Here is a 230686-nt window from a genome sequence, read left to right as displayed (position 1 = left end):
ACGGCTGGTCACGTATTTGCCTTCACGGCCGGCCAATGGGCTGGTGTTCACGCAGAAGTTCATGGTCAGTGTTGGCTCATCAATCTTGAGCATTGGCAGAGGTGCTGGGTTGACAGGGTCAGTCACCGTCACGCCGATGTTCAAGTCAGCAATACCGTTGATCAACACGATGTCGCCAGGGCCGGCTTCGGTAGCTTGCACGCGGTCCAGACCTTGGAACTTCAACACTTGGTTGACGCGACCTTTGACGGCTGAGCCATCTGGGCCTTCCATGACCATCACGTCCATCATGGGCTTGACAGTGCCTTGGCTGATACGGCCCACGCCGATACGACCCACGAAGGTGGAGAAGTCGAGCGCTGAGATTTGCAATTGCAAGGGCGCAGCAGGGTCACCCTGTTGTGGAGGCACGTGCTTCAACACAGTGTTGAACAAGGCCGACATGTCTGGGCCCCACTGCTCGCCTGGCGCGCCTTCTTCGAGAGAAGTCCAGCCGTTGATACCTGAGGCATACACCACGGGGAAGTCGAGTTGTTCGTCGGTTGCACCGAGTTTGTCGAACAAGTCAAAAGCGGCGTTCACCACTTTGTCTGGGTTTGCACCAGGCTTGTCCACTTTGTTCACCACGACGATGGGCTTCAAGCCCAAGGCCAAAGCTTTCTTGGTCACGAAACGAGTTTGAGGCATGGGGCCTTCTTGCGCATCGATCAACAACACAACGCCGTCCACCATCGACAAGGCACGTTCCACTTCGCCACCGAAGTCCGCGTGACCAGGGGTGTCAACGATATTGATGTGTGTACCTTCCCAGCTCACAGCACAGTTCTTGGCCAGAATCGTGATGCCGCGTTCGCGTTCGATAGCGTTGTTGTCCATCACAGTGTCGACCACTTTTTCGTGGTCGGCGAAGGTGCCAGATTGACGCAGCAATTGGTCAACCATGGTTGTTTTACCGTGGTCAACGTGGGCGATGATGGCGATGTTGCGAATTTGCTTACTCATGCTTCTCTCTTCCTTTATGCCTGCTCAGCCAATGCGGGCTGGTTCACAGACGAACTTTCTAAAATTTGTTGAATTTCAAGGGGACTCAACAACCGTCCCGGAATCAGCTCCCCAGCTTTGACATGGGCACTGCCCAGCAAAGCGTGCGGTTGTTCCCCAAACACACTCACACGGTCAAGGTCTGGCCAAGTACCGCGACGACGCACGCCGCTCAAAAAGCGACCTGCATTTTCAATATCCAATGTGACAACCGTGTGATCGCCCAAGAGCGACTGCACTGGCATCAAACGCGCTTCGCGTTGTGGCTCGTCCATGGCGCCCAAGTCTTCCAAGGTCACACAGGCTGACTCTTCAAAGGGGCCAGTAGCCACACGACGCAAAGCGCTCAAGTGACCACCGCAACCCAAAGCTTCGGCAATGTCTTCGCCCAAGGTGCGGATGTAAGTGCCCTTACTGCAGGTCACACGCAAACGCAAAAACGGTGCATCGCCCTCGAGCTGCATCTCGAGCAGCTCTAAATCGTGAATCACCACATGGCGAGGCTCGCGCTCAACGGTTTCACCCGCGCGCGCATATTCATACAAAGCTTTGCCGTCCTTTTTCAAGGCGCTGTACATGGGCGGCACTTGCGTGATCGGGCCCATGAAACGGTCCAGCACTTCCACCACTTGACCCACGGTGCAAGTGACGGGACGCTCTGAAATAACTTCACCTTCGGCATCCGCAGTGCTGGTTTTGATACCTAAGCGCACTGTGGTTTCGTAGGTTTTGTCAGCATCCAAATGGAGCTGACTAAATTTGGTCGCTGCACCAAAACACAATGGCAACACACCAGTGGCCAATGGATCGAGCGTGCCAGTGTGGCCGGCTTTTTCAGCCCGTAACAGCCACTTGGCTTTTTGTAGCGCATCGTTGCTGGACAAACCAATGGGCTTATCCAACAGCAACACACCATGCACAGGGCGACGCTGCACCCGCACGCGCGGCATGCGTGAACGGGGAGCTTCGTTGCTCCCTGATGTCTGCCCTGCGGCGTTCATGCGTTCAATCGTCCTTGGCTTTGCTAGCGACTGCTTTGGCAATCAGCGCATTCATGTCTGACGCACGCTCAGGCGTGCGGTCGTACACAAAGTGCAAAGTAGGCACGGTGTGGATGTGCAAGCGCTTGAATAAGCCGTTGCGCAGGAAACCCGCAGCTTGGTTCAAGCCCTCACCTGTTTTCACAGGGTCGCCATTCAACACACTGAAATGCACTTTGGCATGGGCGTAATCGGGCGTCACTTCCACACCTTGTAGCGTGACCATGCCCACGCGTGGGTCTTTCAACTCACGCGCGATCAACTCGGCCAGGTCACGTTGGATCTGGTCGGCCACTTGGTAGCTGCGGTTGGGGGTGCTGGTCGGTTTACGTGCCATGCTTCATTGCACTGACGCTTTACAGCGTACGTGCCACCTCTTTGATTTCGAAGAATTCCAACACATCGCCTTCGACGATGTCGTTGTAGTTCTTGATGGTCAAACCGCACTCGAAGTTTTCTTTGACTTCTTTGGCGTCGTCTTTGAAACGCTTCAAGCTGTCGAGTTCGCCGGTGAAGACGACCACGTTGTTGCGCAACAAACGCAACTTGGCGTTGCGGCGTACCAAACCGGAGGTGACCATACAGCCCGCGATCGCACCAATCTTGCTGACGCGCAGCACTTGGCGAATCTCGGCCGTACCGATGACTTCTTCTTTCTTGTCGGGTGTGAGCATGCCGGACATGGCCGCTTTGAGTTCGTCCACAGCGTCATAAATGATGTTGTAGTAACGAATGTCCACGCCATTGTTCTCGGCCAACTTGCGCGCACCAGCATCAGCACGTGTGTTGAAGCCAATGATCACAGCCTTAGAAGCGATAGACAAGTTGACATCGCTCTCGCTGATGCCACCCACTGCGGCGTACACCAACTGAACTTTGACTTCTGCGGTCGACAGCTTGAGCAACGACGCAGCCAAAGCTTCTTGCGAACCTTGCACGTCGGCCTTGACGATGATGGGCAACAGCTTGACTTCGCCAGACGTCATGTCGGAGAACATGTTCTCCAGCTTCGACGCTTGTTGCTTGGCCAGCTTGGTGTTGCGCACCTTGCCTGCACGGTAGGTAGCGATTTCGCGGGCACGACGCTCGTCGGTCATGACCATGAATTCATCGCCCGCTTGCGGCACTTCGGTGAGACCTTGAATCTCAACAGGAATCGATGGGCCAGCAGACTTGATCGGCTTGCCGTTCTCATCCAACATGGCGCGCACGCGGCCATAGGTTTGACCGCCCAAAACCACGTCGCCCACATTCAGCGTACCGGACTGAACCAGCACTGTGGCCACAGGACCGCGACCTTTGTCCAAACGCGCTTCGATCACCAAGCCTTTGGCCATGGCGTCGACAGGCGCTTTGAGCTCAAGCACCTCGGCTTGCAGGAGCACTTGCTCCAGCAACTCGTCAATGCCTGCACCGGTTTTGGCAGAGACTTCACAGAACGGTGAATCACCACCGAACTCTTCAGGCACCACTTCTTCAGCCACCAGTTCGCCTTTGACGCGTTCAGGGTTAGCACCGGGTTTGTCAATTTTGTTAACCGCCACCACGATCGGCACACCCGCTGCTTTTGCATGCTTGATGGCTTCTTTGGTTTGCGGCATCACGCCGTCATCAGCCGCCACCACCAAGATGACGATGTCGGTTGCCTTGGCACCGCGCGCACGCATGGCCGTGAAGGCCTCGTGACCGGGCGTATCCAAGAACGAGATCATGCCGCGTGGAGTTTCCACGTGGTACGCGCCAATGTGTTGGGTAATGCCACCGGCTTCGCCCGACGCGACTTTGGCGCGACGGATGTAGTCGAGCAAAGAAGTTTTACCGTGGTCCACGTGGCCCATGACCGTCACCACAGGGGCGCGTGTCAAGGACTCAGCTTGGTGACCGGATGCTTCTTCTTCGGTAAAGGCTTCTGGATCGTCCAGTGCAGCCACCACCGCTTTGTGTCCCAACTCTTCCACCAAAATCATGGCGGTGTCTTGGTCCAAAGGCTGGTTGATGGTGGCCATTTGGCCGAGCTTCATCAACTGCTTGATGACTTCAGAGGCTTTGATCGCCATCTTGTGGGCCAACTCGCCCACGGTGATAGTTTCGGGCACGTGCACTTCCAGCACGCGTGCTTCGACCGCTGCTTGTGGTGCGCGGTCGTCATCACGGTCGCGGTCACGGCGGCCTTTGGGGCCTCCACGCCAGCTGTTGCGGCCCACGCCACCACTCGCGTCACCGCGTGTTTTGATGGCTTTCTTTTTGGCTTGTTCATCGGCCCAGCTGGAAGACAACTTGGCGCTCTTGACTTCTTTGTTGCCAGGCGCAGCTGTACCAGGCGCAGCGGGTGCACCAGGACGTGCACCAGCACCGGGTGTGCCGGCAGGCTTGTGCAAAGTGCCTTTGATGGCTTTGGGATCAGGTGTGGGCTCAGGCTTTTTGGCCACCATTTGCTTTTGTGGCGTGCTCATCATCAAGCGAATGGCTTCGGCTTCGGCCAAAGCTTTGCGACGACGGCTGTCCAAATCGGCAGCACGAGCGGTGTCTTCGTCGGCACGGGCTTTAGAGGCTGCGGCGGCTTCCACACGGGCGGCTTCAGCGGCTTGCGCTTTGACGTCGACCACGGGCTCTGCTGCTTCGGCCTTAGCTTCAGGCGCAGCAGTTTCAGCCACCACAGCGGCTTCGGCTTGCGCCTTGGCTTTGGCGGCTTCTGCCTTGGCTTGGTCTTTGGCTTCTTGTTCTTCGCGCAGGCGGCGTTTTTCGGCCAACTCTTCTTCTTGGCGACGGATCAGCTCGGCTTGGCGGCGTGCTTCTTCTTCACGACGGGCCAGTTCGGCATGGTCGATCAAAGGCACAACAGGCTCTTGCACCGCGGCAGGCACAGGCGCAGCTTGCACCTCAGTCGCCTCGTCTTCATCGCGCTTGACGAAGGTACGTTTTTTACGCACTTCCACTTGGATGGTGCGCGCTTTGCCTGTGGCATCAGCTTGTTTGATCTCAGTGGTCGATTTCTTAACCAAGGTGATTTTCTTGCGCTCGGGCGATGCAGTGCCATGGCTGGCTTGCAAGTGGCTCAAGAGCATTTGTTTGTCGCCCTCTGTCAGCACATCGCTGGCAGAAGCTTTGGCAACACCGGCTGCCTTGAGTTGATCAAGCAGGGTGTCGGTTGGTTTTTTGAGTTCGCTGGCAAACTCGGCTACGGTCGTACTGGACATATCTGATCTTCCTCGCCATGACCATTACTCTTGACCCGTGAACCAATGTTCACGTGCCTTCAAGATCAGGGCTTTGGCCTCTTCTTCGCTTTGGCCGGTAATGGCTGTGAGCTCGTCTACGGCCAAATCGGCCAAATCGTCACGGGTGTGTACGCCGCTCTCAGCCAACTGGGGCAAGAACTCCGCATTCAATCCTTCGAGGTCGCGCAAATCTTGCGAAACTTCTTCGACGCTCTCTTCGCGTGCAATTTCCATGGTGAGCAGCGCATCCTTGGCACGTGTGCGCAACTCGTTGACGGTGTCTTCGTCAAAGCTTTCAATTTCCAACATCTCTTGCAAGGGCACGTAAGCCACTTCTTCGAGGCTGGTGAAGCCTTCTTCAATCAAGATGTCAGCAACTTCTTGGTCCACGTCCAACTTGGCCATGAACAATTCACGGATGCTGAATGTTTCGTCAGCTTGCTTCTGAGCAGACTCAGCCGCGTCCATGATGTTGATTTTCCAACCTGTCAATTCAGCAGCCAAGCGCACGTTTTGACCGCCGCGACCGATGGCGATGGCGAGGTTTTCTTCGTCTACCACCACGTCCATAGCGTGACGCTCTTCGTCCACCACGATGGAGCTGACGTTGGCGGGAGCCAAAGCACCAATCACGAATTGTGCTGGGTCTTCACTCCACAACACGATGTCCACGCGCTCGCCTGCGAGCTCGGTGGTCACGGCGTTCACGCGAGTGCCACGCACACCAACGCAAGTGCCAATGGGGTCCACGCGTTTGTCATGAGAGATCACAGCAATCTTGGCGCGCGAACCGGAGTCACGGGCGCAAGATTTAATTTCAAGCATGCCTTGTTCGATTTCTGGCACTTCGTGGCGGAACAACTCGACCATGAATTCAGGGGCTGAGCGAGACAAGATGATGGGCGCACCGCGCAAGGTGAGGTCCACGTCCATGATCATGGCGCGCACACGGTCGCCACTGCGGAAGTTTTCCTTTGGAATCATTTCGCTGCGACGCAGACGGCCTTCAACGCGACCGGATTCAACAATCAGATCGCCCTTGTCCATGCGCTTGACCGTGCCCACAAAAATCTTGTCGCCGCGCGACATGAAATCGTTGAGCAACATTTCGCGCTCAGCATCACGGATTTTTTGCAAGATCACTTGCTTCGCGGCCATCGCACCGATACGACCGATAGGCAAAGACTCAATACCTTCTTCGATGTATTCGCCTTCTTCTGCATCAGCCACGCGTTCGCGGGCGTCCATCAGCATCTCTTCGGCTTCTGGATTTTGCAAACCGGCTTCGTCAGGCACCACCAACCAACGGCGGAAAGTTTCGTACTCACCCGTGTCGCGGTCCATCGCGACGCGAATGTCCACTTCACCTTGGTACAGCTTTTTGGTGGCTTGGGCCAGCGCCAACTCGACGGCGCCAAACACCACATCGCGTTCGACGTTTTTCTCGCGCGAGATCGCCTCGACCAGCATCAACATTTCGCGGTTCATGATCGGTTACTCCTTCTCTTACCTAAGTTCAACGGGGCTTTTTGCCCTTGAAATCCACAATCGGAGCCAGACGTGCTTCTCGCAGCTCGTCCAGCGTGAAACCCAGTGCGTGCACTGGCATTTCGGCTAATCTTTTGGGGCTCACTTTTTGACCAGGCTTGGCCTTGACTTCATCACGCCAGGTGATTTGCCAACCTGCACCATCGTCGGTGCGCTCTAAAGTGCCACGGAATTTTTTACGGGTGGCCGACACTTGGCCTGCTGCTGCAGCGCCAATGGGAGCTTTGAGCGTGAGGTCAACCTCTTCACCCAAAAATCGTTCGAAATCAGCTTGGTGACGCAAGGGGCGGTCAATACCAGGAGAAGAGACCTCAAGACGGGCGTATTCAGCGCCATCGACCTCAAGTGCGAATTGCAGCTGGCGGGTGACGCGTTCGCAGTCTTCCACATTGATGGGCTGAACGGGGGTGTCAGCCGTCCAAGGCATATCGATCGTGATGCGCAAGAGACCTCCGGCCGAGCGTTCAATCTCTACCAGGTCGTAACCTAAGCCGGTCACTGTTTGTTCTACGGTTTGCTGCAAACTCACGTCGGAAAATAGCCTTCTAAATCAAGTGTTCAAAAAACAAACGACCAAAAAAAACGAGCGGTAATTACCCGCCCGTTTGGTCGTGAAGCACTTATTGTAGCGCCTAAATGCTTGATTATCAAAGGATAAACGGTATTTTTAGGCTGCGGCCCCTACCAAAATCTTTGTGTAAGGCGCCTGCGGATTGTTCAGCACTTGCTCAAACGTCCCTGCCTCAACCACCTTGCCGGCCTGCATGACCATGACATGATGTGCCATGGCACGAATGACCGAGACATCATGGGTGATGAGCAAATAACTCAAACCCCGCTCGCGCTGTAGCTTTTGCAAAAGTTGCAACACTTGCAACTGGGTGGTGGCGTCCAAAGCGCTGGTGGGCTCATCCAACACCAACACCTGCGGCTCAACCACCAAAGCGCGCGCAATGGCCAAACGCTGGCGCTGACCGCCAGAAAATTCATGCGGGTAACGCTGCAGCAAACCGGGAAACTCAGTTTCGGTCAAACCGACAGCGGCTAAGGTCACCAACATGCGGCGTAAACGGCCTAAGTCATCCAGCTCAGGTGCGTGCAGGGTCAAGCCCTCAGACACCAACTCTTGCACATTCATGCGCGGTGACAGGGATGAAAACGGGTCTTGAAACACCACTTGCACCTTGCGGCGCAGCGGTAAATCTGACGCAGACTTACCTTGCCAAGCCACACCGTCGATGGTGAGCGTGCCCTCGCTGGGCATCAAACCCAACGCCGCCAAAGCCAAAGTAGTTTTACCAGAGCCCGATTCGCCAATTACGCCCAAAGTTTGACCCGCGCGCAAATCAAAGCTCGCGCCCTGCACGGCCACGAATTGGTCGCCCTTGAACCAACCACGCCAACCTGCGCGACGCATGGGGTAGCTCACGCGCAAGGCTCTGGCTTGCATCACGGCTGGGGCATTGTTTTTCGCTTCCACCACATTGCGCGGCGGTTGGCTGTCAATCAGCTTTTGCGTGTAGGGATGGGTGGGATAAGTCAACACCACATCCACTTTGCCAGACTCAACGATCACGCCCTTTTCCATAACCAGTACTTGGTCAGCAAAGCGGCGCACTGTGTTGAGGTCGTGCGTAATCAGCAGCACGGCCATGCCAAAGCGTTTTTGCAGGTCGTTGAGCAAATCCAAAATTTGCGCACGCAGCGAGACATCCAACGCTGTGGTCGGCTCGTCGGCCACCAACAAGCGCGGGCGACAGGCCAAAGCCATGGCAATCATCACACGTTGGCGCTGGCCACCCGACAGCTGATGCGGGTAAGCGCTGGCACGGCGCACTGGCTCAGGGATACCCGTAAGGCTGAGCAACTCCACCGCCTCATGCCAAGCCTCCTCGCGTGTCATGCCACGTTTGAGTTCCAACACCTCAGCAATTTGGTCGCCCACCATCATCAAAGGGTTCAAAGCCGTCATGGGCTCTTGGAACACAAAGGCGATGTCTTGACCGCGGATGTTGATCAGCTCACGCTCACTGAGTTTGACCAAGTCGTGCGTGTGAGGTGCGTCAGTGGCTTCAGGCGCAAGCGTGTCAGCGTCTTGGGCGGTCCACAGCACGCGGCCCGAGACGCGGGCGCCTTCAAGCAGTTTGACAAAGCTCAGCGCGGTCACGCTTTTGCCAGAGCCAGACTCCCCCACCAAGGCTAGCTTTTCACCCAAGTCTAAGTTGAAGCTGATGCCTTTGACGACATCTTCGGCTTGAAAGCCAATGCGCAAATCGCGCACTTGCAGCAAAGGCAGTCTCATGCGCGCGCCTTTCTGGGGTCTAGTGCGTCGCGCAGCGCGTCACCCATGAAGGTCAGCAGCATCAAGGTGATGACCAACACGGCAAAGGTGGACAAAGAAATCCACCATGCATCGATGTTATTTTTGCCTTGCGCCAACAACTCGCCCAAGCTCGGCGTACCGGGCGGCACGCCCAAACCTAAAAAGTCCAAGGAGGTGAGCGACAAAATGGCCGCGCTCATGCGAAACGGCAGGAATGTCACCACCGGCGTCAAGCTGTTGGGCAGCACATGTCGCCACATGATTTGTACATTGGATAAGCCCAATGCACGTGCGGCGCGCACATAGTCAAGCTGGCGGTTGCGTAAGAACTCAGCCCGCACATAGTCGGACAAACCCATCCAACCAAACAGCCCCAACAAAATCAGCAGCAAGGTGATGCTCGGATCAAACACCGCCGAGAAGATGATGAGCAAGTAAAGCTCAGGCATAGCGCTCCACACCTCGATGAAGCGCTGCATGGCCAAGTCGGTCTTGCCGCCAAAAAAGCCTTGCAAGGCTCCCGTCAAGATGCCGATGACCGTACCAAACAAAGTCAGCGCCAAAGCAAACAACACCGAGATGCGAAAACCGTAGAGCAAGCGTGCCAGCACATCGCGACCGCGGTCGTCTGTACCAAACCAGTTATCTGCCGAAGGCGGGGCTGGATTGGGCATCTTGGCGAAGTAGTTCAATGTGGTGTGGTGGTACGGAATGATTGGATACATAGCCCAGTTGCCGGGTTTGTCAAACTGGGCTTGGATGAAGGGATCGAGGTAGTCGGTGGGCGTGTCGAAGTCGCCGCCAAAGGTCGTCTCAGGCTGGTTGTGCACGATGGGCATGTAGAAGCTGCCGTTGTAGCGAGCCAGCAGGGGTTTGTCGTTGCAAAGCACTTCGGCCAACAAGCTGAGACCGAAGAAAAACACAAACAACACCAAGCTGTAAAAGCCAAGGCGGTTATGCCTGAACCTCAGCCAAGCACGCTGGGTGGGCGACAAAGAGGCTTCAGTCGAATTTGACACGCGGGTCCACCCAAACATAACAAAGGTCGCTGATGAGCTTGGTGACCAAGCCAATCAACGTGAACAAATACAAAGTGCCCAACACCACGGGATAGTCTCGGCGCATCACGCTCTCGTAACTCAACAGCCCCAAACCATCGAGTGAGAACAGTGTTTCAATCAACAGCGAGCCTGTAAAAAACGCGCCAATGAAAGCCGCCGGAAAACCTGTGACCAAGGGTATGAGTGCATTGCGAAACACATGGTTCCAAATCACGCGGCGCTCCGACAAACCTTTGGCACGGGCGGTGAGCACATATTGCTTGCGAATCTCTTCGAGCATGGCGTTTTTAGTCAGCAGCGTGGTCACCGCAAAAGCACCCAACACGCTGGAGGTGACGGGCAACACGATGTGCCACAAGTAGTCGGTGATGCGAGCCCCCCACGTGAGTTGCTCCCAATTGGCCGAGGTCAAACCACGCAGTGGGAACCACTGCAACTGGCCGCCAAACACCACCAACAAAGCCACGCCCAACACAAATCCGGGAATGGCAAAACCCACCAACACCAAAAGACTCGTCACCAAATCAAACGACGAGCCCGCACGCACGGCCTTAGCCACACCCAAGGGCACCGAGATGAGGTAGCTCAAGAGGAAGGTCCACAGCCCCAAGCTGATGGAGACTGGCATTTTCTCCTTCACCAACTCCCACACGGTTTTGGGATAGAAAAAGCTTTTGCCCAAATCGAACACGGCGAACTGTTTGAGCATTTGCCAAAAGCGCTCGGTTGGCGGTTTGTCAAAGCCGTATTGCTGGCGAATTTCTTCAATGCGCGCAGCGTCCACGCCTTGGCGGCCACGGTAGCCAGCGCCTGCCACGGCAGCGCCCTCGCCGCCACTGTCGCGGCCTTGCAGCTGCGACACCATTTGCTCAACAGGACCCCCCGGCACAAACTGAATGACCACAAAGGTCATGAGCAGCACGCCGAACAAGGTGGGAATCATCAACAACAAACGTCTGAGGATGTACGAACTCATGGCGCACGCTCCGCTCTTTTGATGGCCGCCAAGGTGGCACGGTTGTCAATGGTGGCCCACCAAGTGGAAGAGGCCCATGTTTCGGGTTGGTAGTAGCGCGGCATAACGGCAGGCAACTCAAAGCGGCCGTTGCGCCATGCGACTCGATGGACACCGCCATACCAATGCGGCACGCTGTAGTGGCCGTGGCGCAGCACGCGGTCTAACGCACGCACCGCCGTGATGAGCTGAGGACGGGTTTTGGCAGATGTCACGTTTTCTAGCAAAGCATCCACCGCAGGGTCTTGAATGCCAATGAAGTTACCCGAGCCTTCGGTAGTGGCAGCCTTGGATCCAAAACGCTCCATCAGCTCAGTGCCCGGTGACTCGCTGCCCACAATGCGGTTGCTGATGATTTCAAAATCAAACACATCAAGACGCTTTTGCAAAATCGCAAAGTCAATGACTTTGTAGTTCACCTGAAAGCCGAGCTTTTCTAAGTTCTTGGCGTACGGCGTGATCACACGGCCCATGGCGCCCGAGTTATCCAAAAACTCAACGGTGAATGCCTCGCCCTTGGCGTTGCGCAGTGCGCCATCGCGGTAGGTCCAACCCGCCTCTGCCAACAAGGCCTTGGCACGGCGCAAATGGTCACGCAAGGTTTCACCCGACTTGGGGTCGAGCGAGGTGCGCGATGGTTGCGGCACGGCATCTTTGAACACATTCGGCGAAAGTTTGTCACGCAAAGGCGTGAGCAAGGCCAACTCAGCAGCATCAGGCATGCCAGTGGCTTCAAAATCACTGGCCACAAAGTAGCCACGCACGCGCTGGTAAGCGCCATAAAACAATTGACGATTCATCCACTCAAAGTCCATCGCCAAGGCAATGGCTTCGCGCACGCGGGCATCTTTGAATTTGGGCAAGCGGGTATTGAACATGAAGCCCTGAAAGTCACCTGCGTTGCCGTGCTTGAACTCGCTTTTCATCAGGGCGCGGTTGACAAACTGCTTACCTGTGTAGCCCCTCGCCCACTCGCGCGCAATGAAGGACTGCACCAAATCAAATTCGCCCGCCTTGAATCCTTCGAGCTGTGCGGTGTTGTCTTTGTACAAGCGATAGGTGATGCGGTCAAAGTTGAACAAACCTTTGCGCACATTGAGTTCGCGCGCCCAGTAGTTGTTGTCGCGCTCGTAAGTCACATCACGACCAAACACGACACGGCCAATTTTGTAGGGCCCGCTTCCGATCGGCGTATCTGTGACGATTTTGTCGAAAGGTTTGGGAGCACCGTTCTCCATGCCCCATTGGCGGCTGAACACAGGCATGCCGCCTACGATCAAGGGCAGCTCTGGGTTGGCGCGCTTGAAATCAAAGCGCACGGTGCGAGAGTCCACCACCGTCACGCCTACCACCTCGGCGTATAGCGTTCGAAACTGTGGTGCTGCTTGCTTGCTGATGAGTTGCTCAAATGAATATTTCACATCGTCGGCCATCACAGCTTCGCCTGTGTGAAAACGCGCTTGGCTGCGCAATTTAAACGTCACCGAGTGGCGGTCAGATGCGATGCTGACATCTTCAGCCAACAAACCGTAGGCCGTGGTGGGCTCATCCATGGTGCCCGTCAAGAGCGATTCAAACACCAAGCCGCTCAAACCTGGGGCAGCATTGCCTTTGAGGGTGAAGGGGTTGTATTTGTCAAAGCTCGACAACCGTGAGGGTGGCACCAAAATCAACTCGCCCCCTTTGGGGGCTAGCGGATTGGCGTAGTCGAAGTTTTTGAAGTTGGCGGGGTATTTGATGTCCCCAAATTGCGCGTAAGCGTGCCCCGCCCACGAGGGGGCAGAGCACCAAAATGCCAACAAAATGAGAAAGCTACGCATGCGACAATTCTGCAAGATTTTTTTGGAGAGATTTCATGAGTACAAAAACTGGTTTCCTATCTGGCAAAAAGCTTCTCATCACGGGCGTGTTGTCCAACCGCTCCATCGCTTATGGCATTGCCAAAGCTTGCCACGACCAAGGTGCCGAGTTGGCGTTTAGCTACGTGGGCGAGCGCTTCAAGGACCGTATCACAGAGTTTGCCGCAGACTTCGACTCCAAACTGATTTTTGATTGTGATGTGGGCAGCGATGACCAAATCAACCAAATGTTCAAAGATCTGTCGACCCATTGGCCCACGTTTGACGGTTTTGTGCACTCCATTGGCTACGCCCCACGCGAAGCTATTGCGGGCGACTTCCTCGATGGTTTGTCTCGCGAAGGCTTTGCCATTGCACACGACATCAGCGCTTACAGCTTCCCCGCGATGGCCAAAGCCGCTCTGCCCTACCTCAACGACAACTCAGCCGTGCTGACCCTGTCGTACTTGGGCGCCATCCGCACCGTACCCAACTACAACACCATGGGCTTGGCCAAAGCCTCGCTTGAAGCGTCTGTGCGTTACTTGGCCGAATCTTTGGGCGCCAAAGGCCGCAACCTGCGGGCCAATGGCATCAGCGCCGGCCCGATCAAAACCCTGGCTGCCAGCGGCATCAAAGGCTTTGGCAAGATTTTGAGCGTGGTGGCAGAAGCCTCCCCTATCCGTCGCAACGTGACCATCGAAGACGTGGGCAACGTCGCTGCGTTCTTGATGTCCAACTTGGCTGCAGGCGTAACTGCCGAAATTACCTATGTGGACGGCGGATTTAGCCAAGTTGTAGGTGGCATTGCCGAGCCTGTAGCCGAGTAAGCTGGCGCTCCTGGCCACGCGGGTGGCCACATATGCGGGCTGTAGGCCCCAAGGAGACGACCATGCAACGCCGCAATTTGCTTTCTCACTTCTCCTTGGGTTGCCTCGGCAGCCTCGCCTCCTTACCTGCACTGGCCACACAGCCGCCCGCGATGTGGCTGGCTAACCTGTATCAGGGCAATGAAAAGCTCACCGACTATTGGGTGAGCGAAAAATACGACGGCATACGAGGCTACTGGGATGGCCGCCAACTCTTGAGTCGAAGCGGCAAAGCACTCAACCCACCCAACTGGTTTGTACAAACTTGGCCTACGCAGCCGTTCGAGGGAGAGCTTTGGGCAGGGCTGGGGCAGTTTGAGCAAGCGGCTTCTGTGATTCAACAAAAACAGGCATCCGACAGCGCATGGCGCGCCATGCGATTCATGATATTTGATGCCCATACACCGACCCAAGCGTTCGCAGAGCGCATCGTGCGCTATCAAAACATCGTCAAGCAGATTGGCAAACCTTGGGTTCAAGCCGTGACGCAAAGCCAGGTGCCGTCGCATGCAGCATTGAAGGCCATGTTGAGCAAAACCGTGCAAGCTGGCGGCGAAGGCTTGGTGCTGCACCTTGGCAGCAGTCTGTACCAAAGCGGCAGAAATTCCGATGTGCTGAAAGTCAAACTGCACGCGGATGCGGAAGCCAAGGTGGTCAGCCATGAAGCGGGTCAAGGCAAGCACGCCCAACGTCTAGGCGCTTTGTGGGTAGAAACACCGCAAGGGCTGCGGTTCAAGCTTGGCACAGGGTACACAGACGCCCAAAGAGAAAACCCACCGGACGTGGGCCAGTGGGTGACTTATCGCTATCGCGGTTTGACTGACCAAGGCGTCCCGCGCTTTGCCAGTTTTGTGCGCATCAGACCTGCGGTGGAACGCTAAGGCCTGCAGCGAGCGTTAGGCTTTGACGCAATCGGCGTAGTAGCGCTTCACGCCATCGTCTCCGACCACCTCAACCAAGCCGTGGATATCGGTCTCGAAGCCAGGGCATTGCAAGTTGAATTCGCGGGCGAACTTGAGGTAGTCCACGATCTTCTTATTGAACACTTCGCCCGGAATGAGCAACGGAATACCCGGTGGGTATGGCGTGACCAAACTGGTGGTGATACGCCCCAACAAATCGTCCACAGGCACGCGCTCGGTGTTGCGGTGGGCGATTTGTGCATAGGCGTCGCTGGGCTTCATGGCAGGCGTCAAGTCGCTCAGGTACATCTCGGTGGTCAAACGTGCGATGTCGTACTTGGCGTAGAGCGTGTGCACGTGCTGGCACAAGTCGCGCAGGCCCATGCGCTCATAAGCGCGGTGCTTTTGGCAGAACTCGGGCAGGACACGCCACATGGGTTGGTTGCGGTCGTAGTCGTCTTTGAACTGCTGCAACGCGGTGAGCAACGAGTTCCAGCGGCCCTTGGTGATGCCAATGGTGAACATGATGAAGAAGCTGTACAGGCCCGTCTTCTCCACAATCACGCCATGCTCGGCCAAGAACTTGGTGACGATACTGGCAGGAATACCTGTTTTATCGAACTTGCCGTTGAGGTCCAAACCTGGCGTGACGATGGTGGCCTTGATGGGGTCCAACATGTTGAAGCCATCGGCCAAGTTGCCAAAACCATGCCACTTAGACGACTTGCCCTTGCCTTTGATGATCCAGCTGTCAGCGCGGCCAATGCCGTCGTCGACCAGCTCATCGGGGCCCCAGACTTTGAACCACCAGTCCTTGCCGTATTCGTCGTCCACCTTGCGCATGGCGCGGCGGAAATCCAACGCTTCAGCAATGCTTTCCTCGACCAAGGCTGTGCCACCGGGGGGCTCCATCATCGCGGCGGCCACGTCACAGCTGGCAATGATGCTGTACTGTGGGCTGGTGCTGGTGTGCATCAAATACGCTTCGTTGAACAGGTGACGGTCCAACTTGGTTTTTTGCGAATCTTGCACCAACACATGGCTGGCTTGACTGATACCAGCCAACAGCTTGTGAATTGATTGCGTGGCGTACACCACCGAGTGCATGGGGCGCTCGCGCTTCTTACCCATGGCGTGGTAGGTGCCATAAAACGGATTGAACGCCGCATGGGGCAACCAAGCCTCGTCAAAGTGCAAGTTAGCCACGTAGCCATCGAGCATGTTCTTGATGGTTTCGGTGTTGTACAACACGCCGTCGTAAGTAGACTGCGTGAGGGTCAACACGCGCGGCTTGACCTTCTTGGCATCCACACCTTTAAGCAAAGGGTTGGCCTTGATCTTGGCTTGAATCGCGGCGGGCTCAAACTCGCTTTGTGGAATCGGGCCAATGATGCCGTAGTGGTTGCGCGTGGGCTTCAAAAACACAGGCACAGCACCGGTCATGATGATGGCGTGCAACACCGACTTGTGACAGTTGCGGTCTACCACCACCACATCGTCAGGCGCCACGGTGTGGTGCCACACGATTTTGTTCGAGGTGCTCGTGCCGTTGGTCACGAAGAAGCAATGGTCCGCGTTGAAGATGCGGGCAGCATTGCGCTCACTCTCACCAATCGCACCGTTGTGGTCCAGCAGCTGACCGAGTTCTTCTACCGCGTTACACACGTCGGCACGCAACATGTTTTCGCCATAAAACTGGTGATACATCTGGCCCACAGGGCTCTTCAAGAACGCCACGCCACCTGAGTGACCAGGGCAATGCCATGAATACGAACCGTCTTCGGCGTAATCCAGCAAGGCTTTGAAAAATGGCGGCTGCACACTCTCCAAATAGCTTTTAGCTTCACGGATGATGTGACGCGCGACAAACTCTGGCGTGTCTTCAAACATGTGAATAAAGCCATGCAACTCGCGCAAGATGTCGTTAGGCAAGTGACGCGATGTTTTAGTTTCGCCGTAAACATAAATTGGCACATCGGCGTTTTTACGGCGCACTTCTTCGATAAAGTTACGCAGGTTCAACACGGCAGGATCAAGGTCAGGGCCAGGTGTGAACTCTTCATCGTCAATCGATAAGATGAACGCACTAGCACGCGACTGCTGTTGCGCAAACTGGCTCAGGTCGCCATAGCTGGTGGCGCCCATGACCTCATAGCCCTCGCCTTCAATCGCTTCGGCCAGCGCACGGATGCCCAAGCCTGACGTATTTTCAGAACGAAAATCCTCGTCAATGATGACGATGGGGAAGCGAAATTTCATGCGGGACTCCGAGCGTTTGAAGCTTGAACAAAACAATAGCGCCGAAGTGTACTCGCCCGCTGCTACAATGTAAGGCTTAGGAGCGATGGATGAGTGGTTTAAGTCGCACGCCTGGAAAGCGTGTGTGGGTTAATAGCCCACCGAGGGTTCGAATCCCTCTTGCTCCGCCAAAACAAAAGCCCCTGCTGTTTTATCAGCAGGGGCTTTTTCTTTAAAGCATGGCCAGATGCGACTTAGCTACTGCTTTCTTGCGCCTTCTTAATCACGCTCTTCGCATCTGCATTGCTGTTTGCGGCAGCCGAACTGATAGGGTTTTGAATGACCAAGCCCAACAAGCGCGCGCCATGTTCAACCGCAATCGAACCATACGAGATATCGCCCTGCACGATGGAGTCTTTGTGGAACTCCACACGTTCGGCCGCATAAATATTGCCTTCAACCTTGCCTGCAACCATGACGCGATGGGCGGTGATATCACCCGAGACTTCGCCTGTTTTGCCAATGGCAACAGTGACCTTGTTATCTTTGGTGGTCTCAATATTGCCCACCACCTTGCCATCGATGCGGACACTGTCTAGCAAAACCAAACGACCGTAAATCTGGGTCGTGCGACCAATGATGGTGTCAAAACGTTCTTGCGATGGCGACAACGACTTATCTTTTAATTTTTCAAACATGTCAGGCCTTTTAGATAATTAGTTCGCTCATTGGGCACTGGCTGTGGTTTGCGTCAACATCTGCGTGGGGTTCAAGACGCGATCATTGCGCATCACTTCATAATGCAGATGTGGCCCCGTAGAGCGGCCTGTGCTGCCCAACTGGGCAATGGTCTCACCTCGTTGCACCTTTTGGCCGACCTCAACCATGCGCTTGCTCAAGTGGGCATAGCGGGTTGTAAATCCTTCGATATGACTCACTTCAACCACATTGCCATAAGAAGCATCCCAGCCCGAACGGATCACGGTTCCTGCAGCCGTCGCCACAATAGGAGAGCCAATATCTGCGACGAAGTCCAGACCTTCATGCATGGCCAACTGCCCTGTGAAGGGGTCGTTACGGATGCCAAAGCCACTGGTCACGCGAAAGTCTTTACCCATGGGGATACCTGTGGGCAAAGCGTGCAACCAGCTCAGTTGCGCTGACCAGTTCTGGGTCAAATTCTTGACTGCGGCTTGTGTTTGGCCGAACTCATCAATGGCGGAAACGAAATCTTGATTCAAGTCACGCGAAGGAGATGCTTGAAAGCGTGGCGCAATCCAAGGACCGCCACGTGCTTCTTCTTTTTTGCTGTATTTGTCGCGCAAGTTGATGGGGGTAGCCACTTCCATGAATTTATTCTTCAGGCTTTCCAACTGACGAATTTCTTGGACTGTTGAGCTCATGGTTTGGCGCAAATTGTCCAAACGCTCACGGTAAACCGCCTCCACCTTCTGCTGCTCGGCCTCAGTGGTAACGCCACCCATGCTTCGTGCCAAGCTAGGGCTCATCTCAATCGCAATTCGAAAACCAATGAAGTGCAACAACACGCCAAAAGCCACCAACACAAACGCAGAGACGCACACAGCCATCAGCACCTTTTTGGCTGTAATGGAAATGGTCCGCACTGAGGCGGTGGGTCCTGATACCCACATTAGTTGCATAGATGGCTCCGGAAAACTTATCGAGACTTATGCGAATACCCTCGCCAGTCAAACAAGAATTGTAGGTAGTTCTCTCTTCAAAAGTCACTTAATTTTTTAGGAGCAAATACCAGCAATGACAAAGAACTCCTCCTGAGAAAAAGTTAATTCCATTGCGCTACTCCATCTCTTTAAACGTATTTTTTAAAAATCAAAACTGATTAAAATTTCAGCAATGAATATCCCTTGGCTAGAAGTCAACGCGCCATTGCCACCGCCAGAAACTGCACAAAAAAAAGGCAGCTCATTGGCTGGATTGGTCGCAGCAGCTGGCGGCCTATCCGTCACGCGTTTGTGCGAGGCTTATCAGCAAGGGATGTTTCCTTGGTTCAGCGAAGGACAACCCGTTTTGTGGTGGTCACCAGACCCACGAATGGTGCTGCAGACCGAAGAATTCAAGCTTCACCGCTCACTACGCAAAACCTTACGCAGCTTCATCGCCAATCCCGTGTGCCAAATCCGCATTGACACCGCATTCGCGGATGTAATTCGCCATTGCGCACAGACACCGCGCCAGGGGCAACCAGGCACTTGGATTGTTGAAGAAATGATTGACGCCTACATCGCTTTGCACCAAGCCGGATTTGCACACAGCATAGAAACTTGGATCAATGGCGAGCTTGTGGGCGGCTTGTATTGCGTATCGATTGGAAACACACTATTTGGCGAATCTATGTTTGCGCACCAAACGGATGCCTCGAAAATAGCCTTGGCGGCACTGGTAGCTTTTGCTCGCGCTCAAGGTTTAACTTGGATAGACTGCCAACAAAATACCAAGCATTTAGCGTCTTTGGGCGCGAAAGAAATGCCACGATCAGATTTTTTAGGTCTCGTGCGAGAAGCGCCCAAACAAGTAAACAGGGCATGGACGTTTGAGGCCGCACACTGGACGCTCTTGCTAACGCAGAAAGCCTCGCTTTGACAAACCAGAACGAGTTACCTTTTCAAACCGTGCAGTTTTATGCCACGGCGCCCTACCCTTGCAGCTACTTGTCGGGAAAAACAGCGCGCTCACAAGTCGCAACACCCAGTCACTTGATCAACGATGACGTTTACGCAGACTTAGTCAAAGAGGGATTTCGCCGAAGTGGTTCATTTACCTATCGGCCTTACTGCGACAACTGCCAAGCTTGTATGCCTTTGCGGGTTGACACACAAGCCTACACACCCACACGCAGCCAGCGCCGCGCTTGGACAAAACACAAACAACTGCAAGTTCGCATTCTGAAACTGGGTTTTGATCCAGAACATTACGCCATGTATTTGCGCTACCAAACCTTGCGCCATACCGGTGGAGGCATGGATGAGGACAGCACCGAACAATACACACAGTTTTTGCTGCAAAGTCGCGTCAATACAAGGCTCATCGAGTTTCGAGAACCCCTCCCCAACGGAGAAAGAGGTGTTTTAAAAATGGTCTCGATTGTGGATGTTCTCAGTGATGGCTTATCTGCTGTTTACACCTTCTATGAACCCGAGCCCAACACCAGTTACGGCACTTACAACGTGATGTGGCAAATTGAACAAGCCAAGCACCTGAATATGCCTTATGCCTATTTGGGTTACTGGATTCAAGACAGTCCCAAAATGAAATACAAAGCCGACTTCAAACCCCACCAGCGCTTAGTAAATGATGAATGGTTGAACTTTAATTTCACATGATAAAATTGGATCATGCGTAAAACCACTGTGCCCACCACGCCCAACATTCAAGTCATTGAGCGCATGTTCACGCTCATTGACGTACTCGCCTCGCGCGAAGAAGCCATTTCACTGAAAGAAATCAGCGAACGAACAGGTCTTCACCCCTCCACCACCCATCGCATCTTGAACGACTTGGCAGTGGGCCGATTTGTTGATCGCCCCGAAGCGGGCAGCTATCGCCTCGGCATGCGTCTGCTTGAGCTGGGCAATCTTGTGAAAGGTCGCTTAAACGTGCGCGATGTGGCTTTCCAGCCCATGCGTGAACTCCACAAGCTCATCCAGCAGCCCGTCAACCTCAGTGTTCGCCAAGGCGACGAAATCGTGTACGTTGAGCGAGCTTTCAGTGAACGATCGGGCATGCAAGTGGTGCGAGCGATCGGCGGACGAGCACCTCTGCATCTCACCTCAGTCGGCAAGCTGTTTTTGGCCATGGACGACCCTCAGCGCGTTCGCGCCTACGCCACACGCACAGGCCTGAGTGGCCAAACGCGCAATAGCTTGACCCAATTGCCAGCCTTGGAACGTGAACTATCCAAAGCGCGTCAATATGGTGTCGCGCGAGACAACGAAGAGCTAGAGCTAGGGGTGCGATGCATGGCGTCTGGCATCTATGACGACCAAGGCAAGCTTGTTGCAGGTTTATCCATTTCTGCACCAGCAGATCGACTTGATGAGGAATGGCTTCCTAAGCTTCAAGCGACTACGCAAGCCATCTCACACGCACTAGGCTACAAAGAAAACCAAGCGTAAACAAAAAAGCCAGCATAGATGCTGGCTTTTGAACAAGCTAAAACTCTTTAAGTTTGCGGGCGACCAGTAGCGCTATGGTTCGTTTCAACCCACTTGCGCACACGCTCAGCATCTGCAATACGGCTTAATTTACCTGCAGAGTCCAAGAACACCATGATCAGCTTACGGCCAGAAACCTTGGCTTGCATCACCAAGCATTGACCTGCTTCAGAGATATAACCTGTTTTTTGCAGGCCAATGTCCCAGTTTGGGTTTTTGACTAACCGGTTGGTGGTGTTGTACTGCAACGTGCGGTTCCCAACTTCCACCTTGTGACTTGGTGAGGTCGACAGCTCACGAACAGTGATGTCGTGGTAAGCATTGCCGACCAAAGTGGCCAGGTCTTTAGCGCTGGATTGGTTTTGACTTGAAAGCCCTGTCGGCTCCACATAACGAGTGTCACGCATCCCCAATTGAGCAGCTTTGGCGTTCATCAAACCAACAAATGTGGGCATGCCGCCTGGATAGGTACGGCCCAAGGCATGGGCTGCACGATTCTCACTGGCCATCAAAGCCAAGTGGAGCAACTCACCACGGGTCAAGGTTGCCCCCACGCGCAAACGTGAGCTGCTGCCCTTTTCGGTATCCACATCATCTTGCGTGATGGTGATGGATTCGTCCATTGGTAATTTGGCTTCGCTGATGATCAACCCTGTCATCAACTTGGTGATTGAGGCAATTGGCAAAACGGCTTGGTCGTTTTTGCTGAGCAGTACTTCGTGTGTATCTTGATCAATCACATAAGCTACGCTGGACTTCAAATCCAACATATCGCTGGTGGCATGCAAGCCTGCTTTTTGACCAAATGATGGAACTGCGGGTGCTGCCTTAAACGCTTTGGCGTGACGCACATGCGTTTTCACCACGGATGGCTTTGTTTTTTGGACAGTTGGCTTTTTCTGGTTTGTCGCGGCTTGGGCGTGCATGGTGCACAAAGAAGTCAGCAAACCAAGCGAGGTAACAATCAGCAGTCGTTTCAAGTGGCGTTCCTTAAGCTTGAAAAACACAATTGCCTCGAGTCTAACAAGAAAAGTCACGCAAGATCAAGGACTTGCGTGACTTATTTGACAAAATTGATACGGTATATCGTTTTTTGTAATTTAACCTTGTGCAGCCACTCGGTCTGATTTGCTTTGCAGCTTGTTCAAGGCGCTCAAATAAGCTTTCGCTGAAGCCACCACGATGTCAGGATCAGAGCCCACGCCATTGACGACGCGACCGCTGTTTTGCAAACGCACCGTCACTTCGCCTTGGCTCTCTGTCGAGCCGCTGATGGCATTGACCGAATACAGCACCATTTCAGCGCCACTCTTCACATGTGACTCAATCGCTTTGAGTGAAGCGTCCACCGGGCCGTTGCCGTCTGAATCGCCCTTCACTTCTTTGCCTGCCACAGTGAACACCACGCTCGCATGTGGACGCTCGCCGGTTTCGCTGTGTTGCGACAAAGAAACAAAGGCAAACTGCTCGCTGGCACTGGTCACCGACTCTTCGCTCACCAAAGCCAAGATGTCTTCATCAAAGATTTCGCTCTTGCGATCTGCCAACTCTTTGAACTTGGCAAAGGCTGTATTGATGTCAGCCTCGCTTTCCATCTGCACACCCAAGTCTTCCAAGCGCTGCTTGAAAGCGTTGCGGCCACTGAGCTTGCCCAAGACGATCTTGTTGGCGCTCCAGCCCACATCTTCTGCACGCATGATCTCGTAGGTGTCACGAGCTTTGAGCACGCCATCTTGGTGAATGCCAGACGCATGAGCAAAGGCATTCGCCCCCACTACCGCCTTGTTTGGCTGAACCACAAAACCAGTGGTCTGGCTGACCATTCGACTTGCTGCCAAGATTTGTTTGGCATCGATATTCATGGCGAGGTCAAAGTAATCGCGACGGGTCTTGATAGCCATGACCACCTCTTCCAACGAGCAGTTACCGGCACGTTCGCCCAAACCGTTGATCGTGCACTCGACCTGACGTGCGCCGCCAATCTTCACGCCCGCCAAGGAGTTGGCCACCGCCATGCCCAAGTCGTTGTGGCAGTGCACGGACCAAATGGCTTTGTCAGAGTTAGGCACACGCTCGCGCAAAGTTTTGATGAAGTTGCCGTAGAGTTCTGGAATGGCGTAACCCACGGTGTCTGGAATGTTGATGGTAGTGGCACCTTCAGCAATCACGGCCTCAACGACACGGCACAAGAAATCCATTTCGCTGCGATAGCCGTCTTCCGCGCTGAACTCAATGTCACCCACCAAGTTACGGGCAAAGCGCACCGACTGCTTAGCTTGCTCGAGCACTTGCTCAGGCGACATGCGCAACTTCTTCTCCATGTGCAGCGGTGACGTTGCGATGAAGGTGTGGATGCGCGCACTGTTTGCGCCTTTGAGCGCCTCAGCCGCACGGCTGATATCGCGATCATTCGCACGAGACAACGAACAAATGGTGGAGTCTTTGATGGCGTTGGCAATGCCTTGCACTGCCTCGAAGTCACCGTTCGAGCTGGCAGCAAAACCAGCCTCAATCACGTCGACCTTCAATCGCTCGAGCTGACGGGCAATGCGCAGTTTCTCATCGCGCGTCATTGAGGCGCCGGGCGACTGTTCGCCGTCACGCAAAGTGGTGTCAAAAATGATGAGCTTATCGGTCATGGTCAGGACTCCTGGATTCCTAAAAAACTTGCAACGTTTGGTTTAGCCCCAAAGCAAAAGGCCCGCTGCGAGTGCATACGGGCCTTGTGGGGTTTGCGCGTGCGCTACCAACTCCGCCCGTTTGGGGATGGAAGCAGTAGAACCAGCAAAAAATTTTTCATGCACAGAATTTAGCACAAAGCCAAACCCTTTGCGGCGCAGGGTGTCTCATTTGTGCAAGCCGGCTTCATCGGGCTCATCGGTGGAGGTGCTGATGAGGCTGGTTTGCATGCCTTTGGCACGGCGCCATGCGTACAAGGCATAACCGCTCAAACCGTAGAACATGAACAAAGCAAACAACACAATCGGTGGATGAATGGTGATGACAGCGATGGTCAAGGCCAACAACACAATCACGACAAACGGAACGCTTTGCTTCATCTGCACATCTTTGAAGCTGTAAAACGGCACGTTGGTGACCATCGTCAAACCGGAATACAAACACCATGCAAACATGGGCCAAGCCACCTCAGGACCAGAAACACCCATCTCGGTCATCAGCCACATAAAACCCATCACCAATGCCGCAGCGGCAGGCGAAGGCAAGCCTTGAAAGAAGCGTTTATCCACCACCGCCGTATTCACATTGAAACGCGCCAAGCGCAGTGCAGCACAAGAGATGTAGACGAATGCAGCCACCCAGCCCCAACGGCCCAAACCTTTGAGTGCCCATTCATACGAGATCAAGGCAGGCGCAGCACCAAACGACACCATATCGGCCAAAGAATCCATTTGCTCGCCAAACGCACTTTGCGTGTTGGTCATACGCGCCACACGCCCATCTAGACTGTCGAGCACCAGGGCGCAAAACACGCCAATCGCTGCCAACTCGTAGTTGCCATTCATCGCCATCACGATGGCGTAAAAACCGCCAAACAATGCGGCCAAGGTAAACAGATTGGGCAAAACATAAACGCCCTTGCTAGGCTTGCGTGGCACAAACTCTTCTATTTGATCTGGTTGTTCTGTCATTCGTTTAGCTCCGAAAATTAGACCTAGAGTGTAAGCGTAGCGTCAATCAGGCACAAAAATGACAAAGGCCACCGAAGTGGCCTTTGTCGATGCAATCCACAAAAGCTTAATTGCGGGTTTGGTCAACCAGCTTGTTCTTCGCAATCCAAGGCATCATGGCGCGCAATTGGCCACCCACCACTTCGATCTGGTGATCAGCAGTGTTGCGACGACGTGCGGTCATGCTTGGGTAGTTCAAACGACCTTCCTGGATGAACATCTTGGCGTATTCGCCGTCTTGAATGCGCTTCAAAGCGTTACGCATGGCTTCACGGCTTTGTGCGTTGATCACTTCAGGACCGGTCACGTACTCGCCGTATTCGGCGTTGTTCGAAATCGAGTAGTTCATGTTGGCGATGCCGCCTTCATAGATCAAATCAACGATCAGCTTCAACTCGTGCAAACACTCAAAGTAAGCCATTTCAGGGGCGTAACCGGCTTCCACCAGAGTCTCGTAACCCATCTTGATCAGCTCAACCGCACCACCGCACAGAACGGCTTGCTCGCCGAACAAGTCGGTTTCAGTTTCTTCTTTGAAGTTGGTTTCGATGATGCCGGCCTTGCCGCCACCATTGGCCATGGCATAGCTCAAAGCCAAGTCGCGGGCTTTGCCGCTCTTGTCTTGATGCACAGCGACGAGGTGAGGCACGCCGCCACCTTGGGTGTAGGTGTTACGCACGGTGTGACCTGGGGCCTTTGGCGCCACCATCCACACGTCCAAGTCGGCGCGTGGCACGACTTGGTTGTAGTGCACATTGAAACCGTGAGCAAATGCCAACGAAGCGCCTTGCTTGATGTGCGGAGCCACATTGTTGTTATACACCTCGGCGATCATTTCGTCAGGCAACAAGATCATGACCACGTCAGCAGCTTTCACTGCGTCGTTCACTTCCATGACTGTCAAGCCAGCTTTGCCGACTTTGTCCCAAGATGCGCCACCCTTACGCAGACCAACCACGACCTTGACGCCGCTGTCGTTCAAGTTTTGGGCATGAGCATGGCCTTGTGAGCCGTAGCCGATGATGGCCACAGTTTTGCCTTTGATCAGGGACAGATCACAATCTTTGTCGTAAAAAACTTTCACGGGGTTCTCCTAAAAAATACTTTGAAAGGGTTGAAATTTAAACGCGCAAGATACGTTCGCCGCGGCCAATGCCACATGCGCCCGTGCGAACGGTTTCGAGAATTGCGCTGCGGTCAATCGCTTCCAAGAACGCATCGTTCTTAGACAGGTCGCCCGTCAACTCAATGGTGTAGCTCTTCTCAGTCACATCGATGATGCGGCCACGGAAGATATCGGCCATGCGTTTCATCTCTTCACGCTCTTTGCCAACGGCACGCACCTTCACAAGCATCAGCTCGCGTTCGGTGTAAGCGCCCTCGGTTAGGTCGACCACTTTGACCACTTCAATCAAACGGTTCAAGTGCTTGGTGATTTGTTCAATCACCTCGTCCGAACCATGTGTTTGAATGGTCATGCGTGACAAGCTGGCGTCTTCGGTAGGCGCCACGGTCAGAGATTCAATGTTGTAGCCACGGGCAGAAAACAAACCCACCACGCGCGACAAAGCGCCGGGTTCGTTTTCAAGCATCAGGGAAATGATGTGTTTCATGGTGTCATCCTTCCCGTTCACAGGTCTTCGCTGCCAAGCAGCATTTCGGTGATGCCCTTACCGGCCTTGACCATCGGGAACACGTTCTCGGTGGGGTCGGTACGGAAGTCGATGAACACCGTGCGGTCTTTCAGACGGCGAGCTTCGCGCAAAGCTGGCTCGACGTCCTCAGGACGTTCAATCAGCATGCCCACGTGACCATAGGCTTCCGCCAATTTCACGAAGTCAGGAATCGCGTCCATGTAGCTGCTGCTGTAGCGGCCTTCGTATTCGATTTCTTGCCACTGGCGCACCATCCCGAGGTATCGGTTGTTGAGTGCCAACACCTTGATGGGCGTGTTGTACTGGAAGCAAGTCGAGAGTTCTTGGATACACATTTGCACCGAGCCCTCGCCTGTCACGCAAAACACTTCGCTGTCGGGCTTGGCCAGTTTGATGCCCATGGCGTAAGGAATACCCACGCCCATGGTACCCAAGCCGCCTGAGTTGATCCAGCGGCGCGGCTCGTCAAACCCGTAGTACTGGGCAGCCCACATTTGGTGCTGACCCACGTCAGACGTGATGTAAGTGTCTGTGCCTTTGGTCATGTTGTGCAGCGTCTCAATGACGTACTGCGGCTTGATGACTGTGGTGTTTTCACGGTCGTATTTCAAACAATCGCGCTTACGCCAAGCTTCGATGGTTTCCCACCAGCCAGCCAATGCGGCCGCGTCGGGCTTCAAGCCAGATTCTTTGATCATGTCGATCATCTCGACCAACACGTCTTTCACATCGCCAACGATTGGGATGTCGACCTTCACACGCTTGGAGATGCTGGAAGGATCAATGTCGATGTGGATGATCTTGCGTTCGTTTTGCGCAAAGTGTTTGGGGTTGCCAATCACGCGGTCATCGAAACGAGCGCCAACAGCCAGCAACACATCGCAGTTTTGCATGGCGTTGTTGGCTTCCATCGTGCCGTGCATGCCCAACATACCCAGGAACTTCGGCTCGCTTGCAGGGTAAGCGCCGAGACCCATCAAGGTGTTGGTCACGGGGTAACCCAGCATGTCGACCAAGGTGCGCAACTCTTGCGAAGCGTTGCCCAGCAATACACCGCCACCGGTATAGATGTAAGGGCGCTTAGCCGCCATCAGCAACTGCAACGCCTTGCGAATTTGACCGCCGTGGCCTTTGCGCACAGGGTTGTAGGAGCGCATTTGTACTTCAGCTGGATAGCCTTCGTACGTGGTCTTCTTGAAAGACACGTCTTTTGGAATGTCCACCACCACAGGACCAGGACGGCCGCTGCGAGCGATGTGGAACGCTTTTTTCAGCGTCAAGGCCAAGTCGCGAACGTCTTTGACCAAGAAATTGTGTTTGACGATGGGGCGCGTGATGCCAATGGTGTCGCACTCTTGGAAGGCATCCAAACCGATCGCGTGCGTGGGCACTTGACCGGTGATGATCACCATGGGAATGCTGTCCATGTAGGCCGTCGCAATGCCGGTCACCGCGTTGGTAGCACCTGGCCCTGAAGTCACGAGGGCCACACCCACATCACCTGTGGCGCGGGCATAGCCATCAGCTGCATGAACCGCCGCTTGCTCGTGACGAACCAACACGTGCTGAATCGTGTTTTGGTTGTACAGCGCGTCGTAGATGTAGAGAACTGAACCGCCGGGATAGCCCCAGATGTGTTTGACGTTTTCAGCTTGCAGGGCCTTGACGAGAATCTCGGCGCCCATCAATTCTTGTGCTTGACCGCCAGTGGCGGCTGCGGAATGCGATTCCGACTTTGAGTTATCCATTTTTTGTACCTTTTAACCTGAGTGAATTTCGTCAACGAAAAACCTTGGGTGCTTCTTGGCGAACCCTTGTGGGGCAGCATCGAAACTTTGGACCTTCAGCCATAGACGCATGGTTCGCGCCGGACCCAGACCCGTTTGCCTTTTTTGTCGAATTGCAGCCCGAGATTATGGCACCTTCCTGAGCCAGATTCAGTCTTAAGCACGCAAAAAGCCTTGGCGGGTGCCATAATCGCGCCCGATTCAAACTTGAACCCATTCGTCAGTGGCCACCGAACAAGAACTGTCAGACTTCCTAAAAAGCGTTGAGAAGCGAGCCTTCAAGCGCTCGGTCTATCACGTTCGCGATGAAGAAGCGGCCCTAGACATCGTGCAAGACAGCATGATGAAGCTCGCCGAGCACTATGGCGACAAGCCTGCCGAAGAGCTACCCATGCTTTTTCATCGCATTCTGTCTAACACCACGCTTGACTGGTTCAGGCGTAACAAAACACGCAAAGCGCTGTTCAGCAATTTCAGTGACTTCGATTCTGACAAAGATGACGGCGAATTTGACCTGTTAGAGGCCTTGGCTGTCGATAACGACAGCCAAACCACGCAAAGCGCCGAAGACAACTTCGCCAGCATCGCCAACGTCCACGAGATCGAAGAAGAAATACAAAATTTGCCAGCGCGTCAACGAGAAGCCTTCCTGCTGCGTTATTGGGAGGATCTTGATGTTTCAGAGACAGCTGCTGCTATGGGTTGCTCTGAAGGAAGCGTCAAAACACATTGCTCTCGGGCTGTACTGGCACTCAGCAAAGCGCTCAAAGAAAAAGGAATTCAACCATGACACATACCGCAAATACCCAAGATGAATTTGGCTTGCGCATTGCTGCTCGCCTGAATTCCGCCAGCCTTGAACTGCCGCACGACATCTCCGAGCGCCTGCGCGCCGCACGCACCCGTGCCGTTGCCGCACGCCTGAAACCCCAAACACGCCTGCAAACCAGCACGGCCGTGGCTCACCAAAATGGTGCAGCTCTATTGAATTTTGGCGGCGATGAAGGCTTGAACATTTGGAGCCGTTTGGCCTCCTTGCTGCCACTGATTGCTTTGATCGCAGGCTTGGCGCTGATCCAAAACATCATGGACGATGACCGTGCCAACGAATTGGCCGAAATTGATTCGGCCTTGCTCGTGGACGACCTCCCCCCAGCTGCCTACGCTGATCCGGGCTTTCTTCAGTTCTTGAAGAACCCCATCACAGCCAGCGAATCGAAAGAATAAACACCCATGACATTCAAGCGTTCGCTCAGTGCCGCACTCGCCGTCCAACTTTTGTTGAGCGGTGCTGTGTTGCTTGTTAGCGGACGGGTCTGCGCACAAACATTTTCAGCCGTAGCTACCACCCCCCCCCCCAGTCTGCCTGGCCGCCCTTTGTGGATGGACTTGACCGAGTCGCAACAACAAGCACTAGCTCCCTTGTCTCAACTGTGGCCCACCATGACTGAGCCACACAAGCGCAAATGGCTGGCGATCTCACAAAACTTTGGACAACTCACGACCGACGAACAATCGACCGTGCAAGGCCGTATGCGTGAATGGGCGGCACTTAGCCCACAACAACGCACAGCGGCACGTTTGAATTACGCCGATGCCAAGCAGCTGCTGCAAGACGATAAGAAAGCCAAGTGGGAAGCGTATCAAGCCCTCTCACCAGAAGCTAAGCAAAAGTTGGCCGCACAGCAACCCACCCAACCCGTCAAGGGCGCGGCACCTGCGGTTAAACCTATGTCACCTGCGAAGTTAACCTCACCGCCTGCAGCAAGTGCCAACAAAGCCCTGCCACGTATCGCAACTGACCAAGCCGCACCAGCTACGCTGCTGCCCACGCCCATCACCAGTTCAGCGCCTGCCAGCGCAACGACTGAAAGCACCACAACACCCCAATGACGTTGGATTTGACAGCCCCTAGCCTGCTGCGTCGTATGGCTTGTTGGCTCTATGAGGGGCTGCTTTTGTTTGGTGTGCTGTTCATTTCGGGCTATTTGTTCAGCACCCTCAGCCAGTCACGCCATGCGCTAGACAACCGCCATGGACTGCAAGCCTTTTTATTTTTGGTCGTCGGCATTTACTTCACCTGGTTTGGCCACAAAGGCCAAACTTTGGCCATGAAAACTTGGCATATCCGTGTGGTTGACACCCAAGGCGAAGCCCTCACCCAAAAACGTGCCTTTGCACGCTACGCCTTGAGTTGGATTTGGTTCATCCCCCCTCTCGCCATCTTGGCCCCTTACGCACTGACTGGCGCAGAGAAGACCGTGTTGTTTGTCGGCTGGGTGGCTGTGTGGGCCTTGCTTAGCCGCTTTCACCCGCAGCGCCAGTTTTGGCACGACGTTTTTGCCGGTACGCGCTTGGTCACGGCACCGCCTATTGCATCAGCCAAACCCAAGGCCTAACGTTAGAGTTCATCGCATGAGTGCAAATCCACAAAAAAACAGAACTGGCCTCAATCGCGTTTGGTATGCCTTTGGCTACTCGCTCAGCGGCCTGAAAGCTGCTTGGTACGAAAAAGCATTTCGCCAAGAAGCCATCGGCGCCTTCGTCTTGGTACCTTTATCTTTTTATGTGGGTAAAACTTGGCAAGAAACAGCACTGCTGGCCGGCACAGTTGTGCTGGTCATGGTGGTTGAACTACTCAACACCGGCATCGAATCTGCCATTGACCGCATTGGCCCTGAATGGCATGAACTGGCTAAACGTGCCAAAGACACAGGCAGCGCAGCCGTGCTATTGAGCTTGTTGCTATGCATCGCTGTTTGGGCGGCCGCCATCCACGCTAACTTTTCCGCTTGAAAGAACCCATGAATACGCCTGCGTTTTCTGTGTGCGTCTACTGCGGTTCACGCAATGGCATCCAGCCCGAATACGCCGATGTGGCACGCCAAGTAGGCACGTGGATTGGCCAACACAACGGTCAATTGGTATACGGCGGTGGCAACAACGGCTTGATGGGGTTGGTAGCCCAGGCCACAGCCGATGCGGGCGGACGCGTGGTAGGCATCATTCCCAAAGCCTTGCAAACCAAAGAAAACACGCGCACAGCCTGCACCGAGCTGCATGTGGTGGACACCATGCACGAGCGCAAACACATGATGGCCGAACGCGCCGATGTGTTCTTGGCCCTGCCCGGCGGCATTGGCACCTTTGAAGAATTTTTTGAAGTGTGGACCTGGCGCCAGCTGGGCTACCACGACAAGCCCATTGGCTTGCTCAACACCCAAGGCTATTACGACGGCTTGCTGCAGTTTGCGCAAAACAGCGTCGCCCAAGGCTTTTTGAACGATTGGCAAATGGACTTGATTCGCAGTGGCACAGAGCCAACAGCATTGCTACAAGAGCTGGTACAAGCCGCAGGCTTTTCACCTGAACCTAAACTAGCAGGCCTGTAACCCGATCAAGAAAAAAGCCGCAGACCTTCACAGGCTGCGGCTTTTGCATTTGCGAGCGACGAATCGGAATCAAATAGCGGTTTCGTCCAACTCACCTGTGCGAATGCGCACCACACGCTCCACAGGCGTGATGAAGATTTTGCCGTCACCAATCTTGCCTGTGCGTGCTGCGCGCACGATGGCGTCCACGCAGTTGTCCACGTCTGCAGCTTTCACGGTGACTTCAATTTTCACTTTGGGCAAAAAATCCACCACGTACTCAGCGCCACGGTACAGCTCGGTGTGACCCTTTTGACGACCAAAGCCCTTGACCTCGGTCACGGTCAAACCCGTCACACCACACTCGGCCAATGCTTCGCGCACTTCTTCGAGTTTGAATGGTTTGATAACGGCTGTGATTTGCTTCATGGTTCGAGTCCTTGGGGTTCAATGAAAAGGCCTATGGTCAGGCGCGAAACTTATTGGTTATAGGATAACGCCAATCCTTGCCAAAACTGCGGTGGGTCACGCGAATCCCCACAGGCGATTGGCGGCGTTTGTATTCGTTGATACGGATCAGTCGAGTCACCTTCTCCACATCGACACGCGCAAAGCCTGCGGCGATGATGTCCTCCGAGCTTTGGTCGTTCTCCATGAAGCGCGACACGATGTCATCCAGCACTTCATACGGTGGCAAGCTGTCTTGGTCGGTTTGGTCTGGACGCAACTCGGCACTGGGCGGGCGTGTGATGATGCGCTCAGGGATGGGCTCGGTACCCGTACCGTATGGGTCGTGGGCATTGCGCCAGCGCGCCAGCTTGAACACCAAGGTCTTGGCCACGTCTTTGATGACGGCAAAGCCACCGGCCATATCTCCGTAAAGCGTGCAGTAGCCAGTGGCCATTTCGCTCTTGTTGCCCGTGGTCAGCACGATGGAACCAAACTTGTTGGACAAGGCCATCAGCAACGTGCCGCGAATGCGGGCTTGAATGTTCTCTTCGGTGGTATCGAGCTGCGTGCCTTCAAAGTCGGCTTTGAGCGAACCCAAGAAAGCCTCAAACTCCGGCACGATGGACACCTCGTCATAGCGCACACCCAAGCGCTTGGCCATGTCGCGGGCATCAACCCAACTAATTTCAGCGGTGTACGGCGACGGCATCATCACGGTACGCACTTTGTCAGCGCCCAGGGCATCCACCGCAATAGCCAACACCAAGGCCGAGTCGATACCGCCAGACAGACCCAACAAAGCACCAGGGAACCCGTTTTTGCCGATGTAGTCACGCACACCCAGCACCAAGGCATGCCACAAGTCGGCTTCGAGTGAGCCGTCTTCAGCTACAGGCGCCGACAAATGCAGACCACCATGCGACCCTGATTTGCCTCGCACCACATCGACCGTGAACGTTGCCACGTCAAAGCTAGGCGCACGCCCAGCCAACGCGCCATCGGCGTTGAACGCAAACGAACGCCCTTCAAACACAACCTCGTCTTGGCCACCCACCAAATGCGCATAAATCAAAGGCAAGCATGTGGCTTGCACACGGCGTCTCATGGCTTGCTCGCGCTCGTCCCCCTTGCCCACATGAAATGGCGACGCGTTGATCACAGCCAACAGCTCAGCACCCGCCGCTTTGGCGTCTGCAGCGGGCACATCAAACCAAGCATCTTCACAAATCAGTAAACCCACTTTTATGCCAGCGACCTCAAACACACAAGGCTTGTCGCCGGCTACGAAATAGCGGCGCTCGTCAAACACTTGGTAGTTGGGTAGCTCGCGTTTGGCGTAAGCGACCACCACTTGGCCCTCACACACCACGCTCGCCATGTTGAAGCGGCGTTGCACCGACACCGAGCGCGTGCGCTCGTCACCACCCGATGGATGACCTACCACCACATGCAAGCCCTTTAACCCGCTCAGAGCGGCGGACACCGTTTTCAGGGCATCATCGCAAGCTTGAATGAATGAGGGGCGGAGGAATAAATCTTCAGCCGCATAGCCGCACAAAGACAGCTCCGGCGTCAGCACCAAACGTGCGCCGTCTTGATAAGCTGCCGTGGCGCAATCTATGATTTTCTGGGCGTTACCCGCCATGTCGCCCACCACGAAATTCAATTGAGCAACACAAATTTTGAGAGTCATGGCAGCAGGCACATCGTCCAAAGTAAAACAGGTCTAAAAACAAAATGGATTATGTCATTCGCGTCCACGCAAACCCGCTAGATATCCCCGCTCAAGCGTGGGATGCTTTACTGGCACAACAAGACGCGCCCTCGCCCTTCATGCGGCACGCCTACCTCGCGGCCTTGCACACCAGCGGCAGTGCCACACCAGACACCGGCTGGACGCCGCAATTTGTCACGCTTTGGCTGGGCGAGGCCTTGGCTGCCGCAGGCGCGCTCTACATCAAAGGTCACTCTTACGGCGAATACGTGTTTGATTGGGCATGGGCCAACGCCTATGCCGACCATGGCCTGAGCTACTTCCCAAAAGCCACCTGTGCTGTGCCCTTCACGCCTGTGCCGGGCTCACGCTTGCTGGCAACCGATGACAAAGCCCGTCAAGCCTTGCTCAAAGCCATGCTGGATGTAGCCCAACAGCACGAGCTATCTTCATTGCACCTCCTCTTCACCAGCCCCGACGACCGCAATGCCTGTGACGCCCTTGGCTTGATGCAACGCCAAACCGTGCAATTCCATTGGCACAACGTCGATCTACAAGGCCAACGCTTTGAAAGCTTCGATGCCTTCTTAGCGAGCCTGTCCCAAGAGAAACGCAAAAAAATCAAACAAGAGCGCCGCCGCGTTGCTGATGCTGGCGTGACGTTTCGCACCTCGGTGGGCGCGGCTATCGGCAGCGAAGACTGGGGCTTTTTTTACCAATGTTACGAACGCACCTACCTCGAACACGGCAATGCGCCCTACCTGAGCCGTGCTTTCTTTGAGCACATGCAACACGACATGCCTCACAACTGGGTACTGTTTGTAGCCGAGCGCGAAGGCCACCCCATCGCCAGCAGCCTGGTCGCAGTGCAAGACCTAGGCAAGCCAACCGCTGTCGCCTACGGCCGCTACTGGGGCGCACTAGAACGCGTGGACTGCCTGCACTTTGAAGCCTGCTACTACCAACCACTCAACTGGTGCATCACAAATGGCGTGCAACGCTTTGAAGGCGGCGCCCAAGGCGAACACAAAATGGCCCGCGCCCTCATGCCCGTGCCTACCTACAGCGCGCATTGGCTCGCACACCCTGCGTTTGCCGATGCGGTGGAGCGATTTCTTGAACGCGAGACGGCGGGGGTCGACAACTACCTCGACCACTTGGCAGAGCGCAGCCCCTTCAAACGTCACGAGCCTCAGTAAAGCGGGAACGTAAAAAAGCCCGCAAAAGCGGGCTTTCGATGGACACAAAGAAGAATTACTTCTTGTAGTTGGCCATACCGTCCAAGATTTCTTTGTGGGCAGACTCAATGCCTTCCCAGCCCTTAACCTTGACCCACTTGCCTTTTTCGAGGTCTTTGTAGTGTTCAAAGAAGTGGGCAATTTGTTGCAACTGCAACTCATGGATATCGTCTAAAGACTTGATGTTGCTGTAACGGGCCAAGATTTTCTCGGTAGGCACAGCCAACACTTTGCCGTCCACGCCGCCTTCGTCTTCCATCAACAAGATGCCCAAGGCACGGCAAGGCACCACCACGCCAGGTGGCAATGGGAAAGGTGTCATCACCAACACGTCCACAGGGTCGCCGTCGCCAGCGATGGTTTGTGGCACATAGCCGTAGTTGGTGGGGTAATGCATGGCCGTACCCATGAAGCGATCCACGAACAGAGCGCCAGACTCTTTGTCGACTTCGTACTTCACTGGATCCGAGTTCATCGGGATTTCGATGATCACGTTGAAGGCTTCAGGAACTTTGCTACCGGGGGTGACTTTATTCAGGGACATGGTGTCTTGTTATAAAAGTTAAAAAAGAAACTCAGAGGATTAACCCCGATTTTACTTTCACGGGGCTTGCGTCTCTGCGTTGCCTGCGAAACCTTTATTCGTGGGTACTTTTGCCTGTTTCGTCCATCAACCCTAGGAAAACGCGCAAAAAGTACACAGCCATGGCCAAGATAAAAACAATCACAGCCACGCTCATCAAGCCGTAGTCGGTCGAAAAAAGGTCAATCCAAGCTTTCATGGGGTTACTCCTATCAATTGCAATGCCCCTACTTTGCACCGTCTCAGCGCTTGTCACACTGATCTACATCAAGGCTTAGGGGATTCGTGGCTCAGGCAAAATCAAGGGTATGTCTGAACGCGTTATCCCCTTGGTCGATCAACGGCTCCTCGCCTTAGCGGCCACTGTCCCCCTGCAACCCATTGCAACCGACGGTTTGCTCAGTGACAGCTTGGGCCGCCCCCTGCACGACTTGCGCATCAGCGTGACCGACCGCTGCAACTTTCGCTGCAACTACTGCATGCCCAAAGAGGTGTTCAACAAAGACTACGCCTACCTGCCGCACAGCGAATTGCTGAACTTCGAAGAAATCACGCGATTAGCCAAAGTGTTTGTAGCCCACGGCGTGCGCAAAATTCGCCTGACTGGCGGCGAGCCGCTACTGCGCAAGAACCTCGAAATCTTGGTGGACCAGTTGGCCAATATCCCCACGCCTGATGGCGCGCCACTAGACCTGACCCTCACCACCAACGGATCGCTCTTGGCCCGCAAAGCGAAGTCACTCAAAGACGCAGGCTTGAACCGCGTGACGGTCAGCCTTGACGGCTTGGACGATGCTGTGTTCCGTGCCATGAACGATGTGGACTTTCCCGTGTCCGATGTGCTCGACGGCATTGCTGCGGCCAAAGACGCGGGCTTGGGGCTAGACGCCAACGGCCAGTTGACCGGGCTCAAAGTCAACATGGTGGTCAAGCGCCGCACCAACGTCGACCAAATCTTGCCGATGGCCCGCCACTTCCGAGGCAGCGGCATCACGCTGCGCTTCATCGAATACATGGATGTGGGTGCGACCAATGGCTGGTGCATGGACGATGTGCTGCCCTCTGCCGATGTCATTCAACACATCCAACAAGAATTCCCACTCGTGCCTTTAGAGGCCAGCGCTTCCGGTGAAACCGCACAACGCTGGGGTTATACCAATGCGGCTGGCGTGTTCGATCCAGCCTTAGGCGAAGTGGGTGTGATCAGCAGCGTCACCCAAGCGTTTTGCCGCGACTGCAACCGCGCCCGACTCTCCACCGAAGGCAAGCTCTACCTGTGCTTGTTTGCCACGCAGGGCTACGACTTGCGCAGCCTCATGCGCGGAGCAGACGCCACAGATGCAGATCTTGCCTCGGCCATCGGCCACATTTGGCACAAGCGTGACGACCGCTATTCCGAGCTGCGTGCTTCCATGCCTGCGGACAGCGCCTCCAACGGTTCATCGACTGCACGCCGCGTAGAGATGAGCTACATCGGCGGCTAAGCCCAACCTTTCCAATTCCCCCATCCCACATGACACACACCATCGCTCCCCAAGACATCACCGGCCTCATCTTGGCAGGAGGCCGAGGCAGTCGCATGGGCGGCGTGGACAAAGGCTTGCAAAACTTCAACGGCATTCCCTTGGCCTTGCACACCCTCATGCGTCTTGGGCCCCAAGTCGAAAGCGTGATGGTCAACGCCAACCGCAACCTCTCGGCCTACGAGTCATTTGGGTCCTCTGTCTGGCCCGATGCCTCCGCAGACTTTGCCGGACCACTGTCGGGCTTTCTGGTAGGTCTTGAACGCGCCGAAACACCCTATGTGCTGACCGTGCCCTGCGACACCCCTCGCCTGCCGCTGGACTTGGCCGAGCGCTTAACCCAAGCCTTGGTGCGCGAAGACGCCGACATCGCCATGGCCGCAGCCCCCGAAACGGATGAACACGGCCAAACCCACATTCGCACACAACCCGTGTTCTGCTTGATAAAGATTGAGCTGTCTGAAAGCTTGGTCAAATTCATCCATGGCGGCGGTCGCAAGATTGACGCGTGGACCGCGCAACATAAAACAGTGGTGGTTCCCTTTGACGCGCAGGGCGATGACCCCTTGGCCTTTGCCAACGTCAACACCTTGAACGAACTGCAAGCCCTAGAAAACGCTGCCCCATGAAAAGCATCGACGACATCGCTGCCGCCCTGCAAGGCTACGACCCACAAGCCTTGAGCGTGGACCAAGTCAACGCGTTCTTGCATGAACTCGCACAGCCCGTGTCAGCAGACGAGTCTCAAGACGTGTATTTGTTTGATGCACTGGGACGCGTGCTGGCGCAAGACGTCATCTCGCCCATCAGCGTGCCTGCGCACAACAACTCGGCCATGGATGGCTTTGCGTTTGATGCAGCTCAGCTACAAGCCGCTCAGCTCCTCACCCTGCGCGTGGTGGGCACCGCACTGGCGGGCAAAGCTTGGCAAGGCAAGGTCAACGCCGGCGAATGCCTAAAGATCATGACGGGCGCCATCCTGCCCGATGGCTTAGACACCGTGGTGCCGCAAGAGTTCTGCCACATCGACAACGCGCACGATGTGACCAACGTCACTATCCCTCCCAACATCTTGAAAGCAGGCGACAACCGCCGCCTGCTAGGCGAAGACCTGATGCAAGGTGAGCCTGCTTTGAAGGCGGGCCAACACCTCACGCCAGCTGCCTTAGGGCTGATCGCGAGCCTTGGTCTCCCCGACGTGCGCGTGCACCGCCGTTTGCGTGTGGCGTATTTCTCCACCGGCGACGAAGTACTGAGCTTGGGCGAAGCGCCTCGCGAAGGCGCTGTTTACGACAGCAACCGTTACACCGTGTTTGGCCTGCTCACACGCTTGGGATGCGAAATGATTGACATGGGTGTGGTGCGTGACGACCCTGCTCTGTTAGAAGCTGCATTTGCCAAAGCCGCACAGACAGCCGACGCCATCATCACCAGTGGTGGCGTGAGCGTGGGCGAAGCCGACTTCACCAAAGCCATGATGAAAAAATTGGGTGACGTGGCATTTTGGAAAATCGCGATGCGCCCAGGCCGCCCCATGGCCGTGGGCCGCATTGGCAAGTCGGTGTTGTTTGGCCTGCCCGGCAACCCAGTGGCCGTGATGGTGACCTTTCTGGCCTTTGTGCGCCCTGCACTCTTGCGCATGATGGGCAGCACCGCACAAGCTGCACCACTGTTGCGCGCCAAATGCTTAGAGCCCCTGCGTAAAAAAGCGGGCCGCACCGAATATCAACGTGGGTTTGTCAGCAACGCACCCGACGGCACGCTACAAGTGCGCACCACTGGCAACCAAGGCTCAGGCGTGCTGAGCTCGATGGTGCAAGGCAATGGCCTCATCGTGCTGCATCACGCGCAAGGCAATGTCGCGGTGGGCGACGAAGTAGATGTGTTGATGTTTGAGGGCGCTATTTAATTACGCACCCACGTCCTCATCTTCATGGCGGATGGTGATGGCGCCCGGCACCTTGTTGCGCGCCAACAAGGTGTACATGGTGGGCACCACAAAGATGGTGAGCAAGGTGCCCAAGCTCATGCCACCCACAATCACCCAACCAATTTGCTTGCGGCTTTCAGCACCTGCGCCACTGGCCAGGGCCAACGGAATTGCACCCAACACCATCGCACCTGTGGTCATCAAAATCGGGCGCAAGCGCAAAGTGGCTGACTGCGTGACAGCGGCGAACAACTCCATGCCTTCTTCACGCAACTGATTGGCAAATTCCACAATCAAAATGCCGTGTTTGGTGATGAGGCCCACCAAGGTGATCAATCCAATTTGGCTGAACACATTGAGCGTGCCGCCACTGAACTGCAGCGCCAACAAAGCGCCCACCATCGACAGCGGCACCGACAGCATGATGACCAGTGGGTCCACAAAGCTTTCAAACTGCGCAGCCAACACCAAGAAGATGAACAGCAAGGCCAGCACAAACACAATCACTAACGAGCCCGATGATTTGACGAACTCACGCGAGGTGCCGTTGAGGTCGGTGGAGTAACCGGGCTTGAGCACCTTTTGCGCCGTGGCATTCATGAAAGTGATCGCCTCACCCAAGGAGTACGTCGGTGCCAAGTTGGCACTGATGGATGCACTGCGGCGCTGGCTGAAGTGGTTCAGCTCACGCGGCACCACCACCTCTTTGATCTTCACCAAAGCGGACAGCGGAATCATGGCCTCGCCTTTGCCGCGAACAAACACGCGTTCGATGTCGTCAGGCGTGTCACGGCCTGTGGGCGCGGTTTGCACAATCACGTCGTATTGGTCGCCCTCGCGCTTGTAACGCGTGACTTGTCGGCCACCCATCATGGTTTCCACCGCGCGGGCAATTTGGTCCACCGGCACACCCATGTCAGCGGCGCGCTCGCGATCCACTTCCATGCTGATTTCGGGTTTATTCAAACGCAGGTCGGTGTCGACGCTGACGATGCCTGGGTTCTTGGCAATTTCTTCTTGGAAACTGCGCACCACTTGCGCGAGGTTTTGGTAACTGTCCGACGTCAAGATCACGAAGTTCAAAGGACGCTCGCGAAACGGCTGGCCCAGCGAAGGTGGTGTGATGGGGAACGCCGTCACACCAGGCAAACCAGCCACAGCGGGTGTCATGTCGCGTGCAATTTCCAGTGTGGTTTTCTTGCGATCTTCCCAAGGTTTGGCGCGGTAAAACACGTTGCCTTGCGCCACCGTAGGGTTACCCACCACGGTGAAGATGCGGTCGAACTCGGTGTATTTGTCGGCCATTTTTTCAAGGGCCATGGTGTAGCGCGTGGTGTAGTCCATCGTCGCGCCATCGGGTCCGTTGATGACAGTCAAGATCACGCCACGGTCTTCCATGGGGGCCAATTCACTCTTGGTGGTTTTGAGCAAGGTCCATGTGCCTATACCGGCCAGCACCATCACACCCACCACCAACCAACGGCGCGACATTGCACGCCCAAAAAACACGCCGGGTGACAGCGTCCACTTCAGCAAACGTCCATACGCATTGGACATGCGTTGCAACTGATGCTCCATCGTGCGGTCAAACCAGCTAGGGTTGTGGTTGTGCTTGAGCATGATGGAACACATCATGGGTGTGAGCGTCAAGGCCACAAAGCCAGACACCACCACCGAGCCGGCCAAGGCCAGCGCAAACTCGGTGAACAACTTGCCCGTGCGTCCCGGCGTGAACGCCAATGGCGCGTAAACCGCGGCCAAGGTCATGGTCATGGCCACTACCGCAAAGCCCACTTCTTTGGCGCCTTTGATGGCCGCATGGAATGGCGACATGCCTTCTTCAATGTGCCGATAAATGTTCTCTAGCACCACGATGGCGTCGTCCACCACCAAACCAATCGCCAACACAAGCGCCAGCATGGTGAGTGTGTTCACGGTGAAGCCAAACATGGCCATCAATGCAAACGTACCGATCAAACACACGGGGATGGTGACCAGCGGAATGATGGACGCACGCAAGGTGCGCAAGAACAGAAAAATCACCAAGGCCACCAGAATGGCGGCTTCCACAATGGTTTGGTACACCGCTTTGATGGAGCGGTCAATGAACACCGAGTTGTCGTTGGCGACTTCAATCGCAACGCCTGGCGGCAAGTTGTCTTGGATCTTCGGGATCATGTTGCGCACGGCGGCACTCAAGTCCAGCGGGTTGGCTGTGGCGTTACGAATCACGCCTAAGGTGATGGCTTCTTTGCCGTTCAGGCGCGTGGCTGTGCGTTCGGCTTGTGGGCCTTGTTCGACACGAGCGACATCACCAATGCGCACCTGAATGCCATTGACTGACTTGATGACCACCGCATTGAACTCTTGTGGCGTACGTAAATCGGTGGAGGTGCTGACGTTGAATTCGCGCAGCTTACTTTCAATGCGGCCAGCAGGCACTTCCACGTTGGAGCGGCGCAGGGCATCTTCCACATCTTGCGTGGTGAGCTTGTAAGCAGCCAAGCGGTCTGGGTCCAACCAAATGCGCATGGCGTATTTGCGCTCGCCGTACACACGCACATCCGACGCACCCGGCGCGGTTTGCAGCATGGGCTTGGCAATGCGGTTGGCGTAGTCGGTGAGCTGCAACACGTTCAAGGTGTCAGCGCTGAATGACAACCAAATGACGGGGAAGGCATCAGCCTCGACCTTGGCAATCACCGGCTCGTCAATGCCTTGCGGCAGACGTTGGCGCACGCGGCTGACTTTGTCACGCACGTCGGCGGCGGCTGAATCGGCATCACGCGACAACACAAAGTTGATGGTGATTTGACTTTGCTCTTGGCGGCTGATGGAGGTAATGACGTCCACCCCCTCGATGCCAGAAAGCGAATCCTCCAACACCTTGGTCACTTGCGACTCCACCACCGCGCTGGACGCGCCGGTGTATTTGGTCTCCACCGTCACCACGGGGTTGTCGATCTTGGGGTACTCGCGCACGTTCAAGCGGGTGAACGACACAACGCCTACCAGCACGATGAGCAGCGACAGCACAGTGGCGAACACCGGGCGGCGAATGGATATCTCAGGCAATTGCATGTGAGCTCTTTGCGTTCGGATTAGCGGCTGGCGGCTTGAGAGGCGGCACTGGCGGCATCAGCCCCCGATGCACCAGAAGCTGCACCTGATGCAGAGGCAGGCGCTGATGCCGGGTTGGCTGGACCACGACCCAACTCCACCACACGCAAGGGAGAGCCGTCTTTTTGCAAACGCTGCTGACCGGCGACCACGATGGTGTCGCCTTCAGCCAAGCCCTCGGTGATCTCCACTTGGCCACCACGGCGCAGACCCAATTTCACTTCTACGCGCTGAGACACCAGTTTGGTATCGGGCGGCAAAACAGGTGCACTTGCCGCAGCACTCGCAGCGCTAGCAGCAGGTGCAGGCAACTCAGAAGGAGCCACAGCTTTGATGACAAACTGTTTACCGCCTTGCGGCACGATGGCCTCTTCCGGCACGATCAAGGCGTTGGGCCGCACAGCAAACACAGCTGTCACACGCGCAAACATGCCCGGGCGCAAGGGGCCGTTTTGCTCACCACCGGCATTTATGCGTGTGCGATCAAACGCATTGCTGGGACAACCCAAGCTCTGAGGCGAAGGCAAAGCAACACCACGCATCGCTCCAGAGGCAACCACGGGTGCAGATGCCGCCGGTTTGGCAGCGACGGCAGGGGTTGAAGCCGAGGCAACGGGCGCGCTGGACGCCTGTGCCGCTGGGCCTTTGCCACCCGCAGCAGCGATGGGCTCACCCGCCGTATTGGCCAACACCGCACGCACGCCGATGGAGCGGCCATTCGCGTCAATCAAAGGGTCCACCGCTTCGACCTTGGCTTTGAACAGTCGGCCGCTGAACGCATCGAGTTTGACCTCAATCGTTTGGCCTGGCATCACCTTGGTTTGGTAGCGTTCGGGTAAGCGGTAGTCCACATACAGGCTGCCAATGTTTTCAAGGTTGATTAAATCTGCGCCGTCTTTGACGTAATCACCCACGTTCACATTGCGGATGCCGACCACGCCATTGAACGGCGCAATCAAACGCATGCGATCCAAGCGTGCGCAGGACAAACCCAGTTGCGCTTCTGACACTTGCAAGGCCGCTGCGCTTTCGTCGAGTGAGCGCTGGGCAATGAAGTTTTGCGCCACCAGTTCTTGGTTGCGTTTGTAGTTGGCCTTGGCAATCGACATCTGAGCCAGCGACTGCTGTACCTCCGCGCGTTGCAAGGTGTCATCCATTTGCACCAGTACTTGGCCAGCGCGCACACGCGCGCCATCGGCAAAACCCAGCGACAGCACACGGCCCGCCACTTCGGGGCGCAGCATCACGTTTTGTGATGAACGCAAAGTACCCACAGCCTCGGCATCGTCACGCAGGGTTTGTTTTTTGACTTGGGTGATTTCAACGCCACTGGGACGCACGCCCATCGCAGCGCCAGCGTCGGACTTGGGTGCTTGCAACCACCAAGCCATGGTCGAGGCCACCCCAATGCCAACGACTGCCACAACGGAATACATCTTTTTGGAGGCCATGAGTGAGATTCTTTTAAGTCGTATTTAAACCAATCGTGCAATGTACCAGCGACGGGTTTCAAAAATGCCAAATTTACCTGGCCTTCACACAGGCTGTCACCGACCCGACAGGGCCAATTCCACACCTCGGTTAGCCAAACCGTCCGCACGTTCGTTGTCCACATGACCCGCGTGGCCTTTGACCCAGTGCCACACGATGTCGTGGTCACCTTGATGGGTCAAAGCATCGAGTTGTTGCCACAGGTCTGCATTCTTCACGGGTTGCTTGGCTGCGGTGCGCCAGTTGCGGGCTTTCCAGCCGTGAATCCACTCGGTGATGCCTTTGCGCACGTATTCGCTGTCCAAATACAAGGCCACAACGCAGGGCCGCTTCAAGGCACGCAGGGCTTCGATAACGGCCATCAACTCCATGCGGTTGTTGGTCGTCTCTAGCTCGCCACCAAACAGTTCTTTTTCTTGACCTGAGGGCGAACGCAACAAGGCGCCCCAGCCCCCAGGGCCAGGGTTGCCCTTGCAGGCCCCATCTGTATATATCTCTACCGTGTTCATGCCATTCCTTTGGAGGCGGTGCTGACCACCGAATGCACCGCCGTGTTGTTTGCCGCACTTGAAGCAGAGGTCACAACGACCGCAGCTCGCGGCACCGCTTTTTTCCATGCGGGTGACATCAGGCGCATGCCCTGCACGCGCTTGACCGCCACCATGCCGTAGACCGAACCCAAGATGGGCCACCAACGTACGCCCGCCTCGTCCATCCAATCCCAGCGATTGAGCCAACGCTCAGTTTTCACCGCCGGGCGGTAGCAACCAAAGCTGGTGGACTCCACCTCAAAACTCAGCAGTTGCAGCCAGTCACGCAAGCGGCGTTGGCCGATGAAATCCCCCACCTGCGAAAAACCACGCTTGCAGCTTTTGCTCAGCCCCCACAGGCTATTGGGGTTGAAGCCACAAATCACCACACGCCCCTCGGGCACCAAGACGCGCTCGACCTCGCGCAAGGTGGCATGTGGGTCGTAGCTCAGCTCCAGCGTGTGGGGCAACACCAGCAAGTCCAAGCTGGCACTGGGAAAAGGCAAGGCTTCGTAATTGGTCAGCACCACATCACGCCCCAAAGGCCAAGGCTCTGGGTGTGTGTCACTGGCCAGCCAGCGGTGCGGCATGCGGTTGGCCTGCAGCGCATCGAGCGCGGGAAATCCGAGTTGCAAGGCGTGAAAGCCAAACACATCCGCCACAGCGCGGTCTAAATAGGTTTGTTCCCAAGCGCACAAATACTGCCCAGCGGGAGACGCCAGCCAGTCAGGCAAACTATCGTTTTTTAAAGGTGTGGATGACATGAAGCTGATTGCACTGCCCGCGTTCTCTGACAACTACCTGTGGTTGTGGCAACAAGACCAAATGGCCGTGGTGGTCGACCCCGGTGACGCGGCGCCTGTGTTGCAAGCGCTGGCTAAAGGAGGTCTGAAACTTGCCGCGATTCTAGTCACCCACCACCATGCAGATCATGTAGGCGGCGTTCGCGAACTGCAGCTTGCCACTGGCGCTCAGGTCTTTGGGCCCGCACGCGAAGAGGTGCCCGTGCCTTTCACCCCCGTCATGCACGGTGATGCACTTGAACTGCTGGGCCAAACCGTGCAAGTGCTGGATGTACCGGGCCACACCGCAGGCCATGTGGCTTACTTTTTACCCCAGGCCCCACAAAGCCCTGTGCTGTTTTGTGGAGACACTTTGTTCTCCGGCGGCTGCGGACGTGTTTTTGAAGGCACGCCCGCACAAATGCTGGCCTCATTAGACCTTTTAGCTTCACTCCCTGCGTCTACACAGGTGTGCTGCGCCCACGAGTACACTCTCTCTAACTTGCGATTTGCGCTCGCCGTAGAACCTAGCAACACCGACTTGCAAACCTACGCAGCACACTGCCAACAACTCAGGGCTCAAGGTGTTTCCACCCTACCCGCCCAGCTTGGCATGGAATTGCAAATCAACCCGTTTTTACGGGCTCGACACCCCCTTGTGCGACACGCTGTTGCACAGCACGCTGGGCTCTCAGCGCTCGAACAAACCGACGACGTGGCTGTGTTTGCAGCCCTTCGCGAATGGAAGAACGATTTCAAATGAGATTTCTACTCGCCGTATTCAGCTTTAGCTTCGTCTTGCTCACGGGCTGCGCCAGTTTGTCTGAACAAAGCAGCACCAACACCGAAGGGCTGAGTCCAATTGCCAAAGGCACAGCCAAACGCGATGGCGTGGCACAACTGAACTTGCCCAACGACCTGTGGGAACGCATCCGCAAGGGCTACCAAATGCCCAACCTCGAAAACGAGTTGGCTAACGACCGAACCCAGTGGTACTCGGCCAAGCCTGACTACTTGCAGCGCATGACCGAGCGCTCGAACAAATACCTGTATCACATCGTTGAAGAGCTCGAAGCGCGCAAGATGCCCACAGAGCTGGCTTTGCTGCCCTTCATCGAAAGCGCCTTCAACCCGCAAGCGGTGTCTAGCGCACGTGCCAGCGGCATGTGGCAGTTCATGCCCGCCACAGGCAAAAGCTTTGACCTCAAACAAAATGCCTTCCGCGATGACCGCCGCGATGTGCAAGCCTCCACCCGCGCCGCACTCGACTACCTTGAGCGCCTGCACAAGATGTTTGGCGACTGGCATTTGGCCTTGGCAGCCTACAACTGGGGCGAAGGCAATGTGGGCAAAGCCATTGCGCGCAACAAACGTGCGGGCTTGCCCACCGGCTACACCGACTTGAACATGCCGATGGAAACACGCATGTACGTGCCCAAGCTGCAAGCCATGAAAAATATTGTGGGCAACCCGCCCCAGTACGGCGTGGTGCTGCCCAGCATTCCTAACCACCCCTACTTCCAAAGCGTGCCCCTGCGCCGCGACATGGACGTGAGCGTGGCCGCCAAACTGGCCGACATCTCTGAACAAGACTTCAAGGCCCTGAACCCATCGGCCCACCGCCCTGTGTTGCTGGCTGCAGGCTCGCCCAACATCTTGCTGCCTTGGGACAACGCGGAAGTGTTCCAACGCAACTACGAGGCATCGACCTTGGGCCGTATGGCCACGTGGACTGCGTGGGTAGCGCCCACCACCATGAAAGTGGCGGATGCCGCCAAGCGCGTGAACATGAACGAAGCAGACTTCCGCGCGGTCAACAACATCCCGCCCCGCATGCTGATCAAAGCAGGGTCCGCCCTGTTGGTGCCACGCAGCGCCAACATGTTGGGCGACGTGACCGCCCAAGTGGCTGACAACGGTAAGCTTGACTTGTCACCCGAAGCTGTTGCGAAACGCAAAGCTGCGGGCAAAGGTGGCAAGAACGCCAAGGGTATAAAACTGGCATCTGCCAAAGAGAGCAAGGGCTCTGGCAAAAAGCAAGCGTCGGCTAAAGGCGACACCAAGGTCGCCAAGAAATAATTTACTTTAAGCGTCGCGCCTGTCCACCAATGCGTGGGCAATGGTCCCCAAGTCCACATACTCCAGCTCGCTGCCCACAGGCACACCACGGGCTAGGCGTGTGACTTGCACACCGCGCTTCTTCAAAGCCTCGCCTAGCACATGGGCTGTGGCCTCGCCCTCGGCAGTGAAGTTGGTGGCCAAAATGACCTCTTTCACCACGCCGTCGCTGGCTCGCTCAATCAGCTTTTGCAGCCCAATGTCTTTGGGACCAAAACCATCCAAGGGGCTGATGCGGCCCATGAGTACAAAGTACTGGCCCTTATAAGCCGCTGTGCGCTCTACGGCTGATTGGTCTGCGGGGGTTTCGACCACGCACAAGCGGGTGGTGTCGCGCCCGTCGTCCAAGCAGGTATCGCACACGGGTTGGGTGGTGAAGGTATGACAACTTTCGCAATGCTGCACTTGGCTTGCTGCTTGGTGCAAGGCCTGAGAAATCATCTCGGCCCCCTCCCGGTCGTGTTGCAGCAGGTGGTATGCCATGCGCGAGGCCGATTTCACCCCCACGCCGGGCAAACGGCGCAGGGCCTGAATCAGGCCTTCAAGCACGGACGTGTCGCTCATCTTTGGGGCGATCAGAACGGCAGTTTCAGGCCAGGTGGCAAGCCAGCGGTGAGCTTGCTCATCTTGGCTTCGCTGGTCTCAGAGGCTTTGCGCACGGCGTCGTTGAAGGCGGCAGCCACCAAGTCTTCGAGCATGTCTTTGTCGTCAGCCAGCAGGCTTGGATCGATGGTGATGCGTTTGACATCGTGCTTGCAAGTCATCAAAACCTTGACCAAACCTGAACCAGATTCGCCCGTGACTTCAACGAACGCCAATTCGTCTTGTGCCTTTTTCAGGTTTTCTTGCATGGCTTGAGCTTGCTTCATGAGGCCCGAGAGTTGTCCTTTGTTGAACATGTGTTTCCCTTTTACAAACTAAAAAATAAAGCGATTGGACTTAAAGCGGCTTGATGCTGCCCGGCACGATTTTGGCGCCGTAATCTCGCATCAAACTTTGAACATACGGGTCGTTCAGGATGATGGCCTCGGCCCCTGCTTGACGCTGCGCGGCGGCGGCGGCGTTGCGCTTGGCAGGACTGTCTTGCACGCGGCCCACTTCCACTGTCAGGCGCACGGGGTAGCCCGCGGTTTCGAGTGCTTTTTGCAAACGTTCGCGGCTGGTGGTGCTGTTGAGCGATTCACGTTCGACGCGCAGCATCCAAGTGTCGGTGTCACGTGCTACAAGTTGTGACTGCAAACCCAGCTCACGCACCAAGGCGTTGATGGTTTCAGCGGCCGACATGTCCATCACCAACTTATGCCAAAACTCACCTTCGGGTGTGGCCTCGATCTGCGGCACTTCGGTGGTGGGCATTTGCTGTTCAAGCGCAGCGCTGGGCTCGGCTTGTTGGCGCACGGGCATGGCCACCACGGCAGCGTCTGAGTCGTGGTCGTAGCTGGAACTGTCTGAACCGTCGGGGTCGTAGCTGGGGTCGTCTTCCCAAGGAGCCACTTCGCGTGGTTGCATGTCACGCACGGGCAAGGCCTGCACGGGGGCTGCGGGCTGGGGCTCGGGGGGGCCAGGCGCAGGCGCAGGCGCAGGCACTTGCGATGCAGCGGGCTGCATGGACGCAGCTGGGGCAGCAGCCGGTGCTGGTGCCGAAGCGGCACGTTGCGGATTAATTAGAGTTTTTTTTTCAGCCGAAGCAGAAGCAGAGTTTGCAGCTTGTGGCTTGAATGCCAACAATCGCAAGAGCACCATCGTCAGTGCAGCGTATTCGTCAGGGGCCAAACCCAACTCTTGTCGGCCATGCAAACTCAGGCTGTACAGCAGCTGTGTTTCGTCGGGTGGCATCACACCCGCCAAACGCGCCATCTCGGCGGCTTCGGGGTCTGCGGCATCGCCCTCACCCATGTCAGGCACAGCTTGCAACACAGCCATGCGTTGCAAAACCATCGACATGTCTTCGAGCGTCGCAGCAGCGCTCAGGCCATGCACGCGCAAAGCTTCAGAAGTTTCGACCACCGATTTGCCATCACCATGTGCCAAGGCCTCAATCAAACGGAACACATGCGAGCGGTCGGCGCTGCCCAACATTTGGCGCACCGCTACTTCTTGCAACTGACCGCCACCGTAGGCAATGGCTTGATCAGTCAAACTCAACGCATCGCGCATGGAGCCACGCGCAGCACGGGCCAACAGGCGCAAGGCTTGGGGCTCAGATTCAATGTTTTCTTGGCCCAACACATGGCCCAAGTGCTCTAACACCGTCTCGGGAGCCATGGGGCGCAGGTTGAACTGCAAGCAGCGCGACAACACAGTGACCGGCACTTTTTGCGGGTCGGTCGTGGCGAGCACGAATTTCAAATACTCAGGCGGCTCTTCGAGTGTCTTCAACATCGCGTTGAACGCGGTGTTGGTGAGCATGTGCACCTCGTCAATCATGAAGACTTTGAAGCGGCCTTGCACAGGTTTGTAAACGGCTTGCTCTAGCAAGCTCTGCACTTCGTCCACACCGCGGTTAGAAGCGGCATCCAACTCGGTGTAGTCGACAAAGCGACCTGCATCAATGTCGGTACAGGCTTGGCACACGCCGCAGGGGTTGGCGGTGATACCGCCTGTGCCGTCCACGCCTTGGCAATTGAGCGATTTGGCCAGCACGCGCGAGACAGTGGTTTTACCCACACCGCGTGTGCCCGTGAACAAATAGGCGTGGTGCAAACGTTGGGTGGTCAGCGCATTGGTCAGCGCCTGCACGACGTGCTCTTGCCCCACCATCTCCGTGAAGGTTTTGGGGCGATATTTGCGGGCGAGCACGAGGTAAGACATAAGCCAAGCATTCTATGTGACCTACAATAGACCTCGACGGGCCTCCTCACATGGTGAAGCGGCCAACTGGGTCAGGCGGGGAACCGAGCAGCCCTAACTGTGGAGCCAGTGCTGAGGGTCGGGCCCGTCACCTTCATTTTTTTTCTTTACCCGCTAAAGAAACCCTCAACTCCTGCCGATACAGGTGTGATGGCCGAAGAAACCTCAGAAGCAACACCCGACGCAACCTCAAGCACGCCCGAAGTGCCCGAGGGCGTTGTCGCGCCTGTTGAAGCCGCGCCCGAGCCTACAACGCCACCTGCTGCCACCCAAGCACCAGAGACCGCAGTGCCTGTGACCGCAGTGCCTGTGACCGCCCCACCCTCTGAACCCGAAACGCCCAAAGAGCCCGATGCGCTTCAGCCTTTCATCGACAAAGCACACGCCACCGTGCAAGATGAAGTGGATGCCAAAGAGCTGAACAAGTTCTTGCGCGCGCACATCAAGACATTCCGTGAAGAGTGGGAATCTTGGTCAGACAGTGCCAAAGACACTTACACCTACATGATGACGGCGCAGTTGCTGCAACGCAAAGCAGCGGCCATTCAAATTGGTTTGGGAAACGTGTTCAAGCTGCCCAATCCTTCTGCTCAGACTGAGCTGATGCAGTCGATTCAGCACTCACAGGTCAAAGCTACCAAGCGCTACCCCGCGATTGATCTTCCGCCCAAACTGCGCGGCATTACTTTTTAAGCGTTTTCGCTGAGAGGTACTCGGCCAAGCTGGCGTTGCCAAGACGCACACCACTGTTGCCACTGTCTTGCGCCACAGCACCGCGTATTTGCTTGATCAATAAGCCCTTCACATCGCCCTGCATGGCTTGTGTACGAAGCTCGACATAACGCACCTGCGCTTTGGCTTGGTCCATCTTGGATTCGGACATGGCTTGCAGCCACAGGCCATCGTCACGTTTGCCCGCTTCGAGCTCGCGCAAGACCAAGGCGCGAACCATGTTGGAAGATGACTGAGACATACAGAGGCTCCGAAAAAACAAAGAGTGCATCAATTCTGCCAGTTGAAGTAGTAAATTCAGCAAATCAACACTCGCCACAACGCTTATGCCCGAACTGTTTGGCTCTGATGCCTATGCCCCCAAAGAAATCGCCGCCAAAGTAGAAACCGTGGGCGTCGCCAAAGCGCACATGGCCACCCTACCTTTGGTCATGCTGGGCTTGTTGGCGGGCGCATTTATTGGCTTGGGCGGCTTGCTTTTCATCATCGTCAAGTCCGATGCCAGCCTCAGCTTTGCAGTGAGCCAGCTGCTGGGCGGCTTTGTGTTTTGCTTAGGCTTGATCTTGGTGGTGATTGCAGGGGCTGAGCTGTTCACAGGCAACAACTTGCTGGCCATGGCGTGGGCGGATGGGCAAATCACCACGCGCGAAGTGCTGCGCAACTGGCTCTGGGTGTGCGCGGCCAACTTTGTGGGTACCACTGGCTTGGCACTGCTGGTGTACCTGAGCGGTCACACGCACATGAATGGCGGAGCCATTGGCACCACCGTTTTGAAAATTGCACTGGCCAAACAAAACTTGGTCTGGCACGAAGCGTTTTTCAGAGGCGTGCTGTGCAACGTGCTGGTGTGCATGGCCGTGTGGATGGCCATGGCGGGGCGCAGCGTGATGGACAAGGTGATTGCCATCGTCTTTCCTATCACCGCCTTTGTGGCTGCGGGGTTTGAGCACAGCATTGCCAATATGTATGTCATGCAGCTTGCGCTCATCATTCAACACTTTGAGCCAGTCACGGCGAGTAACGCCCTTGGCGTGGCGGGCAACGCCTTGAGCGTCGCCGGCATGTTGGGCAACTTGGTGCCCGTGATTTTGGGCAACCTCGTGGGCGGCAGTGTGTTTGTGGGCTTGGTTTACCACCTCATCTACCGCGTAGCGGCAGCGGCTCAGCCCCTTCAAACCCCGTTGATCGAAAAAGATTAATCGTCTGTGGCGGTGGCGTTCATCGCTTCAACCATGCCCTGCAACAAGGTCTCGCTCTCGTGGGCACCAGACAGACCCACTTGGCGGTTGAAGATAAAAAACGGCACCCCGGTGATCCCCATCTCACGCGCAGCTTTGTCGCTGTCGATGGTTTGACTGTGCAACGCCGAATTTTGTAAATGCTGTTCGGCCACCATGCGGTCCATACCCGCTGACTCGGCGATGTCTAGTAACACCGAGGCTTGGGTCAGGTCCAGGCCGTCCAGAAAATAAGCCTTGAAAAAGGCTTCCACCATCGCGTCTTGCACCATGCCGGGCTCTGACACAGCAATCAGGCTGTGTGCCACGACGGTGTTGGGCTGTCGAACAATGCGATCAAACGCAAATGAAATCCCCACCTCTTTGCCCACCCCGGCCACACGCTCATAGATGGCACTGCCTTCGTCGCCAAACTTGTTGCGCACATAGTCCGCGCGGGCCATGCCTTCGGGCGCCATGTCGGGGTTGAGCTGAAAGGTGTGCCAGCGCACCTCTGGGTCCACCTCGGGGTGCTGAACTGCCAAAAGTGCCAAAGCACGTTCTAAGCGACGTTTGCCCACATAGCACCAGGGGCACACAACATCGGAGACAACATCAATGGTGAGAGTTTTCATGGGGGTACTTGGTTTCTGCCACAATGCCCCAACTGTAGCTCTATCGCCAATTGAAAGAGGAAATAAAACCATGGCCAGCGATTTGATCAAACACATCACCGACTCCAGCTTTGAAGCAGACGTTCTGCAAGCTGACAAGCCCGTCTTGGTGGACTATTGGGCCGAATGGTGCGGTCCTTGCAAAATGATTGCCCCCATCTTGGACGAAGTGGCTGTTGCTTATGAGGGCAAGCTGCAAATCGCCAAAATGAATGTGGACGAGAACCGCGACATCCCAGGAAAATTGGGCATCCGTGGTATTCCTACCCTGATGGTGTTCAAAGGCGGCCAATTGGCAGCCACCAAAGTGGGCGCCATGAGCAAAGCCCAGTTGACCGACTTCATCAACCAGCAATTGGCTTAATTCAACGCCAAACGCCTAGTTCTAGAAAGCCCGCAGATCTTTTGATCTACGGGCTTTTTTCCTGCCATAATCCGTTTCGAATTCACCTTGCAGCCCATGAGGCTACTAGGCTCCCCATCAGGGCTTGAATTCCGGTCCAGAGGTATTTCTCTCCTCGCTCCGACCTCCCCACCCCAATTTTTTAACGAACTCCCTACTGGAGTCCCAAGATGCATCTGAACGAACTCAAGGCGCTGCACGTGTCTGAAGTGCTGAAACAAGCCGAAGAACTCGAAATCGAAAACACAGGCCGTATGCGCAAGCAAGAGCTGATGTTTGCCATCATCAAAAAGCGCGCCAAAGCGGGCGAACAAGTGTTTGCCGATGGTGTGCTCGAGATCTTGCCCGACGGCTTTGGCTTCTTGCGTAGCCCCGATACCAGCTACACCGCCTCGACAGACGACATCTACATCAGCCCTAGCCAAGTGCGCCGCTTCAACCTGCACACGGGCGACATGATTGAAGGCGAAGTGCGCATTCCCAAAGACGGCGAGCGCTACTTTGCACTGACCAAGCTCGACAAGGTCAACGACGACCTGCCTGAGAACAACAAACACAAGGTCATGTTCGAAAACTTGACCCCACTGTTTCCACGCGAACAGATGAAGCTTGAGCGCGACATCAAAGGTGAAGAAAACATCACCGGTCGCATCATCGACATCATTGCGCCCATCGGCAAAGGCCAACGCGCCTTGGTCGTCGCCCCGCCCAAGAGCGGTAAAACCGTGATGATGCAGCACATCGCCCACGCGATTGCCGCCAACTACCCCGATGCCCACATGATGGTGTTGCTGGTGGACGAGCGCCCAGAAGAGGTGACTGAAATGCAGCGGTCGGTCAAAGCCGAAGTGATTGCGTCAACGTTTGACGAACCCGCCGCTCGCCACGTGCACGTGGCCGAGATGGTGATCGAACGCGCCAAGCGTTTGGTGGAACTGAAAAAAGATGTGGTCATCTTGCTTGACTCCATCACCCGCCTCGCTCGCGCTTACAACAACGTGGTGCCCTCATCGGGCAAAGTGTTGTCAGGTGGTGTGGACTCCAACGCCTTGCAACGCCCCAAGCGCTTCTTTGGCGCGGCCCGCAAAGTGGAAGAAGGTGGCTCACTCACCATCATCGCCACTGCCTTGGTTGACACCGGCAGCCGCATGGACGAGGTGATCTTTGAAGAATTCAAAGGCACGGGTAACTGCGAAATTCACCTCGACCGCCGCTTGTACGAAAAGCGCGTGTTCCCAGCCATTCAACTCAACCGCAGCGGCACACGCCGCGAAGAGCTCTTGCTCCCGCCCGAGATCTTGTCCAAGACCCGCATCCTGCGCCAGTTCATGTACAACATGGACGAAATCGAATCCATGGAAATGGTTTTGAAGAGCATGAAGGCGACCAAGTCGAACGTCGAGTTCTTCGACATGATGCGTCGCGGCGGTTAATCCGCTTTCGCTACCGCACGATGCCAAAAGGCGTCAGCATCCGCTGACGCCTTTTTTGTTGGGAAATCGCAAAATCCCCAATCGCACGATTGACAGCGTGATCAATCGCACTTATGATGGCACTCATCAGAACTCGCAGCATCTAACCATGACACAACTCACAGCCAACGACCTCAAAGTGCGCGGCATCGCTGCGATTGAATCGGTACTTACTGATCACACAGAGGCCACCATCTCGGTACGCGGCAAAGATCGGTTTGTGGTTATGGACATGGCGCAATACCACTACCTGCGCGAATGTGAACTTGAAGCTGCAATGATGCAAAGTAAAGCCGACATCGCAGCTGGCCGTGCTGTGCAAGAAAACGCGCAAGACCACATGGCACGCCTAGACGCATTGCTCAACGACACAACCGCACATTAAGAACATGTCGTACACGCTGGTTATTACCGACAGCTATGTGCGGCGTGCGGTGCGTTTTCTCAAACGTCACCCGGAATTGCGTAACCCCTATGCAAAAACACTAGGGCTACTTGAGCTCAACCCGCACCACCCTTCGTTGCGTTTGCACGCACTGTCTGGAAGGCTCGATGGTTTGCACTCGGAGTCGATCAACCTGTCCTACCGCATCACCTTAGAACTGATCGTTCAAGACCAGCAACTCATCCTCATCAATGTGGGTGATCACGACACGGTGTATTGACTCAGTGTCAATTCGGCACCAAAAACTCCCGACTGATGCTCGCGCCAATCTCATTCACGCGATCCAAGAACTGGGTGAGATAAGCGTGCAAACCATTCGCCAGAATTTCTTCAATGCGGCTGAACTCCATCTCAGCGCACAGCTTGCCCGCACGGCGATAGCTTTCTAGCGAGCGGTCGTCCGACACCATCGAGATGTTGTTCACCACTTCGTTCAAGCACGCATGTAACGAGCGTGGCATGTCAGCACGAAGAATCAGTAACTCGGCCACGCGCTCGGGGTGAATCACATCGCGGTAGACCTTGCGGTAAATCTCAAAGCCAGACACGCTTCGCAAAATCGCGCTCCAGTGGTAGAAGTCGTGCTGCTGCGTTTTTTCGCTGCCATCGGCAAACAAGTCGCCATGCACGGCGTGGAACTTCACATCCACCAAACGTGCGGTGTTGTCGGCGCGCTCAAGGAAGGTGCCCAAGCGCATGAAGTGCAAGGCTTCGTCCATCAGCATGGTGCCCACGGTCACGCCGCGTGAGAGGTGCGAGCGGAACTTGACCCATTCAAAAAACTCACCCGGGTCGCTCTCGAGCAAACCACTCTTCAAGATACGGTTGAGTTCCAACCACGTTTGGTTTTGCGTTTCCCACACTTCGGTGGTGAGGCTTCCGCGCACAGCGCGTGCATTTTCACGCGCAGCACGCAAGCACGAGATGATGGAAGACGGGTTGCTCTCATCCTTCACCATGAACTCCATCACGCGCAGCGGTGTGATGTCGCCATGGCGGGCCTGATAAGCGGGCAGCAACTCGCTAATAGACAGTAAGCCTTCCCAACCCAGCAGCGCCACTTCGGCAGACTGTGGCAGCAAAGAAGTTTGGTAGTTCACGTCCAGCAGGCGTGCGGTGTTCTCGGCCCGCTCGGTATAGCGGGACATCCAAAACAGGTGGTCAGCGGTACGACTCAGCATTGTTAAACCTCAAGAATCCATGTGTCTTTGGTGCCGCCGCCTTGAGACGAGTTCACCACCAGTGAGCCTTCTTTCAGCGCCACGCGGGTCAAGCCGCCGGGCACCATTTGCACGGTCTTGCCGCTCAACACAAAGGGGCGCAAATCGATGTGACGCGGCGCGATGCCGCTCTCCACATAGGTGGGGCAGCTCGACAAGCTCAACGTGGGTTGCGAGATGTAGCCATCGGGTTTGGCTAGCAACACTTGGCGAAACTCTTCAATCTCGGCCTTGGTCGCGGCTGGCCCCACCAACATGCCATAGCCGCCAGCGCCGTGCACTTCCTTCACCACCAGCTCGCTCAAATGCGCCAGTGTGTAGTCGAGGTCTTCTTTCTTGCGGCATTGGAACGTGGGCACGTTGTTGAGGATGGGCTTCTCGCCCAAATAGAACTCAATCATTTGCGGCACATAGGGGTAGATGGATTTGTCATCGGCAATGCCGGTGCCCACCGCGTTGCAAATGTTCACATGGCCTGCTTTGTAAACATCCATCAAACCGGCACAACCCAATGTCGATGTTGAGCGGAACACGCTGGGGTCTAAAAAATCATCGTCCACACGGCGATAAATCACGTCCACGCGCTTGGGGCCGCGTGTGGTGCGCATGTAAACAAAGTTGTCTTTCACAAACAGGTCTTGGCCTTCGACCAACTCCACGCCCATTTGTTGCGCCAAGAAAGCGTGCTCAAAGTAGGCGCTGTTGTACATGCCGGGCGTCAGCACCACCACGGTGGGGTCGTCGGTGGTGGATGGGCTGCTGGCACGCAAAGTCTCTAGCAACAAGTCTGGGTAATGCGCGACGGGGGCCACGCGGTGTTGGCTGAACAACTCGGGAAAGAGTCGCATCATCATCTTGCGGTCTTCCAACATGTAGCTCACGCCGCTGGGCACGCGCAAGTTGTCTTCGAGCACGTAGTACTCGCCGTTGCCTTGGGCATCCGGCGCACGCACGATGTCGATGCCGCTGATTTGTGAATACACCTTGTGCGGCACATCGACCCAACGCATCTCGGGGCGGTACTGCGCGTTGTTCAAAATTTGTTCGCTGGGGATGATGCCGGCTTTGAGAATGCCTTGCTCGTGATACACGTCGTGAATGAACATGTTGAGCGCGTTCACACGTTGAACCAAACCCTTTTGCATGCTCGTCCACTCGTGGGCGGGAATGATGCGAGGAATCAAATCAAACGGAATGAGGCGTTCAGTACCTGCGCCGTCTTCGTCTTTGTCGCCGTACACCGCAAAGGTAATGCCGACGCGACGAAATATCATCTCGGCTTCTTCGCGCCTGTCACGCATGGTCTGTGGATCTTGGCGCTTGAGCCAGTCCAAGTAGTTCCTGTAGTGGGGGCGCACCGCGCTGTCCACAAACGGCAGCTGGGCGTACATTTCATCAAACTTGTGCATCTTAGGAACTCCTAGCACCTCTTACGCAAGTTGGATGCCAGCTCTCAGAATACGTGTTGCCAATAGCGTTGTCTTTGATTTCGCTCACATTGCACCAACTTGGGTTGCTCACTGTGCCATGTCGACGCACCACAACGGGGTGTCTGCACCACAAGCACCCCTAAATCTCTGTAGCGCCGCAACACATCCGGCCTTGGATGCCCAAAGCGATTGCGGTAGCCGGCTTGAACGATAGCGACGCTGGGATCAACAGCTTCTAAAAAGGCTTGTGTAGACGACGTAGCACTACCGTGATGCGGCACCAGCAACCAATCCGCTTGCAAGGCTTGGCCGCTTTGCAGCAGGTCTTGCTCTTGTGCGGCTTCGATATCGCCTGCGAGTAGCGCAGATGTGTCGGCAGCCGTCACGAGCAACACACAACTCAGCGCATTGGGCTTGAGCTTGCGTTCATAGTCAGCCGCACTCGGGTGCAGCACCTCAAAATGCACACCATCCCACGTCCACGATTGCCCGCGTTCGCAACGCTGCATCGCGCCCAACGCTTGAAGCGGATGCTCTAGCGCAATCGACGTCAACACCTCCGCCTGCGGCTGCATGGCCATCACCGTGGGTGCGCCGCCGCTGTGGTCACTGTCTTGGTGGCTGATGACGATGCGGTCTAGCCGCTCACCCCACGCACGCAGCAGCGGCACGAGCACGCGCTGACCTGCATCGGTCTCGGCCGAGTAGCGCGGGCCTGTGTCGTACAGCAAGCTGTGTGTGGCCGTTCGCACCAACACGGCATGGCCCTGGCCCATGTCGGCCGCCACCAGTTCAAACGTGCCGTGTGCTGGGCGCGGTGTTTGCCAGCTGAGCACGGGCAACACCAAGGCCACGCCAAAGCACCGCAACCACATGGGCAAGCGCATGGCCCACGTACCCATGCCGACCAGCGCAGCTGCCCCAGCCCACAAAGGTGCAGCAGGTGCCGACCATTGCGCCCACGACACACCCGCGCACGCTTTGAGCAGCCACACCAACCACTGCAAAGCCTCAGCCGCCACGCTCCAAGCGAATGGCAACACCAGCCCCAGCAAACACAGCGGTGTGACCACCAAGGTCACCCACGGCACAGCTAACAAGTTGGCGAACAAACCCACGACGGACACTTGGTGAAACAGCAGCAAAGTCAGCGGAGCCAAACACACACTCATCAGCCACTGCTCGCGCCACATACGCTGCGCTGAAGCCCATGCATTTGCAAGCAAGCGCCCTCGCCTATTTGGCTGACTGTTTTGCTCTGTCGACTCGTCAAAAACATTCAGCGCATCAGAGTGCGCCGACGTCTCCACAGGCGCATGCGAGCCCGAGGCAAACAACACACCCACCGCTACAAAGCTGAGCCAAAAGCCAGCTTGCATCAGCGCCCACGGGTCTAGCGCCAGCACCACCGCGCACACGGTCAGCCACACCTGCATCAAGGGCCAACGCAAGCCATACACACGCAGCAGCGTGACCACACCCAGCATCCATACCGTGCGCTGCGCGGGCACACCCCAGCCGGTGAACACCGCATACGCCAGCGCCACCATGGCGGCACACGCACTGGCGGCGATGGGTGCGGGCAGCCACAAGCTCCAAGGCTTAGCAGGAGACCACACATCGCAGCGTCGCCACAACCAGCCCACACACATAGCCGCCAACCACGCAAGGCCCGTGATGTGCAAACCTGAAATCGCCATGAGGTGCGCCACGCCCGTGGCACGAAACACATCCCAATCCGCACGCTCAATCGCCGCTTGGTCGCCCACCAATAAGGCCGCCACAATGCCGGCAACTGCGCGGTCTGCCACGCGTGCATCGATGGCGCTGCGCACGCGTTGGCGCAGTCGTTCCACTGGGTGATTCAATGTGCTGCCTAGCCACTGCGGCAGCGCGTCTTTGGCCCCGTTGCGCACATAGCCCGTAGCTTGCAGACCCTGCTCCCATAGCCACAGCTCGTAATCAAACCCATGTGGGTTGATGTGGCCGTGTGGGGCTTTGAGGCGCACCGCCAGTTGCCAACGGTCACCGGGGCGCAAGTCTGCGGGCGGCGCTTGCACTTTGTCATCGCTGCCATTCAATCGGTTGCCATACCAACCCAGCAGCAATTGCGGCGGCAACTGCACCAGTGCGCCGTCGCTGTCACGGGCCGACTCCACCTCGAAGCGAAACCGCGCACTGTCTTCCATGCGCTGCGGCAAGTTGGCCACGATGCCCACCACTTGCAAAGTACGGCCTTCGAGCGCGGGGTTCAAATTGCTTTGTGCATAGTGGCTGGCTCGTGTTCCTGCTTGGGCAAAAGCCAACACAGCCGATAACGCAGCCACCAACACAAACCCAACAGCGGCTTGTACTCCTGCGCCAGCCGATGCACGCGAGAAAAAAGCTGAGGCTCTGCGAACCCATGCGAAGCGCGAAACATCGATGCGCGTTGCGATGTATGCCGACATCAGCGCAAAAGCCGCTAATTCCCAATACACCTCACCCGCCCACAACTGCGTCTGCTGCAACTGCAAAGCCGTGCCCGCAATCCAGCCCAAGGCCAAAGGTGTGATGACAGAAAACATGGCCGCATGTTCGACCCAACATTACGGCACGTGGGCGATGCCCACTCACAAGTTAAAAAGCCCCAACCATTCGGCAGGGGCTTTTGCATCCAAGGGGTTGTCAGCTGGGGTTTAGCCCGAAGCAGCTTTAGAGCCGCCGCAGACTTCTTTCTTCAAAGCGGCCAGATAAGTGTTGGGGCGAATCGGGTATTCGCGTGGACGCCATTCGTGCACATCGTCGGATGCCACCTCTTTGCCCTTGCCCATTTGCTTGTCAAAGTAGCTCACAGACAGGCGCACCACCGTGTCGTTCTTGCAATACATGCGCACGCGCAACATCATCGACTTGTAGCTCTCGCCAGTGGGGGTTTTTTCAGCCTTGGGCAAATCGGTCAGCACCCAAGCAAAACGGGACACGTGCACGGGCATGACCGCTTCTTTGTCGAAGTAATACGTGGCTTCGTCTTCCTTGACCAATTCGCTCCACTCGGCCGAAGCCGGCGCAGCCCAAGCCAAGAGGCTGGTCAACACGAAAGCAACAACAGAAAGGTGGCGTGAGCGCATGATGTGTATCAAAGATAAAACTGACTTGCCTAGGGTATCGGCGGGGCTACAGAAAACTTGAGCAAAAAAGCGCACTGCTTTGGCGCGCAAGCCAAACTGCATTATGAAACATGCCTAGAGGCTTGGGGAAATGCCACACATCATTTACGAACATCACTTCGCAATAGCTGATTCATCTGCGCGGTGCTGTCTTTTTGCACTTGGTTTTGAAGTTTGATCGCTGGCTCAGTTGATGGAGCGACTACCACAGGCGGATTACCACACTGCAACAATTCGGGACGCACTTGTTCAGGTGTTGCATGGTTACGATTTGTCCACGCATATTCATCTGATGGCCCAGGAGATCTCAGTCCGCACGCTGCAACCGAACTGGCTACAACCAGTGTCAAATAAAAGGGCTTCATACTCATTGACCGTAGTAGTTGTTACGTGCGCGAATAGGAGCGTTTTGACATGCGGGCAACTCTGCTCGGTAACTTGGATCTGAGCAAGGGCCTCCCCATCCTGATTTGAAATAAAACCCCTTTTGGAACATGCATTCAACGACTCGCGTTCTTGCGTTATCTAATGATTCCCCTTCTTGTCGTTTTATGGGTTGGAGATCACCACATTCATTCAACGCCTGACGCACTTGGGCAACAGCTGGACGATTTTTACTAGTCATTGCTTCCTCATCCGAGGGTGGTGGCCTAAACCCATGAGGCGTACAAGCGCTAGCCATACTGGCGGCGGCCAGCATCAAACAGAGCAATTTCATTTCATTGCTCCTGTTTGAAGTTCTTCAAAGTTTCGAGTTTGTCATTTGACTGCTGCGATGGTGTCATGGGTGTTGCGATTGCGGGCGACGACTGCAACAACTGATTCATCAGCTCATTACTGCTCTGTTGAACTTGCGGTGCAAGTTTGTCAACCTGTTGGTATTGCGGAATCATGACAGGCGCTTTGTAGTCTGGGTTGGTTATCTTGGGTGAATTACTCTCAGGAATATTGCTCCACTGTGATTGGCACTCTTTGCCCGCCGTCCCATAACAATTATGCGGACTAACCGTCCCAAACAATGTGTTGAGTAAATTTGCAATAGGCCCGCGCTCTTCATCGGGCTTCGCTGTCACAACGCTCTTGGTTCCATCTGCGCTCACACTCGCGTAGGCATCATTTGTTTGATTTCCACCCACGATCACTGGCGTTTTTCCAATTAGGTCGCGCGGATGAACCACCGAATTGATCTGCGCATTTTCATTGCCTGTAACTTGCTGCAACGTCTGGTTGCCCGTTTCGTTGTTTTGCGCACCGCCGTAGTTGTTCAGCTCAATCTTGGGCTGGATGGTGTTGGCGGCCGCATCCTTCATACCGCCTTGGTTATTGATGGACTGCAAAGCATTGTCTGTGGTCAATGTCCCTCTGCTATGGCTGTCAATCACTATGGCATTACCTTGCTGCGCGGTTTGTTGCACGATCTTGGCGGTTTGCTCTTCTGCGTTGGTCAACCCGACGTAGGGCGTTGCGCCGCTTTTTTGCACGCCCGCAATGATGAGCTCAGACAAGGCATTATTCGCTACAGGTGCAAAGATGATGTATTGGTTCTCTGGCTTGTTGCTGTAGTTTTTGCTGCCGTCTTCGTTCATGGTGCCGCCGTTTTGTTGCGCGTATTTCACAGCGCCGTCTAGGTCGTTATAAATGCCGTTGTTGCTGATGTGAACTTTGCCGTCTTGTGGCGAAGTTTTAAGCGCCATAGCTTCTTGCTCTGTCAGCGCAACGGCACAACTCTTGTCGCTGCACCCAGGGGGCACTCTGTACATTTGTGCCCCCGCTTTGTACATGGTTCGGTAGGCTTCGTCGGTGAATGCCGTTGCCGCATTAAACGCCAACATATTGCTAGCCTGCTGCTCCTGCGCCGACTTCTGCAACCCCGCCACATCTGCCTTTGCAAGTGCGCGGCTAGTGTTGCTTGTGTCTGTGCCCACCGCTTTGCCGTTGCTATCCGTTAATGCGGTTTTGCTGGTGTCAGTCGACTTGCCACCTACTGTCACAGTTGCCCCACTGATCGCACTGGTCGTTGTACTGGCATCACTTTGGTTGGCACTGCCGTTGTTCAATGCATTGCCAGCTATGGCTTTGGCCATCGCGTATTTGCCATCCATCATGTTCGTGCCCACGCTCACGCCACTGCTGCTGGCACTGGCGCTCATGCTGTTGCTGATGTCGCTTGTTGTCAGCGTGTTGGTGGCCAGAGTGTTTTTACTGGCATCGCTGCCGCCCACAATCGTGGCACCTTTGAGGTCGGTGTTGCCTTGCACGTTGATGGTGAATCCACCTTCCCCCGCCTTAATTCCGCTTTGCTCATTCACGCTTGCGTAGTTGCTGTTGCTGTTTTGTTTGCTCTGGCTGAAGCTCGCACTGCCGCCCGTACCCACGATGGGGATGCTCAGCGCTATGCCTGTGGATTTTTGACTGGCTTGGCTGGTCGCTGTGTCCTGCAAGCTTTCTAGGTTGAGATTACCGCCCACTTCTGCCTTGACTTGGTTTGCCTTGACGTTACCGCCTTTGAGGTTGGTGTTTGCACCGCTGGTGATGTTGACCGTGTTGCCTGCACTCACATGACTGTTGTTGTACGTGGTGCTGTCGCTGTTGGCTTGGCCTTTGCCACGACTGGCAGCAATGTCTAGGCTTAGGCCTGCGCCGCCTGGACCAATGCCTACACTCACGCCCACGCTGGTGCTGCTGCTTTTGTTGCTGTTGCGGTTGCTCTCGGTGTCTGCGCTGGCGAGGATGTTGACGTCTTGGGTGGCGCTTAAGTTCACATCCTTGGCTGCAGACACATTGCTGCCTTGGATGGTCAAGTTGCCTTCGTCTGCTCCTTGGCCTGTGGCTTTGATGTTTACATTGCCACCGGCTTTGACGGTAGAGCCTGCGCCTGTATCGCTGGTGGTGGTGCTGTTGCTTTGGCTGCTAGAGCTGCCAATGCTTACGCTGACTTTGATGCCACTGGCTGCGGCTGCACCGGGTTGAGTTTTGCCATCCTCCCCTGGTTTGCCCATCACCCCATTTTTGTCATACGCGTCCTGCGTGACTTTACCTTGTTCGTAGGCGTCAGAGCCTTTGCCGAACGCGATGAGCGCATTAAGATTTCGGTTGCGATTGCTACTGCTGTCTTTGGCAGCTTGCACGGCTTGCGTGGTGGCTTGGACGCTGTCAATGATGCCGCCTTTTAAACCAACGGAAATGCTGGTTTGTTCAAACTTTTGCTCCGTGCTTTGTTTGCTTGTTTCGCGCGCTTCTTGAATATCTACAGTCTTGGCGGTGATGTTGATATCTCCCGTTGGTGTGAGCACATCGCTGCCCACTTGCTTGTACTGATCGCCTGCGGTGATGTTGAGGTTGCCGCCTACGCTGCCCACGGTGCTGGCCGCTACGGTGGTGCTGGTGCTTTGGCTGTCATCACTTTGTTTGGTTTTGCTGTAGCTCACTCCGATTGGATTAGTCCCAATACTCGAAATACTGAAGCCAGACTTGGTTTCTTGGCTGTAGTTGCTTTGCTGACTGGTGTTCTGCGCTGCTTCAATGTTGACATTGCCACCTGCTGTGAGCGTGGTTCCGCTATCACTCACCACATTAGAGCCTTTGACATTGATGTCCTTGGTCTTGGCCGCTATGTCTACCGTGCCACCACCAAAATTACTACCAACTGCTGAGCTGGTGTTGCTGACATTACGTGTCACCAAGGTTGACCCGCCCAAGAAACCACCGCCGCTCGATGTTTTATGCGCTTCGTCTAAGTTGGTGGTGTTCTCTCCGGCCAAGATGTTGACGCTGCCTGCAGCTTGTACGCCCAGTGCTTTGGTGGCCTGAACGTTGGCGGCTGAAGCTGTGAGGTCATTGCCTGCTTTGAGGTTGACATTGCCACCACCATTGATGGTGCTGCCCACGGTTTGCGTATTGCCGTAGTTCAAGTGGTTGTCCGCATCCCAAGTGATGTTGTTTTGTTCGCCAGTTTGGACAGACGCAAGGGTGAAGTTGTTGTCCGCGCTCAGACTGGTTGCACCGCTGCCTACATTTGCTACTACGCCTGCCACGATATTCAAGTCTCGTCCAGCGCTGGCCACCAATGTGCCGTTTGCTCCCGAGACGTACAAACCCGCCACACGGTCAACACCTGTTCGACTGAAGTTGGCTGAGCCAACTTGTATGTTGGTGCTCTGGGTGGTGGTTTGAATATTCAAGTCTCGCCCTGCGGTCGTACTCAGACTGTTGACTGCACCTATGTTGCCGCCAATGTTGTTGAGGTCTTGTCGTGCGGCCACACTCACATCGTCGCCGCCAATGCGCCCGCCTAAGTTGTTGATGTTTTCAGCAGTGAGGCTAACCACGTTTCGCCCTGCGATGGTGCCGCTGTTGGTCAAATCACCACTCAGGTTGATGTTCACGTCTTTGCCTGCGAGCAATGCGCCGCTGCCGTCTAAATCGCCGGGTTGGACTTTGACATACACCTGCGGGACAAGCACCTTTTGGCTAGAACCATCTGGCAGGCTGACGGTTTGCTCCACAAGCCATACGATATCGCTGGTGAGTTGGGCCACTTGCTGAGCAGTCAATGCAATGCCGGGGCGCAAGTTGTATTTCTGGCCGAACGTGATCGCGCTGGTCATCAGCGCTTTGTACTCTTGTTCGTCACTGGTGTAGTCGGCCAAGAAGCGGCGGCCTGTCAGCTCTGCCACCTGCTCGCGGATGAGCTTTTGTTCGTAGAAACCGTCGCCCAAGCGTTTTTGGGTGACTGTGGGATCAAGGCTTAAGCTCTGCGTCATGTAGTCGCTGCCTAGCCAAAGTTTTCGATCAATGAAACGGGTGTCTGTTTCAATCAAATAAGCAGACGTGAGCGATGGGTTGTTCTTGTACAGACTACTTGTGGGTAGTGTCGTCGGAGACACGGCCCCATTGCGTGCATTGGCAGACCCTGCGCCACTGGTACTACCCGAAACTGCAGCTTGAGTGCGCACGCCCACCTGTACGCCACTATTGCTGGATGCAGTGACTTGCGCCACGGAGACTGTGCTGTTGGCAGTGCTGTCATAAGCGCCTGTTTGCCATTCGTCATGGGCATGAACACAGTTGATTGAGATTTTTCCGCAAATACCAGAGCCTGGCACATGCACCAGGGTGTAAGTCGTTCCAACATCTCGAATGCTCTTGGTGGCCATCACGTCTGTATTTGCAAACGTAGAGGAACCAATATTCAATGCACCACCAACCAGAATGTGACTGGCATAGTTGGTGGCGTTGGATGAATTCAGCTTGATGTCACCGCCTGCCAGAATTTGCGCAGGATCACTGGCAGTTTGATATGGCAAATAAGTGGTGCGTGTAAACACCCGATATAAACCAGAATTGATATCTTCTCGAACGTCTAACTCTGTAGTCGCCACTCTGATTTCGTAAGCAAAGTGGTCATTAGTGTTGTTAACCGTGACGCTAGAAAGGCTTAAGTGACGGCCTGCCTCAATCGTTGCGCTGTTGTTATTTAACGTTGTCGCAGATCCAGTTGCTTGATGATTAGCGTCTAACGCTCCACCAATTGCCATGTCGCCAACGCTGTAAATAAGAGCATGCTCTCGGTTGGTCAATACACCGCTGATGCCAAGGTCTAGACGATCACGCGCTGCAATCGTGCCTGCTTTGGTGACCCCTGCAATGGTTTCGGTGTCGTTAGTGAGGTTAACCGCTGCAATTCTGAGGTGGTCGCCATAGATGCGTCCTGTGCCGATGTTGATCACCGTACCCGCGTTAACTTGCATATCCACACCGTCAATCAAGCCTCGGTTGGTCAAGGTGTTGCTGACATTGACTTGGGTGGTATTGGCCGATATCTCGCCTGTTACTGCGTTGTCAATGTTGTTGGCCGTGAGGTTGAGCGTATTGCCTGCTTGCAGTTTGCCGCTGTTGCTCACATTGCCGCTGGTGGTGAGTGTGGCGTTGCGGTTGGCAATGACTTGCCCACTGTTGCCGAAATCGTTATTGAGCGTGACACTGAGATCGTTTTTAGAGAGCACTTTGCCATCACCGCCCAAGCTACTAGCGACCACTGTAAGGGTTTTGTCGGCAATCAGCATGCCATCTGTGTTGGTGATGGCCAGTGTTCGGCTGGCTTGAGCCTGCACATCTTGCAAGGTCAGCGCGTTGCCTGCACTGATGAGGCCCGAGGTGTTGTCTGCCGTGCCAGCACTGGTAACAGACACGTCATGGTTGGCCCGAATGGCACCGGTGTTGTTGTTGAGCTTGGCGGTAGCAATGCTGACATCTTGACCTTCAAGGCCTTGGTTAGTTCCGCTGGTGCTGCCGTTGTTGACTTCACCCGCATTCAAGCTTGCGGTGGCTGCACTGCGAATGAGGCCACTGGTGTTGTTGATCAACCCTGTGGTGCCGCCGTTACGTGCTGTGAGGGTGAGGTGATCGAGCCCTTGAATTTGGCCGTTTTGGTTACTGATGTTGGCGCTGGTTGCTGTGAGCGCGCCTTTGCTACCGATGTAACCTGCATCGTTGTTAAGGTCACCTGTGTTGAGCGTGGTCGTGCCTTGAGCTGCAATGCCGCCTTTACCGTTGAGAGCCGCATTGCTGCTGGTGTAGTTGGCGGCATTGGTGTTTGTAAATGTTTGGTCGTGGGTGTTGATGACCAAATCACCGCCTACCTGTATCAAGCCAGCATCGTTGTTCAACGCATTAGTTTGCAAATTCGCTGCTTGGCCTGCTGCTAACGTACCTCCCGCATTATTGAAGTCTGCAGAAGATACAGTCAGGGTTTGGCTGGCAACTACTGTGGCATTTGCGGTGTTTAGATTGCCAGATGTTGTAATTTCTGCGTTTTTGGCACTGGTCTGGCTGCCAGACAAGTCAACACTGCTGCCTGTGAGCGTGATATTGCCTGCAGCTATGTTTTGACCATTGGCCGTGAGGCTTTGGGTTGTGGTGACATTCAAATTTCCATTGCTGGCTACTGTTCCATCAGTTTTAATGCCTGCACCCACAACGCTTGCTGAGGTGCTGCTCAGGCTGTTGGCTGTGATGCTGGTGTTGCCTTGTGCTGCGATGACGCCACTGTTAGTGACGCTGCCCGTTGCGCTGAGTGTTTGATCGTTACTTGCGTAGATTGCTCCACTGTTAGTGATGTTGCCTTGTGTGGTGATTTGCAGATTCGCACTGGCTTGCAGTGTGCCTGTCGTTGTCAACCAACCATTGTTTTGCAATACCAAGTCGCCACCCGTGGAGCCAATCGTCCCCGCACTGCGAACGCCCAAGCCTTGCTCGGTGCCGATGAGGTGAATCTTGCCTGCGTACATGCCACCAATTTGGGCCACGTCCAGCGCAAAAGTGGGTAATGCGCCTGTGCCTGCAATGGTGGTTGTGACAGGTGTTGTGTTGGCTCCAAGGCTGGAAGCGTCAATCTGGTTGGCACCTGTGACCAACTTGAGTTCATTCGCCCAAATGCCTGCGTTGACCTGTACAGCACGGGCAAGAATTGCGGAGTAGTCTGTGGTACTGAGGTCTAAACCGTTGTCATTGATGCTGATATTGCCACCTTGCACACGGTAGCCATCTAAGCTGCCGCCATTGACGATAGGTGTACCCGTGGTGAGTGTGGCTTTGCTGGTGTTGATAAAGCCACCTCCATTCACGCTGATGCCCGAGGGGTTGGCAATGATTACCTCGGCACGTTGCCCAGCGACTTCCACGTATCCATTCAGGTAACTGGGATTGGATGAATTCACCTCATTCAAAATGACACGGGCACTGCCCGTTGCTAACCACGGATTACCCTGTACCCAACCACCTTGTTGGGTTTGTACGCTGGTGCGGCTGTTGTTGAGGATGACGCCATTGCTCTGCACATCAAACTGGCTGTATACGTTGCGTGACACGCCTGCGGCACTGGGCGTTTGAATGTCCACTTGAGGGACACCGTTGGCGGTTTGCAGAACAGTCGGTTGTTGATTGCCCGGCGCATTACGGTAAGCCACCACTTGCGCGTGAGCGTTGGTTGTAGGCAATGCCCAAAGTACCGCACCTAGCGCACACAACACAGCAAAGCTGAGAGCACTGATACTGACGGTTGCATTGTCTACTATTGCTGTATGACCTGAGGCAACAGATTCCCCTATAGAACCTTTGCCCTGAGAGGATGAAGTTTCTGCCGCAGCCATGAGCTGCCCACGTCGTTTGTTGAAAATGATTCGGAATAAATTCTTGTTCATGGCGTCAACCCCTTGCTGTCAATATCTCAAACTCAATTCAATGGCGAACACAAATTTCGTTCGCCATTGATAACACCTACAAAATTAGAAGCGCGTACCCACAGAGACGGTGAAGCCTTTGGCTGATAAACCGTCTTGTTTGTAATAGTTCATGTAATCTACTTGGCCGTAGACATCTTTGGTGAATTGAGCTTGCATGCCGATGCCGTAGGACACCTTGGTTTTGGACACACTTGATGCTTCATCTTCATATTTGGAATGAGTCGCGCCAATGCGAGCAAAAGCTTCAACGTCTTTGGCAATTTCAATTTTTGGTTTTAAAGAAACACCGAATGCAGTTGCTTTAGCCGTGTAATTTGTACCTCCAACCACAGACGAATCTTTGGAAACAGTAAATGCATAACTGCCTTCAACTGATAAATTTTTATCAATCTCTTTACCAAAAGTAAATCGTGCCAGCTTAGGTGTGGCGTCAAAACCGTTGTTTTCATTTTTCAGATTTAACGCTAGATAACCTACCTCACCGTAGTAGCCTTGATTAGCCATGGATTGAGCAGAAACGGTAACTGCTGACACTGCTGCCAACAGTGCAACCAATGCGTGTTTAGAATTTTTCATTTTTAGTCTTTCAAGTAAATGTGACATTTGCCACGTTGCAATCACACCGATGTTTTCGATGCGCTCCTAAGACGAAGTTCGATTGACTTCGTCTTCGAGTTGGGTTGCCCTACGGGCTAATATGGGGCGGTTTTTCCACCACTGTTTGGCTTGCACAAGAGAGACGTGGTCACCTCGAAAAAGCATCACACGAAAACCTCTGTCACCACCGCGGTGATACAAGGACTTAAAACAGCAGCCTGTGAGTGCGGCACCTACAGCACGTCGAAATACCTTGCTGTGTCCAAACGGGGTCATCCAGTCGATTACCCACATGCGGTCACCGACAGCCCACTCTTGAGGGCTCAAGCCTTCGTCGGGGTTGTCCACATAGCGACTTTCGATTTCAGCCGTTAGATTCGCCCATGACATGTAGGCCACAGGGCGTATTTGTCCATCTATGTTTTCACTTGCCAGAATGAACTGCTGAGTTCTTAGCGCTGGCAACAACCACTGTGATAACTCTTGGAGGGGCAAGCGATTTTTATTGTTTGCATGCATAGCAAGCCACACGATGGAGCCAAATATTTCGGCCTCACTGTGTCCAGGCGCATTCAGCGCAGGTGCGGTAATGATTAAATTTCCGTACTGCATCGCGCGCTCTTAAAAACTCGCACTCAGGCTAAAACCTGCTGTGCTTCCTGATGTTTTGAAGTTATCGGGTTTATTGACAGGTGCGCCAATGAAAAAATCGTAATTCAGTTTTTGAATTGAGCCACGTAAACCCAATACCGCACCTGTCAGTCTTTTCGCGACGAGCAGTTCGCTACTGGGGCCACCTACTTGCCCTGTATCTAAGCCTAAATAAAACTCTTGGCCGCTGTCGCCCAAGGTAAAGCTCAAGTCGTTGCGCCAGAACCAGCCACGTTCCGCACTCAATACAGATTCACCGTCATAACCACGTACGGTGTAACGACCACCAATGACAAAACGATCTTGTTGCGTCAGTGGGGTTCTGTTTTTTTGAATGCGCCAAGAGCCGTTGTAGCGAATGCGCTGCACTTCATTATTTGGCCCGACCACCTTGAAAGGCAAGGTCAAATTGACATCGGCAATGACCAAGGCAAAACGCGAAGTCCCGTCATTGAAAGCCTCTTCAGGCGCTGGGATTGAACCGAATGCACCTGTACCACGCTTATAAGTTAGGTTGCTTTCAAGCGTCGCATCTTGGATGAAGGCTTTGTGATTGAGTATGCTGTCCCAACCACCCACCACACGGCGTTGCACATTGACTTCTGTGTCATCAATGTAGTTATTGCTTTTGCGCTGGAATGCACGGACTGCCAGATTGAGTTTTTGCTTGCCATCGCGCATCAACAAACGGTTGAGCTTGATCTCATTGTTCTCGCTGGTGCCTCGGTAAACGTAACTTTGGCTCAGTCCGGCCACAGTTTGGTAGTAACTACTGGCGCTAGATGTCGCCCCCAATGTCCAGTACCCCATTGGCATTGAGTAGTGGATGGTGTTGGCATGCGTTCCTCTTGGTCCACTGTCACCGCCGCCCATGCCATTGGTGTTGGTGACATAGAACAAGTCATTGAGGGTGAGTGCGTTGTCGTAGTTGACGGTCACGCTGCCTTGGTATCGACCTGTGGCTTTGGTGCCGCTGTCATCCGCATTGACAGTAAGCCTGAAGGGAAAAGGCTGACGGTACGAAACCACCAAATCACTGTCCCCCAACTGAGCACCGTCACCTTGTGCAGGCTCGATTTGAATATCGGCTTCCGCCGTGGGCACACGCTTAAGATTTTCTAAGGCTTGTTCAATGTCACGCAAGTTGAGGATGTCGCCCGCTTGCATAGGAAGGGCATTGCTCAAATTAACGCGTGGGTCTACAGGATCTGCAAGTCGAATGGCACGTATGCGTCCAGGTATCAGTGTGAGCGCCAAAGTGCCTTGGCTCATGTCTTGCTGACTGGCTAGAACCCGTGAGGTGACAAAACCACGATCTACCAAACCTTTCTGCGCCCGATCAATCAACCAAGCTACACCTTGTGCGCCAACGCATTGCGCGATAAAGACGGGCGCGTCGAGTGCAGTGAGTTGCTCAAGCAGCCAATCGAACTCAGGTAGCGGTACGCCCGAGCTGTTTTGAAGTTGAAGACGCTGAATCGAAAAGCAAGGCGTTTCGATGGGCAGTGTCTGCAAAGTCGATTTTTCTGGGACAGACAGTCGAACATCTGAGGTGCGCTCAAGTTGCTGCCTCAATTGCTGGTCTTGTTGCTGCTGTCTCTGCAACTCTTGCAGGTTACGAATGCCAAGATCACCCTCTTGTGCGGAAGTGATTTGGGCGGAGACATTGATGGACAAACATAAGACAGTCACTAGACTCGCAACTTGTTGTCCACGTCTTAGTACTAAGAGCTGTGCTGAATAATGAAGCATGCAAGTCATTCTTTAAATTAACTATTTATTACCCATAATATCCATCAATAATAAATTAGCAATTACTTTTAATTAAAAATTAGCATGCTGTTTAAAACACAACCAAGCCCTGAGCACGCACAGCAATACAAATCATGCACATGCATCCAAAACATGCACCTCTTTGGCGCATCAGCCTTGGCGCGTGTTTTGCTAGACAAACTACATGTCTATCCATGCCGCACTTCACCACGTCACCCAATACAGCTACGACCGACTGGTTGAGTTAGGCCCACAGGTCATTCGCCTGCGCCCTGCGCCGCACTGCCGCAGCAACGTGATTTCGTATTCGCTCAAGGTCGAGCCCGAGCACTTCATCAACTGGCAGCAAGACCCCTTCGCCAATTACCAAGCCCGCTTGGTGTTTCATGAGAAGACGACCGAGTTCAAAGTCACGGTGGATTTGGTGGTGGAGATGGCGGTGTACAACCCGTTCGACTTCTTCCTCGAACCACACGCCGAAAAGTTCCCCTTCGCCTACGGCGTCACCTCGGCCCAAGAGCTGGCACCCTACTTAGTGACCAACCGCTTCACGCCCAACTTCAAGCACTACTTCCACAGTATCGACTTCAAAGCCTTGAAGCGCGCGCCCATTCGCACCATCGACTTTCTGGTGGAGATCAACCGCAAGCTGCACGAAGACATTGCGTACACCATCCGCATGGAACCAGGCGTGCAAACGCCCGAAGAAACGCTCACCCTGCGCAGCGGCTCGTGCCGCGACACCGCGTGGTTGCTGGTCAACTTGCTGCGCCACTGCGGTTTGGCAGCCCGCTTTGCGTCTGGTTATTTGATTCAACTCGCCCCCGATGTGAAGTCGCTGGACGGCCCCAGCGGCACCGAGGTGGACTTCACCGATTTGCACGCCTGGTGCGAGGTGTATCTGCCCGGCGCAGGCTGGATTGGTCTTGACCCCACATCGGGCTTACTGGCTGGCGAAGGCCACATTCCGCTGGCTTGCACACCACAGCCATCGAGCGCTGCACCGATTGAAGGCTTGGTAGACGAAGCCGAGGTGGAATTTGGCCACGAGATGAAAGTCACCCGCGTGCTTGAATCACCACGCGTGACCAAGCCCTACACCGAAGACGAATGGACAGAAGTGCTGGCCTTGGGCGACGAGGTAGACCGCCGATTGGTGGAAGGCGATGTGCGACTGACCATGGGTGGCGAGCCCACCTTCGTCACCGTGCACGACCGCGACGCACCAGAATGGAACACCGATGCACTAGGGCCGACCAAACGCGGCTTTGCCACCGAATTGGTGCACAAGCTGCGTGCCGAATATGGCGATGGTGGTTTCTTGCATTTCGGCCAAGGCAAGTGGTACCCGGGCGAGCAGTTGCCGCGTTGGGCGCTGGGCATTTACTGGCGCACCGACGGCCACCCTTGCTGGCACAACCCCGATTTGTTTGCCGACGAACGCGTGCCCAGCCAATACACCACCGAAGACGCGCAACGCTTCACCCAAACCCTCGCACACAAGCTGGGGCTGGACGACCAATACATCACCCCCGGCTATGAGGACACGTGGTACTACCTGTGGCGCGAGCGACGCTTGCCCGTCAACGTGGACCCGTTTGACGCCAAGCTCGACGACGAGATGGAGCGCGTGCGCCTTCGCCGCGTGTTTGACCAAGGCTTAGACAAAACCGTGGGCTATGTGTTGCCTCTCAAAGCGGGTGAAGTGGCAGGCGGCCCACGCTGGAGCACCGGCCCTTGGTTCTTGCGCGACGAGCGCATGTACCTCGTCCCCGGCGACTCGCCCATGGGCCTGCGCTTGCCACTCGACTCACTGCCGTGGGTGAGCCAAGCAGACTATCCCTACGCGATTGAGCAAGACCACTTTGCCGAACGCAAACCCCTACCCCACGCAGCGGCCTTGCGTGCGCAGTATTCGCACCATGCACGCCACACGCACTTCGACCACAACATTGGCCACCACATCAACACGCATGTGGCGGGCGGCGGCCTAGCCCAAGGCGGCACAGTGGGTTTGCAAACTGGCATGGGCCAAGACGGCTTTGTGCCCGATACCCCGCATCCTGTACCAGCCAAAGACCAATCGGCGCATTGGATTACCCGCACCGCCATTTGCGTGGAAGTGCGTGACCCATCGCGTGCCAACGGCCCCGCCGTTGAGTTGAAGGCGATGGAAAACCCACAAGGTTTGATTTATGTGTTCATGCCGCCACTCGGCGACTTGGAAGACTACCTAGAGCTGCTCAGCGCCATCGAAGCCACGGCGGAAGAGTTGGGCGTGCGCCTTGTGTTGGAAGGCTATCCGCCCCCACGCGATGTGCGACTGAAAGTACTGCAAGTCACGCCTGACCCCGGTGTGATTGAGGTCAACATCCACCCCGCCCACAACTGGCTGGAAATCGTGGACCACACCGAGTTCTTGTACAAAGCCGCGTTTGAATCGCGCCTGTCTGCCGAGAAGTTCATGACCGATGGCCGACACACCGGCACAGGCGGCGGCAACCACATCGTCATGGGCGGGGCCACGCCTGCGGACAGCCCGTTTTTGCGCAAGCCAGAACTGTTGGCATCGCTCATCTTGTATTGGCACAACCACCCCAGCTTGAGCTACTTGTTCAGCGGCATGTTCATTGGCCCCACCAGCCAAGCACCGCGTGTGGACGAAGCGCGAAATGACCAAATTTACGAGCTGGAAATTGCGCTGGCAGAAATTCAAAAGAACCGCGAAAAGTTTGGCGCTGATATGCCGCCTTGGATCGTGGACCGCACGCTGCGCAACTTGCTGATTGACGTCACAGGCAACACGCATCGCAGCGAGTTTTGTATCGACAAGCTGTACTCGCCCGATTCATCTACCGGACGTTTGGGCTTGCTCGAACTACGCGCTTTTGAGATGCCGCCGCACGAACGCATGAGCATCGTGCAGCAGCTCTTGCTGCGCGCACTGGTGGCTCGCTTTTGGGAAGCACCCTACCAAGCCCATGCGACGCGTTGGGGCACCGAGCTACACGACCGCTTCTTATTGCCACATTTCGTCAAAGCTGACTTTGACGATGTGCTGACCGAGTTGGGCGACTGCGGCTTTCAGTTCGACCCCGCATGGTTTGCCCCACACTTTGAATTCCGCTTCCCACGCGTGGGCGATTTGCAAACACTGGGCATCAACCTCACCCTGCGCAACGCCTTGGAGCCTTGGCACGTCATGGGCGAAGAAGGGTCGAGTGGCGGCACGGTGCGCTATGTGGATTCGTCACTCGAACGCATCGAGGTGCATGTGGCAGGCCTCAATCCCAGCCGCCACACCATCACGGTCAACGGCACGCCACTGCCGTTGCAACCCACGGGCACGGTGGGCGAATACGTGGCCGGTGTGCGCTACCGCGCATGGGCGCCGTCATCAGCCTTGCACCCCACCATTGGCGTGCACGTGCCGCTGACGTTTGACATTGTGGATACCTGGATGAAGCGCTCGGTGGGTGGCTGCCAGTACCACGTGGCGCACCCGGGTGGTCGCAACTACGACAGCTTTCCTGTCAATGCGTATGAGGCCGAGAGCCGCCGCTTGTCGCGCTTCTTCCCGCTGGGCCACACGCCGGGCAAGTTGGATGTGCCGCAAGCCACCGTGGGGCTGCCTGCTAGCAAAGAGTTCCCCTTCACGTTGGATTTGCGACGGGTTTAAAAACATGGCCAAACCCGAAGGCGGTGAGACAATGCAGCCACTGTGCAAAAGCCTTCCTCGCCCCCTTCAGCGTCTGTTGCCTCGTTACGTTTGGTTGACGTGGTGAAGGGCCTTGCGCATTCCGCCGACAGCGGGCACTTTGATGAGCTGCAAGGCAAGTGTTCGCCTGCCGCGGCATCGGCTGCTAAGGCAATTGCAGAAGAGGCAAACGTACAAGCAGCTAACGCAGAAGACCTGTCTTCGCCGTGGTGCACGTTTTTTGAACAGCTTGGTAGCACAGGCCTTGACGACCTAGACCGTCGTACCCAAACCTTGGCGCGCCAAGTGCGCGACAACGGCATCACCTACAACGTGTACGCCAGCCAAGGCGGCCCGCAGCGGCCTTGGGCTTTGGACCTGTTCCCACTCATCGTCACGCCTGAGAGCTGGCAGCACATTGAAGTGGGCGTGAAGCAACGCGCACGTTTGCTCGAGCGCATGATGGCCGATGTGTATGGCCCGCAGCAACTGATTCGCGAAGCCATGATTCCGCCCGCCTTGGTGCAAGGCCACCCTGGCTACTTGCGTGCCATGCATGGCGTCACGCCTGTGGGCGGCACGCATTTGCACATTGCGGCGTTTGACTTGGCGCGTGGACCCGATGGCCACTGGGCCGTGGTGTCGCAGCGCACGCAAGCACCCTCGGGCTTGGGCTATTTGCTTGAAAACCGTTTGCTCATTTCGCGCCAATTTCCGCAAGCGTTTGAGGCCATGAACATTCAGCGCTTGGCGGCCACCTACCGTGTGTGGGTGGAGTCGCTCAAAGCGCACAGCCCCGAAGGTGCCAATGCCCACGTGGCCTTGCTCACGCCGGGCCCGTACAACGAAACGTATTTTGAACACGCCTACCTCGCCCGCTACTTAGGCCTCACCTTGGTCGAAGGCCATGACCTGACCGTGCGCGACGAGCGTGTGTACCTGCGCACCTTGCGCGGCTTAGAGCCCGTGCATGTGTTGCTCAAGCGCATGGACGATGAGTTCTTAGACCCGCTTGAATTGCGCGCTGACTCCACCTTGGGCATTCCCGGTTTGCTGCAAGCCGTGCGCGCTGGCAACGTGGTGGTGGCCAATGCACCGGGTTCGGCATTTTTAGAGTCGCCCGCCTTGTTGGGCTTCTTGCCAGCACTCAGCGAAAAGCTGTTGGGCGAAGAACTGCAACTGCCTGCACTCGACACTTGGTGGTGTGGTGAGCGTGCGGCCTTGGCCTCGGTGTTGCCGCAACTCGAACACATGGCCATCAAGCCCACCTACCCGGGCTCGACCACGCACGGCACGTTTGATGCAACCATTCAGTCTGTTTTAGGTCGCACACTCACCCAAGCACAACGCGACGAGTGGGTGGGCCGCATCACCCGCCAGCCCGACCGCTACACCTTGCAAGCCTACTCACCACTGTCGCAAATGCCCACGTGGAAAAACACCACCGAAGGCGTGGTGCAACGCTCGGTCATGCTGCGTGTGTTTGCCTTGCGCAACAGCGCTGGCGATGGCCCAGATGCGTGGCGTGTGTTGCCCGGCGGTTTGGCACGCATCGCAGCACCTGATGCACAAATTGCCTCCATGCAACGCGGCGGCAGCAGCGCCGATGTGTGGGTGCAAACCCATGCCGACATTGACCGCAGCAGCTTGCTGCCCAAGTACACAACAGCCTCTGGCTTTAAACACCGCGAGCGCATGGTCACCAGCCGCGCCGCCGAAAACTTGTACTGGCTAGGCCGCTACACCGAGCGCAGCGAAAACATGGTGCGTTTGGTGCGCCTGTGCATCGAAGCCTTGAACGGCGAAGACCCCGCTTCACGCAGCTTGTGGGCATGGTTGCAGTTGCTCACCCAGCGCCAAGGTTTGGTGCCTGCGGGTGTGCCATCTGCGCACGCCGCTGCGGGCGAAGACAAAGCCAACAGCACCCCCAGCATGGGCGCACGCCGACGTGTGTTTGAACGCACCCTCATTGCGTGCTTGGACCAAGACGAGCACAGCACAAGCGTGGGCTATAACTTGCGCGCTTTGCAGCAAGCGGCCTCGTCGCTGCGCGAGCGTTTGTCACCCGAACACTGGAACGCCATCGTGCATTGCGTGGACCAGTTCAGCGCTGATTGCGCACAAGCGGGCACACCACGTGCGTTCTCTGCCGTGCAAGCCATGCAGGCACTCGATGCCGCCAGCTCTGCACTGGCCGCCATCACCGGCGCGCAAACCGACCGCATGACGCGCGACGATGGTTGGCAACTGCTGAGCATTGGGCGCCACGTCGAACGTTTGGGATTTTTGTCATCCGCACTCGACTTGGCTGTCGAAGTAGGCGCGTTTGAACACACCGCCGATGACGCTGACAGTGCAGATGAAAACAGCTCGCACTATGCCGCGCTGTTGTCGTTGTTTGACAGCACCATCACCTTCCAAGCGCAGTACCAACAAACCCGCGAACTCGCCCCGCTCATCGAGCTGCTGGTGCAAGACAACGACAACCCACGCTCGCTTGCTTGGGTGGCGCGCACCCTGCGTGGCCGTTTGTCCAAACTGGCCGACACCCCCATGGGCGAGCCGGATGCTTTGGCGCGCTTGGTGCCCGACTTGAAGCACACCGATTTAGAACAACTCTGCACACCCAACGACGTGGGCCACCACCCCAAACTGCGCGCGTGCTTGACCGAATGCATGCAAGCGTCATGGCAAGTGTCAGACGCCATCACGGCGCGTTACTTCAGCCATACCGACGACGCCGACAGCGTGGGGGCCTGAGCCATGTTGCTGTACATCACCCACACCACCACTTACCACTATGTGCCGCAGGTCAACACCGCGCAGCACATGGCGCATTTGCTGCCGCGCAGCGATGCTGCACAAACGGTGCAACACGCCGAGCTGCACATCACACCCACACCAGCAGCGACCAGCACGCATGTGGATGTGTTTGGCAACAACCGCACTTTCTTCTCGCTGCCCGTGGTGCACGACACACTCAGCATCACAGCCAAGAGCACGGTGGACACCCACTTCATCGCCTACCCACCCGAGCAAGCCTTGACCACGCCCGCATGGGAAAACGTGCGCGCGCACTTTGTGTACCACTCGGGCGCCGCGTGGGACGCAGCCACCGAATACGTGTTTGCTTCGCCCTACGTGCAGCCTCACCCAGACTTTGCCGAATACGCGCGCGCCAGTTTCACACCCGCCCGCCCCGTGTTGGCAGCGGCGTGTGATTTGATGACGCGCATCCATCAAGAGTTCACCTACGAGACCGCCAGCACCGACATCAACACGCCTGCGCTTGAGGCCCTCAAAAGTCGCAAAGGCGTGTGCCAAGACTTTGCGCACATCCTCATTGGCTGCTTGCGCACGCAAGGTTTGGCCGCACGTTATGTGAGCGGCTATTTGGTAACCGAAGTACCTGAAGGCCAAACCCGCTTGATAGGCAGCGATGCCTCGCACGCATGGGTGTCGGTTTATGTACCCAACGATTTAGACGACGCAGCTGAAACCGCCAAGACCGGCGCACTCGCGACCCACGGCCAGTGGTTTGACCTGGACCCGACCAACAACCGCTGGGGCTTGAGCTCCCCCGGCATCGACTACGTGACCTTGGCCATTGGCCGCGACTACGCCGATGTGTCGCCCGTACGCGGTGTGATTCATGGTGGGGCTAGCCACACGTTGGAAGTTGCTGTGACGGTGCAACCGGCTTCTGAGTTGATAGCGACATCTGGACAAACACAATCTCAATCACAAGGGCAGTCGCTGACACAGTCTCAAAGTCAATCGCAAGGCCAATCACAAAGTCAGAGTCAAAGCGAATCACTCTGATCGCAAACATACGCCTTGAGCGCTCTTAAAATTGCGTGATTCAAACAAGGAATCCAACATGAGCGTTTACGACAAACTCCAAACCCTGAACATCACCCTGCCCCCCGTGGCTGTGCCCGCTGCAGCCTATGTGCCGTTTGTACAAACAGGCAACTTGGTGTTTTTGAGCGGCCACATCGCAAAACAAGACGGCAAGGTGTGGACTGGTCAGCTGGGTAAAACCATGCAAACTACCGAAGGCGCACAAGCCGCACGCGCTGTGGCTGTGGATTTGTTGGGCACCTTGCACGCTGCCGTGGGCGACCTGAACAAGGTCAAGCGCATCGTCAAAGTAATGAGCTTGGTCAACTCCAGCCCCGACTACACCGAGCACCACTTGGTGACCAATGGTTGCAGCGAACTCATCGGCCAAGTGTTTGGCGACAAAGGCACGCACGCACGCAGCGCGTTTGGCGTGGCGCAACTGCCTTTGGGTGCTTGTGTGGAAATTGAGCTGATTGCGGAACTCGCCTAAGCGGCTTATTCCGTTAACGAATCATTCGTCAAAGTCCCAGATCTGATGCAGATCTAGACGAATCAACGCCAGCAATTCCACCACCTCTAGCTGCATGCGCTCGGCGGCATTGAGGTTGTCGCTGGCGAGGCGCGCAATCAGCAACACGTCCGACAAACTGCCTTCGCCCAAGCTATAGGCCTTGACCGATTTTTCTGCGGCCAAGGCTTGACGTTGGGCGGCAGATTTCAAGTTGTCAGCGGCTGTGCGCTTGTGCTGAAACTGAATGAACATGCTGTCAAACATGGCGCCCAGTTGTTGCTCGGCCAGCAACACTTTGTCGCTGGCTGCTTGTGCATCAGCCACCAGCGCAGTCGCGTGATGAAAGCGCGAGGCACTGGGGAATGGCATCGAAAACATCACACCCGAAATGGTTTCGGCACCAGCTCGCTCGCGTCCGCTGAACACGCCCACCGTCGGATCAGGCAATCGGTCACGCGTCGCGCGGTCAGCAGCGAGGCGCAAGCGTTGAGAGTCCACGCGCATCATGTTGAGCTCGTGGTTTTTATCTAAAAATTCTTGGCGCATGGCAGCCATGGTGTCGGTCAGAGCGGGTAAGTTTTTCGACGCGTCTAAACGCAAGGCTGCAGGCATGTGCGTGGGCAACACCATGCCTGCATAGCGACGCGTGAACGCTGACGCACTGGAGGCCAACTGTGCATCGGCCACCGAACGTGCTGCAGTGATGCGCTCAAACTCGGCATTGGCCAGCTCTGCGTCGAGCTGCGAAATTTCGCCATGCTTGAGCTGCACCTGCGTGAGGCGCTGCATTTTGGCTGCCAAGTCAAACGTGGTCACCGCATTTTTTTGGTCGGCTAAAGCGCGCAGGTAAGCAAACCAAAAACGCATCAACTCACGTGCGCCCTCGTGCATGGCATCGGCGTATTCGATGTCGGCAAAAGCTTGGGTTTGCGTGGCAAGGTCGGCATCCATGCCGCGCTTGCCCCAAAACCGCACAGGGCGTTCGATGCTCACCATCGACTCATGCAACTGCGCGCCTGTGGCCACCTCGCGACGACGCTGCGAAGTGCTGCGCAAGGTGAACTCGGCGGAGCCTGAGTCAATGCCCTGAGCGCGAGCTGTACCTGCTTCCTTTTTGGCGCGCGCAGCTTGCATCAAGGGGCTGCTGAGCAAGGCGTCTTTCACCGCAGCTTCAGCCGGGAGATAAGGCAAAAGCTGTGATATCGCAGTCGACGCTGAGGCCGCGCCAGAAGCTGATGACGTAGCAGCAGACGATGCAACGGTTGCTGAAACGGCAGGCTGTTGTGCATGAGCCACCCCCATCATCAAGGCGCAAGTGCAAGCGGCGACAAAGGCTACAACATCAAATTTCACGAAACGTTTCATGACTTCCTCCAATGCAAGAGGCGCGTGAGCGCATGCCACGGCACGCCATCCAGCCCACCAAAGCGTTCAAACAATTTGGGTAGCAGCAACAAAGTCAGCAAGGTGGAGCTGAGCAAACCACCCGTCACAACAATCGCCAAGGGCCGTTGAATTTCTGAGCCAGGCCCCGTGGCAAACAACAACGGGATCATGCCCAGCGCGGTGATGACCGCTGTCATCAACACAGGGCGTAAACGGCGTTCAGTGCCCAAGCGCACCACCACATCCATCGCTTCGCCGTCGAGCAAGCGTTCGTTGAAGTGCGTCACCATCACCACACCATTGAGCACCGCAATGCCCAACAGCGCAATGAAACCCACCGATGCAGGTACTGACAAATACTCGCCCGAGATCGCGAGAGCGACCACACCACCTACCAAGGCAAACGGAATGTTCAAGAAGATGATGCCCGCCTGAATGGCCGAGCCAAAGGTGAACACCAAGATGGTGAAGATGAGCACCATGGCCGCAGGAATGACCAGCCCCAAACGCGCTGCCGCGCGTTGCTGGTTTTCAAACTGACCGCCCCACACAATGCGTACGTCGCTGGGTAGCTTGAGGGCAGCCACGGCTTTTTGGGCATCGCCCACAAAGCCCGTCAAATCGCGACCATCTACCGACACCTGAATGCTGGTGAAGCGTGCGCTTTGTTCGTGGTCCACACGGATGGGACCATCGACCAAGCGGATGTCAGCCAAGGCACTCGCGGCCCACACTCGGCCATCGGGCGCAGCAAGCTGCAAGTTCTTAAACGCTTCAGGGCTTTGACGTGTGGCCTCATTACCGCGCAAGGTAAGCGGCATGCGCACACCGTCTTGCAACACGTAGCCCAGTGATTCGCCCTCCACTTGGTTTTTCAAGGCTTGCTGCAAGGCCTCCACACTGAAGCCCGCTTGGCCCATGGTGGTGCGGTTCAAACTGACCGACACGTATTGCAAGCCCTCTGCCTTAGGCGCAATCACTTCGGCAGCGCCGGGGATGGTGCGCACGGCATCGGCAACTTGATGAGCAGCTTCGTTCAAGCTACCAAGGTCTGTGCCAAAAATCTTGATGGCCACATCGCCGCGTGTGCCTGTGAGCATTTCAGACACACGCATTTCAATCGGCTGCGTGAAGCCATAGACCAAGCCCGGAAAACCATCCAGCACCACGCGCAGCGCATCAACGATGTCGTCTTTGTTGCCGCGCCATTCACTTTTGGGTTTGAGCACCAAGAAAGTGTCGGTCTCGTTCAGGCCCATCGGGTCTAGCCCCAACTCGTCAGAGCCTGCACGCGCGACGATGGCTTTGACCTCGGGCACGTTTTCCAAAATAGCTTGTTGCACGCGGGTGTCAATCTCTAGCGAAGCCTCCAGCGAAATCGAAGGCAGCTTTTGCAACTGCACCAAGATATCGCCTTCATCCAAGGTGGGCATGAAGGTTTTTCCAATGAAGCTGTAGAGCACGGCAGCCACGACCAACGAGGCCAGAGACACGCCATACAACCACTGCGGCTTGGCCCACACACGTTCACGCAAACGCAGATACCCCGCGTGAATTTTTTGCATCACTACAGGCTCGTGCGCACCCTCTTCTTTCAGCACCATCGATGCCAAAGCAGGAATCACACTGAACGCCAATAGCAGCGACGAAGCCAACGCCATGATGATGGTCACGGCCACAGGTGCAAACAGTTTTCCCTCTAAACCTTCAAGGCTCAGCAGCGGCAAGAACACCACGCAAATAATCAGAACGCCCGAAGCAACAGGTTTGACCACCTGACGCACAGCACTCAGCAAAATTTCGGTTTTCGACAAGGCGTGGCCTTTTGGGTGCGATGCAAATGCGGTTTCGATGTTTTCCACCACCACCACCGCTGCATCCACCAACATACCTAACGCAATGGCCAAGCCGCCCAAGCTCATCAAGTTGGCCGTCAAGCCAAAACTGCGCATGAGCATGAAGGTGCTCAGCAACGACAAGGGCAAAGCCACCGCCACCACCACGGCCGCACGCATGCCACCCAAGAACACATACAAGGTGATGCAGACCAACACGGCGGCTTCAATCAAGGCGTGAATGACCGTGTCTGCGGCACGCGTGACCAACTCGCCTCGGTTGTAAAAAGTTTTCACCGTCATGCCTTTGGGCAAGCGCGGAGCCATCTCGGCCAACTTGGCGTCCACCGCATTCACCAACTGACGGGCATTCACACCGCGCATGCCCAGCACCAGGCCTTCGACCGCTTCGCCTTGGCCATCTTGGGTGACTGCACCGTAGCGTGTGAGTGCGCCGTGCGTGACGGTGGCCACATCGTCAAGCTGCACCTTCGTGTTGCGCGTGGTGGCTAAACGAACGGCACGTAAATCGTCCAGCGTTTTCACAGCGCCTTCTACGCGCACCACCAAGGCCTCTTCGCCAGCGGTTAAACGGCCGGCACCGTCGTTGCTGTTGTTGGCTAGCAAGGCCTGACGCAAGTCGGTCATGCTCACGCCCATCGCCGCCATCTTGGTGGTGTTGGGAATGACTTCGAAGGTTTGCACTTCGCCACCAAGCGAGTTGACTTCGGCCACACCGGGAATGGTGCGCAGCTCGGGGCGAATCACCCAGTCGAGCACACGGCGTTTTTCTGCCAAGCTGAAGTCGCCTTCGAGGGTGAACATGTACACCTCGCTCAGCGGCGTGGTGATGGGGGCCAAGCCACCGCTCACACTGGCTGGCAAATCGCGCATGACCGAGCCCAAACGCTCCGACACTTGTTGGCGTGCCCAATACAAATCCACACCTTCGTCAAAATCGATGGTGATGTCGGCAATGCCGTATTTCGAGATAGAACGCACGATGCGTTTGTTGGGAATGCTCAGCAGCTCTTGCTCTATGGGTTTGACCACGCGCTGCTCGACCTCTTCGGGCGTCATGCCTGGAATTTTGAGAATCACTTTGGCCTGCGTGGGCGAGATATCGGGGAAGGCATCAATCGGCAAATTGAGCCACGCGTACGTGCCTGCAACAAACAGCAAGCCAGCACACGCCAGCGTGAGGCTGCGAAAGCGCAGGCTCAAACGAATGAGGTGTTCAAACATCACTCGTCCTTTTGTAACAAGGCGCGCAAGGAAGCGATGCCTGTGACCGCCACTTTACTGCCTGCAGGCAACGCGGCTTCGACCAGCGACAAATCGTCGGTGGACGACAGCACCGTCACAGTTTGCGCTTCAAAGCCTTTGTCGTTCGCCACAAACAGCCAAGGCTTGCCGCGCCACTGCGTGACGGCGCGTGCAGGCACCAACCATTGCGCATCTGGCTTGGCCGCGCCCGCTTTGCCTTTGGCATGCACGGTGACCGACACCAACTCACCCGCTTGCAAGCTGCCTCGGGTCGTCACAGTAGCGCGGGCACGGGCCGATTGGCTGGCATCCACCGCACGGCTCACACCAATCAGCTTGGCTTTGGCGTTGCGCGAGGCAATGCTCACCTCGTCACCCACTTGCAGCTGCGCAGCTTTGTCGGACGAGAGCTGCACGTCGAGTTGCAACTGCGAACTGTCCGCCAACTTGAACAACATCGCGCCCGCTTCCACGCGTTGGCCGACCGCGACAAAAGCCTCAGACACTGTGCCCGACAGCGGCGCTTTGAGCGTGCCCGTGGCGTAGCCCGTGTTGGCATCAAAGCGCATGCCTGCGGCGACCAGCTCGGCCTCGCGTGCATGCAGCTGCGCTTGTGCGGCTTCTTGCTTGGAACGACTCAGCTGCAAACGCACGGCGGGGATGATGCCTTCGTCAAACATGGCTTGGTCGCGTTGTGCAGCGGCTGAGGCGTTTTTGTAATCCAGCGATGCTTCATTCAACAAACGACGTGCATCGCCCAACATGGGGCTGGTGAAATGCGCCAAGGCGGCACCAGTTTTGACCGTGTCGCCTACGCCCACCAGCAACCGAGACATTTGGCCTGCATACGGTGCAGATACCGTGAACTCTTTGCCCGGCGGCATGACCACCGTGGCACTGGCCAGCAACTGACCGCCTGTAGACGCTTGCACGGCGGCCACTTGCACACCGAGGCTGGCTTGTTGTTTGGCGTTCAGCGGCAGCAACACGGGTGCATTGGCTGCGGATGGCGCCACTTGCGCCAAGGCATTAACCGTCACTGCCAACCACAAGCAGGACACAAAGCCACGAAGAAATAACTTGAAAGAAGTGAACATCACCAACTCCACACATCACAAACCAACAGGCGGTGCACACACCAGGTGTACACGCGTTAAAAGTTAGAAGTGAAATGCAGGAGGTGCGTGCGGCAGCGGCGGAAAGCCGGCAAGAAACGAAGGACGGCCGGCACGTTGCGTGCCTGGCGCCAGCAAGAAAGACACCACGCGCTGAATCAGCGCAGCCATGACAAAGACGGTGAGGATCAACACGCTTTGCTGCTGCTCCTCCACATCCAACGCGGCTTGGCGTGCATAAGAAGTTTCAACACCCACAGCCGCAGACTCTGGCTCATCGTCTTGGCTGAAGCTGGTCATGGTCAATGCAGGTTCAGCAGACACCGCCACAGAACCTACGCCCGCCACATGCAAACCGGTCACCTGAGACGCACCGTAATGCGCGTGCAAAAACGGGCCAATTGCCAACAAGGCAACCAGCGCCATGGCCATATGAAGGCACATCGTTTTGAAGAGGGAGGTTTGCTGCATTACGCTGGTCATCTTAAACCAGCCAGATGAAGCCTTGATGAAGCAAGGCTTTGATGGAATTAGCGCAAATCAGCGGCGCAGCGCTTAAATTGAGCCAATGGCGTTGTGCCGTCTTGACCCGCCGCAGGAAACTTAGACAAATCGATCACCACAGACGGTTGCTTGGTGACCAAGGGAAATAGCAGGTGAAGGTTCTTTGCGTCATCACCCACCCAAGTTTGCAGTTCGTTCTTTTTGCTGTCTTTGTATTCAGCGCACACGCTGCTTTTTTTGCAACTGCTTTTGTGTCCGGTGAACCGCCGCACGCTGACGTCCTCGACACCTAGCTCTATGCGGGGAATTGGAAACGGTTGGATGCCTTTGCCGCCAGGGGCGAGCTGATGGTTTTGCCCAATGACTGACAGCACCATGGGTTTGCCCACTTCACGTTTGGCCACCACCGAACCCGTGAACGCAAACTGCGTGAACTTCTTGTTGAACTTGCTGGTGTACACGTGCATCAGTGTGAGCTGGCAACTGGGTTCTTTTTTGTTTTTTCTGTTTGCTTTGAACACCATGCGCGAGGCATCACCCGAGACATCCGGCAGCTGTGCCGTACGAGCTGCCTGTGCGGGCATCGACATGACCAAGAACACACCAAGCCAGCCACCAACCACCAGAGACCAAGGCCCCTGCGCCTTTGACAAGAACCCCATCAATCCGCCGTGAAGATGCCGCTGACGCTGTGCAACTGCTCCAACGCCAAACCGCAACCCCTCGCCACACACGTGAGCGGGTCTTCGGCAATCAACACAGGCAAGCCTGTTTCTTCAGAAATCAAACGGTCCAAGTCGCGCAACAAAGCACCGCCCCCCGTGAGCATGATGCCGCGCTCAGCAATGTCTGAGCTCAACTCAGGCGGTGTGCGCTCCAGAGCGATCTTGACGGTCGACACCAAGTTGTTCAAGGTATCGGTCAGCGCTTCCAAGATTTCCGTGGAGCTGATGGTGAAGCTTTGTGGAATGCCTTGGCTCAAGTTGCGGCCCGTGATTTCCATTTCCCTCACCTCGCCGGTGGGGAACGCGGTTGCAATTTCTTTCTTGATGCGCTCAGCCGTTTGCTCGCCAATCAACATGCCAAAGTTGCGGCGGATGTAGTTGACGATGGCTTCGTCAAACTTGTCACCGCCAATGCGTGCGCTGTTTTTGTAAACCATGCCGCCCAGCGACACAATGCCCACCTCCGTGGTACCGCCACCAATGTCCACCACCATCGAGCCGCAGGGTTCGGTCACGGGCAAACCTGCACCAATGGCTGCAGCCATGGGCTCTTCAATCAGATACACCTCAGAGGCCCCAGCACCCAAGGCAGATTCGCGAATGGCACGGCGCTCCACTTGGGTGGAGCCACAAGGCACACAAATCACAATGCGCGGGCTGGGCTTGAACAACATGTGCGGGTGAGCCAGCTTGATGAAGTGCTTGAGCATCACCTCGGTCACGGTGAAGTCGGCAATCACGCCGTCTTTCATCGGGCGAATGGCCTCGATGCCTGCGGGCACGCGCCCCAACATGGCTTTGGCCTCATTACCAACGGCCAGCACCGTGGTTTTGCCATGAACTTTTCCGTCTTTTTTCAACACCACCACAGAAGGCTCATCGAGCACGATGCCGTGTTCTTTGGTGTAAATCAAGGTATTGGCTGTGCCTAAATCGATAGCAATGTCCGTCGAAAAAAACTTCGTAAATTTAGAAAACAAAATAACCTCACGTAGAACAAGCGTCGCGCGAAATTATCGATAAGCCCACCCTCGTCGTCCATACGCTTCAAGGTGTATAAACCCTTGAATTTAAAGAGAAAATAGTCAATTAGTAGCAACAAAAAAGGCGCCATCAAGGCGCCTTTGAAATAGGTGTATCAAATTAAGCTTTGACCGCACGAAATCCTGAATACATCCGTGAAGCAGGACGGCTGCGTTGCTCGGCTTCTTGAGCCAGCTGGGCGCGGATTCGATCAAACGTCGCTTTGATGCCAGTCTTCTCACAAGACACGATTTTGAAGCGGCGCTCCACGGCAACATTAGGCGATTCGATCTGAACTACTGATTTATCCAATTTAGGCTCCAAAGAACTTAGTGAAGAATCAACGCCTCAGCTTTACATTTGGTGTACAAGCTTTCTAAAAAAAAACGACAGAAAACATAAGTCCTTGATTTACTTATAATTTTTCATTAACTTTTGTGACAAAAAACCTTGAATAACGCTGTCCACCCCCGCTTTGATCTAGAAAAAATATCAAAAAACACATGGATTTGGTGGGTGTTGGGCATCCACGTGTTGGCTTGGGTCGTCGCCCATGGCATTGCCGACACCAATTTAGACAGCTACGCCGACATGCTGGAAAACTATGCCTGGGGTCAAAACTGGGCTTGGGGCAGTGCCAAGCACCCGCCCCTGTTTGCCTGGGTCACGGGCGCGTGGTTTGTTGTTTTTCCAACCACAGACACTGCCTACCACCTGCTGTCTTATCTCAACGTCGCCATCGGCCTGCTGGGTGTTTACCGCTTGGCACAAGCCATAGACAGACATGATCTGGCTTTGCCTGCAGTGATTTTGTTAAGCATGGCGTTTCCTTACAGCACCCTGGCCGTCAAATTCAACGCCAATGCGATTTTGCTAAGTGTTTGGCCTTGGGTTGCCGTTGCTTGGGTACACAGCATTCAGAAAACTGGGCGCTCGGGCTTGCTGTGGTCAATGGCGTTGGGCGTGTTAGCCGCCCTGGCCATGCTGGGCAAGTACTACAGCGGCGTGTTCTTGCTCGCGCTTTTCTTGGCAGCCTTTGCCTCAGCACCAGGACGTGCTTGGTTCATGACACCCAAACCATGGTTGACACTGCTTGTCTTTGGTTTGAGTTTGTTGCCCCACATCGAATGGCTGCGGTCCCATGAATTCGTCACCCTACATTACGTGGGCGAACAAAGCAGCACAGGCGGCACCAACTGGCGCCTTTTAAGCAAATTTGCGGTTGCGCCCGTGGCCTATTGGCTGGTGCCTTGGCTGCTTTGCACGGCGCTGAGTGCAGCAAAAGACGTGTCTATTTGGCAGGCGTTGCGCACCTGGCCCACTCGGATGTGGTTGTCATGGCGCCCTCAAGGCTGGGGCGATAGTTTTTTTTGGTTGGCCATGCTGCCTTGGGCCATCACGCTGATATTTGGAATCACCGGTTTTGTGGAGCTCTCTCTGCCTTGGGCCATTCCGATTGGTTACGGCTTTTCCCTGCTTTGGTTGCGCAACCTCAACCAAGATGACAAGGCAAGCGAATACATCACCCAGCGTTTGCTCAAATGCTTGATGGCCTGGTTTGTTGTCGTGGTGTTGGTCAGCCCTTGGTACGCTTGGCACCAAGCCAACGAAGGAAACGACAACCACTACCTGCCAAGGCGCGAAGCTGCCGCGGCTGTGCTTCAAACATGGCAAGAGCGCCACCCCAACGTGCAGCTCCAATGGGTTGGTGGCCAATGGGCAGAAAGTGCTTTGCTGGCCTTTTACGGTGACCAGGACTTGCGCGTGGTGCCCGAGGTGCCAGATCAATTCCCAGCCACCGTCAACCCCTTGCCCGATTGGCAAACACGCGCAGGCGTGTTGCTCTGTCCTCTCGGCCCTGTGAGCACACCTGCCGTCACTGATTGCCCACAACGCATGCAGATGTGGTTAGAAGCACAGGGGCAAAAAGCCGACCCCATCACGATCACCGTGAAGAGTCAAGGCATTCGCTTCCCGCTGGACAAACCTTTCGCATACCTGGTGTTCGAATACCTCCCCAAGCAACCATAAAAAAAGCCACCCGAGGGTGGCTTTTGAGTGGGTGGCATTGCGGCTTTAACGCACCACCGCGATTTGATCGCGCTTGCCAGCCTTAAAGGTGTACAGCGTCAAGGCGCCGTTCTTGATGTCACCTTTGGCATCAAACGAAATAGTGCCTGTCACGCCTTTGAAACCTGTTGTCTTTGCCAGTTCTGGCAAGTACTTGGCTGGATCGCTGGACTTGGCGCGCTGCATGGCATCCACCATGACAAAGACCGCGTCATACACATAAGGTGAATACAGCTTCACGTCGTCATTGAAGCGTTTCTTGAATTTGGCACCGAAGTCGTCCATGCCCTTCTTCAAAGCGCCATCCACACCGCCAGCCTCAGCACACACCACTTGGCCATCGGCCATGGCGTCACCCGCGAGCTTGATCATTTCGTTGGTACAAATGCCATCGCCGCCCATGAACTTGGCTTTGATGCCCAGTGATTTCATTTGCTTCATCATCGGGCCGCCCACGGCGTCCATGCCACCGAAGAAGATGATGTCTGGCTTCTTGCCTTTGAGCGTGGTCAAGATAGGCATGAAATCTGTAGCTTTGTCAGTGGTGAACTCGTGGCCCACCAAATTACCGCCTGCAGCCTTGACAGCTTTTTCAAACTCTTCAGCCACGCCTTGGCCGTAGGCTGTGCGGTCGTCGATCACGGCAATGGATTTGCCTTTGAGTTCGTTCACCGCATAACGGCCCAAAGTGCCACCCAAGTGAACGTCATCCGCCACCACGCGGAAAGCTGTTTTGTAGCCTTGGCGTGTGTATTTGGGGTTGGTGGAGGATGGGGAGATTTGGGGAATGCCTGCGTCGCTGTAAATCTTGGAGGCAGGGATGATTGTGCCTGAGTTCAAGTGGCCAATCACGCCGCTGACTTTGGCGTCCACCAACTTTTGCGCGGCGGCTGTGCCTTGCTTGGGATCAGCCGCATCGTCTTCAGCCACCAACTCCAATTTCACTTTCTTGCCATTGATGCTCACGCCTTTGGCATTGAGTTCTTCAACGGCCAAACGTGCGCCGTATTCGTTGTCTTTGCCCAAATGCGCGATGGCGCCGCTGACGGGGCCGACATGGCCGATCTTGACCACTTGGTCTTGCGCCATGGCCAAACTGCTGATGGCGGCCAACGTTGCAACGGCTGTCAATTTGAAAGAGAAATGCATGCAAGAACTCCTTGGGTTTGAAATAACGGTTTTTAATCGTAACTCCAAAACAAAGAAAGTTTCTCAATCCCTTAATTTCAAATCATGGCGCGTGATGGAATACCCGCGATCGGCATAGTGCTTCCAGCGTTGGCGTGCCAGCTGGCGGTCTTCGTCATCCAACGTGACCACTTCAATCGTGCGCTCAAAGCGCTCGTAGCCCGCCGCTACCTCGTTGCCCAAATTCAACAGCACTTGGTGATGAGGCAACTCAGGGCCACCCTCAATTTGTGCGGCCAAAACCACGGGGGACGACATCAACTGCTCAGCAGGGCTGCCTGCGCGGCAATGCGCAACGAACTCCAGTGGCGAGAACGTCCACAGCAAGGTGTCGAGTGCTTGCAAGGAAGCAGGCGCACCTGTCACCACCACGCGTGCGCCATTGGCCACGGCCTTGCGCAGCAAGCGGCAGGCATAAGCCAGTTTGTCGGGCGCGTTGAAGTGAAAGGCGATTTCGGTCATTTCGCTTTGGCAGTGCTCAACAAGTATTGCAATAACAAGCCCACGGGACGGCCTGTCGCACCTTTGGCCGCGCCGCTCTTCCATGCCGAACCCGCGATGTCCAAATGCGCCCATGGGTAGTCTTTGGCAAAACGCTGCAAGAACTTGGCGGCCGTGATCGAGCCGCCATCACGCCCAGCCACGTTGGCTACATCGGCGAAATTCGACTTGAGGCCTTCGGCATATTCCTCGTCCAAAGGCAAGCGCCAGCAAGGGTCCAGCGCGGCTTCACCTGCGGCAAACAAGGCATTGGCCAAGTCGTCTGACGGCGAGAATAAACCGCTGCGCACATGACCCAACGAAATCACGCAAGCGCCAGTCAGCGTGGCAATGTCAATCACCGCGCGGGGCTTGAAGCGGGTGGCGTAGGTCAAGGCGTCACACAAAATCAGGCGGCCTTCGGCATCGGTGTTGAGCACCTCAATGGTTTGGCCGCTCATGCTGGTGATCACGTCACCGGGCTTCAAGGCGGTGCCATCGGGCATGTTTTCGCAGGTCGGGATCAGGCCCACCACGTTGATGGCGGGCTTCAAGTGCGACAACGCCTCAAACGTGCCCAGCACGCTGGCGGCACCGCACATGTCGAACTTCATCTCGTCCATGCCAGGGCCTGGTTTGAGCGAAATACCGCCCGTGTCAAACGTGATGCCCTTGCCCACCAACACGGTCGGTGCCACAGTTTTAGCTGCACCGCTGTATTGCAACACGATGAAGCGCAAAGGCTCAACCGAGCCACGCGCCACTGCGGCGAAGGAGCCCATGCCGAGCTTCTCGATTTCTTTGGGGCCGAGCACTTGGCAATGGATGCCCGCCTTTTTACCCAAGGCCTTGGCCACATCGGCCAAATGCGTTGGCGTGGCGTGGTTGGCGGGACGATTGCCCCACTCTTTGGCCAAGGCCACACCGGCCACTTGGGCGCGGGCAAGGTCAAATTCGTGTTTGGCTGCTTTGGTTTTTTCGGCAGTGGGCAAAGCCAACACCACACGCTTTAAGCCAGAGGCTTTGGCCGAAGGCTTGGTGGCGGTGTACACATAGCTGGTGTCTGCCACAGCTTGGGCTGCAGCTTGCAAGCGGTGTGAGCTGGCATCGGCCAAACACACGGTGATGTGAGCAGGCTTGGCGGCTTTGAGCGAGGCCACAGCCGCAGTCACGGCTTGACGCACCACGCGCGCACTGCCGTCACCACTGGAGACCAAGACCAAGCGCGTCGCGCTCACGCCTTGTGGGTGCCACACGCTCAGCAGCTTGGCGGGCGACTCGTCCAAATCACCGCTTTTGCGTGCCTCTGAAATAAGTTGGGCCAAAACGCTTTTGGTCGGCTTGTCCTTGGCAGATACCAAGATAATCAACGCATCGGTTTTATGCGTGACTGCAGCGTGTAAATCTAGGGTCTTGAGCTCGAAGTTCATAATTGTGTTTTTCCTCTGTCGCTGATGTTATTCCATTCCTCTATTCGCAATGAGCTGGCTCGCAGCTTTGGTGCCACGCTGGTGGTGCTGGTCACCATCGTGATGACCATCATGCTGATCCGTACACTGGGCCAAGCCTCACAAGGCAGCGTCAACCCCGCAGAGATCAGCTTGGTCATGGGCTACACCATATTGGGTCACTTGCCCACGGTGCTCACCATGAGCTTGTTCATCGCATCTGTGGGCACGTTGTCACGCACTTACCTTGACAGCGAAATGGTCATTTGGCTTGTCAGCGGCAAAGGTCTGCGTGCATTCCTGACGCCCATGTTGCGTTTTGCCTGGCCCATGCTGTTGACCGTCGGCGTACTGGTGCTACTGGTATGGCCATGGTCAAACCAACAGATCAGCGAACTCAAAGAACGCTTCGAGCGCCGGGGTGACCTAGAACGCGTGTCTCCGGGCCAATTCCAAGAATCGGCCAATGGCCTGCGTGTGTTCTTTGTGGACAAAGACAGTGTCGAGAACAAACAAGGTAAAAACGTTTTCATTTCGTCGACAGACCATGGCAAACAAGCCATGACCTCATCCAAGGCGGGCCACATTGAAACCATCGACGAAGATCGTTTTTTGATTTTGGATGTTGGCCAACGGGTGGAACAAACCGTGGGTGAAGCTGAAATCAAAATCAGCGAGTTCAAGGTCTATGGCACGCGCATTGGACAAGACGTCAAGGCAGCCTCTGTCATTCCCGCCAAAGCCACCAGTACCCTCCAACTGATCAAATCGCCGACACCGAACAATTTAGGCGAACTGTCCTGGCGACTAGGCATGGCCATGGCTGCCTGGAACTTTGTGGTCATCGCACTGGCCATCACCAGCGCCAACCACCGTGTTGGACGCAGCGGCAACTTGGCCTTGGCGTTGTTCATTTTTGTGGTCTATTACAACTTCATCAACCTCGGTCAAAGCTGGATCAGCTTGGGCAAAGTGCAATTTGCCCCTTTCTTACTTGCACTGCATGGCGGCGTTTTGTGTGCGGCATTGCTTTGGCTGACGGTGCGCCACAACAACTGGAGCTGGCGCCAATGGCTTCGCACCTCAACACCGCAACCGGAGGTGCGCCCATGAAAACATTGCGACGCCTCATTTACGGTGAAGTGCTCGTGGCTGTGGGCTTTGTCACCCTTGGTTTTTTGGGTTTGTTCTTCTTCTTTGACTTTGTAGACGAGCTTCAAGGTGTAGGCCAAAACGGCGGTGCTTATCAGCTCAAACATGCCCTCACCTATGTCTTGCTTCTGATCCCCAGCCACTTGTACGAATTGCTCCCCATCACGGTGCTGATCGGCACTATTTTTGTGATGGCCCGTTTGGCACAAAGCTCTGAATTCACGATTTTGCGCACCAGCGGATTAGGTCCTTTCATGGCTTTGCGCAACTTACTGGGTTTAGGCTTGGCATTTGTGGTGCTGACGTTTGCAGTGGGAGACTATTTATCACCGCTGTGTGACCGCTATGGCCAATTGCTGAAGTCGCGCTACTTAGGTCAAATCAAAGTGGGCAACACGGGGGCTTGGCTGCGTGAGCGCCAAGGTGACAACAGTTTTGCAGTGAACGTCACCACCCTCACCCCAGAAGGCAACCCCAGCGGTATTCGAATTTTTGAATTCAACAAAGACGGTCAGTGGGTGGCCTTGATCAAAGCGCGCGATGGCCTGCTGACCAACAACGACGCCTGGACCCTTCAACAAGTCGAACGCAACCAGCTGAGCCGCAACAAAACGGGTGAATCTGTCTTGGAACGCACCCACGCCGATTCGCAAACATGGGCCACAGGCATCAACTCAGAAATGGTGTCGGTCGCCCTGCTCAAGCCTGAACGTATGGGCACGATTGATTTGTTTCAATACATCCAGCACTTGAGTGCCAATGGTCAAACCACGCAGCGCTTTGAGATTGAATTCTGGAAAAAAGTGTTCTACCCCTTGAGCTGCCTCGTCATGGTAGTGCTGGCCCTGCCTTTTGCTTATTTGCATTTCCGCAGCGGCAACATTGCGAGCCATGTGTTTGGTGGCGTATTGGCGGGCATCAGCTTCTTTTTGTTGAACAACGTGTTTAGCTACATCGGCAACATCAACAGCTGGGCACCGTGGTTTGCAGCCGCAGCACCCGGCATGCTCTACACCCTTGCTTCGCTGGCCGCTTTTGGCTGGCTGGTCATTCGCCAATAAGGTTTTATGCACGCCATCATTTTGTTTGCCCACGGCTCGCGCGACCCCCTGTGGCACAAGCCCATCCAAGCGGTGGCTGAACGCATCACCCATCGCTCGCCCGACACCGTGGTGCGATGCGCCTACCTGGAGCTGACCGAGCCCGACCTGCCCCATGTGGCCAATGCTTTGGTGGCCGAAGGTGCCACCAGCCTGTGCGTCGTGCCCATGTTTTTGGGCGTGGGTCGACATGCACGCGAGGATTTACCTGAGCTGATCACCGCGCTCAAGGCTGCACACCCGAGCGTTGACATCGGTTGCCAACCAGCTGTGGGGGAGCAACATGCCCTGCTCGACTTGCTGGCCGATATTGCACTAGGCCAAGCCAACAACGCGGCCTGAGCGAGACTGGATTCTGATGGCTAAACGGACGCACACGGCTACCGCGAAAGCATAAAGAATCAATTAGTTAGATGCTCAAGGCATAATGAATGGCCAATTACAAAGCCAAGCCATGAACCTACACCAGTTCCGTTTCGTCCAAGAAGCCGTTCGCCGCAACCTCAACCTCACCGAGGTGGCCAAGTCGCTCCACACCTCCCAGCCCGGCGTATCAAAGGCCATCATTGAGCTGGAAGAAGAACTAGGCATCGAAATCTTCTCGCGCCACGGCAAGCGCCTCAAGCGCGTGACCGAGCCAGGCCAGCATGTGCTGCGCAGCATCGAAGTCATCTTGCGTGAGGTGGGTAACCTCAAACGCATTGGCGAACAGTTCAGCGCCGAAGACAGCGGCACTTTGTCCATCGCCACCACCCACACCCAAGCACGCTACGTGCTGCCCGTGCCCGTGGCCAAACTGCGCGAGGCCTACCCCAATGTGAACATCAGCCTGCACCAAGGCGCGCCTGCACAAGTGGCGCAAATGGTGATGGACGAAGTGGCCGAGATTGGCATTGCCACCGAGTCGCTCTCTGAATACCCAGAGCTAATCACGCTGCCTTGCTACGAGTGGGAACACATGTTGGTCATCCCCAAATCACACCCGCTCGCGGGCAAAGTGCGTATCACGCTCGAAGACTTGGCCGCTGAACCCATCATCACCTACCACCCCTCCTTCACAGGCCGCACCCGCATTGACAAAGCCTTTGCCGCCAAGGGCCTCACGCCACGCATCGCGCTCGAAGCGATTGACTCTGACGTCATCAAGACCTATGTGCGCTTAGGTTTGGGCGTGGGCATCGTGGCCGAGATGGCCGTGAAAGATGGTTTAGACGACGACCTAGTCGCACGCCCCGCATCGCTGCTGTTTGGCAAAAACGTGGCACGTATTGCGTTCAAGCGCAGCGCCTACATTCGCCACTTTGTGTATGACTTTGCCGCGCTCTTGAGCGACCGCCTCGACCGCAACCTCATCATGAAGGCCCTCGACGGCCACCCCACCGACTTCAACATGTGAACCACGCAACATGACCACACCGCACCTCGACACCAAGTTCCCAAAAATCGGCACCACCATCTTCACGGTCATGTCGGCTTTGGCCACTGAGAAAAATGCCGTCAACCTCGGCCAAGGCTTCCCCGACTTTGACTGCGACCCCAAGCTCGTGGCCTGCGTCAACGACGCCATGACCCACGGCCTCAACCAATACCCGCCCATGACCGGCGTGCCCGCGCTGCGCGAAGCCGTGGCTGACAAGATTGAGTCGCTCTACCAATACCGCTACGACGCCACCAGCGAAATCACCATCACGGCGGGCGCCACGCAAGCTATTCTCAGCATCATCTTGGCGGTGGTGCGTGCAGGTGATGAAGTGATCGTGCTCGAACCCTGCTACGACAGCTACATCCCCAACATCGACATGGCGGGCGGCGTGGCGGTGCGCGTGCCGCTCACCCCCGGCACATTCCGCCCTGACTTCGACAAAATCGCAGCGGCCATCACGCCCAAGACACGCGCCATCATCGTCAACAGCCCGCACAACCCCAGCGCCACTGTGTGGACGCGCGAGGAAATGCTCAAGCTTCAAGAGCTGCTCGCGCCTACCAACATCGTGCTTATCAGCGACGAGGTGTACGAGCATATGGTCTACGCACCACTGAAGCACCTCAGTGCGTCTAGCTTCCCCGGCTTAGCCGAACGTGCGTTCATCGTGTCGAGCTTTGGCAAAACATTCCACGTCACGGGATGGAAAATTGGCTACGTCGCAGCACCTGCGGCGTACAGCGCCGAGTTCCGCAAGGTGCACCAGTTCAACGTGTTCACCGTCAACACACCGGTGCAACACGGTTTGGCTGCCTTCCTCAAAGACCCACAGCCCTACTTGCAACTGCCAGCTTTCTACGCCGCCAAGCGCGACTTGTTTCGCCAAGGTTTGGCCCAAACCAAGTTTGAGTTGTTGCCTTCTGAAGGCAGCTACTTTCAGTGCGTGCGCATCGACAAATTGGGTGTGCCTGAGAAAGACCTGAGCGAAGCTGACTTCTGCAAGTGGCTCACCTATGAAATTGGTGTGGCCGCTATTCCTCTGTCGGCCTTTTACGCCGATGGCTTTGACCAACGCGTGGTGCGCTTTTGCTTCGCCAAAAAGGATGAGACCTTGAAGCTCGCCCTCGGTCGTTTGGCGCGTCTGTAAGCCCTGCATGCCTAAACCTACACACACGCCAAAGACCAAAATCTGCCTCGTCACGCCCGCGTTAGCCGATGCCAACAACGGCAACTGGCAAACCGCCCAACGCTGGGCCCGCATGTTGTCTACAACTTTTCAGACGCGCATCAGCCCGGTCTGGCCCGACAGCAAGCCCGCCGACATCACTGCCGATGTGTTGGTGGCCTTGCACGCGCGTCGCTCTGCCCCCTCGGTGGCCGCATGGGCACATGCGCACCCCACGCACCCCTTGGTGTTGGTCCTGACAGGCACAGACTTGTACCAAGACATCCAGCACGATGCCGACGCCCAACGCTCATTGCAGCTAGCCACCCATTTGGTTGTGCTGCAAGAGCAAGGTCTGCAAGCTTTGCCCGAAGCGCTGCGCCACAAAGCGCACGTCATCTATCAATCCAGCACACCCTTGCCCCCCGCCAACAAAACCCAAGCGCATTTGCGTGCGGTCATGGTGGGACATTTGCGCGATGAAAAATCGCCGCAAGTGCTCTGGCAAGCCGCACAAGCGCTGCAAGCGGATGACGCCATTTTTATAGACCACATAGGCCGTTCACTTGACCCCACTTTGGCCACGCAAGCCCAACAAACCGCCAGCCAATGCCCGCACTACCGCTGGCTGAATGAGATGCCCTCTGTGCCAACGCGTCGCAGCATTCAACGTGCCCATGTGTTGGTACACACCAGCCGCATCGAAGGCGGCGCACACGTCATCATGGAAGCGGTGTTAAGTGGCACACCTGTGTTGGCCTCACGCGTGTCGGGCAATGTGGGCATGTTGGGCACTGACTACCCCGGTTACTTTGAACCCGGCAACGCCCAACAACTGGCCGCTCTGCTGCGCGAATGCAGGCAAACCCAAAATCAAACAGATGGTTTGTTGGCCAAACTCACGCACGCCTGCCAAACGCGGGCCGCGCTGTTTCAACCTGAGCGCGAACAAGCCGACTTGTGCGCGCTCATCACATCTGCGCTGAAACCTGTATGAACACCATGCACCGACGTGAGTGGCTGAGCAAACTGGGTCAACTGGCCCTGCTGACCGCCAGCTCTTTGCCCTTGAGCCTTGCTGCACAAACCATCAAAACACAAGGCCGCCTGGTCATCATTGGCGGGGCGGAAGACCGCAAACAAGACCGCATCATCCTGCGCAAGTTTTTGGAACTCAGCGGTGGACCGAACGCCAAAATTCGTGTCATCAATGCCGCCAGCGGCGTGCCCGACATCGTGTGGGCCAGCTACCAAGCTGTGTTTCAAGACCTAGGCGCACTCAACTGCGAGGTGGTGCCCATGCTCACCCGCGACGAAGCCTCAGAACCCAACGTGGTCAACATGTTGGCCGAAGCCGATGGCATCTTCATCACAGGTGGCGACCAAAACCGACTCATGCAATGCCTGTGGGAGTCACCTGCCGCACAAGCCATGCACCGTGCGTTTCACTTGAACGGCACCTGCATTGCAGGCACCAGCGCAGGCGCTGCGGTGATGTCGCGCCACATGCTGGCCGAAGGCGCACCCACACCTTCACCACAAAAAGACGTGGTGTCCATGGACATCGGTCTGAGCTTCATGCCCAACGCCATCGTGGACCAACACTTCTCGCAGCGCCATCGCCTGAGCCGCTTGCTCTCGGCCTTAGCACAACGCCCCGACCTTTTGGGCGTAGGCATTGACGAAGACACGGCCTTGGTCATTGAGCCCAATCAATCGGTAGAAATTGTGGGCCGCGGCGCCGTCACGCTGGTCGACCCGCGCCGCATGCGCAGCAACTTTGACAAAGCCGAAGACGGCGACAAACTCGAAATGCTCGGGCTTCAACTGCACCTGCTACCTGCAGGCAGCCGCTATGTGCTGGCCAATGCCCCCAAGAACCGCAAACCGCCTGTGCCGTTTTGGGATGCTTTGTCGGTGCTAGCCAAGACGGGGGCGATGCGGGGATAAATGTGTAAGCGGAACCAACTCAATTAAGCCGCCAACAAAATAGCCTCTGGCGAACGCAAAGCAATACGCAGCAGCGTGCGTGCTGCACCTGAAGGCTCGCGGCGGCCTTGCTCCCACTCTTGCAAGGTGCGCACAGACACACCCAGCAACTGCGCAAAGGCGGATTGAGACACCCCCAGCTTTAGGCGTGCTTCAGTAGCGGCAGTCACTGCCACCTTGGTAACGCGGCCCTCGCCACGCTTGGCTTGGCGAATGGACTCCAACAAATCTTTTTCAAACTCGGTCATTTCAGAGTCTTTGCTAGATTGAGTTTTAGCCATCGTTTAGTCCTCATAAAGTTGCGCCAAACTGCGCAAAAACGCATTTGATAACGTGTCGTGTTCAGCCTTGGCATACACCGTTAGCAGCACCAGTTCGCCTTGGGCGTTGCGCCACATGTAAATCACTCGCACCCCACCGCGCTTACCCATACCTAGGCGTGACCATCGAACTTTGCGCAAGCCACCAGTGGCTGCAATCACATCACCAGCATCTGGATGCTCTGCCAGCCAAGTGATGAAATCTTCACGCTCAGCGTCATCCCACACCTTGGCTGCGTAGCGCAAGAACACGGGCGTTTCAATGACCGTGAGCATGGCCGCAATTATACGTCATTGACGTATTTCTAAATTTTGAACACATCACAAAAACATAAAGATTCATATCAAGTCTTTGCTTTTGAAATGACCCATTTAAAGCAACAAATACCCAAACGTCGTCAAGTAAAGCTTCTTTTCATCATGAGCTTCTCCTAGCAGGAGGTAGTGAGCATGACGCACCCGCCAAATAGAATGCATACCTATGTTTGAACAAACCTTTAAAAATATCGATGACATCCTGCACAAAGACGCGGGGTGCACCAGCGAGCTGGACTACACCGAACAATCCAGCTGGCTGCTGTTTTTAAAGTACCTCGACGCCCTTGAGGCCGACAAAGCCACCGAGGCGGTGCTGGAGGGTCGTGACTACCAATACATCTTGAGCGAGGCCTACCGCTGGGCCGCATGGGCTGCGCCCAAAGCTGCAGACGGCAAGATCGACCACAACGCCGCCATGACAGGCGACGACCTCAAAGGCTTTGTCAACGGCAAACTGTTTCCGTATCTGGCGGGCTTCAAGCAACGCGCCAGCGGGCCGCAGACCATCGAATACAAAATCGGTGAAGTCTTTGGCGAGATCACCAACAAAATCCAAAGCGGCTACAACCTGCGCGACGTGATCGACCGCATCGACGAACTGCGCTTTGGCAGCCAAGCCCAAAAGCACGAGCTGTCGCATCTGTACGAAGCCAAAATCAAAAACATGGGCAACGCCGGGCGCAACGGTGGCGAGTACTACACACCGCGCCCACTCATCCGCGCCATGATCGAGGTGATGCAGCCCCAAATTGGCGAACGCATTTACGACGCGGCCTGCGGGTCGGCCGGATTTTTGTGCGAAGCCTTTGCGTATCTGAGCCCCAAGGCCACCAAGGCCGACGACCTGGACACACTGCAAAAGCGCACCTTTTACGGCAAAGAGAAAAAGAGCCTCGCCTACGTGATCGGCATCATGAACATGATCCTGCACGGCATCGAAGCGCCCAACATCGTGCACACCAACACGCTGGGCGAAAACATCAACGACATCCAAGAGCGCGACCGCTACGACGTGATCCTGGCCAACCCGCCCTTTGGTGGCAAAGAGCGTAAAGAGGTGCAGCAAAACTTCCCCATCAAAACCGGGGAAACCGCCTTCTTGTTCATGCAGCACTTCATCAAAAGCCTGCGCGCCGGAGGCCGTGCGGCGGTGGTCATCAAAAACACGTTTCTCAGCAACACCGACAACGCCAGCGTGGCCCTGCGCAAACAGCTGCTGACCGACTGCAACCTGCACACCGTGCTCGACTGCCCCGGCGGCACTTTTCAGGGCGCTGGCGTCAAAACCGTGGTGCTGTTCTTCACCAAAGGCGAACCGACAAGCAAGACCTGGTTCTACCAACTGGACCCCGGCCGCAACATGGGCAAAACCAACCCGCTGAACGACGCGGATCTGGTGGAGTTTGTGCAGCTGCAAAAAACCTTTGCCGATTCACCCAAAAGCTGGAGCGTGACCGCCGACAGCGTGAACCTGGACACGTTTGACCTGTCGGTGAAAAACCCGAACGGCGGCGAAGAAGTGGTGCACCGCAGTCCTGCGGACATTCTGGACGAGATCGCCGCGCTGGACGCCGAGGCGGCGGAGGTGTTGGGGAATATTCGGGGGTTGTTGGCGTGATGAGTCACGTAAAACTTGGCGACTTGTTTCGCGTTGGCTCTAGCAAAAGGGTTCTTCAGTCTCAATGGACTACCGAAGGCATACCTTTCTATCGAGGTCGTGAAATAACCAAGCTCTCAGAAAGCGGTTTCGTTGAAAACGATCTGTTCATTACCGAAGAACTCTTTAAGGATCTTTCTCAACGGTCCGGTGTCCCACAAGCTGGCGACCTCATGATCACGGCGATCGGAACAATCGGTAATTCGTACATCGTCTGTCCCGACGATCGCTTTTACTTCAAGGATGCCAGTGTTCTTTGGCTTGCTCGGAATAGTGACGTCTCAAGCGAGTACATCAACCATTGGCTCAAGTCGCCGCTTTTTCTTGACCAACTGGATCGGGGAAACGGCGCTACTGTAGACACGCTCACTATCCAAAAACTTCAAGGTGTTTTGGTACACGTACCTAGCGCCAGCGAACAACGCCGCATCGTCACCCTCCTCGACGAAGCCTTTGCCGACATCGCCACCGCCAAAGCCAACGCCGAAAAGAACCTCCAAAACGCCCGCAAGCTTTTTGAAAGCCACCTTCAAGCCATTTTTTCTACACGCGGGGCCAATTGGGAAGACAAAACACTAGAGCAAATATCAACCACCTTTGGTCGGGGCAAGTCACGCCACAGACCACGCAACGACCCTTCGCTATACGGTGGCAAATATCCATTTATTCAGACCGGGGACGTGCGTAACGCAGAGCACATCATCACGGAGTTTTCACAGACATACAGCGAAGCAGGTCTCGCCCAAAGCAAACTTTGGCCCAAGGGGACCATTTGCATCACCATCGCCGCAAACATCGCAGAAACCGGCATCTTGGGATTTGACGCTTGCTTTCCTGACAGTGTCATTGGCGTGGTGCCCAATCCAAATGAAGCCGAGGTTGGCTACGTCGAGTATGTTCTGCAATCCTTCAAAGCTCGGCTGCAAGCATTGGGGCAAGGCAGTGCCCAAGCCAATATCAACATGGGAACCTTCGAAAACGAGCGGTTTCCTTTTCCGAAAGTAGAAGAGCAAAGGCGCATTGTTACGAAACTGGATGCGCTGAGCGAAGAGTCTCAGCGCCTCGAATCCATCTACCGCCAAAAACTCACCGCCCTCGACGACCTCAAAAAATCCCTGCTACACCAAGCCTTTAGTGGCTTATTGTGAAAAGATACTACCCATGACCTCATCCACCCAGCGCGACATTGCCTTGATTGATGAACTGCGATCTCTACCGGCAGAAACCGCTTGGCTTGAATTCAAAGGCAACAACACTGATCCCGAAATGATCGGCATACGCTGCTCTGCTTTGTCAAATGCAGCTCGGATTGAAGGCTTTGATACGGCCTACATGATTTGGGGCGTCGAAGACGAAACCCACGCCATTACAGGCACTGACTTTCTGCCTGACAACAAGAAAAAGGGCAATCAACCCCTACCCTTGTGGCTGGCCAATAGCCTACAGCCGAGCATTGCTTTCAGTTTCAGAGTGGTTCCCCATCCTGACGGGCAAATTGTTTTGCTTGAAATTCCTGCAGCCACTGGCGCACCAGTGACGTTCAACAGCGTGGCCTACATTCGCATCGGTAGCGCAACGCCCAAGTTGACCGATTACCCACAGCGTTACCAACAGCTGATTGAACGGCTGCAGCCCTACCGCTGGGAACAAGGCATCGCACGTCAGTTTGCAACAGGTGATGAAGTTCTGAACCTGTTGGACTACAGCCAATATTTCCGGCTGACACAACAACCTCTTCCAGACAACCGAGTCGGTATCTTTGATCGCCTTGCTGCAGATCGATTGATTGCTCAGGATGTTGGTGGGCACTGGAACATCACCAACCTTGGGGCAATTTTGCTGGCTAACAACCTCGGAGATTTTGATGCCAGCTTAGCCCGTAAAGGCATTCGTTTCGTGGCCTACGGCGGCAAAAATCGAGCGGCTCAGGTCACTCATCGCATGGATGGTAAAAAAGGTTATGCCGTAGGTTTCGAAGGCCTCGTCAGCTACCTGCACGATCTGTTGCCAAAAAATGAACACATCGGTGCAGCTCTGCGCGAATCCCACCCATTGTTTCCAGTCCTAGCCATTAGGGAATTAGTCGCCAACGCACTGATCCACCAAGATATGACGATCACAGGCGCTGGCCCACAGATTGAATTATTCGAAGACCGACTAGAAATCAGTAATCCGGGTGCGCCTCTGGTCAAACCAGAGCGCATGATTGATCTGCCGCCCCGCTCACGAAACGAAGCTCTTGCAGACCGCATGCGACGCATGAGACTCTGCGAAGAGCAAGGCAGTGGCCTGGATAAAGTGGTCCAAGCTTGTGAGGTCTACCAGCTGCCGCCACCTCTCTTGCGCGCAGAAGAGCATTCATTTCAAGCCGTCCTGTATGGGCCACGAAGCTTTGCAGAGATGACTCCAGAAGAACGAATTCGGGCCTGCTACTTCCACTCCATTCTGAAGTTCTTGAGCGGCGACAAAATGAAAAATGCCTCGTTGTGCCAGCGCTTGGGTATTCCAACCAAAAACGCGGCTCAAGCTACCGCGGTGATTAACAAGGCGCTAGATGCAGAGCTGATCCGAGTTGCAGACCCTGAACACCCCCGCGCAGGCTACGTACCCCACTGGGCCTGATTTCTTGATCGGGTTTTGATTGGATGGCCTCCAAACGGCCTCTGAAATAAAAAATATCTATAAAAATCAATAAGTTAGATCTCTTTCAATCCTCCCAATTTTCTTAACTGGGTTTTGATTCCTTCACCAAAATTACCGCGTTCGAGGATAGGGAGCAAGGTTAAACAGGGTGTGAATCCAAATTAGCTACACTGATTTAACTCAACTTTTGATCACAAACCAAACCTGCAGACATTGCTTTCCAGACCATATGGAGGATGTCCTCCATATGGTCCAAATCAGCTCCGCCCATAGCTAAAAGCCATCCCGACTAAATAGAAACCTGTCAAATGAACGAAGCCGAAACCCGCGCCGAACACATCGACCCAGCCCTGGCAGCCGCAGGCTGGGGCCAGGTGGAAGGCAGCCGCATCCTGCGTGAGCACAACATCACGGCAGGCCGCCTGCAAGGCGCGGGCAAGCGGGCGCGGGCCGACATTGCCGACTACGTGCTGGTGTACCGCAACACCAAGCTGGCCGTGGTCGAGGCCAAGGCTTGGGCCAAGCCGCTGACCGAAGGCGTGGGCCAAGCCAAGAGCTACGCCACTAAGCTGGCCATTCGCCACACCTACGCCACCAACGGCCAAGGCATTTACGGCATCGACATGCACACGGGTGCCGAGAGCGAAGTAGCCCGCTACCCCACACCCGACGAGCTGTGGGAGCTGGCCTTTGGCGAGAGCGAGGCGCAAGCCGCCGCGTGGCGCAAACACTTTGCAGCCGTGCCGCTAGAAGACAAAGGCGGCACATGGACAGGCCGCTATTACCAAGAGACCGCCATTAACCGCGTGCTCGAATCAGTAGCGCAAGGCAACGACCGTGTGTTGCTGACGCTGGCTACAGGCACTGGCAAAACCTTCATCGCGTTTCAACTGGCGTGGAAGCTGTTTCACAGCCGCTGGAATTTAAAAGATTGGCGCGATGGCCTTTCTGCCGATGCCTTGCCCAGCCGCCGCCCACGCATCCTCTTTCTGGCCGACCGCAACATCTTGGCCGATCAAGCGTTCACTGCGTTCTCGCCCTTCCCCGAAGATGCGGTGGTTCGCATCGACCCCAGCGACATCAAAAAGAAAGGCCGCGTGCCCAAGAACGGCAGCGTGTTTTTCACCATCTTCCAAACCTTCATGAGCGGCCCCGAGGGCACGCCCTACTTTGGCGACTACCCTGCCGACTTCTTTGACTTCATCATCATTGACGAGTGCCACCGTGGCGGCGCGAATGACGAAGGCTCTTGGCGCGCCATTCTTGAATATTTCAAACCCGCCGTGCAGCTGGGCCTCACGGCCACGCCCAAGCGCACACTCAACGCCGACACCTACGCCTACTTTGGCGACCCGGTGTACACCTACTCGCTCAAAGACGGCATCAACGATGGCTTCTTAACGCCCTTCCGTGTGAAGCAAATTGCCACCACACTGGACGAATACGTTTACACCGCCGACGACATGGTGCTGCTGGGCGAGGTGCAGCAAGGCAAGCGCTTTGAAGAAAAAGACTTCAACCGCATCATCGAAATCAAAGACCGCGAGGCCTACCGCGTCAAGCTGCTGATGGACAGCATCGACCAGCGTGAAAAAACCATTGTGTTTTGCGCCACCCAAGCACATGCGCTGATGGTGCGCGACCTGATCAACCAAGCCAAAACCAGCACCGCGCCCGACTACTGCGTGCGCGTCACCGCCGACGACGGCAAGCTGGGCGAGCAGCACCTGAGCCAATTTCAAGACAACGAAAAAACGCTGCCCACCATTCTGACCACGTCGCAGAAACTATCCACCGGCGTGGACGCCCGCAACGTGCGCAACATCGTGCTGATGCGGCCTGTCAATTCGATGATTGAGTTCAAACAAATCATCGGGCGCGGCACGCGCCTGTATGACGGCAAGGACTACTTCACCATCTACGACTTCGTCAAAGCGCATTTGAAATTCAACGATGCGGATTGGGACGGCGAACCAGTAGAGCCCGAAACAACGCCTGTGCCCGACAGCTACAAACCCAAAGAGCCGCGCACACCAGGCGAAGCCCAAGAGCCCAAAGGCGGCGACGCACCGCGCCCTGAAAAACTGGTGATCAAACTGGCCGATGGCAAACAGCGCACCATTCAACACATGTCGTCCACGAGCTACTGGGGGCCAGATGGCAAACCGCTCTCGCCCGCACAGTTTTTAGAAAGCTTGTTTGGCGCGCTGCCCGAGTTCTTTAAAAACGAAGACGAGCTGCGCACCCTGTGGGCCGACCCCGCCACACGCAAAGGCCTGCTGAGCGGCTTAGCTGAAAAAGGCTTTGGCCGCGACCCGCTGCGCGAAATGCAACGCATCATCGAAGCCGATAAAAGCGACCTCTTTGACGTGCTGGCCTACGTGGCCTTTGCCCTGCCCACAGAAACACGCGCTGCCCGCGCAGAGCGCGCAAAAGCACACAACGCCCTGACCTACGACCAAAAGCAACAAGCCTTTTTGGAGTTTGTGCTGAACCAATACGTGACCCAAGGCGTAGACGAACTAGACGCCGACAAACTCACCCCACTGCTCAAGCTGCGCTACAACAACGCGCTGAATGACGCGATGGCGGATTTGGGTGATGCTGTTCAGGTTAGGAAGGCGTTTGTGGGGTTTCAGCGATACTTGTACTCTTAATAAACAGCACGTATGAAAGATCGGCGATTTAACCGATGGCAAAACTCTACCCCGATATAGAGAACATTAATAGATTGACCGTTCCGCCAACGGAAGGAGAGCGTCACCTATTAATGGTTCTTCGTGACACGCTCGATGATACTTATGAGATTTATTTCAACTCTTATCTAGATGGCGATCGACCAGATGTCATCGTAATTAAACCTGACTGCGGCGCCTTGATTATCGAAGTCAAAGATTGGAGCCTATCCCACTATCAACTAGATATAAATAATCGGTGGACCTACGAGGGCAAGTTGATTCGATCTCCACAACAACAGGTTTTTCGCTACAAGGAAAACATGTTCAACCTGCACCTACCGATGTTAGGTCTTCAACACCTTGCTAATCGAAACTTTTACAAACTTATCTCTGTTTCTGTCTACTTTCATTGCGCAGATCGAAACCAGCTAAAGAATTTTTATGACACCTCATTGAACGCGATTCGATCGAAAATCCTCGAATTAAATCGTGAGCGTCTAGTAATTGGCCAAGAAAAATATGATCTACAAATGGACTGGTGCGAGCGTGCAAGATACAAGTTGGAACGTGACTTGGGCATATCGTGGGGCTTTGACAATCTAACAAAGAAAATTAGATTGCTGGACAAGATGAACAAGACACCTTTGTTCAGTTCAGATATTCATGAAGACTTCAAACGAAGACTACTCCCTCCTGCGCATACGAAGCAACAAGGAACAATGGTGGCATTCGATGCAAAACAAGCTGCATTGACTTTAAGCTCCAATGGGTTTTCGAAAATCAAAGGTGTCGCAGGCTGCGGTAAAACGACCATACTTGCACAAAAAGCCATCAACGCTCACGCACGTCACTTGGGTCAGGTACTTATTCTGACCTTCAATATCACCTTACGGCATTACATTCGAGACACGATCAACCGACTCTTGGGCTCTGGCAATTGGAATCAGTTTGAAATCATTCATTACCACGCATTCATCAGCAATCAACTAAATAATTACGGAGTTGACCTCAAATCGAAACTGGCACACCTTACGCCTAATCAACGTAACGACATTGACGTAATCTACGGAATGATAAGTTTGTTTGATGGGATTGAAACAGAAAAATATCAAACTATATTGATTGATGAAGTCCAAGACTATGCACCAGACTGGATCAAGCTCATAAGAGATTGCTTCCTTGTTGAGAATGGAGAGATGGTCTTGTTTGGTGATCAATCTCAGAATATCTATTCTCGTCCAAGTGATGAACGGGCCTCACCGATCGTAAAAGGTTTCGGTGAATGGATAAAACTTAAAAAATCCTACCGTACTGATGGGGATGCTCCACTACTAGAACTGTTTAAAAACTTTCAACTGCAACAGTTGGTTTCGAAGTATGCAGACACTGAAATATTTGAAGCCAAAATGAGTCAAGCCAGCATCCACTATGATTTACTAAATTACGAAAATTATGGTGAAAAATATGATGCCGGATTGATTTTTGAAAAAATTCAAAACTACATTCACGAATACAAAATACATCCGAATGACATGGCTATTGTTAGTTCAAAGGTGGATTTCTTGATCCCCTTGAATGAGGCATTCAAACAAATCGAAAAAACGAAAGTTATGTTCGAAGATGCATCTGAAGTTGCAGCTATCACCTCGAGATTCAGACCTGATACGCAACAATTTCAAGAAGAAATCGATAAAATCAGACGACGCAAGAAATGCTTTTTCATGCAAAACTCTGGCCTCATTAAAATCTCCACGATACACAGCTTCAAAGGACTTCAAGCACAAACTGTCTTCTGCATACTTGCAGTAGAAGATGAGGCAGAGATGGTTTACACCGGAATTACTCGAGCTCAAAGAAATCTAGTTATTTTCGATTCTGCAAAAAGTAATTTTGGAAACTTTTTTAAACTGCATATGGCTGAGCAACAACTTCATGCGTAAATCAACTTACAAAGTTTTTTCTATCGTTTTTTGGAGCACATTGGTTTTATATCTAATAACCTTAGCTACGGTTTCCTATGTAGGTGTTTACCTAACTTATGTTGCATTACCAATCATCGTAATTTCTGGAATGGCCGCCTACTTTCTTGAACCAAAAATCACAGCCCAAAAGGAAATGACACCTCAAGATCGAATCGACCAGATAAATGCAAGACTCAAGGATTTGGAAAACTAAGTGATATATCGTTTTTTTAAGAATCTCATCTCACTCATCACTGGGTTCTTCACATTTTTAGCAAATGCTATTGAAATAATGAACTCAGGACTTGATAACCTTAATCGTGAACTAGAAAAAACTAATAAAGAATTAGAGCGTAAACAACTTGAGATGGAGCGCGACCAGCTCCTAAAGAAAATCAATAACTCTGCAGCACAGTCGGATTCTTCATCTAAGAATGAATAAATACCCTGCCGTAGTTGTCACAAGTTTTGAAATTAACGCGAACTCAATAACTGAGCTGCTGCCAAGCCTTATCCAGCCGCTTCACACTCACTGGCTGCGGCGTGCGTAGCTCTTGCGCGAAGAAGCTGACGCGCAGCTCTTCCAGTAGCCACCTGAACTCTTGCATGCGTGCATCGGTCACGCCTTTGCGCTCGGCCACCAAGCGCCAATACTTTTGGTCCAGCGGTTTGAGTTCAGCCAGTTTGGTGGCGTCGCGTGCAGCATCGGCGCGCAGTTTGTCTAGGCGCAGCACCACGGCTTTGAGGTAGCGCGCAAAGTGCTGCAGTTGTGTGTATGGCGTGTCGGCGATGAAGCGTTTGCCCACCAAGCGTTGCAGTTGTTGCGCAGCGTCAGCCACGCTGTCGGGGCTGATTTTGGTGTCTTTCACTTTGCGGCTAGCGGCCGCAAACTCAGTCAGCACAGTGCTCGCCAAGCGGGCTATTTCGTTGGCAATCAGTGTCAGTCGGCCGCGGCCCTCTTCTAGGCGGCGTTTGAAATCAGCCTCACTGGTAGGTAATGGGTCGAGCAAGAAGGCGCGGTCCAAAGCCACATCCAGTATTTGTTGTTTGAGCTCATCCGAAGTGCCCAAGCTCATGTACGCGACCGACATTTTTTGCAGGTCGGGCAAGTTCTTCTCAAGGTACTTGAGCGCGTCTTTGATTTGAATGGAAAACAAACGGCGCAAGCCCGCGCGGTGTTTGGTGGCCGCCACCTCGGGCTCGTCAAACACTTCAATGCACACGGCGTCGCCCACATCGACCAGCGCCGGAAAACCAATGAGGGTCTGCTTGCCTTTGGTGATTTCCATCAGCTCAGGCAGTTCACCAAAAGTCCAACTGGTGTAACGCTGCTCCGCAGGCGAAGAAGCGACAGCGCTAGAGACAGACGTACCACGACCAGAAGGTGTTAGCTGATGGGGAGCAGCGGGTGACGATTTCTGTAAAGCATGAGGAGCCCGCTGCTCTCCATCAGCCGACGCCGCAGCCCCATCAACGCCGACACCAGAGCTTAGTGTGCCCACACCTTTAAGTGCAGCCAACGCCTGAAACGCCCCACGCGCTTGGCTACCCAACTCAGCCTTCAGCGCACCCAAGTTGCGCCCATGACCCAACTGCCGCCCATGCTCATCCACCACACGGAAGTTCATGAACAAATGCGGCGGCAACATGTCCACCTTAAAGTCCGCACGCTTCACATCCACTTGCGTGGCGTCGCGTACCAGCTTGAGCAAAGCATCCACCAAAGGACCAGCGCCAAACACCGTGTCTGCCGACAAAGCCTCGGTCAATCTTGCTGCACTCTCAGGCAGCGGCACTAGGCGCGAGCGAGGCCGCTGGTGCAAGGTTTTGAGCAAGGCATGAATTTTTTGGTTCAGCATGCCCGGCACCAACCACTCAGCGCGTTCTTCGCTGACTTGGTTCAACACAAACAGCGGCACGGTCACGGTCAGGCCGTCTTTGGCGTCACCTGGCTCATGTAAATAGTCAGCTGTGCAGTCCACACCGCCCATGCGCAATGTTTTGGGAAATGCTTGTGTGGTGATGCCCGCAGCTTGATGGCGCATCAGCTCTTCGCGACTCAAGCACAGCAGCTTGGGTTGGCGCTTCACTTCTTCGCGATACCAATGCTCCAGCGTGACCAAGCTGCACACATCGGCGGGCAGCTGCTGGTCATAAAAAGCGTAAATCAACGCGTCATCCACTAACACGTCTTGACGGCGCGATTTGTGTTCTAGCTCTTCCACTTGCGCGATGAGCTTTTGATTGGCCGCAAGGAATTGCAGCTTGGTGTCAAGCTCGCCTGCCACCAATGCTTCGCGAATGAAAATTTCGCGCGCACCCACCATGTCAACTTTGCTGTAGCTCACGCGGCGGCCGTTGTAGACCACCAAGCCATACAGCGTGGCGCGCTCTAGTGCTTTGACCTCGCCTGCTTTCTTTTCCCAATGCGGGTCGAGTAATTGTTTTTTCAGCAGATGACCACCTACCTGCTCTAGCCACTGCGGCTCCATCGCGGCAATGCCTCGGCCAAACAAGCGCGTGGTTTCCACCAACTCGGCCACCACAATCCAGCGGCCCGGTTTCTTGCGCAAGTGTGCGCCGGGATGGCGATAAAACTTGATGCCGCGAGCACCCAAATACGCTTCGTCGTCTTCTAGCTTGCAGCCCACGTTGCCCAACAACCCCGCGAGCATCGACAAGTGGAGTTGGTCGTAGCTGGCGGGCAAGGTGTTGATGCGCCATTTGTGTTCGGTGACTACCGTCAACAGCTGGGTGTGCGTGTCGCGCCACTCGCGCACGCGACGCACGTTGATAAAGTTTTGGCGCAGCAGCGCTTCGTATTGGCGGTTGCTCAGCTTGTGCTCGGTCGGCACGCCCGTCATGCCCACCTTCACTGCGCCTTGTTTGCTTTGCGGCTGTTTCACCGCAATTTGCTGCTTCATGCTGGCGGGCAAATGTGGCTTACCACCGCGCGAATTTTCTAGCCACTTCCACAGGTTGAGGTAGCCGCTGAACTCGCTGCGGTCGTCATCGAACTTTGCATGGGCTTGGTCAGCCGCAGCTTGCGCTTCCATCGGGCGGTCGCGCACGTCTTGCACGCTCAGGGCCGAGGCAATGATGAGCACTTCGTCCAAAGCGTTGCGGTCACGCGCTTCCAAAATCATGCGGCCCACGCGGGGGTCTAGTGGCAAGCGCGACAGCTCGCTACCCATGGGCGTGAGTTCGTTGTCGTCATCCACCGCGCCAAGCTCGCTCAGCAGTTGGTAGCCATCGGCAATCGCTTTGGGGCGCGGCGCTTCGAGAAACGGAAACTGCTCCACGTTACCGAGGTGCAGCGACTTCATGCGCAAGATCACGCCCGCGAGCGAACTGCGCAAAATTTCTGGATCGGTAAATTTGGTTCGACCGTTGAAATCCACCTCGTCATACAAGCGGATGCAGATGCCGTTGGCCACACGGCCGCAACGGCCTGCACGTTGGTTGGCTGCGGCTTGACTGATGGGCTCCACCATCAACTGCTCCACCTTGCTGCGCCAGCTGTAGCGCTTGACGCGAGCGGTGCCTGCATCAATCACATAGCGAATACCGGGCACGGTGAGTGAGGTTTCAGCCACGTTGGTGGCCAGCACAATGCGACGGCCACCACGTGTATCAAACACACGGTCTTGCTCAGCAGTTGAGAGACGCGCAAACAGCGGCAGCACCTCGGCACTGCGCATGACGGGGCTGTGACTCAGGTGGGCACGCAGATGGTCTGCCGCTTCGCGAATTTCACGCTCACCTGGCAAGAACACCAAGATGTCACCCTGCTGCGATGGGTTGCTCCACAGCTCGTCCACGCCGTCGGCAATGGCGTTGTTCAGGTCGTAGTCGCGCTTTTCTTCAAACGGGCGGTAGCGCATCTCGACGGGGAAGGTGCGGCCCGAAACCATCAGTACCGGCGCTGGCCCTTTGGCTGAAGCAAAGTGCTGCGCAAAGCGATCGGCATCAATCGTGGCCGAGGTGACGATGATTTTCAGGTCAGGCCTGCGCGGCAAGATTTCGCGCAAGTAGCCCAGTAGAAAGTCAATGTTCAGGCTGCGCTCGTGAGCCTCGTCAATGATGATGGTGTCGTAGGCTTTGAGCAGCGGGTCGTTTTGCGTCTCGGCCAGCAAAATGCCGTCGGTCATCAGCTTGACCGACGCGTCTTTGCTCAGGCGGTCTTGGAAGCGCACCTTGAAACCCACCACGTCGCCCAGCGGGGTTTTGAGCTCTTCGGCAATGCGCTTGGCCACCGAGCTGGCGGCAATGCGGCGGGGCTGGGTGTGGCCGATGATTTGTTTGCGCTGACCAGGCTTGGAGTTGGGGCCAAGCTCCCTGCCTTGTCCGCGCCCCAGAGCGAGCGCCATTTTGGGCAGTTGCGTGGTTTTGCCCGAGCCAGTTTCGCCGCACACGATGATGACCTGATGCGCCTGCATGGCGGCCATGATTTCCTCGCGCCTGGCCGAGACGGGCAACGATTCTGGAAATTCAATCTTGAACGGGAAAGACTGGGGGCTTAGGGTAGACAAAACAGGCGCTAACTTGGGTGACAATCCGCAATTATCCCCGTCCGGCTCAGACCGAGAACGCTCAACCCTTTACACGCCACAAACCAGCCCACATGTCCGCCGTTTTTGACTTCACCTTTGTGCCTTGGTTCCGTTCGGTCGCGCCCTACATCCACATGCACCGCGGCAAGACCTTTGTCGTGGGCATCGCGGGCGAGGCCATTGCCGCAGGCAAGCTGCCCAACTTGGCGCAAGACTTGGCGCTCATCCAAAGCATGGGCGTGCGCATTGTGTTGGTCCACGGTTTTCGCCCTCAGGTGAACGAACAACTGGCCGCCAAAGGCCATGTGCCCCATTACTCACACGGCATGCGCATCACCGATGGCGTGGCCCTCGACTGCGCGCAAGAGGCGGCAGGCCAACTGCGCTTTGAAATTGAAGCCGCTTTCAGCCAAGCCCTGCCCAACACGCCCATGGCGGGCGCCACGGTGCGCGTGATTTCTGGCAACTTCATCACCGCTCGCCCTGTGGGCATCTTGGACGGCATCGACTTTCAACACTCAGGCTTGGTGCGCAAGGTGGACGTGGCGGGCATCACCCAAACCCTCGCCTCGGGTTCGATGGTGCTCATCTCGCCGTTTGGCTTCTCACCCACGGGCGAAGCGTTCAACCTGACCATGGAAGAAGTGGCCACATCGGTGGCCACCGCTTTGCAAGCGGACAAACTGCTGTTTGTGACCGAGACACCGGGCATTCGCATTCGCCCCATGGAACCCGAAAGCGAAGACAACCCCATCGACACCGAACTGCCGTTGGACGCCGCCAAACAACTGCTGGCCACCCTGCCCCACACCACAGACCCCTCTGACATCGCGTTTTACTTGCAGCATTGCGTGAAGGCTTGCGAGACGGGCGTGGAACGTAGCCACATCTTGCCGTTTGCGGTGGATGGCTCACTGCTGCTGGAGGTGTACATGCATGACGGCATTGGCACCATGGTGGTGGATGAGAAGCTAGAAAGCTTGCGCGAAGCCACGCATGAAGACGTGGGCGGCATCTTGCAACTGATTGAGCCGTTTGAAAAAGACGGCACCTTGGTCAAGCGTGACCGCAACGAGATTGAACGCGATGTGGGCCAATACACCGTCATCGAACATGACGGTGTGATCTTTGCATGCGCGGCGCTCTACCCCTACCCCGAAGCGCAAACAGCTGAAATGGCGGCCCTCACCGTGTCGCCCCAATCGCAAGGCCAAGGCGATGGCGAGAAGGTGCTCAAGCGCATCGAACAACGCGCCCGCAACAAAGGCCTCAAGAGCATTTTTGTGCTGACCACACGCACCAAGCATTGGTTCTTGAAACGCGGCTTTGTACAGGTTGATCCTGATTGGCTGCCCGAAGCACGCAAGCGCAAATACAACACCGACCGCAGGAGTTTGGTCTTGGTGAAGAAGCTGGCATAAAAAAACGGGGCTCACAAGCCCCGTTTTTTATTGCCAGCTCAGGGTGTCACGCCTTCGCTGGAGTCGCTGGCGTCTCTGATGCTCGGCGCAGGCTGAGACAGCAAGCGGATGAAGGCGGCCAAGGCCAACAACCCCAACCCCACAAACGCCACAAACGACCAGTTGGCAATCGAGCCCCCCAAGAAAGTCCAATCCACCTTTGAGCAATCACCACCGCCCTTAAAAATCATGGGGATGGCACGTTGCAGCGGGAAGGTTTCGATCATGCCGTAGAAGTCACGGCCACATGACACCACCTCGGGCGGGTACCACTGCAACCAAGTTTGGCGGGCCGCCACATAAGCACCGCCACCAGCCAACAACACCAACACACTGCCGACCGTCAACGATGCGGTACGGCCCGACAAAACCGCACCCAGCAAAGCCACCAAACCCATCAACACCATCACATAGCGCTGCACGATGCACATGGGGCAAGGCTCCAAGCCCACCACATGCTGCAAATACATGCCGAACGACAACAAACCCAAACAGGTCAGGGCAATACAAAGCCAAACACGGCGAGGGTTATTCAAAAGTTCTACGTGCACATCGGTCTCCAAAAGGACTAGATTCAATTGTCGCTGTGAAACAATGGTGGCATTGGCCCAAACGCCAAAAAACCAGAGACAAGCCATGACTTTACGTACACCACAGCCCGCCGATACACCCCGTTTACACAACTTCGTCACCCAACTCGATGCACTGCTCAAAAGCACCACCGACGAAGCCGCCATTTTGGCGAGTGGCAAACCGCTGTTGGCCGAGTTGGTGGCACACGACGATTGGCTACCTGAAGAATACGCCCAGCCCAACCCCGAGCGTTACCAACAGTTTTTACTCTACGCCGACCCCGATGACCGCTTTTCAGTGGTGAGCTTTGTGTGGGGCCCAGGTCAATCTACGCCGATTCACGACCACACCGTGTGGGGCTTGATTGGCATGTTGCGCGGCGCAGAGCTGTGCCAGCCGTTTGCCAAAAATGCACAAGGCCATTGGCAGCCCAGCGGCGAGCAAATCCGTTTAGAGCAAGGCCATGTCGAAGCCGTGTCACCCACCATTGGCGATGTGCACCGGGTGTGGAATGCATTCGCCGACCAAGCCTCCATCAGCATCCATGTCTACGGCGCCGATATTGGCAAGGTGAGCCGCCACGTGTTCCATGAAGACGGCACGGTGAAAGATTTCATTTCTGGCTACAGCAATGCCAAGGTTGAAGCGCCACTTGAATTTCCCCTCGCTGCTTACGCCCATATTCGCGAAACCCTGCTGCAACGCCAAGAAATCGCCATCCTCGACGTGCGCGAGGAAGACCCATTCGCCCAATGCCACCCCCTGTTTGCAGCCAACTTGCCATTGGGCCGTATCGAAGCCGATGCTTGGACGCGCATCCCTCGCTTGGACACCTTCATCGTGGTGTACGGCACTGCATTCAATGGCGACGACCTCGCCCTGCCCGCAGCCCGCACCTTGAAACGCATGGGCTACACCAACGTGCATCTGCTTGCCGGTGGCCTCCAAGGCTGGCAAGATGCAGGCGGCGAAGTGTTCCGCGATGTCAACGTGCCCAGCAAATCGTTTGGTGAGTTGGTCGAATCCAAGCGTCACACGCCGTCGCTCTCCGCGCAAGAAGTCAAAGCCCTCATCGATGCCAAAGCCAATGTGGTGGTGATGGACGCACGCCGTTTTGACGAGTACCAAACCATGAGCATTCCCAGCGGCATCAGCGTGCCCGGGGCCGAGCTGGTGTTACGTGCCCGCGCACTCGCGCCCAATGCCACCACGCGCATCATCGTGAACTGTGCGGGCCGCACGCGCAGCATCATTGGTACGCAGTCGCTCATCAACTCAGGCATTCCCAACCCCGTGAGCGCCCTGCGCAACGGCACGATTGGTTGGACCTTGGCAGGCCAAGAGCTGGTCAAAGGTGCGAGCGATCATTTCCCCGAGGTGGACGACGCCACCCGAGCCAAAGCCGCTGCCAGCGCATTTGCGGTGGCCATGCGCGCCGGTGTGAAACGCGTGCGTTTGGATGAGCTCAACACATGGTTGGCCGACCCCACACGGACCACGTATTTCTTTGATGTGCGCACACCCGAAGAATACGTAGCGGGCCATGTGGCCGGTGCACGCAGCGCCCCCGGCGGCCAACTGGTGCAAGAGACCGACCACCAAGCTGCCGTGCGTGGCGCACGCATCGTGCTGTGCGACACCGATGGCACACGCGCCCACATGTCGGCCTCGTGGCTAGCCCAAATGGGTTGGGAGGTGTATGTGGTGTCAGGCCTCACGGCCGAAGACTTCACACACACCGACGTGCAAGCTTTGCCATTGCCCGAGACACAAGGCAAGGTCACACCGGTGAAAGTTGAGCAAGTCAAAGCTTGGTTGGCCGACCGCAACAGCCACACCGTGGTGCTCGACTTCAGCACCAGCGCCCAATACATCCACGGCCATATTCACAGCGCGTGGTGGGTCTTGCGCACACAGCTCAAAGACTCGCTCACTGCCGCGCACAAAGGCCACCGCTATGTGCTCACCTGCCAAAACGGCAGCGTGTCACGATTTGCTGTGGCCGATGTACAAGCGGCTGTCAAAGCCGGCATTGAGGTGGTGTGGCTTGAAGGCGGCAACGCCGCTTGGCTGGCCGCGGGAGGCAAGCTGCAAACCGGCGACCACCAAATGGCCGTGGAGCGCGTGGACCGTTACCGCCGTCCCTACGAGGGCACCAACAACCCAGTGGAAGCCATGCAGGGCTACCTCGACTGGGAGTTTGGTTTGGTCGACCAGCTGGCACGCGATGGCACCCACCATTTCAGGGTGATTTAAATATTGCTACAGTCTCGCCTGAAGTTTTTAACCCTGATCACAGAGAAGCACATCACATGTCACGCACCGTTCAATGCATCAAACTCGGCACCGAAGCAGAGGGCCTCGATTTGCCACCGTACCCAGGCGAGTTGGGCAAGCGCATTTGGGAAAGCGTCAGCAAACAAGCTTGGGCCGATTGGATCAAGCAGCAAACCATGTTGGTCAACGAAAACCGTTTGAACTTGGCCGACCTGCGCGCCCGTGAATACCTCAAGCGCCAAATGGAAAAACATTTCTTTGGCGACGGCGCTGACGCCGTGCAAGGCTACGTGCCACCAAGCGCTTAATCGCGCTGCATTCAACGCAACCCTGCGTGGTCAGCGAGAACGCATGGCACGGCTGCAGCAGCTGGTGCCACACACAAGCCAGCTTTGACGAGCTGGCTTTTCTACGTCTGTGGCACAGCTGGGCAACGGATAGCGCACGACCTATGCACTTGCATGTGGTGGCGCATCGTGTTGAGCCTTTGCAAGCAGATGCGTTGCTGCGTGCGGTTGCGGCGCAGGCTCCTGAACTTTTGCCCTACGCCCAACAACTGGCCGAACAATGCTGGGGCTTGTTGCCCGGCATACACCGCTTGCGGTTTGCCCGCCACACACACTCGAAGACACAGCTTGACCCAAGCGTTGGAACAGCACCCGACGACCACACCGCACACGACCGCGATGCTCGCTTGGCGCTCACCCTCTGCATAGGTCCACACGAAGCTTGGCCTGAGTTTGTAGACGTGCTGCATGCACACCCCACAGGCCCATGCATTCCACCTGCTGATGCGCCTGCGTTGGATGAACGTACGGTCACCATCATCGGATCCGGCATTGCAGGTGCTGGCACTGCACGCGCATTGGCTGAACGCGGCTGGCAAGTGACGGTGCTCGATGCAGGCGACGCTCCTGCTGCTGGTGCATCGGGCTTGCCCGTGGGCGTGGTGGCGCCACACACCTCGCACGACGACAGCGGCGTGTCACGCCTCTCGCGCGCCGGCTTGCGGCTGATGGAACAAACCATGCGAAGGTTGCTGACCGAAGGCGTGGATTGGGGCTGCACCGGTGTGCGCGAACGCCGCCTGCCCGGCAAAACCCGACGCGGCGGTGTGCCACTGAGCTGGCTCCACGAACACGCCCACAACGCGAACGACTGGACACACAAAGCACCACTGCCTGCTCCCGATGATGCGTACTGGCACCCACACGGCGCGTGGCTCAGACCTGCGCAATTGGTGCGTGCCTTGCTCGACCACCCGAACATTCGTTGGCAAGGCCACGCCAAAGTGGACGCTTTGCAATGCGTCACGCCAGTTGAAAACACCAACGCATCCAAATGGCAAGTGCTTCAAGACGGCAAGGTACTGGCCGAATCCTCTCGCGTGGTGTTAGCCGCAGGTCCTGGCTCTGCGGCACTCATTGCCACCGCCACTGAAGATGGCAGTGCCCCACGCATCAACCCACTGCGCGGCCAAGTGTCTTGGGGCTTGATGGCCGATGTGCCCGCAGGTTCGTACATGCCCGCCACACCCGTGAACGGCAATGGCAGTTTTGTGCACGACATCACCTCGCCCGATGGCCCCGCTTGGTACACCGGAGCCACGTATGACCGCATCAACGGCGACGCGCGCTTGCTCGATGCCGACCACGCAGAAAACTTAGAACGCTTGCGAGCTTTAGAGCCGGACACCGCGGCCGCACTCGCCCCCTTGTTTGCCACTGTTGGCTCAGAAGCCCCACGCGTGCATGGCTGGGCTGGTATGCGCTGTGGCGTGCATGACCGCTTACCCATGACAGGCCGCGTGCCCAACACACCCGAGGGCTTGTACATGAATGCGGCCATGGGCTCGCGCGGTTTGACGCTGGGCTTGCTGTGCGGCGAATTGCTGGCCGCACAATGGCATGGCGAGCCCTTGCCCGTCGAAGCGCGACTGGCCAAGTTTTTAGATGCCACACGGTTCAAGCCCAAAGCTTGAACTCACCCATGGCACACGCAACCAACGACACACCCTAAGCGCATCTACACAAATGACCCAAGCCTCAAACAAGATATCGACGCCAGAGGATGCAACTCAACAAGTAGCACCAGCTGCCGTGAGCATGGCCGAAGCCTTTTGGTTTTGGCTCAAGCTCGGTTTCATTAGCTTTGGTGGGCCTGCGGGACAAATTGCCATCCTGCATCAAGAGCTGGTGGAGCGCCGCCGTTGGTTGTCTGAGCGACGGTTTTTGCACGCGCTCAACTACTGCATGGTGTTGCCCGGCCCAGAGGCCCAACAGCTGGTCACGTACATCGGCTGGCTCATGCACAAGCGCTGGGGCGGTGTGGTAGCGGGTGCCTTGTTTGTGTTGCCGTCATTGGCCATCTTGATTGCGCTGTCGTGGGTCTACATCGCATTTGGAGAGTTGCCTTGGGTGGCGGGTTTGTTCTTTGGCATCAAGCCTGCGGTCACGGCCATCGTGGTGCAAGCGGCACATCGCATTGGTTCACGTGCGTTGAAAAACAACGTGTTGTGGGCCATCGCCGCGGCATCGTTTGTAGCCATCTTTGCGCTCGATGTGCCCTTCCCCTTCATCGTGGGTGTGGCCGCTGCTATAGGTTATGTGGGCGGCCGCGTGTCGCCACACACATTTCAAACCGGCGGTGTGCATGGCGCTTCCAAGGCTTCTTATGGCCCGGCTTTGATTGACGACCACACGCCACCACCTGCACACGCGCATTTCAGCTTTGCAGGTTTGACCCACGTGTTGTTGGCAGGTGCCGTGTTGTGGGCTCTACCCATGGGCGTGCTGTGTGCGGTGTTCGGTTGGGAACACGGCTTCACGCAAATGGGCTGGTTCTTCACCAAAGCGGCTTTACTCACCTTTGGTGGCGCGTATGCCGTGCTGCCCTATGTGTACCAAGGCGCGGTCAGCCAGTTTGGCTGGGTCACGCCCACGCAAATGATGGACGGCTTGGCCTTGGGCGAAACCACACCGGGTCCACTCATCATGGTGGTGGCCTTTGTGGCGTTCGTCGGTGGCTATGTCAAAGCCTTGCTCGGGCCTGAGAGCCTATTTGCCGCAGGTGCCCTGGCCGCGTGCCTCGTGACGTGGTTCACGTTCTTGCCCTCGTTCATCTTCATCTTGGCAGGCGGTCCCTTGGTGGAGAGCACGCACCGCAACCTCAAGTTCACCGCACCCCTCACCGCCATCACCGCTGCCGTCGTAGGCGTGGTGCTCAACCTCGCACTGTTTTTTGGCTATCACCTGTTGTGGCCAGAAGGTTTTGATGGCGCGTTGGATGTGCGTTCGGCACTCATTGCCGTAGGTGCGGCATGGATGCTGTTCAAATTGAAACGCAGCGTGATGGAAGTCATTGGCCTGTGCGCCTTGGTGGGTTTGGCCGTCAAGCTCATTCCGCTTTGATACTTTGCGCAGAAACATGCACACCCTTGAACAACTGCGAAGCGGCGAACTGGCAGGCATCACACGCCTGCAACTGCGCTGTGGCCTAACCGAATTTCCACGTGAAATTTTTGAGTTGGCCGAATCACTGGAAATCTTAGATTTATCGGGCAACCAGCTGAGTACCCTGCCCGACGATCTGCCACGCCTGCATAAGCTGTGCGTGATTTTTTGCTCGGACAACCCCTTCACCGAATTGCCCGAAGTGCTGGGTCAATGTCAGCAGCTCAGCATGGTGGGCTTCAAAGCCAACCGCATCGCACACGTGTCGCCCAAGGCTTTGCCACCACTGCTGCGTTGGCTCATCCTGACCGACAACGCGCTGACTGAATTGCCTGCTGAGATTGGGCAATGCACGCACATGCAAAAGCTGATGCTGGCAGGCAACCAGCTACGCAGCCTCCCCACCGAACTGGCCCACTGCACACGCCTAGAGTTGCTGCGCATTTCAGCCAATCAACTGACAGAGTTTCCGGATTGGTTGTTGCACATGCCACGTCTCACATGGTTGGCGTTTGCGGGCAACCCATTCACACACGCACTAGAAGCACGCGCTTTGGCCAATGCGCCCACCCCTCACATTGAATGGCCGCGCCTGCGTGTGCAACACCAACTGGGTGAAGGCGCGTCTGGTGTGATTCACCAAGCCACTCTGCGGACTCGCGAAGGTGAACAGTCAGTGGCAGTCAAGCTGTTCAAAGGCGCCGTCACCAGCGATGGCTTGCCTGATTGCGAAATGGCGGCGTGCATGCACGCAGGTGCGCATCCGCATGTGGTGTCGGCCATGGCACGGGTGACCGAGCATCCAGCCAACCAACAAGCCTTGGTCATGCCCCTGATTGCGTCCGAGTTTGGCAACCTCGCAGGACCACCTAGCCTTGAGAGCTGCACACGCGATGTGTACCCGAATGGCAAACGCATGAGCTGGCACGCCACACTGCGCACGGCCATTGGCATGGCATCCGCCACGCAGCACTTGCACACACGTGGCATCTTGCACGGCGACTTGTATGCGCACAACATCTTGCACACCGCAGAAGGTGATGCGCTGCTGAGTGACTTTGGTGCAGCGGCGTTCTTTGATGTGAACGATGCAGCACTCGCACAAGGTTTGGAAAAACTCGAAGTGCGTGCGTTGGGTTGTTTGCTGGAAGAACTGGCTGAGCAATGCGATGTCACGTCCATTCATACGCAGGCAGAAGCCAACGCAGTGACGCCTTCACCACATAGCAAGCAACTTCAAACTTTGAAAAAAATCGCGCAGCAGTGCTTGCACGACACACCCGCCCAGCGCCCTAGCTTGGCACAGGTGTGCGCCGAGCTAGAGGCCTTGAGCCACTGAAACGCGTAAAGCTTTAACCGCCCACCACGCCGCCATCGCGGCGTGAGATGGCAATGATGGATGAACGCGGCACCGCATCGCCACCCTGCGGGAAGTGCGAAGGCACCAACTTTTCACCGGGGTGTTGAATGCCCACAAACATCGTTTTCTGGTCAGGCGTGAACGCAATGCCTGTGATTTCACACGCTACTGGCCCCACCAAGAAACGTTGGATGTCACCCGTCACAGGGTTGGCACACAACATTTGGTTGTTGCCCATGCCCGCAAAGGCTTTGGCGTTGCTGTAGTCGCCATCGGTTTGAATCCACAAACGGCCATCGCGGTCAAAGGCCAAACCGTCCGGGCTGTTGAACATGTTGTCAGGTGTGATGTTGGCCGAGCCTGCATACGCGTCTTTGTGCAGCGTGGGGTTACCTGCCAAGGCAAAGATGTCCCACGTGAATGAGTTGGCCGTGTGGTCGTTGCCCTTGGGCGTCCAACGCACGATTTGGCCGTACACGTTTTTGGCCCGTGGGTTGGGTCCGTTCACCGCTTGGTTGGGCTTGGTGCCTCGGTCGCTGTTGTTGGTGAGGGTCACGTACACCTGCGCTTGTGTGGGATGCACAGCTATCCACTCAGGACGGTCCATGGTGGTGGCGCCCACCACGGTGGCAGCCAAACGCGTGTGGACCAACACCTCGGCTTGGTCTTTGAAACCCGCCTCTGCCGTCAAGCCATTTTTGCCGTGGGTCAACTCTAGCCATTCGCCCTCGCCTTGCGCTTGGCCGTCCACCGTGGTGAAGCGCGCTACGTACAAGGTGCCTTCGTCCAGCAAATCGCGATTGGCTTTTGGATTCTTGGCATCGAACTTTTTGGCCGAGACAAATTTGTAAATGTGTTCGCCCTTCTCATCGTCCCCCATGTAGACCACCACATGGCCGTCGGCATTCACCACCACTTCGGCGTTCTCATGTTTGACGCGGCCCAAGGCCGTGCGCTTGATGGGGGTGCTGGTGGGGTCCATCGGGTCAATCTCAACCACCCAACCAAAACGGTTGGGTTCGTTGGGGTTCTTGGCCAAATCGAATCGACCATCAAAGGAATACCAGTTCAAACCCGCACCTTTGGCGCTGATGCCATAGCGTTTGAAAGCTGCGTTGTCAGGCAGGCTCTCGGCGCTGCCAAAGTAGCCGTTGAAGTTTTCTTCGCAGGTCAAGTACGTGCCCCATGGCGTGCGGCCATTGGCGCAGTTGTTGAACGTGCCCAAGGCCACGGTGCCTGTGGGGTCGGCTTGGGTCTTCAACAAAGCGCTGCCTGCGGCTGGGCCGCTCAAACGCATTTCGGTGTTGGCCGTGATGCGACGGTTCAGACGAGCCTGAGGTTGCAACTTCCACACACCGCCCACGCGACGCACTTCAAACACGCTCACACCGTGGGCAGCTTGGGCCTTGCGTGTGTCTTCGATGCTGCTGCAGCGACCGTTGACAAACAGGTATTCGTAGTTGGCGTATTCGTTGTTGACCGCAATCACGCCATGGTCTGCGCCCAAGCTGAAAAAGCTCATGCCATCGTTGTTGTCGCCGATGGACAAGCCTTGGCTGATGGCTGTGCCGCGCGTGGCTGGGTCAAACGCTGTGCCACCGGGAAGGATGGCGTCACCCCACGACGCCAACACGCGCCATTGGTAGCCTGCAGGCACGGTGATGGTGTCCAAAGAATTGGCAGCAATCGGCGCGAAGCCGATGCGTGGACCTACGTGCTTGCTGACGTTGGCAGCTTGCGCCAAACCTTGGCCGCCCAAGAACAAGCCCATGCCCGCCCCTGCTGCGCCCAGTAGCTGGCGGCGGCTCAACAGCGTGTTCACCATGTGGCTGAAATCTGTGTCATCCGAACGTGGATGGTTGCGTTGGTCGTTTTCGTCAAAGGTATTCATAGCAGCCTCAGTGTAAAAATTGATGCAAACTTTAAGCCCCGTTCGTGACAATGCTGTGACATATTTTCGTCACAAATAAACGGTAATATTGTTTTTATGAAACACGGCACACTCCTCGCAGCGATTGATTTGGGCTCTAACAGCTTTCGCCTTGAAATCGGTCGCTACGACCACGGACAAATTCAACGTGTGGCCTACCTCAAAGAAACCGTGCGACAAGGCAATGGTTTAGACGCTGACCGCAACCTCACCGACGAAGCCATGCAGCGGGGCTGGGATTGCTTGGCTCGGTTCTCCGAACGCTTGTCGGGTTTCAAAAAATCACAGGTGCGCGCCGTGGCGACACAAACCCTGCGCGAAGCCAAAAACCGTGAAGCCTTTTTGAAAAAGGGTTGCGAAATTTTGGGCTTCCCCATCGAGGTGATTGCAGGCACCGAAGAGGCCCGTCTGATTTACCAAGGCGTGGCCCACATGCTGCCCAGCAGCAACGAGCGCCGCCTGGTGGTCGACATTGGCGGACGCTCGACCGAGTTGGTGTTGGGCCAAGGCTTGGAAGCCACCGAAACTGCCTCGTTCCGCGTGGGCAGCGTCGCGTGGTCGATGAAGTATTTCCCCACAGGGGAATTCACCGAGCAAGCATTTAAAAAAGCCGAAATTGCCGCACAAGCCGTGCTGGAAGAAGCCCTCTCCACCTACCCACGCACCCAATGGCAAAAAGCGTATGGTGCATCGGGCACTGTGGGTGCGGTGGCGGACATTTTGGCTTTGGCCGGTTTTCCTGAAAACGAAATCAGCTTAGAGGGTTTGGACTGGCTGGTGAAGTGTTTGGTGCGCGCTGGCCTGGCCCACAAGGTACAACTCGAAGGCCTCAAAGACGACCGTCGCGCAGTGATTGGCGGCGGCGTGAGCGTGCTGCGTGCTTTGATGAACTTGCTGCAAGTGAAGACCTTGCATGTGGCACAAGGCGCTTTGCGACACGGCGTGTTGTTTGACATGGTGGAGCGTGAAGACCACGACACCGACACCCGCGATTTATCTATCCAACGCTTGGCAACGAAGTTCGCGGTAGACAACGCCCAAGGCCTGCGCGTTGGCCGTGTGGCGGTGCATCTGTTGCAACAGATGCACGTCAAACCCAAAGACAACGACGCAGACACACTAGAGCGCTTGTGCCGCAAGCTGAGCTGGGCCGCACAACTGCATGAAGTGGGCGTGGCCATCTCACACAGCGATTACCACAAGCACGGCGCTTACATCTTGGACAACGCTGACTTATTGGGCTTTGGCATGCCAGAACTGCACCGCTTAGGTTTGCTGGTGCTGGGCCAACGCGGCAAATTGAAAAAGCTTGAAGACGAATTGCATGAGGACCAATTCGCCAAGATGCTGATGGCTTTGCGCGTGAGCCTGATTCTGTGCCATGCACGCAAAGACCCAGAGCACTTGGCACTGCGCTTGGACTGTGATGAACACAAGCATCGCATCACACTGACAGCCCCCGCCTCTTGGGCACAAGACTATCCACAGTCGGTGCATTTGCTCAAGCAAGAAAACATATCTTGGGCTAAAGCGCCGTGGACTTTTGAGTTTGTGACGAAACCATGACATATATGACAGTAGGCGTTTTAATTTAAACGATATAAACTGTTTATTCTTTTAATTCACAAGGAATAAACAGTGAGTACCACCGCTCAAAAAACCATCGTTCAAGCCGCCGTGAAGTCACGCGCTGCCACAACACCCGCCACCAAGAAGCCCGCAGTGAAAAAACCCGTGGTGAAAAAAGCGGCTACAAAGCCTGTGCGTAAAACTGCGGTCAAAAAAGCCCCAGTGAAAGTGGCCACACCTCAACCAGCAAAGCCAGTCAAAGCCGTCAAACCTGCCAAAGTCAAAAAGCCAAAGCTGGTGCGCGACAGCTTCACTATTCCTAAAGATGAATACGTGGTGGTTGACAGCCTGAAAGTCCGCGCTGGCAAACTCGGTCAAGCTGTGAAGAAAAGCGAATTGCTGCGTGCTGGCGTCAAAGCCCTCGCCGCCATGAGCGACATTCAGTTCAAAGCTGCTTTGAACAACGTGCCGACCATCAAGACCGGTCGTCCCAAGAACTCGAAGTAAGTTCTGGACAGGCGACGGTCAGCAACACCGTTTGGGGTTGACCGTCGCGTAGGCGGGTGCGCAGCCACCACACACCGCCCTTGCGCACAGGGCATGTGTGCTCGTGCATTCCCAGTAGCTTGGCCACTAGCTCACCCAAATAGGGCTGATGCCCGACCAACAGCACTGGGCCTTTGAGTTGCGGCCCAGTTTCAGGGTGCCACTTCAAAAGGTGCAGCACATCCTCCACGGATGTTTCAGGCACCAATTCATCGCGCAATTTGAATTTACGTCCCAAAGGCGCCACCGTTTGCTGGGTGCGCCGTGAAGGGCTGACCAACACCCGGGTGCCTTCTGGCAAATGACGGTCTAACCACGCAGCCATTCGCATGGCTTGACGCTCGCCTTTTTTGGTGAGTGAGCGCGATAAGTCGTCACCCCCTTCTGGAGCAACTTCTGCTTCTGCGTGACGCCACAAAATCAAATCCATGGTTTGCCCTTCGTTCACGGCCTCACGGCTTAGCCGCATACAGCGCCATCAGTGCGGCTTGCGCCCCGTGCAATGGCACAGATGCTGTAGGTTGAGCCGTTCTGGTCGAGGTGCGTTTCGGTTTAGCCACTTGCACACGCGTGTACTGCCCATCGGCATTCAAGCTCCATGCGTCCACGTTGTCGTGCAGATAAGCCACCAAACACTCGTCAATCACACGTTGGCGCAAGGCCGCATCTTCCACGGGCCATGCCAACTCAACCCTGCGCAGCATGTTGCGATTCATCCAATCGGCGCTCGACAAATACAAAGACTCGTCATTGCCGGTGCGGAAATAAAACACGCGCGAATGTTCTAAGAAGCGACCAATGATGGAGCGCACACGGATGTTGTCCGTCACACCCGGGCGCTGCGCGGGCAACATGCACGCACCACGAATGATCAAATCGATCTGTACCCCGGCCTGTCCGGCATGCACCAGCGCTTCCATCAGCTTTTCATCGGTGAGCGTGTTCATCTTCAAGATGATGCGGCTGGCCACACCTTGCGCAGCGGCTTGCGCTGTTTTCTCGACCTTGTCGATCAAGCTGCGTTGCAACTGGAATGGCGCAATCATCAGCTTGTTCAAGCGCGGAATCTTGCTTTGATTGGCCAGCAGGTTGAACACACTCTCCACGTCTTGCGTGAGCTTGGGGTCGCAGGTGATGTGGCTCAAGTCGGTATAGAGCTTGGCTGTGCGTGGGTTGTAGTTACCCGTAGACAAATGTGCATAGCGGCGAATGCTGCGACCTTCGCGGCGCGTGACCAAGAGCATCTTGGCATGGGTCTTCAAACCCACCACACCGTACACCACTTGTGCACCGATGTATTCCAACTTCTCAGCCCAGTTGATGTTGGCCTCTTCGTCAAAGCGCGCCTTGAGCTCCACCACCACCGTCACCTCTTTGCCGCGCTGCACCGCTTCGCGTAGCAACTCCATCAGGCTTGAATCGGCACCGGTGCGGTAAATGGTTTGCTTGATGGCCAACACATCGGGGTCGCGCACAGCTTCACGCAAAAAGGCCAGCACCCCATCAAAGCTTTCATAGGGCTGGTGAATCATCACATCGCCACTTTGCAAGCGGTCGAAGATAGACCCATTGGTGACCATTTGTTGCGGGTAGCTGGCGTTGTAACGCGGAAACAACCACTTGGGGTTGTCCACCAAATCAATCAACTGATTCAAACGCACCAAGTTCACAGGCCCATGCACACGGTACAGGGCTGAGTGCGGCAACTCAAACTGTTTCAACAAAAATTCAGACAAATGCTCTGAACAACCTGAAGACACCTCCAAGCGCACAGCCTGTCCGTAATTGCGATGTACCAATCCCTTGCGCAGTGCCGTGCGAAGGTTCTTCACATCTTCTTCGTCTACCGACAGATCGGAGTGGCGTGTGACACGGAACTGCGAGAACTGCCCCACATCGCGCCCCGGAAACAGGTCTTTCAAATGCGCACGAATCACGCTGGAAATCGACACAAACAGTTGACGTTTACCCGAAAGTTTTTCTGGCAATGGAATGAGGCGCGGCAAACTGCGTGGCACTTTGACAATCGCAATTTCGTTGTCACGACCAAACGCATCTTTGCCCGACAAACGCACGATGAAGTTGAGCGACTTGTTGGCCACTTGCGGAAAAGGGTGTGCAGGGTCTAAACCCACAGGCAACAGCAAGGGGCGCACTTCACGCTCAAAAAAGGATTTCACCCACTGGTGCTGCGCCAACGTGCGCTCGCCATGCGACAAGATGCGCACCCCTTCTTTGGCAAACGCAGGCATGAGAACATCGTTGTACAGCGTGTATTGCTCTTCCACCAAAGCATGCGCCACTTTGCTCAGCGAGTGCTGTGCATGTGTACCGGCGGCATCTAGAGGGGCTTTGGGATGCTCGACACTGTGGTGCAGCGCGGCGCGCACTTCAAAGAACTCATCGAGGTTGGAGGACACGATGCACAGGTAGCGCAAGCGCTCGAGCAAGGGCACATCGGCTCGCTTGGCCCAATCGAGCACGCGCTCATTGAAGGCGAGCAAACTCAAATCACGGTCTAGCCATTCATATTTGTGAGCGGGTGTAGATTTTTTATCTTTGGCAATCGAAGCAGCAGTCATCTCTATTTAAGCACCTAGGAAGTGTTTGCGGTAACGCGCAGGCATGTCGTTGATCTTCATCAGCATGGGCAAGTCAGCGGTGTTGAAATCTGGGTCCCATGCGGGTGCACCCAATACCTTGGCACCCAAACGCAAATAGCCCTTGATGAGCGCAGGTGGCTCGAAGGCGGTGTTGACCTCCCATTGCTCCACGGGCAAAGCCAAACGTGGAGTGACTTGGTTTTCCACTCCTGCCAAATGCGTTTGCTTGAGTTGATGCCAAATGCTGGCCGCCACTTCGCCACTGACCACACCTTGGTGCAGCATCGGGATACTGGCGCAACCAATCATCACATCGAGTTTGTTGCGCACCATGAATTCAGCCAACGCACCCCACAGGGCCATGATGACCCCACCATGGCGATGCTCGGCATGCACACAGCTGCGTCCCAACTCCACCATGCGTTCACGGTAGGGACGTAGACGTGTCAAATCAAACTCGAGGTCAGAATACGTGCTGCCAATGCGCTTGGCCTGCGCTGGGGTTAGCACACGGTAAGTGCCAATCACGTCACGCGTGATCTCATCGCGAATCAGCAGGTGTTCGCAAAAATCATCAAACAAATCGATGTCATGGCAAGGGATGCTTTCTTTCAAACGCGCGCCCATCTCCGTAGCGAATACATTGAAGCGAAGTTGCTGCGCTTCACGCACCTCATCTTGGTGCTTGGCCCATTCGACAATCAGGCTTGAACGGGCTTCAGTTTTCTGGGACGCGTGAGAAACTTGCTGAGCATCACAATCGCTTCGATGAAGCGACCCCCGTGGCACATCGATGAACGACAGCGGCATGGTTGGGTTAGGCAGTTCTTTCATAGTCGCTCCTTGGTTGGTTGACGCCATGAATTCTTGTCAATGCGTGTGACAACACCAAGGCAATGGTGTGAAATTTTTGTGACACATTGCGTCACCAAGATGTCACACAGCCTGATTAAGCTTGGCAGCCATCTATGCTGATCAAGTACCTACGCTTACTCGTTGCCTTTGCCAAGGCATTTGCAATTTTGTGGTTCAAGTTTCCACGTGCCTCACGTGAGCAAAAACTCGCGCACATCCAAGCCTGGTCACGCCACGTGTTAGAGGTCATGGGAATACGGTTGAACATCGCCCCCTCCTCCACGTTCATCTGGCCCAACAAAATCCAATTACTGGTGGCCAACCATGTGTCGTGGTTAGACGTGTTGGTGATTCAAGCATTGCAGCCTTGTGTGTTTGTGGCGAAGTCAGAGGTACGCCACTGGCCTGTGGTGGGCAGCATGGCACATGCCTGCGGGGTGGTATTTGTAGACCGAAGCGCCGCCAGCTCTGCTCGCAAAATGGTGGACGATGTGGGCAGCGCTTTACACCACGGGTATTGCGTGGCGGGTTTCCCAGAAGGCACCAGCAGTGAGGGGCATGATGTGAGTTTGTTTCATGCCAACTTGTTTGAAGCGGCCATTCACCGCGATGTGGCTGTGCTGCCTTTGGCTTTGCGCTACACCGATGCACGCACAGGCAGTTTGTGTTTGAAAGCGGCGTTTGTGGGCGACATCGGATTCATCGAATCCCTGCACCAAGTGATGGGCACGTCACACCTAGCGGTGGATGTGCAAATTGGTAAAACGCTCTCACCTCAAGGCCATTCACGCCGAACACTGGCACATTTGTCGCACCGCAGCGTGCTGAGCCAATTGCAATCCTTGCAGGCCTAGTTGTTGCTGCCCAAGTAGCGCTTGCGCCAGAAGAACACCATCAGCCCAATACCCAATGCACACATGAAAAACAAGGTCCACCACAACGCGTTTTCATCGTGAAGCGCGGGGAAGTTTTCAAAGTTCATGCCAAAAAAACCTGTGATGAGGTTGAGTGGCAAAAAGATAGCGGTCAACACCGTGAGCGTGCGCATGATGTCGTTGGTGCGGTTGCTTTGCGCATTGAAGTGCATTTGCACTGCCGTCTCAGCGCTTTGTTCTAAGCGACGCACATGGTGCACCACGCGTTCGATGTGTTCCAACACATCGCGGCTGCGTACCTTGAGCAACTCAAACGCACGCGGTGGCGCATGGTGTGATGGCGTGACGGTGTCCAGCGCGTCGATCCAGTCTTGAATGGCGGCACGTTGGTCCTCGCAAATTTCATCCAAATGGTGCAGCGACAAGCGCGCGTCTAACAATGCACTCCAATTTTTGAAACGTGCATGGGGATTGATGAGTTCAGTTTGCCAATGGTCGAGTTGACGGGTCAGTTCGCGCCTCAAATTCAAATAACCATCCACCATTTGACTGATGACACGCAGCATCAAATCCGGCGGGCTCACGGGGATGCGCTGTAGGGTGGCATGCGTCGCACCATTGGCCGAACTGAGCAAGCGAGCAGCAAAGCTGTCTCGCACTGCGCAATCGGTGGGATGCACGGTCAACACCAAGCGGTCAAACACCACAAAAGCCACCGGACTGGTGTCAATGCGGTGCAGCACAGGCGGGCCACCTTTGTCACGCGAGCGGTGCAAAATTTCACCAGGGCGAGACAAGTCAGATTCACTTTGACCTGCGGCCAATCGACGAAACACCATGAGGTTGTAGTCTGAGGTGTAGTCGTAATGCGAGGGCAATTGGTTGTTCAGCACATCGGCCACATGCAAATCCACCAACTGGGTACCACACAGGCGCTCTAAGGCTTGCTGAACATCATGTTGCAAGACCTCAAATTCTCGCCGTGCAAACGACATCCAGACAAAGCCTTGTTCGGGCATGTGCTGAGGCAACTCAGCAGATTCCACCACTGTGTGTGGCGCGATATGAAAGATACGCATGTGTGCAATTATGCGTGCGTACTCATCCACCTTGAAGCGGGAAATACCAGCTTGAAGCAAGAGCCTTGCCCCACTTCACTGGCAATGTGCAAGCTGCCACCGTGGCGCTGCATCACGTGTTTGACAATCGCTAGCCCCAAGCCTGTACCACCCGATTCACGCGAACGGCTGCGGTCAACTCGGTAAAAACGTTCGGTCAAACGCGGCAAGTGTTCAGCCGCAATGCCTGCCCCACTGTCACGCACTTCAATCAACAAACTACCATCAATGCCCTGATCGACCGACACATGCACATCACCACCCGCAGGGGTGTAACGCACGGCATTGCTGACCAAGTTAGACAAAGCGCTTTGCAACTCTCTGCCCTCACCCATCAATACCGCATCTGTCAGCAATGGATTCACAACAAAGTGAATGTGGTGAGACACATCCCCCTGCCCCAGAGAAGCTGACAAACCTTTGGCCTCTTGTTCACAAGAGGCCATCAAGCGCGACAACGGGAAAGACTGCCGCATGCTCGGTACAGGGCTACCTTCTAAGCGAGACAGCGTCAACAAGTCTTCCACCAAACCTTGCATGCGATGCGCTTGCGTGGCCATGAGCGACAGGTAGTGTGTTTTCTCTTCTTCCCTCAGCGGCAGGGTTTGGATGGTTTCGACAAAACCCGACAACACCGTGAGTGGCGTGCGAATTTCGTGGGACACGTTGGCCACAAAGTCTCGGCGCATGGCCTCGGCTTGCTCAACCACTGTGACATCACGGGTGAGCAACAGTTGCTTGCCCTCACCATAGCGATGGCGCTGAACAGAAATGCGCACAGGTCGATCCACACGGTGGCCACGGCCTTCTATCACCACGGGTTCACTGGGCTGCTCTAACGACATGTAAGCGGTGAACACGGGGTCACGCATCAAGTTACCAATGCGTTGCATGACATCACGCTCGGCATGAATGCCCAATTGGGCAGCAGCCGTTTGGTTGCACCATTCAATCTGGGCTTGCTTATCCAGCATCACCACACCGTTGGGCGAGGTTTGAATCGCAGACAAGAAGTCTTTCAAACGCTGTTCGCTTGCATCAATGCTGCGCTCGCGCTCACGCAACAGCTTGCGGGCTCGCTCCGTCAGAACACCCCACCAGCCCGACAGATGCGGCACCATGGCCAAATCACCATGACGCAGCCACGCACGCACACGGTAACCTCGCCACATATCCGACAGCATCCAAACCAAGGCCGCCAACAAAGCACCTGCCAAGGTATAGACCATGGACTGAGGTTTGTCGCCCATGACGCCCCAGGAAAATCCAAGCGCACCACCAAAGGCTAGCAAGGACAAGAAAGAGAGAAAGCGGCCTATCACAGGTGGCCCGTCATGCGATAGCCCACACCACGCACAGTTTCCACCATGCTGCCCGCATCACCCAAAGCCTCGCGCAAACGCTTGACATGCACATCCACCGTGCGCTCTTCGATGAACACATGGTCGCCCCACACGCGGTCTAGCAGCTGACTGCGGCTGTGCACACGCTCGGCGTGGTGCATCAAGTAGTTGAGCAACTTGAACTCCGTGGGACCAAGCTTGATGCCTTGGTCGTTGAAGCTGACACGGTGCGTAGAACCATCCAACTGCAAGCCACCAATGCGCACCACATCACTGGCTTGCTCAGGGGCGCGGCGGCGCAACACGGCACGGATACGGGCCAACAGCTCTTGGGTAGAAAACGGTTTGGTGATGTAGTCATCCGCACCGGCATCCAAGCCTGCAATTTTGTCGGGCTCATCACCGCGTGCAGTGAGCATCAAAATCGGCGTGGTTTTGGTGCGTGGGTCGGCACGCCAGCGACGGGCCAGCTCTAAACCACTTTGTCCTGGCAGCATCCAGTCGAGCAAGATGACGTCGGGCAACACTTCGTCGATGTGCTTTTGCGCAGCCACACCATCACCCGCCAACATCGGCAGCATGCCGTTGTGGCGCAAATTGATTGAAATGAGTTCAGCGATGGCTGACTCATCTTCAACCACCAAAACGCGTGCAATTTTCATTGTCCAGAAACTTTCAATCAGCTCATTGACGATTCGACATCCGCCAAGGGGGTGTGGCGCACGTCTTCACCTTTGACGATGTAGATGATGAATTCAGCAATGTTTTTGGAATGGTCACCAATGCGCTCAATCGCTTTGGCAATGAACAACAAGTCCAAGCTGGCCGAAATGGTGCGTGGGTCTTCCATCATGTAAGTGATGAGCTTGCGCACAAAACCGTCGAACTCTTTGTCGATTTCGTTGTCTTCGCGCAAGATGCTCACCGCCATCGGCACATCCAAGCGGGCAAACGCATCCAGCGCTTTGCGTAACAAACCCGAAGCCAAATCCGCCGACACACGCAAATCGCTGGACGGCAAAGAGCGTGGTGCCGAACCTTCAATGATGGACTTGACCATGCGGGCAATCTTGGCCGCCTCGTCGCCCACACGCTCTAAGTTGGCGGTGGTTTTGGACATGGCCATGAGCAAGCGCAAATCGCGTGCCGTCGGTTGGCGTCGGCCAATGACCGATGCGATTTCGCGGTCAATTTCAACTTCCAAGCTGTTGACTTTGTTTTCAGTCACCAACACATCGTCAGCCGCTTCAGGGCTGAACTGAGACAAAGCGAACACAGCTTGGCGAATTTGTGATTCCACCAAACCACCCAACTCCATCACGTGCGAAGAGATGTTGTTGAGGTCGGAATCAAATTGTGAGGACAGGTGTTTTTCTGGCATGGTGTTCTCCTAATTAGCCGAAGCGGCCAGTGATGTAGTCTTCTGTGGCGGTTTTGTTGGGTTTGAAGAAGATTTGCTCGGTCTCGCCAAACTCCACCAATTCACCCAAATACATATAGGCCGTGTAGTCGCTGCAACGCGCAGCTTGCTGCATGTTGTGGGTCACGATGGCAATGGTGTAGTCGGCCTTGAGTTCGTGCACCAACTCTTCCACCTTGCCAGTCGAAATAGGGTCCAGCGCCGAGGTGGGCTCGTCCAACAACAAGACCGAGGGCTTCACCGCCACGCTGCGCGCAATGCACAAACGCTGCTGCTGACCGCCAGAGAGTGACAAACCGTTTTGGCCGAGTTTGTCTTTGACTTCTGTCCAAAGCGCTGCTTTGGTCAAGGCCCATTCAACGCGCTCATCCATCTCAGTTTTGCTGAGGTTTTCGTACAAACGCACACCGAAGGCGATGTTGTCGTAAATCGTCATGGGAAACGGCGTGGGTTTTTGGAACACCATGCCAATGCGGGCACGCAGCAAGTTCAAATCTTGCTTGGGGTCCAAAATGTTTTGACCGTAAAAGTTGATTTCACCTTCGGCACGTTGGCCTGGGTACAAGCTGTACATGCGGTTCAAGGTGCGCAGCAAGGTGGACTTGCCGCAGCCTGATGGGCCAATGAAGGCGGTCACTTTGCGCTCGGCAATGTCCATGGTGACATTGCGCAAGCCTTGAAACTTGCCATAGAAGAAGTTCAGGTCGCGAACTTCGATGGCGTTTTTGGGTGCTGTTTTGATTTCAGACATGTTTAAATCCAATTGAAATTACGAGCTGACTTTGTCGCGGAAGAACACACGTGCCAAGATGTTGAGCACGAGCACGGTCAATGTGATGAGCAGCGCACCAGCCCACGCCAAGCGCACCCAGTTGTCATAGGGGCTCATGGCGAACTGGAAAATCACCACAGGCAAGTTGGCCATCGGCGCGCCCATGTTGGTGCTGAAGAATTGGTTGTTCAACGCAGTGAACAACAAAGGTGCCGTCTCGCCGCTGATGCGGGCCACAGCCAACAACAAGCCAGTCATCACGCCGCTCTTGGCTGCGCGCAAGGTGATGAAGGTAGACACCTTCCAACGTGGCGCGCCTAAAGCAAATGCGGCTTCGCGCAAACTGCCGGGCACCAAGCGCAACATGTTTTCGGTGGTGCGCATGATGACGGGCACCGCGATGAGTGACAAAGCCAAACTGCCCGCATAACCCGAGAAGTTGCCCACGGTGGCCACCGCAATCGCGTACACAAACAAGCCCAACACGATGGAGGGGGCAGACAACATGATGTCGGTGACAAAGCGGGTCAGCTCGGCCGTTTTGCTTTCGTCACCGTACTCGGTCAGGTACACACCGGCCAAGATGCCCACGGGAGTGGACACCAACACGGTCAAGCCCACGATCATCAAGCTGCCCACAATCGCGTTGCGCAAACCACCGCCTTCGGTGCCAGGTGCTGGTGTATCACTGGTGAGCAAGTTCGCATCCAGTGCAGACAGGCCGTTGGCAAATAAGACATAGAGAATCCAAAGCAACACAGCCAAGCCAATGGCCATCGCTGTCATCGAAAACACCAAGCCCAACAGGCTGGTGATTCGACGCTTTGTATAAAGTTGATTGTTCATTTCCATAAAAACCTCTTAGTTACCTTTGGCTTTTTCGGCGCGCAAGATCATCACCTTCGCCATGGCCAGCACCACAAAGGTGATGACAAACAGCAAGAAGCCCAGTGCAAACAAGGTGGAAAAATGCAAGGCCTCGGCCTCGCCAAACTCATTGGCCAACACGGACGCAATGGACGTGCCGGGCGAGAACAACGAGGTGGGCATGCGGTTGGCATTGCCAATCACAAAGGTCACGGCCATGGTCTCGCCCAAGGCACGACCCAGCCCCAACATGATGCCGCCGATCACACCTTTTTGCGTGTATGGCAACACCACTTTGCGCACCACTTCCCATGTGGTGCAACCCAAGCCATAAGCAGACTCACGCAGAATGGGCGGCGTGATTTCAAACACATCGCGCATCACCGCGGCCACAAACGGCAACACCATAAAGGCCAACACAATGCCAGCCGCCAAGATGCCCATACCGTTGGTGGCACCGCCAAACAAGAAGCCCACCAGAGGCATGCCGCCCAACACTTGTTGCAATGGCACTTGCACGTAATCGGCAAACAACGGGGCAAACACAAACAAGCCAAACATGCCGTAGATGATGGACGGCACAGCGGCCAGCAACTCAATCGACGTGCCCAAGGGGCGACGCAACCACACAGGGCAGGTCTCGGTCAAAAACACGGCTACGCCGAAGGCCAAAGGTACGGCCAATAACAGTGCAATGCCTGCGCTGGCCATGGTGCCGACGATGGCAATGGCAGCACCAAAATCTTCGTTGATGATGTCCCACTCGACATGCCACAAAAAGTGAAAACCAAACTTTTGAAAAGTGGGCCATGCATTCACAAACAAGGAAATGATGATGCCCAACAAGGCCGCCAACACCAGCAACGAAAACGCTTGCGTGATGCGGTGAAAGAAGAAATCTTGCGTGCGTTGCTTCTTGGCAACCGCCACCATGTCAGCACTCACGGCTTGACCTGATTCTTCTTGCAAAAAATTTTGTGAGCTCATGACAGACCCTAGACTCATAGAAATACCCTACTTCTTAAAAGCCAAAATTCCGTCGGCGTGTACAAACCAAGCCGACGGAATTGATTAGCTCAATTCAAATTACTTTTGAATTTGTGTCCACACCTTGGCGCGGATTTGAGTTGTCAAGCTATCTGGCAAAGCCACGTAGTCGAGATCTTGTGCCATCTTCTTGCCATTGGTGAACGCCCAATCAAAGAACTTGACAGCTTCAGCAGCCGCTGCTTTGTCGGTGGGTTGCTTGTGCATCAAGATGAACGAGGCAGTGCTGATGGGCCAGCTGTTGGCACCTTTGGCATTGACCATCGACACACCCATGCCAGGTACTTTGAGCCAGTCAGCGCCTGCTGCTGCGGCTGCAAATGTCAAATCATCAGGTGCCACATATTTGCCGTCGGCGTTTTGCAACTGCATGAAGTTCATGTTGTTCTTTTTAACGTACGCGTATTCCACGTAACCTAAAGAGCCTTTGACGCGGTTCACGTTGGCGGCCACGCCTTCGTTGCCCTTACCGCCCACAGAAGAAGCTGCTGGCCACTTGACCGCAGCGCCCTTGCCCACTGTGCTTGACCAGTCTTTGCTGACCGAGGTCAAGTAGTCGGTGAAGTTGAAGGTAGTGCCCGAGCCGTCAGCGCGGTGCACGATGGTGATGGCTTGGTCTGGCAGTTTTTTGCCTGGGTTCAAGGCCGCGATTTTGGGGTCGTTCCAATTGGCTACTTTGCCCAAGAACATGTCTGCCAACACGGCACCCGTGATGCGCAATTCGCCCGGCTTGAAGCCTTCCAAGTTCACCACAGGCACAGTGCCACCGATGATGGCTGGGAACTGGACCAAACCTTCTTTGTCGAGGTCTTCACCAGACATGGGCGCGTCTGTCGCACCAAAGGTGACGGTCTTGGCTTTGATTTGACGGATACCACCTGAAGAACCAATGGATTGGTAGTTCAAGCCGTTGCCTGTAGCGGCTTTGTAAGCTTCAGCCCACTTGGCGTAGATAGGGAATGGAAAGGTCGCGCCTGCGCCAGTGATGTCGGCAGCGAAGGCTGAACCCATGGCCAAAGTTGCCATTGCTGCGGCAGCCACAGATTTGATGAATGTACGTTTCGTGTTCATGTGATTCCTTCAGTTGGTTAGAACAGCTGTGACTTTAGCTAGCGATTGTGACGGTACTGTGACATATATGACAGCTCATGCCGGGGCCAAAGATTCAATAGTTCAAGTATTATTGAATCATGAAGAAACAAAAAATTCAAGAAACTCACGTGGTCGAGGCCTTGGCAGCTTTGGCGCAAGGCCAGCGTTTGCGCGCCTTTCGGGCTTTGGTGGTGGCAGGTGCCGAGGGCTTGACACCCAGTGCTTTGAGCGCCTTGCTCGACCTCGCCCCCAGCGCTTTGTCGTTTCACCTCAAAGCCCTGAGCCACGCGGGCTTGGTCAGCGCCACGGCCAGCGGGCGCAACCTGATTTACCGCGCCGAGTTTGCACGCATGAACGACTTGCTCACCTACCTCACCCAAGACTGCTGCCAAGGCCAATCGTGCGCCGTGGTGCCAGAGACATCGAAAACCTGTTGTTAATTTTTTCAAAGGAAACACCATGAACGTTGAACAATTTTTAGGCCTCTTGGAAGCCCATCCACAACAAGCCTTGCGCATTGTGTTGCCCAACGGCGAAGCAGTGGCACCGCACTTTCACATCACCGAAGTGGGCCACGTGGCCAAAAGCTTCATGGACTGCGGCGGCACACGCCGCAAGACCGAGAGTTGCCTGCTGCAAACCTGGGTGTACAGCGATGTGGATCACCGTTTAGAAACAGCCAAGCTCGCCAATATTTTGCGCATCGCGGGAGATGTGTTGCCCTCACTTGACCTGCCTGTGGAGATCGAACACGAGACGGGCGTGGTGTCGCAATACCCCGTCACCGCTGGCAGCAGCGATGGACATACCTTGACCTTGACCACGGGGCTCAAACACACCGCCTGCTTGGCGATGGACCTGTGCTGCGCACCCGCCGCTGTGGTTGCGACAACTGCGCCACTGACCACTGCCGACAAACCACGCGTCAAAGCAGGCTCTTGTTGCTCGCCCACCAGTGGCTGCTGTTGAGGCTGACACACGTTTGAAAAACTTCTTCTTTATCTTTCACACCTTTACCCTGTCACATCAATCATGACCACCTTGAACATCCTCTTTCTGTGCACGCACAACTCGGCCCGCAGCATCTTGTCGGAAGCCTTGCTCAACCACATGGTCACCGGTGCCAGTGGCACACGCTTCAAAGCGTATTCGGCTGGCAGCAGCCCGCGCGAGAACCAGCAGCCCAACCCGCTGGGGCTTCAAGTGTTGAAGTCAGCTGGCATTGACACCTCGTACCTCAGCAGCAAAAGCTGGGACGTGTTTGCCAAGCCCGATGCACCGCACATGGACCTGGTCATCACCGTGTGCGACAACGCCGCTGGCGAGATCTGCCCCTACTGGCCCGGTCAACCCGCCACCGCGCACTGGGGCTATGCCGACCCCTCCGCTGTAGAGGGCACAGACGAAGACCGCTTGCAGGCCTTTCGCCACACCATGTACTTGATTCAAAAACGCTTGCAACTATTGGTGGACTTGCCTGCCGACAAACTACAAAAAGCCATGTTGCAACACACGGCCAAAGAACTCAGCCAGGTGCATGCATGAACTTCTTTGAACGCTATCTCACCGCTTGGGTGGCTTTGTGCATCGTGGTCGGTATTGCTTTGGGGCAATGGCAGCCTGAGCTGTTTCAAGCGATTGGCAGTTTGGAATACGCGCAGGTTAATTTGCCCGTCGGTTTGTTGATTTGGATCATGATCATCCCCATGCTCATCAAGGTGGACTTTGGCGCTTTGCACGAAGTGCGTCAGCACATCAAAGGGATTGGTGTAACGCTGTTTGTGAACTGGTTGGTCAAGCCGTTTTCGATGGCGCTGCTGGGTTGGTTTTTCATTCGCTACTTGTTTGCGCCACTGTTGCCTGCAGACCAGATTGACAGCTACATCGCTGGTCTGATTTTGTTAGCCGCAGCACCCTGCACCGCCATGGTTTTTGTTTGGAGCCGCCTGACCAACGGCCACCCTTTGTTCACCTTGTCACAAGTGGCCTTGAATGACGCCATCATGGTGGTGGCGTTTGCACCGCTGGTGGCGTTCTTACTCGGGCTATCAGCCATCATCGTGCCGTGGGACACACTCATCACATCAGTGGTGTTGTACATCGTCATTCCGGTGGTGTTGGCCCAGCTGATGCGCAAAGCGCTGTTGGCACAAGGCACAGACAAGTTCGATGCAGTCATGGCACGCATTGGCCCATGGTCGATTGCTGCGCTGCTCGCCACGCTGGTGTTGTTGTTTGCGTTTCAGGGCGAGGCGATTTTGAAACAACCTTTGGTCATTGCTTTGTTGGCGGTGCCCATCCTCATTCAAGTGTTGTTCAACTCAGCTTTGGCTTATTACCTCAACCGCGCGTTGGGCGAATCGCACAGCGTGGCCTGCCCTTCGGCACTGATTGGTGCGTCTAACTTTTTCGAGCTGGCTGTGGCTGCGGCCATCAGCTTGTTTGGCTTTGAGTCAGGCGCAGCGCTGGCCACGGTGGTGGGCGTGCTGATTGAAGTGCCCGTGATGTTGCTGGTGGTGCATGTGGTGAACCGCAGCAAAGACTGGTACGAGCGAACACCTTGAATGACCACCGCCGCCCCAAGGTCGGTCTGAATTTCTAGAATGCGACATGCGTTTGTTTTTGAATATTCTGGGTTTTCAAACCGCTTGGTGGGCGTGCATCGCGGGGGTTGGACGCGGCTTTGAAATACCCGCCTTGCTGTATGGTTTGGTGCTGGCTGGGCTGCACCTGCGCTTTGCACACCTGCCTCAGCAAGAGGCCAAGCTTGCCGCGATGGCGCTGGTCGTTGGCATGGCAGTGGACACACTGCTGCAAATGGCATCGGTCATTGGTTTTTACGGCTGGGCCCTTGGCCCCTTGAGCCCGTTTTGGTTGTGGCTGTTGTGGGCTTTGTTTGCCATGACCTTGAACACCTCTTTGGTGTTTTTACAAAATCACACCCTCTGGCTGTCAGCAGCGGCGGGGCTGGTGTTTGGCCCGCTCACCTACTATGCTGGGGCACAACTGGGCGCCGCATCATTTGACAACACCCCGGTTCACTTAGGCGCGTTAGCCATCACTTGGGGCCTTGCGCTTCCTGTGTTGGTCTATGCGGCTCAGCGCATGTTCACACCCAGCACAGACACATCTCACATAGACAACCTCAAAGGCACACCATGATGCAACGTCGCACGCTTTTACTCAGTGGCATGGCCACCACCGCTCTCGCCGGCCTCAGCGGCTGCGCCAGCCCCACGGTCGACGATTACGCCAGCCAAAAACCGGTGCTCGATTTGCGCACCTACTTCAACGGCATGGTGGACGCGTGGGGCATCTTCACCGACCGCAATGGCAAGGTGGTCAAGCGTTTCACCGTGGAGATGAAATGCCAATGGCACAACGACCAAGGCATCTTGGACGAAGACTTTGTCTACTCGGACGGCACGAAAGAAAAACGGATTTGGCAACTCACCGACAAAGGCCATGGCGCTTATGTGGGCACCGCTGGCGATGTGGTGGGCGTGGCCGAAGGCCAGACCAAAGGCAACGCTTTCAACTGGCGCTACACCCTGGCCTTGCCCGTGGACGGCACGGTGCTGAATGTGCAAATGGACGACTGGATGTATTTGATGAACGACCGCGTCATGCTCAACAAAGCACGCATGACCAAGCTGGGCATCCATCTGGGCGATGTCACGCTGTCCTTCACGAAGCGGGCTTGACACCGTGGTCTTTCGAAAATTGATGCTTCGCTTGTGGTGTGCATTGAGTCTCGTGGTGGCTTACGCAACAACAAGTACCTCCGCTCAAGCCAGCGATCTGTCAGACAAACTGCAATCCCCAGATTACGTTTTGCTGATGCGCCACACCCGTGCCCCAGGCGTTGGCGACCCTGCCAACTACACCTTGGATGACTGCACAACCCAACGCAACCTCAGCAACGAGGGCCGCAAACAAGCGGTAGCAGCGGGCCACTGGCTCAAAAAACAAGGCGTGCCAACTGCCAACGTACACACCAGTGCCTGGTGCCGATGCAAAGACACGGCAGAGCTGTTGAAGTTGGGGCCTGTGACGGTTGAGCCTGCTTTGGCTTCATTTTTTGATGACATGGCGCGAGCCAAAACCCAAAACCAAAAGCTGGAAAAATTCATTGCCGCCCAACCCAAAACCAAAGGCAAACAAGCGCTGGTTTTGGTGACCCACCATGTGAACATTTATGAGTTCATGGGCGAGAACATTGCCTCTGGCGACATGGTGCTCGCCAAAGTCGACTCACACGGCAAGATGGTGGCCTACAAGCTCATACCCCGGCCTGACTGAAGCCGCCACAGGTTTGGCCAATCCAGCTTGGCATGGGCTGCTGTCGCTGAGGTCAACATAGCGCGGCAAAAAGTAACCGCATCGCTTGATGTTGCGAACGGGCAGCAAATCGTGACTGATTTTTCTGCGCAGTCGGTGGATGTAGACCTCCGCAGCCGTGGTGTTCAAGGCCATGTTGTCTGGCGCGATGTCTTGGAGCAAGCGCTCTTTGGGAATGATTTGCCCTACGCGCTTGAGCAAGATGTCCAACACCTGCGCTTCACGCGGCGTTAAATCCAAGGCCACGCCCGAGACGCATGCTTGCTGCGTCGCGTGGTTGAAACTCAACGCGCCGTAATGACACACCGACGCGGTCATGCCTTGGCGACGCCGCGTCAAAGCCCGAACTTCTGCACAAAAAATGGCCTCATTCAATGACTCGGGAAGACAGCGGTCAAAACCTGCATCTAACAAATCGGGGGCAAACACCATGTGGTGGTCTGGCACCAGCGCGAGAGTCGCAGCGCGCTGTGCACCACACCGATCCGGCATCAAAGTGCTGGCCAAGTCCATCACCGTGGGGGTGGGGTGGACGACCATCAGGTCCAAGTGGCGCGAACGCCAGCGCATTGAATCATTCGACAGCGCACCGTAGCGCGCCACCTTCGCGCCCATGATGTCAAGTGTGTGTCGCAGCTTGTGCGCCAACACATCGTCTTGCACAAAAAGCGCCACATCACACATAGCTTGCACCTCCCTGTACACGTTGGCGTGCAATGGCAGACACACCTTGTTGGTTGAGCATCCACTGCACGGGCTCGGCCGACAGCTGCACCGCCAAGCGCGTGGCGTGTTTATGCACAGCACATGCAGGTGGCTGACGCAACAGCGCCAGCACCCACGGCGGCATGACATCAAAGGCGCTTTGCAAAATCAGCGCCATCCAAGGCTTGTCCCACACGTCCACAGGGTAGGCCTGAATGACTTGCAAAATGTCTTGCGCCCGCGGATGCAAAGACTGCACGATGAGCGACGACAAACCGCCCGTGATGGCGCGCACACGTTCACCGATGGCGTTGAGCGCCAAGGTTTTGAGTGCGTGGGCAACAGACATGGTGGGCACTGGAGGCGGCTCAGGCCTCGTGATCGGCTGAGCCGTTTGTCGCCTCTGGCTCGGGCTGCGCATGCGGCTCTGAGGCATGCACAGCAGTGGCTGCATCTGGCTTTGGAAAACACATTTTTTCGCCGTCCCAGCGCTGACCACACCAACACGTACCGTCAGCGCTGATGATGCAAGTTCCGGTGCCGCAACACCTTGGGTCTTCACTCATACAAGTCCTTCACGGGTTAACAGTTGGCGCGACGGTGGTCGGCAATGGCGTGGTCATCAAACTTCATGTCAGGGCTTCGCAGCGCACGGTGCTTGGTGCTGCGGCCCTTCACGCGCATGCGCCACAAACGAAATGAGCTGGGGTTGAGCTCGGTACGCATCAAGCGAATCACCTCGGGCTCACTCAGGCCCATGCGCTCATGAATGGTTTCAAACGTGGTGCGGTCTTCCCATGCCATTTGAATCACGGCAGACACATCACCTGGGCTCAGGCTGGCAAGACGTTGGCTAGCGCTGAGTTGCATCAGGCCATCATCATGGAGAGCTGAAACACTGAGTTGGGCGCCTTGGGCATGAGCGGCGCCACCATGGGTTTGAACTTGAAGCGGCCCATGGTTTGCACAAACGAGCGGGCTTCTTCGTCACGCGACTCATCCACAAAATCGGCCAGAGTGAAGTTACTGAGTGTCGCTTTGACGATTTGCTCCAAGCCGAACTCGTAGCTGGCGGGCGTTGATTTGTCCTCGGGCAGGTCGTCTGCCGTCTTGGCTGGCACAGAAGACGGCGCATCCAAGGTGCATTCAAACACCGAAGCGATGTCCCAAATCGAAATCAGCGAGGTGTCGCCCAAAATCATGTAGCCGCCGCCCGGGCCCTTCATGGCCCCCACGATGTTGTGTGCCTTGAGCGGCTTGAGGATGTTCTCGAGGTAGGAGATGGACAAATCGAGTCTGGGCGACAACTCGGTGGTCGTGACATAACCTGCGTGACGCTGGCCCGCCAAGTAGACGCACACTTCGATGGCGTTGATGGTTTTCTTTGAAATCATGGTCAAACTCCTATTGCGTAGAATTTTGACGCATTAATCTACGCAAAATCTAATTTAATTTACAAATACTTATAAATCGACACATAATCTACGCAACCTCTACTCAAAAACATCATTTTGAACACCAGCGCCCTTCCCTCAACCGCCCTTTACCGCATTGGTGCGGTGTCTAAAACCACGGGCATCCCCGTGTCCACCTTGCGCATTTGGGAAACCCGCTACGGCGCGTTCAGCCCTGTCAAGACAGAAGGCAAGCAACGCTTGTTTGCCGAACACGATGTGTCCAAGGCCTTGTTGCTCAAACAGTTGTCGCAAAACGGCCATGGCATCAGCACCATTGCCAACCTCGACCTAGAGCAACTGCGCCGCATGAGCAACCTGCCGCACCACACGCCCCAAAGTTTGGCCGTACCGGGCCAGCCCGTGTCTCTGGCGGTGGTGGGTATGAGTATGGCCAACCGCATCGAGTCCAAAAAGTTTGCCGCAGGCTTGAAGCAAAACCAAATCAAAGTCACCGACGTGTTGATCGACTTGGCCACCGCCGCCAACGCCGAATTGGCGCAACGCCCGCAAGTGCTGTTGGTCAAGGTCAACACTTTGCAAACTGCGGTGCACACAGACATCCAAGCGTTGATCAACAAACACCAATTTGCGCAAACCATCGTGGTGTACAACTTTGCGCCCGAGGCCGTGGTGCAAGCCATGAAGTTTTCGGGCCTCATCGTGCGACGCGAACCCATCTCGGACATTGAGCTGGCCGAGTTGCTGCAATCGGTGCTGTTTGTCGACCCTGTGCGTGCGCAGGAATTTGGCACCACAGGCGCGGTCATCGCGGCACGCAAATATTCAGACGCCACCCTCAGCCGCGTGGCCGGCATTTCAACCAATGTGCTGTGCGAGTGCCCGCGCCATGTGGCAGAGCTGATTGCACAACTGGCAAGCTTTGAGGAATACAGCCAAGAGTGTTTGAACCGCAATGCAGAAGACGCCCACTTGCACGCCTACCTGCGTTCAATTTCGGGCTCTGCGCGATCGCTGTTTGAAAACGCCTTAGAGAAAATTGCTGCGCATGAGGGGATTGATCTGCGCGAAGGCGCAGCTTCAAACTAACGCAACGTCTCGGCCTGATCGCTTGCGATGACCTGTAACCACAAGCTGTCAATGTCGCTGAGTTTGGTTTTGTCAAACTCAGCCGTGTGCTCCCAGTAGCGCCCCGACGGCACCATGTAGCCCAAGTCTTGCTCGGCCTGCAAGGCGCGTGCAACGGCTGCTGGGTCGATCAACGCGCTTTGCGCTTGCAGCAGTTGTTGGTGCATGCCCGGCGCGGTCACATCACAGCTCGCCACGCGCGGGAACAACAAGCGCGATTCGGGCAACTCCGACAAATTCACCACCGCGCAGCCGTGCGCCTGTGCCAACGCCATGAAGCGCGCCGACTTGGCCTCGAGCGACTGCAAGGTCACATCCACCCGCAAAGGGTCTGGCGTGCCTTGGCCGTAAAAATGGCTGCTCTCGCCCGAGGTGGCGTCGTACACCATGTCACAACCCAAGAACGCCATCAGGTCAGGCTTCAAAGCGCCCAAGGCCCAATACCCCGCGGTAAACGCCATGGTTCCGCCCGCATACACAAAGCCGCCAAAGTGGTTTTGCTGCGGCACAAATTCGGGGGCGGCAATCAGTTGCTGCGAAGGCTTCAACGGCGTGGGCGGCAAACGCTCGGGCGCGAAGTCTTCGGGGTATACCAAGTAGTCCCAGTCAGGTGTGATTTGCCATGCGTTGTTGATGGCCACACGCTGTGCAAACACCGACAGATCCCAGTCTTTGGCCTGCACGGCGTCGGGTGCACTGCCGATGAGCAGCACCATTTTTAAATCCTCTGCCACGCGATGTCCGTTTCTTGAGCGCTTTGAAAACAGCCGCGATCCTAGAGCCTTGCGATAGCCATTGCCAACCAAAGGTTGGAAGGCATTTCTAAAATCAAAACATGACACAACATACCTCGGCCCCAGGCGTGATTTACTGGTTCAGAAACGACCTGCGCCTGCCACGGAACACACCACAGACCCGCACGCGATCTTGCGCGACCCACGTTCGGCGTTTCCTTGGGCGCAGCCCGAGTTTCACGGCGGTGAACGTACCGCCCTCGCGCATCTGGCTCAGTACTGCAGCCGTGATTTACCGCACACCTACAAGGCCACACGCAACGGACTGGTGGGTGCGGATTACTCCACCAAGTGGTCGCCTTGGTTGGCTACCGGCGCATTGTCTGCACGTCAGGCGTGGGCTGCCATCCGCAGCTTCGAGGCACAACACGGGGCCACCGACAGCACGTATTGGATTGGCTTCGAATTGCTGTGGCGCGACCACTTCCGTTGGCTACACCTCAAATACGGTGAGCGCCTGTATTGGCAACGCGGCCTGTCCGACGCGCCACTGCCCACACGCCCACACAACGCACGCGGCTTTGAGCACTGGCGCACGGGCCGCACCGGCCACGCCTTCATTGACGCGGGCATGCGCGAACTCAACGCCACGGGCTATTCGTCCAACCGCATGCGACAAAACTTGGCGAGCTTTTTGATCCACGATTTGCGCTGCGATTGGCGTGCCGGTGCCGCTTGGTTTGAGTCGCAACTGATTGACTTTGACATCTACAACAACCAAGGCAACTGGCTCTACCTGAGCGGTCGCGGCACCGACCCCAGAGGGTCCAGGCGCTTCAACCCAGACAAGCAAGCCCACGACTACGATGCAGACGGCGCTTACCGCGCACTCTGGCAATGAGTTCCACCACAGAACACCCGAAAGTCCCACCATGACCACCGAAGCACGCAACGTTTTGGGCACTGCCCTGGTGCCCTGCTCTTACGACCCGCTCACGGGCTACTACCGCGACGGCTGCTGCAATACGGACGAACACGATCAGGGCAGCCACGTGGTGTGTGCCAAAGTCACGCAAGCATTTTTAGATTTCTCGCTGCAACGGGGCAACGACCTGATCACCCCGCGCCCCGAACACCGCTTTGTAGGCCTCAAAGCCGGCGACCGCTGGTGCTTGTGTGCCCGCCGCTGGCAAGAAGCCTTGGAAGCCGGCGTGGCCCCGCCTGTGGTGCTGGAATGCACGCACGCCAAAGCCCTTGAATTCGTCACGCTGGAGCAATTGCAGTCATGCGCTTGAACACACACCTTGCTTGCGTCGAACTGCGCGACCTGCACCTGAAGACAAACATTGGTACGTACGGCCCGCACGATGTGGTGCCCGATGCCCACGTGCTTGACCTCACGCTGTGGTTGTCGCCCGCGCTGGTGCTGATCGCCCAAGACGGCATGGCCCATGTGTTTGACTACGACCCCTTGGTGGCCGAGATTGACCGCCTGGCAGCCGATGGCCATTACGAAACACAGGAGCGCCTCATCACACGCATCGTCCAAGCCTGTGCGGCTTACCGTGAAATAGAAGCCCTGGACATTGGCTTGTGCAAGTCACCCGTGCGCCAAGGCTCGGGCGCGCTGGGCGTGCGCGTATCGGTGGATGCCCACACGCTCAACGCCCTGCGTCAGATTGAATCCACCGACGTGCAACAGGCGATGGGCTCTCTCTCGGGGTGGACGCTAGACACGCACCCACAGCACCACACGGCCTGCCTGTTCAAAAGCTGGACACTGCCCAGCTTCGAGGCGGCGGTGGCACGGTTCAACCAAATCGCCCAACTCGCCCAAACCCAAGACCACCACCCCGAAGTGCTGTCGAGCTACACACAGCTGCAAGTGCGCATTTGGACCCATGATGCGGCTGGTCTGACGCACAAAGATTTCACACTCGCCCAAGCCATCGACCAACTGAGCACCGCCCCATGAAGTACCTCCAAAAACTCGATGGTTTTCAACGCTCACCCGCAGGCCTGGAGTGGCAAATTTGGAAAAAGTTACACCTCATTTTGGCCGTCGGCACAGCCCTGCCGCTGCTGGCCAGTGCCGGTGCGTATGTGTTGGATGGGCTGGATTCCGCCACACAAAATGCACGCGCGGTGGAGCAGTTTTTTTATGTGATGCTCGGCGTGGTCATGCTGCACTGGACGCTGGTGCTGACGCTGGCCATTGGCTGCGTGATCGTGATGTTGATGAAAGGCCCCGCCTACGTGGCCGACGCCTACGAGATGGAGGAGCTGCCCCTTGGCTCAGAAAAACACATTCAAAGGTAACAAGCAAAGCCTGCCCAGCAAGCCCTGCAAAACCTGCGGGCGTGACATGACGTGGCGCAAAGCGTGGGCTAAAAATTGGGAGCAAGTGCTGTACTGCTCGGACGCTTGCCGCAAAAACAAATCAGCCACGGCCTCATGAGTTACGAGCTGGTTTGGTTCAAGCGAGACCTGCGCTGGCAAGACCATGCGGCCCTGGCCCAAGCAGCCCTGCGCGGGCCTGTGCGCTGCATTTATGTGGTGGAGCCCGAGCTGTGGCTGCAACCCGATGCCGCCTTGCAGCACTTTGAGTTTGTGCGTGAATCGTTGCAAGCCCTGGATGAGGCGCTGCGTTTGCAAGGCGGGTGCATTGAAGTGCACACGGGTGAGCTGCCCGACGTGCTGAGCCGCATTTGGAACGATGCCCCTTTTCGCCAAATACACGCGCACCAAGAAACCGGCAACGGTTTTACCTACGCACGCGACCTGAGGGTGGGCGCTTGGTGCCAAGCGCACAACGTGGGTTGGCACGAGTACCCGCAGTTTGGCGTGGTGCGCAGACTGAAAAACCGCAACCTGTGGCAACCCGCTTGGGAGCGGCACATGGCCGAGCCTGTGCAAGATGTGGGTGAGTTGAAGTTTTGGCAGCCGTCTGTCAACGCACCAGCGACCACATCGCCACATGCCTTGCCCCATACATCGCGTCACACATGGTGTTCGCTCTCGCACATGCAAGCCCCCGCGCACCTGCAACACAACCCACCGCTACGCCAACGCGGTGGCCGTCACTTGGCGCTAGACACCTTGCACAGTTTTTTGCACGCACGCAGCTTGGGCTATCGCGGCGGTATTTCGTCGCCGTTGTCGGCGCCCGATGCATGCTCGCGTTTGTCCGCTTACTTGGCATGGGGATGCATCAGTATGCGCGAAGTGGTGCAACACACACGGGCACACATCGCGCAGCTTCCCCCCAGCGCCAGCCGTCACCGCGCAGGCTTGACGGGCTTCATCAGCCGTTTGTACTGGCACTGCCACTTCATTCAAAAGTTAGAGAGCGAGCCCGCCATCGAGTGGCGAAACATGCACCGCGGTTACGACGGCCTGCGCGAACACGATTTCAACGAAGCACACTTCGAAGCCCTCAAAGCCGCACGCACAGGCTGGCCCATGGTGGACGCCTGCGTGACCATGTTGCGCGAAACGGGCTGGCTCAACTTTCGCATGCGCGCCATGCTGGTGTCGGTGGCCGCCTACCCGCTGTGGTTGCACTGGCGACCTGTAGGCGAGTGGCTGGCCACGCAGTTTTTAGACTACGAGCCGGGCATCCACTGGAGCCAGTTGCAAATGCAGTCGGGCACCACGGGCATCAACACCACGCGCGTGTACAACCCCATCAAACAAGCGCAAGACCACGACCCCCATGGCTGCTTTGTGCGGCAGTGGCTGCCCGCCATGCGCCAAGTGCCCGACACCTGGCTGTTTGAGCCGTGGCTCATGCCGCACACCATGCAAGCGCACGTCGGTGTGTTTGTGGGCAATGACGCAAACAGCGCTTTGCAACAACCCGTAGTCGACTTGGCGCAAGCCACACGCGAAGCCAAACAGTTGCTGCACAGCCGACGGCAAACCGACGAGGTCAAAGCTGCCAAGAAAGCCGTGGTGGACAAACACGCCTCGCGCAAAAACTGGGGCACACGGACAGGCGCTGGTGCAGATTCAACACCTTCACGCAAAGCCACACGAGCCTCTGCCAACCACACCCAAGCAGCCAAGGCACAACTTGGTTTTGATTTTTAAAAAGCCCACACATGACCACCCCACGCAAACGACTCATCCTCATCTTGGGCGACCAGCTGGACGAAGACGCCTCCGCGCTGCGCGACTTTGACCCCGCGCGCGACACTCTGTGGATGGCCGAGGTGCTGGAAGAGTCCACGCACATCCCCTCGTCTAAGCAACGGACCACCGTTTTTTTGAGTGCCATGCGTCACTTCGCTGCGCACCTGCAAGCCCGCGGCTGGCCCATGGTGTACAGCCAGCTCGACGACGCAGACAACACGGGCACCTTGGCCGGTGAACTGAGCAAAGCCATCGCCAAAGTGAAGCCGCAACAACTGGTGATGACCGCACCCGGCGACTGGCGCGTGTTGCAAAGCCTTCGCGCTGTGGCGCAGCAACATGACTTGCCGCTAGAGATCAAAGACGACACACATTTCTTCAGCACCGTGCGTGACTTTGCTGCGCATGCCAAAGACCGCAAGCAGTTGCGTTTGGAGTACTTCTACCGAGAGCTGCGCCAGAAAAATGGCATCTTGATGGAAGGCAAAAAACCCATTGGCGGCCAATGGAACTTTGATGCCGACAACCGCGGCAGCTTTGGCAAACAAGGGCCGGGCATGTTGCACTTGCCCACTCGCATCGCACCCGACGCCATCACCCAAGACGTGATGCGTTTGGTGAATGACAAGCTGGCTCATCACCCCGGATCGATCGCGCAGTTTGGTTGGCCCGTCACGCGTGCACAAGCGCAGGTGGCATTGGACGAATTCATCACCCACCGACTGCCCAGCTTTGGGCTTTACCAAGACGCCATGTGGGAAGGCGAAGTTTGGCTGTATCACTCGCACCTGTCGTGTGCGCTCAACTTGAAGCTGATCAACCCACGTGAGGTGTTGGCTGCGGCAGAGGCAGCTTTTCACAATGGCCATGCGCCGTTGCAAGCGGTGGAAGGTTTTGTGCGCCAAATTTTGGGCTGGCGTGAATACGTGCGCGGCATTTACTGGACCCACATGCCCGACTACGCCGAGGGCAACGCCCAACAAGCGCACGAACCGTTGCCCGAGTTTTACTGGACCGGCAACACCGAGATGGCCTGCTTGCGCGATGCGATTGGACAAACCCTGCAACACGGCTATGCACACCACATTCAACGGTTGATGGTGACTGGTCTTTACGCTTTGCTGCTGGGCGTGGAGCCCAAACAAGTTCACCAGTGGTACCTCGGCGTGTACGTGGATGCCGTGGAATGGGTGGAGCTGCCCAACACGCTGGGTATGAGCCAATTTGCCGACGGCGGCCTGATGGCCAGCAAGCCCTATGTGGCCAGTGGCAAATACATCGACCGCATGAGCAACCACTGCAAAGGCTGCCGTTTCAACCCCGCCGAATCCACGGGTGACACCGCCTGCCCTTTCACCACTTTGTATTGGGATTACTTGGGTCGCCACACCGACATGCTGGCCAAAAACTCTCGCATGTTGATGCAACTGAAAAACCTCAACCGACTCACGCCTGAGCAGCGCGAGGCCATTGCCGCGCAGGCAGAGGCACACCGCAAACAACTTCGAGCCTAAATTCGCGTCTAACTTTGCGCTTAGCAAAAAGCCCCTCAAGCTTTTGGGCTTGAGGGGCTTAGAGGGATAAGGTAGCCGGGCTACCTTGCAAAGTTTTCCAGAGGCCTGAACCTCTGTGAAGCTTAAACGCTAGCCAAAGCAGCGTTCAGCGTGGCGCTTGGGCGCATCACGGCTTCAAGCTTCTTAGCATCGGGCAGGTAGTAGCCGCCGATGTCAACAGGCTTGCCTTGAACCGCATTGAGCTCGTCAACAATCTTCTTCTCGTTGTCGGTCAGGTTCTTGGCCAAAGGCGCGAACTTGGCAGCCAAGTCTTTGTCTTCAGTTTGCGCTGCCAACTCTTGTGCCCAGTACATGGCCAAGTAGAACTGGCTGCCACGGTTGTCGAGCTGACCTGTTTTGGGCGATGGGTTTTTGTTGGTATCCAACAATTTACCAGTCGCTGCATCCAAAGTCTTGGCCAACACGGTGGCTTTGGCGTTGCCGTTTTTCAGACCCATGTCTTCGAAAGACACGGCCAAGGCCAAGAACTCACCCAGTGAATCCCAACGCAAGTGGTTTTCTTCCACCAACTGTTGCACGTGCTTAGGTGCAGAACCACCCGCGCCTGTTTCGTACATGCCGCCACCGGCCATCAAAGGCACGATGGAAAGCATCTTGGCGGAGGTGCCAAGTTCCATGATGGGGAACAAGTCGGTCAAGTAGTCACGCAAGATGTTGCCGGTCACCGAGATGGTGTCCAAGCCGCGGCTCACGCGCTCCAAGGTGTAGCGCATAGCGCGCACTTGAGACATGTGCTCAATGTGCAAGCCATTGGTGTCGTGGTCTTTCAAGTACAAGTCAACCTTTTTGATCAACTCGTTCTCGTGAGGACGGTATGGGTCCAACCAGAAGATGGCGGGCATGCCAGAGTTGCGTGCGCGGGTCACAGCCAACTTCACCCAGTCACGGATGGCAGCGTCTTTGACTTGGCACATGCGCCAGATGTCGCCCTCTTCGACGTTTTGGCTCAACAAGACTTCGCCTGTGGCCAAGTCGGTGATGTTGGCTACGCCGTCTTCTTGAATCTCGAAGGTCTTGTCGTGTGAACCGTATTCTTCGGCTTGCTGCGCCATCAAGCCCACGTTGGGCACAGTGCCCATGGTCTTGGGGTCGAAGTTGCCGTGCCACTTGCAGAAGTTGATCATCTCTTGGTAGATACGGGCAAAGGTCGACTCTGGCATCACAGCCTTGGCGTCCTTCAAGCGACCATCGGCGCCCCACATCTTGCCGCCATTGCGGATCATGGCGGGCATGGAAGCGTCCACGATGATGTCATTGGGTGAATGGAAGTTGGTGATGCCTTTGGCCGAATCGACCATCGCCAATTCTGGGCGGTGCTCGTGGCACGCGTGCAGGTCACGCTTGATTTCGTCTTGCTGGCTTTGTGGCAAGGTGGCGATCTTGTTGTACAGATCGGCCATGCCGTTGTTCACGTTCACGCCCAGTTCATCAAACAACTTGGCGTGCTTGGCGAAGGCTTCTTTGTAGAAAATCTTCACGCAGTGACCGAACACGATGGGGTGAGACACCTTCATCATGGTGGCTTTCACGTGCAAGGAGAACATCACGCCTGTTTTGTGTGCGTCTTCGATTTCTTTTTCATAAAACTCGACCAGCGCTTTTTTGCTCATGAACATGCTGTCGATGATTTCTTTGTCGAGCAAAGAAACTTTTGGTTTCAACAGAATGGTTTTGCCGCTCTTGGTGATGAGTTCCATCTTCACGTCACGGGCTTTGTCCAAGGTCAAAGACTTTTCACCGTGGTAGAAGTCGCCATGGTGCATGTGTGACACGTGCGAGCGAGAGGCTTGGCTCCAGTCGGCCATGCTGTGTGGGTTCTTGCGAGCGAACTCTTTCACAGCGCGAGGGGCGCGGCGGTCAGAGTTACCTTCACGCAAAACGGGGTTCACCGAGCTACCGATGCACTTGGCGTAGCGAGCCTTGATGGCTTTGTCTTCGTCTGTCGTGGGAGCTTCTGGATAATCAGGCAAGGCATAGCCTTTGGACTGCAACTCTTTGATGGCGGCGGTCAACTGGCCCACAGAGGCGCTGATGTTGGGCAGCTTGATGATGTTGGCTTCTGGCTTCAAAGTCAGCTTGCCCAACTCGGACAAGTTGTGCGACACGCGTTGCGCTTCGGGCAACAGATCAGAGAACTCACCCAAGATACGGGTTGCCACAGAGATGTCACTAGACACCACGTCGATGCCAGCAGGCGCGGCAAAGGTACGAATGATGGGCAAGAACGAAGCGGTCGCCAACAAGGGGGCTTCGTCAGTCAAGGTGTAAACGATTGTGGATTTATCAGCAGCCATTGCTCGGTCTCATTCTTTATTTGGATAGGGTGAAAGAAATACTGTTTTCTTGTGTTTTGCGGCGGTTAACCACGCACAACAAAGCGAACATTATCCACGCGACTTTAGTCCAATCGCCCCTGCGCTTTGCTTACGCCACGACCCGCTGAAAAATCCTTATTCCAATTTGACATATATGTACAACTAAGAAATCGTTGGTTTTGGCATAAAGACCACCTACAGTCCACGCCATGCAAGATTTTGGTTTCGTATTCGCGGGTTTCTTTGTGGGCTTGGTCGTCGGCTTGACCGGGGTGGGCGGCGGCTCGCTGATGACGCCCATCTTGATCTTCTTCTTTGGCGTCAAGCCCTACATGGCCGTGGGCACCGACCTGCTGTTTGCAGCCTTCACCAAGGCGGGCGGCACGTTCAGCTTTGCGCGTCAACGCATCGTGCCTTGGCGCGTGGTGATTTCCTTGTGCGCAGGCAGCATTCCAGCTGCGGGCGCCACGTTGTGGGTACTGCACAACATTGGTCCGTCTGACCCCGCTGTGCAAAAAGTGATGACGCTCACCCTAGGCATCGCCCTGCTGCTGACCGCCAGTGCCATGCTCTACAAAGTGATCCGTGGCAAACAAGCGCCCGTGGTTCTGGCCGAGGAAAACTTGCGCCAAGCCACCCAGCCCCGCCACTGGGCCCTGCCCGTGTTGTTTGGCGCTGCCATTGGCATCTTGGTGACCCTCACTTCGGTAGGCGCAGGCGCCATTGGCGTGACGGTGCTTATGATCCTGTATCCCCAACTGCCTTTGTCACGCATCGTGGCAGCCGACATTGCCTATGCCGTGCCGCTGACTATGGTGGCGGGCTTGGGCCACGCATCTTTGGGTTCGGTGGATTGGTCTTTGTTGGGCCTGCTGCTGACCGGCTCTTTACCCGGTATTTGGTTGGGCTCTCGCCTGATGCACAAAACACCTGAGCGCGTGATTCGTTCGATTCTTTCTGTGTTGCTGGCATGGGCTGGCAGCAAGTTGGTTTTTGCTTAATTTTTTCGTTTGAGTTCTTAGATGTATCAATACACCGCCTTCGATTCAGAGTTTGTCAAAGCACGCGCTGCACAGTACCGCGACCAACTCACCCGCAACTTGGCTGGCAAATTGGCTGACGACGATTTCCGCCCTTTGCGTTTGCAAAACGGCTGGTACGTGCAACGCTACGCCCCCATGCTGCGCGTGGCCGTGCCTTACGGCGAACTCAACAGCGCACAGCTGCGCGTGTTGGCCCAAATCGCCCGCGACTACGACACGCCTTCGGCTGAACTGATCGAACGCGCGCAAAGCACCCAAGACAAGATTGGCGGTATTGACGCGCCCAAGCTGACCACCAACTACGGTCACTTCACCACCCGTCAAAACGTGCAGTTCAACTGGATTCCTTTGGACAAAAGCGCCGATGTGATGGAACTGTTGGCCAGCGTCAACCTGCATGGCATTCAAACCAGCGGCAACTGCATTCGCAACATCACCAGTGACGAGCGTGCCGGCATTGCGGTGGACGAAGACGTCGACCCACGCCCTTACGCCGAAGTGCTGCGCCAGTGGAGCACCTTGCACCCTGAGTTCGCTTACCTGCCCCGCAAATTCAAAATCGCCATCACCGGCGCCACCGAAGACCGCGCTGCGATTGAGTGGCACGACATTGGCCTGCGCCTGCTGCGCGATGAAGAAGGCAATGTGGGTTTCAAAATTTACGTGGGTGGTGGCATGGGCCGCACGCCCATCACAGGCACTGTCATTCGTGAGTTCTTGCCTTGGAACCAAATCATCAACTACCTCGAAGCCGTGGTGCGCGTATACAACGGCTGGGGCCGTCGCGACAACATCTACAAAGCGCGTATCAAAATTTTGGTGAAGGCCGAAGGCCAACGCTACTTTGACGAAGTCAACGAAGAGTTTGACCGCATCTTGGAAAACGGCGCACACCACACCATCCCGCAAGTCGAACTGGACCGCGTGAGCGCCTGCTTTGTGCTGCCGCCCGTGGACGTGGTGTCGGACGAAGCCCAAGAGAAAGCCGAACAAGCGTTACTGACACAGGCCCGTGCAGACAAAGAGTTCACCCGCTGGTTGCAACAAAACGTGACCAGCCACCAGAACCCTGGCCTGCGCGTGGTGACCCTGTCATTCAAACGCTTGGGCCAAGCACCAGGCGATGCGACAGCCGACCAGTTGGCGATTGCAGCTGACTTGGCTGAGAAATACAGCTCCAGCGAAGTGCGCGTGAACCACGACCAAAATTTGGTGCTGCCTTGGGTGCGCATCGACCAATTGGCCGAGTTGTACCAAGCCGCCAAAGCCGCAGGCTTTGCACGCGCCAACGTGCACTTGCTGACCGACATGATTGCTTGCCCCGGTGGCGACTACTGCGCCTTGGCCAACGCCCGTTCGCTCCCCATCGCAGCGGCCATCACCGAGCGTTACCAAGACCTGGACGAATTGTTTGACTTGGGCGAGATTGACTTGCACATCAGCGGCTGCATCAACTCTTGCGGCCACCACCACAGCGGCCACATCGGCATCTTGGGCGTGGATAAAGACGGTCAAGAGTGGTACCAAGTCACCCTCGGTGGCTCGGACGGCTCGTTCTTGAGCGGCCCAGCCAAAGCAGGCAAAGTGGTCGGCCCGTCATTCGCCGCCGCCGAAGTGGTGGATGTGGTGGAAGCCGTGCTGGACACCTACCGCGACAAGCGCGAAGGCCACGAGACCTTTGCACGTACTTTGAACCGTGTGGGCTTTGATGTGTTCAAAGCGGCGGCCAACTCGGCCCGCAACACCACGGCACGCGCCAACTAAATACACGGCCTAAGCCTAAAACAGATACGAGATAAATATGAGCTTGCAAATCATTACCCAACACACCACCGACGGCGTCAATGCACGCGCGTTGGCCAACGACGTGGACGTGCAAACCTTGGACCTCGAAGGCTTGGAGCGCATCGATTTGAACTTCCCCAAGTTCACCGATGGTCGCGCTTTCAGCCAAGCGTTTGTGCTGCGTCGTCGCGGCTTTGGCGGTGACATCCGCGCCCATGGCGATGTGTTGATTGACCAATTGCTGCAAATGCAACGCAGCGGTTTTTCTAGCGCCGTGCTGCGCGACGACCAAGACGCGGCACACGGCGAAAAGCTGTTGACGCACTACAAAGCTTTCTACCAAGGCGATGCCGTTCAGCCCGTGCCTAATTTCGCTCAAGTGGCGTAAACGGCACGAACGGTTTCAATCCTCCCGACACACGCTGCATCTTTTCATGAGCCAATCCTCTTTTCTCTCGTCCGGCGGCACGTCCAAAGCCACCACGCTAAATGCTCGCGCCAGCGACGACTTCGCTGCCAAGCTGGCCGAAACCCAAGCCTTGCTGCAACGCGCAGCGGCTGAGTTTTCTCCTGTCACGCAAGCTTCTAGCCTCGGCGCTGAAGACGTGGTCATCACCCACCTCATCAACAACTTGAAGCTCGACATTCCCGTGTTCGTGCTCGAAACCGGCGCTTTGCACACCGAGACTTTGGCCTTGCTGGAGCGCACAGAAGCCACCTCACGTGCGCCCATCCACGTGTATCGCCCTGTGCATGAATCGGTCATCCAGTTTGTGCGCACAGAGGGCCAAGATGCGATGTACAAAAGCATAGCCCTGCGCAAAGAGTGCTGCGGCATCCGCAAGATGGAACCGCTCGCCCGCGCCCTCAAAGGCCAACGCGCTTGGATCACCGGCTTGCGCCAAGAACAATCCACAGCGCGCGCCGATGTGCCGTTGCAAGACGACAGCGAAGTGACGACCAAGAATTTGACCAAGTTCAACCCCTTGGCCAAATGGACATGGGGCGATGTGTGGCACTACATCGCCACGAACAACGTGGACTACAACCCACTGCACGACCAGTTTTTCCCCAGCGTGGGCTGCGCACCTTGCACACGGGCAATCAGCCTAGGCGAAGAGTTTCGCGCGGGCCGTTGGTGGTGGGAAGACGAAGCCGCCAAAGAGTGCGGCTTGCACGTGAAGAAATAAAAGTTAGATACCGAGAAACGTCATGAACGCTAAAACCCAAAACGAGTTGCACCACTTAAGCAACACCCACCTCGATGCGCTGGAAGAAGAAACCATCTTCATCTTGCGCGAAGTCGCTGCCGCTTTTGAGCGCCCCACCCTCTTGTTCTCAGGCGGCAAAGATTCGCTGGTCATGCTCAAGTGCGCTGAGAAGGCGTTTGGCGCAGGCCGCATCCCTTACCCATTGTTGATGATCGATACGGGTCACAACTTCAAGGAAGTGACGGACTTCCGCGACTCACGTGCCAAAGAACTCGGCGCTGAGCTGATTGTGCGCAGCGTCGAAGACTCGATGAAAAAAGGCACCGTGCGTTTGGCGCATCCTGGTGAGAGCCGCAACGTGCACCAATCGGTCACCTTGCTTGAAGCCATTGAAGAATTCCGCTTTGACGCGCTGATTGGTGGCGCACGCCGTGACGAAGAAAAAGCACGCGCCAAAGAACGCATCTTCAGCCACCGCGACAGCTTTGGCCAATGGCAGCCCAAGGCACAACGCCCTGAGCTGTGGACCCTGTTCAACCACAAGTTGCAGCCCGGCGAACACTTCCGTGTGTTCCCCATCTCCAACTGGACCGAGCTCGACGTGTGGCAATACATCGCCCGCGAAAAAATCGCGCTGCCTTCGATCTACTACACGCACAAGCGTGAAGTGGTGGACCGCCGCGGCCTGTTGGTGCCTGTGACAGAACTCACGCCACCCAAAGACGGTGAGAAGGTAGAGATTCGCGATGTACGTTTCCGCACCGTGGGCGACATCACTTGCACTTGCCCGGTCGAGAGCGACGCGGCTACGCCTGAGCAAATCGTCATCGAGACCTTGGCCGCCGACGTGAGCGAACGCGGTGCCACACGCATGGACGACAAAACATCTGAGGCTTCGATGGAGAAGCGCAAAAAAGACGGGTATTTCTAATGAACGCACTTAAATTCATCACCTGCGGCTCAGTCGACGACGGCAAGAGCACGCTAATTGGCCGCCTGCTGGTGGACACCAAAGCGGTGTTGCAAGACCACTTGGCTGGCGTTCAACGCTCTGGCGAAACCGACCTCGCTTTACTGACTGACGGCTTGAGTGCCGAGCGAGAGCAAGGCATCACGATTGACGTGGCTTACCGCTACTTCAACACCGAAGCACGCAAGTTCATCATTGGCGACGCACCCGGCCACGAGCAATACACCCGCAACATGGTGACCGCCGCCTCTAGCGCTGATGCTGCTGTGGTGTTGGTGGATGCCATCAAGCTCGACTGGAAAAATCCAGCGCTCGAATTGCTGCCGCAAACCCGCCGCCACTCGCTGCTGGTCAACCTGTTGCGCGTACCCTCCATCGTGTTTGCCATCAACAAACTCGATGCAGTGGAAGACCCCGCACTGGCGTACAAAAACATCGAAGCTGCTTTGCGCAAATTTGCCAAAGAAGCGGGCATTTCCATCACGGCCATGGTGCCCGTGTCCGCCCTCAAAGGTTGGAACGTGGTGACCACCGAAAACAATGACCAAGCCGACTGGTGCGGCTACACCGGCCCGAGTTTGCTGAGCATCTTGGAAGAGTTGCCCAACACGCCCGCTGAAACTGAGGTGGCCTTCAGCTTCCCCGTGCAGTGGGTTGAAAAATTCCACGACTCTGGCGTGACCACCCAAGGCCGCCGCGTGTTCTGGGGCCGTGTGGCCACGGGCACCATTGAGCCAGGCCAAACCATCAAAGTGTTCCCAAGTGGCCAAACCGCGGTGGTGTCGCAAGTGTTGTCAGCCACACGTGAGCCACAAAACAAAGCCGCTGGCCACAGCGCTGGCATCGTGTTGGACCGCGAAGTGGATGTGTCACGTGGTGATTGGTTGTTGGCCGCCGAAGGCAGCCCCGAAGGCCAACGCCAGCTCAACACCACCATCGCTTGGATGGACGACGAGCCCTTGGTGGCTGGTCGCGTTTACTGGGCTTTGCACGGCCACCGCTGGGTCAAGGCCAAAGTGCAACGCGTGGTGCACCGCCTGAACGTCAACACCTTGGCCGAAGAAGAAGCCACCGAGCTGGCCCCTAACGCCATTGGCCACGTGACCTTGGCGCTGCAAGAGCCTTTGGTCACCCTGCCTTTCAAGCAGTCGCGCATCTTGGGCGCGCTGGTGTTGGTGGACACCGCCACGCACAAAACCTCGGGCGCCGTGTTGGTGAACTAAGCCAGCTCAAAGCCCTGAATTGAATCCCGTTTAAAATCATAGGCTTGGCGCAACACATGTGTGTTGCGCCGTCTTTTTACCCATCGATTGAATTGTCATGACGCACGTTGTCACCGAAGCCTGTATCCAATGTAAGTACACCGACTGTGTGGACGTTTGTCCCGTCGACTGCTTCCGCGAAGGCCCTAACTTCCTCACCATCGACCCAGACGAGTGCATCGACTGCGCTGTGTGTATCCCTGAGTGCCCTGTGAACGCCATCTACGCCGAAGAAGATGTGCCAGAAGGCCAAGAACACATGACCAAGCTCAACGCTGAGCTGTCGCTCATCGGCTGGCCCAGCATCACCAAGCGCAAAGCGCCAATGGCTGATGCCGACGCATGGAAAGACAAAAACGGCAAACTCGCCGAACTCAAGCGCTAAGCACCTCGTCCTATGACGGCCTCCGCGATTCACACCGATGCCGTCATCGTGGGCGCAGGCCCAGTGGGCCTGTTTCAGGCTTTTCAACTCGGCCTGCAAGACATTCGCAGCCACATCATTGACGCCCTGCCCCATGTGGGCGGCCAGTGCGTGGAGCTGTACGCCGACAAACCGATTTACGACATTCCAGGCATCCCTGTGTGCACAGGCCGTGAGTTGGTGGCGCAGCTGCAAACCCAAATCCAACCTTTTGCGCCGACCTTTCACCTCAACCAAGAGGTGACCGAGGTTGAGCGTTTAGACGATGGCCTCATCTCGGTGCGCACCTCGGCCAAGCAACAGTTTGTTTGCAAGGTGCTGGTCATCGCCGCAGGCGTGGGCGCATTCCAAGCGCGTAAGCTGAGCGTAGAAGGTGCCGCAGAACTCGAAGGCACGCATATGCATTACCGCTTGGGTGATGCCTCACGCTTTGCGGGCCAAGACGTGGTGGTGTTGGGTGGCGAAGAGTCTGCCGTTGCGGCGGCGTTGAAACTCACGCTCGAAACAAAAGCACCACGCAGCATGACCCTGATGCACCGCCGCGATGTGTTCACCGCCGAGCCCTTGCTGCTGCAAGCCATGCGTGATGCGGTGGCCAGCGGCAAGCTGCAACTGCAAATCGGCCAACCCACCGCCTTGCTGAACACATCCAACCAACTGCACGCCGTGCAAGTGGCGACGCCAGATGGTCAAACGATCGAGTGCTCGGCACAGCAAGTGGTGGCGTTCTTGGGCCTCTCGCCCAAGCTCGGCCCCATTGCCAACTGGGGCTTGGCGATGGAGCGCAAGCAACTGGTGGTCAACACCGAAACCTTTGCCACCGATGTGCCGGGCATCTTTGCCGTGGGCGACATCAACACCTACCCTGGCAAGAAAAAGCTCATCCTGTGTGGCTTCCACGAAGCCACTCTCACCGCTTTTGGTGCAGCCGCCATCGTGCACCCCACACGAAAGACCCTGTTGCAATACACGACAACATCGACCGAGCTGCACCGCTTGCTCGGACTCGTTTAAAATTCACACTGCGTTAGCAATAACGCATCCGCTAGGGGTGTTGAAGCCGTCACCGACTTCGACTGAGAAAGTCCCTTTGAACCTGATTGAGGTAATCCTCGCGCAGGGAAGCTTGGTCTTACAACGAGGCTCTTCACTCACCAGAGCACACACTCGTTTCAAAGTCAGCCGACCTGTCATAACGTTTAAGGAAACGTCATGGCAAACCATTCGCCATTCTTGAAAGCAACGCGCGTTCGCGCGGCCGTTGCACTGTGCATTGCATCTTGCGCGTCCGCTTGGGCGCAACAAAACCCGACCGAAATCACCATCACCGACAAACTGCCCGCACGCGTGTCTGGCTTTGGTGATATGCCCGCTCACGAACTCCCGTTCAACACCACCACCATTGACAGTGCCACGCTGAAAGACATTGGCGCGCAACGCGTCTCTGACGCCCTGCGCCTGGACGCATCGGTCACCGACAGCTACAACTCTCCCGCCTATTGGGACATGCTCAGCGTGCGCGGTTACACCCTCAACAACCGCTACAACTACCAGCGCGAAGGCTTACCCATCAGTGCCGAAACAATGATTCCGATGGATGACAAAGAGCGCATCGAGTTGCTCAAAGGCACAAGCGGCATGCAGGCAGGCACCAGCGCACCCGGTGGCTTGGTGAACTATGTGGTCAAGCGCGCGCCAACCAACGCCGAGCAGAAAATTCGCAACATCACCCTCAGCTACGGACAAGGCAACAACCGCTCAGTTGCTGCTGATTTAGGCGGGCGTTTCGGCGAAAACGCTGACTTTGGCTACCGCTTCAACGTGGCTCATGAAGATCTAGATCCGTACATCAAAAATACCAAGGGTCATCGCGACTTGGTAGCTTTGGCTATGGACTGGCGCATCAATGGCAACAGCAAACTGGAATGGGAATTCGAGCAAAGTCATCGCGAGCAAATAGGTGTGAATGGTTATAGCCTGCTTGGCGGCCAGCTCCCGCCCACCGTGGATGGGACAAAAAACTTCACCTACCAGGCTGGATCACAGACTGGCGTGCCTAAATCACAACCTGGCGTATTTGATGCATTCACAGGCAGCGTCCGCTTCAAACACAACTTAGACAATGGTTGGTTGTGGACGACGCAATATGGCACACAGCGATTAAAAACTGATGACCGCTTGTCGTTTGCTTTTGGCGCGGATAACTACGGAATTGCGACCAACTTTAAATCTAATGGAGACTTTGATCTTTACGATTGGCGCAGCGAAAACGAACGACGATTAAATGAGGCCGTCCAAACAGAACTCTCTGGATCGACCGTCATCGGCCAACAAAAACATGATCTAAAAATCAGCTTTATGCGCCAAAGACAATTGGACAGAATGCCTTTGACGCAAACCAATAACTATGTAGGCTCGGCAAACATATATTCAAATCAAGTAGACACAACGTACGCATACACAGACTCCCCCCCCTCAACCAATCGAACCGAATACTCAAACGAGTTCGCCCTCAAAGACCGCGTACACCTCACGCAACAAACCTCCGCTTGGCTTGGCTTGCGCCAGATCCAAATGAACCGACAAAGCGTGAGAACCGATGGCAGTCGCCCTGTTCAAGACGCACGCAACGTGACAACGCCGTGGGTGGCTTTTAGCCATGCCCTCGACCAAAGCGTCACGGTATACGCCAGCTACGGCCAGGGCATAGAAACCGAAGTCACCCCCAACAAAACCGGCACTTACGCCAACGCGGGTCAAGCGCTTCCCGTGCTGCGTAGCTACCAGCGTGAAGTGGGCGTCAAAGGACAAACGACTGCCAGCAACTGGCAGGTCACTTGGTTTGACATCACCCGCCCAACCGCGGGCGATGCGCCGGCAAGCGGTAGCTTAGTCAACCGTCAAATGGATGGGGAAGCTCGCCATCGAGGCCTCGAACTGAGTGGAAGCACTTCAGTGCAAAACTGGAAGCTCGGCAGTGGCTTCACATGGATAAATGCCAAGCGACAAAACGCAGTGATTGACACCTCCGTGAATGGCGAACGTCCTCTGAATGTCCCAGCCTACATCTTGCGTGGCATGGCTGAGTACCGCTATAGCAGCGTCCCAGGCTTACGCACAGGGCTGCGCTTGTCTCACGAAGGAAAACGTGGTGTCACAGAACAAAGCAATGGCGATATCCAGCTTCCCGCTTGGACGACCCTCGACGCGTCGGCCCACTACGATACAAAAGTAAACAACGTGGCATCCACTTGGACATTGGCCATCGATAACGTGGCCGACAAGCGTTACTGGCGGGAATCGCCCAAACAGTTTGGCCACTACTACCTCTACCCCGGAGCCCCACGCACTTTAAGGGCCACCGTCCAATTTCGACTCTAAAGATCAAGTAAAGTCAAAAGGATGAATCGTAAGTCTAGGTTTTTTGGAGTTCCGCGCGTACAAAGTGCTGTTGCACTTTGTATTGCCGCCACCTCATCGGCTTGGGCTCAACAAAATCCAACTGAAATCACCATCACTGCGGAGCCACCCATTTTGGTATCGGGCTTTGATGGTGTGACTCGGCAAGAGTTGCCCATCAGCGTCACCTCCATCAGCAACGCCACCTTGCGCGACATCGGTGCACAGCGGGTGTCAGACGCACTTCGATTAGACGCCTCTGTCAGCGACAGCTACAACCTGCCTGCCTATTGGGACAAGCTCAGCGTACGCGGCTTCGCACTGGACAACCGCTACAACTACCGTCGCGAAGGCCTTCCCATCTCTGCTGAAACCATCATTGCGATGGACAACAAAGAGCGTCTTGAATTGCTCAAAGGCACGAGTGGCGTTCAATCAGGCATCAGTTCACCAGGCGGCTTAGTGAGCTACCTGGTCAAACGCGCCCCCACTAGCTCAGGCAAAAACATTCGTGATGTCACACTGAGCTACGGCCCTGGTGACAACCGTTTGGTCTCGGCTGATTTGGGTGGGCGCTTTGGTGACGGCACTGATTTCGGCTACCGCATCAACCTCGCCCACGAGGACCTCAACCCCTACATTCGCGACACTCGGGGCTATCGCAACTTGTTGGCCTTGGCGATGGACTGGCGCATCAACAGCAGCAATCGCTTGGAATGGGAGTTAGAGCAAAGCCACTACGAACAAATTGGCGTCAACTTTTACAGCGTGCTGGGCTCAGACCCAAACAACGGTCGATTTGTTTTACCAGCGACGGTGGATGGCACACGCAACATCACGCGTCAGCCCACCTCACAACCTGGTGTATTTGATGGTCTCACCGGGACTGTGCGACTGAAACACCAGCTAGATGATGGCTGGATGTGGCGCACGCAGTACGGCACACAGCGTTTGCGCGCAGATGACAGACTCACCTATGCCTCTGGCTGCAGCAGCACTCAAACCAAAAGTTTTTGCCTCGCACCCATGGGGAATTTTCAAATCCATGACTTTCGCAGTGACAACGAACGCCGTCAAACCGAAGCTGTTCACACAGAACTCAGTGGGCAGGCAGACATTGGCGGGTTGAGTCACTACATCAAATTCAGCGTGATGCGACAGCGTTACATCAAGCAAATGCCCTACACCGCGGCAGACACGTTATTGGGCAGCACCAACAGCACCAACGGTGGTTTGACCTCCCCCAGTGGCGCAACCCAATATTGGCCAAACACCAATGCCAGCGACTACAGCACTGAAATTGCCTTCAACGATCACCTGAGCCTAAGCAAAACCACCGCGGCTTGGTTGGGACTGCGCCATACACAACTCAATCGCAGCAGCATCATGACCAACGGTGATGGGATGGTGAAAGACGAACGCGGCGTCACAACACCGTGGCTAGCGCTGAGTCATCAGCTTGATGCGAATTACCTTATTTATACGAGCTACAGCGAAGGCCTAGAAACGCAATCAGCCCCCAGCTCAAACAGCTATACCAACTCAGGTCAACCACTGCCTGCGCTTCGCAGCAAGCAGCGCGAGGTGGGTTTGAAAAACCAGCATGAACGAGCTCAATGGCAAGTGACTTGGTTTGACATCACACGCCCAGCCACAACGGATACCGGCACTTGCGATACGACCGCGAGTAGCTGCACGCGAAAAATAGATGGCCAAGCCCATCACCAAGGCCTAGAACTGAGCGCACAAAACACACTGCAACGCTGGTCTTTCGGCGGCAGCGCCATGTGGCTAGATGCCAAACGTGAAAACGCCACGGTTCAAAGCGCTCTGAACGGTCAGCGACCAATCAACGTACCTCAATACATTTTGCGTGGCATGCTTGAATACCACTTCGCCAGCGTAACGGGCTTGCGATCTGGCTTGCGCCTCTCTCGCGAAGGTGAGCGTCATGTCACCAATAAAAACGACGGCAACCTCATACTCCCCGCCTGGACCACCGTTGATGCCACGACCCATTACGACACCAAGGCCAACAGCGTAGCCTCTACTTGGACACTGGCGATTCACAACCTCGCCAACAAGCACTACTGGCGCGAATCGCCCAAGGAATATGGGCAATATTTCCTCTACCCAGGGGCACCACGAACCGTTCGTGCAACAGTTCAGTTCCACCTCTGAAAATGGCGCAAAAAATGCGCTATAATTTTTGTATTCCTCGATAGCTCAGTTGGTAGAGCGCCGGACTGTTAATCCGTAGGTCCCTGGTTCGAGCCCAGGTCGAGGAGCCATAAAAAAGTAAAGCCTTAGCATTCACGTGCTAAGGCTTTTTCTTTATGCTTTTTTGTATCTTCTACTTATCAAGAACAAGCCGGTTTTAGTATTGTTTAACGATCTCACTCGTGCACAAGTACTTGGTACGTCGGTCTTTCGGTGAATTGCGGCTGGAGAACCGAACTGTGATAAGGCCATAACATCGGTCGTCATCCACGACTGATTGAGTGAATGTTGTATTGAAATAGCCTCTAGAAGTTTCAAGCCACGCCGATCAATCGCGTGTGCACGTATGAACTCTTCCTTCAGAAAATTTGCCAAATTAACGAATTTCAAATAATACGGCATTGTTAGCTCCCAGCTTTAGTAACAAGCGTTCAATTTCCAAGCAAGCAAACCTCAAACCATCTTCTTGCAAAATTGATTTTGTATTTTTTTTACTACCGTCATCCTCGACGCTAGAACCAGTCAGCAATCTCTTTATCCCTTCAAGCAGCAACAATTCAGATAACTTCATAAACGGCAAGACTTCAGCAACACCTACTTTTTTAGCTCGAGCCGCTTGATCAAACTGATCTAGTGTTCTTGGAAGAATCAAACTTGGTTTATTGGCAGCCATCGCCTGCATAAGCGTTGCCACGCCTCCGTGATGCACCACGCATTGACACGCCCTAAAGAGCACTGAGTAATCAGCAAAGCTACACACATGTACAGGCATTGATGGATCAACATTTAATGGAACGCCCTCACGCTTTATGAGCACGGCCCTCACACCAAGCTTGGCAATTACCTTGAGCGCCAACTCATAAAAATCTTGTGGGTCCACCCTAGCAACAGAACCTAATGTAAAAACAACAGGTGCCGGACCAGATGCCAAAAAATTTTCAAGGCCTACATCGTGAGTCTGATGCGCTACGCGGATCGTTTCTTTCACAAAACCACACTGAATCGTCTTCGCAGGCCAATCAGCTTGAGGTCTAGCCAGCAACGGCGAGAACAAAGCCAAGTTCAACCAAGACGAGTAACGCCCAGCAAATAAGGGATGTTCATGTGGCAACCCAAGCTCTTGCTCTATCTGGCGGTAATCCACATAAATCACATCTGACAGTTTTAAGAAAAACCATTGCAAAACAGCTTTCCACCAATTTGGCAGCATCGAGTCTTTGCCTAGCCAGCGCAAGCCATGCAAATATGGTGGATCGATGAATGAGATAAACGCCATCGGCGACACGCCCGAAAAGACCCAGGTCTTACCCAAAGCACGCGCAACCAATGGCGCAGCCAAACTGGTTTGAGAACCAAGAATCAAATCAAAGCTAGGTGCCAACCTTTGAATGCATGCCACTTCTTGCCTAAGGTGCTTGCCAAGCTTGCGGAGCACTTTCAAACTGCCCAAAAGGCTTTGCGTTAAACCTTTGAAATCCTTGCTGTTCTGCTTATCAGCAGCTTGGCCAACATCAAATGCCACGCATTCAATGCCTTGTTTGTTCACAACACCAAAATTCGAAGCGTTCACAACCATCAAGACCTGATGACCGTTTTTTTGCAGCCCATGCGCAAGTGCGATGTATGGCAGAACGTCGCCCAAAGAGCCGCGCGTACAAATCAGAATTTTTGACAATTGCTTGACTAAATTGCTGAGCTTCAAAAAATGGTTTGGCTATCGAGCTTGGATTTGCGAATCAAATCCACCACCGGCTGCTCACGCTTGTTGGCGCGCTGGCAGTGGCCTGGTTGAAACTTATCGGTGAGACGAATCACCACTTTCGCCCAGCGTTTGTCGCGTTCGCGCCATGCATGAGAAGAAATCGACTCCCATGCATAGCCATTAAAAATCGTGGCATTCACAAAGTTATCCAGCGCCCGCACACCTGCTCGGCCACGGGCGTTTGGGCCAAAAAAACCAATCCACACCAACAGCCAGTAACCCAGTACAGCCAGCGGTATCAATGCGCATAACAAAGTAAATCCAACCGCCCGCTCTTTCATACACCCTTCCTTCGTCGATGTAGCTTCAACCGCACCCCATTCGCTGAACGAATCGTCAAACGCCCCACAGGTTGTGGCTCGTGCTCTGGCAAAGCTGAAATAAGGTAGTCACGCACCAAACTTGCCAAAATCAACGTCGCCTCTTGCAACGCAAAGGCCGCGCCCATGCATACCCTCGGCCCCATGCCAAACGGTAAGTAGGCTTGCTTCAATGACTCGCGTGAAGCGTCGTTGTCATAACGATCGGGGTTGAACACATCAGGGTCATCCCAAAACTCACGGTGCCGCTGAATCAGCCATGGCGACACCACCACTGTCGCCCCCTGCTCTATCGTTTTTTTACGCATGGGGCATGCAGAAGCAGATTGCCTAGCCATGAACCCAACTGGCGGAAACAGACGTAAGGTTTCTCTGAATACATTGCGCACCAAGTCGAGGTAGCGCATGTCTGACAGCTCGGGCTGCCTATCGGCCAAATGCATCACCACCTCTTGGTGCATGCGCTCTTGTATATCGGGTGCGTTGGCCATCAAGTAAGCAGCCCAAGTTAAGGCGCTGGCAGAAGTTTCGTGCCCTGCTAAAAACAACATAGCCACTTGGTCTAGCAACTCTTCAAAGCTAAAGCCCTCGCCTGATACTTCATCTTTCGCATCTAAAAACGATTGCAAGATGTCTGTAGTGCCACTCGGCTTACCTGCGCGGTGTGCATCAAAGCGCGGGCGAATCAATTGCCCTAACAACCCGCGAATGGCAGCTGCCGCACGACGACTACGCCAAACATCCCAAGGCCACACCAACCAACGCAACCCGTAGATAGACGGCAACATCAGCCGAGGCGCAATGGCCTGAAACCTTGCAAACTCTGTAAAGATACGCTTGGCATCAGCGCCCTCCATGGGCACCGAAAAAATAGTGCGAAAGATGATGTCTGCCGTCACATGCGTCATCTCTACTTCTAGGTCGTACTCCGCACCGTCGGGCAAAGCAGACAAACGTGTCAGCATGTCGGCAACCGCTGCTTGCATCACTGGAAATGCCACATTAAGGCGCGCCTGTGCAAATGCGGGGTCCATCATGCTCCGCTGCTTGCGCCATTGGTCGCCAGAGGTTGTAAAGATGCTCTCGCCCAACAAAGGCTTCAAGGCTTCACCTAGCAAATTGCTTTTAGGAAAAGCTTCAGCCTGGGTGTCCATCACCTGCTTCACCAAAGCAGGTTCGTTCACCATGTAAAGGTCTAAGCCAGGCAAATGCACCTCGCCCATGCGCATGCGGTAGCTGCGCTCATACAAGGCATCGAGCCACGAACGTCTGGCGCTGAAAAACATCAGCAAGGCTGAAGCCTTGCTTTGGCGAGGCTTGGGGTACACAGGGCAAAAATGACGCATCACGGCTTTCTAGTTAGCATCACTTGTATGCCCTTGGCTGAACGCACAGTCAAACGCCCCACCACCTGTGGCTCAAACCCCGGCACGGGCAGCACGTCATAGGTCTTCATCACAGCACTCAAAATTAAAGCGGCTTCTTGCATGGCAAAACCTGCCCCAATGCAGGCACGTGCTCCCAAACCAAAGGGCAAGTAAGTACCTCGCACGGGGGCGTTGTCTTTGTTCAAGAAACGTTCAGAATTAAACACATCGGGCTCACGCCACCAACGCCTGTGCCGGTGCAACAGCCACGGAAACACTAGCAAGGCGTCCCCCTTCTTGACCTTGGCACCGCGAATTTCTTGGTCTTGCATCGCCTCGCGGGGAAAGTAGCCAACGGGTGGGTACAAACGCAAAACCTCTCGAAACATAGCAGCCACACCACTGAGCTGGCGCATCTCTGTAAAGTTCAGTTCACCCGTGGGTGCGACCTGAAGTAGTTCATCGACCAATTGTTTTTGTAGTTTGGGTGCCTCGCCCAACACATATAAGCACCAGCTCAACGAACTAGCCGATGTTTCGTGTCCTGCCAAAAAGAGCATACAAACTTGGTCTAGCACCTCTTGCTCGGTCAAAGCAGCGCCGTCTTCTGGGTCGATGGCACAACGCAAGCCAGACAAAATGTCAGCACCATTTTGTTCTTCGCGAGTGGTTAAGAACTCAAACCGTCGGCGCACTTTGTCACCCAAAAAGGCTTTGATCACCGCCGCGTATTGGCGACGGCGGTAGTCATACCAAAGCACCGGCAAACGCAGCAGCTTGCACACCATCACCTTTTGCGCAAACTCTTGGTAGCGGGTGAAAGCAGCAAACAAGCTGGCAGCTTCGGCCTCACCCAAAGGCACTGAAAAAATGGTGCGGTACACGATGTCTGCCGTTACATGCGTCATAGCAGCATCGACATCTAGAGGCTTGCCAAGGTCCTGCTGCTCAAACCGCAACAACATATCTTGACACGCCTGCTGCATAAGTGGGAACACCAAACTCAAACGAGCATGGCCAAAGGCCTGGTCTAGCATGCGCCGCTGCCGCTGCCACACTGTGCCATTTGTGGTGAAGGGGCTGGAACCAATCAACGGTTCTAACGACTCGTGCATCAAACGGTGTTTTGGGTAGTTAGCTGGCTCTTTCACCAAAATGCGCTCGACCCACTTGGGGTCGTTGATGATGAACACACGCATGGCTGGCAGCCAAAAGTGGCCCAGCAGCATCTCGTAGCTTTTGTGGCTGAGTGCGTCTATCCACGAATGGGCAACTCGCCAAAAGCCCAACACTCCCACCTTGCTTTTTTGTAGCGGCGCAGGAATGGGTGGTGTGAACTTAGGCACGCGCCCTCTCGATGTGCTGCTCAAACAATTTGGGGCCATACAGCACGTCAAACAAATTAAAGTTGCCTGCCAACTCTGGCGAACGTAAATACAAAAAATGCGCATCCAGTTTGTTTTGCCGAATCACCGCCCAACTTTGAGGGGTGTACATCTTGAAAAAACTGGCACTGTGCAACACGGGCATCGGGGCCTTGCTGTGGTCCACGTCTGTTTTAACCAACGGGTGCGCACGGTAAAAACACAGCGGGTCTATCTTGGCCGTCACATCGCACCACAGCAAATGGGGATGGAAGCTCAAGCGCTGCAATGCTTCTTTGAACAGCCGGGCTTTCGGCCTTGGCACCATGGCAATGAACGGGTAGCACTGCCCCAAAGTCAGTACCTTGGTTTTTCTCCCCTGCTGCAACGCCTGCCAGCGTGGGTCTTGCAGCAAAGCGTCCACAGCGCCCACCATCATCAAGGTGCCAATGCTGTGGCCCACCAGCAGCACCTCATCCACAGGGTCTTCTTGTTGGCGCTGTATCACGTGCTCTACCCATAGCTGGGTGCGCTGCTCTGCACCCTCTATGCCACTGCGCCCCATGCGAATGACATACGTGAAGATGCGAAGCAGCCAAAACAAGCCTCTGCGCTCGCCGTACACGCCCAGTGCCACCACCAACCCCGCACCCATAAGCCAAGCCAACACTTGCCAAGCCCATTGCAGCCATTGGGGGCCAAGCATCAGCGTGCTCAGTGACTGCAAACCCAAAGCCAACAAAACACCTAGCAACAGCGATACAAGCAAATACGCCCCCGGCAAAACGCCAGTCATATAAACACCCTCAAAAATTTGCTTCACCCGCGACAAGTCCACATCAAAAATAATGCCGCGATACGCCAGCCAAAACTCTTTGACTAGTGCCCAAGGTCTTTTACTCCAATGGTTGCGGATGATGTCGTCCCAACTCATAAACACATGCTGGGTTTTAATCGACTGAGCTTCATTGCCGCTACTTTGCCAGTTCACCGTCCAATGGTTGAACAGCTTGCCCATTCGTCTGCGGCGGCCAACATTTAAGGTGCCCCCCTGCACTTGCGGCTTGGCTGCTTCTTCTACACACAAGCGGTGGTAATAGGCTGCACCACGTGGGTCAAAACCGCTGAAGTAGTGCACGCGACGGCGCACTACTTGCTCTTGACTTTCAACAGTCACTTGTCTCCCATATGCTCAAGCGCGCAACAAACTTTGCCACTCAGTCTCAATTGCATCAAACACTTTCGCAGGCACGGTGTCAGCATATTTTTTGCGTCGATTGGCAGATACCTTGCCATTGTTTTGTAAACACGCCAGCACCAAGTTGGTCAAGTCATTGCCGCGCACATCAAAGCGCTCGTCTACAGCCTTGAAAATCACATCAAACTGCGCCAAAAACTCTGCCTCATCTTTTAAATCGACATTCAATGCCTGCTGCGCCATGTCTAAACCAAATGCCACACATGCTGTGGCATCCCAATACCGATAAACCGACGCATCCGACTTGAACCGAAAGTCAAACTCGTCATCTCCCAGCCATGTCACATCCCACGCTTGACGCGCTGGCCTTGAGTAGCTTTGCAAAGCCGCTAGGTACTGGCCTTCATTTCGCTTCATCGCGACCGAAACGGGCAGCAACAAACCGTTGCCCCACAGCCCTGATCTGCACAACGCATGGTGAAACAAAAACCTCGATAAACGCCCATTCCCGTCCATGAACGGGTGAATGAACACAAATGCAAACGACACCACAGCGGCACACACCAACGGGTCGATCTGCTTGGGCGCCTCGTTTGCAAATGCCAGCAAGTCATCCATCAAACTTGGCACCCACTCAGGGGGCGGTGGCACATACGTCACGCCTACAGCCCCCCGCAAAGGCCCACGCAACCAGTTTTGTTGATGTCGATACTCTGCCGCTAGGTCCAGCGGATTGGTCATGCACACATTTTGCAAAGCCACCAAATACGACTCATCCAAAGATTCAGCCTGATTCGCCTGCTTTAAGAGCGCCACAAAAGCCTCGGCCTTGGTGTGTGAGGGCAGTTCTTTTTCTATGGCAAACGAACTTTGCGTTTCATGCAAATATGCCCATGACATGGCACGCTCTGCAGCCATGGGCGCTAACTCCGCCACAAACCGATGGGCATTCCCCAAAATATCGGCCGACAGCAAAGCCTCAATGGCTGGCGTACGTTCGACCGTCACACAATATGACAAGCTTCCCAATCCATTGAAATTTACCCGCCACTTGGCATTGCGTGTGCCCTTGGTGGTGAGGTAACGGCTGGCATCGAATACATCCACCGTTGGCCCAGAAATGTCAGGTAGGCCTTGCAGCTCTGTGCCATTAAAGAATTCCCACAAGAAACACGCCACACGGATATAAAGGCCAGAAGGTGCGGCATGTATACCTGCCACCATCTCGTGTGCTGGCACCTTGGGCAGCGCTTGAGCCAGCACCTGCAAATTGACCCCTTCGTGCTTGAGCGCAAACAACACCTGGTCTAACAGGGTTTGTGTTTTGCCAGCCACCTGAGCAGGCACCAACAGCCCATTGGCCGTCGCAGTCACTCGCGTCACGGCGCCAAGCCTTGCATGCGTAGCAGGTTCAAATGCTGTCAGCTTCAAATGGGCGTGAAGATAAGCGTAACCAAGGAGGCTCATATTTTCTTTCGAAAGATAAGATTTTCTTAAAAATTCATTATCTACCGAATTTTTTCTTAAATCATCCATCAAACTCGCCCAGTCCAACTGTCAAACAACACCTTGGCCTTGCGTAACTGCCGGCGCACAAAACCCACACGCAGTTTGTGCAAGCCGCCATTCGCCTCAAGCGCTGTGCGCTGCTCAACGATGCGGTGCAGCACAGCCTCACACGTGGTGTAGCCCTTTAAATCCCAATCCCAATAAATGGGGTAATGCAGCAAGGCACCCGCCACCAATTCATCCAAGGTCAAACGGCGCTGCCTTCTCTCAAACGCAGTGGCGTTTTCTGCGTGGTCTTCGGTGAGGCCCCAGCCCGCATAAAAAGGCTGGCCATACGTCACCACCTTTTTGCCGCGCAGTAGCGCATCAAAGCCCGTCAACGATGTCATGGTGTGCACCTCGTCACAGGCAGCTATGCAACTCACCACCGACACTCCCGCCTCTACATGGTCTGCATACTCGTGTGCAGCCGCCAAGGCCACGCGCCCTTTGCGGTTTAGGCTCAACACATCGGGGTGAGGCTTATACACAATGAACGCATCAGGCCGAGCCTGGCGAACAGCACGCAGCAAATCTAAGTTGGTCCGCACTGAAGTGCAACCTAGCTTAATAGAGGCATCGTCCTCTACTTGCCCAGGCACCAGCACCACCAAACGCCCATTGCTAGGCCATTGCACAGTTTGTCGTGGCTCTAAGTTGTACTTGGTAATGCCGTGTTCAAAGATGAACGCCCTCACTTGCTGCGCTCGCTGCATGTCCTCTGTCGTGAACTCACGAGTGGCCAGTATGTGTTCTAAATCCGAAGGACGTGTGGCATCAAAGTAAATGCCACGCTCGTCTAGCACCAAAGAATGAGGACGAATGAGATCTGAGCCCAAACCTACTGAGCGAACAAAGCCGTCTTCCAAATAGAGGAGTTTTAGTTGCTTGTCTTGCGCGAACGCACAAAGCTCAGGGGACGGACTAGTCCCCCAACAAACTAAAGTTTCTCCTGGTAGAGGTGAAAGCTTTTCTAGACCACTTGGATTTGGAACAAATTGCACCAGCTCACGATGCAAGCCCAACATGGGTTTGAGGTTGGCAGCCTTCCAGCGCCGAAAACCCACACCCAGAACACGCCCTTGGCGTTGCTTGCCGTGCATGCGATTGGCCATATTTTTCTGGCGAACCAACCAATCAATCACATCCGTAATGCTGCCCCGCTGGTGCGTGACCGGGTTGAGGTAACGGGTGTAGTGGATGTAAGCTGCCGCAAACAACTCGCGCACAGATCGCTGACGCGTACGGCGCGCCCAAGCAGGTGAATCTTTACAACGATCATCAGTCACGCCCCAGCCTGCGTACCAAGGCACACCAAAGCACACCACGGCTTTGCCTGCAAGCAAAGCCTCAAAGCCCATGGTGCTGGTGACCACATACACCTTATCCATGTGGCTGAGCAGACTCATGGGGTTAACCGCATCGCGCAGCAACACGGTACGATCAGCTGGCTGCACTTGCGTCAAATAGCCGCCCTTGCGGCCTGAAAACACCTCGGGGTGCGTCTTTACAAAAATAGTTGCGTCTGGGTTTTCTGCCTTGGCAGCAGCCAACATGTCTGTGAAAGTTTGAGCCGTCGCCTCCCCCAGAGAAACGCTCATGTCGCCTAATGTCTGGTCAACCACCAAAATACGCTGCGCCAGCGTGCGATTGCGAGATCCGAAACAACCAAGCAAACAATCGCCCACATCAGCCGCATGGTTGTACTTGCTCAACCCCTTCTCCAACAACACCTGTAAAGCTTGATCCACCAGAATTTCATGGCCCGCCAACACATCTTGTGAGTTTGCCAGCATACCCTCCAACGCGCTAGGGCGGGTGCTGTCGTAGTAAGCACCTTGTTCATCTACTACAAGAGACAAGCCAGGGAACAAGTTGCCAGTACCAAAAGACCGCAAAAAACCGTCTTCCAGAAACCAACAGCGCAAGCCCATGGATTGAGCGAACTCAATCGAAGCCGTTGAAGTTGTCCTTCTTCCCCAACACGCAGTAGCGACAACATTGGTCGATTGCGATGGACGCCAAATGATCTGATGACCGATTAATGAATCAAGTGCAAAAATTCCACGCACGCCACGAGAAAAAATGGCTACTCTCTTCATCTAAAAAGCCGGCTTACATTTCTTTCCATCCGTTTAAACCACGGCTTTTTCACCAATAGGTGTCTTGGTCGTGCATCGAACAAAGCGTTGAATTTAGTGGGCGCAATGCCCTGTAGCTTGCACTCCCTGTAGAAAGCGGAAACCATTAGCGGCACAGACGAGACCGATGACGATGCGTTCAAATCAACCAGCAACTTGGTCATGCACTCGCGAAAAAGCAGTGCATTCGCTGTTCGCCCTACATAGTAGTCCTCTGTATTGTCACGATCATGAAATAAATGGGTGGCAATATTATCTTGAAGCAGGTTGTGCAAACACAGGGCACCCAATGCCCCTCGAAACCCCTCTGCAAGCAGCGGTGCGCGGTAGGGCCGATCAATCAGTAGGTCAGGAGATGGCTCCAGCAACTGCTTTCTTAGCGCAAAGCGGAGCATGAAGTCGAAATCTTCGTAGCCATGGCCTGTGTAACCCTCGTGAAACCCTCCCAACTCCAAGAAGTCTTCGCGCCTCATCGCCATGACTGAAGAGGGGAGCGCCCAATGTATGACATCGGCAGGGGAAAAATTCAGGCACTCTTGAATGATTTTGTTAAGCGGTGTTCCGGTAGCATGACGCCTTGTGCCCTGTTCTGAAAGGTAAATGCATGGTGCCATCGCCAACGAGCTTCCTTGCATTACCTGCTGGGCAAGCGATTGGAATAAGTCAATATCGGGTGCAATATCTGCATCCAAGAAAAGCAACACTTCGCCACTGGCCGCCTGTGCAGCGATGTTTCGAAGACGAGCGAGATTCGGGAGTTCGGAATCTTCTGGTTCAAATATGACCGTAACCTGCGAATGGTGTCGCATTAACTGCTTGACTGGTTCGTTGGTTGAAATGCCGCGATCTGTGCTTCCAATCACAAGGTCAAAGCCGGCCTTGCTGCTAACTTCGGCAAGGTGCGTCATCCTCTCAGTCAATCCTTTTGCGCGTCGCTTCAGGTCGAGTGGCGTGACGATGGTGACACGAAAGCTGTTCATGGACTTTCATGATCATTCGCCGACTGACCAGCTTGAGCATTTTTGCCCTTTATAAATCCGTTTGGTCCATCAGAAAACCATGTTGCTCGTAATGCTTGCGTGTCGCGGCTGGTCGTGTGTGTGCTTGTGCAATCGGGGTCCTGGTCTATCAATGAGGGGAATGAGTAAACAATACTCAGTTTCTGCCTTGCTAAGGCATGCGAATAGCGGCTATCGTCGTGATTTCCAAGGTGAGTAAGCGATTCTGCATGCTCTATTATTGGGTCAATTTGGTCTGATGGGATTGCGACAGCAATGCCGTATCTTAGGTATTTATCCTTCATGTGGCTTGCGCCATCATGAAAGGCTTTGCGTGCATTTTCATTGAACTTTGCGAAAACTGGCTTCTTCTCGTTCCCTTTTTCTCTAAAAAACATTGAGTACGCATAGTCTTTTTTGGAATTTCCAAGTTCGTCAAATAACTTATGAAGCTGGCAATAAAAATTATTAGCTACCAGTGCATCATCTTGAATTACGAAATGAAAATCAAATGCCTTGTTGTGTTGAAGCCAGCATCTTTTCGAATTCTCCCAAAGCCCCCAGCGACCGTCGTCAAGCGAGACTGCGGCGTCGCCAATCATCCTCCGAATATAGGGGATCCTGTGTGCGCGGGTCTTGTAGGCCATGATGGTTTTCGACATTCGCACACTGCACCAAGAAACCTCGTTGATCTCGAATCCGCAGCGCATCGGGAATATTTGAGTCATGAGCGACTTGTAATCGCTTATGTACTTTTCGTTATTTGAGCTTCCATCGCCATCGTTAAAGCAAAGGAACTTGTATGTATAAATATTTTTTTTATCGAGTTGATTGATGTTTTTGGGTCGAATAATGGCGCTCTTATCTTCTTTTAATATTGCACGTCCGGCTGCAATTGTACAATGATGATACAAGAATGAGGTCACGTTAATATCGTTTGGGGTCCTAATTTTATTGTTTCGCGTGCGATTTATCTCTGTGGAAATTTTTTCTTCAATTTCCTCGAGAATCGTTTTTTTAAAAGCATGCGGGGTATGCTGGTGCAGGCGTGTAGCCATATAAGGTGGATTTATCCTTTGAATAATGTTTTGTGAATTTATTGAGGCGGATAAATAATCTCGGGCAGTATCAAAGTTGTTGTTGGCCAACACCATGCCGTACGGTTCAAGACGCGCGACGCTGCGTCCGGATTCGTCGAAAAAATCATAATAATTGCAGGGCTGTGTTACGAGTACATCGTCATTGAAGTAAATAAAATGCTCGTTGAGTCCAGGAATTTTGTGCAGGCAAGCCTCTATGGCATGGGAGTTAAATGTTGGAAGCGCACTTTTATCGGGAAAAATTTCATAGTGATCAATCCACTTCACTCGGGAGTTCTCTTTAAGCCAGGTTGGGCGTGAGCAGTTGGATACAATATAAATTTTGTGTACCCATGGCATGTTCTTGGATAGTGCTCGTAAAGAGTATCTAAGCTCGTCTTTGGATGCAAATCTATCAAGGTTGATTGACATTTCCGGAAAGGTGCTGCTCCACATTTCGAGCCATTTCGGATCATCCTTATTTACCCAAGTGTAAACGACATCAACCGGCCACGGCGAACCAAAGGCCCAGTTGCCAAATTCGTTAATAATTCGCGGATAAGCTTTTTCAAATGCCTCGGGCAGTAGCTTTTTAACATATGCGCGACTTGATCTGATGACCATCAAGCCGTCGGATTCAATGTCGTAGGGAAAAAATTGGGCTGCAAAGTTGTTATCGAATTCGCCAATAAACTCAACAACAAAATCAGGTTTATTCTGTATTTTCTTGTATGTATCCTCGACTGCTGCCATGCGCCACAATGCTTCGCGAGGTGTTGTGATATTTACACCCCCCCCTAATGTGTATATTCGTACCGCAGTCTTAAGATTGTGGGCTATCCAAAAAATGTAGAGCAGAACATCCAGCAGATCGCGGGCATTAATGAGCATGGATTGGTCGGGATGCCCAGTTGTTGCCCCAGTACGCAGATTGAATTTCGTCGCAACTTGCACCCATGGGTGCACTTTTTCATCAAATTTAAATCCATTTCGATTCCAGATATTCGACTTTTCTTCAAACGGCGGATTAGCCTCGTTTTTCAGGGATCCGCTGTTACCAAGGCGCTTTGCAAAATAGTCAAAGAAGAATCGATTCGGATTTGTAAGTAATTTTTTAATTTTTCGCTTCATAGGTCTATTCAATCAAAGTCCAAAAACAACTTTTGCGCTCACCGCAATTTGATAAATCACTTGAGTCATGTCTTTCCAGAACTGACGGTCTTTCTCATCCACCTTTGGTAGCACCAACACTTGGTCACCCGCGCGAACGTTCACGCTCGACATGTAGCTGCCTGGGTTGGTTTGCTCAAAGCTGCCATCGCGCCTAGCCACTACCACTCGGCTGTTGTCTGCGCTCTGGGTGTAGCCGCCTGCTCTGTTGATGTAGTCAGATAAGCCAAGCTTCTTGTCAAAGGCCACGGCGTTTGGAAACAACACTTCGCCACTAATAAGCACCAAGCCATCTTTACGAGGTATGCGCAGCACATCGCCGTTTTCCAGCAACAGTTGGCCGCGGTCTGCCGCTTGGGCAATTTGCACTTGGCCCAAAGGCTCTATCTTCTTAGCGCGCTCTACCCATTGCAGGGTCAGGTCGGCTTCGTCTTTGCGCAGACGGGCTTCGTCGCTGCTGCCACTGCGTGCTGTTAACAAAGCAGCTTCTAGGCTACGTAGGCTGGTAGCCAGCATTTCTTTTTGGCGTTGCTTCACGCTCTGCCTAAATAGCTGAAGGCTTTCTGCCTCGGCATCGGGGCGTAGCTGAATGTCTTTCATCAGCTGCCCCAGCGGGGTGCCGTATGGCAACACATATTCTTGGGGGCTGGTGTGTTCGCCCTCTACGCGCACGGTGATGGTGCCGGGTAGCTTGTCTGCCGTGAACTCAAGCTCGTCACCATTGCCAAGACTAACATCAGCTGCCTTGGCCAAAGGGTAGTACTCGGTGTTGCGCACAGTGCCTGTGTTGCGCGTGATGCGCACATGGGTGGCTGATGCTTGAGGCTTGGCTTGTGCGGCCAGTGTTTGCACATTGGGTGTTTGGGTGGCTTGAAACTCAAACCGCTTCGCACTTTGCACCAAGCCGCCCACCATGACGGTGTGTTGACGCGGTGGCACAAACACCACATCGCCATCGCTGAGCTGAATGAGGGGCATGGTCCCATTGAGCATGAAGTCATACAAGCTAGCTGTGGCACGCACCTGCCCTGCCCGCTTGACTTGCACATCAATGAACGTGCCACGATCTGGATCGATACCACCCGCTTGGTCAAGGAAGTGCAACAGGCTGTCCATACTGGTACCGTTGTATAGGCCGGGGCGATTGACAAAGCCGCCTACAAATATGCGCACGGGCTGCGCCTCGGCCAAGCTGGCGTAGCTAAAGACGTTGGACTTGAAAGACCTGCCAATGGATGTTTCAAACAAACGCTGCAAGTCTTGATTGCGCACGCCCACCACACGCACGGGGCCTGCGTGGGGCACAAACACGTTGCCTTGAGGGTCAACCACCAACAATGCTTCAAAGTTAAACGCACCCCAAAAGCGCACCTGAATTTTGTCGCCCACGGCCACGGCGTATTCGGGGTTGAACTGGGTGGCACCCTGTCTAGCAAATGCCCCAGTGAACAGGTTGGCACCAAAGGTATCGCTTTGGGTGTTTTTTAAATAGTCAGCTTGTTGAGGTACTTGGGGGCGAATTTCTGTAGGGGCATTTACAAGTTGCGGGGGCAAGGTGGGTGCAACCATATTGGCAGCGGGTGGCTTAGTGGTAAAGCCTAATGCTTGGTTTACACCCAATGGGTCGGTGTAGTCAGCCGCTAGTGCGGATTGCGCTATGCAAACCACACTGCCCAGTAGCAGCCAGCGAAGAGATAAGAAACGATAGAACATGTTTAATCTTTATGGTCTTGCACCACAGCCCACAGCAAATGTGCGATGCCTGCCAGCAAGAAGGCGGTCATCAAGGCAACCAAGGTGTTGTAGATGCGTCGGGGCTCAAGCGGGTATTCGGGCAAGGTGGGGGCTTGGACGACGCTGATTTTTTTGATGGTGCGCGTGGCTTCTATTCGGCCACGCTCTAGGGCGGAGAGTGCCGTTTTATAAACAGCATCCGCAAATGCGGCTTGCATCTCTAAGCGCTGGTACTCTTCCACTGTTTTGTTCAGCGGTTTACCAGTGGGCGAAGCCAACTTGGCTTGCTCTTGCAGCATTTGTTTTTCGACTGCGGAAATTTGCTGGTTGAGTTGAACCACACTGGGGTGGCTGGCGACGAGGTATGACTGCAATGCACTTTTTTGAGTTTGCAGCTCGGTCAAGCTGGCTTGCAGCTTGGCCAAAATGGCAACGGTGCTTTCTGCCGTGGCCATGGGTGATGCGAGGCCTTTTTTGTTTTGGTAATCAAGCAGGGTTTGTCTAGCGCTTAACAAACGGTCGTGCATTTGCACCACTTGTTTTTCTAAGAAATCAACCTGCGTTTGTGCCAAGCTGTTGGCAACGTTGTTCATGAACGCTTCGCCTTCGAGCACAAGTTTTTCTGAAATCGCTTTGGACATCTCGGGCGTGTAGGCTTGGGCATTGACCACCAATACGCCGTCATAGTCGTTCAGCTCTACCGACACGCGGCTGAGGTAGTAGCGGTGCAACCACTCAATGGGCGCATTGGCAAACAAAAATTTAGAGAACGGGTCTCGACGCCAGTTGCTGAAATGGCTTCTCAGGTCGAGCTCTTTATCAAGCTTTTGCAGCAAGCCCACAGATAGCAGGTAGTCGCGCATCATGAGCTGGTCGGCACGGTTTGCACCAGACACACCGCCAATCAAACTGGCTAGGTCACCCGCTGTAGCACCCGTTGACAAATCGGTGCGCTGAATGACGATGTGCGCTGTAGATACATAGCGATCAGAAGCCAGCACCGACCAATAGACAGCCATAGCAACAAAAAACGCAAAGGCTGCGGCCCAAATGGGCTGAGCCATAGCGAGTTGCTTGACTCGCAACTGGTCTGCGGCCCAGTCTCGTTTTTTCAATGCCTGCACAAATTCCTTGGGCTTCATTGCGGCAGGCTTTCTTTGTAAGCAACCAAGGCATCGTCAATGTTTTCAAACCAGTGTGCTTGGCCTTTATTCAGCCAAATGCCAGACTGGCAAAACTGCTTCAGCGTGCCCTCGCCGTGCGACACCATGATGAGCCCGGCTTTGTTAGCCAAGCCCTTGAATGCAGCTGCTGCCTTCTTGGTAAAAGCTGCATCGCCAGCTGCTGTGACTTCGTCTGAAATATAGACATCGAACTCAATGGCAAGAGACAACGCAAATTGCAAACGCGACTTCATGCCTGATGAATAGGTTTTGACAGGTTCGTCAAACGACTCACCCAACTGCGCAAAGTCTTGGATGTATTGCAAGCGGTCTTGCAAGTCGGCATGCGATGTGTGGCCGTGGATGCGACAAACAAACTTAGCGTTTTGCCGACCAGAGAGTGAGCCCTGCAAACCACCGCCATAGCCCATGGGCCAAGAGACACGGCATGTTCGTTGAACACTGCCTTTGTTGGGCTGATCAACCCCACCCATGATTCGAAGCAAGGTAGATTTGCCAGCACCGTTGCCTCCCACCAAGCCTACGTTGACGTTGCGAGGAATAGTGAGGTTGACGCCTTTCAACACCCAAGGCCCTAGGCCATGGTCTGTTTGGTAGCGTTTGTGCACGTCTGTCACCACGATCATGCAGTCACCAACCTAACAGAAAACCTGCGCATGAGTAGCAAGCCCATGAAGAAAAGCAGCATCGCAAACGCAAACAGATACGAAACACTCAGGCTTGGTACCGGGTGGTAGGTGGCCGAAAAACCAGCGCGTGCAGCCTCGACTCCTTGCGCCACTGGGTTGTAAAGCAGCCAATCGCGGTAAGGCAACGGAATGCTTGCCAAGGGAACCATGACACCCGAGATGATGTACATGGGCTTCATGACAAAGTTCAACACAATTTCCAGCTCAGGCACGAGGTCATGCAAAACGGCACGCACCAAGCCCCAACCTAGTGCCAAAAGCCACAAGCCAAAGATGGCGAGAAACAATTCAAACGGGTCATGCGGCAACACATCATGCCCAAGCATGGCGGCTGCACTAAAAATAACGATGGCAACCACACTCAACAGCAGCGCCTCTAAGAAGGCACGGACAAACATGGTGTCAATCGGCTGCACTTGGCGATACGAAAACAGCGATTTATTGGCGTTGATGGCATTGGCCGTTTGACCACTTGCACGCTCAAAGGTGAAATAGGCCAACAAGCCCACCACAATCCAAAGCCCCGTATCAAACCCGCTGACGGAGTGAACGCGAATGACCGTAAAAATAATCACCAAATACGCAATGTGAAAAATGGGCTCCAACAACAACCAAGCCCAAGCACCGCGACTAGAGAACAAACGCGCCAATGCTTCGCGCAAAAACAATGCACTCCACACAGACCACATGACTTGCCAAGGAGAACGGGTAGCCAAGCTGTTACCGCCAATCAATCGGGATGTTGCGCGTGGCATAGCCACACACAGGGACTTGTGTCAGGTTTTTGAGCTGCAACACAAAGTCTTCTGAAAGCTCTGTCTTAGCGGGTATGGACTTGATCCAAAACTCGTCCAGCTCCCCCTCAAACACTAAGCCTGGCCGTTGATAAATGGCAGCCCCCATGACCTTAAGGGGTACTTGCGATTTCAAAGCGCGCACCCCTACCGTGCTGTTGATGGTGATCACGCCAGCCGAATGCTTGACCAATACAGGTGTGTCGCCCTCGACCAAATACACGATGCGCGAATCAACCCCATATGACTTGGCGATTTGACGAATGAATGATCTATAACCGCCCATGCCACGACCGTGGGGATGTTCACGAAAAACAAGCATCGCCGGCTTGGGCGCATGAAGGGAAAAGGAACGAATCAGCTCGGCTAAGAACTCTTCAACCGAGCTATAGCCAGAGAACAATTTCAACTGGGCGTCGCCTTCAAACTGCAAGGGCACAAAATAAAAATAAGCCTTGCTGTCTAGCAACTGCTTTTGCTTGCGCATATCAAGCTTGAAATGGCTCCATTTTCTGAACCACGAATACATCCAATAACCGAAGTAATAAGCAGGCGAACGGTGGCGATGATGCTCGTAGGTAGGAAATTGCCAATGCCCCAACAACATATGCGCGTAATGCTTAGCAGCAAAGTATGTTGAGTTTAGAAATGGATGTTTGTCTGTCGCGCTGGTGATGTGTTCTGGCACGCCATCCCAGCTAAAACGATCGAGCGTGGAGGAATTGCCATTCACGCCGTCTAGCTCCATCGTCACAAAGCCAGGCCTGAAATAGCCCTCTTCCAAAACGACGACTTGAATACCGAGTCTGCTTGCTACCTGAAGCGCTTGTTGGTGGTACGCACGCGACTGGCCAAACAACACCACCGAATCGGCTTTAAGCTGTACGCATTGCGAGGCAAAAAAGGCTCCCCATTCATTCAACAGGCCTGCAAACTTGATGGGCTTAATGACTTGACAGTCATGCAGGTCTCCGCCAGAAAAGACGATGCGGTGTACTTGCTTGTTTTTTGCAGTCAACCATTGAGTCAGTCGGTCAAAAAATGGCCCAACAGGCCCTTGCAACAAAAGCACAGTTTGCGAAGCCTTCAACACAGCCAGTGCTGGGTTCTCGCTCACCTTTTGCTTTGAAATCAAATCTCTCTTCACCACTTGTTCTACTTTTTAGCGCCTGCGACTCTTAACTAAGTCTGAGTTTTTGATTGAGTTCAAAAGCCCAACAAAGGAGTCAATCTGTTCCGGCGTGATCTGCTCAATAGAGCTAATGTCTAAGTACTGCAGTCGGGATGCCTCTACTTTGTTTTTCTCGTGCTGCAACTCATCGACAAATACCTTTGTCATATCTAAGCCGAGCCACCTGATGAGATGCAACAGGTGATCTAAATCTGGAAATGAATCCCCCTTAAACCACTTCCGTACAGTCTCCCTGCTCACCTTGAGACCGTATTTGGATGACAGATACAGGTCGCGTGCGAACTGTTCATTCGACGGAACCGTTTGGTAATGGCTACCGCAGCACCGCCTTAACTCTTCCGAGAAGCGATGTTTGACGAGCTCAGGTGTACTTGTCATATCTGTATGTATTTTTGTTTTTAAATTGGCAACTATTAGTTGCTTCGGTTACGTTTTCGCAACTTTGAATTGCCAAAATCTGTAAAAATGAGAAAGATAGAAATTAATGAGAAAAAGCAGAAAAACTTAAGCCCAGGCAATCCAAAAATACTATATAAAACAATAATTTATAAATTATTAGCATGCATGATTCGGATTTAAAGGACCTACTTTTCTCGTTCAAATAACTGCGCAAGGAGCAATTTTCATTTGTCAATTTCATAAAGTAAATATAACTTCAGTTCCATAGATTAGCAACTATAGTTATTTTTTTGATTTGCTTTTGACGTAAATTAGTTGCTATCAAAAGCACCTATGAACCAAGATCAAAACTCGTTTGCAAAACGGCTACAAAGTCAGCTTCTACTGAGGGGGAAGCCTATTAGCCCAACCCTGCTTGCACGAGAGTTCAACTTACGCTGGAGAGGGTCGCCAGTTAGTACAAATGCAGCAAGAAAATGGTTATATGGCCCCACTCTGCCAAAAATGGAGAAGATTCAAGTCCTTGCAAAAATCCTCGGAACATCCGCTGAATGGCTACGATGGGGACAGGAAACTGTCCATCAAGCCATGCCTACAAACGTGACTCTCACGGACAAGCAATTGGCGGAGTCTGTTTTGCATGATTGGTCGCTGCTGACACACGCTAATAAACAGCTAATTTCGGCGATATTAGATTTACTGCTCAAACAGCAAAGCCTGCAAAAAAGCTTAGCTTAAGAGCGCCGTATTAAACAATCTGAATCGGCACGCTGAGCTGGTAGCCAACATTTCGGATGGACTCAATCACGTTACTGGGTGCGCCCGCTTCCACCATTTTTTTGCGTAAGCGAACAATACGTACTTCTAGGCTAGCTTTGTTCAGACCATCCATCTCAAGCCCCAAGATGTGCGCCAATTGCCATGTTTCTAAACGGCTGGAAGGGGCACGGGCAAAAGCCATCAACATGTCAGCCTCGGCGGACGACAAGCGCACCGAGCCAGTAGCGCCCGTAAGTGTGAACTTACTCAGCGTCAAGGCGCCCTCTGGTGAAGCCTGACGACGCCGCACAAACCCTTGCAAGGCAGCGCACAGCTCCTCAAAGTCAACAGGCTTGGTCATGTACAAGTCGGCGCCACTTTCGTAGCCCTGCACTTTTTCTTTGGATTGCGAACGTGCGGTCAACATGACGATGCCCACCAAGGGATAGGCTTGGCGAATGCGTTTGGCCAAGCTGATGCCATCTTCACCTGGCAAGTTCAAGTCCAAGATGAAGACATCCACTGAACTACCTTTGACGGCATCTTCTAGCTCTTCGGCACAAGACAGGCCCAAGACATGGTGGCCTTTGTTGGCCAAGGCCATGCACGTCAGTTCGCGTAAATCTTGGTGGTCTTCAACGACCACGATGCTCAAATGGGTAGCCACAACACAAACCTCACACGTTTTTCATCGGGCGCATAACGGCAGTACGCACCAATTCGATTGGCCAAGCTTGATACCAAAAACAAACCCAAGCCGGTACCCGATTGGCTTTGCGCACCTGTGCTGCGATAGTATTTTTGAAACACTTTGCTAGGCTCTGGCCATGCGGCCAAGCCTGGACGATTAGAAAAAGTCACCGCAACACCTGGCGCACCATCAGGCCCATCAGATTGCACAACCTGAATATCAACAGGCGTTCGACCATCGCTGTATCGCAAAGCGTTGTCTAACAAATTACCCAGAATGATGCGCAAATACTGGCGGTCTGTCAGCACCTCTGGAACCTCTGGCATTTGTAACGACAACCGCTCAGCTTGAATGTTTTGACTGAAGATCAGCTCATTCACCAAGCGCACCACATCCACACGCTCGACCTTGGCTTCTAGAGCGCCTTCTTCGATTTGATCTGCGTCAATGCATCGCTCCAGAATGGCTTTCATGTCGACGACAGCTCGGCTGGCATAGGCGGCGGATTTTTCGGGGTCGGTGTGCGTGTGCAGCGCCATGTCAATCACGGCCAAGGGGGTTTTCAACTCATGCATCAGCATGTGCAAGAAATGCGTTTGCTCATCACGGCGCTGTCGCTCAAACGCCACTTGTTGCTGCGACAAATACAAAGCATTGGAAACCTCACGCCGACTAAGCTCAAAACGGCGCACCCTCACCTGTAACAAGATGGTCATCAACAAGCCAGAAAAGAAACCATTCAGCACCAAGTTATGCAGGCTGTACTCTGTGGCCACATCAAAACCCAAGCTAGGCCAAACAGCCACCCACAGCGCAAAGGTGAGACTGAGGTAATACACCGTCACGGTACTTCGATTGAAACGAAACGGAACACCAGCGGTCTGCTTGTTTGGTGGATTTCTTAAAAAAACCAAGACCGCTATCAGTAAAAAAGCGGACCCAACACCAATCACCACCATGTTGAATTGAAGCGCCAGACGCGTATAGCCAGAGAACAACAAAGCCATCGCAACGAAGGCCGAAACATAAAAAGATCGCACAACGCGCATCAGCCATGCAGGTAGTTCGTAATCTCGCAAAAAGTGCGTTTCATACCAAAACGCCAACCCTGTCGCAGCGATCACCACGATATTGAAAAGCAAATTGATACCCGTGGGTGACACCGACTCTCCGAAAAACACGCGGAAATAACCAAAGTACCCCACGGTGTAAAGAATGGAAGCAAGTTGCTTGATCACGAACGCACGGTTCACATGGTCGCGGTCATTGAGCCAGCTGACAAAAACCCAAGCCAAGAACATCACGATCAACCCTGTGCTGACGGAATAGATCAATTCCTGCGTATGGTCCAAGCGCGAGGCGTCAAGCTGGGTCAGCACCTCCACATGAATCATCAGGGTACTGGTGCTGCTGACACGCAAATACACATCGCGCGCTTGTGGCAAAGATGCGATCAAAAATCCGTGGTTCAACGACTGGTATTCGCTCTCGGCCCAAGCCGTCATATCCCCGGCATTGACGGGGCCAGTTCGCGTTGTGTCTGCAGGATCAAACAACACAACTTGGTCAAGAAACGAAGGCCGCACACGGAGTACAAGTTTTTCACTTGCTTGCACTGCTGCGACCGGTTCAACCCTCAGCCGCAGCCAAAAAACTGAATCGCTGTAGCCCTTGGCCAAGATGCCGTCATATGAGGTGTATGACTGCGTTTGCGCATCATCAAAGCTGGACTGACCTTGCGCGTCTTCCCAATAGCTGCGCGCGGAGACCAAATCTTTGGCAGCCACATGGGTAGGCAACACGAGCGATAAGAGGCAAAAAGCGCTCAACAAGGTCGCACCAGCGCGTAATATCTTTGAAATCAGTGAATACATATAGGTCTCTGACTTGATGCTAACGCCTTGAATGCATAAAGCCTACAATTACCTACATTCTATTTTTGATAATTGACATGCATCGCATTACGGTGACCCTTTTGTTAACGAATTTCAACCGCATAGTGGCCGCATGCATGTGTGTGGTTTGCACTAGCAGTTTGGCCCAAACATCATTCGTTACAACCTGCCAAGCATTGGTCACTGTGGTGGATGCGCAAGCCAGTCAAAAAATAAGGATTGAGACCTTTCAATTGAATATTCAGCGAACTGAAAACGACGACCTGATCGTGCGCATGCAAGGCGAAACTCACATTGAATTCTTCTATGCGACACAACCCTCTGTGTTGAGCGAGCAAAAAATTCGCCGCATGAGCGCGGACATCACCAATCAGCAATGGCGTTTTCAATACCAACACGTCATGCCGCAAAAGATCGAGCGGGTTCAGCTCTCACTCAACCCCATCACAGGTGCCGTGCAATACAGCCAAGTGAACAACCAGCAACAAACCGTGCACGCCCATGGTTTGTGTGAACTACCGCTACAAGGCAAAGAGGCATTCATCGAGGCTCACTCACGGATCACCTCCCCTTGAGTTGGCCGTGCAGGAGCACGCGGCAAGCCTTGTTTGTCGATCTTCACGGTGTGTGCCTGCCAATGCCTCACCCCCTGCCGATCTAACGTGAGACGCACCACCCAACCTAGATTGTTGACTTTGTCGGGGAAGCCTTCAAACACGAAGTTGCCCAAGCTGTAGAAAATTGGTTTACCCTTGTAGATGTCTGTGTCTTGTAACTGGTGCGGATGCCCACCGATCACCGCATCAGCACCCGCGTCAATCATCAGCCTCGCCAACGCACGTTGGCGTGCATTGGCAATCGACTCTTCCCAGCCCCAGTGCATGACGGGGATGACCACATCGGCCTTCCACACGCGACGTGCGTCTGTGATGTCACGCACCACTTGCTCGTCCTCACTCCACGCCACGCCCGGGCGGTCATGGTCGGCCTCAAAGTTACGTGGCTGAAACTCGTCGTAGCCAAGCACGGCGATACGCACACCTTCTCGATCAAAAATGAGTGGTGTGTGCGCCTCTTTCAAATTGTGGCCACCGCCGTAATAACCCAAGCCTGATTTTTTGAGCAAGCCCAACATCTGCGCAAACGCTTCGGGGCCATAGTCACCCGAATGGTTGTTGGCCAAACCCACCGCATCGAAGTGGCGTTGCACATATTTCAAGCCACGCGGATGCACACGAAACACGTTGGGTTTTTCGGGTTCAACAGAGCCCACGGTGGCCACCACGCACTCTAAATTGCCAAGACGTACATCTGCACCTTTGAACAAGTGCGCCACGCCAGCGAACGGGTCGCGTCCTCGGCGAATGGCACGGTCTGGGCCGCCTTCGAGCATGATGTCACCGGCAAACACCACCGACACCACAGGCTCAGGTGTTTGTGCTGTTGCAGCGCTCATGCACAGCACCGTGCTCATACCGAGTGCTACGGTTTTCAAAATGAGAGGTTGCAAAAACTTCATGGCGCCACCGCATGCAAAGCACAGCCGTACTGCAACTCTTTGCCTAAAAAGGGGGAATACAAGGCCACACGACCGGTCAATGCATCAGGCGTAGGCTGGCGTTGCGCGACTGGTGCCACAAACTTCAGGTGTTGCAACACCATGGGTTGGCGGTCGGTTTGGTAGGACACATACAAGTTGACCAAGTCCACGCGGGTGTCGTTGCCCAACACCACTGCCTTGAAACGAAACCGGTCTGCCAAATTGATGCTCTGCACGATATATGGGTCAGACACCGGCGCGAAGCTGTGTTCAAAGCGCTCAGCATTGACCTCAAAGTGGCAACGCAACTCAGGCGCGGCTTGCACCGCAGTTGGCAACACCGCGGGTAACAACATGGCCAGCAGCCACCAACGAAAACGCATGCCCATCTCCAGACTCTTGATGCTGCACAGCCTACTAGACTGGCAAATCGGCCTTTCTATGGGTTTGCCCTTGTAGCTGGCAAAATCAAAGGCTATTCACGAAAGCCTTGCCATGAGTTCTTCCCTCCCCTCCGCCATCCCTCGCTTGACCAGCCTCTCTCACGGTGGTGGCTGCGGCTGCAAGATTGCGCCGGGCGTGTTGAGCGAGATTCTCAAAAGCACCAGTGCCATGCCCATCCCACCCCAGTTGTTGGTGGGCATCGAGACCGCAGACGATGCCGCTGTGTATCAGCTCAACGACGAGCAAGCCTTGATTGCCACCACGGACTTCTTCATGCCCATCGTGGATGACCCGTTTGACTTTGGCCGCATCGCCGCCACCAACGCCATCAGCGATGTGTATGCCATGGGTGGCACGCCCATCATGGCTTTGGCTTTGGTGGGCATGCCCATCAACGTGCTGCCCCCAGAGACGATTGGAAAAATTTTGGATGGTGGCCAAAGCGTGTGCCGTGAAGCGGGCATTCCCATCGCAGGTGGCCACACGATTGACTCGGTCGAGCCGATTTACGGCTTGGTGGTGTTGGGCCTCGTGCACCCCAAACGCATCAAACGTAATGCTGATGCACGCGTGGGCGACCGTTTGATTTTGGGCAAACCTCTGGGCGTGGGCGTGCTGTCGGCTGCTTTGAAAAAAAACGCACTCAGCCCCGAAGGCTATACCCAAATGATTGCCAACACCACAAAGCTCAACACACCGGGCGCGGCTCTGTCAGCCTTGGCGGGCGTGCACGCCATGACCGATGTGACAGGCTTTGGCTTAGCGGGTCATGCGTTAGAAATGGCACGTGGCAGCCACCACACGGTGCAACTGAATATGAGCCAAGTGCCTTTGTTGCACGGTGTGCGCGAACTGGCCGAGCAAGGCATGCTCACCGGTGCCTCGGGGCGCAACTGGGAGGCCTACGGCGGTGAGATCTCGCTTTCAACTGAATGCAACGCGATTGACCAAGCCTTGTTGAGCGACCCTCAAACCAGCGGCGGATTGCTGGTGGCTTGCGCCCCCGAATCGGTCGCTGAAGTGCTGGCGGTGTTCCAGCAACACGGCTTTGGTGATGCGTGCGAAGTGGGTGAAATCACGGCGGCGTTGGCCAACGGCATCAAGCTGCAAATTCGTTAAGCACCCAGCTTGGCCTCATCAATTTAAACGGCTCTCACTGAAAGAAAACAAACACATGTCAACCATTCCAGCCTGCCCCCAATGCGGCCAAGAAAACACTTACCAAGACAGCGACAACTACGTGTGCGCCGATTGCGCGCATGAGTGGCCCATGGTGGCCGCTGCCGCAGCAGATGACGAAGACGAAGCGGTGGTGAAAGACGCCAACGGCACCGTGCTCAAAGACGGCGACGCCGTGGTGCTTATTAAAGACCTCAAGGTCAAAGGCTCATCGACCACCCTGAAGATGGGCACCAAAGTCAAAAGCATTCGCTTGGTCGGCGGTGACCACGAGGTGGACTGCAAGATGGATGTGGGTAACTACATGTTGAAGGCTTGCTTCCTGCGCAAAGCCTAAACACGCGCAGCGCTTAAAGCACCCGACCTCGGTTCGATTTGATCGCCGAGGTCTTTTTTTTGCTGTCTAAGCGGCGCAGCTTAGAGGCATACGTGGGCTTGGTAGGTTTGCGTTTTTTGGGTGGCTTGGCCACGCTTTGCACCAATTCCAGCAAACGCGCAAAGGCTTCGATGCGGTTCATGTCTTGGCTGCGATGCTCTTGCGACTTGATCACCACCACGCCCTCGTTGGTGATGCGGTGATCTGACAAGCACATCAAACGTTCTTTCACATCCTCGGGCAAAGAAGACGCCATCACGTCAAAGCGGAGGTGAATCGCGCTGGAGACCTTGTTGACGTTTTGCCCGCCCGCGCCCTGGGCACGGATGGCGGTCACCTCAACTTCGGACTCTTTGATGTGCATGGGCGTCTTACACGTGCCAGCCAGGCAGCTCACCCATGGCCCACAAAATCAGGCTGATGGTGAAGAACGATGCAATGGTGGTCACCAACAAAGCGGCAGCACAAAAGCCTTCTTGGCCATGGCGCTGTGCCAACAAAGGATAAATGCCCAGCATGGGCATGCCAGCCAACAACACCGCAGAGATTTTGAGGCTGGGGTCAATTGGCCCGACCACCATCAGCATGAGTCCCACTGCCAAGGGGTGCAGCACCAGTTTGCCCACCGCAATCCAGCGCACCTCTTGAATCAAACCGACCACGCGCATCCCGACCAAAGAACCACCGTTCACAAACAACGCAATCGCCGCGGTAGATGCGGCAAAAAGATTGACGGTTTTCGACAGTACCTCAGGCAAGTGCCAACCCATCATGGAGAACACCAGCCCAAGCAAAATGGCTTGCATCATGGGCAGTTTGATCATGCGCTTCAAACTCTGAAGCACGGTGTGTTGCCAAGACAGGTGCTCGGTTTCGCCGCTCTCCGCAATGGCCAAAGCCAGTGGAATAGTGACCAAGTTTTCAATCAACACCGTCAGTGCCAGCCCCACGCCCGCCGCTGGCCCTAAAAACTGCAACAGGATGGGATAGCCCACGTAGCCACTGTTTGAGCAACTCACCCCCATCGCGACCATGCCGCTTTCGGTCAGTGGTTTTTTACGCCACATGCGCCACACCCAAAAGCCCACTGCGAACGAAAACATCGACCCCGCACCGTACGCCATCAGGTAGTTGGGGTTGAGCACCTCGGCAAAGTTGCGCTGTGACAGCGCGTTGAACAGCATGGCTGGCAACGCGAAGTTCAACACAAAACGCCCCAGCACTTGCCCATCCACTTTGCTGAACATCCCGCGACGGGTGGCCGCAAATCCAAGACCAATAGACAAATAAATCGGGCCGGTGATGGTGAGGATGTTGAGCATGAGCGGCTAACGTTTATTGCTTTTGAATACCCGCGCGTTGAATCACATCGCCCCAACGCTTGATCTCGGTTTGTAACCACTCTTGTGCTTGTGGCACGGTGCTGGGGTGCGGTTCCACATTCAAGTCCAACAGCTTTTGGCGCACGGCTGGATTTTGCAAAGCGGCATTCACCTCTTTGTTCAAGCGGTCCACCACCGCTTGCGGTGTTTTGGCGGGTACGCCCAACCCATTCCATGAGGTGGCGACCAAATTAGGGACGCCGCCCTCTTTGGCAGTGGGCACTTGTGGCAAAGCCGTGTTGCGCTTCTGACCTGTGACGGCCAAGGCGCGCAAAGCGCCGCCTTTGATTTGCGGCAGCACAGGGCTCAGCACTTCCACCGCGACATCAATTTGACCACCACGCAAGGCGGTCATCACAGCAGGTGTGCCATTAAAAGGCACCACTTGGGCATCCAAACCAGCGACCGATTTGAACAACTCAGCCGTCAAGTGCTGGGTGCTGCCGATGTTGATGCTGCCAATGTTGAGCTTGCCAGGGTTGGCTTTGGCCCAAGCCAACAACTCAGGCAGCGTTTGAAAGCGTGATTCAGCGCTCGTGACAATGGCCAAATCAAACGTGCCCATCAACGACACAGGTGTGAAGTCTTTGACAGGGTCAAACGGCAATGTTTTGAACAAACCGGCGCTCACGGCGTTGGCGTTAGACATCAACAACAAGGTGTAGCCATCGGGCTCCGACTTGGCCACCATTTCAGCAGCCACAATGCCGCCAGCGCCAGGGCGGTTGTCAATGACCACAGATTGGCCCAAGCCTTCCGACATTTTTTGCGCGACCGTGCGTGCGGTCAGATCAGCCACACCGCCAGCGCCAAACGGCACCACGATGCGCAAAGGCTTGGTGGGATAGGACTGTGCATGGGCCCCTAAGGCACCACACATCAGCAGACATGAAACCAACACACGAGAAACAAAGCAGCGACGAGCTTGCATAGGAACCTCTCCACAAAATTCAAAAGATTGCATTCTCTTCCATCATGAAAGGCCTGACGCCACCGTCAAGAACCACGGGTCCTTCATCCCCCAAACGTCACTGGGTACACTCTGGGGTTACGTTTTTTGACCCTCAAGGATTTGCCATGAACACGACCCCTTCCGGCCTGCAATACACCGACAACGTGGTGGGCGACGGCGCAACAGCCGCCGCTGGCCAGCACGTGAGCGTGCACTACACCGGCTGGCTCTACAAAGATGGCGAACAAGGCGCCAAATTCGACTCCAGCCGCGACCGCAATGACCCCTTTGAATTTCCATTGGGCGCAGGCATGGTCATCAAGGGCTGGGACGAAGGCGTTCAAGGCATGAAGATTGGCGGCCAACGCACCCTCATCATCCCGCCAGAGCTGGGCTACGGCGCACGTGGCGCGGGCGGCGTGATTCCACCGAACGCCACCTTGAAGTTTGACGTCGAACTGCTCGGCCTCGAATAAATTGGGTTCACGGCAGTTTTTGACTGCCGATGACAAGCGGGGCGCGGCCCCGCTTTGTTTTGCCCCTGCAAATTTTTTACAAAACCCCTCTTGAAATAGGGTCGGATGGCCTCAGCTCTGCTGAATCTCCTTCACACAAGCCCTACAAAGCATGTCAGAACCTACAGAAAACAAAGATTCCGCAGCTGCGCACTCCGCCGCTGACCATTTGGCGTCCCACATGGCCGGCATGGCGCCAGCCGACCAAGCTGCTGCAACTGCTGAACCAGCAGCTCCGCTCGACCCCTTGGCCGCAGCCCAAGCCGAAGTCGCCACTTTGCAAGCCAAAGTGACCGAGCTGCAAGACCAATACATCCGCGGCCAAGCCGAAGTGCAAAACGCACGCCGCCGCGCAGATGACGAAGTGTCCAAAGCCCGCAAATTCGCACTGGAAAGCTTTGCCGACAGCTTGCTGCCTGTGCTCGACAGTCTCGAAGCTGGTTTGGCCGTGCAAACCGCCACGCCTGAACAAATCCGTGAAGGCGCAGAAGCAACGCTGCGTCAGCTCAAAAGCGCCATGGAACGCAACAAGATTGTGGCCATCGACCCTGCGGCCGGTGCCAAATTTGACCCTGCACAGCACCAAGCCATCAGCGTGGTGCCAGCCGAACAAGAAGCCAACACCGTGGTAACTGTTTTGCAAAAAGGCTACTTAATCGCCGAGCGTGTGTTGCGTCCTGCACTGGTCACTGTGGCCGCACCGAAATAAAACACTTGAAATTGGCGAAGTTATCCACAACTAAGCCCTATCTGAATTTTTAAAAGTTACTGGAGTTACAAATGGGAAAAATCATCGGTATTGACTTGGGCACCACCAACTCGTGCGTGGCCATCATGGAAGGCAACACGACCAAAGTGATCGAGAACGCAGAAGGCGCTCGCACCACCCCGTCGATCATTGCGTATCAAGAAGACGGCGAAATCTTGGTCGGCGCATCTGCCAAGCGCCAAGCGGTCACTAACCCACGCAATACTTTGTACGCGGTGAAACGTTTGATCGGTCGCAAGTTTGCGGAAAAAGAAGTTCAAAAAGACATCGACTTGATGCCCTACACCATTGCAAAAGCCGACAACGGCGACGCATGGGTGGAAGTGCGCGGCAACAAGTTGGCCCCCCCTCAAATCAGCGCTGAAATTTTGCGCAAGATGAAGAAAACCGCCGAAGACTACCTCGGCGAAGAAGTGACCGAAGCCGTCATCACGGTGCCTGCTTACTTCAACGATGCACAACGTCAAGCCACCAAAGATGCAGGCCGCATCGCAGGCTTGGATGTCAAGCGCATCATCAACGAACCTACGGCTGCTGCCCTGGCTTTCGGTTTGGACAAAACCGAAAAAGGCGACCGCAAGATTGCGGTGTATGACTTGGGTGGCGGCACATTTGACGTGTCCATCATCGAAATCGCTGACGTTGATGGCGAGAAACAATTCGAAGTGTTGTCCACCAACGGCGACACATTCTTGGGTGGCGAAGACTTCGACCAACGCATCATCGACTTCATCATCACCGAGTTCAAGAAAGAATCTGGCGTTGATTTGTCCAAAGACGTGTTGGCCTTGCAGCGCCTGAAAGAAGCCGCTGAAAAAGCCAAGATTGAATTGTCATCGGCCACATCGACCGACATCAACTTGCCTTACATCACGGCTGACGCTTCTGGTCCTAAGCACTTGAATATCAAGCTCAACCGCGCCAAGTTGGAACAGCTGGTGGACGAGTTGGTCGAGCGCACCATCGCCCCTTGCCGCACCGCCATCAAAGATGCCGGCGTGTCGGTGAGTGACATTGACGATGTGATCTTGGTCGGCGGTATGAGCCGTATGCCCAAGGTGCAGGAAAAGGTCAAAGAGTTCTTCGGTCAAGAGCCACGTCGTGACGTGAACCCTGACGAAGCCGTGGCCGTGGGTGCTGCGATTCAAGGTCAAGTGTTGTCTGGTGACCGCACTGACGTGTTGTTGCTCGACGTCACACCACTGTCCTTGGGTATCGAAACCTTGGGCGGCGTGATGACCAAGATGATCGCCAAGAACACGACCATCCCCACGAAGTTTGCACAAACCTTCTCGACCGCCGACGACAACCAACCTGCCGTGACCATCAAGGTCTACCAAGGCGAGCGCGAAATGGCGTCTGGCAACAAGAGCTTGGGCGAGTTCAACCTCGAAGGCATTGCACCTGCAGCACGTGGCACGCCACAAATTGAAGTGTCGTTTGACATTGACGCCAACGGCATCTTGCACGTGGGCGCCAAAGACAAAGCCACAGGCAAAGAAAACAAGATCACGATCAAAGCCAACTCTGGTTTGAGCGAAGACGAAATTCAACAAATGGTGAAAGACGCCGAGTTGAACGCCGCCGAAGACAAGAAGAAACTCGAAATCGTGCAATCACGCAACCAAGCTGACGCCGCTGTTCACAGCGTGAAGAAGAGCTTGGGCGAGCACGGCGACAAGCTCGACGCTGGCGAAAAAGAAACCATCGAAGCCGCCATCAAAGAAGTGGAAGAAGCATTGACAGGCGAAGACAAAGCCGCCATCGATGCCAAGACCGAAGCCTTGATGACCGCTTCACAGAAGCTGGGCGAAAAAGTCTACGCTGACATGCAAGCAGCGCAAGCCGCTGGTGGCGCAGCAGCCGGCCCTGAAGCCAAACCAGCCGACGACAACGTGGTCGACGCTGAAGTGAAAGAAGTCAAAAAAGGCTAAACCCTTTTCTCACCTTCTGAGCTGACCTCGCCGCGTTTCGCCTGAAAAGGTGAACACGCGGCGAAGTCTTGATCAAGCCCCAACAACGGCAACGCCCCACCATGTCCAAACGCGATTTTTATGAAGTACTCGGCCTTGCCAAAGGCGCGAACGACGACGAGATCAAAAAGGCTTATCGCAAACTCGCGATGAAGCACCACCCCGACCGCAACCAAGGCGACAAAGCCAAGGAAGCTGAGGCGCAGTTCAAAGAGGTCAAAGAGGCCTACGAGATGTTGTCCGACCCCGAAAAACGTGCCGCATACGACCAGTACGGCCATGCGGGCGTGGACCCCAATATGCGCGGCGGCCCTGGTGGTGCGGGCGGCTTTGGCGGTGCGGGTTTTGGTGAAGCCTTTGGCGACATCTTTGGTGACATATTTGGCCAACAACGTCGTGGCCCGGGTGGACGTCAGGTGTACCGTGGCAACGACCTTAGCTACGCCATGGAAATCACGCTGGAAGAAGCGGCCAATGGCAAAGACGCACAGCTCAAAATTCCAGGCTGGGACGAATGCGAAACCTGTGATGGCTCAGGCGCTAAGCCAGGTACCTCGGTCAAGACCTGTACCACTTGCCACGGCAGCGGCCAAGTGCAAATGCGCCAAGGCTTTTTCAGCGTGCAACAAACCTGCCCACATTGCCGAGGTTCAGGCAAGATCATTCCTGACCCGTGCAATATGTGTCACGGCCAAGGCAAGCTCAAAAAGCAAAAAACACTCGAAGTCAAAATCCCAGCCGGCATCGACGACGGCATGCGCATCCGCAGCACCGGCAACGGCGAGCCCGGCACCAACGGCGGCCCGCCTGGCGACTTGTTCATTGAGATTCGCGTCAAGAAGCATGACATCTTTGAGCGCGATGGCGACGACCTGCACTGCTCGGTGCCCATCAGCATCACCACCGCAGCGTTGGGCGGCGAAATTCGCGTGCCCACACTGGCCGGCGAAGCAGCGATTGACATTCCCGAAGGCACGCAAAGCGACAAGCAATTCCGTTTGCGTGGCAAAGGCCTGAAAGGCATTCGCTCCAGCTTCCCAGGCGATTTGTATTGCCACATTTCGGTGGAAACACCGGTCAAGCTCACCGAGCACCAGCGCAAGCTGCTCAAAGAGCTGGATGAGTCGTTGAAAAAAGGTGGTGCGAAGCATTCACCCGCCGAGGGTGGATGGGCTGACAAGCTCAAGCGCTTCTTTAACTAAGACCTGCGCGAAGTTTCGTCACGTAAAGAGGAGATACTTCGCCTATGAGCGTCAACATCACATTCTTGGGCGGAACTGGTACGGTCACCGGTTCTAAATATTTGGTTCAGCACGACGGCAAGAAATTGCTGGTCGACTGCGGTTTGTTTCAGGGCTACAAACAGCTGCGCTTGCGCAACTGGAACCCGATGCCCATCGAGGCTGCCGATGTCGATGCGGTGCTGCTCACCCACGCACACTTAGATCACAGTGGCTATTTGCCGCTGCTACATCGCCAAGGCTTTCGTGGCCGTGTGCATGCCACACCGGCCACCTGCGATTTGTGCGCCATCTTGCTGCCAGACAGCGGCCACATCCAAGAAGAGGATGCTGCGTTTGTGAATCGCCACGGTTACTCCAAACACGCGCCTGCCCTGCCGCTTTACAGCAAGCACGATGCCATTGTGAGCTTGAACCTTTTACACCCAGAAGTCATTGGCAAAACGTTTTCGCCACTCCCTGGTTGGAAAGCCACGTTCTCGTCGGCAGGCCACATCTTGGGTGCAGCCAGCATTCTTTTAGAAGTCGGGGGTCGTCGTATTTTGTTCAGCGGCGATTTGGGACGCCCTGACGACCTCATCATGAAAGCACCTGACTTGCCCCCCGAGGCAGACACCGTGCTGATTGAGTCCACCTACGGCAACCGCAGCCACCCCCAAGAAGATGTGCTGGCCGAGCTGGCACCGGCTTTGAAACGCGTGGCCTCACGTGGCGGTGTTGCCGTGTTGCCTGTGTTTGCGGTGGGGCGTGCGCAAGCACTGCTCTACGCAATCTCCCTTCTCAAAGAACGCGGCGAAATACCGCACAGCTTGCCCATCTTTTTGGACAGCCCGATGGCGGTGCACACCACCGAACTATTGCCACGTCACCCCGATGCGCACCGCCTCGATGCCGAAGCTTTGCACCAAGTGAAGCACATCGCCACCATGGTGGAAACACCCGAGCAGTCCAAAGCGCTCGCCAAACGCCATGGCCCCATGGTGATTTTGTCGGCCAGTGGCATGGCCACGGGTGGGCGCGTGTTGCACCATTTGGCTCACTACCTGCCTGACCATCGCAACATGGTCATCCTCACGGGTTACCAAGCACCTGGCACGCGCGGCGACACGCTGGCCAAAGGCGGGACGACCGTGCGCATCCATGCGCAAGAGGTGGCAGTGAATGCCGAAGTGGTACAGCTTCAATCGTCTTCAGCCCATGCCGATGCCACGCAGCTTTTAGATTGGCTCAAACACATGAAACATGCGCCAGATCAGGTGTATGTCGTGCATGGTGAACTCGAAGCTTCAGACATGCTGCGTCAGCGCATTGAACACGAGCTCAAGTGGCGCGCCGTGGTGCCAGAGCATGGCAGCACGTGGCCGACTTGAAACCCTTGAACACGTCAGACGTATGCGCATCATGTTTCTAAAACCTCCTATCCGCACCGCTCGCACGAGCACCACGTTGGTGGTCGTAGCCAGCCTTTGGCTGGCCGTGGCAGGGAACTTAGCCCTATGGAGAACATTGCTCGCGTTGCCCGATCTCACAGGATGGCACGGGATGGGGTTTGGTGTAGCTTTCGCCTTGATGATTGCTTGCGTGGTCGCCGCCTTGTTGTCACTGCTGGCTTGGCGCTTCACGCTCAAACCCGCCATCACCTTGCTTGTGCTGCTCGCAGCTTTCGCCACACACTACATGTTGATGTATGGCGTCGTGGTTGACACACCGATGCTGGTGAACGTGCTTCAAACCGACACGCGTGAGGCGCGCGATCAGCTGAGTTGGCAATTGCTCGGTACGGTTTTAGTCTTGGCTGTGTTACCGCTCATGTGGCTCTGGCGTCAGCCCATGACCACACGGCCCTTGACGCAACAAATGCTGCGCAATGCTGGGTTGTTTGCCGTGTCATTGGCATTGGCGTTTGGCACGACGCAACTGGTCTTCAAAGACTTCTCGTCGCTCATGCGCAACCACCCCCAGATGCGCTACCAGATCAACCCACTCAACAGCGTCTACGCCGTGCTGGATATGACGGTGATTCCCTCCGATCAGCCCCGCGGTCCTATGCAAAGCTTGGGATTGGATGCACACATTGCATCAAGCACCGGCCGCACGCCACAAAAACCACCGCTGTTGGTGTTTGTGCTGGGAGAAACAGCACGCAGCCAAAACTTCTCGCTCAATGGTTACGAGCGCAACACCAACCCTTTGCTCGCCAAAGAAAACATCACCAGTTTCAGCCAAGTGAGCTCCTGCGGCACGAGCACGGCCGAATCGGTGCCATGCATGTTTTCGCACCTCGGCCGCGCCGAGTTTGCCAAGCGCGGCAGTGAATTTGAAAACATGCTGGATGTGTTGCAACGCGCGGGCTACGCCGTGTTGTGGATAGATAACCAATCGGGCTGCAAAGAGCAATGCGTGCGCGTGCCTCACGTGAACACATCCAACCTCAAACTGCCTGAGCACTGCACAGGTGACGAATGTCGCGATACCGTGATGCTCGCGCGCATCGACGCCGAACTCGCCAAGCTCCCCACTGAGCGCCGCGCACGGGGCACCGTGGTGGTGATGCACCAAATGGGTAGCCATGGCCCCGCCTACTTCAAGCGCACGCCCGCAGAATTCAAAACCTTCACGCCTGAATGCACCGACACCTCACTGTCGCAATGTGACCGAGCCCAAGTGGTCAATGCTTATGACAACACCCTTGTGTTCACTGACTATTTCTTGTCACGTGTGATCACTTGGCTCAAAGCACAAGAAAAAATCAGCACGCCCGCCATGCTTTATGTGTCAGACCACGGCGAATCTTTGGGCGAAAAAAACATGTATTTGCATGGCTTGCCCTACAACATAGCGCCGCCTGAACAAACCACAGTCCCCATGATCACTTGGCTATCGCCTGGCTTTGAACAGTTCCGCCATGTGAGCACGCGCTGCTTGCAAACCCTACGCGACAAACCGCTGTCACACGACCACTTGTTTCATTCGGTGCTGGGTTTGATGGCGGTGAAAACCAGCGTCTACCAGCGCGAGCGTGATTTCTTTGCAGCCTGCGAAGGCCGTTAAACCTCTCGAACCGTTTTACAAGAAACGGTCGAGCAGCTTGCGCGTGTGACGGTCTAGCGACGGCAAGTCGCGAATCAAGAACTGCACACCGTGGGCATCGGCCACGATGAGTCGCGAAGCGCTCAAGCGGCGAATGTCTTCCTCGCCTTTGAGCACCAACTGCGCAGGACCACGGTTAGTTTGCACACGCCAAACGCTGGGCGTGGAAAAGCTGTTCACCCCATCCAAACGCAATATCTCCGGCATGAACTCACGGCCTTGCAGCGCTTGCGCCACGATGTCGCGTTCGTTGGCGGGAAGGTCGTTGAGGTTCTCGACCCAGGCCAGTTCTTTGCCTTCGGCGCTCAAGATAGAAATGCATTGGTCAGGGGTGGCAATCGGAAACGCACGGGCCACCACAGCACCCACGTGTTGTGTGCCATCTGCCATGGTGACCACCAGTTTGCCGAAGGGGTCAAAAGCCAAAGAGAAATTTTGTGTCACGACGGTACTCATTCAGACTCCTTCGTCGAAGCGCGCGCCACGGCATCTTCTGCATTTTTCGCTTGAGCTTCATACAGGCGGTAGTACGCACCTTGACGCGCCATAAGCGTGTCGTGGTCACCCTCTTCCACCACCACGCCCTGCTCCATCACCACCAAACGGTCGGCTTTGTTGAGCGTGGACAAACGGTGGGCAATGGCAATCGTGGTGCGTCCTTGCACCAAGTTGTCCAAGGCCTTTTGAATTTCTTGCTCAGTCTCGGTGTCCACCGACGCCGTGGCTTCGTCCAAGATGAGGATGCGTGGGTTGATCAGCAACGCACGCGCAATCGAGATGCGCTGACGCTCACCACCCGACAGACCTTGACCGCGTTCGCCCACCAAAGAGTCATAGCCTTGCGGCAACCGCAAGATGAACTCATGCGCGTGGGCTGCACGGGCAGCGGCCACGATTTCTTCGCGGCTTGCATCTGGCAAACCATAGGCGATGTTGTCTGCAATCGTGCCGAAGAACAAGAATGGCTCTTGCAACACCATGCCAATGTGGCTGCGGAAGTCCGACAAAGCGATGTTGCGAATGTCGATACCGTCGAGCTTGATGGAGCCTTCGCTCAAGTCGTAGAAACGGCAAATCAGGTTGACCAAGGTGCTCTTGCCCGAACCGCTTTGGCCCACCAAGCCAATCATCTCGCCGGGGCGGATGGTGAGGTTCATGCCGCGAATCACAGCGCGGTTGCCATAACGAAAACCTGCATCCTGAATCTCAATGCGACCTTGCAGTGGCGTTGGTAACTTTTGAGGATTGACAGTCTCTGGCACGCTGGAGACGTGGTCCAAAATTTCAAAAATACGCTTGGCACCCGCCGCCGCTTTTTGGGTGTGAGAGACGATGCGGCTCATCGAATCAAGGCGTGTGTAGAAGCGCCCGATATAGGCCAAGAACGCTGCCAAGACACCCACCGAAATTTGGTTGTGCGACACCAAGTAAATGCCAAAACCCCACACCACCAACAAACCGACTTCGGTCATCAGCGTGACCGTGGGCGAGAACAAAGACCACACAAAGTTGATGCGGTCGTTCACGGCCAAGTTGTGCTTGTTGGCATCGCGAAAGCGGTTGGCTTCACGTGTCTCTTGAGCGAAGGCTTTGACCACACGGATGCCGGGAATGGTGTCGGCCAGCACGTTGGTGAGCTCTGACCACACGCGGTCAATCTTCTCAAAACCCGTGCGCAGTTTGTCTCGCACCGTGTGAATCAACCACACGATGAACGGCAACGGCAACAACGTGGCAGCAGCCAGCTTGGGGTCGATGCTGATGAGGATGGAGGCTGTCATGACAATCATGAGCACGTCGGTCGCAAAATCCAGCAAATGCAGCGACAAAAACACGCAAATGCGGTCGGTCTCGGCGCCAATGCGGTTCATCAAGTCACCCGTGCGACGGCCACCAAAGTATTCGAGCGACAAGCGCATCAAGTGCTCATAGGCCGTGGTGCGCAAATCGGCACCAATGCGCTCAGACACCAAGGCCAAGATGTAGGTTTTGAGCCAACCCAAGCCCCAGGCCAGCAAAGCTGCACCCAGCAAGCCTCCCAGGTACATGTAGACCAAATCGTGGTCAATGTCTTTGCCGTTTTGAAACGGAATCAACACATCGTCCATCAAAGGCATGGTGAGGTAAGGCGGCACCAAAGTTGCAGCGGTAGAAGCCAGCGTCAACAAGAAGCCTGCCAACAGTCGCCATTGATAAGGCTTGGCAAAGCGCCACAGGCGGAACAAGCCCCAGGTCGACAGCGGCGCGTGCTGTTCGCGGCTACAGACGGGGCACTCATCGCCTACGTTTTCTAGCTGCAATTTGCACTGTGGGCAACGCGCTTGGGCGGATGTGGCCAAGGACTTGCCATGGGTCAAAACCTCAAGATGTTCCGCAAACTTTTCTTGCAAGCGCATGGCCGTGACGTTGTGCGTCAAGGTGAATCGCCAGCTGGCAATGCGGTGCGTGGCATCCACCAAACTCAGAGTGCCCACGCCGGCATGGTCAGTGTGGGTCATCTTCATGCCAGCAGCCAGTGGCCAGCTGTCCCAGACGGGGGTAGAGCCCGTCTCTTGGGAGGCAAAAAGCACCCTCTGGTCTGTCACAATTAGCAGCCCTAGCGAAAAATGTAATTGGGCGTTCAGGTCAACCTCTAGCCAGGCTAGAACGTTTTCTTGAGGTGACAGTTGTGCAAACGCTGAAGATTGCCAGCCCTCGGGCAAAACAACTTTGGTCGAAGCCGATAAAGAAGAATTCATTATTGGAATTTTGCTGCTTCAATCGATGCAAATCGATGGACGGCGATAAAAATAAAAAGCAGGAGCCAGGACTTTGTTGTACCCCCACACGTATGCAAATGATTGTATCGCCGCAGCCTCGGAGGTCGCTGTAGTGACCTCGGCTCTCCCCCCTGCTTCAGCCACCCAAACCTCCGCTCAAAACCTCCGCTAATTTATGGCCTTCAAAGACATTCAAATCCTGCGCATGAACTACTTGCGTGGGCCCAATATTTGGACTTACCGCCCGATCATCGAAGCGCTCATCGACTTGGGTGAGATGGAAGACCACCCCTCCAACAAAATTGACGGCTTCAACGACCGCATCAATGGCTGGCTACCCGGCTTGGTCGAGCACCACTGCGGTGTGGGCCATCGCGGCGGTTTCCTCACCCGCTTGGTGGGCGGCACTTGGATGGGCCACATCATGGAGCACGTCTCCATCGAGTTGCAGCTCTTGGCTGGTGCCCGCGCTGAATTTGGCAAGGCGCGTGAAATCAGCAAACGCGGCATTTACAAAGTGGTGTTTCGCACCGAGCACGAAGAGCTGGGCCGCGAAAGCTTCCTCGCCGCCCGTGAGCTCGTGATGGCTGCTGCCAACAACAAACCCTTCGACATCACGGCCACTGTGGACCGTTTGAAAAAGATTGCCGACTTGCGCTGTTTAGGCCCCAGCACCGCGTGCATCGTCGATGCAGCGGTGGAACGCAAAACGCCGTTCATCCGCCTGACCGAAGGCAACTTGGTGCAACTGGGCTACGGCTCTAAGCAACGCCGCATTTGGACGGCCGAGACCGACCGCACCAGTGCCATTGCTGAAAGCATCTCCAGCGACAAAGACTTGACCAAACGCTTGCTCACACAGTGCGGCATTCCTGTGCCAGAAGGCCAGATCGTCAAAACCGCGGATGAAGCTTGGGAAGCCGCCCAAGACATCGGTCTGCCCGTGGTGGTCAAGCCCCTCGACGGTAACCGTGGCTGGGGCGTGTCGCTCGACGTGAACACCGAAGAAGGCGTACGCACAGCATGGACGGCTGCTGAAAAAGAAGGCAGCGAAGTGTTGATCGAGCGCTATGTGCGCGGCGACGAACACCGCGTGCTGGTGGTGGGTGACCGCGTGGTGGCTGCCACACGTGGCGAAACCGCTTGCATCACAGGCGATGGCACTTCAACGGTGGAACAGTTGATCGACAGCCAAATCAACACCGACCCACGTCGCGGCATCGCTGAAGGCTTCCCGCTCGACCTGATTCGCTTGCACACCCCACGCGGCGAAATGTCGCTGCTCGAAATCCAACGCCAAGGCTTGAAGCCCGACAGCGTGCCTGAAAAAGGCCGCATCGTGGTGGTGCAACGCAACGGCAACCTCAACAACGATGTGACCGATTTGGTCCACCCCGAAGTCGCCGCTGTGGCCACCCTCGCCGCACGTGTGATTGGTTTGGACATTGCTGGCATCGACATCGTCACCCAAGACATCTCTCGCCCTTTGGAAGAAACCAAAGGCGCCATCATCGAAGTCAACGCAGGCCCAGGCTTGCTGATGCACGTCAAACCCGCCGTAGGCCAACCCCGCCCTGTGGGCAAAGCAATCGTCGAACATTTGTTTGGCTCCAACGAGTCAGGCCGCATCCCCGTGGTGGGCATTGTGGGCAGCCAACAAACCACCGAGTTATCGCAACTCGTGGCTTGGTTGTTACACCTGTCTGGCAAACGCACCGGCTTGGCTTGCAAAGATGGTTTGTACATGGACCAACAGCACTTGGGCAAAACCGACTCACGTGGCTTTGAAGCCTCGGAGCGTTTGCTCATCAACCGCGCTTTGGATGCCGCCGTGTTTGAAACCACACCCGCACACATCTTGGACGAAGGCTTGGCCTACGACCGTTGCTTGATTGGCGTGGTCACCAACATGCCCGAGACCAACACAGAGCTGATTGAAAAACACGACATCCAAACGCCTGAACAAATGCGCACCGTGGTCCGCACCCAAGTTGACTTGGTGCTACCCGAAGGTGCCGCTGTACTCAATGCCGATGAAGAAGCCGTAGCCTCTTTGGCTGAGTTGAGCGATGGTGAAGTGGTGTACTACGCCAAAGCCCAAGACAACACCACCCTGATGGCCCATTTGCAAAACGGCGGACGTGCTGTGTTCTGCAAAGACGGCCACGTCACGTTGGCACGCGGCGACCAAGAAACACAGCTGTTCCACCTAGACCTCGAATTGATTGCACGCTTGCTCAAAGATGGTTTGCAAATTTCGACACTGCTGGCCGCTGTGGCTGCCGCTTGGGCACTGGACATTGCACCATTGCTGATTCGCGCTGGCTTGAAAAATTTCGGACAACAAAACCAACACGTTGCCAAAGACGTTGCAAGGATGAATGGCTAATGGAAGTCTCTCGTATCCGCGCTCTGCGCGGCCCTAACCTCTGGACCCGTCACACTGCCGTGGAAGCCATGGCCACTTGCGATGCGAATGAAATCGACCTGAGCCAACACCCAGATTTCGAAAATCGCTTGCGCAACTTGTTCCCAGGCGTCGGCAACCTGCAACCCACCGACCACAAGGTCAAACTCAGCATGGCGCACGCCCTCGAAGCAGCCACCTTGCATTTACAAATTGAGGCGGGCTGCCCCGTCACCTTCAGCCGCACCACAGCCACCACAGACCACGGTTTGTTCCAAGTGGCCGTGGAATACACCGAAGAGCAAGTGGGCATCATGGCCATCAAACTCGCTCACGAGCTGTGTCTTGCCGCACTGAACAACACCAGCTTCGATGTCGACGCCGCCATTCACCAACTGCGTGAACTCGACGAAGACATTCGCTTGGGCCCATCCACAGGCTCTATCGTCAACGCGGCCATTGCGCGTGGCATTCCCTACCGTCGCTTGACCGAAGGCAGCTTGGTGCAATTGGGTTGGGGAAGCAAGCAGCGACGCATTCAAGCGGCCGAGATTGACTCCACCAGCGCGATTGCTGAGTCCATCGCACAAGACAAAGAACTCACCAAGAAGTTGCTTCATGCGGCCGGTGTGCCTGTGCCTTTGGGCCGCCCTGTGATTAGCCCCGACGATGCTTGGGCTGCTGCCCAAGAAATCGGCTTGCCCGTGGTCATCAAGCCACGCGACGGCAACCAAGGCAAAGGCATCTCTGTCAACGTGACCACCGAAGAAGGCGTCAAAGCCGCTTATGTGGCTGCACGCGCTTGCCGAGAAGAGGTGCTGGTTGAGCGCTTCTTGCCCGGCAGCGATTACCGCTTGCTGGTGGTGGGCAACAAACTCGTGGCCGCCGCCCGACGCGAACCTCCGCTGGTGATTGGTAACGGCAAAAACACCGTGCGTGAGTTGGTGGACATCGTCAACGCGGACCCGCGTCGTGGTGAAGGCCATGCCACCTCGCTGACCAAAATTCGCTTTGACGACATCGCGATTGCACGCCTCAAAGAACAAGGCTACGAAGCGACCTCCGTGCCCGCCAAAGGCGCACGTGTGATTCTGCGCAACAACGCCAACCTCTCCACAGGCGGTACCGCCACCGACGTGACCGATGACGTTCACCCAGAAGTCGCCTTGCGTGCCATTGCGGCCGCACAAATGGTCGGTCTCGACATTTGTGGCGTGGACGTGGTGTGCGAATCTGTCTTGCGCCCCCTGGAAGAACAAAGCGGTGGCGTGGTGGAAGTCAATGCTGCCCCCGGCTTGCGCATGCACCTGAGCCCTTCGTTCGGCAAAGGCCGTGACGTGGGCGAAGCCGTGATGGCCACCATGTTCCCCGATGGCGGCGATGGCCGTATTCCTGTGATTGCTGTCACCGGCACGAATGGAAAAACCACCACCGTGCGTTTGACCTCTCACCTGCTGCGCGCCAACGGGTTGCGCGTGGGCATGACCAACACCGATGGTGTGTATGTGAACGGCCGTCAAACCGACAGCGGCGACTGCAGCGGCCCACGCAGCGGTCGCAACGTGTTGGCACACCCCGATGTGGATGCAGCCGTGCTCGAAACCGCACGTGGCGGCATGTTGCGCGAAGGCTTGGCCTTTGACCGCTGCCAAGTGGCGGTGGTGACCAACATCGGCATGGGCGACCACTTAGGACTCAACTACATCACCACCGTCGAAGACTTAGCGGTGTTGAAGCGCGTCATCGTGCAAAACGTGGCCGAATCCGGCACAGCGGTGCTCAACGCCACCGACCCCATCGTGGCGGCCATGGCCAACAAGTGCCCAGGCCAAGTGACCTTCTTTGGTTTGGATTCACACCACCCCGTCATTGCCACGCACCGTGCGCAAGGCAAGCGCGTGTTGTTTGTGGAAGACGACCAAATCGTGGCCATGCAAGGCAGCCACTCGGTGCGCATTCCTTTGTCGGAAATTCCTGTCACACGCGGTGGCGCGATCAGCTTCCAAATTGAAAACGCGATGGCCTCCATCGGCGCGGCATGGGCAGTAGGCGTGCCTTGGCAAACCATCTGCAAAGGCTTGGCCACATTTGTAAGCGACAGCAATGCGGTGCCCGGACGCTTCAACGTGTTCGACTACAAAGGCGCCACCGTGATTGCCGATTACGGCCACAACCCAGATGCCATCAAGGCACTTGTGCAAGCCGTGACCAACCTGCCCGCGCAACGCCGCAGCGTGGTGATCAGCGGTGCGGGTGACCGTCGTGACGAAGACATCCGTGAGCAGACGCGCCTGATTGGTGAAGCGTTTGACGATGTGGTGTTGTACCAAGACGCATGCCAACGCGGCCGTGTGGACGGCGAGGTGTTGAAGCTCTTGCGTCAAGGTTTGGACGGCGCGAAGCGCACGACACATATCGACGAAATTCACGGTGAGTTTTTGGCGATTGACCGTGCGATGGAGCGCTTGCAAAAAGGCGATTTGTGCTTGATCTTGATTGACCAAGTGGATGAGGCTTTGGCACACATCACGCAACGGGTGAACTCGGCGGCTTTGGCTGGCTAAGTTTTTCTGCTTCAATTAAAAAGCCACTCTTTTTGGGAGTGGCTTTTTTGTTTGTGCTTCTGTTTTTCTATCGCTGATGCTGACAGGGCTGTGCGGCGGCTGCCTCACAGCCCCATCAGCATCCGAGTGTGGGTAGGCAAATTAAAACAAGCCTTTGTACTGATCGCGCAGCAAATTCTTTTGCACTTTACCCATGGTGTTGCGTGGCAGCTCTGCCACCACAAAACACTTCTTGGGAATTTTGAAGTTCGCCAGTTGTGACTTGAGTGCGGCAACCACCGCGTCTGCATCCACCTTGGCGCCGGGCTTGGCAATGACCACCGCGACCCCCACTTCACCAAAGTCAGGATGCGGCACGCCAATCAACGCGCTTTCAGCCACGCCGGGCATGTCGTTGATGTAGCCCTCAATCTCTGCGGGATAGACGTTGTAGCCGCCGCTGATGATGAGGTCTTTGCTGCGCCCCACGATCACCACGTAGCCACGCTCATCTACTTTGCCCACATCACCGGTTTTGAAATAACCGTCGGCGGTGAACTCTTCTTTGGTTTTCTCGGGCATGCGCCAGTAGCCACCAAACACGTTGGGGCCTTTGACTTGAATGCCGCCAATTTCACCCACGGGTAAGGCATGGCCTTGGTCGTCTTGCACACGCAAGGACACGCCGGGAAGCGGAAAGCCTACGGTACCGCCACGGCGTTCTGTTTGGCCGGGGTAGCGCGCATCAGCGGCATAAGGGTTGGAGGTGAGCATGACGGTTTCGCTCATGCCGTAGCGCTCAAGAATCGGCTGGCCTACACGGTCTTTCCACTCGTTGAAAGTCTCCAATAGCAATGGCGCAGAACCTGCGACAAACAAACGCATCTTCGATGCTTGCGCTTTGGTGAGGCTTGGCTCAGCCAACATGCGTACGTAAAGCGTGGGCACGCCCATGAACACGGTGGCTTCGGGCATTTTGGCGATGACGAGTTTGGGATCGAACTTGGACATCCAAATCATCTTGCTGCCGTTGAGCAAAGCACCGTGGATGGCCACAAACAAACCGTGCACATGGAAGATGGGCAAGGCGTGAATCAGCACATCACCGGGCTTCCAGCCCCAGTAGCTTTTCAAGGTTTGTGCGTTGCTCAGCATGTTGCCGTGCGAGAGCATGGCGCCTTTGCTGCGACCTGTCGTGCCACTGGTGTACAAAATGGCAGCCAAGTCATCGGCTTTGTTTTGCACCACTTGGTGTTGGTCTGGGCAATGCGCAGCGCGCTCTAACAAGCTGCCTGTGCGGTTGTCGTCCAAGGTGAACACGTTTTGCGTGCCCGCCTTGAAGGCAATTTTGCTGACCCAGCCAAAGTTCTTGCTGCTGCACACCACCACGGCGGGTTCGGCGTTGCCAATGAAATATTCAATCTCAGCACTTTGGTACGCCGTGTTCAAAGGCAAAAACACATAGCCTGCACGCAAGGTGGCAAGGTACAGCATGACGGCTTCGACCGATTTCTCCACTTGCACCGCCACGCGTGAGCCTTTGGGAATGTGAAGCGAGTCAAGCAGATTGGCCATCATCGCGCTGGCACGCTCAAGATCAGACCAGCTGTAGTGCAAGCCATCGTCTGTTTCGATAGCAGTTACTTTCAAGTCTTTTGGAAACGCGGCACGCAAAGCCGCATACAGGTTGTGATTCATCGTCTGTCTTCAGTTAATCGAGTTTGGCGCCAGAGGCTTTCACCACAGCAGCCCATTTTTTAATTTCGCCTGTGACAAAGCTACCAAACTGAGTGCCCGTCACGTTTGGAAACTCGGCACCACTGTTCGCCCAGCTGGTTTTGATGTCGTCTGAAACTGCGGCTTTGCGCACTTCTTCGATGATGCGGGCTTGCACATCGGCCGGTGTACCTTTGGGCGCCCATAGGCCATACCAAGTGGTCACGTTGTAGTCGGGCATGCCCAGTTCAGCTGCGCAGGGCACATCGGGGAACGAGGGGTTGCGTTTGTTGCCAGACACCATCAAGGCTTTGATGCGACCGCCTTTGATGTGCTGAGCCGAAGATCCCAAACCGTCGAACATCATGTCCACGTTGCCCGCAATCAGGTCTTGCAAAGCTGGGCCTGCACCACGGTAAGGAATGTGCGTGATGAAAGTTTTGCTTTGCAGCTTGAACAACTCACCCGCCAAATGGTGCGAGGTGCCGCCGCCTGCCGAACCGTAGTTGAACTTGCCTGGGTTGTTGCGCACCATTTGCATGAAGGCTTTGAAGTCACCCGGCACATTCTTGGGGTTGACCACCAGCACGTGTGGCACGCTGGCCACCATAGCGAGAGGCACAAAGTCACGCTCTAAATCGTAGTCGAGCTTGGGATACATCGCGGGTGCGATTGAGTGATGCACCGCGCCCATGAAAAAGGTGTAGCCATCGGGCGCAGCTTTGGCTGCAACGCCTGCGCCTAAGTTGCCACCCGCACCACCACGGTTGTCAATGACCAATGTCTTGCCGCTTTGCTTGGAAAACTGTGCAGAGAAAGGACGTGCGAATGTGTCTGTACCACCGCCTGCTGGAAATGGGACAACCAGCGTCACGGGTTTGGTGGGCCATGTGCTCTGTGCTTGCGCACCAAAGCTGAATGCAGCACATGCAGCAGCAGTCAGCGCTAGCCACTGTCGACGGTTGGATGTTGTTTTGAAATTTTTCATACGTGTCTCCTGATGGTTTTATTGAACTAGCTCACTTGAAATACATGTCTTCTACATCGCCTGAGGCTGGGGCAATGCCTTTTTCCAGCAGTTGGCGGTGTTTGTCTAAACGCTTGAGGTCATAGAGGTAGTTGACCATCAAGCCGTGCGATTGTTTGATGCCTTTGGTCGATGGGTCAGCAAACCAATTGATGCGCTCAATGCGAGCGCCATTGCCCAAATGGAAACGCGCCACAGGGTCAAGCACTTGCTCGCCTTGTTTGGCCTGACCCAAATAATGCGTACCTGCACGTGTGAGGAACTGCCGCAATGGCGATTTGACAGACAAGGCTTCTAAGACTTGGGGTTGTTCAATCGCGGCCAACACATGGCTGGCGGTGGGAGGCTCAAAACTGATTTCACGCCCCAAAGCAGACAGCTCTTTCTCATTGAGTTGGCCTAGTAACTCTGCAGCATTTTTTGACAACCAAGGACGCAAGCCTGGAATGGGCGACAAGGTGGCAAACGTTTTGAGCTTAGGAAATTCTTCTTTGAGTGTTTCCACCACACGCTTGATGAGTGAATCGCCAAAGCTCACGCCTTTCAAACCACCTTGTGTGTTGCTGATGGAATAAAAAATCGCCACCGTCGATTTTTGCAAATCCTCTGGCGCAGCTGATTCATCCAGCAGCGGCATGATGTTGTTAGCCATCTCGTTCAACAATGCGACTTCCACAAAAATCAGAGGCTCATTGGGCAAGCTAGGGTGAAAGAAACCGTAACAGCGGCGGTCACTGTCTAGGCGATTTTTCAAATCGGCCCAGCTGCGAATGTCGTGCACAGCTTCGTACTTGATGAGCTTTTCAATCAAGGAAGCAGGCGAGTCCCAGCTGATGCTGCGCAACTCAAGGAATGCCACATCAAACCAAGTTGAGAACAGGTTTTCCAGCTCGGCGTCCAAAGCTTGCAAACGCTTATTGCCTTTGAGGTGAGGCAACAACTCAGCGCGCAAATCCACCAAGAAACGCATGCCGCCCGCAGAAGCCGCAAAGCGTTGCAGCAAGCGTGTACGCGGTGACACCAAGGCACGGCGCAGGCGAATTTCAGCAGGCCCTTCATCCACGGTGCCCAGAGCAGCGTCGTAGTCATCGCGCGCGGCGCGCACCTTGACGGCATCAGGACCGAACTGTTCGCTGATGAGCAGCCACAAATCTTGTCGCTCCGCGGGCTCGGCTTTGGCATACCAATCGGCCAAGGCTTTGGCGCGGCGACCGCCCTCGACTTCGCTGACACGTGGGTCAACCACAGCTTGTAAGAGCGTGAGGGTGCGACGCAAAGTGCGAGGGGACAAGGCCTCTTTCTTTTGGCGCAAGGTGGCATCCAAACGTTCGCGCGTAGAGCGGTCTTCTGGCTTGGAGGCTTCGGCAGCAGCAGGCGCCGAGTTACGTAGCAAATTGAGTTTGCTGCTGAGCCAAGTTGTCGCGTTCATCCAATTCCTCTTTCTCGGTTTAAGCCGTCAACACACTGCGTTGGGTCGAGGCCAGCTCACGCAAGGCCTCACGTTGCTTCAGCAAATGATCACGCATGGCTGCATCAGCCCCTGCGGCATTCCCCGCTTTGAGTGCATCGAAAACCGCCAAGTGTTCTTTCAAACTTTGCTTCAAACGCCCGGGCGCATGCAACTGCTGCAAGCGTGCGAGCTTCAAAATTTTGCGCAAATCAGCAATGGTTTGCGCCAGCCATTTGTTGTTGGCCAATTGAATGATGGCTTCGTGAATGGCGAAGTTGGCTTCGTAGTAATCGTTGATACGCCCTGCCTCAGCGTGCTGTTTGAGGCGTTGGTGCCAAACCTCTAGCGCTTGCACATCAGCGGGCGTGGCGCGTTGTGTGGCATCGAATGCGCAACGGCCTTCGAGCATGGCGATGACGGGAAAGATGTCATCCAAGTCTTGCTCTGTGACTTCATTCACAAAGCAACCGCGGCGGGGTTCGTGTCGCACCAAGCCTTCGGCCGTGAGCACCTTGAGTGCTTCGCGAAGCGGCGTGCGAGAGATGGACCACAGCTCGCACAAGGTCACTTCGTCGATGAAGCTGCCAGGCCGCAACTGACCATCAAAGATGTAGTTGCGCAGCTGTGTAGCCACATCGTCGTGCAAAGAGCTGGGAAGCGCGCGCATAAAGGTAAGGGTGTCTTTCGATGGCTTTGTAATTACGTGTAATTATGAGAGCCAAAACCAAACAAATAAGCCCTGATGCGCAGGGACTTTCCCTCAAGGGGCTAACCCTTAATACAAAAAATTAAGCAGGTATTGGATGGCGAGCAGCGCGCAGCCACAAGGCCAGGCCCACCAACACCATGGGCACGCACAGCCACTGGCCCATGCTCATGCCCAAGGCCAACAAGCCCAGATGCGCATCGGGCTCACGGAAGTATTCAGCCATGAAGCGCAAGCTGCCATAGCCAATCATGAACACACCAGACACTGCGCCAATGGCGCGTGGCTTGCGCGCATAAAGCCACAACACAATGAACAACACAATGCCTTCGCCCAAGAATTGGTAAATCTGCGAAGGATGGCGAGGAATCAGGCTACCACTTTGCGGAAACACCATAGCCCAAGCTAGCGTTGGGTCAGCCGCCCTGCCCCACAACTCGCCATTGATGAAGTTACCCACACGACCTGCTGCCAAGCCAGTTGGAACACAAGGCGCAATGAAATCGGTCACCCACAGCCATGGGCGGTGACGCTGCCATGCAAACACCGCTGTCGCCACAAACACCCCCAACATGCCGCCATGAAAACTCATGCCGCCTTGCCACACAGCAAACACTTCAAGGGGATGCTCAACGTAGTAGCTGGGGTTGTAAAACACGCAGTAACCAATGCGCCCGCCCAAGACCACACCCATGACACCGTAAAACAAAATGTCTTCGACGTCTTGCTTCGACCACGAACCCAACACCACTTGTGCGGCATAGGGTTCGTGCTTCAATCGTAAGTGACCCAAGCCCACAAACAATGCAAACGCAGCCAAGTAAGTCAGGCCGTACCAATGAATGGCGATGGGCCCCAGCGCGATGGCGACGGGGTCAATTTGCGGGTGAATCAGCATGCGTGTTTGCCCTGTGACTTAGTCGAGCAGCGACAAATCGCGCACCGCACCTTTGTCCGCCGAAGTGGCCAACAAGGCATAGGCTTTGAGCGCAGCCGAAATTTTGCGTGGACGTGGCAACACAGGCTTCCAGCCCAGTTTGTCTTGCTCAACGCGGCGCTTGGCCAACTCGTCATCGCTCACCAACACGTTGATGCTGCGGTTAGGAATGTCAATGCGAATGCGGTCGCCGTTCTTGACCAGGCCAATCGTGCCACCTGCTGCTGCTTCGGGCGAGCAGTGGCCAATCGACAAGCCAGAGGTGCCACCCGAGAAGCGACCATCGGTCAACAAAGCGCAGGCCTTGCCCAAACCTTTGGACTTGATGTAGCTGGTGGGGTACAGCATTTCTTGCATGCCAGGACCACCCTTGGGGCCTTCGTAGCGCACCACGACGATGTCACCGGCTTTGACCTGATCGTTCAAGATGTGTTCCACGGCTTCGTCTTGTGACTCGACCACGTGGGCGGGGCCTTCAAACACCAGCAAGCTGTCGTCCACGCCTGCGGTCTTGACCACACAACCATCCAACGCGATGTTGCCGGTCAACACCGCCAAGCCACCTTGTTGGCTGAAGGCGTGATCGACGGCGCGAATGCACCCCTCGACGCGATCGGTATCCAAACTAGGCCAGCGGGTGTTTTGGCTGAAGGCCACTTGTGTGGGGATACCAGCGGGACCAGCCATGTAAAACTTTTTCACAGCGTCACTTGGGTTGCGTGCAATGTCCCATTCGTCGAGCACCTCCTTCATGGTCTTGCCCAGTACGGTGCCCACATCGGTGTGCAGCTTGCCTGCGCGATCCAGCTCGCCCAAGATGCCCATGATGCCGCCTGCGCGGTGCACGTCTTCAATGTGGTACTTGTTGGTGTTGGGTGCGACCTTGCACAACTGAGGCACGATTTTCGACATGCGGTCGATGTCGGCCATGGTGAATTCAATTTCCGCTTCTTGGGCAATCGCCAAAATGTGCAGGATGGTGTTGGTCGAGCCGCCCATGGCGATGTCCAGCGCAATCGCGTTTTCAAACGCTTTGAAGCCCATAGAACGTGGCAACACAGAGGCGTCTTCTTGCTCGTAATAGCGTTTGCACAGCTCCACGATCGTGCGACCAGCTTGCTTGAACAATTGCTCGCGGTCCGCGTGCGTGGCAACCACAGTGCCGTTACCAGGCAAGGCCAAGCCCAAAGCTTCAGCCAAGCAGTTCATGGAGTTGGCGGTGAACATGCCAGAGCATGAACCGCAGGTCGGGCAAGCGGAGCGTTCAACTTCGGCCAAGTCAGCGTCCGACACTTTGTCGTCTGCCGCCATCACCATCGCATCGATCAAGTCGAGCTTTTTAAATTCCATGACTTGCGTTTGCGGATTGGCCAAACGCACCTTGCCCGCTTCCATCGGGCCGCCCGATACAAAGATGACGGGGATGTTCAGACGCATGGCAGCCATCAACATTCCGGGGGTGATCTTGTCACAGTTGGAGATACACACAATGGCGTCTGCGCAATGCGCGTTGACCATGTATTCCACAGAATCCGCAATGATGTCTCGGCTGGGCAACGAATACAACATACCGTCGTGGCCCATGGCAATGCCGTCGTCTACAGCGATGGTGTTGAACTCTTTGGCCACACCGCCTGCTGCTTCAATTTCGCGTGCGACCAGTTGACCCAAGTCTTTCAAATGCACATGGCCTGGCACAAACTGCGTGAACGAGTTGGCAATGGCGATGATGGGCTTTTGGAAATCGTCATCCTTCATGCCTGTGGCGCGCCACAAAGAGCGGGCACCCGCCATGTTGCGGCCAGCGGTGGATGTCTTGGAACGATAAGCAGGCATGTGTGGGCTCCGGTCAGTAAAACAGCTAAAAAGTCTGCAGATTATGGCCCACAGCCAAACAGCCACATGTCTCACAAGTGCATACCGCGGGGCATATGCATAAAAATAAGTACAGCCAACACGCACGCTAAACTGGTCAGGCACTTCACCAACTTTGACGAGGTATTGCCATGCACAAGTTACTCTTAAAACTCGCAACATTTGCCGCCATTGCGTTGTGTACGCCCGCGTGGGCAGACTTGGCCTTGGCCACCTCTAAAAACTGCATGGCCTGCCACGCCACAGACAAAAAACTGGTGGGCCCAGCGTTCAAAGACGTGGCAGCCAAATACGCCAACGACAAAACAGCGGCTGACAAACTCGCCATCAAAATTCAAAAAGGTGGCGCTGGTGCATGGGGCCCCGTGCCCATGCCAGCCAACACCCAAGTGAACGATGCCGACGCCAAAAAACTGGCCGCTTGGGTGCTGACCATCAAGTAAGCCCACGCTGAAAGCATTCCGACAGCGGCTTTGAGTAAACTCAGTCGCTGTTTTTACCTCTGGCCTTTTTCAGGACTTCATCCATGACCACGATCCGCCAAAACGACCTGATTGAATCGGTCGCTGCCGCTCTGCAATACATCAGCTACTACCACCCTGCTGACTTCATTTCGCACTTGGCCAGCGCCTACGAACGCGAGCAGAGCCCTGCAGCCAAAGACGCCATCGCGCAGATCTTAACCAACAGCAAGATGAGCGCCTTGGGCCACCGACCAATTTGCCAAGACACCGGCATCGTGAACGTGTTCTTGAAAATCGGTATGGATGTGCGCTGGGAAGGCTTCACTGGCAGCTTAGAAGACGCCATCAACGAAGGCGTGCGCCGTGGCTACAACCACCCAGACAACATGCTGCGTGCATCTGTGGTCGATGACCCACAGTTCGCCCGCAAAAACACCAAAGACAACACCCCTGCAGTGATCTTCACGCAAATCGTGGCGGGCGATAAGGTGGACGTGACCGTGGCGGCTAAAGGCGGCGGCAGCGAAAACAAATCCAAGATGTATATGCTCAACCCAAGCGACAACGTGGTGGACTGGGTGCTTAAAACTGTACCCACCATGGGCGCAGGCTGGTGCCCTCCTGGCATGCTCGGCATCGGCATTGGCGGCACCGCTGAAAAAGCCGTGCTGATGGCCAAAGAAAGCTTGATGGACGACCTCGATATGTACCAGTTGCTGGAGAAATCCAGCAAGGGCGAGAAGCTCACTCAAGTCGAAGAACTGCGTTTGGAGCTGTACCACAAGGTCAACGCGTTGGGCATTGGCGCACAAGGCTTGGGCGGCTTGACCACCGTGCTTGATGTGAAGATCAAGATGTACCCCACGCACGCGGCCAGCAAGCCGATTGCGATGATCCCCAACTGCGCTGCCACACGCCACGCCCACTTTGTGATGGACGGCTCTGGCCCTGTGTATTTGGAAGCCCCTTCGCTGGATCTGTGGCCCAACGTCAACTGGACACCCGACACAGAAAAAAGCAAACGTGTGGACCTCAATACCCTCACCAAAGAAGAAGTGGCGAGCTGGAAGCCAGGCCAAACCATTTTGCTCAACGGGAAGATGCTCACTGGCCGCGATGCCGCACACAAGCGCATTCAAGACATGCTGGCCAAAGGCGAGAAGTTGCCAGTGGACTTTACCAACCGCGTGATTTACTACGTGGGCCCCGTTGACCCAGTGGGCGACGAAGTGGTGGGCCCTGCAGGCCCCACCACCGCCACACGCATGGACAAGTTCACCGAGATGATGCTGTCGCAAACTGGCTTGATCTCGATGGTGGGCAAAGCTGAACGCGGCCCAACAGCCATTGAAGCGATCAAGAAGCACAAGTCGGCTTACCTCATGGCGGTAGGCGGCGCGGCTTACCTCGTGTCTAAAGCCATCAAGCACGCCAAAGTGGTGGGCTTTGCCGACCTCGGCATGGAAGCCATTTACGAATTCGACGTGGTCGACATGCCCGTGACGGTGGCTGTGGACTCAGGCGGTACCAGCGCACATATCACCGGCCCAGCCGAGTGGGAAAAGCGCATTGCCACGGGTGAGTTCAAAGGCATTGGTATCAAGTCCAACTGAGTTTCATTGCCCTAATGAAAAAAACCGCGCTGAGCGCGGTTTTTTTATGTCTGGAGCATCAGTGCAAGTGGCGAGGCTTGCGCCCACCATGACCGCCACCACCGTGGCCGCCATTGGGGCCTCGCGGTGGACGGCCCAAATCTAGGGAGTTCACGAGGTTGTCGAAACGCTCTGAGAACAGCTTGTCGATTTCGTTGACCACACCGCCCAACTCAGCGCCATCGAAGTGGCGCTCCATCAGGTGAATCACGTCATTGACCAACATGTCGCGTTGCGCTTGCATGATGTCGGCGGGAGTGGGACCTACAAACAGCATCACAAAGTCATCGCGTGAGTCTTGTCCGCGGGTTTCGTCTTCTTCGTCAAAGTCGTTGTCGTAAAACGTGACTTCGATCGGTGCACCAGCCGCTGTGAGCTCGTTCAAGTTCATGCACATCTCATCCACGCTTTGACGGAAGTCATCGTCACCGGACACAGTCCAGCACATTTGCAATGTGCGTTCTTCGGGGTTAAAACGAATGCCTGGCTCTTCAGGGTATGAGCTGGTCGCACCGTCTTCGAGGGATGAGGCGCCTGCGTATTGCCACAAAGGGCGCAAAGCGTCTTGCAATTGTTCTAAGCCGACTTCGGCTTGTAGAGGAACCAGCCCATGCACATGGATTTCATACGCGGCGTTGTAGCGTGCCATGACGAAACTCCTTCCTTGTGCTTATTCAGTGGTGCCCGAGGCCGGAATCGAACCGGCACGCCCCTTACGGAAGCGAGAGATTTTAAGTCTCTTGTGTCTACCAATTTCACCACTCGGGCAGTGTCGTTGTGTAGACAGATTTTACGCCAGCGGCCTCTGAGACTCGGGCAAGTCATGACTGATTTCTGATATTTTTTCGTCTATATTGACGATGTAAATTTTTAAGCGTCGCTTAAAACATCAAAGTACAAGACCTATTAAGGAAACCGCTCATGACACAACGCACTGCACACCATTTCTTGCTGGCTGTCCTGCTTGGCTTGGGACTGAACATGGCTCACGCCGCAGACCCTGTGGTTAAGAAGTCGGATGCAGGCATTTGCCACGACAAAACCAGCCCCTCTTTCGGTAACACCAAGAAATTCACAGGCTTCGCATCGATGGACGAATGCGTCAAAAGCGGTGGTCGCCCTGCTGCAGGTCAAACCGCTGCAGCAGAACCCGTCGTGAAAAAATCTGACTCAGGCATTTGCCACGACCCAAAGAGCCCCAGCTACGAACGCACCAAAAAATTCACAGAATTCAAAACTGTAGATGAATGCGTGAAGAGTGGCGGCACGTTACCTAAGAAGTAAAGCCAGAATAGAAAAAGCCCTCAAATTTTCATCTGAGGGCTTTTAAATATGGAGCGGGAAACGAGGCTCGAACTCGCGACCTCAACCTTGGCAAGGTTGCGCTCTACCAACTGAGCTATTCCCGCATGGAGTGATTAATTCCGAAGCCGTTATTCTAATCGCAAATTCACAGGTTTTCGAGCGAGGCACGAAGAATTTTTCAATAACCAAGCGCCTTAGCAATCTTGTGGCGAGGCACCGTGCTTTTGGGGCACTGGCCTTTGGGTAATTCAAACCATTGCCGCACGTCCTCCTCCAATCCCACGCCATGCATGTAGTTGTAAATGGCCTTCTTCAAACCGCGACCCAAGGTGTCATGATCGGTCCCTGTCGGGTCGATGAAAGCAATGTCGTTTTTGGCAAAGCTCACCTCAGGTAAAGGGACTACTTGCACGCCATAGTCAGCGGGGTTCTTGCCTACAGGTGAATGCACCGTGCAGGCAAAGCGATGGAAGAAACCGCTTTGAATGCAACCGTTCTCAAATAACTGGCGCACGTACTCCAATGCATCGACCGTGTCTTGCAAGGTCTGAGTTGGAAAGCCATACATCAGGTAGGCGTGAACCAAAATACCAGCCTCTGAAAAACCTTTGGTGACTTGCGCCACTTGCTCGACTGACACGCCTTTTTTCATCAAGCTCAAGAGCCTGTCTGAGGCAACCTCTAAGCCCCCCGACATGGCAATGCAACCGCTCTCAGTGAGCAGCTCGGCCAACTCGGGCGTGAAGGTTTTCTCAAACCGAATATTGCCCCACCAAGAAATGTGCACCTTGCGACGCAACAGTTCTTCAGCCAAGGCTTTCAATGCTTTAGGAGGTGCAGCCTCATCAACAAAGTGAAAGCCCGTCTGCCCTGTCTCAGCCACGATTTGTTCAATGCGGTCAACCAGCGTAATGGCTGAGGCGGTTTCGTAACGAGATATGTAGTCCAAGCTCACATCGCAAAAACTGCATTTCTTCCAATAGCAGCCATGCGCCACCGTCAACTTGTTCCAACGGCCATCACTCCACAAACGGTGCATGGGGTTGAGCATGTCGAGCAACGACAAATAGCGGTCTAGCGGCAAACCATCCCATGTAGGTGTGCCCACGTCTTCAAACGGCACATCGGGCTCGGCCCAGTTCATCAGTTGCACCGCGCCTGCATCGTTGCGCACAAAGGTACGCACCAAGCGCTGCACACTGCGTTTGCCTTGCAAATGCTCTAGCAAAGCCAACAAAGGTCTCTCACCTGCGTCTAGGCTGATGAAATCCACATAGTCAAACACGCGGGGTTCGGTGAGCTCACGCAACTCGGTGTTCACAAAGCCTCCGCCCAAACTAATGCGGATCTGCGGATGATGCGTTTTGATGGTCTGCGCCATGCGAAACGCGGCATACACCGCACCTGGAAACGGCACAGACAACAACACCAACTGCGGCTGGTGTTTGGCAATCACCTCTAAGGTCAGCGCTTCTAGCGTGTCATCGACCAAGGTAGGTGCCGCCGCTAAGGCTTGTGCCAATGGCTCAAACGTGGCTTGGCTACCTGCCAGCTGTTCGGCATAGCGCACAAATTCAAAACGGCTGTCGACGGCATCTCGCAGCACATCCGCCAAATCGTTCAAGTACAAAGTGGCCAGATGGCGTGCACGGTCTTGCTGACCTAAAGCACCGAAGGCCCAAGCCAGGGGGTCACCACTGCCCTCGTCGTCATAAGCATCCAGTGCGGCAAAGCGCGGGCCTTCAGGCAAGAAGCCCCGACCTGCGATGCGATGGCTCAAGGTCGAGTCGCGCCCCTGCAAAAACGCAATCGTGGGAGCAACGGTAGATTGGTAACGCTCGAAATAGTCCAAAAAGTAGTTCACACAAGCGGTGCGTTTGGCCTCGGGTTTGGCAAGCGCGCAGCCACGCACCTGGGCTAACCCCTCGGGCGTGAACAAGGCCAGCACCAAAGCTAAAGCCAAATCTTCTTGCACGGCATCCACGCCTTGAGAACGCAAAAAGCCCGTCAAATACGCCGTCGAGGGATAAGGCGTGTTGAGTTGCGTCATCGGGGGGATGAGGCTCAGAACACGAAAAGATGAGGAGGAGGGAGAAGATTCAGACATGGTGAACAATCATTATCGACGCCCCCTTAGATGGGGAGAGTCAGGGGGTCAAATCAAAGCAGATTCTGTAAAAATCACCAAAATCGCTAAATATCTTCGGCTTGATGCCGAAACCAAAAAGCTAACTTTCTTTTTTAAACACAACAAGGACACCACTGTGAGCCACATGACCCCTACTTGCGCCTGCTGCGGACCCCTTCAATTGGCCGGCAATCACTCGCGCCGAGGCTTCTTGGCCGCCAGCGCTGCCACAGTGGCAGGCGGTTTGATAGGCATGACACCCTTTCAAACCCAAGCTGCCAGCGGCAACTACGAAGCCATGTTGGTCAACTGCATTGACCCACGCTTCACCACCCTAAGCTGGCAATACATGGGCCTGCTGCAAGGCATTGGTCGTGAAAAGCTGAGTGACAACTACAGCCAGTTTGTCATCGCTGGCGGCCCCATCGGCGCGGTGCACCCCAAGTTCTCCGCTTGGCACAAAGCCTACTGGGACAACTTGGACATCACCGTGTCTTTGCACCACATCAAGCGCGTGGTCGGCATCACCCACCGCGATTGCGGCGCTGCCAAGCTGGCATTTGGCGAAGACAAAGTGGCCAACAAAGAAATTGAAACCGAATCACACGCTGAAGCCTTGAACGAATTCCGTCGTCAAGTGCAAAAGCGCCATCCCAAGCTGAGCGTCATCACCGGCGTGATGAGCTTGGACGGTCGTGTCGATTTGATTGGCTAAACCGCTAAAGCCTTGGCACCTTGGGCCGATATAAAGGGCTCAAGGTTGCTTAGGTTTATGACCGCTCTCGCCACCAGCCCGAAGTTTTAGGGCGCGTGTGGACTCCAATTCACCGCCGAGAGCGGTCCCCTTTTTATTTACAAGCGACCTCGTGCATGCGGTAGTGCCGAATGTCGTCAAAGTGCAGTGGCGTCTTAATAAACTGCTTGGCAAATTCTGAATTGCTACCTTGAATAAACGCATCTTTCGTCTGATGCGTGATGAACGGCACCTTACCCACCATGTCGCGGTAAAAGATGCGCTCCATCAACTGAATCGATTGCTCTTGGCAGTTGATCTCATAAGTCGATTGCTCAGATGAATAGTTGTACAACGTCACCTTCACCACGGCTTTAGGCGTGTGGAACGGCACTTTGGCGTCCACCGGCATTTGCGTGAACGTGCGCAACACCTTGACCTTGCCTTTGTCTTCTATCGGTGCGTAGTAGTAATCGTTAGATCCATGGCTGTTGTTGGTGAAGAACACCCAACCTGCCCAACCCAATGGAGACCAAGCAATCGCGCAAAGTATGAGTAAATATTTAGGCATAACGTGGCTCAATTTTATTTGCAAACCTATGACAAAGCGTATCTATGTCAACAAGCACTTAAATCATGGAAAATCAACACATGACTGAAGCAACAACACAACGCCCCGCCCTTCCCGATCATTTGTCTATCGACCCACGTAGCCCGCATTATGCGCCTGCGGTGTTTGAATATGAAATTGGCATCCGTTTCAACGACAAAGAACGCTTTGATGTTGAAGAGTATTGCCTGTCTGAAGGTTGGGTCAAAGTCCCCGCCAACAAAACGCTCGACCGCAAAGGCAAACCTCTGCTGATCAAAATCAAAGGCAAAGTCGAAGCCTTCTACAAGTAAGAACACCAAGTATGAGTAAGGCATATTTGATCGGCCAAATCACGGTCACCAACCCGCAAGCTTATGGGGTGTATTCCGCACAAGTACCGCACACCATTGCGGCATTTGGCGGCAAATATTTGGTCCGTGGTGGCCATGCCACTCAATTGGAAGGGCAAGCCCAAGGCGAACGCAACGTGGTGGTGGAGTTTCCGAGCCGTGAAATTGCTGAAGCTTGGTACAACAGCGAAGCCTACCAAGCCATCCTGCAACACCGCCTGAACAACTCCACAGGAGCACTGGCTTTGGTCGATGGTTACGACCTATGAAGCTGACACGAATTCAAAAAATTGGCCTTACCTTTTTTGTTTGCAGCTTACTGCCAGCCTATTGGATTGCCAACTGGCGCTACGAAGCAAACTTAGCCAACCTCACTGAAACGCTGAACAAAGAGCAGGCACTGCACCTCAGCACAGACAAGCTGCTGAGCAATTGCGAAAAGAATGCCGATGGCAAAGCACATCCATACGATGCAACGCATCAAATCTGCAACCAAGGTTCGGACATCCATGCGCGTACGGATCATGCAATGGATTTGTTAACGCAAGAAAAAGCAAACAATGAAACCAAGTGGTACCGCAACTTTGCACTGTCTATCTTGTTCTTTAACCTGCTCGCTGCGGCCCTTTACCGCTTGAATACTTACCTCAACCGAGACGTTGAATAGGTATTCCGTCAAGTTAGCTAAACAAGAAAAAAGCCGTTACTGCAAGCAGTAACGGCTTTTTGTTTGGAGGCGCGACCCAGAGTCGAACTGGGCTAAACGGATTTGCAACGTATATACGTCTAAATTTACCCATATAAATCAATGCGTTATCAATTAATTCCTGAGCCGTGTAATAAAACGTGTAATTGATACTTAGCCTTCATTCCAAACTTTTAAACGAGCTTTGACCAGAGACTGCGGCAATCGGCATCTGGGGTGAGTATGAATTCTGCTCAATCAAACAACTTCTTCTCAGCGGCCACATGTTGCATTACATCCAATAGTGATTCACGTAGCGTGATTAAGTGTGACCCGCAGATGACGACCGCGCTGCTTGATGAATTGACAAATCACTGTCATATTAAGCATGCTGGCAACGATTTTTTACGTTTGATTTAGGGTAATGCTACTGAATGCTACTTCGCAGTTTGCATCATTTGCGGCAACCACAATGAAATTTCAGGTATGTAGGTAATTGCGATCAACGACAGAAACAAGGGGATCAACCACGGCATGATCGCCACCGTGGTTCTCTCGACCGAAAGCTTGGAGATTCGTGCCAACACGAACAGCACCATGCCGAGCGGAGGATGAAGCAATCCGATCATCAGGTTCAGCACCATGATCAAACCAAAATGAATTGGATCAATGCCTAACTTCAAAACGATCGGCAACAAAATTGGGACCAAGATCGTGATGGCCGCAGTCGTATCAATGAAGCATCCGACAACCAGAATCAGCAGGTTCGCCAAGATCAAAAACACCCACTTGGTTTGGGTAAAGCTTAGGATCCAGTCGGCCAGTATTTGCGCTGCTTGGCTGGTCGTGAGTAACCAAGCAAATATTGATGCGGCGGTCACGATGAACAACACACTAGCAGTGGTTTCAACCGTGTCGAAGGTTGCCTTTGCCAAGCTGCTAAGGGTCATCGACCGATAGCGCACCAGACCTAGAAACAGCGCCCAAACAACCGCCGCCATCGCAGCCTCAGTGGGGGTGAACCAGCCCATGGTCATGCCGCCGATCAGAATGACTGGGGCCATCAGCGCCATCACTGCAGAGAATTTGAAATACCAGTCAGCGAACAGCAGTGCGGCCATGGCGCCACCCACAGCAAAGTTGACCGACACACCGACCAATGTCATAAGCCAAATCGACAATGGGAAAAGTAATACGACCAGAATTTCAACCCCAGCGCTGCCCAAATCTTTCCATGAGAACAGAACGTCGCCGCCCCAGTTGTTGCGGCGCGCAATAAAAGCCACGGTCGCCATCATAAATAGCATCATCACCACGCCCGGCAACACGCCAGCGAGAAAGAGCGCGCCGATTGAGACGTTGGCCATCATGCCGTAAATCACGAAAGGCAGCGATGGCGGGAAAATCGGACCGAGCGTGGCTGATGCAGCCGTCACGCCGACTGCAAATTCTGGACTGTACCCGTGATCTTTCATCGCTTTGATTTCAATCGTGCCAAGCCCAGCTGCATCTGCGATGGCGGTGCCAGACATGCCCGAGAAGATCACTGATCCGACAATATTGACCTGCCCGAGACCGCCCTTCATCCATCCAACCAGGGCCACTGCAAATTTGTAAATGCGTCCGGTAATGCCGGCGATATTCATCAGATTACCGGCAAGTATGAAAAACGGCACAGCCAAAAGTGGAAAGCTTTCAACGCCTGCGATCATTCGCTGGGCCACGATGACATCCGGCACAGACCCGGTGATCAAAATGTACAAGAGCGATGCGATCGCCATGGCCATGGCAACTGGCAACCCAATCAACATCAAGCCAAGAAAAGAACCAATAAGTATTGTCATGAGTTATGCCTCTGAACCGTCGTAAGCTTGGGGCTTCTCAAGTGCTGAAAAACCAAGTTTTGCGTTTCTCCAGGTGATCTGCCCTGCGCGGATCACCATCATTGAAAAACCGAATAAGGTCAGCCAATAGATGATGTTTTTAGGCCATCTCAGGGTGGTCATTTGTTCATCACCGACCAGCTCGATGTACTTCCATACGAGATAAGTCAGGTACGCAAGAAACACGAGTCGAATCAGATCCACCAACGTGGCCAATCCGCGAGAAACTGAAACCGGTAGATACCGATACAGCAGATCAACTTGGATATGTCGGTCCTTGCGGATACACGTGGCCGCACCGATAAAGACAAGGGCAATCAGACAGTTGGTGGCCAACTCCTCGGTCCAAGCCAGAGAGTCGTTGAGCGCGTAACGGGTAAAGAACTGGAGAAAGACGAGTACCACCATCATCCAGAACACACCCAGCGTAATCCAGTCGTCAAAACGATAGTCGGACAAATCCGCGGTATGGTGGTCGGCCTCATCAAAGCTGTGGGCTAGCTCTTCGACACTGGCTGCGGCGTGAGGGAGTGTTTGTTCCATACAGGAAACCTTCATAAAAGAATGCGGGCGCGAGTCAGGGACGGTTGACCCGATCCCTGGCTACTTGTTCTCAACAGTGGCGCGTTTATTTGATGTTTTGGATGAGATCCCAGTCGGCCTTGCGATAGCCGAAGTCTTCAAATTTGACACTCTTGAGTACCGACTCGCGGAAATCATTGCGATCTGTGTCAGTCACAGACAAGCCTTTTTTCTTGAAGAAATCAACCATTTGTTTTTCGCGGGCCACGAGGTCGACCGATGCTTTTTCCGACGCCTCCTGTGCGATGTCGGTCATGATCTTTTTCTCGGCATCGGTCAGCTGTTTCCAAAGCTTTCCTGCCACCACGATGTTCAGGTGTTCAACGATATGCCCAGTGAGGATGATGTTTTTCTGAACTTCATAAAACTTCTTTGCTTCGATGGTGGTAAGAGGGTTCTCTTGCGCCTCTACCGTCCCGTTTTGCAATGCAAGGTATACCTCTGCAAAGGGAATTGGCGTCGCATTGGCACCGCAGGCACGTGGCATGGCCAAGTAAACTGGGGTATCGGGCACACGCATTTTCAAGCCCTTCAGGTCGGCGCACTTTGTAATCAGTTTGTTGGCCGTCGTATGGCGCGTGCCGTAATACATGGAGCCGAGTATCTGGTGGCCGGTTTTCTCGGCATAACCCTTATTCAGGTCCTTGTAGACATCGCTCTTAAAAAATTTAAGCAAATGATCCACATCCCGGAAGGTATAGGGATAGTAGGTTACGCCGATTGGGGCATAGCTCTTTGCCGCAAAACCAGCTCCGGTAACGATGATGTCTGTTGAATTGCATCCAAATCTGACCCAGGATTTGCATCGAATATTGACCCACCCGATTTAAGCTTTTTAGAGCTCCTGTTTTGATTTTCTCTGTTTTCCCTCCTTGTTGCTTTGAGTCGAACTGTTCCTGAACCGGTAGCTTTCGTTTCCCGTCTCAACGATGTGGCAGTGATGCGTTAACCGGTCCAACAGTGCTGTCGTCATCTTCGGGTCACCAAATACCGCTGACCACTCCGAGAAGCTCAAGTTCGTCGTGATGATCACGCTGGTGCGCTCGTACAAACGACTCAGCAAATGAAATAGCAACGCCCCACCAGCTTGGCTGAACGGCAAATACCCCAGCTCATCCAAGATCACCAAATCAACCATCCCTAAACGGTTGG

Annotated in this window: 202 protein-coding genes, 4 tRNA genes, 1 other RNA gene, 3 pseudogenes and 1 riboswitch (1 of these 211 cut by a window edge); of the genes and pseudogenes, 98 read left to right on the top strand and 112 right to left on the bottom strand. The window is 55.1% G+C overall.

Going from position 1 to position 230686, the window contains the following annotated elements; all coding sequences use genetic code 11:
• From typA to C5F52_RS05535, 10 genes are all read right to left on the bottom strand, one after another.
• Positions 1-1002 carry the 5' portion of a translational GTPase TypA gene (gene typA / locus C5F52_RS05580; protein ID WP_104797353.1) on the bottom strand. It extends 816 nt beyond the left edge of the window, so only the first 1002 of its 1818 coding nucleotides appear in the window; the start codon lies at positions 1000-1002; its stop codon lies beyond the left edge, outside the window.
• 14 nt (positions 1003-1016) lie between these two features.
• On the bottom strand, positions 1017-2042 hold the full coding sequence (gene truB / locus C5F52_RS05575; RefSeq protein WP_369951899.1) for a tRNA pseudouridine(55) synthase TruB: 1026 nt from the start codon (positions 2040-2042) through the stop codon (positions 1017-1019).
• A 4-nt stretch (positions 2043-2046) separates the two neighbouring features.
• On the bottom strand, positions 2047-2418 hold the full coding sequence (gene rbfA, locus C5F52_RS05570) for a 30S ribosome-binding factor RbfA (RefSeq protein ID WP_104797352.1): 372 nt from the start codon (positions 2416-2418) through the stop codon (positions 2047-2049).
• A 19-nt stretch (positions 2419-2437) separates the two neighbouring features.
• Positions 2438-5278: a translation initiation factor IF-2 gene (gene infB / locus C5F52_RS05565; protein WP_104797351.1), complete on the bottom strand. Its 2841-nt coding sequence runs from the start codon at positions 5276-5278 to the stop codon at positions 2438-2440.
• A gap of 24 nt (positions 5279-5302) precedes the next feature.
• Positions 5303-6787, bottom strand: coding sequence for a transcription termination factor NusA (nusA, locus tag C5F52_RS05560; RefSeq protein ID WP_104797350.1), 1485 nt, complete (start codon positions 6785-6787; stop codon positions 5303-5305).
• A 28-nt stretch (positions 6788-6815) separates the two neighbouring features.
• Positions 6816-7376, bottom strand: coding sequence for a ribosome maturation factor RimP (rimP, locus tag C5F52_RS05555; protein ID WP_104797349.1), 561 nt, complete (start codon positions 7374-7376; stop codon positions 6816-6818).
• Between the two features lie 138 nt (positions 7377-7514).
• Positions 7515-9149, bottom strand: a complete 1635-nt coding sequence (locus C5F52_RS05550; protein WP_104797348.1) for an ABC transporter ATP-binding protein — start codon at positions 9147-9149, stop codon at positions 7515-7517.
• Entirely contained in the window at positions 9146-10207 is a 1062-nt protein-coding gene (locus tag C5F52_RS05545) for an ABC transporter permease (protein ID WP_104797347.1), read from the bottom strand. Before C5F52_RS05545 ends, C5F52_RS05550 begins: the two co-directional genes overlap by 4 nt.
• Entirely contained in the window at positions 10173-11207 is a 1035-nt protein-coding gene (locus tag C5F52_RS05540; protein ID WP_104797346.1) for a microcin C ABC transporter permease YejB, read from the bottom strand. Before C5F52_RS05540 ends, C5F52_RS05545 begins: the two co-directional genes overlap by 35 nt.
• Positions 11204-13066, bottom strand: a complete 1863-nt coding sequence (locus tag C5F52_RS05535; protein ID WP_104797345.1) for an extracellular solute-binding protein — start codon at positions 13064-13066, stop codon at positions 11204-11206. Before C5F52_RS05535 ends, C5F52_RS05540 begins: the two co-directional genes overlap by 4 nt.
• A 35-nt stretch (positions 13067-13101) precedes the next feature.
• On the opposite strand from C5F52_RS05535, the gene fabI reads away from it, so the two are divergent.
• Both fabI and C5F52_RS05525 read left to right on the top strand, forming a co-directional pair.
• The gene (fabI, locus tag C5F52_RS05530; protein ID WP_104797344.1) at positions 13102-13914 is read left to right on the top strand and encodes an enoyl-ACP reductase FabI; all 813 of its coding nucleotides are present in this window, start codon (positions 13102-13104) and stop codon (positions 13912-13914) included.
• 62 nt (positions 13915-13976) lie between these two features.
• Complete coding sequence (locus C5F52_RS05525; RefSeq protein WP_104797343.1) at positions 13977-14834, top strand: DNA ligase; 858 nt, start codon at positions 13977-13979, stop codon at positions 14832-14834.
• Positions 14835-14849: 15 nt separating this feature from the next.
• On the opposite strand, the gene C5F52_RS05520 is transcribed toward C5F52_RS05525, so the two are convergent.
• Positions 14850-17114, bottom strand: a complete 2265-nt coding sequence (locus C5F52_RS05520) for an arginine/lysine/ornithine decarboxylase (RefSeq protein WP_104797342.1) — start codon at positions 17112-17114, stop codon at positions 14850-14852.
• Positions 17115-17193: 79 nt separating this feature from the next.
• Between C5F52_RS05520 and C5F52_RS05515 the strand changes: the two genes are divergently transcribed.
• Positions 17194-17284, top strand: a tRNA-Ser gene (locus C5F52_RS05515).
• 63 nt (positions 17285-17347) lie between these two features.
• Here C5F52_RS05515 and C5F52_RS05510 read toward each other — a convergent pair.
• Both C5F52_RS05510 and C5F52_RS05505 read right to left on the bottom strand, forming a co-directional pair.
• Complete coding sequence (locus C5F52_RS05510; RefSeq protein WP_104797341.1) at positions 17348-17791, bottom strand: polymer-forming cytoskeletal protein; 444 nt, start codon at positions 17789-17791, stop codon at positions 17348-17350.
• Between the two features lie 27 nt (positions 17792-17818).
• A complete protein-coding gene (locus C5F52_RS05505) occupies positions 17819-18682 on the bottom strand; it encodes a M23 family metallopeptidase (protein ID WP_161499657.1) in 864 nt (287 codons plus the stop codon).
• A 286-nt stretch (positions 18683-18968) separates the two neighbouring features.
• Here C5F52_RS05505 and aat point away from each other — a divergent pair, with 286 nt between their 5' ends.
• Genes aat through C5F52_RS05490 form a run of 3 tightly spaced genes read left to right on the top strand, consistent with a single transcriptional unit; the run spans position 18969 to position 21247 of the window.
• Positions 18969-19715 (top strand): leucyl/phenylalanyl-tRNA--protein transferase, encoded by a 747-nt coding sequence (gene aat, locus C5F52_RS05500; protein WP_104797339.1) that lies wholly within the window; start codon positions 18969-18971, stop codon positions 19713-19715.
• Positions 19712-20455 carry an arginyltransferase gene (locus C5F52_RS05495; protein ID WP_104797338.1) on the top strand — a complete coding sequence of 248 codons (744 nt, stop codon included), beginning with the start codon at positions 19712-19714 and terminating at the stop codon, positions 20453-20455. Before aat ends, C5F52_RS05495 begins: the two co-directional genes overlap by 4 nt.
• A gap of 12 nt (positions 20456-20467) precedes the next feature.
• Positions 20468-21247: an IclR family transcriptional regulator gene (locus C5F52_RS05490; RefSeq protein WP_104797337.1), complete on the top strand. Its 780-nt coding sequence runs from the start codon at positions 20468-20470 to the stop codon at positions 21245-21247.
• Between the two features lie 47 nt (positions 21248-21294).
• Here the strand turns inward: C5F52_RS05490 and C5F52_RS05485 are convergent, their stop codons facing one another.
• The 6 genes from C5F52_RS05485 to C5F52_RS05460 form a co-directional block, all read right to left on the bottom strand.
• Complete coding sequence (locus tag C5F52_RS05485) at positions 21295-22266, bottom strand: D-alanyl-D-alanine carboxypeptidase family protein (RefSeq protein ID WP_369951897.1); 972 nt, start codon at positions 22264-22266, stop codon at positions 21295-21297.
• A 120-nt stretch (positions 22267-22386) separates the two neighbouring features.
• Positions 22387-23925, bottom strand: a complete 1539-nt coding sequence (locus C5F52_RS05480; RefSeq protein ID WP_104797336.1) for a 2-isopropylmalate synthase — start codon at positions 23923-23925, stop codon at positions 22387-22389.
• A gap of 207 nt (positions 23926-24132) precedes the next feature.
• On the bottom strand, positions 24133-24936 hold the full coding sequence (gene pssA / locus C5F52_RS05475; protein WP_104797335.1) for a CDP-diacylglycerol--serine O-phosphatidyltransferase: 804 nt from the start codon (positions 24934-24936) through the stop codon (positions 24133-24135).
• A gap of 106 nt (positions 24937-25042) precedes the next feature.
• Positions 25043-26059 (bottom strand): ketol-acid reductoisomerase, encoded by a 1017-nt coding sequence (gene ilvC, locus C5F52_RS05470; protein WP_104797334.1) that lies wholly within the window; start codon positions 26057-26059, stop codon positions 25043-25045.
• Positions 26060-26096: 37 nt separating this feature from the next.
• Positions 26097-26588, bottom strand: coding sequence for an acetolactate synthase small subunit (gene ilvN / locus C5F52_RS05465; RefSeq protein ID WP_104797333.1), 492 nt, complete (start codon positions 26586-26588; stop codon positions 26097-26099).
• Positions 26589-26605: 17 nt separating this feature from the next.
• Positions 26606-28378, bottom strand: coding sequence for an acetolactate synthase 3 catalytic subunit (locus tag C5F52_RS05460; RefSeq protein ID WP_104797332.1), 1773 nt, complete (start codon positions 28376-28378; stop codon positions 26606-26608).
• A gap of 262 nt (positions 28379-28640) precedes the next feature.
• Between C5F52_RS05460 and C5F52_RS05455 the strand changes: the two genes are divergently transcribed.
• From C5F52_RS05455 to C5F52_RS05430, 6 genes are read left to right on the top strand one after another with little or no spacing between them, the layout of a single operon-like run.
• Positions 28641-29207: an RNA polymerase sigma factor gene (locus C5F52_RS05455; protein WP_104797331.1), complete on the top strand. Its 567-nt coding sequence runs from the start codon at positions 28641-28643 to the stop codon at positions 29205-29207.
• Positions 29204-29644, top strand: a complete 441-nt coding sequence (locus tag C5F52_RS05450; RefSeq protein ID WP_104797330.1) for a DUF3619 family protein — start codon at positions 29204-29206, stop codon at positions 29642-29644. The genes C5F52_RS05455 and C5F52_RS05450 overlap by 4 nt, the downstream gene beginning before the upstream one ends.
• Positions 29645-29650: 6 nt before the next feature.
• Positions 29651-30310 carry a DUF3106 domain-containing protein gene (locus C5F52_RS05445; RefSeq protein ID WP_104797329.1) on the top strand — a complete coding sequence of 220 codons (660 nt, stop codon included), beginning with the start codon at positions 29651-29653 and terminating at the stop codon, positions 30308-30310.
• Positions 30307-30816 (top strand): RDD family protein, encoded by a 510-nt coding sequence (locus C5F52_RS05440; protein WP_104797328.1) that lies wholly within the window; start codon positions 30307-30309, stop codon positions 30814-30816. The genes C5F52_RS05445 and C5F52_RS05440 overlap by 4 nt, the downstream gene beginning before the upstream one ends.
• Positions 30817-30832: 16 nt before the next feature.
• Entirely contained in the window at positions 30833-31213 is a 381-nt protein-coding gene (locus C5F52_RS05435; RefSeq protein ID WP_104797327.1) for a diacylglycerol kinase, read from the top strand.
• Between the two features lie 8 nt (positions 31214-31221).
• Entirely contained in the window at positions 31222-31809 is a 588-nt protein-coding gene (locus tag C5F52_RS05430) for a TIGR00730 family Rossman fold protein (RefSeq protein WP_104797815.1), read from the top strand.
• A gap of 69 nt (positions 31810-31878) precedes the next feature.
• On the opposite strand, the gene C5F52_RS05425 is transcribed toward C5F52_RS05430, so the two are convergent.
• Both C5F52_RS05425 and C5F52_RS05420 read right to left on the bottom strand, forming a co-directional pair.
• A complete protein-coding gene (locus tag C5F52_RS05425) occupies positions 31879-32217 on the bottom strand; it encodes a P-II family nitrogen regulator (protein WP_104797326.1) in 339 nt (112 codons plus the stop codon).
• Positions 32218-32254: 37 nt separating this feature from the next.
• Positions 32255-33931 (bottom strand): NAD+ synthase, encoded by a 1677-nt coding sequence (locus C5F52_RS05420; protein ID WP_104797814.1) that lies wholly within the window; start codon positions 33929-33931, stop codon positions 32255-32257.
• A 44-nt stretch (positions 33932-33975) separates the two neighbouring features.
• On the opposite strand from C5F52_RS05420, the gene C5F52_RS05415 reads away from it, so the two are divergent.
• Positions 33976-35151 carry a GNAT family N-acetyltransferase gene (locus tag C5F52_RS05415; protein ID WP_104797325.1) on the top strand — a complete coding sequence of 392 codons (1176 nt, stop codon included), beginning with the start codon at positions 33976-33978 and terminating at the stop codon, positions 35149-35151.
• Positions 35152-35206: 55 nt separating this feature from the next.
• Here C5F52_RS05415 and ppa read toward each other — a convergent pair whose 3' ends face one another.
• Complete coding sequence (gene ppa, locus C5F52_RS05410) at positions 35207-35734, bottom strand: inorganic diphosphatase (protein WP_104797324.1); 528 nt, start codon at positions 35732-35734, stop codon at positions 35207-35209.
• A 94-nt stretch (positions 35735-35828) separates the two neighbouring features.
• A complete protein-coding gene (locus C5F52_RS05405) occupies positions 35829-35972 on the bottom strand; it encodes a DUF3149 domain-containing protein (RefSeq protein ID WP_104797323.1) in 144 nt (47 codons plus the stop codon).
• Between the two features lie 109 nt (positions 35973-36081).
• On the opposite strand from C5F52_RS05405, the gene moaA reads away from it, so the two are divergent.
• Genes moaA through glp form a run of 3 tightly spaced genes read left to right on the top strand, consistent with a single transcriptional unit; the run spans position 36082 to position 39205 of the window.
• Positions 36082-37257 carry a GTP 3',8-cyclase MoaA gene (gene moaA, locus C5F52_RS05400; protein WP_104797322.1) on the top strand — a complete coding sequence of 392 codons (1176 nt, stop codon included), beginning with the start codon at positions 36082-36084 and terminating at the stop codon, positions 37255-37257.
• Positions 37258-37286: 29 nt separating this feature from the next.
• Positions 37287-37925, top strand: a complete 639-nt coding sequence (gene mobA / locus C5F52_RS05395; RefSeq protein ID WP_104797321.1) for a molybdenum cofactor guanylyltransferase MobA — start codon at positions 37287-37289, stop codon at positions 37923-37925.
• Positions 37922-39205, top strand: a complete 1284-nt coding sequence (gene glp / locus C5F52_RS05390; RefSeq protein WP_104797320.1) for a gephyrin-like molybdotransferase Glp — start codon at positions 37922-37924, stop codon at positions 39203-39205. Before mobA ends, glp begins: the two co-directional genes overlap by 4 nt.
• Here the strand turns inward: glp and C5F52_RS05385 are convergent, their stop codons facing one another.
• The 4 genes from C5F52_RS05385 to C5F52_RS05370 form a co-directional block, all read right to left on the bottom strand.
• A complete protein-coding gene (locus tag C5F52_RS05385; protein ID WP_104797319.1) occupies positions 39206-42307 on the bottom strand; it encodes an efflux RND transporter permease subunit in 3102 nt (1033 codons plus the stop codon).
• Positions 42308-42327: 20 nt separating this feature from the next.
• Positions 42328-43797 (bottom strand): efflux RND transporter periplasmic adaptor subunit, encoded by a 1470-nt coding sequence (locus tag C5F52_RS30185; RefSeq protein WP_236657743.1) that lies wholly within the window; start codon positions 43795-43797, stop codon positions 42328-42330.
• A gap of 96 nt (positions 43798-43893) precedes the next feature.
• Entirely contained in the window at positions 43894-44346 is a 453-nt protein-coding gene (rnhA, locus tag C5F52_RS05375; RefSeq protein WP_104797318.1) for a ribonuclease HI, read from the bottom strand.
• Positions 44343-45131 carry a class I SAM-dependent methyltransferase gene (locus C5F52_RS05370; protein ID WP_201746967.1) on the bottom strand — a complete coding sequence of 263 codons (789 nt, stop codon included), beginning with the start codon at positions 45129-45131 and terminating at the stop codon, positions 44343-44345. Before C5F52_RS05370 ends, rnhA begins: the two co-directional genes overlap by 4 nt.
• Between C5F52_RS05370 and gloB the strand changes: the two genes are divergently transcribed.
• Positions 45130-45912: a hydroxyacylglutathione hydrolase gene (gene gloB / locus C5F52_RS05365; RefSeq protein ID WP_104797317.1), complete on the top strand. Its 783-nt coding sequence runs from the start codon at positions 45130-45132 to the stop codon at positions 45910-45912. The genes C5F52_RS05370 and gloB overlap by 2 nt on opposite strands.
• Complete coding sequence (locus C5F52_RS05360) at positions 45909-47228, top strand: transglycosylase SLT domain-containing protein (RefSeq protein WP_104797316.1); 1320 nt, start codon at positions 45909-45911, stop codon at positions 47226-47228. Before gloB ends, C5F52_RS05360 begins: the two co-directional genes overlap by 4 nt.
• A 6-nt stretch (positions 47229-47234) precedes the next feature.
• Here C5F52_RS05360 and recR read toward each other — a convergent pair whose 3' ends face one another.
• The 3 genes from recR to dnaX are packed head-to-tail and all read right to left on the bottom strand — an operon-like array spanning position 47235 to position 50078.
• On the bottom strand, positions 47235-47831 hold the full coding sequence (gene recR, locus C5F52_RS05355) for a recombination mediator RecR (protein WP_104797315.1): 597 nt from the start codon (positions 47829-47831) through the stop codon (positions 47235-47237).
• An 11-nt stretch (positions 47832-47842) separates the two neighbouring features.
• A complete protein-coding gene (locus C5F52_RS05350; RefSeq protein WP_104797314.1) occupies positions 47843-48166 on the bottom strand; it encodes a YbaB/EbfC family nucleoid-associated protein in 324 nt (107 codons plus the stop codon).
• 40 nt (positions 48167-48206) lie between these two features.
• Positions 48207-50078: a DNA polymerase III subunit gamma/tau gene (gene dnaX / locus C5F52_RS05345; RefSeq protein WP_104797313.1), complete on the bottom strand. Its 1872-nt coding sequence runs from the start codon at positions 50076-50078 to the stop codon at positions 48207-48209.
• Between the two features lie 35 nt (positions 50079-50113).
• Between dnaX and ffs the strand changes: the two genes are divergently transcribed.
• Together ffs and C5F52_RS05335 are read left to right on the top strand one after the other, a co-directional pair.
• Positions 50114-50210: signal recognition particle sRNA small type (ffs, locus tag C5F52_RS05340), an RNA gene on the top strand.
• Positions 50211-50267: 57 nt separating this feature from the next.
• Positions 50268-50810, top strand: coding sequence for a hypothetical protein (locus C5F52_RS05335; RefSeq protein ID WP_104797312.1), 543 nt, complete (start codon positions 50268-50270; stop codon positions 50808-50810).
• Here C5F52_RS05335 and C5F52_RS05330 read toward each other — a convergent pair.
• On the bottom strand, positions 50800-51090 hold the full coding sequence (locus C5F52_RS05330) for a hypothetical protein (RefSeq protein WP_146100040.1): 291 nt from the start codon (positions 51088-51090) through the stop codon (positions 50800-50802). The two genes, C5F52_RS05335 and C5F52_RS05330, sit on opposite strands and share 11 nt — an antisense overlap.
• Before the next feature lie 85 nt (positions 51091-51175).
• Between C5F52_RS05330 and C5F52_RS05325 the strand changes: the two genes are divergently transcribed.
• A complete protein-coding gene (locus C5F52_RS05325; RefSeq protein ID WP_104797310.1) occupies positions 51176-52048 on the top strand; it encodes a formate/nitrite transporter family protein in 873 nt (290 codons plus the stop codon).
• On the opposite strand, the gene C5F52_RS05320 is transcribed toward C5F52_RS05325, so the two are convergent.
• A complete protein-coding gene (locus tag C5F52_RS05320; protein WP_161499656.1) occupies positions 52045-52701 on the bottom strand; it encodes a DsbA family oxidoreductase in 657 nt (218 codons plus the stop codon). The genes C5F52_RS05325 and C5F52_RS05320 overlap by 4 nt on opposite strands.
• Before the next feature lie 70 nt (positions 52702-52771).
• Here C5F52_RS05320 and trxA point away from each other — a divergent pair, with 70 nt between their 5' ends.
• From trxA to C5F52_RS05300, 4 genes are all read left to right on the top strand, one after another.
• Positions 52772-53104, top strand: a complete 333-nt coding sequence (gene trxA, locus C5F52_RS05315) for a thioredoxin TrxA (RefSeq protein WP_104797308.1) — start codon at positions 52772-52774, stop codon at positions 53102-53104.
• A 209-nt stretch (positions 53105-53313) separates the two neighbouring features.
• Positions 53314-54576: a transcription termination factor Rho gene (gene rho, locus C5F52_RS05310; protein WP_104797307.1), complete on the top strand. Its 1263-nt coding sequence runs from the start codon at positions 53314-53316 to the stop codon at positions 54574-54576.
• Between the two features lie 148 nt (positions 54577-54724).
• On the top strand, positions 54725-55000 hold the full coding sequence (locus C5F52_RS05305) for a prevent-host-death protein (protein ID WP_104797306.1): 276 nt from the start codon (positions 54725-54727) through the stop codon (positions 54998-55000).
• Between the two features lie 4 nt (positions 55001-55004).
• Positions 55005-55280 (top strand): plasmid stabilization protein, encoded by a 276-nt coding sequence (locus C5F52_RS05300; protein ID WP_104797305.1) that lies wholly within the window; start codon positions 55005-55007, stop codon positions 55278-55280.
• A gap of 7 nt (positions 55281-55287) precedes the next feature.
• On the opposite strand, the gene C5F52_RS05295 is transcribed toward C5F52_RS05300, so the two are convergent.
• The 9 genes and pseudogenes from C5F52_RS05295 to C5F52_RS05260 all read right to left on the bottom strand — a co-directional run bounded on the left by C5F52_RS05295 (position 55288) and on the right by C5F52_RS05260 (position 71865).
• The gene (locus C5F52_RS05295) at positions 55288-56241 is read right to left on the bottom strand and encodes an alpha-E domain-containing protein (RefSeq protein ID WP_104797304.1); all 954 of its coding nucleotides are present in this window, start codon (positions 56239-56241) and stop codon (positions 55288-55290) included.
• 2 nt (positions 56242-56243) lie between these two features.
• The gene (locus C5F52_RS05290; protein WP_104797303.1) at positions 56244-57689 is read right to left on the bottom strand and encodes a circularly permuted type 2 ATP-grasp protein; all 1446 of its coding nucleotides are present in this window, start codon (positions 57687-57689) and stop codon (positions 56244-56246) included.
• A 44-nt stretch (positions 57690-57733) separates the two neighbouring features.
• A complete protein-coding gene (locus C5F52_RS05285) occupies positions 57734-60277 on the bottom strand; it encodes a DNA internalization-related competence protein ComEC/Rec2 (protein WP_104797302.1) in 2544 nt (847 codons plus the stop codon).
• A 111-nt stretch (positions 60278-60388) separates the two neighbouring features.
• The gene (locus C5F52_RS05280; protein WP_161499655.1) at positions 60389-60820 is read right to left on the bottom strand and encodes a surface-adhesin E family protein; all 432 of its coding nucleotides are present in this window, start codon (positions 60818-60820) and stop codon (positions 60389-60391) included.
• A gap of 758 nt (positions 60821-61578) precedes the next feature.
• Positions 61579-68856: a hemagglutinin repeat-containing protein gene (locus C5F52_RS05275; RefSeq protein ID WP_236657742.1), complete on the bottom strand. Its 7278-nt coding sequence runs from the start codon at positions 68854-68856 to the stop codon at positions 61579-61581.
• Between the two features lie 96 nt (positions 68857-68952).
• Positions 68953-69060: pseudogene (locus C5F52_RS30410) on the bottom strand (ESPR-type extended signal peptide-containing protein); the annotation flags it as partial.
• A gap of 84 nt (positions 69061-69144) precedes the next feature.
• Complete coding sequence (locus C5F52_RS05270; protein WP_161499654.1) at positions 69145-69678, bottom strand: porin family protein; 534 nt, start codon at positions 69676-69678, stop codon at positions 69145-69147.
• 66 nt (positions 69679-69744) lie between these two features.
• Positions 69745-70311 carry a toxin-activating lysine-acyltransferase gene (locus C5F52_RS05265; RefSeq protein ID WP_104797298.1) on the bottom strand — a complete coding sequence of 189 codons (567 nt, stop codon included), beginning with the start codon at positions 70309-70311 and terminating at the stop codon, positions 69745-69747.
• Positions 70312-70320: 9 nt separating this feature from the next.
• A complete protein-coding gene (locus C5F52_RS05260; protein ID WP_369951896.1) occupies positions 70321-71865 on the bottom strand; it encodes a ShlB/FhaC/HecB family hemolysin secretion/activation protein in 1545 nt (514 codons plus the stop codon).
• Positions 71866-72307: 442 nt separating this feature from the next.
• Between C5F52_RS05260 and C5F52_RS05255 the strand changes: the two genes are divergently transcribed.
• The 4 genes from C5F52_RS05255 to C5F52_RS05240 are packed head-to-tail and all read left to right on the top strand — an operon-like array spanning position 72308 to position 80156.
• Positions 72308-75802: a DUF2126 domain-containing protein gene (locus C5F52_RS05255; RefSeq protein WP_104797296.1), complete on the top strand. Its 3495-nt coding sequence runs from the start codon at positions 72308-72310 to the stop codon at positions 75800-75802.
• Positions 75803-75844: 42 nt separating this feature from the next.
• Positions 75845-78580: a circularly permuted type 2 ATP-grasp protein gene (locus C5F52_RS05250; RefSeq protein WP_236657741.1), complete on the top strand. Its 2736-nt coding sequence runs from the start codon at positions 75845-75847 to the stop codon at positions 78578-78580.
• A gap of 3 nt (positions 78581-78583) precedes the next feature.
• On the top strand, positions 78584-79642 hold the full coding sequence (locus tag C5F52_RS05245; RefSeq protein ID WP_104797295.1) for a transglutaminase family protein: 1059 nt from the start codon (positions 78584-78586) through the stop codon (positions 79640-79642).
• Between the two features lie 58 nt (positions 79643-79700).
• Positions 79701-80156 (top strand): RidA family protein, encoded by a 456-nt coding sequence (locus tag C5F52_RS05240; RefSeq protein ID WP_104797294.1) that lies wholly within the window; start codon positions 79701-79703, stop codon positions 80154-80156.
• Between the two features lie 21 nt (positions 80157-80177).
• Here the strand turns inward: C5F52_RS05240 and C5F52_RS05235 are convergent, their stop codons facing one another.
• From C5F52_RS05235 to C5F52_RS29650, 7 genes are all read right to left on the bottom strand, one after another.
• Entirely contained in the window at positions 80178-81542 is a 1365-nt protein-coding gene (locus tag C5F52_RS05235; RefSeq protein ID WP_104797293.1) for a TolC family protein, read from the bottom strand.
• Positions 81539-84643 (bottom strand): efflux RND transporter permease subunit, encoded by a 3105-nt coding sequence (locus C5F52_RS05230; protein ID WP_104797292.1) that lies wholly within the window; start codon positions 84641-84643, stop codon positions 81539-81541. Before C5F52_RS05230 ends, C5F52_RS05235 begins: the two co-directional genes overlap by 4 nt.
• Positions 84643-85761, bottom strand: coding sequence for an efflux RND transporter periplasmic adaptor subunit (locus tag C5F52_RS05225; protein WP_146100037.1), 1119 nt, complete (start codon positions 85759-85761; stop codon positions 84643-84645). The genes C5F52_RS05230 and C5F52_RS05225 overlap by 1 nt, the downstream gene beginning before the upstream one ends.
• A 63-nt stretch (positions 85762-85824) precedes the next feature.
• Positions 85825-86205, bottom strand: coding sequence for a hypothetical protein (locus C5F52_RS05220; RefSeq protein ID WP_146100036.1), 381 nt, complete (start codon positions 86203-86205; stop codon positions 85825-85827).
• A gap of 104 nt (positions 86206-86309) precedes the next feature.
• The gene (locus C5F52_RS05215) at positions 86310-86945 is read right to left on the bottom strand and encodes a hypothetical protein (RefSeq protein WP_104797289.1); all 636 of its coding nucleotides are present in this window, start codon (positions 86943-86945) and stop codon (positions 86310-86312) included.
• Positions 86945-87988 (bottom strand): rod shape-determining protein, encoded by a 1044-nt coding sequence (locus C5F52_RS05210; RefSeq protein ID WP_104797288.1) that lies wholly within the window; start codon positions 87986-87988, stop codon positions 86945-86947. Before C5F52_RS05210 ends, C5F52_RS05215 begins: the two co-directional genes overlap by 1 nt.
• A 163-nt stretch (positions 87989-88151) precedes the next feature.
• On the bottom strand, positions 88152-88343 hold the full coding sequence (locus C5F52_RS29650) for a hypothetical protein (protein WP_146100035.1): 192 nt from the start codon (positions 88341-88343) through the stop codon (positions 88152-88154).
• 138 nt (positions 88344-88481) lie between these two features.
• On the opposite strand from C5F52_RS29650, the gene C5F52_RS05205 reads away from it, so the two are divergent.
• Complete coding sequence (locus C5F52_RS05205) at positions 88482-90062, top strand: glycosyltransferase family 39 protein (protein ID WP_146100034.1); 1581 nt, start codon at positions 88482-88484, stop codon at positions 90060-90062.
• A gap of 45 nt (positions 90063-90107) precedes the next feature.
• Here the strand turns inward: C5F52_RS05205 and C5F52_RS05200 are convergent, their stop codons facing one another.
• The 3 genes from C5F52_RS05200 to C5F52_RS05190 form a co-directional block, all read right to left on the bottom strand.
• Complete coding sequence (locus tag C5F52_RS05200) at positions 90108-91250, bottom strand: branched-chain amino acid ABC transporter substrate-binding protein (RefSeq protein WP_104797286.1); 1143 nt, start codon at positions 91248-91250, stop codon at positions 90108-90110.
• Between the two features lie 63 nt (positions 91251-91313).
• Positions 91314-91751: a DNA polymerase III subunit chi gene (locus tag C5F52_RS05195; RefSeq protein ID WP_104797285.1), complete on the bottom strand. Its 438-nt coding sequence runs from the start codon at positions 91749-91751 to the stop codon at positions 91314-91316.
• On the bottom strand, positions 91748-93199 hold the full coding sequence (locus tag C5F52_RS05190) for a leucyl aminopeptidase (RefSeq protein WP_104797284.1): 1452 nt from the start codon (positions 93197-93199) through the stop codon (positions 91748-91750). The genes C5F52_RS05195 and C5F52_RS05190 overlap by 4 nt, the downstream gene beginning before the upstream one ends.
• A gap of 24 nt (positions 93200-93223) precedes the next feature.
• On the opposite strand from C5F52_RS05190, the gene lptF reads away from it, so the two are divergent.
• From lptF to C5F52_RS05155, 7 genes are all read left to right on the top strand, one after another.
• The gene (lptF, locus tag C5F52_RS05185) at positions 93224-94330 is read left to right on the top strand and encodes an LPS export ABC transporter permease LptF (RefSeq protein WP_104797283.1); all 1107 of its coding nucleotides are present in this window, start codon (positions 93224-93226) and stop codon (positions 94328-94330) included.
• Positions 94327-95430: an LPS export ABC transporter permease LptG gene (lptG, locus tag C5F52_RS05180; protein WP_104797282.1), complete on the top strand. Its 1104-nt coding sequence runs from the start codon at positions 94327-94329 to the stop codon at positions 95428-95430. The genes lptF and lptG overlap by 4 nt, the downstream gene beginning before the upstream one ends.
• Positions 95431-95436: 6 nt before the next feature.
• Positions 95437-95811, top strand: a complete 375-nt coding sequence (locus C5F52_RS05175) for a sirohydrochlorin chelatase (RefSeq protein WP_104797281.1) — start codon at positions 95437-95439, stop codon at positions 95809-95811.
• A 112-nt stretch (positions 95812-95923) separates the two neighbouring features.
• Positions 95924-96865, top strand: a complete 942-nt coding sequence (locus C5F52_RS05170; RefSeq protein ID WP_104797811.1) for a CysB family HTH-type transcriptional regulator — start codon at positions 95924-95926, stop codon at positions 96863-96865.
• A gap of 10 nt (positions 96866-96875) precedes the next feature.
• The gene (locus tag C5F52_RS05165) at positions 96876-98039 is read left to right on the top strand and encodes a pyridoxal phosphate-dependent aminotransferase (RefSeq protein WP_104797280.1); all 1164 of its coding nucleotides are present in this window, start codon (positions 96876-96878) and stop codon (positions 98037-98039) included.
• Positions 98040-98046: 7 nt separating this feature from the next.
• Positions 98047-99054, top strand: coding sequence for a selenoneine biosynthesis selenosugar synthase SenB (senB, locus tag C5F52_RS05160; protein ID WP_104797279.1), 1008 nt, complete (start codon positions 98047-98049; stop codon positions 99052-99054).
• A complete protein-coding gene (locus C5F52_RS05155) occupies positions 99051-100007 on the top strand; it encodes a cyanophycinase (RefSeq protein WP_104797278.1) in 957 nt (318 codons plus the stop codon). The genes senB and C5F52_RS05155 overlap by 4 nt, the downstream gene beginning before the upstream one ends.
• Before the next feature lie 23 nt (positions 100008-100030).
• Here the strand turns inward: C5F52_RS05155 and C5F52_RS05150 are convergent, their stop codons facing one another.
• Both C5F52_RS05150 and C5F52_RS05145 read right to left on the bottom strand, forming a co-directional pair.
• The gene (locus C5F52_RS05150; protein ID WP_201746966.1) at positions 100031-100327 is read right to left on the bottom strand and encodes a DNA-binding transcriptional regulator; all 297 of its coding nucleotides are present in this window, start codon (positions 100325-100327) and stop codon (positions 100031-100033) included.
• Positions 100328-100330: 3 nt separating this feature from the next.
• Entirely contained in the window at positions 100331-100642 is a 312-nt protein-coding gene (locus C5F52_RS05145; RefSeq protein ID WP_104797277.1) for a transcriptional regulator, read from the bottom strand.
• Positions 100643-100847: 205 nt separating this feature from the next.
• Here C5F52_RS05145 and C5F52_RS05140 point away from each other — a divergent pair, with 205 nt between their 5' ends.
• The 6 genes from C5F52_RS05140 (at position 100848) to C5F52_RS05115 (ending at position 109837) form a co-directional block, all read left to right on the top strand.
• Positions 100848-102302, top strand: coding sequence for an N-6 DNA methylase (locus C5F52_RS05140; RefSeq protein WP_104797276.1), 1455 nt, complete (start codon positions 100848-100850; stop codon positions 102300-102302).
• A complete protein-coding gene (locus C5F52_RS05135) occupies positions 102302-103489 on the top strand; it encodes a restriction endonuclease subunit S (protein ID WP_104797275.1) in 1188 nt (395 codons plus the stop codon). Before C5F52_RS05140 ends, C5F52_RS05135 begins: the two co-directional genes overlap by 1 nt.
• A gap of 13 nt (positions 103490-103502) precedes the next feature.
• Positions 103503-104963, top strand: a complete 1461-nt coding sequence (locus C5F52_RS05130; RefSeq protein WP_104797274.1) for an ATP-binding protein — start codon at positions 103503-103505, stop codon at positions 104961-104963.
• A 329-nt stretch (positions 104964-105292) separates the two neighbouring features.
• On the top strand, positions 105293-107641 hold the full coding sequence (gene hsdR / locus C5F52_RS05125; protein WP_104797273.1) for an EcoAI/FtnUII family type I restriction enzme subunit R: 2349 nt from the start codon (positions 105293-105295) through the stop codon (positions 107639-107641).
• Between the two features lie 35 nt (positions 107642-107676).
• A complete protein-coding gene (locus tag C5F52_RS05120; RefSeq protein ID WP_104797272.1) occupies positions 107677-109602 on the top strand; it encodes a nuclease-related domain-containing DEAD/DEAH box helicase in 1926 nt (641 codons plus the stop codon).
• Positions 109595-109837: a hypothetical protein gene (locus C5F52_RS05115; RefSeq protein WP_104797271.1), complete on the top strand. Its 243-nt coding sequence runs from the start codon at positions 109595-109597 to the stop codon at positions 109835-109837. The genes C5F52_RS05120 and C5F52_RS05115 overlap by 8 nt, the downstream gene beginning before the upstream one ends.
• Before the next feature lie 271 nt (positions 109838-110108).
• On the opposite strand, the gene hrpA is transcribed toward C5F52_RS05115, so the two are convergent.
• Complete coding sequence (gene hrpA, locus C5F52_RS05105) at positions 110109-114071, bottom strand: ATP-dependent RNA helicase HrpA (RefSeq protein ID WP_369951883.1); 3963 nt, start codon at positions 114069-114071, stop codon at positions 110109-110111.
• A gap of 176 nt (positions 114072-114247) precedes the next feature.
• On the opposite strand from hrpA, the gene argA reads away from it, so the two are divergent.
• A complete protein-coding gene (gene argA, locus C5F52_RS05100; protein WP_104797269.1) occupies positions 114248-115597 on the top strand; it encodes an amino-acid N-acetyltransferase in 1350 nt (449 codons plus the stop codon).
• Positions 115598-115635: 38 nt separating this feature from the next.
• Here the strand turns inward: argA and C5F52_RS05095 are convergent, their stop codons facing one another.
• Positions 115636-116187 carry a disulfide bond formation protein B gene (locus tag C5F52_RS05095; protein ID WP_236657740.1) on the bottom strand — a complete coding sequence of 184 codons (552 nt, stop codon included), beginning with the start codon at positions 116185-116187 and terminating at the stop codon, positions 115636-115638.
• On the opposite strand from C5F52_RS05095, the pseudogene C5F52_RS30015 reads away from it, so the two are divergent.
• The 6 genes and pseudogenes from C5F52_RS30015 to C5F52_RS05070 form a co-directional block, all read left to right on the top strand.
• Positions 116105-116755, top strand: a pseudogene (locus C5F52_RS30015) (hypothetical protein); the annotation flags it as partial. The gene C5F52_RS05095 and the pseudogene C5F52_RS30015 sit on opposite strands and share 83 nt — an antisense overlap.
• A 69-nt stretch (positions 116756-116824) precedes the next feature.
• Positions 116825-118465 carry a rhodanese-like domain-containing protein gene (locus tag C5F52_RS05090; protein ID WP_201746981.1) on the top strand — a complete coding sequence of 547 codons (1641 nt, stop codon included), beginning with the start codon at positions 116825-116827 and terminating at the stop codon, positions 118463-118465.
• A gap of 56 nt (positions 118466-118521) precedes the next feature.
• Entirely contained in the window at positions 118522-118794 is a 273-nt protein-coding gene (locus C5F52_RS05085) for an oxidative damage protection protein (RefSeq protein ID WP_104797267.1), read from the top strand.
• Between the two features lie 26 nt (positions 118795-118820).
• A complete protein-coding gene (mnmC, locus tag C5F52_RS05080; RefSeq protein ID WP_104797266.1) occupies positions 118821-120467 on the top strand; it encodes an FAD-dependent 5-carboxymethylaminomethyl-2-thiouridine(34) oxidoreductase MnmC in 1647 nt (548 codons plus the stop codon).
• A gap of 124 nt (positions 120468-120591) precedes the next feature.
• Positions 120592-121896, top strand: coding sequence for a chromate efflux transporter (chrA, locus tag C5F52_RS05075; protein WP_369951938.1), 1305 nt, complete (start codon positions 120592-120594; stop codon positions 121894-121896).
• Positions 121897-121912: 16 nt separating this feature from the next.
• Entirely contained in the window at positions 121913-123277 is a 1365-nt protein-coding gene (locus tag C5F52_RS05070; RefSeq protein ID WP_104797265.1) for a leucine-rich repeat-containing protein kinase family protein, read from the top strand.
• Positions 123278-123290: 13 nt separating this feature from the next.
• Here C5F52_RS05070 and C5F52_RS05065 read toward each other — a convergent pair whose 3' ends face one another.
• Positions 123291-125189 (bottom strand): PhoX family phosphatase, encoded by a 1899-nt coding sequence (locus tag C5F52_RS05065; protein ID WP_104797264.1) that lies wholly within the window; start codon positions 125187-125189, stop codon positions 123291-123293.
• A 96-nt stretch (positions 125190-125285) separates the two neighbouring features.
• Between C5F52_RS05065 and ppx the strand changes: the two genes are divergently transcribed.
• Together ppx and C5F52_RS05055 are read left to right on the top strand one after the other, a co-directional pair.
• The gene (ppx, locus tag C5F52_RS05060; RefSeq protein ID WP_104797263.1) at positions 125286-126794 is read left to right on the top strand and encodes an exopolyphosphatase; all 1509 of its coding nucleotides are present in this window, start codon (positions 125286-125288) and stop codon (positions 126792-126794) included.
• Between the two features lie 72 nt (positions 126795-126866).
• Positions 126867-127304: a hypothetical protein gene (locus C5F52_RS05055; RefSeq protein WP_236657739.1), complete on the top strand. Its 438-nt coding sequence runs from the start codon at positions 126867-126869 to the stop codon at positions 127302-127304.
• Here the strand turns inward: C5F52_RS05055 and C5F52_RS05050 are convergent.
• Genes C5F52_RS05050 through C5F52_RS05040 form a run of 3 tightly spaced genes read right to left on the bottom strand, consistent with a single transcriptional unit; the run spans position 127273 to position 130780 of the window.
• Complete coding sequence (locus C5F52_RS05050; protein ID WP_104797805.1) at positions 127273-127773, bottom strand: histidine phosphatase family protein; 501 nt, start codon at positions 127771-127773, stop codon at positions 127273-127275. The two genes, C5F52_RS05055 and C5F52_RS05050, sit on opposite strands and share 32 nt — an antisense overlap.
• A gap of 22 nt (positions 127774-127795) precedes the next feature.
• The gene (gene ppk1 / locus C5F52_RS05045) at positions 127796-129925 is read right to left on the bottom strand and encodes a polyphosphate kinase 1 (RefSeq protein ID WP_104797262.1); all 2130 of its coding nucleotides are present in this window, start codon (positions 129923-129925) and stop codon (positions 127796-127798) included.
• A gap of 6 nt (positions 129926-129931) precedes the next feature.
• A complete protein-coding gene (locus C5F52_RS05040) occupies positions 129932-130780 on the bottom strand; it encodes a GNAT family N-acetyltransferase (protein ID WP_104797261.1) in 849 nt (282 codons plus the stop codon).
• A gap of 134 nt (positions 130781-130914) precedes the next feature.
• Here C5F52_RS05040 and C5F52_RS05035 point away from each other — a divergent pair, with 134 nt between their 5' ends.
• Positions 130915-131655, top strand: a complete 741-nt coding sequence (locus tag C5F52_RS05035; RefSeq protein WP_104797260.1) for a 1-acyl-sn-glycerol-3-phosphate acyltransferase — start codon at positions 130915-130917, stop codon at positions 131653-131655.
• Here C5F52_RS05035 and C5F52_RS05030 read toward each other — a convergent pair.
• From C5F52_RS05030 to pstS, 8 genes are all read right to left on the bottom strand, one after another.
• Positions 131652-132755: a magnesium transporter CorA family protein gene (locus tag C5F52_RS05030; protein ID WP_104797259.1), complete on the bottom strand. Its 1104-nt coding sequence runs from the start codon at positions 132753-132755 to the stop codon at positions 131652-131654. The genes C5F52_RS05035 and C5F52_RS05030 overlap by 4 nt on opposite strands.
• Before the next feature lie 8 nt (positions 132756-132763).
• Entirely contained in the window at positions 132764-134044 is a 1281-nt protein-coding gene (gene phoR, locus C5F52_RS05025; RefSeq protein WP_104797258.1) for a phosphate regulon sensor histidine kinase PhoR, read from the bottom strand.
• Positions 134045-134112: 68 nt separating this feature from the next.
• On the bottom strand, positions 134113-134799 hold the full coding sequence (gene phoB, locus C5F52_RS05020) for a phosphate regulon transcriptional regulator PhoB (RefSeq protein WP_104797257.1): 687 nt from the start codon (positions 134797-134799) through the stop codon (positions 134113-134115).
• Between the two features lie 17 nt (positions 134800-134816).
• Positions 134817-135518: a phosphate signaling complex protein PhoU gene (phoU, locus tag C5F52_RS05015; protein WP_104797256.1), complete on the bottom strand. Its 702-nt coding sequence runs from the start codon at positions 135516-135518 to the stop codon at positions 134817-134819.
• A 13-nt stretch (positions 135519-135531) separates the two neighbouring features.
• On the bottom strand, positions 135532-136308 hold the full coding sequence (pstB, locus tag C5F52_RS05010; RefSeq protein WP_104797255.1) for a phosphate ABC transporter ATP-binding protein PstB: 777 nt from the start codon (positions 136306-136308) through the stop codon (positions 135532-135534).
• 18 nt (positions 136309-136326) lie between these two features.
• Complete coding sequence (gene pstA, locus C5F52_RS05005) at positions 136327-137181, bottom strand: phosphate ABC transporter permease PstA (protein WP_104797254.1); 855 nt, start codon at positions 137179-137181, stop codon at positions 136327-136329.
• A 9-nt stretch (positions 137182-137190) separates the two neighbouring features.
• Positions 137191-138183 carry a phosphate ABC transporter permease subunit PstC gene (gene pstC, locus C5F52_RS05000; protein WP_236657738.1) on the bottom strand — a complete coding sequence of 331 codons (993 nt, stop codon included), beginning with the start codon at positions 138181-138183 and terminating at the stop codon, positions 137191-137193.
• Between the two features lie 99 nt (positions 138184-138282).
• The gene (gene pstS / locus C5F52_RS04995; RefSeq protein ID WP_104797252.1) at positions 138283-139314 is read right to left on the bottom strand and encodes a phosphate ABC transporter substrate-binding protein PstS; all 1032 of its coding nucleotides are present in this window, start codon (positions 139312-139314) and stop codon (positions 138283-138285) included.
• A gap of 134 nt (positions 139315-139448) precedes the next feature.
• Between pstS and C5F52_RS04990 the strand changes: the two genes are divergently transcribed.
• The 7 genes from C5F52_RS04990 (at position 139449) to C5F52_RS04960 (ending at position 143637) form a co-directional block, all read left to right on the top strand.
• Positions 139449-139775 carry a helix-turn-helix transcriptional regulator gene (locus C5F52_RS04990; RefSeq protein ID WP_104797804.1) on the top strand — a complete coding sequence of 109 codons (327 nt, stop codon included), beginning with the start codon at positions 139449-139451 and terminating at the stop codon, positions 139773-139775.
• A 19-nt stretch (positions 139776-139794) separates the two neighbouring features.
• Positions 139795-140304: a DUF6428 family protein gene (locus C5F52_RS30180; protein WP_236657736.1), complete on the top strand. Its 510-nt coding sequence runs from the start codon at positions 139795-139797 to the stop codon at positions 140302-140304.
• 63 nt (positions 140305-140367) lie between these two features.
• Entirely contained in the window at positions 140368-140880 is a 513-nt protein-coding gene (locus tag C5F52_RS04980; RefSeq protein ID WP_104797251.1) for an arsenate reductase ArsC, read from the top strand.
• Positions 140877-141899: an ACR3 family arsenite efflux transporter gene (gene arsB / locus C5F52_RS04975; protein ID WP_104797250.1), complete on the top strand. Its 1023-nt coding sequence runs from the start codon at positions 140877-140879 to the stop codon at positions 141897-141899. The genes C5F52_RS04980 and arsB overlap by 4 nt, the downstream gene beginning before the upstream one ends.
• 46 nt (positions 141900-141945) lie before the next feature.
• Positions 141946-142497 (top strand): DUF2878 domain-containing protein, encoded by a 552-nt coding sequence (locus tag C5F52_RS04970; RefSeq protein WP_104797249.1) that lies wholly within the window; start codon positions 141946-141948, stop codon positions 142495-142497.
• Positions 142497-143039 carry a DUF3833 domain-containing protein gene (locus tag C5F52_RS04965; RefSeq protein ID WP_104797803.1) on the top strand — a complete coding sequence of 181 codons (543 nt, stop codon included), beginning with the start codon at positions 142497-142499 and terminating at the stop codon, positions 143037-143039. The genes C5F52_RS04970 and C5F52_RS04965 overlap by 1 nt, the downstream gene beginning before the upstream one ends.
• Before the next feature lie 136 nt (positions 143040-143175).
• Positions 143176-143637, top strand: coding sequence for a histidine phosphatase family protein (locus tag C5F52_RS04960; protein WP_161499652.1), 462 nt, complete (start codon positions 143176-143178; stop codon positions 143635-143637).
• Here the strand turns inward: C5F52_RS04960 and C5F52_RS04955 are convergent.
• From C5F52_RS04955 to C5F52_RS04940, 5 genes are read right to left on the bottom strand one after another with little or no spacing between them, the layout of a single operon-like run.
• A complete protein-coding gene (locus C5F52_RS04955; RefSeq protein ID WP_161499651.1) occupies positions 143590-144360 on the bottom strand; it encodes a winged helix-turn-helix domain-containing protein in 771 nt (256 codons plus the stop codon). The two genes, C5F52_RS04960 and C5F52_RS04955, sit on opposite strands and share 48 nt — an antisense overlap.
• On the bottom strand, positions 144353-144730 hold the full coding sequence (locus C5F52_RS29860; RefSeq protein WP_161499650.1) for a hypothetical protein: 378 nt from the start codon (positions 144728-144730) through the stop codon (positions 144353-144355). Before C5F52_RS29860 ends, C5F52_RS04955 begins: the two co-directional genes overlap by 8 nt.
• Positions 144731-144749: 19 nt before the next feature.
• Positions 144750-144947 (bottom strand): hypothetical protein, encoded by a 198-nt coding sequence (locus C5F52_RS04950; RefSeq protein WP_104797246.1) that lies wholly within the window; start codon positions 144945-144947, stop codon positions 144750-144752.
• A gap of 16 nt (positions 144948-144963) precedes the next feature.
• On the bottom strand, positions 144964-145251 hold the full coding sequence (locus C5F52_RS04945; protein ID WP_104797245.1) for a TIGR03643 family protein: 288 nt from the start codon (positions 145249-145251) through the stop codon (positions 144964-144966).
• Entirely contained in the window at positions 145251-145775 is a 525-nt protein-coding gene (locus C5F52_RS04940) for an Rrf2 family transcriptional regulator (RefSeq protein ID WP_104797244.1), read from the bottom strand. The genes C5F52_RS04945 and C5F52_RS04940 overlap by 1 nt, the downstream gene beginning before the upstream one ends.
• Before the next feature lie 117 nt (positions 145776-145892).
• Here C5F52_RS04940 and C5F52_RS04935 point away from each other — a divergent pair, with 117 nt between their 5' ends.
• Positions 145893-146885 (top strand): MerR family transcriptional regulator, encoded by a 993-nt coding sequence (locus tag C5F52_RS04935; protein WP_161499649.1) that lies wholly within the window; start codon positions 145893-145895, stop codon positions 146883-146885.
• Here the strand turns inward: C5F52_RS04935 and C5F52_RS04930 are convergent.
• On the bottom strand, positions 146882-147640 hold the full coding sequence (locus tag C5F52_RS04930) for a hypothetical protein (RefSeq protein WP_104797242.1): 759 nt from the start codon (positions 147638-147640) through the stop codon (positions 146882-146884). The two genes, C5F52_RS04935 and C5F52_RS04930, sit on opposite strands and share 4 nt — an antisense overlap.
• Before the next feature lie 217 nt (positions 147641-147857).
• Between C5F52_RS04930 and C5F52_RS04925 the strand changes: the two are divergent.
• The 7 genes and pseudogenes from C5F52_RS04925 to C5F52_RS04895 all read left to right on the top strand — a co-directional run.
• A pseudogene (locus C5F52_RS04925) lies at positions 147858-148559 on the top strand (FAD-binding domain-containing protein); the annotation flags it as partial.
• 31 nt (positions 148560-148590) lie between these two features.
• Entirely contained in the window at positions 148591-148953 is a 363-nt protein-coding gene (locus tag C5F52_RS04920) for a DUF2237 family protein (protein WP_104797240.1), read from the top strand.
• Positions 148944-149633 (top strand): 4a-hydroxytetrahydrobiopterin dehydratase, encoded by a 690-nt coding sequence (locus tag C5F52_RS04915; RefSeq protein ID WP_104797239.1) that lies wholly within the window; start codon positions 148944-148946, stop codon positions 149631-149633. Before C5F52_RS04920 ends, C5F52_RS04915 begins: the two co-directional genes overlap by 10 nt.
• Entirely contained in the window at positions 149630-149977 is a 348-nt protein-coding gene (locus C5F52_RS04910) for a hypothetical protein (RefSeq protein ID WP_104797238.1), read from the top strand. The genes C5F52_RS04915 and C5F52_RS04910 overlap by 4 nt, the downstream gene beginning before the upstream one ends.
• On the top strand, positions 149949-150116 hold the full coding sequence (locus C5F52_RS04905; protein ID WP_104797237.1) for a DUF2256 domain-containing protein: 168 nt from the start codon (positions 149949-149951) through the stop codon (positions 150114-150116). The genes C5F52_RS04910 and C5F52_RS04905 overlap by 29 nt, the downstream gene beginning before the upstream one ends.
• The gene (locus tag C5F52_RS04900; RefSeq protein WP_104797236.1) at positions 150113-151750 is read left to right on the top strand and encodes a cryptochrome/deoxyribodipyrimidine photo-lyase family protein; all 1638 of its coding nucleotides are present in this window, start codon (positions 150113-150115) and stop codon (positions 151748-151750) included. The genes C5F52_RS04905 and C5F52_RS04900 overlap by 4 nt, the downstream gene beginning before the upstream one ends.
• Positions 151751-151761: 11 nt before the next feature.
• Entirely contained in the window at positions 151762-153306 is a 1545-nt protein-coding gene (locus C5F52_RS04895) for a cryptochrome/photolyase family protein (protein WP_104797235.1), read from the top strand.
• Positions 153307-153428: 122 nt separating this feature from the next.
• Here C5F52_RS04895 and C5F52_RS04890 read toward each other — a convergent pair whose 3' ends face one another.
• Complete coding sequence (locus C5F52_RS04890; RefSeq protein WP_104797234.1) at positions 153429-155660, bottom strand: NADP-dependent isocitrate dehydrogenase; 2232 nt, start codon at positions 155658-155660, stop codon at positions 153429-153431.
• Between the two features lie 230 nt (positions 155661-155890).
• On the opposite strand from C5F52_RS04890, the gene C5F52_RS04885 reads away from it, so the two are divergent.
• The 11 genes from C5F52_RS04885 to C5F52_RS04835 all read left to right on the top strand — a co-directional run bounded on the left by C5F52_RS04885 (position 155891) and on the right by C5F52_RS04835 (position 168066).
• Positions 155891-156682 carry a sulfite exporter TauE/SafE family protein gene (locus tag C5F52_RS04885; RefSeq protein WP_104797233.1) on the top strand — a complete coding sequence of 264 codons (792 nt, stop codon included), beginning with the start codon at positions 155891-155893 and terminating at the stop codon, positions 156680-156682.
• Between the two features lie 21 nt (positions 156683-156703).
• Positions 156704-158488, top strand: a complete 1785-nt coding sequence (locus C5F52_RS04880; RefSeq protein WP_104797232.1) for a nitrite/sulfite reductase — start codon at positions 156704-156706, stop codon at positions 158486-158488.
• A 37-nt stretch (positions 158489-158525) separates the two neighbouring features.
• Positions 158526-158897 (top strand): DUF934 domain-containing protein, encoded by a 372-nt coding sequence (locus tag C5F52_RS04875; RefSeq protein ID WP_104797231.1) that lies wholly within the window; start codon positions 158526-158528, stop codon positions 158895-158897.
• A 46-nt stretch (positions 158898-158943) separates the two neighbouring features.
• Positions 158944-159699, top strand: a complete 756-nt coding sequence (locus C5F52_RS04870) for a phosphoadenylyl-sulfate reductase (protein WP_104797230.1) — start codon at positions 158944-158946, stop codon at positions 159697-159699.
• A 22-nt stretch (positions 159700-159721) separates the two neighbouring features.
• Positions 159722-160651, top strand: a complete 930-nt coding sequence (cysD, locus tag C5F52_RS04865) for a sulfate adenylyltransferase subunit CysD (protein ID WP_104797229.1) — start codon at positions 159722-159724, stop codon at positions 160649-160651.
• Complete coding sequence (locus C5F52_RS04860; protein WP_104797228.1) at positions 160651-161913, top strand: sulfate adenylyltransferase subunit 1; 1263 nt, start codon at positions 160651-160653, stop codon at positions 161911-161913. The genes cysD and C5F52_RS04860 overlap by 1 nt, the downstream gene beginning before the upstream one ends.
• A 97-nt stretch (positions 161914-162010) precedes the next feature.
• The gene (gene fdxA, locus C5F52_RS04855) at positions 162011-162337 is read left to right on the top strand and encodes a ferredoxin FdxA (protein ID WP_104797227.1); all 327 of its coding nucleotides are present in this window, start codon (positions 162011-162013) and stop codon (positions 162335-162337) included.
• 12 nt (positions 162338-162349) lie between these two features.
• Positions 162350-163390 carry an NAD(P)/FAD-dependent oxidoreductase gene (locus tag C5F52_RS04850; RefSeq protein WP_104797226.1) on the top strand — a complete coding sequence of 347 codons (1041 nt, stop codon included), beginning with the start codon at positions 162350-162352 and terminating at the stop codon, positions 163388-163390.
• Between the two features lie 23 nt (positions 163391-163413).
• Positions 163414-163516, top strand: a riboswitch (TPP riboswitch).
• 72 nt (positions 163517-163588) lie between these two features.
• Entirely contained in the window at positions 163589-165757 is a 2169-nt protein-coding gene (locus C5F52_RS04845) for a TonB-dependent siderophore receptor (RefSeq protein ID WP_104797225.1), read from the top strand.
• A 21-nt stretch (positions 165758-165778) separates the two neighbouring features.
• A complete protein-coding gene (locus C5F52_RS04840; protein ID WP_104797224.1) occupies positions 165779-167956 on the top strand; it encodes a TonB-dependent siderophore receptor in 2178 nt (725 codons plus the stop codon).
• Positions 167957-167990: 34 nt separating this feature from the next.
• Positions 167991-168066, top strand: a tRNA-Asn gene (locus tag C5F52_RS04835).
• A 305-nt stretch (positions 168067-168371) separates the two neighbouring features.
• Here C5F52_RS04835 and C5F52_RS04830 read toward each other — a convergent pair.
• From C5F52_RS04830 to C5F52_RS04765, 14 genes are all read right to left on the bottom strand, one after another.
• Positions 168372-169697 (bottom strand): glycosyltransferase, encoded by a 1326-nt coding sequence (locus C5F52_RS04830; RefSeq protein ID WP_104797223.1) that lies wholly within the window; start codon positions 169695-169697, stop codon positions 168372-168374.
• Positions 169694-170038 (bottom strand): hypothetical protein, encoded by a 345-nt coding sequence (locus C5F52_RS04825; RefSeq protein WP_104797222.1) that lies wholly within the window; start codon positions 170036-170038, stop codon positions 169694-169696. Before C5F52_RS04825 ends, C5F52_RS04830 begins: the two co-directional genes overlap by 4 nt.
• Positions 170035-171423: a cytochrome P450 gene (locus C5F52_RS04820; RefSeq protein WP_104797802.1), complete on the bottom strand. Its 1389-nt coding sequence runs from the start codon at positions 171421-171423 to the stop codon at positions 170035-170037. Before C5F52_RS04820 ends, C5F52_RS04825 begins: the two co-directional genes overlap by 4 nt.
• Entirely contained in the window at positions 171423-172790 is a 1368-nt protein-coding gene (locus tag C5F52_RS04815; RefSeq protein WP_161499648.1) for a cytochrome P450, read from the bottom strand. Before C5F52_RS04815 ends, C5F52_RS04820 begins: the two co-directional genes overlap by 1 nt.
• Positions 172783-173985 (bottom strand): hypothetical protein, encoded by a 1203-nt coding sequence (locus C5F52_RS04810; protein ID WP_104797220.1) that lies wholly within the window; start codon positions 173983-173985, stop codon positions 172783-172785. The genes C5F52_RS04815 and C5F52_RS04810 overlap by 8 nt, the downstream gene beginning before the upstream one ends.
• Before the next feature lie 15 nt (positions 173986-174000).
• The gene (locus C5F52_RS04805; RefSeq protein WP_104797219.1) at positions 174001-175473 is read right to left on the bottom strand and encodes a Fic family protein; all 1473 of its coding nucleotides are present in this window, start codon (positions 175471-175473) and stop codon (positions 174001-174003) included.
• Between the two features lie 68 nt (positions 175474-175541).
• The gene (locus tag C5F52_RS04800) at positions 175542-177656 is read right to left on the bottom strand and encodes a capsular polysaccharide biosynthesis protein (RefSeq protein WP_104797218.1); all 2115 of its coding nucleotides are present in this window, start codon (positions 177654-177656) and stop codon (positions 175542-175544) included.
• Entirely contained in the window at positions 177653-178675 is a 1023-nt protein-coding gene (locus tag C5F52_RS04795) for a galactosyltransferase-related protein (protein WP_104797217.1), read from the bottom strand. Before C5F52_RS04795 ends, C5F52_RS04800 begins: the two co-directional genes overlap by 4 nt.
• Positions 178672-180903, bottom strand: a complete 2232-nt coding sequence (locus C5F52_RS04790; RefSeq protein ID WP_104797216.1) for a stealth conserved region 3 domain-containing protein — start codon at positions 180901-180903, stop codon at positions 178672-178674. The genes C5F52_RS04795 and C5F52_RS04790 overlap by 4 nt, the downstream gene beginning before the upstream one ends.
• Before the next feature lie 12 nt (positions 180904-180915).
• Positions 180916-182655, bottom strand: coding sequence for a polysaccharide biosynthesis/export family protein (locus C5F52_RS04785; protein ID WP_104797215.1), 1740 nt, complete (start codon positions 182653-182655; stop codon positions 180916-180918).
• 2 nt (positions 182656-182657) lie between these two features.
• Positions 182658-183740, bottom strand: a complete 1083-nt coding sequence (locus C5F52_RS04780) for a chain-length determining protein (protein WP_236657735.1) — start codon at positions 183738-183740, stop codon at positions 182658-182660.
• Positions 183741-183814: 74 nt separating this feature from the next.
• A complete protein-coding gene (locus C5F52_RS04775; protein WP_104797213.1) occupies positions 183815-184486 on the bottom strand; it encodes an ABC transporter ATP-binding protein in 672 nt (223 codons plus the stop codon).
• Positions 184483-185265 carry an ABC transporter permease gene (locus tag C5F52_RS04770; RefSeq protein WP_236657734.1) on the bottom strand — a complete coding sequence of 261 codons (783 nt, stop codon included), beginning with the start codon at positions 185263-185265 and terminating at the stop codon, positions 184483-184485. Before C5F52_RS04770 ends, C5F52_RS04775 begins: the two co-directional genes overlap by 4 nt.
• Positions 185266-185269: 4 nt before the next feature.
• Complete coding sequence (locus tag C5F52_RS04765; protein WP_161499647.1) at positions 185270-186415, bottom strand: capsular biosynthesis protein; 1146 nt, start codon at positions 186413-186415, stop codon at positions 185270-185272.
• Positions 186416-187267: 852 nt separating this feature from the next.
• Between C5F52_RS04765 and C5F52_RS04755 the strand changes: the two genes are divergently transcribed.
• Positions 187268-187672, top strand: a complete 405-nt coding sequence (locus C5F52_RS04755; RefSeq protein WP_104797209.1) for a hypothetical protein — start codon at positions 187268-187270, stop codon at positions 187670-187672.
• A gap of 10 nt (positions 187673-187682) precedes the next feature.
• On the opposite strand, the gene C5F52_RS04750 is transcribed toward C5F52_RS04755, so the two are convergent.
• On the bottom strand, positions 187683-188360 hold the full coding sequence (locus C5F52_RS04750) for a response regulator transcription factor (RefSeq protein ID WP_104797208.1): 678 nt from the start codon (positions 188358-188360) through the stop codon (positions 187683-187685).
• Positions 188345-190258, bottom strand: a complete 1914-nt coding sequence (locus C5F52_RS04745; RefSeq protein ID WP_104797207.1) for a 7TM-DISM domain-containing protein — start codon at positions 190256-190258, stop codon at positions 188345-188347. Before C5F52_RS04745 ends, C5F52_RS04750 begins: the two co-directional genes overlap by 16 nt.
• Positions 190259-190512: 254 nt before the next feature.
• Between C5F52_RS04745 and C5F52_RS04740 the strand changes: the two genes are divergently transcribed.
• Positions 190513-190854, top strand: coding sequence for a hypothetical protein (locus C5F52_RS04740; protein WP_146100032.1), 342 nt, complete (start codon positions 190513-190515; stop codon positions 190852-190854).
• Here C5F52_RS04740 and C5F52_RS04735 read toward each other — a convergent pair.
• Entirely contained in the window at positions 190830-191798 is a 969-nt protein-coding gene (locus C5F52_RS04735) for a CapA family protein (protein ID WP_236657733.1), read from the bottom strand. The two genes, C5F52_RS04740 and C5F52_RS04735, sit on opposite strands and share 25 nt — an antisense overlap.
• Positions 191795-192202, bottom strand: a complete 408-nt coding sequence (locus tag C5F52_RS04730) for a hypothetical protein (RefSeq protein ID WP_146100031.1) — start codon at positions 192200-192202, stop codon at positions 191795-191797. Before C5F52_RS04730 ends, C5F52_RS04735 begins: the two co-directional genes overlap by 4 nt.
• A gap of 112 nt (positions 192203-192314) precedes the next feature.
• Between C5F52_RS04730 and selD the strand changes: the two genes are divergently transcribed.
• Together selD and C5F52_RS04720 are read left to right on the top strand one after the other, a co-directional pair.
• Positions 192315-193382, top strand: coding sequence for a selenide, water dikinase SelD (selD, locus tag C5F52_RS04725; RefSeq protein ID WP_104797204.1), 1068 nt, complete (start codon positions 192315-192317; stop codon positions 193380-193382).
• Positions 193383-193437: 55 nt separating this feature from the next.
• Positions 193438-193779 carry a zinc ribbon domain-containing protein YjdM gene (locus tag C5F52_RS04720; protein WP_104797203.1) on the top strand — a complete coding sequence of 114 codons (342 nt, stop codon included), beginning with the start codon at positions 193438-193440 and terminating at the stop codon, positions 193777-193779.
• Positions 193780-193792: 13 nt separating this feature from the next.
• Here C5F52_RS04720 and arfB read toward each other — a convergent pair whose 3' ends face one another.
• Genes arfB through C5F52_RS04705 form a run of 3 tightly spaced genes read right to left on the bottom strand, consistent with a single transcriptional unit; the run spans position 193793 to position 196131 of the window.
• The gene (arfB, locus tag C5F52_RS04715) at positions 193793-194182 is read right to left on the bottom strand and encodes an alternative ribosome rescue aminoacyl-tRNA hydrolase ArfB (protein WP_104797800.1); all 390 of its coding nucleotides are present in this window, start codon (positions 194180-194182) and stop codon (positions 193793-193795) included.
• 7 nt (positions 194183-194189) lie between these two features.
• Positions 194190-195140: an AEC family transporter gene (locus C5F52_RS04710; RefSeq protein ID WP_104797202.1), complete on the bottom strand. Its 951-nt coding sequence runs from the start codon at positions 195138-195140 to the stop codon at positions 194190-194192.
• Positions 195141-195153: 13 nt separating this feature from the next.
• Positions 195154-196131 carry a tripartite tricarboxylate transporter substrate binding protein gene (locus tag C5F52_RS04705; protein ID WP_201746965.1) on the bottom strand — a complete coding sequence of 326 codons (978 nt, stop codon included), beginning with the start codon at positions 196129-196131 and terminating at the stop codon, positions 195154-195156.
• A 146-nt stretch (positions 196132-196277) separates the two neighbouring features.
• Between C5F52_RS04705 and C5F52_RS04700 the strand changes: the two genes are divergently transcribed.
• From C5F52_RS04700 to C5F52_RS04675, 6 genes are all read left to right on the top strand, one after another.
• Positions 196278-196628 (top strand): FKBP-type peptidyl-prolyl cis-trans isomerase, encoded by a 351-nt coding sequence (locus C5F52_RS04700; protein WP_104797200.1) that lies wholly within the window; start codon positions 196278-196280, stop codon positions 196626-196628.
• A gap of 220 nt (positions 196629-196848) precedes the next feature.
• Positions 196849-197376: a nucleotide exchange factor GrpE gene (grpE, locus tag C5F52_RS04695; RefSeq protein ID WP_104797799.1), complete on the top strand. Its 528-nt coding sequence runs from the start codon at positions 196849-196851 to the stop codon at positions 197374-197376.
• 71 nt (positions 197377-197447) lie between these two features.
• A complete protein-coding gene (gene dnaK, locus C5F52_RS04690) occupies positions 197448-199370 on the top strand; it encodes a molecular chaperone DnaK (protein ID WP_104797199.1) in 1923 nt (640 codons plus the stop codon).
• Between the two features lie 101 nt (positions 199371-199471).
• Entirely contained in the window at positions 199472-200611 is a 1140-nt protein-coding gene (gene dnaJ / locus C5F52_RS04685) for a molecular chaperone DnaJ (RefSeq protein ID WP_104797798.1), read from the top strand.
• 44 nt (positions 200612-200655) lie between these two features.
• The gene (locus C5F52_RS04680) at positions 200656-202020 is read left to right on the top strand and encodes an MBL fold metallo-hydrolase RNA specificity domain-containing protein (protein WP_104797198.1); all 1365 of its coding nucleotides are present in this window, start codon (positions 200656-200658) and stop codon (positions 202018-202020) included.
• A 31-nt stretch (positions 202021-202051) separates the two neighbouring features.
• Complete coding sequence (locus tag C5F52_RS04675; RefSeq protein WP_104797797.1) at positions 202052-203701, top strand: phosphoethanolamine transferase; 1650 nt, start codon at positions 202052-202054, stop codon at positions 203699-203701.
• A 15-nt stretch (positions 203702-203716) separates the two neighbouring features.
• Here the strand turns inward: C5F52_RS04675 and C5F52_RS04670 are convergent, their stop codons facing one another.
• Together C5F52_RS04670 and C5F52_RS04665 are read right to left on the bottom strand one after the other, a co-directional pair.
• Positions 203717-204196: a DUF1854 domain-containing protein gene (locus C5F52_RS04670; protein ID WP_104797197.1), complete on the bottom strand. Its 480-nt coding sequence runs from the start codon at positions 204194-204196 to the stop codon at positions 203717-203719.
• Positions 204193-206478: an ABC transporter ATP-binding protein gene (locus C5F52_RS04665; RefSeq protein WP_104797196.1), complete on the bottom strand. Its 2286-nt coding sequence runs from the start codon at positions 206476-206478 to the stop codon at positions 204193-204195. Before C5F52_RS04665 ends, C5F52_RS04670 begins: the two co-directional genes overlap by 4 nt.
• 196 nt (positions 206479-206674) lie before the next feature.
• Between C5F52_RS04665 and cphA (C5F52_RS04660) the strand changes: the two genes are divergently transcribed.
• Complete coding sequence (cphA, locus tag C5F52_RS04660; RefSeq protein WP_104797195.1) at positions 206675-208888, top strand: cyanophycin synthetase; 2214 nt, start codon at positions 206675-206677, stop codon at positions 208886-208888.
• Positions 208888-211470: a cyanophycin synthetase gene (gene cphA / locus C5F52_RS04655; RefSeq protein ID WP_104797194.1), complete on the top strand. Its 2583-nt coding sequence runs from the start codon at positions 208888-208890 to the stop codon at positions 211468-211470. Before cphA (C5F52_RS04660) ends, cphA (C5F52_RS04655) begins: the two co-directional genes overlap by 1 nt.
• A gap of 141 nt (positions 211471-211611) precedes the next feature.
• On the opposite strand, the gene C5F52_RS04650 is transcribed toward cphA (C5F52_RS04655), so the two are convergent.
• The 6 genes from C5F52_RS04650 to ilvD form a co-directional block, all read right to left on the bottom strand.
• Positions 211612-213147, bottom strand: coding sequence for a malonyl-CoA synthase (locus C5F52_RS04650; protein WP_104797193.1), 1536 nt, complete (start codon positions 213145-213147; stop codon positions 211612-211614).
• Positions 213148-213160: 13 nt separating this feature from the next.
• Positions 213161-214153 carry a tripartite tricarboxylate transporter substrate binding protein gene (locus C5F52_RS04645; RefSeq protein WP_104797192.1) on the bottom strand — a complete coding sequence of 331 codons (993 nt, stop codon included), beginning with the start codon at positions 214151-214153 and terminating at the stop codon, positions 213161-213163.
• Between the two features lie 31 nt (positions 214154-214184).
• Positions 214185-215621, bottom strand: a complete 1437-nt coding sequence (locus tag C5F52_RS04640; protein ID WP_104797191.1) for a malonyl-CoA decarboxylase — start codon at positions 215619-215621, stop codon at positions 214185-214187.
• A 19-nt stretch (positions 215622-215640) separates the two neighbouring features.
• Positions 215641-216309, bottom strand: coding sequence for a GntR family transcriptional regulator (locus tag C5F52_RS04635; RefSeq protein ID WP_104797190.1), 669 nt, complete (start codon positions 216307-216309; stop codon positions 215641-215643).
• A gap of 121 nt (positions 216310-216430) precedes the next feature.
• A complete protein-coding gene (lgt, locus tag C5F52_RS04630; protein WP_104797189.1) occupies positions 216431-217246 on the bottom strand; it encodes a prolipoprotein diacylglyceryl transferase in 816 nt (271 codons plus the stop codon).
• A gap of 18 nt (positions 217247-217264) precedes the next feature.
• A complete protein-coding gene (ilvD, locus tag C5F52_RS04625; protein ID WP_104797188.1) occupies positions 217265-219121 on the bottom strand; it encodes a dihydroxy-acid dehydratase in 1857 nt (618 codons plus the stop codon).
• Between the two features lie 170 nt (positions 219122-219291).
• Between ilvD and C5F52_RS04620 the strand changes: the two genes are divergently transcribed.
• Positions 219292-219603 (top strand): c-type cytochrome, encoded by a 312-nt coding sequence (locus C5F52_RS04620; RefSeq protein ID WP_104797187.1) that lies wholly within the window; start codon positions 219292-219294, stop codon positions 219601-219603.
• 83 nt (positions 219604-219686) lie between these two features.
• Positions 219687-221237 carry a fumarate hydratase gene (locus C5F52_RS04615; protein WP_104797186.1) on the top strand — a complete coding sequence of 517 codons (1551 nt, stop codon included), beginning with the start codon at positions 219687-219689 and terminating at the stop codon, positions 221235-221237.
• A 58-nt stretch (positions 221238-221295) separates the two neighbouring features.
• Here C5F52_RS04615 and C5F52_RS04610 read toward each other — a convergent pair whose 3' ends face one another.
• Together C5F52_RS04610 and C5F52_RS04605 are read right to left on the bottom strand one after the other, a co-directional pair.
• Entirely contained in the window at positions 221296-221925 is a 630-nt protein-coding gene (locus C5F52_RS04610; protein WP_104797185.1) for a DUF6806 family protein, read from the bottom strand.
• A gap of 29 nt (positions 221926-221954) precedes the next feature.
• Positions 221955-222044: transfer RNA gene (locus C5F52_RS04605), tRNA-Leu, on the bottom strand.
• 153 nt (positions 222045-222197) lie between these two features.
• On the opposite strand from C5F52_RS04605, the gene C5F52_RS30005 reads away from it, so the two are divergent.
• Positions 222198-222560: a hypothetical protein gene (locus tag C5F52_RS30005; RefSeq protein WP_201746964.1), complete on the top strand. Its 363-nt coding sequence runs from the start codon at positions 222198-222200 to the stop codon at positions 222558-222560.
• 49 nt (positions 222561-222609) lie between these two features.
• Here C5F52_RS30005 and C5F52_RS04595 read toward each other — a convergent pair.
• Positions 222610-222685: transfer RNA gene (locus C5F52_RS04595), tRNA-Gly, on the bottom strand.
• A 74-nt stretch (positions 222686-222759) separates the two neighbouring features.
• Positions 222760-224688 (bottom strand): radical SAM protein, encoded by a 1929-nt coding sequence (locus C5F52_RS04590; protein ID WP_104797184.1) that lies wholly within the window; start codon positions 224686-224688, stop codon positions 222760-222762.
• Positions 224689-224854: 166 nt separating this feature from the next.
• Between C5F52_RS04590 and C5F52_RS04585 the strand changes: the two genes are divergently transcribed.
• Entirely contained in the window at positions 224855-225424 is a 570-nt protein-coding gene (locus C5F52_RS04585; RefSeq protein WP_236657772.1) for a twin-arginine translocation signal domain-containing protein, read from the top strand.
• Positions 225425-225557: 133 nt separating this feature from the next.
• On the opposite strand, the gene C5F52_RS04580 is transcribed toward C5F52_RS04585, so the two are convergent.
• Positions 225558-226013, bottom strand: a complete 456-nt coding sequence (locus C5F52_RS04580) for a hypothetical protein (RefSeq protein WP_146100029.1) — start codon at positions 226011-226013, stop codon at positions 225558-225560.
• A gap of 80 nt (positions 226014-226093) precedes the next feature.
• Between C5F52_RS04580 and C5F52_RS04575 the strand changes: the two genes are divergently transcribed.
• From C5F52_RS04575 to C5F52_RS04565, 3 genes are read left to right on the top strand one after another with little or no spacing between them, the layout of a single operon-like run.
• Complete coding sequence (locus tag C5F52_RS04575; protein WP_104797795.1) at positions 226094-226345, top strand: DUF3297 family protein; 252 nt, start codon at positions 226094-226096, stop codon at positions 226343-226345.
• 11 nt (positions 226346-226356) lie between these two features.
• Positions 226357-226653 carry a DUF1330 domain-containing protein gene (locus tag C5F52_RS04570; RefSeq protein WP_104797181.1) on the top strand — a complete coding sequence of 99 codons (297 nt, stop codon included), beginning with the start codon at positions 226357-226359 and terminating at the stop codon, positions 226651-226653.
• Complete coding sequence (locus C5F52_RS04565) at positions 226650-227051, top strand: hypothetical protein (RefSeq protein WP_104797180.1); 402 nt, start codon at positions 226650-226652, stop codon at positions 227049-227051. Before C5F52_RS04570 ends, C5F52_RS04565 begins: the two co-directional genes overlap by 4 nt.
• 455 nt (positions 227052-227506) lie before the next feature.
• On the opposite strand, the gene C5F52_RS04560 is transcribed toward C5F52_RS04565, so the two are convergent.
• The 4 genes from C5F52_RS04560 to C5F52_RS04545 all read right to left on the bottom strand — a co-directional run.
• On the bottom strand, positions 227507-228913 hold the full coding sequence (locus C5F52_RS04560) for a TRAP transporter large permease (protein ID WP_104797179.1): 1407 nt from the start codon (positions 228911-228913) through the stop codon (positions 227507-227509).
• Positions 228914-228916: 3 nt separating this feature from the next.
• Positions 228917-229495 carry a TRAP transporter small permease gene (locus C5F52_RS04555; RefSeq protein ID WP_236657732.1) on the bottom strand — a complete coding sequence of 193 codons (579 nt, stop codon included), beginning with the start codon at positions 229493-229495 and terminating at the stop codon, positions 228917-228919.
• Positions 229496-229580: 85 nt separating this feature from the next.
• A complete protein-coding gene (gene dctP, locus C5F52_RS04550) occupies positions 229581-230297 on the bottom strand; it encodes a TRAP transporter substrate-binding protein DctP (protein ID WP_369951937.1) in 717 nt (238 codons plus the stop codon).
• Between the two features lie 72 nt (positions 230298-230369).
• The coding region (locus C5F52_RS04545) for an ATP-binding protein (RefSeq protein ID WP_161499645.1) at positions 230370-230686 on the bottom strand (317 nt) is incomplete at its 5' end.

This window comes from Limnohabitans sp. TS-CS-82, assembly GCF_002943475.1.
This window is presented reverse-complemented; position numbering and strand designations above follow the sequence as displayed.

Excerpts from the sequence above, each read along its gene's own strand:
- truB (WP_369951899.1), bottom strand. The coding sequence starts at position 2,042 with ATGAACGCCGCAGGGCAGACATCAGGGAGCAACGAAGCTCCCCGTTCA.
- rbfA (WP_104797352.1), bottom strand. The coding sequence starts at position 2,418 with ATGGCACGTAAACCGACCAGCACCCCCAACCGCAGCTACCAAGTGGCC.
- infB (WP_104797351.1), bottom strand. The coding sequence starts at position 5,278 with ATGTCCAGTACGACCGTAGCCGAGTTTGCCAGCGAACTCAAAAAACCA.
- nusA (WP_104797350.1), bottom strand. The coding sequence starts at position 6,787 with ATGAACCGCGAAATGTTGATGCTGGTCGAGGCGATCTCGCGCGAGAAA.
- C5F52_RS05550 (WP_104797348.1), bottom strand. The coding sequence starts at position 9,149 with ATGAGACTGCCTTTGCTGCAAGTGCGCGATTTGCGCATTGGCTTTCAA.
- C5F52_RS05545 (WP_104797347.1), bottom strand. The coding sequence starts at position 10,207 with ATGTTTGGGTGGACCCGCGTGTCAAATTCGACTGAAGCCTCTTTGTCG.
- C5F52_RS05540 (WP_104797346.1), bottom strand. The coding sequence starts at position 11,207 with ATGAGTTCGTACATCCTCAGACGTTTGTTGTTGATGATTCCCACCTTG.
- C5F52_RS05535 (WP_104797345.1), bottom strand. The coding sequence starts at position 13,066 with ATGCGTAGCTTTCTCATTTTGTTGGCATTTTGGTGCTCTGCCCCCTCG.
- fabI (WP_104797344.1), top strand. The coding sequence starts at position 13,102 with ATGAGTACAAAAACTGGTTTCCTATCTGGCAAAAAGCTTCTCATCACG.
- C5F52_RS05525 (WP_104797343.1), top strand. The coding sequence starts at position 13,977 with ATGCAACGCCGCAATTTGCTTTCTCACTTCTCCTTGGGTTGCCTCGGC.
- C5F52_RS05520 (WP_104797342.1), bottom strand. The coding sequence starts at position 17,114 with ATGAAATTTCGCTTCCCCATCGTCATCATTGACGAGGATTTTCGTTCT.
- C5F52_RS05510 (WP_104797341.1), bottom strand. The coding sequence starts at position 17,791 with ATGTTTGAAAAATTAAAAGATAAGTCGTTGTCGCCATCGCAAGAACGT.
- C5F52_RS05505 (WP_161499657.1), bottom strand. The coding sequence starts at position 18,682 with ATGGCTGTGTGCGTCTCTGCGTTTGTGTTGGTGGCTTTTGGCGTGTTG.
- aat (WP_104797339.1), top strand. The coding sequence starts at position 18,969 with ATGAATATCCCTTGGCTAGAAGTCAACGCGCCATTGCCACCGCCAGAA.
- C5F52_RS05490 (WP_104797337.1), top strand. The coding sequence starts at position 20,468 with ATGCGTAAAACCACTGTGCCCACCACGCCCAACATTCAAGTCATTGAG.
- C5F52_RS05480 (WP_104797336.1), bottom strand. The coding sequence starts at position 23,925 with ATGACCGATAAGCTCATCATTTTTGACACCACTTTGCGTGACGGCGAA.
- pssA (WP_104797335.1), bottom strand. The coding sequence starts at position 24,936 with ATGACAGAACAACCAGATCAAATAGAAGAGTTTGTGCCACGCAAGCCT.
- ilvN (WP_104797333.1), bottom strand. The coding sequence starts at position 26,588 with ATGAAACACATCATTTCCCTGATGCTTGAAAACGAACCCGGCGCTTTG.
- C5F52_RS05460 (WP_104797332.1), bottom strand. The coding sequence starts at position 28,378 with ATGGATAACTCAAAGTCGGAATCGCATTCCGCAGCCGCCACTGGCGGT.
- C5F52_RS05450 (WP_104797330.1), top strand. The coding sequence starts at position 29,204 with ATGACACATACCGCAAATACCCAAGATGAATTTGGCTTGCGCATTGCT.
- C5F52_RS05445 (WP_104797329.1), top strand. The coding sequence starts at position 29,651 with ATGACATTCAAGCGTTCGCTCAGTGCCGCACTCGCCGTCCAACTTTTG.
- C5F52_RS05440 (WP_104797328.1), top strand. The coding sequence starts at position 30,307 with ATGACGTTGGATTTGACAGCCCCTAGCCTGCTGCGTCGTATGGCTTGT.
- C5F52_RS05435 (WP_104797327.1), top strand. The coding sequence starts at position 30,833 with ATGAGTGCAAATCCACAAAAAAACAGAACTGGCCTCAATCGCGTTTGG.
- C5F52_RS05430 (WP_104797815.1), top strand. The coding sequence starts at position 31,222 with ATGAATACGCCTGCGTTTTCTGTGTGCGTCTACTGCGGTTCACGCAAT.
- C5F52_RS05425 (WP_104797326.1), bottom strand. The coding sequence starts at position 32,217 with ATGAAGCAAATCACAGCCGTTATCAAACCATTCAAACTCGAAGAAGTG.
- C5F52_RS05420 (WP_104797814.1), bottom strand. The coding sequence starts at position 33,931 with ATGACTCTCAAAATTTGTGTTGCTCAATTGAATTTCGTGGTGGGCGAC.
- C5F52_RS05415 (WP_104797325.1), top strand. The coding sequence starts at position 33,976 with ATGGATTATGTCATTCGCGTCCACGCAAACCCGCTAGATATCCCCGCT.
- ppa (WP_104797324.1), bottom strand. The coding sequence starts at position 35,734 with ATGTCCCTGAATAAAGTCACCCCCGGTAGCAAAGTTCCTGAAGCCTTC.
- C5F52_RS05405 (WP_104797323.1), bottom strand. The coding sequence starts at position 35,972 with ATGAAAGCTTGGATTGACCTTTTTTCGACCGACTACGGCTTGATGAGC.
- moaA (WP_104797322.1), top strand. The coding sequence starts at position 36,082 with ATGTCTGAACGCGTTATCCCCTTGGTCGATCAACGGCTCCTCGCCTTA.
- mobA (WP_104797321.1), top strand. The coding sequence starts at position 37,287 with ATGACACACACCATCGCTCCCCAAGACATCACCGGCCTCATCTTGGCA.
- glp (WP_104797320.1), top strand. The coding sequence starts at position 37,922 with ATGAAAAGCATCGACGACATCGCTGCCGCCCTGCAAGGCTACGACCCA.
- C5F52_RS05385 (WP_104797319.1), bottom strand. The coding sequence starts at position 42,307 with ATGCAATTGCCTGAGATATCCATTCGCCGCCCGGTGTTCGCCACTGTG.
- C5F52_RS30185 (WP_236657743.1), bottom strand. The coding sequence starts at position 43,797 with ATGGCCTCCAAAAAGATGTATTCCGTTGTGGCAGTCGTTGGCATTGGG.
- rnhA (WP_104797318.1), bottom strand. The coding sequence starts at position 44,346 with ATGAACACGGTAGAGATATATACAGATGGGGCCTGCAAGGGCAACCCT.
- gloB (WP_104797317.1), top strand. The coding sequence starts at position 45,130 with ATGAAGCTGATTGCACTGCCCGCGTTCTCTGACAACTACCTGTGGTTG.
- C5F52_RS05370 (WP_201746967.1), bottom strand. The coding sequence starts at position 45,131 with ATGTCATCCACACCTTTAAAAAACGATAGTTTGCCTGACTGGCTGGCG.
- C5F52_RS05360 (WP_104797316.1), top strand. The coding sequence starts at position 45,909 with ATGAGATTTCTACTCGCCGTATTCAGCTTTAGCTTCGTCTTGCTCACG.
- recR (WP_104797315.1), bottom strand. The coding sequence starts at position 47,831 with ATGAGCGACACGTCCGTGCTTGAAGGCCTGATTCAGGCCCTGCGCCGT.
- C5F52_RS05350 (WP_104797314.1), bottom strand. The coding sequence starts at position 48,166 with ATGTTCAACAAAGGACAACTCTCGGGCCTCATGAAGCAAGCTCAAGCC.
- dnaX (WP_104797313.1), bottom strand. The coding sequence starts at position 50,078 with ATGTCTTACCTCGTGCTCGCCCGCAAATATCGCCCCAAAACCTTCACG.
- C5F52_RS05335 (WP_104797312.1), top strand. The coding sequence starts at position 50,268 with ATGGCCGAAGAAACCTCAGAAGCAACACCCGACGCAACCTCAAGCACG.
- C5F52_RS05330 (WP_146100040.1), bottom strand. The coding sequence starts at position 51,090 with ATGTCTCAGTCATCTTCCAACATGGTTCGCGCCTTGGTCTTGCGCGAG.
- C5F52_RS05325 (WP_104797310.1), top strand. The coding sequence starts at position 51,176 with ATGCCCGAACTGTTTGGCTCTGATGCCTATGCCCCCAAAGAAATCGCC.
- C5F52_RS05320 (WP_161499656.1), bottom strand. The coding sequence starts at position 52,701 with ATGAAAACTCTCACCATTGATGTTGTCTCCGATGTTGTGTGCCCCTGG.
- trxA (WP_104797308.1), top strand. The coding sequence starts at position 52,772 with ATGGCCAGCGATTTGATCAAACACATCACCGACTCCAGCTTTGAAGCA.
- rho (WP_104797307.1), top strand. The coding sequence starts at position 53,314 with ATGCATCTGAACGAACTCAAGGCGCTGCACGTGTCTGAAGTGCTGAAA.
- C5F52_RS05305 (WP_104797306.1), top strand. The coding sequence starts at position 54,725 with ATGACACAACTCACAGCCAACGACCTCAAAGTGCGCGGCATCGCTGCG.
- C5F52_RS05300 (WP_104797305.1), top strand. The coding sequence starts at position 55,005 with ATGTCGTACACGCTGGTTATTACCGACAGCTATGTGCGGCGTGCGGTG.
- C5F52_RS05295 (WP_104797304.1), bottom strand. The coding sequence starts at position 56,241 with ATGCTGAGTCGTACCGCTGACCACCTGTTTTGGATGTCCCGCTATACC.
- C5F52_RS05290 (WP_104797303.1), bottom strand. The coding sequence starts at position 57,689 with ATGCACAAGTTTGATGAAATGTACGCCCAGCTGCCGTTTGTGGACAGC.
- C5F52_RS05285 (WP_104797302.1), bottom strand. The coding sequence starts at position 60,277 with ATGTTTTCTGTCATCACACCTTTGGCCTTGGGCTGGATTGCGGGCACG.
- C5F52_RS05280 (WP_161499655.1), bottom strand. The coding sequence starts at position 60,820 with ATGCGCTCACGCCACCTTTCTGTTGTTGCTTTCGTGTTGACCAGCCTC.
- C5F52_RS05270 (WP_161499654.1), bottom strand. The coding sequence starts at position 69,678 with ATGAAAAATTCTAAACACGCATTGGTTGCACTGTTGGCAGCAGTGTCA.
- C5F52_RS05265 (WP_104797298.1), bottom strand. The coding sequence starts at position 70,311 with ATGCAGTACGGAAATTTAATCATTACCGCACCTGCGCTGAATGCGCCT.
- C5F52_RS05255 (WP_104797296.1), top strand. The coding sequence starts at position 72,308 with ATGTCTATCCATGCCGCACTTCACCACGTCACCCAATACAGCTACGAC.
- C5F52_RS05245 (WP_104797295.1), top strand. The coding sequence starts at position 78,584 with ATGTTGCTGTACATCACCCACACCACCACTTACCACTATGTGCCGCAG.
- C5F52_RS05240 (WP_104797294.1), top strand. The coding sequence starts at position 79,701 with ATGAGCGTTTACGACAAACTCCAAACCCTGAACATCACCCTGCCCCCC.
- C5F52_RS05235 (WP_104797293.1), bottom strand. The coding sequence starts at position 81,542 with ATGAAACGTTTCGTGAAATTTGATGTTGTAGCCTTTGTCGCCGCTTGC.
- C5F52_RS05230 (WP_104797292.1), bottom strand. The coding sequence starts at position 84,643 with ATGTTTGAACACCTCATTCGTTTGAGCCTGCGCTTTCGCAGCCTCACG.
- C5F52_RS05225 (WP_146100037.1), bottom strand. The coding sequence starts at position 85,761 with ATGTTCACTTCTTTCAAGTTATTTCTTCGTGGCTTTGTGTCCTGCTTG.
- C5F52_RS05220 (WP_146100036.1), bottom strand. The coding sequence starts at position 86,205 with ATGGCGCTGGTTGCCTTGTTGGCAATTGGCCCGTTTTTGCACGCGCAT.
- C5F52_RS05215 (WP_104797289.1), bottom strand. The coding sequence starts at position 86,945 with ATGGGGTTCTTGTCAAAGGCGCAGGGGCCTTGGTCTCTGGTGGTTGGT.
- C5F52_RS05200 (WP_104797286.1), bottom strand. The coding sequence starts at position 91,250 with ATGCATTTCTCTTTCAAATTGACAGCCGTTGCAACGTTGGCCGCCATC.
- C5F52_RS05195 (WP_104797285.1), bottom strand. The coding sequence starts at position 91,751 with ATGACCGAAATCGCCTTTCACTTCAACGCGCCCGACAAACTGGCTTAT.
- C5F52_RS05190 (WP_104797284.1), bottom strand. The coding sequence starts at position 93,199 with ATGAACTTCGAGCTCAAGACCCTAGATTTACACGCTGCAGTCACGCAT.
- lptF (WP_104797283.1), top strand. The coding sequence starts at position 93,224 with ATGTTATTCCATTCCTCTATTCGCAATGAGCTGGCTCGCAGCTTTGGT.
- lptG (WP_104797282.1), top strand. The coding sequence starts at position 94,327 with ATGAAAACATTGCGACGCCTCATTTACGGTGAAGTGCTCGTGGCTGTG.
- C5F52_RS05175 (WP_104797281.1), top strand. The coding sequence starts at position 95,437 with ATGCACGCCATCATTTTGTTTGCCCACGGCTCGCGCGACCCCCTGTGG.
- C5F52_RS05170 (WP_104797811.1), top strand. The coding sequence starts at position 95,924 with ATGAACCTACACCAGTTCCGTTTCGTCCAAGAAGCCGTTCGCCGCAAC.
- C5F52_RS05165 (WP_104797280.1), top strand. The coding sequence starts at position 96,876 with ATGACCACACCGCACCTCGACACCAAGTTCCCAAAAATCGGCACCACC.
- senB (WP_104797279.1), top strand. The coding sequence starts at position 98,047 with ATGCCTAAACCTACACACACGCCAAAGACCAAAATCTGCCTCGTCACG.
- C5F52_RS05155 (WP_104797278.1), top strand. The coding sequence starts at position 99,051 with ATGAACACCATGCACCGACGTGAGTGGCTGAGCAAACTGGGTCAACTG.
- C5F52_RS05150 (WP_201746966.1), bottom strand. The coding sequence starts at position 100,327 with ATGGCTAAAACTCAATCTAGCAAAGACTCTGAAATGACCGAGTTTGAA.
- C5F52_RS05145 (WP_104797277.1), bottom strand. The coding sequence starts at position 100,642 with ATGCTCACGGTCATTGAAACGCCCGTGTTCTTGCGCTACGCAGCCAAG.
- C5F52_RS05140 (WP_104797276.1), top strand. The coding sequence starts at position 100,848 with ATGTTTGAACAAACCTTTAAAAATATCGATGACATCCTGCACAAAGAC.
- C5F52_RS05135 (WP_104797275.1), top strand. The coding sequence starts at position 102,302 with ATGAGTCACGTAAAACTTGGCGACTTGTTTCGCGTTGGCTCTAGCAAA.
- C5F52_RS05130 (WP_104797274.1), top strand. The coding sequence starts at position 103,503 with ATGACCTCATCCACCCAGCGCGACATTGCCTTGATTGATGAACTGCGA.
- hsdR (WP_104797273.1), top strand. The coding sequence starts at position 105,293 with ATGAACGAAGCCGAAACCCGCGCCGAACACATCGACCCAGCCCTGGCA.
- C5F52_RS05120 (WP_104797272.1), top strand. The coding sequence starts at position 107,677 with ATGGCAAAACTCTACCCCGATATAGAGAACATTAATAGATTGACCGTT.
- C5F52_RS05115 (WP_104797271.1), top strand. The coding sequence starts at position 109,595 with ATGCGTAAATCAACTTACAAAGTTTTTTCTATCGTTTTTTGGAGCACA.
- hrpA (WP_369951883.1), bottom strand. The coding sequence starts at position 114,071 with ATGGCCGCCATGCAGGCGCATCAGGTCATCATCGTGTGCGGCGAAACT.
- argA (WP_104797269.1), top strand. The coding sequence starts at position 114,248 with ATGTCCGCCGTTTTTGACTTCACCTTTGTGCCTTGGTTCCGTTCGGTC.
- C5F52_RS05085 (WP_104797267.1), top strand. The coding sequence starts at position 118,522 with ATGTCACGCACCGTTCAATGCATCAAACTCGGCACCGAAGCAGAGGGC.
- chrA (WP_369951938.1), top strand. The coding sequence starts at position 120,592 with ATGGCCGAAGCCTTTTGGTTTTGGCTCAAGCTCGGTTTCATTAGCTTT.
- C5F52_RS05070 (WP_104797265.1), top strand. The coding sequence starts at position 121,913 with ATGCACACCCTTGAACAACTGCGAAGCGGCGAACTGGCAGGCATCACA.
- C5F52_RS05065 (WP_104797264.1), bottom strand. The coding sequence starts at position 125,189 with ATGAATACCTTTGACGAAAACGACCAACGCAACCATCCACGTTCGGAT.
- ppx (WP_104797263.1), top strand. The coding sequence starts at position 125,286 with ATGAAACACGGCACACTCCTCGCAGCGATTGATTTGGGCTCTAACAGC.
- C5F52_RS05050 (WP_104797805.1), bottom strand. The coding sequence starts at position 127,773 with ATGGATTTGATTTTGTGGCGTCACGCAGAAGCAGAAGTTGCTCCAGAA.
- ppk1 (WP_104797262.1), bottom strand. The coding sequence starts at position 129,925 with ATGACTGCTGCTTCGATTGCCAAAGATAAAAAATCTACACCCGCTCAC.
- C5F52_RS05040 (WP_104797261.1), bottom strand. The coding sequence starts at position 130,780 with ATGAAAGAACTGCCTAACCCAACCATGCCGCTGTCGTTCATCGATGTG.
- C5F52_RS05035 (WP_104797260.1), top strand. The coding sequence starts at position 130,915 with ATGCTGATCAAGTACCTACGCTTACTCGTTGCCTTTGCCAAGGCATTT.
- C5F52_RS05030 (WP_104797259.1), bottom strand. The coding sequence starts at position 132,755 with ATGCGTATCTTTCATATCGCGCCACACACAGTGGTGGAATCTGCTGAG.
- phoR (WP_104797258.1), bottom strand. The coding sequence starts at position 134,044 with ATGGGCGACAAACCTCAGTCCATGGTCTATACCTTGGCAGGTGCTTTG.
- phoB (WP_104797257.1), bottom strand. The coding sequence starts at position 134,799 with ATGAAAATTGCACGCGTTTTGGTGGTTGAAGATGAGTCAGCCATCGCT.
- phoU (WP_104797256.1), bottom strand. The coding sequence starts at position 135,518 with ATGCCAGAAAAACACCTGTCCTCACAATTTGATTCCGACCTCAACAAC.
- pstB (WP_104797255.1), bottom strand. The coding sequence starts at position 136,308 with ATGTCTGAAATCAAAACAGCACCCAAAAACGCCATCGAAGTTCGCGAC.
- pstA (WP_104797254.1), bottom strand. The coding sequence starts at position 137,181 with ATGGAAATGAACAATCAACTTTATACAAAGCGTCGAATCACCAGCCTG.
- pstC (WP_236657738.1), bottom strand. The coding sequence starts at position 138,183 with ATGAGCTCACAAAATTTTTTGCAAGAAGAATCAGGTCAAGCCGTGAGT.
- pstS (WP_104797252.1), bottom strand. The coding sequence starts at position 139,314 with ATGAACACGAAACGTACATTCATCAAATCTGTGGCTGCCGCAGCAATG.
- C5F52_RS30180 (WP_236657736.1), top strand. The coding sequence starts at position 139,795 with ATGAACGTTGAACAATTTTTAGGCCTCTTGGAAGCCCATCCACAACAA.
- C5F52_RS04980 (WP_104797251.1), top strand. The coding sequence starts at position 140,368 with ATGACCACCTTGAACATCCTCTTTCTGTGCACGCACAACTCGGCCCGC.
- arsB (WP_104797250.1), top strand. The coding sequence starts at position 140,877 with ATGAACTTCTTTGAACGCTATCTCACCGCTTGGGTGGCTTTGTGCATC.
- C5F52_RS04970 (WP_104797249.1), top strand. The coding sequence starts at position 141,946 with ATGCGTTTGTTTTTGAATATTCTGGGTTTTCAAACCGCTTGGTGGGCG.
- C5F52_RS04965 (WP_104797803.1), top strand. The coding sequence starts at position 142,497 with ATGCAACGTCGCACGCTTTTACTCAGTGGCATGGCCACCACCGCTCTC.
- C5F52_RS04960 (WP_161499652.1), top strand. The coding sequence starts at position 143,176 with ATGCGCCACACCCGTGCCCCAGGCGTTGGCGACCCTGCCAACTACACC.
- C5F52_RS04955 (WP_161499651.1), bottom strand. The coding sequence starts at position 144,360 with ATGTGTGATGTGGCGCTTTTTGTGCAAGACGATGTGTTGGCGCACAAG.
- C5F52_RS29860 (WP_161499650.1), bottom strand. The coding sequence starts at position 144,730 with ATGTCTGTTGCCCACGCACTCAAAACCTTGGCGCTCAACGCCATCGGT.
- C5F52_RS04950 (WP_104797246.1), bottom strand. The coding sequence starts at position 144,947 with ATGAGTGAAGACCCAAGGTGTTGCGGCACCGGAACTTGCATCATCAGC.
- C5F52_RS04945 (WP_104797245.1), bottom strand. The coding sequence starts at position 145,251 with ATGCAACTCAGCGCTAGCCAACGTCTTGCCAGCCTGAGCCCAGGTGAT.
- C5F52_RS04940 (WP_104797244.1), bottom strand. The coding sequence starts at position 145,775 with ATGATTTCAAAGAAAACCATCAACGCCATCGAAGTGTGCGTCTACTTG.
- C5F52_RS04930 (WP_104797242.1), bottom strand. The coding sequence starts at position 147,640 with ATGGTGCTGCTCATCGGCAGTGCACCCGACGCCGTGCAGGCCAAAGAC.
- C5F52_RS04920 (WP_104797240.1), top strand. The coding sequence starts at position 148,591 with ATGACCACCGAAGCACGCAACGTTTTGGGCACTGCCCTGGTGCCCTGC.
- C5F52_RS04915 (WP_104797239.1), top strand. The coding sequence starts at position 148,944 with ATGCGCTTGAACACACACCTTGCTTGCGTCGAACTGCGCGACCTGCAC.
- C5F52_RS04910 (WP_104797238.1), top strand. The coding sequence starts at position 149,630 with ATGAAGTACCTCCAAAAACTCGATGGTTTTCAACGCTCACCCGCAGGC.
- C5F52_RS04900 (WP_104797236.1), top strand. The coding sequence starts at position 150,113 with ATGAGTTACGAGCTGGTTTGGTTCAAGCGAGACCTGCGCTGGCAAGAC.
- C5F52_RS04895 (WP_104797235.1), top strand. The coding sequence starts at position 151,762 with ATGACCACCCCACGCAAACGACTCATCCTCATCTTGGGCGACCAGCTG.
- C5F52_RS04890 (WP_104797234.1), bottom strand. The coding sequence starts at position 155,660 with ATGGCTGCTGATAAATCCACAATCGTTTACACCTTGACTGACGAAGCC.
- C5F52_RS04885 (WP_104797233.1), top strand. The coding sequence starts at position 155,891 with ATGCAAGATTTTGGTTTCGTATTCGCGGGTTTCTTTGTGGGCTTGGTC.
- C5F52_RS04880 (WP_104797232.1), top strand. The coding sequence starts at position 156,704 with ATGTATCAATACACCGCCTTCGATTCAGAGTTTGTCAAAGCACGCGCT.
- C5F52_RS04875 (WP_104797231.1), top strand. The coding sequence starts at position 158,526 with ATGAGCTTGCAAATCATTACCCAACACACCACCGACGGCGTCAATGCA.
- C5F52_RS04870 (WP_104797230.1), top strand. The coding sequence starts at position 158,944 with ATGAGCCAATCCTCTTTTCTCTCGTCCGGCGGCACGTCCAAAGCCACC.
- cysD (WP_104797229.1), top strand. The coding sequence starts at position 159,722 with ATGAACGCTAAAACCCAAAACGAGTTGCACCACTTAAGCAACACCCAC.
- C5F52_RS04860 (WP_104797228.1), top strand. The coding sequence starts at position 160,651 with ATGAACGCACTTAAATTCATCACCTGCGGCTCAGTCGACGACGGCAAG.
- fdxA (WP_104797227.1), top strand. The coding sequence starts at position 162,011 with ATGACGCACGTTGTCACCGAAGCCTGTATCCAATGTAAGTACACCGAC.
- C5F52_RS04850 (WP_104797226.1), top strand. The coding sequence starts at position 162,350 with ATGACGGCCTCCGCGATTCACACCGATGCCGTCATCGTGGGCGCAGGC.
- C5F52_RS04845 (WP_104797225.1), top strand. The coding sequence starts at position 163,589 with ATGGCAAACCATTCGCCATTCTTGAAAGCAACGCGCGTTCGCGCGGCC.
- C5F52_RS04840 (WP_104797224.1), top strand. The coding sequence starts at position 165,779 with ATGAATCGTAAGTCTAGGTTTTTTGGAGTTCCGCGCGTACAAAGTGCT.
- C5F52_RS04825 (WP_104797222.1), bottom strand. The coding sequence starts at position 170,038 with ATGAAAGAGCGGGCGGTTGGATTTACTTTGTTATGCGCATTGATACCG.
- C5F52_RS04820 (WP_104797802.1), bottom strand. The coding sequence starts at position 171,423 with ATGCGTCATTTTTGCCCTGTGTACCCCAAGCCTCGCCAAAGCAAGGCT.
- C5F52_RS04805 (WP_104797219.1), bottom strand. The coding sequence starts at position 175,473 with ATGAGCCTCCTTGGTTACGCTTATCTTCACGCCCATTTGAAGCTGACA.
- C5F52_RS04800 (WP_104797218.1), bottom strand. The coding sequence starts at position 177,656 with ATGAAGAGAGTAGCCATTTTTTCTCGTGGCGTGCGTGGAATTTTTGCA.
- C5F52_RS04795 (WP_104797217.1), bottom strand. The coding sequence starts at position 178,675 with ATGAACAGCTTTCGTGTCACCATCGTCACGCCACTCGACCTGAAGCGA.
- C5F52_RS04790 (WP_104797216.1), bottom strand. The coding sequence starts at position 180,903 with ATGAAGCGAAAAATTAAAAAATTACTTACAAATCCGAATCGATTCTTC.
- C5F52_RS04785 (WP_104797215.1), bottom strand. The coding sequence starts at position 182,655 with ATGTTCTATCGTTTCTTATCTCTTCGCTGGCTGCTACTGGGCAGTGTG.
- C5F52_RS04780 (WP_236657735.1), bottom strand. The coding sequence starts at position 183,740 with ATGGCTCAGCCCATTTGGGCCGCAGCCTTTGCGTTTTTTGTTGCTATG.
- C5F52_RS04775 (WP_104797213.1), bottom strand. The coding sequence starts at position 184,486 with ATGATCGTGGTGACAGACGTGCACAAACGCTACCAAACAGACCATGGC.
- C5F52_RS04755 (WP_104797209.1), top strand. The coding sequence starts at position 187,268 with ATGAACCAAGATCAAAACTCGTTTGCAAAACGGCTACAAAGTCAGCTT.
- C5F52_RS04745 (WP_104797207.1), bottom strand. The coding sequence starts at position 190,258 with ATGTATTCACTGATTTCAAAGATATTACGCGCTGGTGCGACCTTGTTG.
- C5F52_RS04735 (WP_236657733.1), bottom strand. The coding sequence starts at position 191,798 with ATGAAGTTTTTGCAACCTCTCATTTTGAAAACCGTAGCACTCGGTATG.
- C5F52_RS04730 (WP_146100031.1), bottom strand. The coding sequence starts at position 192,202 with ATGCGTTTTCGTTGGTGGCTGCTGGCCATGTTGTTACCCGCGGTGTTG.
- selD (WP_104797204.1), top strand. The coding sequence starts at position 192,315 with ATGAGTTCTTCCCTCCCCTCCGCCATCCCTCGCTTGACCAGCCTCTCT.
- C5F52_RS04720 (WP_104797203.1), top strand. The coding sequence starts at position 193,438 with ATGTCAACCATTCCAGCCTGCCCCCAATGCGGCCAAGAAAACACTTAC.
- arfB (WP_104797800.1), bottom strand. The coding sequence starts at position 194,182 with ATGCACATCAAAGAGTCCGAAGTTGAGGTGACCGCCATCCGTGCCCAG.
- C5F52_RS04710 (WP_104797202.1), bottom strand. The coding sequence starts at position 195,140 with ATGCTCAACATCCTCACCATCACCGGCCCGATTTATTTGTCTATTGGT.
- C5F52_RS04705 (WP_201746965.1), bottom strand. The coding sequence starts at position 196,131 with ATGCAAGCTCGTCGCTGCTTTGTTTCTCGTGTGTTGGTTTCATGTCTG.
- C5F52_RS04700 (WP_104797200.1), top strand. The coding sequence starts at position 196,278 with ATGAACACGACCCCTTCCGGCCTGCAATACACCGACAACGTGGTGGGC.
- grpE (WP_104797799.1), top strand. The coding sequence starts at position 196,849 with ATGGCCGGCATGGCGCCAGCCGACCAAGCTGCTGCAACTGCTGAACCA.
- dnaK (WP_104797199.1), top strand. The coding sequence starts at position 197,448 with ATGGGAAAAATCATCGGTATTGACTTGGGCACCACCAACTCGTGCGTG.
- dnaJ (WP_104797798.1), top strand. The coding sequence starts at position 199,472 with ATGTCCAAACGCGATTTTTATGAAGTACTCGGCCTTGCCAAAGGCGCG.
- C5F52_RS04680 (WP_104797198.1), top strand. The coding sequence starts at position 200,656 with ATGAGCGTCAACATCACATTCTTGGGCGGAACTGGTACGGTCACCGGT.
- C5F52_RS04675 (WP_104797797.1), top strand. The coding sequence starts at position 202,052 with ATGTTTCTAAAACCTCCTATCCGCACCGCTCGCACGAGCACCACGTTG.
- C5F52_RS04670 (WP_104797197.1), bottom strand. The coding sequence starts at position 204,196 with ATGAGTACCGTCGTGACACAAAATTTCTCTTTGGCTTTTGACCCCTTC.
- C5F52_RS04665 (WP_104797196.1), bottom strand. The coding sequence starts at position 206,478 with ATGAATTCTTCTTTATCGGCTTCGACCAAAGTTGTTTTGCCCGAGGGC.
- cphA (WP_104797195.1), top strand. The coding sequence starts at position 206,675 with ATGGCCTTCAAAGACATTCAAATCCTGCGCATGAACTACTTGCGTGGG.
- cphA (WP_104797194.1), top strand. The coding sequence starts at position 208,888 with ATGGAAGTCTCTCGTATCCGCGCTCTGCGCGGCCCTAACCTCTGGACC.
- C5F52_RS04650 (WP_104797193.1), bottom strand. The coding sequence starts at position 213,147 with ATGAATCACAACCTGTATGCGGCTTTGCGTGCCGCGTTTCCAAAAGAC.
- C5F52_RS04645 (WP_104797192.1), bottom strand. The coding sequence starts at position 214,153 with ATGAAAAATTTCAAAACAACATCCAACCGTCGACAGTGGCTAGCGCTG.
- C5F52_RS04640 (WP_104797191.1), bottom strand. The coding sequence starts at position 215,621 with ATGAACGCGACAACTTGGCTCAGCAGCAAACTCAATTTGCTACGTAAC.
- C5F52_RS04635 (WP_104797190.1), bottom strand. The coding sequence starts at position 216,309 with ATGCGCGCGCTTCCCAGCTCTTTGCACGACGATGTGGCTACACAGCTG.
- lgt (WP_104797189.1), bottom strand. The coding sequence starts at position 217,246 with ATGCTGATTCACCCGCAAATTGACCCCGTCGCCATCGCGCTGGGGCCC.
- ilvD (WP_104797188.1), bottom strand. The coding sequence starts at position 219,121 with ATGCCTGCTTATCGTTCCAAGACATCCACCGCTGGCCGCAACATGGCG.
- C5F52_RS04620 (WP_104797187.1), top strand. The coding sequence starts at position 219,292 with ATGCACAAGTTACTCTTAAAACTCGCAACATTTGCCGCCATTGCGTTG.
- C5F52_RS04615 (WP_104797186.1), top strand. The coding sequence starts at position 219,687 with ATGACCACGATCCGCCAAAACGACCTGATTGAATCGGTCGCTGCCGCT.
- C5F52_RS04610 (WP_104797185.1), bottom strand. The coding sequence starts at position 221,925 with ATGGCACGCTACAACGCCGCGTATGAAATCCATGTGCATGGGCTGGTT.
- C5F52_RS30005 (WP_201746964.1), top strand. The coding sequence starts at position 222,198 with ATGACACAACGCACTGCACACCATTTCTTGCTGGCTGTCCTGCTTGGC.
- C5F52_RS04590 (WP_104797184.1), bottom strand. The coding sequence starts at position 224,688 with ATGTCTGAATCTTCTCCCTCCTCCTCATCTTTTCGTGTTCTGAGCCTC.
- C5F52_RS04585 (WP_236657772.1), top strand. The coding sequence starts at position 224,855 with ATGACCCCTACTTGCGCCTGCTGCGGACCCCTTCAATTGGCCGGCAAT.
- C5F52_RS04580 (WP_146100029.1), bottom strand. The coding sequence starts at position 226,013 with ATGCCTAAATATTTACTCATACTTTGCGCGATTGCTTGGTCTCCATTG.
- C5F52_RS04575 (WP_104797795.1), top strand. The coding sequence starts at position 226,094 with ATGACTGAAGCAACAACACAACGCCCCGCCCTTCCCGATCATTTGTCT.
- C5F52_RS04570 (WP_104797181.1), top strand. The coding sequence starts at position 226,357 with ATGAGTAAGGCATATTTGATCGGCCAAATCACGGTCACCAACCCGCAA.
- C5F52_RS04565 (WP_104797180.1), top strand. The coding sequence starts at position 226,650 with ATGAAGCTGACACGAATTCAAAAAATTGGCCTTACCTTTTTTGTTTGC.
- C5F52_RS04560 (WP_104797179.1), bottom strand. The coding sequence starts at position 228,913 with ATGACAATACTTATTGGTTCTTTTCTTGGCTTGATGTTGATTGGGTTG.
- C5F52_RS04555 (WP_236657732.1), bottom strand. The coding sequence starts at position 229,495 with ATGGAACAAACACTCCCTCACGCCGCAGCCAGTGTCGAAGAGCTAGCC.